Below are 220,220 nucleotides of genomic sequence, written 5' to 3' on the forward strand. Positions count from 1 at the left end.
CTAGCTGTAGCTCTTTGACAGGTTGTGAACGGCGTGGTGAGCGCGAATAGGTGAGGACCTCCGGTATCGGTGTGGTTACCACACGCACATCGATTACCGAGAGGTCCTCATGGTCCACGCTAATGCTTGTTTGACTCCGAAGGGCCGGTTGCGGCTGGCTCGCTGTGTCGTCGATGACGGATGGACTTATGCCCGGGCCGCCGAACGCTTCCAGTGCTCGAGCGCCACGGCCAAAAAGTGGGCCGACCGTTACCGCGCCGGCGGCCAGGACGCGATGAACGACCAGTCCAGTCGGCCGCATCGCAGCCCGCGACAGCTGGCCCAGCGTCGGGAACGCCGGATCATCAAGGTGCGCTTCACGCGCCGTTGGGGCCCGCACCGTATCGCCGCTCACCTACGACTGCCACGCTCGACTGTCGAGGCGGTGCTGCGCCGCTACCGGATGCCGCTGCTGCGTGATCTGGACCAGGCCAGCGGTCTGCCGGTGCGCCAGCCCAAGACGCGCCGCTACGAGCACCCGGCGCCCGGAGATTTGGTCCATCTCGACATCAAGAAGCTCGGTCGTATCCCCGACGGGGGCGGGCATCGCATGCTGGGTCGTACGGTCGGCAATCGCCACAACAAAAAGCGCGGCCGCGGGTACGCCTATCTGCACCACGCCGTCGACGATCACTCCCGGCTGGCCTACTCCGAGATCCTCGCCGATGAACGCAAGGAGACCGCATCAGCGTTCTGGGAGCGCGCCAAGGCCTTTTTCGGTGAGCATGACATCGTGGTCAAACGGGTCCTCACGGATAACGGATCGTGTTACCGGTCAAAGCTTTTCGCTCAGACCTTAGGTGCCGACATCGCCCATAAGAAGACCCGCCCCTACCGGCCGCAAACCAACGGGAAGGTAGAGCGATTCAACCGCACCCTCAACCAGGAATGGGCCTACGCCGACACCTACTTATCCGATGAAGCCCGCGCAGCGACCTACCAGAGCTGGCTGCATTACTACAATCACCACAGACCCCACACCGGCATCAAGAGCAAGACACCGATCGACCGCCTACGCGTTCACAACCTGCCCGTGAAGAACANGAAGCCCGCGCAGCGACCTACCAGAGCTGGCTGCATTACTACAATCACCACAGACCCCACACCGGCATCAAGAGCAAGACACCGATCGACCGCCTACGCGTTCACAACCTGCCCGTGAAGAACAACTAGCCGACGTACCTCGACAGGCGTGCGGACAGGTGCGGCACCAGGCCACCGTCGGCGTCGACGCGTTCCTCGACGTAGGCCAGATCACCGCCCTCGACGATGCCGTAGAGGCGTTTGGCGCCACCGACGAGCGTGCCGGACTTGGTGCGCGCCAGCGCGTCGGTGACCAATTCCCACGACGACTGGCTCAAGGGGCGGCCGTAGAACAACTCGATGTAGCCGGCCGAATGAGCCAGTAGAAGCTCGATGGCCTGCGATTCGGACGGGTCGGCGGGGTCGTTGACGAACCGCCAGAACCCCGACTCGCGCAGGGACGCGCCCGCGTATTCACCGGTGTCGGTGAGCCGCCAGGAGCGGGCCTCCCAGATCAGATAGTCGCCACCGTCATGAGAGACGACGATCTGTTGGCCGAAGCGATAGTCGCCGTGCGACCCGCGGCCCTCGCCCTCGCCGCGCCACACCCCGACGAGCGGCAGCAGCGCAAGCAGCGCGTCATGGAGATTCGCGCCTTCGCGAAGGTTCGCGGTATCGACCGGCCCTGGGAGATCGCCGAACGCCGGGATGTTGCGGGCGGCGGTCGTTTTCGCGCGTTCGGCCGCAGCCGCGACCGCATCGTCGCCCGATGTCACGACTCGTCGGTGATGAGGCGGTAGAGCGTGTACAGCGCGAACCAGGTAATGACCACCACGGCGGCGATCAGCAGGATCTCGAAGAGCAGCACCACGACAGAAAGTCTAGCCGCACCACTGCCAACGACTCTCGGCAGCCGTCAGGCGACCTTGACGTCGACCTCGTGGATACCGGCGCCCGACGGTGCGACGCTGGCGTCGCCGTTGCCGGCCGGGGACAGCGCACGCAGCGTCCACGTGCCCGGCGCGGCGAAGAACCGGAAATCGCCGGTGGCCGATGCGACGACCTCCGCGGTGAATTCGTCAGAGCTGTCCAGCAGCCGGACGAACGCGCCGCCGACGGCCTGACCCGAGCCATCCACCACGCGGCCGGTGATGACCGTCTCGCGCTCGAGGTCGACGCTTGCGGGCAACGTCAGCCCTTGTTTCGGTGCAGAGCACATATCAACTTCCCAACTCGATCGGGGCCCCCACGAGAGAGCCGTATTCCGTCCAACTTCCGTCGTAGTTCTTGACGTTCTCGTGTCCCAGCAGCTCCTGGAGCACGAACCAGGTGTGCGACGAACGCTCGCCGATCCGGCAGTAGGCGATGGTCTCCTTCTTGCCGTCGAGACCCGCCTCGGCGTACAGCTTGGCGAGCTCTTCGTCGGACTTGAAGGTGCCGTCCTCGTTGGCCGCCTTGCTCCACGGCACATTGATGGCGCCGGGGATGTGGCCCGGCCGCTGGCTCTGCTCCTGGGGCAGATGAGCGGGGGCGAGGATCTTGCCCGAGAACTCGTCAGGGGAGCGCACGTCGACGAGGTTCTTGGCGCCAATGGCGGCGATGACCTCGTCGCGGAAGGCGCGGATATTGTTGTTCGGCGCCTTGGCCGTGTAGCTGGTAGCGGGTCGATTCGGCACATCCTTGACCAACGGGCGGCCGTCGAGCTCCCACTTCTTGCGACCGCCGTCGAGGAGCTTGACGTTCTCGTGGCCGTACAGCTTGAAGTACCAGTACGCGTAGGCGGCGAACCAGTTGTTGTTGCCGCCGTACAGAATCACGGTGTCGTCATTGCTGATGCCCTTCTCGGACAACAGCTTCGAGAACTGCTGCTGGTCGACGAAGTCGCGCTTGACCTGGTCCTGCAGCTCGGTCTTCCAATCGAGGCGCACAGCGCCTGCGATGTGGCCGCCCTCATAGGCGGCGGTGTCCTCGTCGACCTCGACGAAGACGGTGTTCGGCGCGTCGAGATTGCTCTCGGCCCAGTCAGTGCTGACCAGGACGTCGGAGCGTGCCATGTAGGAAATCCTTTCGGTTGCTTGCTATTTGAAGTGTTAGGCGGTGGAAGGCACCCGGCGGAACCGGGCGACGAGCGGATATATCTGGCAGCCGAGGCAGATACCGAAGGCCGCGTTGAGAAAGGCCGCCACGAGGGCGAAGCCGGTGGCGGTGAGGCCGACCAGCGGGGCGCCCGACGCGAAGCCGATGACGCCGACGACGGCGAACACGAAGCCGACGAGTTGGGCGAACTTCAGCGGAGGCACCGGCTCCTTCTCGGTGGCGGGTCCGAGGCGGGGCGCCACGAAGGTCTTGAAGATCAGGCCGTACGGATGCTGCCGCGGTCCGCGCCAGGCGCCTATCGCGAACACCACCGCTTGCACGCCGAGGATCACTGCCGCGCCGACGGGGCTGACGGCGGAGATCAGCAGCACCGCGATGATCACGGCGGTGGTCACCCAGGCCGCGAAGCGTGGACCGCGGACGTCAACCTGGTCCGGTGGGGTGCTGGTCGTCTTGGTGCTCGTGGTGGTCGGCATAAATGTGCTCCTGTTGCGGGGATGGACTGGCTGGGGGGGAGGGCGGACCACATGGGGCCACTCCCGAGCGCGGCGCGAAGAAAGGCGCAGCTACTCAGCAGCTACAACAACAACAGCAACAACCCGCGACGCGGCACAGATCGACTGCGCGGCGCTTGGTGAGCATCGGCTCGAGGCGGGCGAACACGGGGGACAGCTTACCCAATGACATGGTGATCAAGCCAACAGCGGTTCCAGCGCCGACCGCAGGTCAGCGACTGTCGGGACACCGTGGGTCCGGAACCGGGGGCGACCTTGGGCATCGAAGATGATCGTGGTGGGCAGCGACAGCACCGAAAGCCGCCGGGCCGCTTCCGGATTGGCGTCCATGTCGATCTCGACGTGCGCGACCCCGGGCAATTCGGCGCATACCTGATCGACAACCCTGCGCACCGCCGCGCACGGTCCGCACCACTCCGCGGTGAAGTGCAGCACCGTCGGCCCTGTCTGCGACAGGCCAAGGTCACTCGTGTCGACCTCAGCGGCCTTTTCGCTCGCCTTGAGCAGGCCGGCGCGCAGCGTGACCAGCCTGCCGATCACGTAGGCCAATCCGAGCGCCGCGACGAGCACGGTGATCGCCAACACCCATGAAGTACTCACGACAGGTTGAACTCGTCCAGGGCCACCGTTACTCCCTCGGCGATGCCTTCGATGATCACGTCCGAGCCGCGGGCCCCCTGGGCGGTGGGCGCGAGCCCGAAGGGCAGCTTCTGACCGGGCAGGCTGGTCGAGAAGGCGGCCAGCACGGCGGCCTTCTTGTCGTCGGGAACCGGCTGGTCAGCGGTACCCGGGCCGGTGAGCACGTCGGTGGCTGTGAGAACCAGGGTGGTCTGGTCCGGTCCGACGATCGACAGGTCCACGGCGATGCTCACCTTCTCGTCATACCCGGCTTTCGCGGGCGTTCCCGTGAACACGACCCCGCGATTGCTCGAGATCCCCGATTCGGTGGTGCCGCCGGTGGCGTCGTTGCTCTCGCGGGTCGGCGCCTCGACCAGTAGGTCGGGGACGCCCATGAACCGTCCCATGTGCGTGGAGTCGATGATGATGCGGCTCTCCGCCTTGCCGACGGCCAGCTTGGCCTCCGGACCGACCAGCCACGACGAGTCGCCGAGATCGATCGAATGCAGGGTGGCCTCCAGCGAGGCCTTGCCGACCACGGGATGGTCCACGCCGGCGGCCCGGATCTCGATTTCGTCGTAATGCCGGTCGACGGCCTGGGGGATGAAGGGGAAACCGAGGATCGCCACTGACGGGTCCCAGGCCAGGTGGGCGGCCGTCCGCACGCTTCTGGCCAGGCGGTATTCGGCATAGATCGCGGCACCGAAGTCGGTTCCGACAGCGCCGACGACCACGGCAGTCGCGGTGGCCAGCACACCGATCAGCAGCTTTCGCACCGCCACATTCTTGCCCACCGGCGACCGTTCGACCCCGTTGGTCCAGCTGACCTGGAAGTGTCGCGCTATCGTTAGATCACCATCGGCCGGGTAACGGCCATATGACAGGCATGAATCTGGGAAGTCACCGACCGACATTGATGTCCAGGCGAGGTCCCCATGGCTGCTGGAGGGCCAGTTGGATCTACTGCTACTGACCGTCGATTCCCACCCTGAATCCGTCTTGCCATCGTTGTCGCTGCTCGCCCACCACGTGCGGACGGCACCGACCGAGGTTTCGTCACTCTTGGAAGCCGGCAATGCGGATGTGGCGATCGTCGATGCGCGCTCGGATCTGGCCGCCGCCCGCGGCCTGTGCCGTCTGCTCGGCACGACCGGTACGTCGGTGCCCGTGGTGGCCGTCGTCAATGAAGGCGGCCTGGTGGCCGTCAACGTCGAATGGGGGCTCGACGAGATTCTGCTCCCGAGCACCGGGCCGGCCGAGATCGATGCGCGCCTGCGGCTGCTTGTCGGTCGCCGCGGAGGCGTGGCCAACCAGGAGAACGTCGGCAAGATCAGCCTGGGCGAACTGGTGATCGACGAGGGCACGTACACCGCGCGCCTTCGGGGCCGGCCGCTGGATCTCACCTACAAGGAATTCGAGCTGCTGAAGTACCTCGCGCAGCACGCGGGCCGGGTGTTCACCCGCGCACAGCTGCTGCAGGAGGTGTGGGGCTACGACTTCTTCGGCGGCACCCGGACCGTCGACGTGCACGTGCGGCGCCTGAGGGCCAAACTCGGCACGGAGTACGAGTCGCTGATCGGCACGGTGCGCAACGTCGGTTACAAGGCGGTTCGGCCCGCGCGTGGGCGCGCACCGGCGCCGGATTCCGACGTGTCCGAGGACCCAGGACTTGGCGACACCGACGGCTACGACCCGGTGCCCGAACCGCTTGCCGATCCGCTGCGCAGTCAGTGACGCAGCTGGACATCGCCTGGCGATCCGGTCTGTCCGACGACGATCAGGGCCGCATCCGCGAGCTCGTCGCCGCGGCCAAGGCGCACGACGGTGTTGCCCCCGTCGGCGACCAGGTGCTGCGGGAGCTGACCCGCGACCGTACCCGTCACCTCCTCGCCCGTGACGGCGACGAGGCCGCCGATGTCCTCGGCTATCTAAACCTCGCGCCCGCCGATGAGCAGGCCCCGGCGATGGCCGAGCTCGTCGTGCATCCTTCGGCGCGACGCCGGGGTATCGGTTCGGCGATGGCGCGCCAGGGTCTGGCCGAAGGCGGCGATGGCGCCCGCATCTGGGCGCACGGCAATCTCGAGGCCGCCCGCGCCACCGCCGCGGCGCTGGACCTGGTCATCGTGCGGGAGCTGCTGCAGATGCGACGCCCGCTCGACGATCTGCCCGGGGTCACCGTGCCCTACGGCGTACGCATCACCACGTACTCCGGGCCGGCCGACGACGCCGAACTGCTGCGCGTCAACAATGCCGCCTTCGCCTGGCATCCCGAGCAGGGCGGCTGGACCGACGCCGATATCACGGAGCGCCGCGGCGAATCGTGGTTCGACCCAGAAGGCATCTTCCTGGCCTACGACGACGAGACCGGGCAGCTCTTGGGCTTCCACTGGACCAAGATCCACAACGGGGATCTCGGCGAGGTGTACATCGTCGGCGTCGATCCGGCCGCGCAGGGCCGGCGCCTCGGCGCCACCCTCACCCTTGTCGGACTGCACCACCTCGCCCAGGCGCTGGAGGCAAGTTCGCAGCGCGCGGTGATGCTTTACGTCGAGGCAGATAACTCAGCGGCGGTGAAGACGTATCAGAGGCTGGGCTTCGATGTCGCGTCGGTGGACGCGGCGTATGCCCGCCACGCTGTGAACTAGCTGGACGAGTTCACCGGCCGTTCACTTCACATCTCCGCGCTGTCCACCACGGCCGCATACGTTGCCGGAGAGTTCAGGCCTTTTTAGAAGCCGTCAACGGAAAGTGGGATAAGTGAAGCTCAACAGCATTGGCAAGAACGTCGGAATGGCGCTGTCCGTGACGGCCATCGCCGCGCTGACGCTGTCGGCGTGCGGCAGCGACAACAACACCGGAACCTCCGGAAACACCACCGGTGCAACCGGATCCGCGTCGGCCGAGTGCGGCGGCAAGAACTCCATCACCGCGGAGGGCTCGACGGCCCAGCAGAACGCGATCGCGGAATTCAACAAGGTCTGGGGCCAGACCTGCGCGGGCAAGAACCTCTCTTACAACCCGACCGGATCCGGCGCGGGTCGCGAGCAGTTCATCGCCGGTAACGTCGACTTCGCCGGATCGGACTCGGCGCTGAAGGAGGAGCAGATCGCTGCGGCCGCCGAGCGTTGTGGCGGCAACCCGGCCTGGAATCTGCCACTGGTGTTCGGTCCGATCGCGATGGCCTACAACATCCCGGGCGTCGACAAGCTCGTGCTCAACGGGGACACACTCGCCAAGATCTTCCAGGGTCAGATCACCAAGTGGAACGACCCGGCCATTGCCGCGCTGAACGAGGGCGTCACGTTGCCCGACACCACCATCACCCCTATCTTCCGGTCGGACTCCTCGGGCACCACCGACAATTTTCAGAAGTACCTCGAGGCCGCCTCCGGGGGTGCGTGGACCAAGGGCGACGGCAGCGAGTTCCAGGGCGGAGCGGGTGAGGGCGCGCAGAAGTCCGCCGGGGTCGCGCAGGCTGTGCAGGCGACGCCGGGTGCCATCGGTTATGTCGAGAAGGGATTCGCGGACCAGGCCGGCATCCCCTATGCGCAGATCGACAACGGCAGCGGTGCAGTCGTATTGACCGACGAATCGGCCGGTAAGGCCATCGACGCGGCCAAATTCGCTGCCGAGGGCAATGACCTGACGCTCGACCTGGCCTCGCTGTACGGCACACAGGAGCCCGGTGCCTATCCGCTGGTGCTGGCCACCTACGAGATCGTGTGCTCGAAGGGCTATGACGCGGACACCTCAGCGGCGGTGAAGTCGTTCTTGACGGTGGCGGCCAACGCCGGCCAGGCCAACCTGTCTCCTGCCGGCTATGTACCGCTGCCTGCCGCTTTCAAAGAGCGTCTGGTGACGTCCATCGACGCCATCAGCTGACCTGCTCCGTTTGTGGCGCGAGCGCACCAAACCGGCGAAGATGGGTGCCTGACAAATGACCGATAGGGTCGAAGTGACAACACCGAATCCGTTGGACGCAGGATCAGGCGAGGCATTGGCGATGCCTTTCGGGGAGCCCGAGCCCATCTCCACCAATCCCTCGAGGAACGCCAAGGAGCGACTGGGAGACCGGATCTTCCGAACACTCGCGGAGGGTTCGGGCGTCTTGATCGTCGTCATCATCGCGGCGATCGGGATCTTCCTGATCTGGCGCGCCATCCCGGCGCTCGCTCGCAACGAAGCGAATTTCTTTCTCTACGGCGGCAACTGGGTCACCACGAACACCTCCGCGATGCGGTTCGGCATTCTCGATCTGCTCCAGGTGACGGTGTTCGTGTCGGTATTCGCGCTGGTCCTCGCCATGCCGGTGGCGTTGGGCATCGCGATCTATCTGACGCAGTACGCACCGCGTAGGGTCGCCGGTCCGCTGGCCTACATGGTCGATCTGCTAGCGGCGGTGCCCTCGATCATCTACGGCGTGTGGGGACTGTATGTCCTTGCGCCCGTGATCAAACCGTTCGCGGTGTGGTTGAACGAGAACATGTCCTGGCTCTTTCTGTTCCAGACCGGCAACGCCTCGGTCGCAGGCGGTGGAACCATCTTCACGGCGGGCATCGTGTTGGCGGTGATGATCCTGCCGATCATCACCGCGGTCGCCCGCGAGGTGTTCATCCAGACACCGCGCGGGCACATCGAGGCGGCACTGGCGTTGGGCGCCACACGTTGGGAGGTGGTGCGCACGACGGTGTTGCCGTTCGGGCTCTCGGGCTACATCAGCGGCGCGATGCTCGGCCTCGGCCGCGCTCTCGGCGAAACCATTGCGCTGCTGATCATCCTGCGCGGCACGCAGCAAGCGTTCGGATGGTCGCTGTTCGACGCGGGCTACACGTTCGCAAGCAAAATCGCCTCGGCGGCATCGGAATTCAATGACCAGTACAAGGCTGGCGCCTACATCGCGGCCGGTCTCGTGCTGTTCATCCTCACGTTCGTCGTGAACTCCCTGGCCCGCGCCGCGGTGTCCGGAAAGGACCGGTCCGCATCATGACCTCGACATTGGACAAGCCGGTCAAGGTGGCGACCTTTCAGGGCGTCAGCCTACGGCGCAAGATCACCAACAACATCGCCACTGTGCTGGTCACGGCGTCGGTGGTCATCGCGGTCATCCCGTTGGTGTGGGTGCTGGTGACGGTGGTGGTCAAGGGCGTCGGCGTGGTGACGTCGAGCACCTGGTGGTTCAACTCACAGGCGGGTATGACGGCGTTCCAGGCCGGCGGCGGCGCCTACCACGCCATCGTCGGCACACTGCTGCAGGGTCTGGTGTGCGCCGTCATCTCCATCCCGATCGGGGTGTTCGTCGGCATCTATTTGGTGGAGTACGGCGGCGGCACAAGGCTGGGCAAGCTGACCACCTTCATGGTCGACATCCTCACCGGCGTGCCGTCGATTGTCGCCGCGCTGTTCATCTACGCGCTCTGGGTTGCCACGCTGGGCTTCCAGCGGTCGGGTTTCGCGGTGTCGCTTTCCCTGGTGCTGCTGATGATCCCCGTCATCGTCCGATCCACCGAGGAGATGCTGCGCATCGTCCCGATGGATCTGCGTGAAGCCAGTTATGCGCTCGGCGTGCCGAAGTGGAAAACGATCTCCGCCATCGTGGTTCCGACGGCGCTGTCGGGCATTGTCACCGGAATCCTGTTGGCGCTGGCCCGCGTAATGGGCGAGACGGCGCCGCTGCTGATCCTCGTCGGCTACGCCCAGGCCATCAACTTCGACATGTTCAGCGGCTTCATGGGATCGCTTCCCGGCATGATGTACGACCAGACGTCGGCGGGTGCCGGCGCCAACCCTGTGCCCACCGACCGACTGTGGGGTGCGGCGTTCACGCTGATCGTGTTGATCGCGTTGCTGAACGTCGGAGCCCGGTTCGTCGCCAAATTCTTTGCCCCCAAGAAGGTTTAGGAGCCACCTGACATGGCCAAACGGCTGGATCTCAAGGACGTCAACATCTATTACGGCACGTTCAAGGCGGTCGCCGAGGTCGCGCTGTCGGTTCAGCCGCGCAGCGTGACCGCGTTCATCGGCCCGTCCGGCTGCGGGAAGTCGACTGTGCTCCGCACCCTGAATCGCATGCACGAGGTCATCCCCGGCGCCCGGGTGGAGGGTTCGGTGCTGCTCGACGGCGAAGACATCTACGGCCCCGGCGTCGACCCGGTGGGTGTCCGCAAGACCATCGGTATGGTGTTCCAGCGCCCGAATCCCTTCCCCACCATGTCGATTCGCGACAATGTGGTGGCCGGCCTGAAGCTTCAGGGCGTGCGAAACAAGAAGGTGCTCGACGAGGTCGCCGAGCGCTCACTCAAGGGCGCCAACCTCTGGAACGAGGTCAAGGATCGGCTGGACAAGCCGGGTGGTGGGCTGTCGGGCGGTCAACAGCAGCGGCTCTGCATCGCCCGCGCGATCGCGGTCCAGCCCGACGTGCTCCTGATGGACGAGCCGTGCTCGGCGTTGGACCCCATCTCCACGCTCGCCATCGAGGATCTCATCGCGGAGCTCAAGCAGGACTTCACGATCGTGATCGTCACGCACAACATGCAGCAGGCCGCTCGCGTCAGCGACCAGACGGCGTTCTTCAACCTCGAGGCGACCGGTAAGCCCGGCCGACTCGTCGAGATCGACGATACGGAGAAGATCTTCTCCAATCCGAACCAGAAGGCGACTGAGGACTACATCTCCGGTCGGTTCGGCTGACCCGGCGAGCAGACGCGAAACCTCCCGAAATTGCGGGTTCTAGGAGGTGTTCGCGTCTGCTCGTGGGGTGGGCGTCAGCGCGATGACAGCTTGTCCTCTTCAGGGAGGCTGCCGGTGGCCTGGAAGATGACCCGTCGCGCGATCTCGACAGCGTGGTCGGCGAAGCGCTCGTAGAACCGGCTCAGCAGCGTCACGTCGACGGCGGCGGTGACGCCGTGCTTCCACTCGCGGTCCATCAGCACGCTGAACAGGTGGCGATGCAGGTCGTCCATCGCATCGTCCTCTTCGTTGATCCGTGCCGCCTTGTCGGGATCGCGGGTGACCAGCACCTCCTGCGCGCTGTTGCCCAATTCGACTGCGACTCGCCCCATTTCGGCGAAATAGCCGTTGACCTCTTCAGGCAGTGCGTGCTGCGGATGACGGCGTCGGGCGATCTTGGCGACGTGCAGGGCCAGGGCGCCCATCCGGTCGACGTCGGCCACGATCTGAATCGCCGTGACGATCGAGCGAAGGTCTCCCGCCACCGGCGCCTGCAGGGCGAGCAACACGAACGCGGCCTCCTCGGCGCGCGCGCTCATCGCAACGATCTGCTCGTGGTCGCTGATCACCTGCTCGGCCAGGACCAGGTCGGCCTGCAGCAGGGCCTGGGTGGCACGTTCCATCGCCACGCCCGCCAGCCCGCACATGTCGCCGAGCTGCGCACTTAGCTGATCCAGCTGCTCGTGGTACGCCGTCCGCATGAGACCACCCTACGATCTGAACAGCGGCAAGGTCACGACGTCAGCGTGAACGCCGAGTGAATGGCGTATGCCCAGAAGGCGACATCGCCACGTGGCGGGGACTATTCGCAGGTGGTGTCCGCGGCGTTGGTGACCGTCAGATCCTCGGGCAGCTTGGTCGGGGTGCTGTTCGAGCCGTGTGCCACGTGGACCTGCACGGGAGATCCGGTCGACGGCGGCGAGGTCACCGAGTAGAAGTCGGTTCCAAGGACCACCTGTACGACATCGCCGAGGTTGGTGGCCCGCTCGATGTTGGCATTGGGGAACGCCGATGCGACGGTCGCGGCCGCCTGTTCGTTTCCTGGCGAGAAGAACACGGTGGTCGTATCCAGCGGGCCGGGGTAGTCGTCAGGCGTGATGACGTTGAAACCGTGGGTTTGGAGTTCGTCGGCGGCGGTGGCGCCCAGTCCGTCCTCGCCTGTCGAATTCGACACCTGCACGGTGATGTCGTGCGGATTGGTTGTGATGGTGTCGACGAGTTCGGTTGCGGGAGCGGCGTCCTGGCTGGGCGCCTGGCTCTCGGGGGTGCCGGGCACCGGAGTGTTGTCGGCGTTCTTCTCCTCGGGCAACGGATCATCGTTGATGATCGCGTCGAAGATGGCCCCGGTGTCATCCTCACGGAGATGTTCATTGCCGTACTCGTCCATGTACCCCGTGGTCGGCACCGTCAGGAAGGTGATGCGGCCCGCCGCGATGCCCTGCACCGACTGGCCCAGGGTGACGAGGTCCTTGGTGTCCATGTTGTCGACGTAGCTGTCGTTGATGAACATGTTGACGACGTTGTTGAGCTTGTTCAGCGAGAAGAACACTTCCTTGGAGATCATCGAGCGCAACAGCGAGGACAGGAAGAGCTGCTGGCGCTTGATGCGGCCGTAGTCGCCGTTGGTCTCCGTCGTCACCTGCCGGGCGCGCACGTACTGCAGCGCGGTGTGACCGTCGACGATTTGGCGGCCCGCCTGGGGTAGCACGGTGCCCAGCTCGTAATCCTCCAGCGGCGTGGTGCTGCACACCTCGACACCGCCGAGCGCATCGACCATCTTCGAGAATCCGGCGAAGTCGACTGCCATGAAACGGTTTACATAGAGACCCGACATCTTCTGGATGACCTTCACCAGGCACTTCGGTCCGCCGACGGCGTAGGCCGAGTTCAGCTTGTACTCGGTATATACCTCGTCGGCGCCGTACATCGGCGACTCCGGATCGGTGATCGGGCCGTACTTGCCGGTCTCGGGATCCCACGGTTCGCACTTCATCGGCTCGATGGCGAGATCACGCGGAAAGGACACCGCCACAACGCGTTCACGGTTGGCGGGAATGTTCACCAGCATCACGGTGTCGGACCTGGCACCGGCCGCCTCTTCGGTTGTGCCCGCGCCCATTTCGACGTTGTCACCCATGCGGCTGTCCACGCCGACGATCAAGAAGTTCTCGTCGCCGAACTGTGCGTTCGGGTCGACGATGTCGCGGGAGTCCGGATCGAGTGCGGAGACCCGGTTGAGCATGTTGTTCTTCGCCGACTGCCATTGCCACGCCCCGCCGGTCAGGGCGAGCGCCAGCACCGCGAGCAAGGCGGTGGCCACTCGGCCGACAATCACTGTGCGGCGGCGGCCTCGGTGCGACGGACGTGGATCGGGCCGGCGTCGGCCCCTGCCGACGTGTGACGGCGGTACCCGGCTCTGCCGATGGAGCAGCGCCAGATCCGGCAGGTCGGCGGCGCCCGCCGCGATCGCGGGGATGATCTCGGTGTCCGGGTCGTCGGCGTCCGCCACTTCGGCAGGCCACTCGAGCTCCGGGGGCGCCGATACAGCGTCGATGACCTCAGTGGGCGGCGGCGTGCTGTCGTCGGCGGCCCGGTGCCGCTTCAGACCCGCCGGGACCGCGGCATCGCCTTGCAGCTTGGCGATCAGGTCGGCGACCGTGATTCCGTCAGTGTGGTTGCCGGTCGGGCCTGCGGCCTCCTCGTGCTCAGCGTCGGGATCAGGTCCGGTCACGCCTGCGCGCTCCCACGGCGCGGCGCCTGGCGTCGGCCAGCTGCCTGGGGTATCCCATTGATGGGCGTCATGCGGGCCGTCCGGTGCCGAAGAGCCGCCCTGGCCATGGCGGCCAGGAGTGGCGTTATCGGCGTCACTCATGCTTCTCCCGGTCTCCGACTCTTCGACCGCCGAGTGCGGCGGTGGGCACCGGCGTCACGCGGTGCATCCTGACAGGTCACAGCACACTGCCGGGTTCCGACGCTGGAACCCATTACGAACGAGACTCATATCGTACTGAGACATTCTGAGAGATGTGATGTCAGAGTCGTCTCAGGTTAGAGACGACCCCGACACGTCCCCGAGACGAACTAGCCGCCCGAGTTCATGATCTCGGCGCCTGCCGGGACCGTGCAGTCGTCGGGATCCGTTAGCCAGCCCTCGGGCAGGGACACCGCCGCCGGTGATCCCTGACGTCCGCGGGGTCCGGTCGCCGCGGCGGGAAACGGGACGTCCGGGTCGAGGCCATCGAGAAGGGACTGCAGCTCTGCGAGGGTCTTGACCAGCGCTAATGCCCGGCGCAGGTCTGCGCCGGCAGGAAAGCCGTGCAGGTACCAGGCGACGTGCTTGCGGATGTCGCGCATGCCTTTGTCCTCGCCGAAGTGGGCGGCGAGGAGTTCGCCATGGCGCAGGATGATCGCGGCGACCTCGCCCAGTGTCGGCGGGGTGGCCACGGGGGTGCCGGTGAAGGCGGCCGACAATTCGGCGAACAGCCACGGCCGGCCCAGGCAGCCGCGCCCGACGACCACGCCGTCGCAACCGGTGGCCTCCATCATGGCCAGCGCATCACCGGCCTCGAAAATGTCGCCGTTACCCAGCACGGGAACCGTCGTGACGTGCTGTTTCAGGGCTGTGATCTGTTCCCAGTCCGCTTGGCCGGAGTACCGCTGCGCCGCGGTGCGGGCATGCAGAGCAACTGCGGCAGCACCCTCCTCGGCGGCTATTCGGCCCGCGTCGAGGTGAGTGTGATGAGCATCATCGATTCCGATCCGGAACTTCACGGTCACCGGGATGTCCGTGCCTTCGGTTGCCCGAACCGCGGCCGCGACGATCTGCCCAAACAGCTTGCGCTTGAACGGCAGCGCCGCACCGCCGCCGCGACGGGTGACCTTGGGGACCGGGCAGCCGAAGTTCATGTCGATGTGATCGGCCAGGCCCTCGTCGGCGATCATCCGCGCCGCGGCGTAGGTGTTGTGAGGGTCGACGGAGTAGAGCTGCAGCGACCGAGGAGTCTCGTCATCGGCGAACGTGACCATGTGCATGGTCGCCGGATGGCGTTCGACAAGCGCGCGCGCCGTCACCATCTCGCATACGTAGAGCCCGCTGACCGTCCCGGCCCTGGCCAGCTCCAGTTCCCGGCACAGGGTGCGGAAGGCGACGTTCGTGACACCCGCCATCGGCGCGAGCACGACCGGACTCCGTAATGCGATGGGGCCGATCTGCAGCGCCGCCGGGCGAGCGTCGGTTAGGACGCTGATGACCCCACCAGAAGATTCTTGGCGGCCTTCTTCTCCGCGACCTTCGCGATGCGCTCGAGCCTGCGCTGCTTGGCGACCTCGAACTTCACGCAGGTCTCCTCGAGCTCCTCGACGTGCGCGGCCAACTCGTCGCGCAGGCGCGCGGTCTCGCCCGTGAAGTCCTCGCGTTCGAAGATGCGCCACTTCTTGAGGACCGGCATCACGACGTCATCGAGGTGGATGCGCGGGTCGTAGACACCGCCGGAAGCGATGGTGACCGCCTTACGCCGGAAGTCGGGGATCGTGTAGCCCGGCATCCGGAAGTTGGTCAGCACCTTGTGGAGTGAACGCATCGCCTGGTCGGGCGCGATCTCGAAGCCAGCGGCCGACACGTCGCGATAGAAGATCATGTGCAGGTTCTCGTCGGCCGAGATGCGTTGCAGCAGCTGGTCGGCGATGGTCTCCTCGCACGCCCTGCCCGTGTTGCGGTGCGAGACGCGGGTGGCCAACTCCTGGAACGTCACATAGATGACGGAGTCGAACAGCGAGTCGGCGAACAGGTCGGCCTCGATCTGCTGATTCTGGCCGGGGGAGAAGCCGCGGGTGACCTGCTCCATGCGCAGCTGCTCGAGTTCGACGGGGTCGACCGCGCGGGTGACGACGAGGTAGTCACGCAGGGCGATGCCATGGCGGTTCTCCTCGGCGGTCCACCGGTTGACCCAGAAGCCCCACGGGCCGTCCATGCTGAAGTTCATCGCGATTTCGCGGTGGTAGGACGGCAGATTGTCCTCGGTCAACAGGTTGGTCAACATCGCAACCTGGGCAACCTCGGAGAGCTTGGACTCCTCGGGATCCCAGTCCTTGCCGCCGAGCGCGTAGTAGTTCTTGCCGTCGGACCACGGAATGTAGTCGTGCGGGTTCCAGTCCTTGCGCATCGTCAGGTGCCGGTTGATGTTCTTCTCGACAACTGGCTCGAGCTCGCGGAGCAGCTGCAGGTCGGTCAGATCCTTCGACATAGCTCTCCCAAAAATTATCTGTACCTGTTGGTTGCACTCAATATATCTGTGTACCGCGGTGACATTCAAGTCGCCACGGCAATGATGCACATCTGCAACACAAGGCCCATTGGTTGTGGATACGAAGCCGACGGGCAAAATGTCTTGGCCCCGACCCAGGTGCAGACCATGAGCCCGAGTGCAGGTGTTCAGAGTAGCCGCCCGTGCAGCGGTTGAAACCGGATTGCGGCTGGTCGCGGGTAGCGTAACCGCGGCGCTAGATGTCGTGGATTTGCCGCTGGGACGGGTTGGTCGGGACCTCCGCGGCGGGCCCGGCGGACCGCGCGGCAAAGATCAAAGCCGACGGGGCCGCAGCGGTAGGAATGTGACCGGAAACGAGTAGTTCGCGAGCGGTGGCGGCGCAGGCCACGAGGTCATAAGCTACGGCCATCAACCGTTGGGGTACACGGACAGTGGAGGTCTGGCGCAGGTGAAGAAGCTCATCGTTCTAGGGGCGGGCCCCGTGGTTGCCTCTGCGGCGGCGGCCCTGGTGTTCGGAGCCGGCACTGCGGCAGCCGCCCCGGATGTCGTGGGCCAGACGTATGCGGACGCCCAGACTGCGATCGAGGATGGCGGCGGCACTGCGGTGGTCGCGTCCCGGTTCGGCGACAAGCTCGACGAGGGTGACTGCATCGTCACCAACGCATACGACGCGTCGTTCCTGCGTGACGGTGTCGACGACGGTGGTCAGGTGAACGTCGTGCTGAACTGCAGCGGCGCATATGCCACGGCCAAGAATCCGGGTGCGTCTGTAGCGAGTCCGCTCGGAGGCGCTGCCAAGTCCGAGGCCGACGAGGCCGAAAAGCAGGCGGCGAATGAGGAAGAGCAATCACTCGAAGAGGTTTCCACGCCCGACGAGTAGAGCTCAGTAGCTCGACACCCGGCTCATCAGCATTTCCACGCAGTAGTCGATGAACTGCGCGCGCGTGGCCGTGAGCCTGCCGTCCAGGTAGGCGGTGAACAACGCCGACAGGGCACCGATCAGACCCGTGGCCACCATGGCCGCCTGGGCGGGATCACCGATGCGAGTTAGCTTGCGCTGCAACAGATCTATGAAGCTCGGCATCCATTCGGCACCCGAGCGGGTCAGCACCGGTTCCTTCCCGGGCGCCAGCAGCAGCACCCGTCCGCGCGCTGGATCGTCGACCATCAGCTCCACGAACTGCTCCACGGCGTCGCGGGGAGTCTTCGCCGTCGTCAGCGCGGACATGGCGCGCGCGCAGACGTCGTCGTAGACCGCGCGGACGAACTCGTCGCGGTCGGTGAAACTCTCGTAGAAGTAGCGCTCGGTCAGTCCCGCCGAGCGGCACACCCCGCGCACCGTCAGCGCGGGGCCCTGCGCGCCGCCGAGGTGGGTGACGCCCGCGGCGATCAGTTCGTCGCGGCGTAAAGCCTGACGGTCGGGCAATGGAACACCGGACCATCGGCCCCGTCGTTGACCCGCGGGCACATCCCTCCTAGACTCAATTCTGACAACGACTGTAGTCAGAATTGCATTCTGACTGGATCGGAAGCTTCGTCAGTGACTCAAGATACGTCTGCGGTATGCCCGGTGACCAGGGAAACCGCCACGGTGGCAGCTGGGTGCCCAGTTTCGTCGGGTGGATATGACACCCTGCCCGAGCCGCTCGGACCCGACTCGTTGACCTGGAAGTACTTCGGCTGGTGGACCGGAATGCTCCAGGGGCCGTGGGCCGGCTCGATGCAGAACATGCATCCACAGCTGGGCGCCGCCGTGCAGCAGCACTCGATCTTCTTCATCGAGCGGATGCCGCGGCTGTTCCGGTCCGTCTATCCGATCGGGGGCGTGGTGTTCGACGGCGACCGCGCGCCCAAGACCGGGGCGCAGGTCCGCGACTACCACATCGGGATCAAGGGCGTCGACGATCAGGGGCGGCGCTACAGCGCGCTGAACCCCGACGTCTTCTACTGGGCGCACGCCACGTTCTTCAAGTCGACGCTGCTGGCCGCGGAGTGGCTCGGCGGTGGCCTCACCGAGGCGCAGCGGCGTCAGCTCTTCGACGAGCACATCACGTGGTACCGGATGTACGGCATGAGCATGCGGCCGGTGCCGAAATCGTGGGAAGAGTTCCAGGAGTACTGGGACCACATGTGCAACAACGTGTTAGAGAACAACTGGGCCGCGCGCGAGGTGCTCGATCTGTCCTCGATGCCCAAGCATCCGTCGCTGGAATGGGTGCCGGATTGGCTGTGGCGGATTCAGATCGCAGCGATGCAGAAGTTCTTCAACTTCGCGACGGTTGGCTTGTTCGACCCGCCGGTGCGTGACCTCATGGGCTACACGTGGTCGCCCCGCCAAGAGCGACTGCACCGACTATTCGGCAAGACCATTTATTGGGTCACCAAGTTCCTGCCGAAGCGGATGATGATGCATCCACGCAAGCGCTCGGCATGGGATCGAGCGACCGGACGGCTGCCCGCAGACTCGCCGTTGGTGGAAACGCCGGCGCGCAACCTGCCGCCCGTCGAGTACCGCGACGACCCGCATTACTACAGCCCCAAGGTCTGACCGCTAGCGACGGACGACGTGCCCCGTCCACATGACGCCGTCGAAATACCTTAGTTGCCAACGGTTTTGCGGATCGGGAAACCAGCCGGCCTGAACCGGCGGATAGCGGCCGAACACACCCCGTTGGTCACCGGCCAGGCTCAGCCGATACTCGTAGTCCGCTCGGGCACGCAGGCCCGCGTCGCGGATGGCCGATGCCTTCCTGCGGTGGTTGACGAACAGCAACAGTGCGGCGATCGCTGAGATGGTGACGGCCTCGTACCAGCCGTTCGCGAGCCACCAGAACGTCACGAGCGCCGCTGTGCCGGTGACAACGGGATGGCGTCGCCAGAACGGCTGTCGGGCCTGCTGGTAGAGCACACAGCGAGATTACTTGGTCTGCGGCCGCCGGGACCGCCCGTCTCACGAACTGCCGCTGTGAACCGGCCGCTTGTGGCACGATCTTGAAAACCTTTCGTGCGGAGGTGGAATGCGTAAGGGGCTGGCCCTGTCGGCAGCGACAGCGTCGGTCGCCGCCGCCTGTGCTTGGGCGGCACCAGCGCTCGCAGACGCATGCTTCGACCGCAAGACCCAGTCGTACACCTCGGTGGTCGACAGCCATTTCCACCTTCGGCCGTTTGGCGGGCCGGGCATACCGCTGACGGAGGCGGCTGACTACTGGCGCGAAACCGGCGTTCGCTACGTCAACGTCTACGGCATCGGACAGGTGCTGCCGGAGCGCTCGACGTGCACGTACTACCTCCACTGCGTCGGTGCACCGGTGGTGCCCAGCATGAAGAACGACGTCGAAAATGCGGAGGAGATCGCGCAGACCGACGTCGAAGGGGTGCAGCTCACCCTGTCGATGACGTTTCCCGATCTGGCCAATCCCGCAGGCATTCTCGACCAGATGCGTCAGCTCGACGAGGCGTATCCCGGCAAGTTCAAGTGGATGGGCGAAGTCAACCTGATCAAACAGGCCCTATTCGGTAACCAGGCGCAACCGGCCGACCTCGGCGCCATCGTCTCGTGGCGGCCGTTCATGGATGAACTCCGTCGGCGTGGCATGCCGATCACCATCCACTCCGATCTGGGGAACGACGCGGAGCCGCTGAAGTACCTCTATCTGATGGAGGCCGCGCTCGCCCTCTACCCGGACAACAAGATCGTCTGGCCGCACATGGGCCTGTCCAACGAACAGAAGAAGATCGACCCGGCGCTACACATCGAGACGCTTCGGCGACTCATGGACGAGCGCCCGAACCTCTACTTGGACATCAGTTGGCGAGTGCTGCAGGATTCGTATTTCGCCAACGAGGCGATCAGGAACCAGTACGTGCCGTTCTTCGACCAGTACTCGGCCAGGATCATCCCGGGCACGGACTTCGTCGCGGCGAGGAATAAAAACTTCTCGGTCTATGCCGAGGAGCTCGACGTCACGAGTCAGATCAACAAGTACCTCAACGACAAGGCTTTCCGGGACATCGCGCTCGGGCAGAGCTATTTCGACTTGTTGGGGCTGCCCGTGCGGGCGCCGACGGTGTGTGCGGCGTGAGTACCCGAGGGGACCCCGCGTTTCGATCTTTTCCGCTCGGTGTCAGTGGCGGTGGGTCAGCCTGCTGTTGAGAGTCGACGCCGAGCTGTAACGCGTCGATGGCAGTTTGCGCAGCGGACCTCGCATTTGTCGATCTCGGCCTGTAGGGCGGGCAGATTCCATCCGGCGCGCGCCATAGATCCGACATCACGGAGTTTGTCCCCCGTGACGTGATCGAACTCGAGGACTACGGGGTCATCTTCACCGCAGTCGACGCATGGGTGGGCCAGTAGATGTCGCAGGACGTATTCCTTGGCGGCCGCGATCGCCTTCAGTTTGCCGGCGCGGCGCTGGGTGTTCTTCTCAGGCGTTCGCTGGTAGTACGCCCGGTTGTATTCGCGGCGGCAGCCTGGACAGTAGGTGCCTGTGAACGCGGGACGTTCCTGTCGACAGCGCGGGCACCGCTGGCTAAGCACAACGGGACCTTAACGTCAGGGCCCGACATCGTGCCCCCCGTAGGGCTCGAACCTACGACCTATGGATTAAAAGTCCACAGCTCTACCAACTGAGCTAGAGGGGCTTGCGTGGATCAGGATACTGGGTGCCATCCGAGGGGCTCGTTTGAGGATTGGGGTGCCGGTGCCCTAAGCTATCGAAGCTCACAGCGTCATAGCGTTGCGAGTACCCCGGAGAGATTCGGCTGGGCCCCCTTCGTCTAGCGGCCTAGGACGCCGCCCTTTCAAGGCGGTAGCGCGGGTTCGAATCCCGTAGGGGGTACGCGCGGCGCACGTACGATGGAGCCGCAAGCAAGGCCCTGTGGCGCAGTTGGTTAGCGCGCCGCCCTGTCACGGCGGAGGTCGCGGGTTCGAGTCCCGTCAGGGTCGCCATTTTTGGCGAGGCACTTTGGTTCTCGACATGGCCGGTGCCTTCCGGCCAGGTAGCTCAGTTGGTACGAGCGTCCGCCTGAAAAGCGGAAGGTCGCCGGTTCGATCCCGGCCCTGGCCACATCAGAGGCGGTTTCCGCCTTGACATTGCACTGCATCCGACGTTTATTCGTCGCTTATGCCGACCGCCCGGTCCAATACATCAGCGACCTCGGTGTGCACTCTGCCCCGCGACATGTAGACGTCTTGCGTCATGGACGGCCGCGCGTGCCCAAGCTGGTCGGCGCCAATGCGAGCCGATAGCCCCGAGTCGTCAATCAACGTCGCGACGGTCTTGCGGAAGCTGTGTGACGACACGTCCGGCAGGCCGAGCGAGTCACGGACCTCCCGCCACTGCTTGCTGAAGTTGTCTGGGTCGCGCAGCGTGCCCGTAGACGACGGGAAGATCACGTCACCGGTGGAGGTCCGTAGCGGGTCGCCCTTGCGTCGGTGCAGGGCATCGATGGCGAACTGGGGGAGCGCCACGGATCGTTCGTCTCCGCCCTTAGTCCGCTCCTGACGCACCAGACCCTTGCCCTTGATCCGCACGATCGACCCCGACACCGTCACGACCCGGCGGTCGAGGTCGATGTCCTGCCACCGCAACGCCAACAGCTCTGAGCGCCGTAATCCGGTTGCCGCCAAGAGGATCACCGGGTCGCGTAGATCCTTCTGCTCGCAGTCCCCCGATGCCTCCACGCCTGACAGCAGATCTCGCACCTGATCTACGGCGAGAGCTGGTGCGCCCCTCGTCCTCTTCTTCTCAGCCTTCTTCACACGCCTCGAGGCGATCTCGCGCACCGGGTTGGCTCCGATCGCTCCGGCCATCACCGCGTCGGTCAGCACCGAATTCAACGCGACCTTCGTGTGACGCTCCCGCGTCGCCCCATGGTCGCGGCGGATGCCCTGCAAGATGTCGTTCAGGAGCCCGGGTTCAGCCTCGCTAACCCGGATCCCCACGAATCGTGCCTTGACCGTGTTGATCGTCGCCTCGTACGTGTCGACACTTTTGGGTGCCAGATCGCCATCTGCGCGGCACCGTTCGATGTACCGGGACAGCAGATCGCCCAGCAGCGTTGAGCCCGTGATCGTCCCTGTCCCCGGCGGCCGCCTAGCCGCGATCGCATCGAGAAGAGCACTCTCGGCGCGAGCCCCATACTCATCGGCGACGCCGGCCGGCGTCATGCGTTCAAGTCGGCGGGTCACTCCATCGCGATCCCGGAACCGGCACCGTGCCACCCACACACCCGACTCCACTTGAGTGCGGGTGATTTTGCCGTGCTGCCCAATCCGCAGCGGCGGCCTACCCGCCATCAGTCGGGCACTTTCAAGTTATCGACGGAGAAATTCTTACTCTCGCCGGTGAAACGGAGATCCGGAAACCGGGTCGAAAAGAGCACTTGATACGCCGCGTAGTCGGCGTCTTCAAATTCGTATTCCGGAGGAGAACTTCTGCCCGCGAGCGCTAGGTATTCATCGTGGTCGATGCCGAGTTCATCGTGAAGGTATCTCAGCGCGCTGTCCTCGCTGAGCAACTCCGTAAAGGTGAGCTCGAGGATCTCCATGAATTGACCCGCAGTGCCGTGAACAACGAATGCTGTATTACCCGAGATGATCTCGCGCATCAGCAAGAGTGCTTCTAGATCGCTTCGTGCCATCTCAGTTTCTTCTGCGATTAGGCGGAGACCCTGCCTCTTCTCGCGATATCGAATTGACTGCCGCTGAATCGCATATGACAACGTCCCTGATTCGGGGTTGAGGGCGTCCGCGCTCATCCCAAGCGCGTCAGCCACTGCGAACAGTTCGGTCGCCTTCAATGCGCGCTGTCCGCTTTCGATCCGAGACAGCGTGGTGCGTGTCCACGACACCCCTCGCGCCTCAAGCGAAGTCAAGAAATCCTCCTGTCGGAGATCCTTCTGCTGGCGGGCCTCCGCGATGCGGACGCCGATCGCGCGATCTGAACTCTCCCCAGCCATGCCGAACAGTTTCCCATGTGACGCGCCGATTCCGCACATGACACTTGCGGTTCTCGATCGATCGCGTATCATTCTATTAACGCACATCGAATGTGCGATGTGCAATAGCAGAGAGGTTATATCAGATGCCGACCAGCGAGGATTACTGGCTGACTAGACCGGAGGTGGGAGAGCGGCTCAAGGTCCCAGTTAAAACCTTGGCCCAGTGGGCCTGTCAGGGAAAGGGACCCCGTTATCGGATCTTCGGACGGCACACTCGCTATCGGCTCAGCGACGTTATTGCTTGGGAGGACGCCCAGGTGAGCGGTGGGACTCCGGCGTGATCCGCCCCCAGTTCAACCACGCCAGAGCGGCCCCCGTGAATCCGGTTGCGCCAACAACCAGTGGGGGCCGCTGCGAACCCAACCATCAGCAGAGGGACAGGCTCGATGACGACGATACTCGGTGATGCCGACAGCGTGACGCATATGGGGACGGCGCGTCCATGACTGACGCACGCTTGCCCGAGCGGTGGCTCAACGATCGCCGATTGCAGCGGCTGTCGGCTGACCACTACCGCACGTTCATCAACGCGTTGTTGTGGTCGGTCGCCAACCGCACAGATGGGCGGATCGAGCGTGACGACGTTGCGCTAATCCCGCACTGGTCCGCCAACGCCGCGAAGGCATTCATCGATGCCGGGTTGTTCACGGCACAGGCTGACGGATGGTTGATTGCCGACTACATGTCGACACAGACGTCGCGCAGTGAGCTGGACATGTTGGAGCGGAACCGACGGCGGGATCGGGAGAAGAAGGCCCGCCAGCGGGCCGCGAAATCAGGCGGACCCAACTCAGAGGACCTCGGTGTTGGCGAAAGTGAAACATCCTCTGTCCCTCTGGATGTCCCGGGGGACGGTCCCGGGGAAATGTCCCGGGGGACTGCACAGGCAGGCAGGACAGGCAGGAAGGCAAGGAAGGCCGAGACTCAGGCGCAGCCGTCGCTTGCGGTGGTGAACGGGAAGGCGTCGGGGTGGCGTGGCGCTGGCCCTGACCCATTTTATGAATACCGTTAATTAGCAACATTTTTGAGAGGAGAAGATCGTGAGTGAATTGCGGGTAGTGGAGCCAGTCGAGGTGCTGGTGCCATTGGATGAGCAGGCAGCTAGGAAGTTGGACGGACGTATTCGGCGGTTGGCGAAACAGGCGGGGGATCAGCTGGTTTTGGTGGGCCAGCTGCTCGATGAGGCGAAGGTCGGTCGCATTCATGAAGCGTTGGGCTTTCCCAGTTGGACTGCTTACGTGGCTGATTCGTTGGGCGGGACATTGCAGCTGTCGGGTGCTGCGCGTCAGGCGATGGTGGAGTTGATGGCGGGGGAGGGGATGTCTGTGCGTGCTATCGCGACGGCGACGGGGGTGTCCAAGTCAACTGTTGACCGGGATCTCGCGCAACTGTCCCGCGATGGGACAGTTGACGCGGAATCAACTGTCCCGCAACGGGACAGTTCGCCACACCCAGGCGTAGGGATTGGGCTCGACGGCAAGGTTCGACGTAAGCCACGTCAGGCGCGACGTAGGCGTGAGCAGGAACCTTCGTCAACGCAATCCGCGGCGCGCAAGGTGCCCGTGCAGTCGATGTATCGGCGGACGGTTAAGGCGCTGAATCCTGTTGTGTGCGAGCTGGGGAGTCTCGTTGATGATCCGCGGTGGGTAAAGGCGCGAGAACGGTTCACCGAGAAGGACCGAGCCGAAGTTCATGGAAATATTGCTGTGCTGCAGAAGGTGCTCGCCGCAATGGACGCGACTGCAGTTGCATCGGTCGACGGCGGCGACTCGACCGCGAAGACAGTGCTCTGATGTCCGTCACGCCCGCCAACGACATCGAGGCCTTCGAACGAGTCATCGCCGCATGGTCGGAACCCGTGGACTGCGAGGCGCATACGAAGCTGGGTGCCCAGTGCCGACGTCCAGCGCATTGGCGGCTCGACCTTCACGGCTGCGAGACAGTTCTGTTGTGCCGGCATCATTTGCGCGCTTGGGAGCTGAAGGCACGAAGCACGATGGCGCCCTGGTGCGCCGTTTGCGGCGGACGCTGGCCTTCGATTAATGACGCCTACTCGGTGACACCGCTGTGAGCGCCACACTGCGACTGGTGGAGAACACCGGGGATCGTGGTGGGGAGTTGCCTCCGATCGATGCCTATGAGGTGTGGATGCGTGGCCGCGGCTTGGCGGTACGCACCATCAGCGACACGGTGCTCACCCTGCGGCGTCTCCAGAGCGCGAGCGGCTACCCGATCGAGGCCACGCCGACGTTGGCGGTGTCACGGTTCCTGGGTGCGGAGCAGCTCGGTGCTCGAGCCCGCTATACGTATTTCGGTCACCTGCGCGGGTTCTTCCGGTGGCTGGCCAATGAGGGGATCGGCGCGGACGCGATGGCCACACTGCCCCGCCCCCGGATGCCGCGCTGTACTCCGCGGCCGATTACTACCGAGCAGCTGCAGGCGCTGCTGGAGTTGCCGCTGCGGCGCAAGACCCGTGCCATGGTGCTGCTCGCCGCACTGGCTGGGTTGAGGGCGCATGAGATCGCCAAGGTGCGCGGTCAGGACGTCGACCCTGACGCCCGCACGTTGTACGTGATCGGGAAGGGTGGGCACGCCGCGACGATTCCGTTGCATCCGCTGCTTGTCGAGGTGGCGCGTGCGATGCCGGCGCGGGGCTGGTGGTTTCCGGCGAACTCGACCCGCCCGGGGGAGCACATCGGCTCCCGTCATGTCGTTAACACGGTCAGTGACGCCTGCAAGCGGGCCGACATCCCCGGTGGGACGTGTCACCGTCTCAGGCATTGGTACGGCACGAACCTTGTCGCCAGCGGGGCCGATCTGCGAACTGCGCAGACGCTACTCCGGCACGAAAATCTAGCCAGTACCGCGATCTACACCGAGGTCAGCGACGAGCGCCGCGTCGACGCAATCGATCGACTCGACCCCTTCGGATGACCACGGTTGCAGTGCTCACGTGAGCCCCGGCCTTGGGATAGGTGAAGGAGATCAGGCGTTATCCAACCGCTTCAACACTCTGCGGTCCTCGTCGACGATCTGCTCGAGCAAGTCGTCGCGGCGCGCTCGGCGTCCGTCCTGTGCCTGCCTCCGCCGAATATCCTGGCACCGGCAGTCGTTGACGTGACCGCGTTCCGGCAGGTCGAGCGCATGGCACGCACCCTTGTTGTCGTCGTGTTCGTTGACAGGGCACCCGCACTCCGCGCAGTAGTCGGCCACGCATCACATGCTGCCCCAGCCGCTGCTGACGGTCGACGGTTTATTTTCGCGCGCGGCGCGGCTTACATGAGTTCGCCGGCGCCGCCTGTGATTACATCGGTCCCGAGGATCATGAAGTGCACAACGACGTCGTCGTCTGGGTCGAACACCCGGCCGGGCGTTCCATCCTCGAACTCGACAGTCCACTGGTTCCGGTCGCCGAAGTGATCAGTGACGGTCGAGACTTTTCGGGCGAAGTGAGCCGGCACGCCGTCCAACCCGTCCTGCGGTACGTTGTCGTCGACAAACAGCGGCCAGTACCGCTGTTGGTACTCCGCCAGGCCCGAGGCCTTAACGGTTTGGGTCATGATGACGGTGCAGCTGGGGTCTGGTTGCATGGATGGAACGGTAGACACAGACCCGACTGAGCGGGGGAGTCAATCCTCAATGCGTTGGATTCGGCAGGCTTTGAGGTTGACTCGGCCCCTATGTCCGCACCCGTGTCTTAGCGTTGGTTCCGTGACAGATGAGCCCTCGGAGACCGCTACTGATGGCCGCCCTCCCGAACAAATAATCGATATCGACCAGATTCCGACTTCCTCCGCGCACGCATTCACCCCACTAAAAGGGGTGCGTCAGTACTTCGCGGCACAACACCTTTGGGCCGCACGCCTGATGGCACACCTATGTCGCGAGCGGGAGGAGCAGCTGCTCGCGGAGGTCGCGCACGGTGCCAAACGGAGAGTCGACAAACACCTGCAATCGCTCGCGTTGGGGGCCGTCATGGAATCCGTCGCAATGCTGGAAGCCGTGGTGAACGAAATCTGGCAAGACGCCGCCGAGACGGAACCAATCGTGGCTTCCGAGCGGCTGCAGGGGTTAAGTTCCGACGCGAGAGCGCTGATGCGGGACCTCCGAACACAAAGGGTCGAGCGATCACTCAAGCTGATGGAAAAGTATGCGGTGCTTCTGACGTGCGCAGGTAAGCCGCCGCTAGACAGGTCCCGTAGGCCATATTCGGATGTCAAGGCGCTAATCAAACTGCGCAACGCATTGGTGCACTTCACACCAGAAACGCAGTGGGACAACCAGGTCCATGATCTGGAGGCTGAAATGAAGTACCTGGTCCCCGAGAATCCGCTACTTCACGGTTCACGCCCGTGGTTTCCCCAGCAGCCCCTATGCGCTGGCGGCGCCCGCTGGGCTTGGGAGTCCAGTATGAAATTCGCAGATGACTGGCACACGCAGATGGGGCTTGAGCGCAGTTACCGCTACGGTGTGATTGATTGGCCCGACGGCCTGAATTAAGGACCCGACTATCAGTGATTGTGTTGTGCGGGAACCGAGAAATGCCAGTCTTACCCCATTAGCGAGCCTGGTGTCGTACGCTCCGCTAACAGCAACTTGCCAGGGGGGTCTGAGTGCCGCCATCATCGCGTGTCGTATCCATGGCCGCCATGCCCATAATGCCGTTTCGTGCGGGTGTGTCCGCGTTGTTGATCACTGCGGCAGCGGTGGGCGGCGGCGTGGTCGCGGCTCCCGTAGCCGGTGCGGTTCCTGGTGATCCGCTCGACGGGTGTGTCACGGCGCTGGCTCAGCAGCTCTGTGATGGGCCGATCCGCGAGGACGGGTCGTGGAAGCGATGCTTGTTTAGCAACGGGACGTTACTGGCTCCGGCGACCGCGAACTGCTTCATCGTCCCTGGCGCCGACCAGATCCCAATGTTCCCGATTGGGCAGCCGCCTTACCACATCACCGGATAGGCGACGACTTTCAGTGTTCTGCTCACACCGCCGGGCGGAGTGGACTCTGACGGCGTCTTGTCGCCCCATATCAGGTCGGGCCGTAGCGGAGCTGCGCTACGGGGCGTGGGTGAGGACGACGTTCAGAGCAGACCAGTCGGTGGCTGAATTGATCGCGCCGATGACGGTTGTCGACAGCGGGGAATCGCCAATGATCAACCCGGCCGCCACACCGCCTCGACTTCCGTTGAAGCGTTGTGCGCCACCGGTGATTCCGGAGAAATCGTCACCCCTGGCACCCAAGCCCTGCACCACCAGACTCCCGGCGGGGACCGTCGCGGACTGCGTCGCTGACGAACTCGCCCCGTACGCAGATGCGGGGGTGCCAACCGACGCTATACCCAAGTACGAGACAGAACTCGCGCACGCGGAGTTAGTGGCGTTGCTCTTGCTGGCTATTACCGTCTTGGTGCCACCAGCAACACCGGCGAGGTGGTACAGCGCGAGCTGCCCCAGGCTGGAGTTGTTGTTGTGGAACACAGCGCCCAGCAGTGTCATGGCGACTCCGCCGTACGTGCAACCCGTTGAGGTGGCGGTCCCAGTGGTGCAGTGCCAGACAAATACATCCGCGCCTGCTGTAGCGGTGTGACTCCACGATTGGACGGATCCCGTGCCGTTGCCTCCGTCCCCGACAGCGTCGAAGGGAACGGCCTGTGATCCGGCGAAGAATCCGCCCCTTGCAGTGAACATCATGCGGCACCTCCCACGGCACGTATCCCGGCGCGGATGTTCGCGCACTCGAACCCGTGCATGCTGCGGTCTTGCGAAAGACCCAGCGCCGCAGTGACATCAGCATGCGTTACTGGGCGGCCATTATCCATTTGGACCGCAAGCTGCGCGATGGCCGGCCAACACCGCAATACCAACGGTTTCACCTCACGGATGGGATCTGACGCGTACGCCCCGGCCGTCAACGCGTATCGCCGGAGCTCATCGAAGTCCGGCTGCCCCGCTAACACCTGGTGGATCTGCGCAGGCGTCGGCGAGGGCCCGAACCGTGCGATCGCCTCGGCTACCGGGCCCGCCGCGGCGACCAAGTGACGCCGAGCTTCCGTCACCGTGGTCAACGGCACCACCTTGCATTGACCGTTGAGCTGCCTGCCGTCACGGTGAACGATCGGGTCCCCGTGTTCGGGCCGGTACACCTCTGCAGCGTCCACCTCCCCTCCCAAGACCACTGCGACGGCAGCGTGGCCCGCCTCGTGCGCAGCTGATATCAAGCGCTCTGAAACCTCCGCCGTGCTATGGGGTTTGGCTTCGAGAACGGTGGCGGGTGGCGCCTGGTCGCTCAAGGTCATCGCGGCCTCGCGCAGCATGTCGCGCGAATCCAGCAGATACTCCCAGTGATCGAGGACATCGGCTGGAAGCGTCCGCCCGGCGTTGGCAAAGTCCGCGATGACGTCGATCTCGATACTTGCCCGCTCGATAAGCGCGTCTAATTCCTTGACAGTGCCAGGCAGCTCGGCCGGCAACTCGAACAGGTCCACGCGCTTACATCCTCTCCACGACTGACGGATTCAACGGTTCAGCGGCGGGACCGGCACACAGCACAGACATCCCACCGCTGAACCAACCGGGGCCCGCAACACCCCGATAACCACCTTCGACTTCGACCCAGACGCCGGCGCTGTACAGCATCACGGGCCCTCATCAGGTGGTACAACCTCGGCGGCGCCGATCAGCGCTTCGTATCCGATCACCAGCGACCGCTCCGCGATCACGTGAAACCGGTTGTGCTCCAGCTTCTCCGCCGGATGCAGGTGAACTTCGCCGCGCCAGCCAAACGGCTGCGACGTCGCCACTAACGTGTCACCCAGCGTTTCGGGATACCCACCCCCGAAAACCCAAGTGTGACCAGATGGCGTCTTGAAACCCGCGCCCGTACGCACCAGCAGATTCGCCTGCGCTGCAACAGACATCCACGAGGGACGTCCATGAATGAATCCGAGGGTGTTCGTCGCCGCCAGCATCTCATCCAGTGCACCGACCGCAGCGACAAGGTCGACCACCTCGGTTGGCGTGTCAACATCATCAAGCAGCCGGGCCGCGAACTCCGCCTCCACCGCGACAGGCTCACGCAAACGGTGGATCTGGGCCGCACGGGTACGAATCTCATCCCTCGACGGCGCCGTGAGGTCACATTCGTCGGCCGCCCACGTCGTGATCGCCGCGAACACCGGCAATGCGGCCGGACGGTCAGCAGCCCGCTTCACGTCCGCCTCGGGGACCAGGTCCTCCTCCGAGACGTTCCAGGCAGCCGCCCACACACCAAAGCTGCCGTCCACGCCGTAGTTCCAGGGTTTGATTTCGACACCGTCCGGCAACCACCGCTCGGCGTCGCCAGCCGTCGGCTGCCACTGCGTCACCGCGAACAACCCGGCAGCCGACGGATTCACCAGCGGCGCGTCAAACGGCACCGGCGCCAACACACTCGTCATATCGAAACATCCTCTCTCACCACAGGATTAGCCAGACCGGACAAACCCCCGCAGCCGAATCCCGCGCAAGCCGATTGCTCACAGCCGCAGCCTCCGCATATCGGCAGCCACGCGCAGCCGCTCCCGGTCCTGCGCCACCGACTCCGCCAGCACCCGTCCCGCTAACGCCTGCTGACGCCGATTCCGCAGCTCCGGCAGCCGGTTTCGCAACATCGCGACCCTTTGATCGAAACCGACGGGGATTTGACTCGACAACGCCTCGGAGAGAGCCACATCAAGCTCAGACACCCGCCCCGCCGGTTGCGCCGCCACCACCACCGCTAAATCCGCGCTCAACGGCTCCACCACCGCCACAAGGCGATCCACCCACGCGCCGGAATACAAGTCCGCCTCGTCGACCTCCGGAATCGCCGCATGGCCCGGATCGGCCACCACCGCAGACAACCGGTCACGCGCACCGTCCGGTAACACCGACAGTGGCTGCTTCGCGATCAGCTCCACCAAAGCGGCCCGAAGATCCCGCACCGACCGCGCGACCTCACGGACGTCACGCAGCGGCTCCAACTCCAGAGGTGCCGCACCCTCAGCGAACAATCTGCCCACCCCGCGCCGGTCCGCCAACCGCACACCGTCCGCCAACAAGCCCTGGATCTCAACCGCCAACGGCCGAAGCTGCCCCGAAACCTCCTGACGCAGATCGAAGTCCGTGAAGTGAACTAGCCACCCCTGGCCCCGCTGCTCCCGCGCCGCAGCCTGGTCGAAATCCACCCGCCTCGGCACCGACCGCACCGACGAACCCCGCCCACGACGACTCGACGCCGACGACAACGGCGCATCCGACGTCAACAACGAACGACGCCGCACCACCCGCTCAGAATCGACCGGCGACGCGACATCCCACCCGCCACTCACCGCACCAGCCCCAAAAGCTGCGCACACAGCGCATCAACACCCGCAGGAGACAAACGGGCAGCCTCAGCAGCAATCACCCGCCGCACACGCCAATACGCAATCCCCGCCACACAATCACGCACCCGCTCGTCATCCTCACCCACACCCCGAGCACGCCACGAACCGTACTCAGCACGCCACGACGTAGCCGTCCGCGAACCCGGATCAACACTCACCATCACCATGGCGCAGACCGTACGCACGTACCGTGCACACACCCCTCCACGTCAACCAACAACGCAACTGAAATGCGAAAATCACGAAAAAAATCGCAGAAATTTGTTCGACCGCTCCGCTGCGCTCAGCGGGCACCCCCCTCAGGTAAACCTCCCCGGCATTTCTGACGGCGACACCCAGGGTGTCGCCGGGGTGGACATCCCTACCGCTGAAGGGACGTCCTACTCGGTGTCGCGCGCTTCTCGCTCGATCACCTGCTCACGCAATGCCACTAGCTCTTCAGCTGACACCTGCCCGGACGCGAGCACCTGCCGCGCGATCGACATCGCCAGCGGCCATAACGGATCATCCCGACCCGTCAGGTTTAAGAGTCGTTGCCGGTATTCAGCGAACTTCCGTGTGAACGCCTCTGCCTCAGCGACTAGGGAATCCGGGTCATCGTTCACCGTCGTCCTCCTCGCCGGCATCCAACGCAAGCGCCTGCTCAATCCACGAACGACCCGTGGAGCTCGGCTCTTCACGAGACCGCTCAACCGCGGCCCACTCCGCGAGTTCATCAGCGGAGACAGCACCGCCCACTGCCAGGACATCACGGACGATGCTGACCTGCACCGGCCATACCGGATCACCCGGGCCGATGACGGTGCCGACCGCCTCCCGGCACGCTTGCACCGCCGCAGCCTCGAGCTGCTCAGGATCAAGCTGCCCTGACGTGATGTCCTGCGCTACCGACATCGCGCTCGCAACCGCGGATCGCCTCGCGGCCGCCCGCCTATCGTGCCTGTTCAATTCGGTTCCTTTACTTCTCATTCCATCAACTCCTGACCTATCTACGCGTAGGTTCACTGCTCGATTTCGGGTATCTCCACCACCTCCGCATCCAGGACCGCCATCAGCTCACGTTCAGCGTCAGCAAGGATTTCCGCCGGGGATCGGAAGTGCGTCACCTGGACCTCAACCTGCTTCGGCGCATGCAAACCATCGAGGTTGGCCAGCTCGCGTGTGGTCAGCCGGATCTCACGGCTTGTCGCTGTAATCGCCTGCACGTCACCGCGTTGCGTCGCAAGCGCCAACTCCTCGTGTAACCGCTGCTGAGTGAGACGCAGCCCCTCAGCCAGTGAGCGACGTGCGAATTCCGGAGTCTCACGTATCCGGTCGTAATGGCGTGTCACAGCGATATGAGCCGCCTGTCGACTCCTATACGCCAGATGGTCCGCGATCGCTTGCCAGCTGTACCCACGGGCCCGAAGGCCGGCAGCCTGTTCGGCGCGAGCCCGCGCTTCCCTCAACGACGTCACGTCAACAACCTGTCAACACCGCGTGCAATCGACCGGGTGCCCGCGCGCCCGCGTCGTGGAATGGTGCTATCCCGTTCACCCGCCCTTTAAAGGGGCGGGGTGAAACGTGATTGGTGGACGTGTGATTGGCGTGATTGCTTTCGTGATTGCCTGGCCTGCGGCGGTCTTGCGCGCGTGATTGCTTGTGACCGTATGTGATTGGCTTGTCGTGGGAAAAGTGCGTGATTGCCCCTGGCCTGCGGTTATCGGTCAAATCGTGATTGGGCGTGATTGCTCTTGGCGGCTGGCGCGTAGGGGTTATTCCGGCTCCCGTGATTGCTTCTCAGCGAGGAACCATGCTGCTGGAGTGCGGTTGTCTCCGCCGCCGCGGCCGCCTTCGACGCGTACCAACCTGGCGTTGCTGTCGAGCTTGCGGCGGGCCTTCTCGATGTCAGCGCGTGACGGGTTGGACTTGTCGGTGATCGCCTGTGCGAGGCCGCGTGCGGTTAACCCGTCTGCTCCGGATGCGCGTACTAGCTCGATCGGATCGACGGCGTGCTCGACCGTCAGTACACCGGCGGCCGGGTCGTGAAGGAGCCGCCATGGACCCACCTCGTCGGCAGGCTGTTTGAGGTGGGTGAATCTGATGATGGGGTCGCCGGGGTTGCCGTTGAGGAGAATGACCGACCCGCAGCCGGAGGTGAGCCATGTCGAGCCGTAGACGTCGTCGATGGACAGATGTGCGTCCTTCTGCTTGTGGTCGCGCTTCTTGGTGTGGTGGAGATCGATAAGTTGGCGGCCGGATGCGAGAAGGTGTTGTCTGGCGCGGTTGTATGCCGCGCCGACTTCGTCGTTGGATAGGCCGAGGGCTGCGTCCTTGACGGAGTCGACGATCACGATGTCGGCGTCGAGATCGTGTGCCATGGCGGCGAGCATGTCGGGGCGGGCAGCGAGGTCGGTGGGCGGCGGCCCAGGTCGGATGAAGAGTTTGTCGTCGAGTGCGGCTCGGTCGTTCTCTGTGAATTGGCGGCCAAGGGATCGGGCGATCTGGCGCGGTCGGTCCATTGCGAGGTAAAGGACACGGTCGGCGGCGACCTGTACCGGTTGGCTGAGAACTTCAGCGTCGCCGCGGCCTAGGAGGGCGCGGACTAGCTGACCGACCAAGGTGGTTTTCCCGACGCCCTGGGGGCCGGCGATCATCAGGGATTCACCTTCGGCCCAGAGAACTTCGTTGCCTTGACCCCAGATGGCTGGGATGTGGTCGGGTTCGTCGAGGATGAACGCGCCTCCGCCGACGATTCCCCACTGATCTCTTGGGCTCGGCTCGATGACGTTAGGAGGATCGTGGACGGCTGGCGCGGCGTCGAAGTTGAGGTCGTGAATTGTCATCGGATCCCTCGTGTAGCGGGGTTGGTGAGAGATGGCTTGCTGGGGCGTCAGTTGCTTGGAGCTCGGACCGCCCACGGCCGTGATGCGCGGAAGTGGGCTCGGTGTTGAACGTCGCGGCTGACTGCCCGCCAGTCGGGGGCGGCCGCGACAGCTCGGCTCGCGTCAGCGCGCGCGGCCTGCGCGGTCTCGATGCGCAGCGCGTGGTGTTGGGCGCCGTCGAGAATCGCAGCCCACCGGCGTGGGTCGTCGTGGGCTAGTGAGCACCAGGCGGGGGTGCCGAGCATCGGCCAGTCGTTGACTTGTTTGAGGACTGCGTCGACGAATTCGTGCACCGACCACCAGCTGACTTGCTGGGCGCCCGGATTGTCCGGTGCTGACGGCGGCAGTCCGGTAGTCATTCGCGGTGGCTCACGTCGCCGATGTGATCGTTAGCCGGCGCAGGACTATCTGGCGGGGCTAGGCCTTGCCCAGAAAGAGGGATCTGCAGTTCCTTGGACGCGGCCTCGTCGCGTTGACGATTGGCGCGCGCGCCGCTGGGGACATACGGGATCAGCATGGCGTCGATGTCGCTCGCCTTGATCCGGACGGGCGCGTTCCTTGATCGGCCTACCTTGACGGCGGGAAGCTTCCCTTGCCGTAGCCAATCGCGGATCGTCCACGCCGAGACGCCGCACTGGTCCGCGGCCTCAGCAACGGTAAATAGGTATTTCGGTGCAGTTGGGGTGCTCCGCATTCTCGTGGTCCTTTCACGTCGATTGGTGGAGTGTGAGGGTGCGGGGTGCAGCGGCTACCGGCTTTGATGTCACCGGGGCCGGGTCGAGCCGTCCTGACACGCCATCTGCCCTGATCAGCGCGACGGCCCAGTGCAGGCGGCAACGATTGAGGGGGCCGCTACCTGGGTATGTTTTTCGACACACGAAAGGGCGCCTTGGGGGTTGCGGCAGGAGAACGGGATGGAACCATTACGGTTGCAGAATGGCGGGGTGGAGCAGCGATATCGACTGCTATCCGGCCGTCAAGCAGTTCTTACGGGCCCTAGAAAAGGCTGGTTGGGAGCTGGAGAAGCGGGTGGGCGAATACGCATATGTAATCTGCAACTGCGCCGAGGAACATCGCGGCCGGGTTATATTGAACCCATGTTTGCCGGATGTGCTGGAGAAGTACATCCGCGTAATACGAAACACGACGTGTTTTCAGTGAGGTGAATGACATGAGCACGACCTACTGGGTCGAGATGAGCTTGCTGGTATCCGGCTCACCCGACGCCGACTTGGTGGCGTTCGTGGAGGAGCTCGCGTCCGTCTTGGACAAAGATCACGACGGCGAAGTGATGTACACGTTTGCCAGCAAGACCGGTCATCTCACGTTGGCGCTGTCAACGGTCAGCGACGCCGACACGATGCAGGTGTGCGGCCACGTCGCCACCACCGTGCGGTCGGCAGCTCACGGGATGGGCGCGCACACGCCGGGATGGCCGCAAGCACCGGTCACCCTTTCGGACTTCACTGGCTTCAGCATCAAATCGTTGGACCGCGAAACCGTTCCCTGCTGAGTTGACGTTGGTTGACGTTGGTTGACGTTGGTTGGCGTTGGTTGACGTTGGTAGGCATTAGCCCTAGACTTGCTCTCGTAGCCATCCCATTGCGGTGGGATCGGAAGTGAGCCACAGGATAACTCGCCGGACGACGAGGCCTGTGGCTCGCGGCTTTCAGGGGCTAATGGTGTGGATTTCCACGGTTGACCCGAGAATGTCCAGGTAGGCGGGGTTCCCCACGCGCGACTGGACAACTGCACCGCACACGATGTCCGATGCCCACAGGGCAGGCTCGACGCGGCCTACGGCGTGATCGATCCGCAGGGTCGGGGTGATGGCACGGCCGGACCGCAGAAGTTGCAGAGTGTGCAGGTCGCTGGCGTCGAGCGTGTGGCGCGACTCAAATGTGATGGTTGAGCAGGGCATTTCCGCGAGATGGGGCAGCAGAAACTCGAGGCATTTGCGGCGGTGCCGCTTGTCGCTGGCATCCTGCTCGACGTGGACGACGACGAACCCGGCGACGGGCAGCTGGGCGACGGTTTGGACCAGCTCGTGGCGGCGCTCGTCGCTGCTGCCGTGCCAGTGCAGCTTCTTCTCGCCGATCATCCGCAGCGCTTCCATCATTTTGCGCAGCTCGGGTACGTCGTCCTCGTCGCAGAGGGTGGCGCCGAGCATGTAGGCGCCCGGGTCAAGTTTGGGGATCGAGCCGCTCTCGTCACCCCATGCTGTCATCACGTGCGAGAACCCTAATCAGCTGGGTCAACAAGGTCTGTACGGGCACCCCGCCCGGGCCGGTTGATGTTCCACTCGTCGATCGTCGACGCGAGCCAGCCGCGCAGCGTTCCCCGCGGCAGAGTGCCGTCCGAGTTGATCGGCCCGATCACCGCATCCGCCGGCGGCAGCCTGTAGCGGCTCAACGTGTTCGGCTCGACACCGATCCGCTGCGCGAACTCGGCGACGTTAAAGTACCGGGTCGGCTGGTGTCGGGCCGGCTCATTCTTCTTCGCCAGGTCGGCGTAGTACTCCGCCATGCCTTTGTAGAGCTTCATCGGGTGGCTCAATCTCTCGTCTGAGCCACCCACAATACAGGATGTCCGTGTAATGTAACTACAGGTTTGAACTGTAAGGTTTGTGAGGCGCTTCAATAGCGTGGTTGGGCCCGCCAGCAGCGGCCTGCGTCCTGCCACGACAGCGGGTGACGGACTTCGCCCCATTTTCCAGTTGACGCATATTCGTCTGAAATGCCCGCGACACACCGAGAATCGTCGGCACCCAGCGAGCAAACTGTGAAGGGGATCGTGCAGGTAGAAAGGCACTTTCGGCAATCGTTGCGGCGCGTCAAGAATCGTCAACCTAAAAGCGGAAGGTCGCCGGTTCGATCCCGGCCCTGGCCACTCAAAGGCGGTTTCCGCCGCAATCTCCGCACCCCTCCACTCCGGTACTGCGACGTACCAGAACCGCTGGATCAGGGCACCAGTACGACCTTCCCGACGTTCTCGCGCGCGGCGAGGATGCGATGCGCCTCGGCCGCATTGTCGAACGGCACCGCGGCATGCACCACCGGCGACACGACGCCGTCGGCCAGCGCCTCCTGCAGCGGACCGATCCAGGGCTCGAGGGTGCTGCGGTCGTCCCACAGCGCCAGCATGTTCAGCCCGATGACGGCCTTGGACTCCGACAGCTGTTTGGTCAGGTTGAACCCACGCAGCATCGGCAGCAGCTGCGGTAGCGCGGTACGCAGGGAACGCTTTTCGCCCTGCTGCAACGCCGAGATGCCGTACGCCACCAGCCTGCCGCCGGGCCGCAGCAGGTTGTACGACCGGCGTAGCGACGCGCCCCCGATGGCGTCGAGCACGATGTCGTACGGCGGCAGATCCTTCCACCACCCGTCGCGCCGGTAGTCGATGGTGCGGTCGACCCCCATCTCGGTCAGCCTCTGATGCTTGCCTGGTGATGCGGTGCCGTGGATTTCGACGCCGGCGGGTTTGGCGAGCTGGATCGCCGCGATACCGACGCCACCCGCCGCCGCATGGATGAGTATCCGTTCACCGGCCCGCAGCGATCCGTACCCGTACAGTGCCGCCCACGCGGTCGCGTAGTTGACCGGTACGGCCGCGCCCTGCTCGAACGTGAGGGTCTCCGGCAGCGGCACCGTGTCGGCAGCCTTGACGTTGACGATCTCGGCGTAACCGCCGAAACGCGTTCCAGCCAAAACCCTTTCGGCAACGCGTGCCGCATCGACTCCCGCACCAACCGCCTCGATGGTGCCCGACACCTCGTAACCGACGACGCACGGCGGCTTCGGCGCCTCGGGGTAGAGGCCGACCCGGGCGAGATGATCGGCGAAGTTCACGCCCGCGGCACGGACTGCCACGCGCACCTCGCCGGCCGCCGGCGGTGGTGGGTCTGGCCGCTCTTGGACCTTCAGCACCGAGAGATCGCCGTGCTTGGTGATGACGACCGCGCGCACGGCTACTCCGTCGCCTTCGCCTGCTCGAACAGGGTCGCGTCGTGGGCGCAGACCATCAACAGGTCGGGCTCCCGGCGCCGGTACAGCTCGGTGAGGCGAGCGTGGTTGTCCGCCACCTTCTTTCGATCGAAGGCGAGCAGAGGCTCGATGGCCTTGATCGGGCCCGGCACCTTCGAATGTCCGTCCAGGGTGCCGTGGTGATAGAAGGCGTCCCCGCAGTGCAGCACCCAGCGGTGCCCGGCGTCGACGGCGATGCACGCGTGCCCCCGGGTATGACCGGGCAGCGATATCAGCACGATCCCCGGCGCGATCTCGTCGAGCTCCTTGGCGGCCGCAAAGCCCCGCCACTTCTCCCCGGCGGGATCGTGCTCGACGAGCTTGGGTCCGTGCGCCCACTGGGCGGCGCGGAAGCGGGTCTTCTCCCGAAACGTCGGTTCGCGCACTGCGCCGAGCACCTCGGCGGCGGTCACGTGGATCTGCGCGTCGGGGAAGTCGGAGATCCCGCCGATGTGGTCCATGTCGAAATGCGTGACGACGATGTGGCGGACGTCGGCGCGGGTGAAGCCGAGACGCTCCACCTGGCGCAGGGCCGTTTCGTCGTGGTCGAACGTCGGCTTGAAGAGATGGCGCGTCGGTCCGATCCGGGCGTGGTGGTTGCAGTCGTGCGAGCCGAATCCGGTGTCGACGAGGACGAGACCGTTGTCGGTCTCGACGAGCAGGACGTGGCAGACGATCCTCGGGGCACCGTACGGGTTCATCGTCCCGCAGTTGAGATGGTGGACTTTCACAGCTCTCCCGTTCCCACCATGGCGAGTAGCTCGCCGCGTCCGATCTGCGTGACCAGGCTGGCCGAGTCGAAGTAGATGCGTTCGTTGACGATGCGGTCACCCTCGAAGGCGAACACCGCGATGATCGGCACCCGGAAGGCCTTGCCTGTCGGCGACAGACCGTAGAACTCGCCGAGATTCGTTCCCAGCAGGTCGAATTCGACGATGACGGCGTCGTCGGCGACGTGGCAGCGGACGTTGTCGTGGCGCTGGTCCGGGAAAGCGGTTCGGGTGGTCAAGTAGTAGCCCATGACCTCGTCGTCGCCGTCGAACACTTGGCCGGTGGCCATGATCTCGTAGTGCGGATGGCCGTTAAAGGTGGCCAGGGTGCGGTCGAACTCCTTCGTCACCTCGGTGTCCATGTGCTCTCGGATCACCGCGAGGCGGCGGTCACGCAGATCGTCGGAGATCATTCGTGAACTGTATGCCGCCGCTTATGTGTCAGACCGCGGATTGAAGTGCCCCGAGCTGTTGATGCCTGTGCTGACGCTCAGCTGCGGCGAGGTAGGCCGCCCACGCGAACGCCGAGCTGGCGAACAGAATGAACCCGCAGAAGAGCCAGGGGTGTTTGATGCCGCGCCGGCGGCCGTCGATGATCGACCACACCGGGAAGAGCAGGACACTCATGACGGTGTAGTCCTGGCTTGCCGAGCTGGCAGCGGAGTTCGCATATCCGAGCGTGATGAACTCCCACCAGCTTCCGGGACCCCAGATGAAGTTGTGCACGCCGCCGGGTGGTGCGTAGTCGGCCACGTACTGATTGTTGAAGTAGTAGCCGAGCACGACCGTCGCGAGGCCCGCGACGTAATAGAAGAGTTCGAGCCCGGTCACCTGTGGTCCGGAGGAGTAGCGGGCGAAGATCGCGGGATTGGTCTTGACGATGACGGCCATCGTCGCGAACGCGAGGACAAGGTGGACGATCAGCGAAACCATGGGAGCAGTGTCGCACCGGCATCCCGAGTTTTGTCAATATTGACATAACTGGGTGCGGTAGTTTTCTCCCATGGTTCGCCCCGCCCAGACAGCACGAAGTGAGCGCACACGTGAGGCGCTGCGGCAGGCTGCCGTGGTGCGGTTCCTGGCCCAGGGGTTCGAGGAAACGTCTGCCGAGCAGATCGCCGCCGACGCCGGCGTCTCGCTGCGCACGTTCTACCGGCACTTCGCGTCCAAGCACGACCTGTTGTTCGCCGATTACGCAGGCCTGCAATGGTTTCGGGCCGCGCTGTCCGAACGCGCTCCCGACGAATCGATCATCGATGCGGTGCACTCGGCGATCATGGCGCGGCCGTACGACGACTGGGCCGTCGCGCAGACGGCCGCGCTTCGCGCCCAGGAAATCGAACCCGACCGGATCGTCCGGCACATCCGGCAGGTCGAGGCCGATTTCGCCCAGGCCATCGACCAGCACCTCACCGAGGTGGATCCGCCCGCGCCGGGCACCGACGAACGTATGCGGATCGCGGTCACCGCGCGGTGCATCGCGGCGGCGGTGTTCGGCGCGATGGAGGTGTGGATGCTCGGCGAGGAACGCTCGCTGCCCGAGTTGTCACGACTGACCCGGGAGGCACTGGACACGCTCGCCAAGGGGATCAGCTGAAAGTTTTGTCAATATTGACAAAACGTTGGCTGCATGCCAGCCTCAGCGCATGACGAACTTCGATGCGATCGTCGTCGGCGCGGGACACAACGGACTGACCGCCGCCGCACTGCTGCAGAAGGCGGGGCTGCGCACGCTCTGCCTCGATTTCAAGCTCTATGCCGGGGGGATGGCTTCCACCGTCGAGCTGTTCGATGGCTTCAACTTCGAGATCGCCGGGTCGGTGCAGATCCCGACGTCGGCAGTCGTCAGCCGCGAGCTCGGGCTCGACGAGTTGCCGACCGTCGACCTCGACGTGATGTCGGTGTCCCTTCGCGGTGTCGGTGACGAACCACTCGTCTACTACACCGATCCGATGAAACTCATGACCCACATCAACGAGGTGCACGGCGCGGAGGCCGTCAACGGGATGGCGGGCCTGCTGGCGTGGTGTCAAGCGCCGACCCGGGCGCTCGGGCGGTTCGACGCGGGCCAGCCGCCGAAGACGCTCGACGAGATGTATGACTGTGCAACAAACGAATTCGAACGTTCGACGATCACCGATCTGCTGTTCGGCTCGGTCACCGATGTGATCGACCGGTATCTGCCGGACAAGGAGAAGCACGGCGCACTGCGCGGCATGCTCTCACTGCTGGCGTGCAACACCACCTACCGTGGCCCGGCAACCCCCGGCACCGCGGCGGCGTTGGCCTACGGATTCGCCGTTCCCGACGAGAACGCGCTGCTCGTCAAGAAGCTCGAGGGCGGCATCGGTGCACTGACCTCGCATCTGTGCGATGTATTCACCTCCAATGGCGGTGAGTTGCGACTGCGCGCCAAGGTCGAGGAGATTCTGGTCGCCGACGGTCGGGTGACCGGAATCCGGCTGGAGGGCGGCTCCGTCATCACCGCGCCGATCGTGATCTCCGGTATCGCACCGGATCTCACGATCAACGGAATGGTCGACCCCGCCGCGCTGCCTGCAGACATTAGGGAACGCTTCTCACGTCAGGACCACCGCGGCAGCTACCTGCAGATGCATTTCGCGCTCGACGGCATCCCGGAATTCGCGGCGCCCTACGAACTGCTCAACGATCCGGCGATGCAGTCGAACATCGGAATCTTCTCCACCCCTGAGGAATTGCAGCAGCAGTGGGAGGACTGCCGGCACGGGGTCGTGCCCGCCGATCCCTCGATCGCATTGCAGATTCCGTCGGTCAACGACCCGAGCCTGGCGCCGCCGGGCAAGCACGCCGCGTCGGCGTTCTCGCTGTGGTTCCCGATCGAGGAGTCGGAGAAGAGCTACGGCGAGATGAAGGCCGAGATGGGTCAGCGGGTGATCGACAAGATCACCCGACTCGCCCCGAACTTCGAGAGCCTGATCCTCAAGCACACCACCTTCACCCCCAAGCACATGGGCACCATGTTCGGTGCGCCCGGCGGCGACTACTGTCACGGGCTCATCCACCCGGATCAGATCGGGCCGAACCGGCCGGGTCCGAAAGGCTATGTCGATCAACCGATCCCGATCGACGGCCTGTATCTCGGCAGCGCCGGATGTCACGGCGGCCCCGGCATCACGTTCGTACCCGGTTACAACGCGGCGAAGCAGGCGCTGGCCGACGCGTCGTAGACGCTGCGGGTTTTCGATCCACCGCCGACGGGCATCCAAGCGACATGGGGCTCACCGTCGCGGTCACCGGTCCAACGGGCGAAATCGGCATCTCGGCGGTCACCGAACTCGAACGTGACCCCGGCATCGACCGAATCATAGGGATGGCGCGCCGGCCGTTCGACCCGGCGGCCCAAGGCTGGACCAAGACCGAGTACCGGCAGGGTGACATCACCGTGCGCGAGCAGGTCGACGAACTGGTCGTCGACGCCGACGTGGTCGTCCACCTCGCGTTCATCATCATGGGATCGCGCAAGGAGAGCAGCCGGGTCAACCTTGCGGGCACCCGCAACGTCTTCGAGGCGACGGTCGCGGCTCAACGGTCCCGCCGACTGGTCTACACGTCCTCGGTGGCCGCCTACGGCTACCACTCCGACAATCCGATACCCATCACCGAAGATGTGCCGCCGCGCGGCTCGCCCGAGCACTACTACTCCGAGCAGAAGTCCGCGTGCGAAGCCGCGCTGCAGGACATCGTTGCCGGCTCGTCGCTGGAGGTCTATGTGCTGCGCCCGTGCATCGTCGCCGGACCCAAAGCGCATGCGCTGGCCGACGTCATGCCGTGGAATCAGCTGCCCGGGCCCGTGAAGCGCGCGACGAGTGTGCTGCCACTGCTCAAACCGCTGCTTCCCGATCCCGGCGTCCCGCTGCAACTTGCCCATCACGACGATGTCGCCTCGGCGATCGCCTTGGCCGCGACCACGTCGGCTCCTCCCGGTGCCTACAACTTGGCCGGAGATGGGGTGGTCTCGATCTCCACAGTGGCCGAGGAGCTTGGCGCCCGACCCGTGCCGGTGCCCAGAGTCGCGGCGACGGTTGCGTCGGAGGTCATGGCCAGGCTTCCCTTCATTCCGTCTGCGTTGGAATGGCTGCATGCCAGCCGCACGCCGGTCGTCATGGACACGAGCAAAGCGAAGACCCAACTCGGGTGGACGCCGAAATACACTGCGGCCGAGACGCTGTCGGCGCTTGCGGACAGCCTCGACTAACGGGTTGATCGCGTGCACCAGGTGCGTGGAATCAACCCGTTAGCGGAGGTCCGTCGCTAGGTCGCGGGGCCGCTGGGCGTGGCACCGCCCTCGTCGGACCAGTCGACGCCTTCGCCGCCCCGGGCCGGGTCACTCTCGACGTCGTCGTCTGCCTTCGAGGAACCGATGTCGGTCTCAGCGGTCTTGGGCTTGTCGGACTTGCTGTTCGTCATGACCGCCCGAGTACCCAAACTCAGTCGCGACGACTCCGAAGCTGAACCATCCAGTCCTTGGGGACGCGATCAGCAGGTCCCGGAGCGGGCTGGTCGTCGGGATGATTGTCGGGCGGCGCGAGTTTCGGACCGTCGTAATAGGAGTTGGTGTCGTAATTCCAGAACCAGTCCTCACCGGGTTCGAACGAGCGGATGACAGGATGCCCGCTGCTGCGCCAGTGCGCCGTCGCGTGGCGGGCCAGCGAGTCGTCACAGCAACCGATATGCCCGCACGCCGCGCAGCGACGAAGATGCACCCACCAGCCGCCGACCGCATCGCACTCCACGCACCCGGTGCCGCTCGGCGGAACGGTCGGGTCGACGGCGTCGCTCATAGCCAATGAGCCTACCGATTTCGGCGCCATTCGCGGGCAAGCCTTAAATTCAACAAGATTCGAATCGACTGCCGGATGGCGCGGCGGAACTCGGCGCCTCCGAGCCGGTTCTAACCGGCCATCGTCGAGTTCGGCGCGTGCCAGTCGGTCGAGACGAAGCGGTGCTGAATCAGCCACTCGTCCTCGACGGGCACGAACACATCGCGATACCGCCCGTAGTGGTCGAGGCCGATCTCGGTGACGACGGTGAAGTAGCAGGCGACCTGGGCCCGCTCGGGTGTCAGCTCGGTGAACCGAACGTTGGTCACGTTGTGGCGGACAATGCGCCGCACCCCTGACTCCTGGGCCGCCGCATTCGGCGATGCGACCGCGCCGCCGAGGAACTCGACGATGGCGGCACGGCCCCGCACGGCCCCGCCGCCCCGCAGTTCGAGCTCGCCATCCTCGCAGAAGGATTCGGCGAGCTCAGGCAGTCGCATCGCGTCGCCGGACCAGTTGTAGCGGGCCAGCGTGTCCCTGATGCGTTCGCGCGCCGAAAGCTCCCAAATTTCCATGTGGACAACCGTATCGGGCTATCGTCGCCAAATGGCTACCAGCGATTCCCGCGAGGTCGTGATCGAGGCGAGTCCGGAGGAGATCCTCGACGTCATCGCCGACGTCGAAGCCACGCCGAGTTGGTCGTCGCAGTATCAAAGCGCCGAGGTGTTGGAGTCCTATGACGACGGACGGCCGCGCCGGGTCAAGATGAAGGTGAAGTCGGCGGGCATCACCGACGAACAGGTCGTCGAGTACACCTGGGCCGACAACAAAGCCAGCTGGACATTGATCAGTGCTGGTGCGCTCAAGTCGCAAGACGCGTCGTACACGCTGACCCCTGACGGCGACAAAACCAAGGTCAAGTTCGAGATCTCCATCGACCTGTCCGTGCCGATGCCCGGGTTCGTCCTCAAGCGGGCGATGAAGGGGGCGATGGAAACCGCGACGGACGGGCTGCGCAAGCAGGTGCTGAAGGTGAAGAAGGGGAGCTGAGCCGGCGCGTGACGAATACGGGCCCCCTCGCCGGGGTGAAGGTCATCGAACTCGGCGGCATCGGCCCCGGACCGCACGCCGGGATGGTGCTCGCCGATCTGGGCGCCGATGTTGTTCGGCTGCGCCGGCCCGGCGGTCTCGCGATGCCACCCGAGCACCTGGATCTGATGCACCGCGGTAAGCGCACCGTGGACCTCGACGTCAAGAAGCAGCCGCAGGCCCTGCTCGACCTGGCCGCCAAGGCCGACGTCCTGCTCGACTGCTTTCGACCCGGCACCTGCGAACGCCTCGGCATCGGGCCCGACGAGTGCGCCGCCGCCAACCCGCGGCTGATCTTCGCGCGAATCACCGGGTGGGGACAGGACGGCCCGCTGGCGATGACCGCTGGTCACGACATCAACTACCTGTCGCAGACAGGAGCGTTGTCCGCCATCGGTTTTCGTGACCGGCCGCCCGTCGCGCCGCTCAACTTCGTGGCTGATTTCGGCGGCGGGTCGATGCTCGTGTTGCTGGGCATCGTCACCGCGCTCTACGAACGGGAACGGTCGGGCAGGGGCCAGGTGATCGACGCCGCCATGGTCGACGGGGTCAGCGTGCTCGCGCAGATGATGTGGACGATGAAGGCGACGGGTTCACTGAAAGACGAGCGCGAGTCGTTCCTGCTCGACGGCGGCGCACCGTTCTACCGCACCTACGAGACATCCGACGGCAAGTACATGGCCGTCGGCGCCATCGAACCGCAGTTCTTCGCGCAACTTCTCGAGGGCCTCGGGCTGTCACCCGACGAGGTACCCAACCAGTTCGACGTCGGGGCCTACGACCGGATGCGTGCGATCTTCACCGAGCGATTCGCGGGCAGGACCCGCGACGAGTGGACCGCCGTCTTCGCCGGCACTGACGCATGTGTCACCCCGGTGCTGACCTGGACCGAGGCCTCGCACAACGAGCATCTCCTGGCGCGCTCAACGGTGATCTCGCCGCACGGTGTCGAGCAGGCAGCACCGGCACCGCGGTTCTCCCGCACCCCGGCGGGCCCGGTCGGAACCCCGCCCAAAGAGGCCACTCCGATCTCCGACATCGTTTGGTGAAAATTAGCTGCAAATTCCATTACATGAGGAGAACAAGGTAGCTATGATTTGCCACTATGACTGTCCGAGCATCCAGAGAGGTGGTCTTCGACGCCTCGCCTGAGGCGATCATGGACGCGCTCGCCGACATCGAAGCCGTGCCCTCGTGGTCGCCGCTGCACAAGCACACCGAAGTCGTGGACCGCCACCCTGACGGCCGCCCGCACCACGTCAAGGCGACGTTCCGGATCATGGGGATCACCGACAAGGAGGTCCTCGAGTACCACTGGGGTGACGACTGGATGGTCTGGGATGCGACCGCAACCGGTCAGCAGCGCGGTCAGCATGCCGAGTACAACCTCGTCCGCGAGGGCGACGGAAAGACGCGGGTGCGGTTCGACATCATTCTCGATCTGGCGGCGCCGGTGCCCCGCTTCCTTGTCCGTCGGGGGAAGCAGATGGTGCTCGACATCGCGACCGAAGCGCTGCGCCAACGCGTGATGGCGGGCAGCACCGCGTAACGAGTCCGCTGCGTACGGAAGAGTCTGACCTCGAAGCGCTTTGGGCCGTCGCCCGCAACATCGACGCAATATAGCCTGCCTACCGTGATCGGATGCGGCGCCCCTCGGTACTGGTCGACCGGCTGACCGCCCATCCCGCCGGCCGGTCGCAACAAGCGATTCTCGACGAACTGCGTCGCGTCATCCTCGACGGTGCCGTCCTGCCAGGCACTCCGATTCCACTCGCTGAGGTCGCCGACCTTTTCGGCGTCAGCCAGATCCCGGTCCGTGAGGCGTTGAAGACCCTGATCGGCGAAGGACTCGTCTCGCACCGCAACAATTTCGGCTACGCCGTCGCCCAACTCACTCCGCAGGAACTGCGCGAGATGTACATCGTGCGTGAGACTTTGGAGGCTGCTGCGCTGGCGGCGTCGGTGGCCAACGCGACTGACGAGGACCGCGCTGCCGTCCTCGTCGCCCACGATCTCCTCGAGCAGGCGATCCGTGACGACGATCCAGTGACCTACCACCGCCAGAGTCGTGAATTCCACCTGGCGCTGACGCGCCCGTCGCGCATGCACAGGCTGATGCACATGCTCGAGTCGGCGTGGAACGTGACCGAACCCGTGCAGTCGATGGTGCACGTCACTCCCGACGACAGAACCGCGCTGCACGCCGACCATCGCCGGATGGTGGAGTTGTTCCAGGCGGGTGACGTCGAGCAATTGCTCACCACCGCCGAACTGCATGCGCAGCGGCTCAACTCCGTGATCGCCACCCTGCCGACCGACACCGGCCTGCTGGTCGCGCCGAATATATCTTCTGCGCAATAGCCGGGTAGTTCGCAGGAAATCCCGGCGCAATACGCCGTGGATAGCGTCCGCGCATGACCGACCTCGAGACATCTGCAACTACGAAGGGCCTACCACCCGGCGCGGTAGTCGGCGCGGACGACCTCGTCGAAGCGGCCGGCCACCCGGTCGGCGGCGGCGTCATCAAACCGGGCTACGACCCGCGTCTGACCAACGAGGACCTCGCGCCGCTCGGCAAGCAGACATGGACCTCCTACAACATCTTCGCGTTCTGGATGTCCGACGTGCACAGCGTCGGCGGCTACGTGACGGCGGGCAGCCTGTTCGCGCTCGGCCTGGCCAGCTGGCAGGTGCTGGTGGCGCTGCTGGTCGGCATCACCATCGTGTACTTCTTCTGCAACCTGGTCGCCAAGCCCAGCCAAGCCGCGGGCGTGCCTTATCCGGTGATCTGCCGCACGGTGTTCGGGGTGCTGGGCGCGAACATTCCGGCGATCATCCGCGGCCTGATCGCCATGGCGTGGTACGGCATTCAGACGTACCTGGCTTCGGCCGCCCTGGATATCGTGCTGCTCAAGCTGTTTCCCGGTCTCATGCCGTATGCGGTGGTCGAAAACTACGGATTCGCGGGTCTCTCCTTGCTCGGGTGGGGCAGCTTCCTGCTGCTGTGGGTGTTGCAGGCCTGCGTGTTCTGGCGGGGCATGGAATCGATCCGCAAATTCATCGACTTCTGCGGACCGGCCGTGTACGTCGTGATGTTCATCCTGTGCGGATATCTGATCCACAAAGCCGGTTGGGGGGCCATCGATCTCAACCTCGGCGAGGTCACCTACACCGGATGGGCGTCGCTGCCGGTGACGTTGGGTGCGATCGCTCTGGTGGTGTCGTACTTCTCCGGGCCGATGCTCAACTTCGGTGACTTCTCCCGGTACGGCAAGTCGTTCGCGGCGGTCAAGCGCGGCAACTTCCTCGGCCTGCCGGTCAACTTCCTGGTCTTCTCGATCCTGGTCGTGGTCACGGCGTCGCTCACCGTGCCGGTGTTCGGCGAGCTGATCACCGACCCAGTCGAGACCGTGGCCCGTATCGACAGCACCTTCGCAATCGTGTTGGGCGCCTTGACGTTCACGATCGCCACCATCGGCATCAACATCGTCGCCAACTTCATCAGTCCGGCGTTCGACTTCTCCAATGTCAGTCCGCAGCGAATCAGCTGGCGCGCAGGCGGCATGATCGCCGCCGTCGGTTCGGTGCTCATCACCCCGTGGAACCTCTACAACAATCCGGAGGTCATCCACTACACGCTCGAGACTCTCGGCGCGTTCATCGGCCCGCTGTTCGGTGTGCTGATCGCCGACTACTACCTGGTGCGCAAGCAGAAGATCGTCGTCGATGATCTCTTCACCATGGAGACGACCGGAAAGTACTGGTACACCAAGGGGTACAACCGAGTCGCGGTGCTCGCCACCGTCGTCGGCGCCACGCTGGCCGTCATCCCCGTGCTGCTCGGCGGCTCGGTGGTGGGTATGCACACCGCAGCGCAGTACAGCTGGTTCATCGGCTGCGGTGTGGCGTTCGTCCTCTACACCCTGGTGGCACGCCGCGACGCACTGGTCGCAGAATCGGTGTCGTGACACGAATCTGGGTGATCAACCCGAACACCACCGAGGCGATGACGGCCACGATCGAGCAGTGCGCTCGGGCCGTCGTCGCACCGGGCACCTCCGTCACCGGCGTCACCTCCGAGTACGGGCCGCCGTCGATCGAGAGCCATTACGACGAGGCGATGAGCGTGCCCGGACTGCTGCAGGCCATTCAACGCGGGGAACGCGAGGGCGTGGACGGCTACGTCATCGCCTGCTTCGGTGATCCCGGACTGGACGCCGCCCGAGAGGTCGCACGGGGTCCGGTGGTCGGCATCGCGGAGGCCGCCATGCACACCGCGAGTCACCTGGGCCGCGGGTTCAGCGTGGTGACCACGCTGGCTCGCACCATGGGGCGCGCCGCCGATCTCGCCGAACATTATGGGATGCAGCGGTTCTGCCGGGGTATCCATGCGTGCGAGATCGCGGTCCTCGATCTCGAGACCGATCCCGATGCCCAGAAGATCGTCACCGAGGCGTGCCGCGACGCCGTCGAATCCGACGGGTCCGACGTCGTGGTGCTCGGATGTGCAGGCATGGCCGACATGTGCGCGTCGATCTCGGCCGAGCTCGGCGTTCCCGTGGTCGACGGCGTTACGGCGGCGACGCTGATCGTGCAGTCGCTGGTCACCATGGGACTGAGCACGTCCAAGCGCGGCGAGTTCGCGGCACCGCCTCCGAAGGACTACACGCTCGGCGGGTGAGTGGCGCGCCAGTGGTTCGCGATCTCGATGCGTCGCGCCACCCAGACGCGATCGTGAGCGGTGACGTGGTCGAGGAACCGCTGCAGCGAGGCGGCGCGTGCCGGTCGTCCGACGAGGCGGCAATGCAGTCCGACCGACAGCATTTTCGGTTGACCCGCAACGCCTTCGGCGTAGAGCACGTCGAAGGCGTCACGCAGGTGTGCGAAGAACTCGTCACCGTTGGCGAACCCGGCCGGTGATGCGAAGCGCATGTCGTTGGTGTCCAGGGTGTATGGCACCACCAGGTGGTCGGTATCGCGTACCCGCACCCAGTAGGGCAGGTCGTCGGCATAGGAGTCCGAGTCGTAGACGAATCCGCCGTGCTCGACGACCAGGTCGCGGGTGTGTGGTGAATCGCGGCCGGTGTACCACCCGAGCGGGCGTGCTCCGGTGAGCTCGGTGAGGATGTCGACCGCCTCGGCCATGTGCGCCCGCTCGGTGTCCTCGTCGATCAGCTGGTAGGACTTCCACCGCAGCCCGTGACAGGCGATCTCGTGGCCGAGCTCGAGGAAGGCCGCGACGGCTTCCGGGTTTCGCTGCATTGCCCTGGCGACCGCAAAGATCGTCAACGGCAGCCCGCGGTCCTCGAAAATCCGCAGTATCCGCCACAATCCGGCCCGCGAGCCGTATTCGTAGAGCGACTCCATGCTCATGTGTCGATCGCCGAAAGGCTCGGCGGGGGTGATCTCGGAGAGGAACGTCTCCGACGCGGCATCGCCGTCGAGTACGCAGTTCTCGGCTCCCTCCTCGTAGTTGAGGACGAACGAGACGGCGATGGCTGCGTCGCCGGGCCACCGCGGATGCGGTGGGTGCGCGCCGTAGCCGACCATGTCTCGCGGATAGTCGTTCACAGGAGCTCACCGAACAACCGCAGCCGGGCCAGGCCGCCGTCGGGGTAGATGTCCAGCCTGGCCTCGGTCACGGTGGCGTCCGCGTCGACCAGGAACCGGTGCCGGGTGTCGGGCAGCAGGTTGGTCCGGGGCAGGAGTTCCACCCATTGACCCTGGGTGTCAAGCCCTTTCAGCGATGCCGCGGCGGGGCTGTTGCCGATGAAGTAGGAGGTGTCGATCTCCGCCAGCCGTATCCGGCCGGGTCCCGCCAGCCGGATGTGCACCCAGTCGTTGGCGGCGTCGCGCCGGCGCGCGGTCTCCCAGCCGTCGCCCATGACCTTGGCAAGCCCGGGGAAGATCAGGTTCTGCGGTGAGCTGTAGAACCGGTTCGAGCAATCCAGCACCAGCCCGCCGTTCTCCAGTGCGGCCAGATCGACGGGGCCACTGCCGAGGAAGCGGCGGTCGGGTTTGCCTTCGCCGTGTACCCGCAGCCGCGCCACGCCGCCATCGGGATATATGCGCAGCCGGACGTGGGTCCACCGGCGGTCGGACGTCACCTCGAACGGGTTTCGGCTGTCGCCGTAGATCTTGGCGCGCTCGACGATGCTCACCCAACCCGGTTCGGCGGCAAGCTCTTCCGCGGTCGGATAGCCGTCGACCTCCAGCGCGTCCAGTGATGCCTCCGGCGGGAAGTTGCCCTTGAACCACGCCGTGTCGATGACCACACCGCGGATCACGCCGGGCACACCGAGGCGCACGATCGCCTCGTCGAAACCGGGTTCGCGGCGCCGCCGGGTCTCCCACCCGTCATAGATCTGGCCGCGGTGTCCGAACGTGGCGGGCTGATACTTCGCAGGCCCCGGCTTGATTAGGTTCTCCTTCTCGGCGAAGGATTCGTCGTTGGCCCAAACGACCGCCCCGCCCGCCGTGCGCAGCGCCAGGTCGGGCAGCCAGGTGAAATCCGGTGGTGAAGTGGTCATGACAGCTTGCGGTTCTTCAGGTTTCGCAACACCGTGATGTCGGCGCCGGGCGCCAGAGCCAGCACGTCGTCGATGGTGAACGCGTCGACAGCCAGTCCGCGCAGTACGACGGTCGCCAGTGCCTCGGCGGTCGCCGGTTCGTCGACGATCACACCGCCGCGGCGGTCGAGATACGCCTGCAGCCGCGGCGCGGCAGTCGCCAGTGCGGCCTGAAAGAACGTGATCGTGGCCAGCCAGCGGGTGACGAGATGTCCGGGATGCATGTCCCAGCCCTGGTAGTAGCCGCGCTCCAGGGCGCGGGTGACCAGGTGGTGGTGTCTCCGGAGCGCCGAGCGGACCTGATCGTCCGTGCCGACCGGTATCACCTGCGTGGAGCCGTCGGCGACGCGCACGCCGGTCTGTGCCGAAGCGGCCAGCATGACGGCCTTGGCGTGGTCGGCGACCGGGTGATCGAGTGACTGCTGCTGCGGTGCGATACCGCATGCTGCGCTGTAATCATAAGTGCCGTAATGCAACCCGAGGCAGCGTCCGTCGCTACGGTGCAGGGCCTTGGCGACGGTGGCGGTGCCGTCGGCGCCGATGATTGCCTGCGGGCTCTCGATCTGCAGCTCGAAACGTAGTGTGCGGTCGGGTAGCCCGTGCGCTTGTTCCAGGGCTTCGCAGAGCCATACCGCGGCGGTGGCCTGTTCGGCCGCGCGCACCTTGGGGACCGTGAACACGAAGCCGGACGGGACCTGGCCAGCGGCGTCGAGCACCAACTCGAGGGTGCGGATGGCGCGTTTGCGTTCGGTGACAGTGAGCCCCTTGATTCGGATACCGCAGAGGTCGATGCCGAGCGCCGCGAGCGTGTGTCCCGCGCGTCGGGCGTCGCGGTCTTCGGTGTCGTCGGGGCGGTGTCCGTATCCGTCTTCGAAGTCCAGCCGCAGATCCTGTATCGGCGCGGACACCAACCGCTGCCGCACGGCGCCGACCGCGTCGTCGCCGCCGAGTTCGACGAGCAGGTCGTGCTGGCGGTCGAGCAGATCAGTGGCGGCCGTACCCCAGTCCGCAGGCGTGGTCACGGTGGCATCGGCGGCGCTGACGTACACGGTGTGCACGGGCTGGTCGACGTCGCCGCCGGGGTAGCGGGCGTCGAGATCGGCCTCCACCCCCGCCAGCAGTTCGTCGATGCGGGCGTGAAGCGTCGGCACTATCGGCCTGCCGGGTTCTGCCACCCGTCCATCGTCACAGATGCCGGCTGCCACGTCGCATCGACGACAGCCGGCGGATGGCCTCATCGAGGGTGTCGTCGCGCTTGCAGAACGCGAAGCGCACCAGGTGGTTCCACTGCTCGAAGTCCGCACCGTCCGGATCGCAGAACGCCGCCATCGGTATCGCCGCCACGCCCGTCTTCTCGGGCAGTTCGGCGCAGAACGTCGTGCTGTCGTCATAGCCCAGGGGCCGAGGGTCGGCGCACAGGAAATAGGTGCCCAAACTGTCGTGCACGTCGAAGCCGATGTCGGACAGCGCCGAGCCGAGTCGGTCGCGCTTGGCCTGCAACGAATCCCGCAGCGCGGCGACCCAGGTGTCCTCGGTGTTGAGCGCATGCGCGACGGCGGGCTGGAACGGGGCCCCGCCGACGTAGGAGAGGTACTGCTTGGCTGCGCGTACCCCGGCGATGAGTTCTGCCTGGCCGCAGGCCCATCCGATCTTCCAGCCGGTGACGTTGAACATCTTCGCGGCACTGGAGATGGTGATGGTGCGCTCGGCCATCCCGGGATAGTTCGCGAGCGGGAGGTGGCTGCGGCCGTCGAACACCAGATGTTCGTAGACCTCGTCGGAGATGACCAGGAGATCAGCTTCGACGGCGAGTTCGGCCAGCGCTTTCAGCTCGGCGTCGCTGGCGACCATCCCCGTCGGGTTGTGCGGCGAGTTGACGATCAGCGCCTTGGTCTTCGGCGTCACGGCCCGGCGCAGGCCGTCGACGTCGATCGCGAAGCCGCGACCGTCGGCCACCATGGGTACGGCGCGCCGCTCACAGCCCGCCATCGCCAGCACGGGGGAGTAGGAGTCGTAGAACGGCTCGATGAGCAGCACCTCCGAGCCGGGCTCCACGAGGCCCAGGACCGACGCGGCGATCGCTTCGGTGGCGCCGACAGTCACCAGCACCTCGGTGTCCGGGTCGTAGTCGGTTCCGAAGTTCCGTTTGCGCTGCGCGGCGATCGCCTCACGAAGCGGTGCGATACCGAGGCCGGGCGGGTACTGGTTGACGCCCTCGGCGATCGCGTTCTCCGCGATCTTCAGCATCGCCGGCGGACCGTCCTCGTCGGGGAAGCCCTGGCCCAGGTTCACGGCGCCGATGCGCGCCGCAAGCGCCGACATCTCGGCGAAGATCGTCACCGCGTACGGCTGCAGGCGTCGGACTGTCACGGTCACCATCTTGCCGAGCAGACGCAAACTGCCCCAACACGCCGCGATAAATGGGCGCTTTGCGTCTGCTCGCGGGGAGCGACAGGCTGCCCAACCAGCCGGTTGGGTGGGGCTGTAGGCTGCGACCAGAGGACTACCGCCCATGTGGGCAGGTTCCCAACAACCCCATCTGAACAGGAAAAATCTTCATGTCTGAAGAAGCCTTCATCTACGAAGCCATTCGTACACCTCGAGGCAAGAACCGGGGCGGCGCCCTCAACGAGGTCAAGCCGGTCAACCTGGTCGTAGGCCTGATCGACGAGATCCGCAGCCGCTTCCCCGACCTGGACGAGACGCTGATCAGCGACGTCATCCTCGGTTGCGTGTCGCCCGTGGGCGACCAGGGCGGCGACATCGCCCGCACCGCGGCCCTGGTGGCCAACCTGCCCGAGACCACCGGCGGCTTCCAGCTCAACCGGTTCTGCGCCTCCGGCCTGGAGGCCGTCAACACCGCCGCACAGAAGGTCCGCTCCGGCTGGGATGACCTGGTGCTCGCCGGTGGTGTCGAGTCGATGAGCCGCGTGCCGATGGGCTCCGACGGCGGCGCCTGGGCCAGCGATCCCGAGACCAACTACCGCATCGGCTTCGTCCCGCAGGGCATCGGCGCCGACCTGATCGCCACCATCGAGGGCTTCTCCCGCGAGGACGTCGACCGCTACGCGCTGCGCAGCCAGGAGAAGGCCGCGGCCGCATGGTCGGGCGGTTACTTCGCCAAGTCCGTCGTGCCGGTCCGCGACCAGAACGGTCTGGTCATCCTCGACCATGACGAGCACATGCGTCCCGACACCACGCTCGAGGGCCTCGGTCAGCTCAAGACCGCGTTCGACGGTGTCGGTGCGATGGGCGGCTTCGATGATGTGGCGCTGCAGAAGTACCACTTCGTCGAGAAGATCAACCACGTCCACACCGGCGGTAACAGCTCCGGCATCGTCGACGGCGCCGCGCTGGTGCTCGTCGGCTCTGAAAGTGCGGGGAAGTCGCAGGGGCTGACGCCGCGCGCCCGCATCGTGGCCACCGCCACCAGTGGCGCCGACCCGGTCATCATGCTGACCGGCCCGACGCCGGCCACCCGCAAGGTGCTCGACCGTGCGGGTCTGACGGTCGACGACATCGACCTGTTCGAGCTGAACGAGGCGTTCGCCTCGGTGGTGTTGAAGTTCCAGAAGGATCTGAACATCCCCGACGAGAAGCTCAACGTCAACGGTGGCGCCATCGCGATGGGTCACCCGCTGGGCGCCACCGGCGCCATGATCACCGGAACCATGGTCGACGAGCTCGAGCGGCGTGGCGCCAAGCGTGCGCTGATCACGCTGTGCATCGGCGGCGGCATGGGTGTGGCCACCATCATCGAGCGCGTCTGAGCCGCGTCGGAACAGAGGAAACGAAAGACCATGGCAGAGAACACCATCAAGTGGGACAAGGATGCCGACGGCATCGTCACCCTGACGTTGGACGACCCGACCGGTTCGGCCAACGTGATGAACGAGCACTACACCGAATCCATGCACAACGCGGTGGAACGGCTTGTCGCGGAGAAGGATTCGATCACCGGCGTCGTCATCACCAGCGCGAAGAAGACCTTCTTCGCCGGCGGTGACCTCAAGGGCATGATCAACCTCGGCCCGGACGACGCGGCCGAGGCGTTCGCCACCCCGGAGGCGATCAAGGCCGACCTGCGCAAGCTGGAGACGCTGGGCAAGCCGGTCGTGGCGGCCATCAACGGCGCCGCACTCGGCGGTGGCCTGGAGATCGCGCTGGCCACCCACCACCGGATCATCGCCGACGTTCCCGGCGCAGTCGTCGGCTTCCCAGAGGTGACGCTGGGCCTGCTGCCCGGCGGCGGCGGGGTGGCCCGCAGCGTGCGGATGTTCGGCATCCAGAAGGCATTCATGGAGGTGCTGAGCCAGGGCACCCGGTTCAAGCCGGGCAAGGCCAAGGAGATTGGCCTGGTCGACGAGGTCCTGCCGACCGTCGACGAGCTCGTCCCCGCGGCGAAGGCCCGGATCAAGGCCAACCCCGACGCACACACCCAGCCGTGGGACCAGAAGGGCTACAAGATGCCCGGCGGCACCCCGAGCAGCCCGGGCCTGGCGAGCATCCTGCCGTCGTTCCCCGCACTGCTGAAGAAGCAGCTCAAGGGTGCGCCGATGCCGGCGCCGCGCGCGATCCTCGACGCGGCTGTGGAGGGTGCGCAGGTGGACTTCGACACCGCCAGCCGTATCGAGAGCCGCTACTTCACGAAGTTGGTCACCGGTCAGGTCGCCAAGAACATGATCCAGGCGTTCTTCTTCGACCTGCAGGCCATCAACGGCGGCGCCTCACGGCCGGACGGTATCGCCAAGCAGGAGATCAAGAAGATCGGCGTGCTTGGCGCGGGCATGATGGGCGCAGGCATCGCCTACGTGTCGGCCAAGGCCGGCTTCGACGTCGTGCTCAAGGACGTCAGCCTCGAAGCCGCGCAGAAGGGCAAGGGCTACTCCGAGAAGCTGGAAGCCAAGGCGCTCGAGCGGGGCAAGACCACAAAGGAGAAGTCGGACGCGCTGCTGGCTCGCATCACGCCGACCGCGGAGGCCGCCGACCTCAAGGGCGTCGACTTCGTGATCGAGGCCGTCTTCGAGAACCAGGAACTCAAGCACAAGGTGTTCCAGGAGATCGAGGACATCGTCGAGCCGAACGCGCTGCTGGGTTCGAACACCTCCACGCTGCCGATCACCGGTCTGGCGACCGGCGTGAAGCGCCAGGAGGACTTCATCGGTATCCACTTCTTCTCGCCGGTCGACAAGATGCCGCTGGTGGAGATCATCAAGGGCGAGAAGACTTCCGACGAGGCGTTGGCCCGGGTGTTCGACTACACCTTGGCCATCGGCAAGACCCCGATCGTGGTCAACGACAGCCGCGGCTTCTTCACCAGCCGCGTCATCGGCACCTTCGTCAACGAGGCGCTCGCGATGCTGGGTGAGGGTGTGCCCGCGGCCAGCATCGAGCAGGCGGGTGCGCAGGCCGGTTACCCGGCGGCGCCGCTTCAGCTCTCGGATGAGCTCAACCTGGAGCTGATGCAGAAGATCGCGACCGAGACCCGCAAGGCCGCCGAGGCCAGCGGCGCGACCTACGAGCCGCACCCGGCGGAGGCCGTCGTGAACAAGATGATCGAGATCGGTCGTCCGTCGCGACTCAAGGGCGCCGGCTTCTACGAGTACGCCGACGGCAAGCGCGTCGGCCTGTGGCCGGGCCTGGCCGACACGTTCGGCTCGAACAACGCTGATATTCCGTTGCAGGACATGATCGACCGCATGCTGTTCGCCGAGGCGCTGGAGACCCAGAAGTGCCTCGACGAGGGCGTGCTGACCTCGACCGCCGATGCGAACATCGGCTCGATCATGGGCATCGGCTACCCGCCCTACACCGGCGGCAGCGCGCAGTTCATCGTCGGCTACGAGGGTGAACTGGGCGTCGGCAAGGACGCGTTCGTCGCGCGGGCCAAGCAGTTGGCCGAGCGCTACGGCGACCGGTTCACCCCGCCGCAGTCGCTGCTCTAAACCGATACGCGAAAGCCCCCGGAACTCTTGCGGTTTCGGGGGCTTTTGCGTTGGACACGCAGCGGTTCGCTAACCCACGGCGGCAACCGGTTCGGCGGCCATCCGCGTCCACAGCGTCTCGAGGGCGACCAACACGTCCGAACTCGTGGCGTGCGCCCCGAAAACGCCGCCCTGCATCGTGATCATCTTCAGCGCGGCAAGGTGATTCGCGTAATCGGTTGCGCCCGTCGCATCGGACACCACCAAGCATTCGTAACCGCGGTCGTTGGCGTCGCGCATCGTGGTGTGCACGCAGACATCGGTGGTGATGCCGGTGAAGATGATGTGAGTGATCTGGTTCGTCTGCAGGATCAGATCCAGATCCGTCGCGTAGAAGCTGCCCTTGCCTGGCTTGTCGATCACCAGTTCGCCTGGCAGCGGAGCCATTTCGGGCACCAGTTCCCACCCCGGCTCACCCCGGGTGAGGATGCGTCCGCACGGCCCGACCGATCCGATCTCGGCGCCGATCTGAGCCGAGCGCCATCTCTTGTTGGGCGGCAGATCCGACAGGTCCGGTCGGTGGCCCTCGCGGGTGTGGATGATGAACAACCCCGCGTCGCGTGCGGCGTTGAGCACCCGCTGCGCCGGGCCGAGGGGCATGCGGACCAGGGAGAGGTCGTAACCCATCCGGTCGACATAGCCGCCCTCACCGCAGAAATCGACCTGCCAGTCGATGTTGATCAACGCGGTGTGCTCGGCGACGATGTCGCCGTCGTAAGGCCACGCATAGGGTTTGGCGTCGATGGTCACCGGGGTCGTCATACGGGCTTCTCCACTCAGGGCCGTCGAATTGTCACTTGTATACAGTCCGTCGGCCGCTGACGCGGTCGCCAACGGTTAGGGCCGCGTGAAGATTTCGTTACGAGGCCAGTGCGCTTGCGGTCAGATCGATCCGAGGTCGGCGGATAGCCAGTGCGCCGGCTTCATGAAGATGGCGACGCTGTCGCCGTGCTCGCGGCGGGCGAACTCCAGATAGCCGTCGACCTTTTCGGGCGGCAGATAGCGCTTGACCATCTCGACGAGTTGCTCGTCGGTGGCCGGCTCGATGCGGCTGACCGGACCGTCGACCGCTACGTATCGCACTGTGGGCTCGAGGCGCTGGGCCATCAATGTGAACTCACCCTGCGACTCGATCAGCCGATGCTTACGCGAACCGTTGCCGGTGTGCACCCACAGCTCACCGCCGGGACTGTACTGGTACCAGATGGGAACGGTCAGAGGTCCGCGCTTGTCGCCTGCGCTCACCGACAGCGCCCCGATATGCGGCTCGGCCAGAAACTGTTCGCGTTCTTCTTTGGAAAGGGCCATGTTGCCCACGCTAGACCCGACGTCCGTCGGGCCGGTGGGCTTACGTCAGCAGCCGATGCGCGAGAAGAACGCCACGGCGACGAGGCCGATGACGAAGGCCACCTGTGGCTGACCCATTGCCAGGGTGCTCGCGACGCCTGCGATCGCGGCAATCGCAATGACGGCCAACAGGAGGACCATGTACCAACGGACGTGGATCGCCCCGGGATGACGCATGTGGTGCGACTTCAACTCCGTCATGGAGTCACGCCGTCCGAACATCGATCACTCCTTGTGGCTTGCGTCACATGAATGCTTCCTTGTGAGCCACACCATACAACACCTGACGGCGAACGCACACGCTGACTGGAGGATGTCGCCATTGCAGGCTGATAACGGCCCGACCACTACTTTTGTGCTGGAAACTTCGACGTGATCCTGTGGCAATTCCAGAGATGAGCTAACAAATGACCGATTTTTGTCAGCTGCCCGCTCATGAGCTGGTTCGTCTGATGGCCGCCGGGACGGTCTCGTGCCGGGAGGTCATCGAGGCGCACCTTGCACGCATCGACGCCGTCAATCCCGCTCTCAACGCGCTCGTGGCGGCCACCGATCCGCAGCAGTGCCTGGCCGCCGCCGCTGAGGCCGACGACCGTGTCGCACGCGGCGCCCCGCTCGGCCGCGCCCACGGACTGCCAGTCGTGGTCAAGGACGTCATGAAGGTCGCCGGCCTCGAATGCTCGGGCGGCAGCCCGGCGCTGCGCGCCACCGCCTCCGACGACGCGACGGTGGTGGCGCGGCTTCGCAACGAAGGCGCGATCGTGCTCGGACTCACGAACGTCCCCGAAATGGGCCGCGGTGGCGAGTCGAACAACAACCTCTACGGCCGCACCAACAATCCGTTCGACCTGTCGCGGACCCCGGGTGGCAGCAGCGGCGGTTCGGCGGCGCTGGTCTGCGCGGGCGGCGCCGCGCTGAGCGTCGGGTCGGACGGCGGCGGCAGCATCCGACAGCCGTCGCACAACACCGGAATCGCCGGCCTCAAGCCGACCCACGGGCGAATTCCGCGGACCGGCAGCGTCTTCGGCGATGCGCTCGGCATCTTCGGACCGTTCAACTGCTACGGCCCGCTGGCGAGGTCCGTGGCGGATCTGCACCTGGGCCTGTCGATCATGAACGGTCCGGATCTACGTGATCCCTACGCGGTGCCCGCGCCGCTCAGCGATCCCGGCGACGTCGACCTGGCCCGGCTTCGGGTCGCCACCTACCTCGACGACGGCATCTCGCCGCCCGAAGAGGACGTCGCGGCCGTCGTCGGCGACGCGGTGCGGGTGCTGACGGACGTGGTCGGCCTCGTCGAGCACGACGCGCCGCTGTGCCTCGGCCGCACGATCGAATTGTTGTGGGAGTCCGTGTTCCTCGGCGGCGACCGCGGCGAAGGGTTCGAAGCCGACCTGGCGGCGATCGGTGCGACTGACCCTTCCGAGGAACTCGCCGAGTTCCTCAAACAAGCGCGACGGGTCGACTTCTCGCTGTCGGAGGCTAGACGGCGGCTCACCGAGATCGACGCCTACCGCATCGAAATGCTCGAGTTCATGGCCGACTACGACGTGATCATCGGACCTGCCATGCCGACCGCGGCCAAGCCGCACCACCACGGGCTCGTCGAGATATCGGACTTCTCCCACCTCATGGCACACAACCTCACCGGCTGGCCGGCCGTCGTCGTCCGGTGCGGCACTTCGCACGAGGGTCTGCCCATCGGTGTGCAGATCGCGGCAAGGCCGTGGGAGGACGCGACGGCGCTCGCGGTGGCGCGCCGACTGGAAACGGCACTGGGAGGATGGCGTCCCCCGCCGCTGGTTGCATAGAGTCGGGAGCCATGCGCTTCGGACTGTTCATCCCACAGGGCTGGCGACTCGATCTCATCGACATTCCCCCGGATCAGCAGTGGTCGGTGATGCGTGACCTCGCCGCGTACGCCGACGGCAGCGGCGCGTGGGACTCGTTGTGGGTCTACGACCACTTCCACACCGTCCCGGTGCCGACGGACGAGGCGACGCACGAGGCGTGGTCGCTGATGTCGGCATACGCCGCGGTCACGTCGCGCATCAAGCTCGGCCAGATGTGTACGGCCATGGGCTATCGCAACCCGGTCTATCTGGCGAAGGTCGCCGCCACCGCGGACATCATCTCCGGCGGTCGGGTGCAGATGGGTATCGGCGGCGGCTGGTATCAGCACGAGTGGGAGGCGTACGGCTATGGATTCCCCTCCGCCGGTACGCGATTGAAGATGCTCGACGAGGGCGTGCAGATCATGCGCGACGCCTGGCGCGACGGCCGAGTCACCTTCCACGGCAAGCACTATCAGGTCGACGGCGCGATCGTCGCCCCGAAGCCGTTGCAGGAGGGCGGCTTGCCGATGTGGATCGCGGGTGGTGGGGAAAAGGTCACGCTGAAAATCGCGGCGAAGTATGCGCAGTACACGAACTTCACCTCGGAGCCAGAGGGATTCGCGCACAAGTCGCAGGTGCTCGCGGACCACTGCCGGGATGTCGGCACCGACTTCGACGCGATCGTGCGGTCGGCCAACGTCAACGCCGTGATCGGCACGTCGGAAGAAGATGTCGACGAACGCATCGCCCGGTTGCGTGCCCGGCAGGTCACCAAAGCCAACGAGCAGGCGGTCGACGCGATGCTCGACAACGTGAAGTCGCCAGACTCCGCAAGTGGCACAACGGAACAGGTCGTCGAGAAACTGAAGCGCCTGCGCGACCTGGGTTGCGAGTACGCGATTCTCTACTTCCCCGAGGCCGCGTATGACCGCTCAGGCATCGAGATGTTCGAGCGCGAGGTCATCCCCGCGCTGAGCTAGTCAGGGCCGCGGTGCGATGGGCCCGTTGGCCGGTAGCGCGTTGGGGTCGACGGGCTGTTGCACGTTCGGGTCGGGCGGCGCGTCGAAGTACCCGGGCGGTGGTGGCCCGGTGAGCGGGTAGTACCCCTCCGGCAGCGGGGGGCCGCCTTCGTAAACCTTCGTCGTCACCGGCCCGTTCGACGCGGGGTCGGTCAGCGACTGGTAGCCAGGTGGCAGCGGCGGCGCCGCACCGGCTCCCGGCGGGGGCACGGCCGGTTTGATGTCGCCGGGCTGCATGGGGCCGGTGAAGCTGTACGGGTCCTGGGCCATGTGCCAGGCATCACGCAGGAAGCCCAGCGGACCGTCGGTGTTGCCCTGCCCGTACTGCGGGTTGGCGATCTCCGGAACGGGCGGCGGACCGACAGGGGGCGGCGCGGGGGCCGCCACCGGCTCGGCCCCGGGGACGTCCATGACGGGCTGGCCGGGCGCCGGTGTTTGCCCTGGCACAGACGGTGCGGCCGGCTGCGCGCCGGCCTGGGTGGCGGCGACGAGGGCGCCCATCCCGATCGCGGCAGCAGTGACCGCGATCCCGGCGACCCACCGAAGTGAGGAGGTGTATCCGCTCATGTGTGCCGTGTGCGCTTCCTGCTCGAAGCCCGCGAGGGCTGGTGCCGACCCGGGATGAGGCTAACGCGTTTGCGCGGCTCGCGCGGGGTCAGGGCGATTTCCGGAGGTCCGGAAGGACCGGCCTCGGTCTTGCCGGTGCCGTCGATGACGACAATGGTGGAGGATGCATTGGTTGTGCCGCGTATTCACCAGCCCGAATCACGGCGGCCAAGCTCTACTACATATCCGATCGCCTGAAAGGTGCGTCGACGATGGAGAAGATCTCTCTGACCGCACTCGCTCGTGAGCATCTGGAAACCGCTCGAGCGGCCAGCAGCGGCCGCAGCGCGCACACGGTGTACGGCGGCCACGAGCATTCGTTGCGCCAGACCCTGATGGCGTTGACGGCGGGCAGCAAGCTCGACGACCACGAGAGCCCGGGTGAGGCCACGCTGCAGGTTCTGCAGGGCAGGGTCAGGGTGACCAACTCGTCGTCGGGATGGGACGGTACACCCGGTGACCACATCGTCCTGCCCCGCGAACGCCACGGGCTGAGTGCCATCGAAGATTCGGTGGTTTTACTGACCGTGTCGAAACCGGTTGGGCCGCATACCTAGATCGCGGGGCCGAGCAGATCGTCGGCGTCCTTGATGATGTAGCCGTAGCCCTGCTCGGCCAGGAACCGCTGACGGTGTGCGGCGTACTCCGCGTCGAGGCTGTCTCGCGAGACCACCGAATAGAAGATCGCGCCGCCGCCGTCGGCCTTGGGCCTCAGCAGCCTGCCCAGCCGCTGCGCCTCTTCCTGGCGGGACCCAAAGGTGCCCGAAACCTGCACGGCCACATTGGCTTCCGGTAGGTCGATGGAGAAGTTGGCGACCTTGGACACCACCAGCGTGGGGATCTCGCCGCGTCGGAATTGATCGAACAGCGCCTCACGCTCGGCGGTTTTGGTCGACCCCTGGATCACCGGAGCGTTGAGTTCGGTTCCCAATTCGTCGAGTTGGTCGAGGTATGCACCGATCACCAGGGTCTGATCGCCCGGGTGCTTGGCCAGAATCGACTTCACCACCGCGATCTTGGAGTGCACCGTCGAGCAGAGCTTGTACCGCTCGTCCGGTTCGGCGACGGCGTAGAGCATCCGCTCGTTGTCGGTCATCGTGACCCGTACCTCGACGCACTCGGCGGGCGCGATCCAGCCCTGCGCCTCGATGTCCTTCCACGGGGCGTCATATCGCTTCGGCCCGATCAGCGAGAACACGTCACCCTCGCGCCCATCCTCGCGGATCAGCGTGGCGGTCAGGCCGAGCCGTCGCCGCGACTGCAGGTCGGCGGTCATCCGGAACACGGGAGCGGGCAGCAGATGCACCTCGTCGTAGATGATCAGCCCCCAGTCGCGGCTGTCGAACAGTTCGAGGTGTTTGTACTCGCCCTTGGTGCGACGGGTGATGACCTGATAGGTGGCGATGGTGACCGGGCGGATCTCCTTCTTTTCGCCCGAGTACTCGCCGATCTCGTCCTCGGTCAACGAGGTGCGGTTGATCAGCTCGCGTTTCCATTGCCTGCCCGCGACCGTGTTGGTGACCAGGATGAGTGTGGTCGCGGACGCCTTGGCCATCGCCGCCGCTCCGACGAGCGTCTTGCCCGCACCGCACGGCAACACCACGACACCGGATCCGCCCTCCCAGAACGACTCGGTGGCCATCTCCTGGTAGTCGCGCAGGTGCCAACCGTCCTGCGCGAGGCTGATCGGATGCGCCTCACCGTCGACATATCCCGCGAGATCCTCTGCGGGCCAACCGATCTTGAGAAGCATCTGTTTGACGCGCCCGCGTTCGCTGTTGTGCACCTGGACCGTGTCGTCGTCGATGCGCGCGCCGAGCATGGGGGCGATCTTCTTGTTGCGCAACACCTCCTCGAGCACCGCGCGGTCCAGGCTCACCAGCGTCAGACCGTGCGCCGGATGTTTGACCAACTGCAGGCGCCCATAGCGGGCCATGGTGTCGACGATGTCGACGAGCAGCGGCTGCGGCACCGCGTATCGCGAGAACGACACCAATGCGTCGACCACCTGCTCGGCGTCGTGCCCCGCGGCACGGGCGTTCCACAGCGCCAGCGGGGTGATCCGGTAGGTGTGGACGTGCTCGGGCGCACGCTCCAGTTCGGCGAACGGGGCGATCGCGGCCCGGGCCGCACCGGCCTGAGGATGGTCGACTTCGAGCAGCACGGTCTTGTCGGACTGCACGATCAGGGGGCCGTCGGTCATTTTGTCCATTATCCAGAAGTCGCGGACACGGGCGGCTTCAGCGGGTGGCGACCGATCCCCGGTCGGCCGAAAGACCAGCCTTGACCTGGCGCGTCAGCTCGTCGCCGAGGACCTCGACCAGACCGGCCTCCACACCGTCGAGCGCCGCCGCGGCCACCGTCGCGGGGTCGCTCTTGGGGGCGTCGACGTCGGCGACCATGTCGGTGTCCATATAGCCGACGTGCAGCGCGGTCACCGCCACCCCGCGCGGTGCGAGCTCGTCGCGCACGGTGTCCGTCTGCGCCCACAGGGCGGCCTTCGCCGCGCTGTATGAGCCCGCGCTCGGTGGATGGATCCACGACAGCACCGACAGCACGTTCAGCACCGCGGCCGGCGCGTTGGCGATGAGGTGCGGGGCGAACGCCCTTGTGACCGACAGCGTGCCGAAGAAGTGGGACTCCATCTGCGCGCGGATGTCCTCGATCGGTGCGTCGAGCAGGGCGTTGAACGACGCGATGCCCGCGTTGTTGACCAGCAGTGTGGTGTCGGTGGCGATCTCCGCGGCGGCCGCCACCGATGCGGGGTCGGTGATGTCGATCCGCACCGGCACCACGTTCGGCTGGTCGATGGTCTCCGGTCTGCGGGCCGCCGCGTACACCTTGGCGGCGCCGCGGGCGACCAGTAGTTCGGCGAATTGCCGTCCGAGGCCGCGGTTGGCTCCAGTGACAAAGGCGACCGCTCCACGGATCTGCACCCTCGAAGTGTGCACCCTCGGCCGGGAAATATCAGGCCGAAATATCAAGCGGAGTCCGCAGACACCACCGACGTGACCCGGTGGATCGCGAACTCGCGCACCCGGCCGGAGGCCGGATCGTAGGCCGTCAACTGCCCGCCACGGACGTTGATCGGCGCGACCACCCGCTGGGTGGCCACGCCCGCCGGGTCGACGTAGCCGATCACGACGGACGCCTGCGTGTGAGCGGCCTCCTGCAGCTGGGTGATCGCGACGGTCGGATCCAGCCGCATACCGCTGGACGGCGCCGCCGCCACCTTGCGCAGCACCGCGACGATCGCGCCGAGCGTCTGGCTGGTGGGGCTCTGCGTCCGATAGGCGCGGCGCCGCGGCAGGGCGGGCACCCTGGCGCCGCGGGCTCGGAGATCGACGATGGTGCCCGTCGAGTCCTCGGCCGCGGGCGCGAAGCCGGCCTCGCGCAGGGTGGCGAGCACCTCGGAGATCGGTGCCTGCGACACCGCGACCGTCGGTGCGAGCAGCCTCATCTCCCACTGTTCCATCGCGGGCGCGCCGATCGCCTGGGCCAGCAGGGCGGGGTCTTCGCAACGCACGAAGGAGGCGGCCATGCCGACGCGCAACTGTCCGTGTCGACGGGCCACGTCATCAATGAGGTAGGTCAGTCCTTGTGGCACAGGAGTTTTCGAGTGCCGCGCAAAGAACGCGTGTAGCTCGCCCGCCGTACGCCCGGTGTCGAGGGCGCGGCGGATGGACGCTTCGCTGACGCGGTAGACCATCGCTGCGCCGGCCGACTCGACGCTCGCCACTGCGCCCAGCTGCTCGGCCAGGTCGCGTTCCAATGGGCCGGGCACCACGACGGTGAGGTCGGCCTGCAGCAGAAAATGGTCGATCGGCTGCGGCAGCACCTTGTCCATCGCCTTGACGACGTCGTCACCTTCGCCGCCGGCGAGCAGGGCCCTGGCCGGGGTGGTGATCGCGCCGCGGCCGACAACGCCGATCGCGTGCGCTTCGGTGAGCAGTGCGCCCACGGGGCCGGGCTGGAGCCGAACCGCCCAGCGGGGCCGACGCCAGATCATCGCCCGCGAGGCCTGGGTCGCGTCCACCCCCGCGCCGGGCGGGAGGTCGGCGAGCATGTCGAGTAGCAGTCGGCGATCAAGCGGCGCGGCGGTGGAGTACAGCGAATCCGACAGTGCCGCATAGGGTTTGCCGTCGGGGCCGCGGCTGCCGACCAGGCTCGGCCTACCCGGTAGGTCGAGCCACGTCGACGCCAGCAGATGCCACTTGTGCGCTGTCGGGGATTCGAGGAATCGGTCGGCGGCCACCGTCGGCGCCCAATACGGTCCCGAGCCGTCATGCGGTTCGGGTTCCGGCATGCCCGTCGCGATCAACCCGGCCCCCGCGGCCACCTCGAGTATCAGCCCGAGTCGGCTCTCGTCGATCCCGGTCAACTTCGTCAGCCGCTTGACGTCACGCACGCCCAGCCCGCCGCTGCGGAGCTCGGGAACCGGTGTGGTGCCCAGGGTTTCGAGGACCACCTCGACCTCGCGCAGCAGGTCGATTACCGCGCCGGCCGCCACCGCATCCACGTCGGCGGCGGTTGTCGTCGACACCACGGGGTCGGGCGGTGTCAGCCCGACCGGCCCGGGGAGTTCCCCGCGCAGTGCCCGCCCGACCAGCCTCGGCAGGATCACCGTTTCGTCGTCGACCTGTCGCAGCAGCCCCGCCGCCAGCAGCCGCTGCACCGGGCGGTCCGGCGGCGTGCCCGGAGCGGCGTCGCGGGTGCGTCCGACGGGGGAGCCCTCCAGCAGCTTGTGCAGCAGGTCGGACTGCGCCTCGTCGATACCGGCGAGCCGGTCGGCGATATCCGTCGGCTCGGCGGCTTCGACGGTGGCCTGACCGGGATACCAGGGCAGGCCCGCTGCGGCCTCGGTGGTGACCCGCACCGACGCGTCGCCCCATACGAGCGCGCGCTCACGCAGATCGTCGACAGCCGCGATGACCGCCGCCTCGGCGGTGGGGTCGCCGATCAGCTCCAGGAGCTTCGACACTGGGACCGCAGTGGTGTCGGCGTGCAGGACCAGCAGCCCGTCGATCACCGCGAGATGACGAAAGTCCAGGTCATCGGTGGCAGCCTTGACCGATTGGCGGGCCTGGGCGCGTGCGGCCAGGGCGGCAATACTGCCGGGCGGCGGCTGGGTCAGGTCGGGCCGCAACTCCAGCAGCCGGATCAGCCGCTCATCGGAGAGTTCGGCCAGCCAGGCGCCCAGAGGGATGCCCGGGGCGTTTTCGGTCATTGCTGACCAGGGTAAGCGCTGAGTGGTGTCGCCACTGTTCACGGTGCCTGCCACAATGTCAGGCGTGGCTGACAACAAACGGCAGAAGAAGCAATATGTCGACCCGGGGTGGCCCGCGACCGACGGCGAGGACGACCACGCCGTCAGCGAGCTCGCCGCCGACCGCACCGGCGCGTTGTCGCCGTTCGGAGACCTGACGTTCCCGCTGTCGGTCGACGACGTTCCGTACGTCCATCCAGTTACGGTCGTCAACAGGTAGTGACCGATCCGGCTGGGGCAGCGTCGCCGCGCCCCGCCAAGCCCGCGCTCTCGCACATCGACGAAGCAGGCGCGGCGCACATGGTCGACGTCACCGCCAAGGACCCCACCACGCGCATCGCCGTCGCGGCGGGTGCCGTGCACACCACCACCGATGTGGTCGAGATGATCGCGGCGGGCGGGCTGCCCAAGGGCGACGCGTTGGCCACCGCGCGAGTGGCCGGGATTCTGGCGGCCAAGCGCACCAGCGACCTGATTCCGCTGTGCCACCAGCTTGCGCTGACCGGAGTCGACATCGACTTCATCGTCGACGGCGCTCAGGTGACCATCGCCGCGACGGTGCGGACCACCGACCGCACGGGTGTGGAGATGGAGGCGTTGACCGCGGTGAGCGTCGCGGCGCTGACGCTCTACGACATGATCAAGGCGGTGGATCCCGCCGCACGCATCGACGACATCCGGGTGCTCCGCAAAGAGGGCGGTAAAACCGGCACATGGTCGAGATGAGGTCGGGCCGGGTCGTCATCGCGTCCACCCGTGCCGCGGCGGGGGTGTACGAGGACCGCTGCGGACCGATCATCGTCGACTGGCTCAATCAGCGCGGTATCGCCGCGCCTGCGCCATCGGTCGTGGCCGACGGCGCCGACGTCGGTGCGGCGTTGGCCGCCGCGGTCGGCGAGAGAGTCGACGTCGTCATCACATCCGGCGGCACCGGGATATCGCCGACCGACGGGACCGCTGAGGCGACCGCGAACATCGTCGACTACCAGATCCCCGGCCTGGCCGACGCCATCCGCCGAGCGGGGGAGGACAAGGTGCCGACGTCGGTGCTGTCCCGCGGCGTGTGCGGCGTCAGCGGCCGGACCCTGATCGTCAACCTGCCCGGCTCCCCAGGCGGCGTCAAGGACGGATTGGCGGTGCTGGACAAGGTGCTCGAGCATGCGCTGGATCAGCTTGCCGGAGGGGACCATTCACGATGACAGTCGTCCTGCGCGCAGAGCTCACCGAGCATCCGATCGAGCTCGTTGAGCACGAGGCGCTCGTCGGGCACGAGGCCGCGGGTGCAGTCGTGAGTTTCGCGGGCGTCGTCCGCGACCACGACGGCGGTCGCGGGGTGACGAGGCTCGAGTATTCGGCGCACCCCATCGCGCAGCAGACGCTGGCCGACGTGGCCGCCGAAGTCGCCGCCGAGTGTCACGGCGTGCGGGCCATCGCCGTCAGCCACCGCATCGGTGTATTGGCCATCGGCGACGCCGCGCTTGTGGCGGCCGTGTCCGCAGACCATCGAGGCGCGGCATTCGAGACCTGCCAACGGCTGGTGGACACCGTCAAGGAGCGGCTACCGGTGTGGAAGCACCAGTTCTTCTCGGACGGCACCGAGGAGTGGGTCGGCTCTGCCTAACGATCAGGGCCTAACGATCAGGGCCTAACGATCAGGGCCTAACGATCAGGCCGGCGGCAGAGGCGCCGGGGGCGGCGGAACCTCAGGGAGACCCGGAGCCGGTGCGGGAGGCGCCGGATCCGCCGGGAGCTGCCCCGGCGCGAGCGGTGCCTGACCGGTGGTGCGGTCCGGAGTCGTGAGCGGCCGCTGCGTCAGTGCCAGCAGCGCATCCTGGCCGGTGATCTCCTGGGTCTGGATCGCGTGCCAGATCTCCTTGAGGTACGAGACGTTCGGCGTTTCGGAGGTGACCGCGGCGCGGTCGATCGTCGTCCCCGGATTCAGGTTCTCCGGGCTCACCAGGTGCGGAACCTCGGCGGGCACGGGGAGGTCACCGGACACGGCCTGGTTCGCCGCATCGAACGCGGCCTGCGGGACGTCGACGTTGCCGATCGCTGCCAGCGGGTCGGGTGCGGGCGCGGGAGCCGGGGGAGCGGCCGGGGGTACGGGCGGCAGCGCCGGGGCCGGCTGAAGCGGCGCATCGGCGTGCAACGCCCACAGCTGCGGCTGCTCGCCCGCGCCCTCTGCGACATCCCAATTCGCGATCGTCTGCACATCGACAGGAGGCGGCGGCGGAACCGGTGCGGCGAGCGCATCGATCGGCGGAGCCGGTTCGGGCGCAGGCGCCGGCGCGGGTGGCGCCTCGGGCAGGGGCGCGGCCAGCGCGTCCACCTCAGGCATCGCGGGAGGCGGTGGGGGCGGCGGAGCGAGCGGCGGCGCGGCGGCCTCGTTGATCGCGGCCGCGGCCATCGACTGGACAGGCGGAGGAGGCGGCGCCGGTGCCGGAGGCGGCGGCGGGAGCGGTGCGGCCAACGCGTCGGCAGGCGGGGGCGGCGGAGCCAGCGGGTCGACCGGCGCGGGTGGCGGCGGAACCGGTGCGGCCAACGCCTCGATCGGAGCCGGGGGCGGCGGAGCCAGCGGGTCGACGGGCGCAGGTGGCGGCGGAACCGGAGCAGCCAACGCGTCGAAAGGCGCGGGCGGCGGCGGAGCGAAGGGGTCGACCGGCGGTGGCGGGACGTCGTTCAGGGCCTCGGGCGCATCGTTGACGACACTGCGCGGGGTCGGCCCGGACAGTGGACCGCCGCAGGACGGCCAGGCGCCCTTGCCCTGGCCCGCGAGCACGCGCTCGGCGACGACGATCTGTTCTTCCTTGCTGGCCAGATACGCGGCGGGCGCGAACTCGCCACCGCCGTTGCTGGACCAGGTGCTCGGGGAGAACTGAAGCCCACCGTGGTAGCCGTTGCCGGTGTTGATGGCCCAGTTGCCGCCGGATTCGCAGCGGGCGACCTGATCCCATTCGCCGTCGGTGGCGGCGTTGGCCTGGCCGGCGAGGGCGAGGCCGCCAGTGCCGATGACCGCGCCCGTGAAGGCGACTTTCGCAACGTTTACGGCCGATGCAGTGGGCTTACGATGCCGTCCACTCATAGGTGCGCTGATGTCCTCTCTTCGGCGCCCGCGAGGTCAGCTGTCGGGTTCGGGCTGGAGAGGTTGCCCGGCCGGCGGCGTCGAGACGACGCCGGCTTCACCCCAAGGAGCCGAAAACGGCTCCAGGTCCTTCCTTTCGGTGGACCGGTGGGTCCCCCGCCTCCGTCCAAAGTTGTTCGTCGTTGGCTGGGTCCCGACTGGACGGAGCTCGGCGCGATCGGGGCACAGCGGCCCACTCGATTGGGGTCGAGGGGCTTGGGGTGACCGTAACGGCTGTGCCCGCGAGCGTCATCTTTTGCCGATAACGGCGTTTTCGGCTACGGCAAATCCTAAAGAAGCTCTAAACCCGCAGGAGTTTTCGTCGTTCTCGCAGGTGCTTGCGGCGCACCACCGCGCCGTAGCCAGTTTGTGACCATTCCGTTATGTGACGTATATCACGATTACCCGCCGGCGAATGGCGGAAGAACATCGATCGTCTGCGCGTTGCCGAGCGCCACATCCGTGTCGCGGACCGCGACGCCGTCGCACAGGAACGAGCAGCGCATCAACACTTTTGCGAGTTTCGCGTCGCGATCGCTGAGCTGATCGACGAGTTCGGCGAGCGTCGTTCCCGGCTGAATCCGGATCGTCTCCACTTCGTTACCCGCTGCGGCCCTGGCCGCGGCATAAAACCGCACGGTCACCTCAACGGTCGTGGTGGTCGTCATCTGCTTATCCGCCTCTACCCGCCGATTGCGCTCATCGGGCGGTCCGGCTGCACGAAGCCGGGGTCGTTGATGCCGTGGCCGGCGGCCTTGGCCCACATCGCCGCCCGCCACGCCGCCTCGAGGGCGTCGTCATCGCCGCCGGTACGCATCAGCCTGCGCAGGTCCGTTTCCTGCCGGGCGAACAGGCAGTTGCGGACCTGGCCGTCCGCGGTGAGGCGGGTGCGGTCGCACGCCGCGCAGAAGGCATGCGAGACCGAGGCGATGATGCCCACCGAGCCGCGACCGCCGTCGACCCGCCACAGTTCGGCGGGCGCCGATCCCCGCGGCGCCGGGTCCGGTGTCAGGTCGAAATGTCTGCGCAGCGCCGCGAGGACGTCGTCGGCGGCAATCGCCTCGCCGCGCTGCCACTGGTGCTCCGCGTCGAGCGGCATCTGCTCGATGATCCGCAGCTGGTACCCGTGGTCGACACAGAACCGCAGCAGTTCGACGGCGTCATCGAGACCGGTGACCGGATCGAGCACCGCATTCACCTTGACCGGATTAAGCCCGGCGGCCTTGGCGGCCTCCAGTCCGGCGAGGACGTCGTGCAGGCGGTCGCGGCGGGTGATGCGGCTGAATCGCGCGGCGTCGACGGTGTCCAGCGAGACGTTGATCCGGTCCAGCCCGGCCTGCTGCAATGCCGCCGCACGTTTGGCGAGTCCGATGCCGTTGGTGGTCAAGGTGATTTCGGGCCGCGGCCGTAGCGCGGCGGTGGCCGCGACGATGCCCTCCAGGTTCTTGGCGACCAACGGCTCGCCGCCGGTGAAACGCACGCTGGTGATCCCCAGCCTGGTCACCGCGATGCGCAGGAGCCGGGTCAACTCCTCCGGTGTCAGCAGCTGATCACCGGGCAGCCAGTCCAGACCCTCGGCGGGCATGCAATAGGTGCAGCGCAGGTTGCAGCGGTCGGTGAGCGACACGCGCAGGTCGGTGGCGATACGGCCGAACGTGTCGACGAGCGGGCCGTCCGCGGGTGCGGGAACCGCCGGGCCCAGCGACGGCACACCCAGGTCGATGACCGTCATACGGCGACCCCGACAGGGCGGTTGACAGCGTCCACCGGAACGATCTCCTTGCCCAACGGCACCAACGAGATGGGCACCATCTTGAGATTGGCCAACGCCAGGGGGATGCCGATGATCGTGACCGCCATCGCCACCGACGTGATGATGTGGCCGACGGCCAGCCAGATGCCGAACAGGATGACCCAGATGACATTTCCGATCAGCGCGCCCGGACGCGTCCCGGGTTTCTCGACGACCGTGCGGCCGAACGGCCACAACGCATAGGACGCGATCCGCAGCGCGGCGAACCCGAACGGGATCGTGATGATCAGAACGAAACAGATCAGGGCCGCGAGCAGGTAGCCCAGAGCCAGCCAGAGACCGCCGAAGAGCAACCATATGACGTTCAGGATCAGACGCATCTTTCCTCCAGCGGTGGCTCCAGGGTACCGAGTAAAGGGGGTGAGGCAGGGTGGAGGGCCGAGTAAGATCACGATCGACGCGTCCCGGCGCACGGGACGCTTTCCTTATGTTCAGTGCTCTTAGAAGACAAGCAGGTGAGGACCAGTGCCGACCGGCCGGGTTAAGTGGTACGACGCCGAAAAAGGCTTCGGGTTTCTGTCGCAGGAAGAGGGCGAGGACGTTTACGTCAGGTCCTCCGCGCTCCCTGCCGGTGTCGAGGGGCTGAAGGCCGGACAGAAGGTCGAGTTCGGCATGGCCGCCGGCCGTCGCGGACCACAGGCGTTGAGCGTGAAGATCATCGACTCGCCGCCGAGCCTGACGCGCACCCGGCGGGAGGCCGCCGCCGCGGAACACAAGCACACGCCCGACGAGCTGCACGGCATGGTCGAGGACATGATCACGCTGCTGGAGAGCGCCGTGCAGCCCGAGCTGCGCAAGGGCCGCTACCCCGACCGCAAGGTTGCGCGGCGGGTGTCCGAGGTGGTCCGCGCCGTCGCACGCGAACTCGACGCCTGATCTTCGGCCTCCGGGCATGCTGGAGGCATGAGCTATGTCGCCAGCGGAGGCGAGTTCAACCGCGATACCAACTACATCACCACGCGAATCACCGCCGACGGCCGCGACGGATATCCCGTCGAGTCCGGCAGATACCGGTTGGTGGTCGCACGGGCCTGCCCGTGGGCCAACCGGACGATCATCGTGCGTCGGCTGCTGGGCCTGGAAGACGCTCTCTCCATTGGCTTTTGCGGTCCCACGCACGACCAGGACAGCTGGACGTTCGACCTTGACCCCGGCGGTGTCGACCCGGTCCTGAAGATTCCGCGGCTGAAGGACGCCTACCTCAAGCGGTTCCCGAACTACGAGAAGGGCATCACCGTGCCCGCGATCGTCGACGTGCCGACCGGTGAGGTGGCAACCAACGACTTCGCCCAGATGACGCTGGACTTCTCCACCGAGTGGACCGAATTCCACCGTGACGGCGCGCCGCAGCTGTACCCCGAACCACTGCGCGACGAGATCAACGACGTCGCCCAGCGCATCTACACGGAGGTCAACAACGGCGTGTATCGGTGCGGCTTCGCCGGCTCCCAGGACGCCTACGAAAAGGCCTACGACCGGTTGTTCACCGCGTTGGATTGGCTGTCGGAGCGGTTGCAGAATCAGCGATACCTGATGGGCGACACCATCACCGAGGCCGATGTGCGGTTGTTCACCACGCTGGCCCGGTTCGACCCCGTGTACCACGGCCACTTCAAGTGCAACCGGAACAAGCTCTCGGAGCTACCGGTGTTGTGGGCCTACGCCCGCGACCTGTTCCAGACCCCGGGATTCGGGGACACCATCGATTTCGTGCAGATCAAACAGCACTACTACATCGTGCACTCCGACATCAATCCGACGCAGATCGTGCCGAAGGGCCCGGACCTGTCGAACTGGCTCACCCCGCACGGCCGGGACGCGTTGGGCGGCAGGCCGTTTGGCGATGGCACCCCGCCGGGTCCCACGCGCGAGGGCGAGCGGGTGCCCGCCGCTCATTCCGCGGGCTGAGGCCAGAGCGTTCGGACCGACCACTCCGCGTGCCACGACGGATGCTCGTTGCCCTCCTCGTCGACGACGATGGTGGGCAGCTGCACGACGAAGCCGGTCAGCTTGCCGCGATGCGGGTCGACGGTGGGAATGGTCACCGCCAGTGTGGTGTCCGGCGGAAACTCCTCGAGCACGTCGGACCCTTCGTACTGGCGACCCAGGAGCCAGGGCGCTTTGGAAATCTCCTGCGGCACGGACAACTGCACCGGGTGCCGTCCGTCGACGCTGAGTTCGCCTACGGTTTCCGGGTTTTCGCAATCGTTGAGGTCGACGACGTTGCAGAAGCTGTAGGGCCCGACGCGCACCAGCTGGCCATCGGCGTAGGCGCTGATCTCGGGGTGCTTCGGCGGCGGATGTTGTGCGAGCCGCCAGATCAGCACCCCGGTCGCAGAGGACGCGACAATTACGACGGCCGCCAGCGCGGCCACGACGCGTTTCACTCCCGCGTCACCGCCGCACCGTCGGGGCGCCGCCCGCCCTCCTGCTCTGCGAGCACCGGACGGTTGCCGCCGAGCCCCGGTATCAACGAATCTCCGCGGTAGCTCACCACCGTCTGCGCGAGCCCGACGATCAAGACCGCGCTGACACCGGTGAACCCGACCCACAACTGGGTGTAGATCAGCACGCCGATCGCGCCGCCGGCCACCCAGGCCAACTGCAGCAACGACTCCGAACGGCCGAAGGCCGATGCGCGTGATCGTTCGGGCAGATCGTCCTGCAAGGACGCGTCGAGTGACGCCTTGGCGATGGCGCTGGCACCGGAGGTGAACAGGGTGGCCACCGCGGCCACCAGGAGGTTGCCGGTGACGGCGGTGATCAGCGCGCTCGCGGTGACCACGAAGGTGCAGCGGACCACCATCTGCGCCGGGTGGCCGAGCTTCATGCGCGCACTGGTGAAGTTGCCCGCGAAGTTGCCGATCGCGGCGGCCGCGCCGATGAGGCCGAGGATGCGCAGCTGCTCCCAGCCGCTGGCGTCGTGCGCCTTGGCCACAAAGGCGGGGTAGAGGAAGAGGAAGCCCACCATCACCTTGATGGTGCAGTTACCCCACAGCGCGGTGATGATGTTGCGGCCCAGTGGTTGTCGTGCAGACGACGAACCCCTGTGCGGTTCGGGATGGCGGCGCGGCTCACCCGTGCGGCCGTGGTAGCTCAGCGTCGCGGGCACTTCCCCTTCAGTGACCTCGACCCACTTGGGGATCCGCATGGACAGTGCCGCACCGACCACCGAGACGGCGACGACGACGTACAGCGCGCCGGGCAGCTCAACCACGCGGAAGAGGTACTGGGCGGCCGCGGCGACGGCGCCGCCGACCATGGTCCCGCCGAGCAGGCCGAACGTCGTCAGGCGGGAGTTCACCCGCACCAGGTCGATGGTCGGCGGCAGCACACGCGGCGTCATCGCGCTGCGCAGGACGCTGAATGACTTGGACAGCACCATCATTCCCAGGGCGCAGGGGTAGAGCACCCACGACGGGAAGCTGCCGGTGGCGCCGTCGAAGTTGCCGATCAACACCAGCACGAGGACGGTGCGCAGAATGAACGAGGTGGCAAGTGCGAGGCGGCGGCCGTGCTGCAGCCGGTCCAGGGCGGGTCCGATCAGCGGGGCGATGACGGCGAACGGTGCGATGGTGATGAGCAGGTACAGCGCCACCTTGCCCTTGCTCTCGCCGGAGGCCGCGGCAAAGAACAGGGTGTCGGCCAGCGCGATGGCCATGGCGGCGTCGACGGCGAAGTTGGCGACGACGGGCCACGTCAGCGCGGTCAGCCCGGACTTGTCGGCGCCGTCGGCGGTGGCGGCGCGGTGCACCAGGCCGTACATCTTGGAGCCCATCTCGCGGCTGCGCTGCGCGGCGGCGCGCGTCACGGTGACCCGTTGGCCCGCCCCGGCTCCGACCGAATGCGGCGGCGGCGCGGACGTGTGCGGCCGTGCCGGTTCGTCCAGCGGTGGTAGCCACCGGTTGGCGCTCGGCGTGGGGTTGGACCGGCGCGACCGGCGGTAGCCGCCGTCGATGGGATCACTCGGGTAGTTGGCCATCCCGGGGTGTTCGCGCGCATCGGACGGTGGGCGCGGTGGGTAGTAGCGAGGGTCACGCCGACCCGCCGGGTCCCTGTCGTCTCGGCGCGGTCCGGTCACAGTGAAGATTCTCCCCTATCGGGGCGACTGTGCGCGTGCAGCCGACCGGTGTGGCTAGCCGACCCGTGCGTGGGGCAAAATTGGGGGCAATGGACAGCGTGACGGAATCTGCCGAGCAGGGCGCGGCGTCTCCGGCGGAGAATCCGTCGGCTCGCCCGGACCTGGAATCGGTGCTGCTGGGCGCCGTCGACCTGGCACGCGCTGCCGTCGTCGAATTCAGTGGTGAGGACACCGTCGGGGAGTACCTCGGCGCCGGCTTCGAGGATCCGACCGCGGCCACCCACCGGTTTCTCGCCGACATGCCCGGCTACCGCGGCTGGCAGTGGGCCGTCGTCGTGGCCGCATGTCCCGGCGCAGACCACGCCACGATCAGCGAGGTCGTCCTGGTCCCCGGTCCGACCGCACTGCTCGCCCCGAAGTGGGTGCCCTGGCAGGACCGGGTCAAGCCCGGCGACCTGAGCCCAGGCGATCTGCTCGCACCGCCCGTCGACGACCCCCGGCTCGTGCCCGGCTACATGTCCAGCGGGGACCCGGCGGTTGACGAGGTCGCGGCCGAGGTCGGCTTCGGCCGCAGGCAGGTGCTCAGCCCGTGGGGCCGCGCCGACGCCGCCCAGCGGTGGCATGACGGCGAGTTCGGTCCCGGTTCGGCGATGGCGCGGTCGACGCGTCGCGTGTGTCGGGACTGCGGCTTCTATGTCCCGCTGTCGGGATCGCTGGGGCTGATGTTCGGCGTGTGCGCGAACGAGATGTCCGCCGACGGTCATGTGGTCGACTCCGAATACGGCTGCGGCGCCCATTCCGATACCCCGCAGCCACAGGGCAGCGGGTCGCCGCTTTTCGATCCCTACGACGACGGCGTACTCGACCTGACCGAACCGGTCGACTAGCTTTCGGCCGCGGCCTTGATCCGCGACAGCGATTCGTTCATCCCGTCGACGAGTTCGCGCTCAAAATTCGGCACGCCGCCCATCAATGCGTTGACCGACAGGTTGGAGAACGCAGACACCCCGTTTTCGGCATGGCGGCTTTCGATGACCCGGGTGCCGTTCTCGGTCGGCTCCAGCTCGTAGGACCAGACGGTCCCGTTCTGGTCGACGCGGAATGCCAGCTTCTTCTCGGGGATGAACTCCGTGATACGGCTCGTCGTCGGCCAGAAGAGGAACTTGCGGCGGTTGAAATTCAGTGTCCTGCTGCCTTGCCGCAACGGCCCGCCCAGCGCCTTCATCAATCGGCACTGCGGGCTCCACTGCGGCATCAGTCGTAGATCGGAGATCAACGACCAGACCTTCGTGACGGGGGCATTGATTTCAATCTGCGCTTGCAACAGCGGCTCTGCCATCGCTACCTCCTTGGTGCGTCAAGCGAATTCAGTCGAGTCCGGTCTGTGCGCCGCGTGACCCGCGCCGCACCGCCCGACGCTGCCACAGAAAGATTGATGTGCCAAGCACGCCGACGCCGAGACCGGCCACCGTGAACGGCCGGCACTCGTGTAAATCCGGCACCGTGAACGCCAGCACCGTGGCGATCAACCAGCCCGCTGTGATCGCGATGATCACCGGCCACTGCTTGAGCAGGGCGGGCGGCAGGGGCGGGGGTTGTGGCGTCATCGCCTTCGAACGTAGTCCATTACGGCCATATCCAGAGGCCCACTAGGTACTCTTTGCCTCGTGAAAGACCTCGACGGTCGCCTGGCGAACGATCTTTCGCTTGCCGTCATCCGGTTGGCTCGTCAATTGCGCTTCCGGCGCCCGGATTCCCACGTTTCGCTTTCGCAACTGTCGGCGCTCACCACGCTCGCCAAGGAGGGCGCGATGACGCCGGGTGCGTTAGCCGAGCGGGAGCGGGTCCGGCCGCCGTCGATGACCCGCGTGATCGCCTCCCTGTGCGAGTTGGGACTTGTTGCGCGCACGGCACATCCGGTCGACCGGCGTCAGATCCTGGTGTCGCTGTCGCCTGCGGGCAGCGAGCTGATCGAGGCGGAGCGCCGCGCGAGCCAGGAGTGGTTGACGCAGCGGCTGGCCAAGCTCGACTCCGAACAACGCGAGGCGCTGTTGACCGCCGCTGATCTGATGACGGCCATAGTCGACGAAAGCGCGTGAGCGCCAACGTCATCGACGTCGACGATCCCGCAGACCCGCGGCTGGACGACTTCCGTGATCTCAACAGCGTCGACCGCAGACCCGACCTGCCCACCGGCAAGGGTTTGGTGATCGCCGAGGGGGTCCTGGTGGTGCAGCGGATGCTGGTGTCGCGGTTTGCGCCGCGAGCGATGCTGGGCACCGACCGACGCCTGACCGAGTTGGCCGCCGACCTGGATGGCGTTGCGGCGCCGTACTATCGCGTGACCGCCGAGGTGATGGCCGACGTCGTGGGGTTTCACCTCAATCGTGGTGTGCTGGCCTCGGCGTCGCGCCCACCCGAGTTGTCGGTCCCGCAGGTGCTCGACGGCGCGCACACGATCGCCGTCCTCGAAGGGGTCAACGATCACGAGAACCTCGGCGCCATCTTCCGCAATGCCGCCGGCCTCAACGTCGATGCGATCGTATTCGGCAGCGGATGTGCGGACCCGTTGTACCGCCGCGCCGTTCGCGTGTCGATGGGCCATGCACTGCTGGTGCCGTACGCGTGGGCGGCGGACTGGCCGCAAGATCTGGAGCTGCTGCGGGACAACGGCTTTCGCCTGTTGGCGATGACTCCGGATCCGGCCGCCCGCACGTTGGCCGACGCGATGGCCGACGTCGTCGACCAACGGCTGGCTGTGCTCGTGGGCGCCGAAGGGCCGGGGTTGTCCGAACGTGCCATGCGCGCCAGTGACATGCGGGTGCGCATCCCCATGTCGCGGGGCACCGACTCGCTCAACGTCGCCACCGCAGCGGCCCTCGCGTTCTACGAACGGGCGCGGCTCGCAAGCTAGATTGAACCGGTGACCGACGAATCGACCCCGTGGGCGATGGGCCTGACGGTCGCCGCGTTCGTCGCCGCGGTCATCGCGGCAGCCATCGTGGTGCTGAGCCTGGGGCTGTTGAAGGTGCATCCGCTGCTGGCCATCGGGCTCAACCTGGTCGCCGTCGGCGGGCTGGCCCCGACCGTGTGGGAATGGCGCAAGCGACTGGTGTGGCGGTGGTTCGTGCTTGGTGCCGCCGTCGGCGTGGTCTGTGCGTGGATCGCGGTGTTCGCCATCGCGATCGGGCAGTAACCGATTTAGCTCAGCGCTGCCCGCCGGACCGCACGCCCAGCAGCACGTCCTCCCACGCAGGCACCGCCGGCTTACCCTTGCGGGCCCGCGGCTTCGGGGCGGCAGCCGGCGCCGGTTCGGGCTCGAGGTCGAGTTCCGGCTCGGGGAGCGGTTCTGGCTGCGGCTCGGCATCCAGCTGCGGGACCGCGGCAACCGGTCGCAGCGGACGCGCGAAGTTCGGGTCGATGAGTTCGGCCGCCGAGTCGTCGAGCGCGGTCACCGTGCCACCGTGGGCGCCGGGGGTGAACCGGAAGTGCGCCATGTTGTCGGACAGGCCCGCCTTCCACGCCATCTGCACGGTCCAGCGTCCGTCCTCGTTGCGCCAGGCGTCCCAGTTGGTGGCCTCGGCGCCGAGTCCGCGGGCGATCAACGACGTTGTCACCGTCTCCAATAGCGTCAGCACCGACGGACCGTCGGCCAGCACGGGATGCGCCGCGGTTGCCAGCTCGGCTGCTCTCGACCGCTCGAGCAGCACCGGATGAGCGAACCTCTCGACGCGTGCCACGTCGACACCGGATGCCGCGGCGACCTGCTCGACCGAGGCGCCCGCGCGGATCTTGGCCTGAATCTCTTTCGGGCGCAACGTGCTTGGCGCCTCGTCGGTCGTCTTGGAAGTGTCCCGCGTAGGACTCTCGCCGCGCGCGGCGGCGCGCAACCGGTCGTCGGGCAGCAAGAGGAACTTCTCGCCGGAGTCGTCGGCTTCGCAGATGATTTGTTTGCCGTCGACGTCGAGCCCAACGACTTTGAGTTTCCGCATGTCGACCTCCTCCGGGCGTCCACGATGCCCGATCAGAGCGACCCTACTGCGTTATCTGCCTGTTACCAGGTAGACACGCGGGCAGGTCAGAGGCGTTCTACCACCCAGTCGATGCATGCGGTCAGTGCGCTGACGTCGTCGGGGTCGACGGCGGGGAACATGCCGACGCGCAACTGGTTGCGACCGAGTTTGCGGTAGGGCTCGGTGTCGACGATTCCGTTGGCCCGGAGCGTCTTGGCGACCGCAGCCGCGTCGATCTCGTCGGCGAAGTCGACGGTGCCGACCACCTGCGACCGCAGTTCCGGATCGGCGACGAACGGGGTGGCGAACTGCGCTGCCTCCGCCCAGCCGTACAGCCGCTGCGACGAGTCCGCGGTGCGCTTGACCGCCCAGTCCAGACCGCCGTTGCTGAGGATCCATTCGATTTGGTCGGCCAGCATGATCAGCGTGCCGATCGCGGGCGTGTTGTAGGTCTGGTTCTTGAGGCTGTTCTCGATCGCAATCGGCAGCGACAGGAACTCCGGTACCCAGCGACCGGACGCGGCGATGGCCTCGACCCGGGCGAGCGCCGCGGGTGAGAAGACGGCGATCCACAGGCCGCCGTCGCTGGCGAAGTTCTTCTGCGGAGCGAAGTAATACGCGTCGGCATTGGTGATGTCGACGGGCAGGCCGCCGGCTGCCGAGGTGGCATCGATGGCGATCAATGCGCCGTCGGACCCCTCGGGCCGCTGCACCGGAACGGCGACACCCGTGGAGGTCTCGTTGTGGGCCCACCCGATGAGGTCGACGGACGGATCCGACTGCGGCTTGGGCGCGCTGCCGGGATCGGCCTTGACGACGATCGGGTCGCCGACGAAGGGGTTCTTGGTCACGGCCGATGCGAACTTGCTGCTGAACTCCCCGTAGGTGAGGTGCAGTGAGCGCTTGTCGATCAGCCCGAACGCCGCGGCGTCCCAGAACGCGGTCGCGCCGCCGTTGCCGAGGATGACCTCGTAGCCGTCGGGCAGCGAGAACAGCTGGCTCAGGCCGTCACGAACCCGGCCGACCAGGCTTTTGACCGGCGCCTGCCGGTGGGAGGTCCCGAACAGATCGCCCGCGGCGGCAAGCGCCTGCAGCTGCTCAGGGCGCACTTTGGACGGTCCGCAGCCGAACCGGCCGTCGCGGGGCTTGAGGTCGGCGGGGATGGTGAAGTCGGCCATGGGGCCAAGCCTAGTGACCGGCTTCATACGCCTTCAGTGGGGAGCGGCCTTGAGAGACGTGAAGCACAAATTCCAGGAAAAGTGGGTAAACGACCCACGCTGGAACCATTTTGTATCCATAATGTGATCTGTCGGGGACTGACCTTGGGGTGTACATGATCAGTCTTGGGAAAGTCTGCACGTTCGTGCCGCTGTGCGCGGCGGTGATGCTTACCGTTGCGCCGGCTCAGGCCGATGACGGCGGCCAACTGCTCAATGAGATCAATGCCACGCGTGCGGCGAACGGTTGCGGACCCGTCGCGCCGAATCCGCAGCTGACCGCATCTGCGGCGCGACAAGCCAACGACATGCTGCGCACCGGTGTGGCCGCCCACACCGGTTCGGACGGTTCCACGCTGGCGCAGCGCGTTGCGGATGCCGGGTACGCCGGCTATGCCAATCTCGGCGAGGTCGTCTTCTGGGGAACCGGGTTGGCCAGTAACCCGTCCGCGGCCGTCAACTGGTGGATGAACAGTCCCGGACACCGCGCGATCATCACCAACTGCGGGTTGACCGAAGCGGGATTCGCCGCGGTGCGCGGCGGCGGCAAGATGACCGCGGCGGTCGACTTCGGGACGCGCTAGTTCGTCAGGATCCGGGCGCCGTCGGAGGTGACGGCGACGGTGTGTTCGCTGTGCGCGGCGCGGGCACCTGACAACGTTCGCAGCGTCCACCCGTCGGGGTCGTGCCGGTAATCCTCGGTGCCGTCGCCGATCACCATCGGCTCGATCGCGATCACCAGGCCGGGACGCAGCTTCATACCCTTGCCGGGCCTGCCCTCGTTGGGCACATCCGGCTCCTCGTGCATGGTGCGCCCGATGCCGTGGCCGCCGTGGTCGGCGAGCAGTCCGAAGCCCGCCTCGTGCACCGTCGACGAGATCGCGTGGCCGACGTCGCCGAGCCGGTTGCCCGGGCGCACCGCCGCGATGGCCGCGGCCAATGCCGCGTCGGCGGCCTCGATCAGTGCGACGTCCTCCGGACGCGGCGTGCCGACGACGAAGCTGCGCGCCGCATCGCCGGTCCAGCCGCGCAGGGTGGCACCGAAGTCGATCGAGACCAGGTCGCCATCTTTGAGCTCATAGTCGTTGGGGATGCCGTGCACGACGGCATCGTTGACGCTGACGCACAGCACCGCCGGGAAGGGCGTCGGCGCCCAGCGCGGGTGGTAGTTCAGGAACGGCGACGACGCGCCGTGGCGCGCGAGCACGTCTGCGGCGATGCGATCCAGATCGGCAGTGGTCATACCGGGTTTCGCGGATTCGGCGACCGCGCGCAGCGCCTCCGCGACGACGGCTCCTGCCGCGGCCATCGCGTCGATCTCGGCGCTCGTCTTCAGCTCAACCACTGTGTGCTCCTGGGCCACATCCCGGAATCGGGTCTGTTCAATATGCAGTACCGGCGGTACTGTGTACGCGAGCCGGGTAAATGTAAACGTCACGTAGGGGGCGCCGAATGGCTGTCAAAGAAGCCAAGACACGCATCGTCAGGCGCTGGCGCCGCAACATGGACGTCAGCGACGACATGGCATACGTCGACATGCTCACCACATTGTCCGAGGGGTCGGTGCGACGCAACTTCAATCCGTACACCGACATCGATTGGGATTCCCCGGAGTTCGAGGTCGTCGAGAACGACGAGCGCTGGATTCTTCCTGGGACCGACCCATTCGGCCGGCACCCGTGGTACCAGGCGCAACCACCGGAACGTCAGATCGAGATCGGGATGTGGCGTCAGGCCAATGTCGCGAAGGTCGGCCTGCATTTCGAGTCGATTCTGATCCGCGGCCTGATGGAGTACGCCTTCTGGACGCCCAACGGCTCACCGGAATACCGGTACTGCCTGCACGAGGCCGTCGAAGAGTGCAACCACACCATGATGTTCCAGGAGATGGTGAACCGCATCGGCGCCGACGTGCCCGGCATGCCGCGGCTGCTGAAGTGGATCCAGCCGGTCATACCGCTTGTTGCGGGGCCGCTGCCCATTCCGTTCTGGTTCGGCATCCTCGCGGGCGAGGAACCGATCGACCACACGCAGAAGAACGTGCTGCGCGAGGGCAAGACGCTGCATCCGATCATGGAGCGCGTCATGGCAATCCACGTCGCCGAGGAGGCGCGCCACATCTCCTTCGCGCACGAGTATCTGCGCAAGCGCGTTCCGCACCTGCCGAGGCGCAAGCGGTTCTGGTTGTCGCTGTATGTCCCCGTGGTGATGCGCGTGCTGTGTTCGGCGATCATCGTTCCCCCGCGCGCCTTCTGGAAGGAATTCGACATTCCGCGCTCGGTGCGTAAGGACGTGTTCTTCCGTTCGCCGGAGTCCAGGCAGATGTTGCGCGACATGTTCGGTGACGTCCGAATGCTTTGCAGCGAGACCGGTTTGATGAATCCGGTCGCAAAGCTGATCTGGCGCATCTGCAGGATCGACGGCCGCCCGAGCCGCTACCGCAGCGAGCCTGCCCGACAGCACGTGATCGCCGCTTAGGACGCCTGTGCCGCACGTGATCACCCAGTCGTGTTGCAGCGACGGGTCCTGTGTCTACGCCTGTCCGGTGAACTGCATCCACCCGACACCGGACGAGCCGGGCTTCGCCACCGCGGAGATGCTCTACATCGATCCGGCCGCGTGTGTGGACTGCGGCGCGTGTGTGTCGGCGTGCCCCGTCGGCGCCATCGCGCCCGACAACCGGCTGGAGCCCAGCCAGCTTCCGTTCGTCGAACTGAACGCGGCGTTCTACCCGGAGCGGGCGCCGGACGAAAAGCTGCCTCCCACATCGAAACTCGCGCCGGTGCTCGACGCACCGCTGGTCCGGCCGCGGCCCGGTGGACCGTTGACGGTGGCGATCGTCGGCTCCGGGCCTGCGGCGATGTACGCCGCCGATGAACTGCTGACCCAGCGCGGGGTGCGCGTCAACGTCTTCGAAAAGCTACCCACGCCATACGGGCTGGTGCGCGCCGGGGTCGCTCCTGATCACCAGCGCACCAAACGGGTGACGAAGCTGTTCGACAAGGTGACGCGGTTGCCAGGGTTCACGTTCTACCTCAATGTCGAGGTGGGTGCGGACCTGACGCACGCCGAATTGCTGGCCCACCATCACGCCGTGCTCTACGCCGTCGGCGCGCCCAACGATCGACGGCTCGACATCGACGGGATGGGCCTGCGCGGCACGGGCACCGCGACCGAGATGGTGGCGTGGTTCAACGGTCATCCCGAATTCACGGCTACACCAGTCGATTTGAGTCACGAGCGGACGGTGATCATCGGCAACGGCAACGTGGCGCTGGATGTCGCCCGCATCCTGACCACCGATGCCGACGCCCTGGCGCAGACCGATATCGCCGATCACGCGCTCGCTGCGCTGCGCAGGTCCAAGGTCACCGAGGTCGTCATCGCCGCCCGCCGCGGCCCCGCGCAGTCGGCCTTCACGTTGCCCGAACTGATCGGGCTGACGTCGACGTGCGACGTGGTGCTCGACGATGCCGACCGTGAGTTGGTCATCCGCGACCTCGCGACCGAGAACGATCCGCTGACCCGCAACAAGCTGCAGATCCTGTCGACGCTGGGCGCCTCGTCGGCGCCGGCCACCCGACCCCGCATTCGGCTGGCCTATCGGCTGACCCCGACACGCGTCGTGGGCGAGCATCGTGTCGACGGTGTGGAGTTCACCGTAACCGGGACCCAGGAGGTTCGCCGGATCGACGCCGGACTGGTGCTGACGTCGATCGGCTACCGCGGCAAGCCGATTCGCGATCTGCCGTTCGACGACGACACCGCCGTGGTGCCGAACGTCGGCGGCCGGGTCGTCGATCCGGAAACCGGCGAGGCCGTTGGCGGCAGCTATGTCGCGGGCTGGATCAAACGCGGCCCCACCGGCTTCATCGGCACCAACAAGTCATGCGCGGCGGAGACCGTGCACCACCTGGTGGCCGACTACAACGCGGGCCTGCTCGCAGATCCGGTCGGCAAGCCGGCCGGACTGGATAAGCTCGTGCGCCGCAGGCGGCCCGAGGTGGTCGACGCCGCGGGATGGCGCGCGATCGACGCCGCGGAGGTCGAGCGCGGCGGCGACCATCGGCCCCGCGACAAGTTCACCTCCGTCGCCGACATGTTGGCCGCGGCCGCCGCCGCACCCGCGGCGTCGATCCGGGAACGGGTGCTCGCCGGGCTACTGCGCTAGATGCCCTGAGCCGTTAGTGGCTCTGCTTCATCGCCTCTTCGATCTCTTCCATCGACACCTCACGCATTGGCTGGCCCATCGACCACTGGTGGCCGAACGGATCGCGCACGACGCCGTATCGATCGCCCCAGAAGGCGTCCTCCAGCGGGTGGACGACCGTCGCCCCGGCGTCCACGGCCTTCTGGAACTTGGTGTCGACGTCGGTGACGGTCAGGTGGATTGTCACCGGCGTTCCGCCGAGTGCTTTGGGCGTCAGCGACTTGCCCTCGCTCATCTCGGGGAAGTCGTCGTTGAGCATCACCGTCGAGCCGTTGATGTTCAGCGCGGCGTGCACGAGCTTGCCGTCGGGGCCGGGAACGCGGCCGTACTCCTCGGCGCCGAACGCCTTGACGTAGAAGTCGATGGCGGCGGCAGCGTCGTCAACGGTGAGGTGGGCGGATACGGACGGCTGAACTTCGATCGCCATGAGCGGACTCCTCGAATAGTGGTTGTGCCCTTATGGGCTAGAGGTACGACTCGTCGGGCGGACCGAACTCATCGCACCGACAACTTCTTTTTGCGATTTGGGCGTGCGCAGTCACGCTGAGCGTGACGCAGCACGCCGAAATCGCCGCCGCGCGTCTGGCAACATAGCGGCGTGCTTGGGCGGGAGGTCCTGACGAGACCGCGGGTGGTCGCGCTCGACCCCCTCGTCGTGGGAGTCTTCGCGACCGTCGTCAGCCTCGTCGGGGCCGGTCGCCCGTCGTTCTGGTACGACGAGGCCGCGACGATCTCGGCGTCATACAGTCGCACCCTGGGCCAGCTGTGGCAGATGGCGGGCAACGTCGACGCCGTCCACGGCCTCTACTACGTGCTCATGCACGCCTGGTTCAGCGTCTTCCCGCCGACGGAGTTCTGGTCCCGCGTGCCGAGCGCGCTCGCGGTCGGCGGAGCCGCGGCGGGCGTCGTCGTACTGGCGAGACAGTTCTCGTCGCGCACGGTCGCGCTGAGCGCCGGAGTGCTCTGCGCGATTCTGCCCCGTGCGACGTGGGCGGGCATCGAGGCGCGACCGTATGCGCTGACGATGTTGGCCGCCGCGTGGACGTGCGTGGTGTTCGTATACGCCGTGCGCCGCGACAGCGAGTGGATATGGCTCTGGTACGGCGTCGCGATGGTGACGTCGGTCCTGCTCGACATCTACCTCGCGCTGATGTTCGGCGCCCACGCGGTTTACTTGTGCGTCAATCGGCCAGGACGTGCCGTCGTCGCGCGCTTCGCCGCCGCCGCGGCGGGTGCATGCGTCGCCGTGGCGCCGTTCGTGTGGTTGGTCGTCGGTCAAGCACATCAGATCGTCTGGATCTCGCCGGTCGGTGGCAGGACGGTCGAAGACGTGGCCGTCCAGCAGTACTTCGAACGAAGTCCGTGGTTTCTGATCGTGTCGGCCTGCGTCGTGGTGACGGCTGTTGTCTTGTGGCGCTTCACATCTGCGCAACTGAGCACGCCGGATCGTCAGCTGTTGACCCTGGCGATCGCGTGGCTACTCGTTCCCACCGTGTTGATCCTCGGCTACTCGGCACTGATCCATCCGATCTATACGCCCCGCTACCTGTGTTTCACCGCGCCGGCGATGGCACTGGTGCTGGGTGTGTGCGTCGGCGCGCTGGCGGTGCGGCAGTGGGTCGCGGCGGCCGTGCTGATCGTGTTCGCGGCAGCGGCGGTGCCGAATTATCTACTGGTACAGCGGAGTCCGTATGCCAAGTATGGAATGGACTACAGCCAGGTGGCCGATCTGATCGCCGCGAACGCCAAAGGTGAACCGGGTGAGTGCCTGTTGGTGAACGACACCGTGACGTTCATGCCGGCCCCGATGCGTCCGCTGCTGGCGGCGCGGCCCGATGCCTATGAGAACGTGGTCGATATCAGCCTGTGGCAGAAGGCCACTGAACGTCACGACGTCTTCGACACCAACCTCATCCCGGAGGCGTCGGTGGGCCCACTCAACGTCTGCCGCGTCCTGTGGATCATCACCCAGGCCGATCCGTCGCGGCCCGCCCACGAGCAGGCCGAATTGATGGAGCCCGGACCGCTTTTCGGCGGCACCCCCGCATTCGCGGTGATCCGCGACACCGGCTACCGGCTCCAGGAACGCTGGCAGTTCAACCTGGTTCAGGTCATCAGGGCGACGCGCTGACTCACCAGACGCGGATGTAGTCCACCAGCATCGCGGCCGGGAACACTCCAAGTGCCGGATCGCCACCGCCGGGTCCGCCGACCGCGAGGGTGAACATCGGCTGCATCCAATAGCCGGGGTTGTTGAACGGCCAGCGCCAGTCGCCGGGCCTGCCGGACACCTGGATCGGCTTCGGCGGCACACTGAAGTACGGCTCGGCGCCGTCGACATAATCGCGCCAGAACTTGAAACCGTCCTCATCCCAACGCATCCGCCAGGTGTGCCACGCGCCATCGACGAGACCGGGGATCGACTTGCCCTCCCATGTCTTGCCGTTGGACGCCGCGTGCACGGTCGTCCCCGGTGGCCAACTGTTGTTGCCGTACCACTCGAAGATGTCGACTTCACCGTCGGGCAGCGGATCCTCGTTCACCGCCCAGAACGCAGGCCAGCAACCTGGGGTCAGGCAGTCGAGTTTGATCCGCGCTTCCCACGTCTGGTTGATCATGCCCCGCCAGATGCCGCGCAGCTTCCCGCCGTAGTAGGTGCCCATATCGTGGGTGGCGAGCAGGACGAGGTTGGAATTGCCGTCGAGGAAAACATTTCGGCGGTCGTCGCGGTAGATCCCCGCCACCGGCGGATAGACGTCGTCCTGCCAGGTCTGCACGATCCACTTGGAGCGATCGGGGGCCGAACCCGCCGGACCGTCGAACTCGTCTTGGAAGATGTATCCGCCGCCCGGGTCGCCGCTGGGCGGCTGTTCCGGTTTCGGCACCCGGTCCAACGGGGTGGCCTGAGCTGGGGCTAGGGGCATCGTGGCGGCCAAAAAACCAAGGCCTGCCATCATCATCATGTTGCGGCGATCCATCTGGGTCACCCGCCCACCTTAAAAGGACGGCTCAGCGTTTAGGTTCATTTCGGGGGCCGCTCGTGTTGTATCTAACTTCACACCACGGAGAAGTTTGGCGGCAGCGGGCCCCGTCCCGTCAGCGCGAGAAGCACCGTCTGGCCGTGCCCGGTGAGCGCCGCGGTTCGGGTGGCCACGTCCAGGGCCTCGGCGAGCACCGCGGCGGGCGGCTCGAACGACAGGTCGAGAGCCCGAGCGATGTCCATCCCATGCACCGCCAGTTCGAAAGTCCGGGTGGGCAGATAGCTGTGTAGCCGAATGCCCAGTCCGCCGATCACCTCGATCAACGGATTGTCGTCGACGGCCGCTAGGTCGTCGAGCACGCCGGCGACCAGCTCATCGACCGCGGCGGCTGGATCATCGCCGAGGGCGGTCCCGGCCTGCCTGCCGCGTTCGGCGACGTCCGCGGGGTCGATGCCCAGCGCCGACGGCGTCACGCGCACGTAGTACTCCTCGGGGGTCGCGATGTCGACCCGCTCGGCGGTGGTGCGCAGGTAGGTGCGCACCGTGGTCAGCGATCGCGAGGTATGCCCGACCAACGAGCGGACATCCCAGTCGCCGAGGCCGGGTCTACTCCATGCGTCGACCGGTATGTCGTGCACCAATGCGGCGAAACTCGTTGCCGCCGAAACGTATGTCGCCGTCGTCACGACCGCTTGACTTGGTCCCAACCCTCGACGGATTCGGGGCTGCGCGGCTCCGGACCCACATAGATCGCCGCCGGCCGCACCAGCTTGCCGAGCCGCTTCTGCTCGAGGATGTGCGCGCACCAGCCCGCCGTCCGGCCGCAGGTGAACATCGCAGGCATCATCTTGGTCGGCACCTGCGCGAAGTCCAGGATCACCGCCGCCCAGAACTCGACGTTGGTCTCGATCGCGCGGTCGGGGCGCCGTTCACGCAGCTCCGCGAGCGCGGCCTGTTCCAGCGCGGCGGCCACCTCGTAGCGCGGTGCGTCGAGCCGCTTGGCGGTGGCCCGCAGCACGCGTGCCCGCGGATCCTCGGCCCGGTAGACGCGGTGTCCGAACCCCATCAGCTTTTCCTTGCGATCCAGGATGCCCTTGACGACCGCGCTCGCGTCGCCGGTCTTCTCGACCTCCTCGATCATCGGGATCACCCGCGCGGGCGCGCCGCCGTGCAGCGGGCCGCTCATCGCGCCGATCGCGCCCGACAGCGCCGCCGCCACGTCCGCGCCCGTCGACGCGATCACGCGCGCGGTGAACGTCGACGCGTTCATGCCGTGCTCGGCGGCCGACACCCAGTAGGCGTCGATGGCCTCGATGTGCCGCGGGTCGGGCTCACCCTGCCACCGGGTCATGAAACGTGCTGTCACGGTGGAGCATTCGTCGACAAGACGCTGGGGGACCGCCGGCTGGTAGATGCCACGCGCGGACTGTGCGACGTAGGACAGCGCCATCACCGACGCCCGGGCGAGCTGGTCGCGCGCGGTCTGCTCGTCGATGTCCAGCAGCGGTGCGTAGCCCCAGATCGGGGCCAGCATCGCCAGGCCTGCCTGCACGTCGACGCGCACGTCGCCGCTGTGGATCGGCAGCGGGAAGGGCTCTGCGGGCGGCAGCCCGTGGCCGAACTTGCCGTCGACCAGCAACGCCCAGACGTCACCGAAGGTGACGTGTTGATTGACCAGGTCCTCGATGTCGACACCGCGATACCGCAGGGCGCCGCCATCCTTGTCGGGTTCTGCGATCTCGGTGGTGAAGGCGACGACGCCTTCCAGTCCGGGTACGAAATCCTCGGGCACCACTGACGTCGTAGTCATGGGCAGATTCTCGCACCCGGCCCTACCTCGGCGACCACCCGGCGGGGCGTAGCGTGATCGCGTGGTATCTCGCGACGACGACCACCTGGCCAGGATGCGGGTGGAATACGGTTCGGTGGAGAAAGACGGCAGCGTCGACCTCGATGTCGATTGGCTCGCGGACGGCTGGGTTGCGCTGCTGCGCAACTGGTTAGCCGACGCCGAGCGGGCGGGGGTCGCCGAACCCAACGCGATGGTCGTGGGCACCGTCGACGCCCGTGGACGTCCGGCCACCCGTTCGGTGCTCTGCAAGAGTGTCGACGAGCGCGGCATCACCTTCTTCACCAACTACGACTCCGCCAAGGGCAGGGATCTGGCAGCCATGCCCTATGCGTCGGCGACGTTCCCCTGGTACCTGCTCGGCAGGCAGGTCCACGTCCGCGGCCCGGTCACCAAGGTGTCGGCGCAGGAGACCGCCGACTACTGGTCCAAACGCCCCCGCGGTTCGCAGCTGGGCGCGTGGGCGTCACACCAGTCCCAGCCGATCGCCTCGCGCGCTGCCCTGCTTCAGCAGTTGGCCGACGTGACAGCGCGATTCGCCGACTTCGACAAGGTCCCCGTGCCGCCGAACTGGGGTGGTTACCTGATTGCGCCCGAAGTCGTCGAGTTCTGGCAGGGCCGGGAGAACCGGGTGCACAACAGGATTCGTATCGTCACCGATGCCGAGCTGCCGGTGACCGTGCACAACAGCCGCATCGAGCGGCTGCAGCCCTAGGTGCGGCGGCGGGTTCCCCGGTCACAGGGGCGGCTCTTCGCGGATATCACACCCCTACGCACCCCGGACTTCCGGCGGCTGTGGTTGGCGGGCACCGTCACCGTCATCGGCGCCAATCTGACGATCTTCGCGGTGCCGGTTCAGCTGTACGCACTCACGCAGAACTCCGCGTACGTCGGGCTGTCCGGGGTGTTCGCGCTCGCTCCGCTGATCGTGTTCGGACTGTGGGGCGGGGCCTGGGCCGATGCGATGGACCGCCGCGTGCTGCTGATCATCGCGTCCATCGGGCTGGCGTTGGCGTCGGTGCTGCTGTGGCTGCAGGCCGCGCTGCACCTCAACAACGTCTGGGTGGTGCTGTGCCTGTTGTCGGTGCAGCAGGCGTTCTACGCGATCAACTCGCCGACCAGGGCCGCGGCGATCCCGCGAATGCTGCCGGGCGATCAGCTGGCGGCGGCGAACTCGCTGAACATGACGGTGATGCAGTTCGGCGCGATCGTCGGGCCACTGCTGGCCGGGGTCATGCTGCATTGGGTCGACCTGTCAACGCTGTATCTGATCGACGCGATCCTGTGCGTCGCCCCGATATGGGCGACGTGGCGCCTTGCGTCGATGCCGCCCACCGGGGGAGGGGGCGCCGGACTGGGCGCGGTACTGGACGGCTTTCGCTACCTGTCGGGCAATCAGGTCGTGTTGATGTCGTTCGTGGTGGACCTGATCGCGATGATCTTCGGAATGCCCCGCGCACTGTTCCCGCAGATGGCGCACGAGAGTTTCGGTGGACCGGTCGAGGGCGGCGTCACGATGGCACTGCTGGCCGCGTCGATGTCGGTGGGCGCCGTCGCGGGTGGCGTGTTCTCCGGCTGGTTGCCGGGGATCCGTCGCCAGGGTCTGGCCGTCGTCGGCGCGATCGTGGTGTGGGGTGTCGCGATGATCGGTTTCGGTGTCGCGAGCGGGTTCGCACACGGTGCCGCGGGTGTCTTCCTCTGGATCGCATTGGCCTGTCTGGTGATCGGCGGCGCCGCCGACATGGTGTCTGCCGCCTTCCGGTCGACGATCCTGCAGCAGGCCGCGTCCGACGATCTGCGCGGCAGACTGCAGGGGGTGTTCACGGTGGTCGTCGCCGGGGGACCGCGACTGGCGGACGCCGCCCACGGGGCGACCGCCGCGGTCGTCGGCACCACGGTCGCCGCGGCCGGAGGCGGGACGCTGGTGGTGATCGGGATGGTGGCCTGCACGCTGTTGGTGCCGGCGTTCGTCCGCTACCGGGTGACCGACGCGGACAAAGTCTGACGCGGCCAAGTGTCGGAGGGTGCCACATTCTCAGTGGGCTCTTAGCTTGGCTGGCTAGCATCCGACTCGTGCCTGAAATCAGGGGGGAGGCCTCCCTCGGCCTGCGAGAACGCAAGAAGCAGCGGACACGAGCAACCCTCATCGATGCCGCCGTCGAACTGTGCGAGCGGCAGGGGTTCGACCGCACCACCGTCGACCAGATCGCCGCGATCGCCGACGTGTCGCCGCGCACGTTCAGCCGGTACTTCGCCACCAAAGACGCCATCGCACTGGCCCTGATCGACGAGGTGCTCGACAGGACTGCCGTCGAGCTGACCCGTCAACCGGACGACCTCAACGAATTCGAGGCATTGCTGAGAGCCCATCTCGCGATGGCAGATTCGGCCAAGACCGCCCCGGCCGGGGAGCTGACGGCGGACCGGGTGATGTGCATCGTTCGGATCATCCTGTCGTCGCCGACCTTGCGTCAGGCGGTGTTGGAGTATCGCGCCAACTCCGTCGAGGTCGAGCTGGCCAGGCGAATGGGGGCGGGTGTCGGCGATCGTCGCCCCAGATTGGTGTCGGCCATCTGGGGTTCGCTGCTCATGACGGCGCTGACTGATCTGGCTTCCGATGACCGCGATTTATCGCAGCTGACCATCGACGACGTCATCGAGCGTCTGGGCGAGACATTCGTCGAGTTCATCGGCCTCACGGCAGGCAATCGACAGACAGTGTGACCATCTGGCAACCCCCCCGCGGGCGGGAGTGCTGGAATGGGACTACCTTTTGAAGGGCAACCCCGCATTCCTTGCAACGTAGAAGGGATCCCAGTGGCCGAAAAAGACGAGCACGCCACCCTCAGCTACCCCGGTGGCGAGCTTGAATTGGACGTCGTCCACGCGACCGAAGGTGCCGACGGCGTCGCGCTGGGTTCGCTCTTGGCCAAGTCCGGCTACACCACGTATGACGAGGGCTTCGTCAACACCGCCTCGACCAAGAGCGCCATCACTTACATCGACGGTGACGCCGGGATCCTGCGTTACCGGGGCTATCCGATCGAGCAGTTGGCGGAGAAGTCGAACTTCATCGAGGTCAGCTACCTGCTGATCTACGGCGAGCTGCCGACGGCCGATCAGCTCGAGGCGTTCACCACCCAGATCCAGCGGCACACCCTGCTGCACGAAGACCTCAAGCGGTTCTTCGACGGCTTCCCGCGCAATGCGCACCCGATGCCGGTGCTGTCGAGTGCGGCCAATGCGCTGAGCGCCTACTACCAGGACTCGCTGGACCCGTTCGACGACGAGCAGGTCGAGCTGTCCACCATCCGTCTGCTGGCCAAGATGCCGACCATCGCGGCGTACGCGTACAAGAAGTCGGTCGGTCAGCCGTTCCTGTACCCGGACAACTCGATGAGCCTCGTCGAGAACTTCCTGCGGATGACGTTCGGTCTGCCCGCCGAACCGTACGAGGTCGACCCCGAGCTCGTCCGCGCGCTGGACATGCTGTTCATCCTGCACGCCGACCATGAGCAGAACTGCTCGACGTCGACGGTGCGGCTGGTCGGGTCCTCGCAGGCCAACCTGTTCACGTCGATCTCCGGCGGCATCAACGCGCTGTGGGGCCCGCTGCACGGCGGCGCCAACCAGGCGGTGCTCGAGATGCTGGAGAAGATCCGCCAGGCCGACGGCGATGTTCACGACTTCGTCAAGAAGGTCAAGAACAAGGAAGACAACGTCAAGCTGATGGGCTTCGGCCACCGGGTCTACAAGAACTACGACCCGCGGGCGCGCATCGTCAAGGAGCAGGCCGATAAGATCCTGGGCAAGCTCGGCGGCGACGACGAACTGCTGGACATCGCGAAGTCACTTGAAGAGGTCGCTCTCACCGATGACTTCTTCATCGAGCGCAAGCTCTACCCGAACGTCGACTTCTACACCGGCGTGATCTACCGGGCCATGGGCTTCCCGACGCGCATGTTCACCGTGCTGTTCGCGCTGGGCCGGCTGCCCGGATGGATCGCCCACTGGCGTGAGATGCACGACGAGGGCAGCGGCAAGATCGGCCGTCCGCGCCAGATCTACACCGGGTACACCGAACGCGACTACGTCGACCAGGGCTCGCGCTAGGCGCATTTACTGCGAGGTATTTCACTCGCAATCGGCCTTGCCCTCCGGATAGTTGTAGTTTCACAATAGTTGTGTGAATGAAACCGTCGTCCGGTCGTCCCCGGCTTCGCGTGGGCCCAGAGCAGCTACGCGGCGCAAGGCCATCATCTTGGTGTCCTGCTGCCTGAGCCTGCTGATCGTGTCGATGGACGCGACGATCGTCAACGTCGCCATTCCGAACATCCGCGCGGATCTCGGTGCGTCGCCGTCGCAGTTGCAGTGGGTCATCGACATCTACACGCTGGTGCTGGCGTCTCTGTTGCTGTTGGCGGGTGCGGCCGCGGACAGGTTCGGTCGTCGGCGCACGTTCCAGCTGGGTCTCACGGTCTTCGCGGTCGGCTCCCTGATGTGCAGCCTCGCGCCGAACATCGAGACCTTGATCGCTGCGCGGTTCCTGCAGGCGGTCGGCGGGTCGATGATGAACCCGGTCGCGATGTCGATCATCACCCAGGTCTTCACCGGACGGGTCGAGCGGGCCCGCGCGATCGGCATCTGGGGTGGTGTCGTCGGCATCTCGATGGCACTCGGTCCGATCGTCGGCGGCACGCTCATCGAGTACGCCAGCTGGCGCGCGGTGTTCTGGATCAACCTGCCGATCTGTGCGATCGCGATCCTGCTGACCGCGATCTTCGTCCCCGAGTCCAAGTCGGTCACGATGCGCGACGTCGACCCGGTCGGCCAGGGTCTGGGCATGGCCTTCCTGTTCGGCATCGTCTACGTCCTGATCGAAGGGCCGAACTTCGGGTGGGGCGATGCGCGCACGATCGGGGTGGCGGTCGTCGCGGTCCTCGCGTTGGTGGCCTTCCTGGTCTACGAGTCACGTCGCCACGACCCGTTCATCGATCTCCGGTTCTTCCGCAGCGTCCCGTTCGCATCCGCGACCATGATCGCGGTCTGTGCGTTCGCCGCGTGGGGCGCGTTCCTGTTCATGATGTCGCTGTATCTGCAGGAGGAACGCGGTTTCTCGGCCATGAAGACCGGGCTGATCTATCTGCCGGTAGCCATTGGCGCGCTTGTCTTCTCGCCGCTGTCGGGCCGGATGGTCGGCCGGTACGGCGGCCGGCCGTCGATCGTCATCTCGGGTGTGTTGATCACCGCGTCGACAGGGGCGCTCGCGGCGCTGACCGCGACGACGCCGGTCTGGCAGCTGCTCGTGATCTTCGCGGTGTTCGGCATCGGGTTCTCGATTGTCAACGCGCCGATCACCACCGCGGCCGTCAGCGGCATGCCGACCGACCGGGCCGGGGCCGCGTCGGCGATCGCCTCCACCAGTCGACAGGTCGGCGTGAGTCTCGGTGTGGCGCTGTGTGGTTCGCTCGCTGGGACGGCGCTGGGGACGATGGGGGCGGACTTCGCCGCGGCCGCGCGACCGCTGTGGTTGATCTGCGCGGTGCTGGGGCTGACGATCACCGCGCTCGGTATCTACTCGACGTCGGCGCGCGCACTGCGTTCGGCCGATCGTCTCGCACCGCTGATTGCAGGAACCGATGCGCGACGGGAGGTCGCTGATGTCGCCTGACCCGCTGACCGACGAGGTCTGGGGCGCCATGGCCGCGCTGGTGATGGACAACCGCGACAGCTGGAAGCGGGCGGTGGTGGAGCAATCGGGCTTGCCGTTCAGCAGGATTCGCATCCTCAAGCGGTTGAGCCGGCGCCCGATGTCGGTGAAGGAGCTGGCGCACGCGGCGACCATCGATGCGCCCGCGGCCACGGTCGCGGTCAACGATCTGGAGGACCGCGGACTGGTGGTGCGCGAGATCGATCCGGCGAACCGGCGGTGCAAGATCGTGTCGCTCACCGAGCAGGGCTACGCGGTCGTTCGCAAGATCGACGCGATCGACGACCCGGCGCCGGACGTGTTCGCTGCGTTGGGCGATGCGGAACTCAAGCAACTGCAAGAGATTCTGCGAAAGCTACGCGCTTAACGGGTTAATCGCCTGCACCTGGTGCGTGGAATCAACCGATTAGCGCGCTCACGGGCTCTCCAGCACCGCCATCGCGGCGTTGTGCCCGCCGATCCCCGACACGGCCCCGCCGCGACGCGAACTCGAGCCGCACAGCAGGATTCGATCATGGTCGGTGGCGACGCCCCACCGTCGCGCGGGAGTGTCGAGTGACTCGTCGTCCTCGGCGAACGGCCACGACAGCGCGCCATGGAAGATGTTGCCCGCCGTCATACCCAGCGTGTGTTCGAGATCGACCGTCGTCTTCGTCTCGATGCACAGCCGGCCCGCCGCGTCCTGCATCAGCACATCCTGAATGGGTTCGGCCAGTACAGAGTTCAGCGAATTGAGCGCCGCCGAGGTCAACGTGTCCCGCATCCGGCCCGGATCGCCCGTCGCGATCAGCGAGTGCGGTGTGTGCAGGCCGAACACCGTCAGCGTCTGCGCGCCGGATGCGCGCAGTTCATCGGACAGGATGGTGGGATCGGTCAGCGAGTGGCAGTAGATCTCGCACGGCAGCGGATCGGGCACCACCCCGTGGTCGGCGCGGGTGTAGGCCGTATCGAGTTGGCGGTAGGTCTCGTTGATGTGGAATGTCCCGCCGAACGCCTGCTCGGGCGTCACGGTGTCGTCGCGCAATCGGGGGAGCCGGCGCAGCATCAGATTGACCTTCACCTGCGCACCTGGCGCCTGGGTGGGGGCGGGTTCGCCGAGCAGGGTGGCCAGCACCGTCGGAGTCACGTTCGCCAGCACGTGCGTGGCGTTGACTCGCTGGTCGTTGCCGTCGCTTCGGTAGTACACCTGCCCGTCTGGATCGAGACGGTAAACCTCTGCAGCGCAAACGATTTCGGCGCCGTATCCGGTAGCGGCGGCGGCCAGCGCACCGCTGACCGCGCCCATGCCGCCGATCGGAACGTCCCAGTCGCCGGTGCCGCCGCCGAGCAGGTGGTACAGGAAGCAGATGTTCTGCATCAGCGACGGGTCGTCGAGGCGGGCGAACGTTCCGATCAACGCGTCGGTCGCCATCACACCGCGCACGAGGTCGTTGGACACCGCCGAGGTGATGGCATGGCCGATCGGCTCGTCGATCACCGAGCGCCACGCGGCGTCGTCGCCCACCTGTTTACGTGCCTCCTCACGGGTGCACAGCGGCTGCAGCAAGGTCGGCCATAGCCGCGACGTGAGCCCCCGCGCGCGTTGGTAGAACTCCTCGAAGCCTGCCTGGTCACCGTCCGCGCCCACCGCGCCGAACGTCGACGACGGCCCGATCAGCAGCCCGGTCCGTCCGGCGGTCGCGGGGTCTGGGGTGTAGGACGAGTAGCGCCGCCGCAACAGCCGCACCCGGGCGCCGAGGTCCTCGACGATGCGCCGGGGCAGCAGGCTCACCAGATACGAGTAGCGGGACAACCGCGCGTCGACGCCGTCGAAGGCGTGTGCCGACACGGCCGCACCGCCGACATGGTCGAGCCGCTCGAGCACCTGCACCCGTCGTCCCGCGCGGGCCAGGTACGCCGCGGCCACCAGCCCGTTGTGCCCGCCGCCGACCACGACGACGTCATATGTCGCTGACGAGCTCAGTTGAGGTAGCCCTCGACCTCGTCGGGCGGACGCACGCTGGCCGATCCCGGATCGCCGCCGGTCTCACGCAGCGCCCGGCGCTGGCGCAGCAGGTCCCAGCACTGGTCCAGCTGGACCTCGAGTGCGCGCAGACGTTTGTGTTCCTCGGACTCATCGATGTCGCGGTTCTGCAGCTGCTCCCGCAGCCGCTGCTCCTCTGCGACCAGCTCGTTGACCTGATCGAGAATGTCTTGGTCCTTCGCCATGGGTTCAGTCTGCCCGACTACGGTGAGTACGGTGACTTCCACTTCAGGGCAGAAGCCCGAGATCGAGTTTCCCGACGGACCCGCTCCGGCCGAACTGGTCATCAAGGACCTGGTCGTCGGCGACGGCGCTGAGGCGGTGCCGGGTGGCACCGTCGAGGTGCACTACGTCGGGGTCGAGTACGACACCGGCGAGGAGTTCGACAGCTCGTGGGCCCGCAACGAGTCGATCGAGTTCCCGCTGCGCGGTCTGATCCAGGGCTGGCAGGACGGCATCCCCGGCATGAAGGTCGGCGGCCGGCGCCAGCTCGTCATCCCGCCGGAGCAGGCCTACGGGCCGGCGGGCGGTGGGCACCGGTTGTCCGGTAAGACGCTGATCTTCGTGATCGACCTGCTCGGCACGCGCTAGTTCCCCCGCGGGTAAGGGTGACGCGTGCCGGCGCTAGCTCGGGCCGGGCAGCTTCAGCAACAGGCGCGCGCCGCCGAGTGGGCTCTGCTCCAGAGACGCTGTGCCGCCGTGCAATTCGGCCTGCTGGGCGACCAGCGCGAGGCCCAATCCCGAGCCGGAGTGCGACGCGGTCGAGCCGCGGGAGAACCGGTCGAACACAACCCGACGCTCGTCTTCGGGAACGCCGACTCCGTCGTCGTCGATCGCGATCTCCACACCCTCGCGCGAACTGACCGCCGACAGCTGCACCCGCTTCGCGCCACCATGCTTGACGGCGTTGGCGATCGCGTTGTCCACCGCCAACCGCAGGCCTGCGGGCAGCCCGACGATGATCACCGTCGGTGCGGGCACCAACGAGACATCAAGGTCCGGGTACACCCGCATCGCATCGTGTGCCGCGCGATCCAGCAGTTCGGTGATGTCGACCGGCACGTGGTCGTCCGCCGTCGTCAGCTCGCCCTGGGCCAGCCGCTCGAGCGCCGAAAGCGTCGCCTCGATGCGCGACTGCGTGCGGATGACGTCGTTGACGACCCCCTTGCGCTGGTCCTCGGGCAGATCCAGCGTCGACAGCACCTCGAGGTTGGTTCGCATCGCGGTCAGCGGAGTCCGCAGTTCGTGCGCCGATACCGAGGCGAAGTCGCGGGCCGATGTCAGCGCGGCCTTGGTCTTTTCCTGCTCGTTCCACACCCGCTCGACCAGCCCCTGCACCGCCTCGGCGATCTCGACGGCTTCGGTGGCGCCGCGCACGTCGATGTCGGGATCCTCGTCGCCCGCCTCGATCTGGCGGGTCTGCTGAGCGAGCCGTTTGAAGGGACGCACGGCGAACGCCGCCAGCACCCAGCCGCCGACCGTCGCCGCACCGATCGCCAGCGTGCAGATGATGATCACCCGGCGATGCAGGTTGTTGATGTCCGCGATGGTCGCGTCGTACGTCGCCCCGACGGCCACCGACATCGGCTCGGGATACCGGATGTCGACCGTGCGCACCCGATAGCGCACGCCGTCGATATAGGTGTCGGCGTAGCCCGGCTCCAGCTGTGGCAGGACGACGTTGGAGTTCGACGTCACCTGACCGTCTTTGCGGACCGTGATGACGGCATCCTGGTCGTTTGGCGACTTCGGGATCTCGTCGAGGCCGCGCGGCAGGAACGGAACCGCGAACCCCGCCGCCTCGTCGAGCCTGCGGTCGAGGCGCTCGTTCCAGGCGTCGGTGATGCCGAACCAGACCACGGTCCCCGCGATGACCACGACGATCGCCCCGGCGATCGCGCTGGTGAACGCCACTCGCTGTCGAAGTGACGGAGTCCTGCGGAAGATCCGGGTCAGCAGGCTCATCGAGTCACTGCTGTCTGTTCTTCGCGCAAGCGCTCATCACTGCCGTCTGGTCCTCGCGCAAGCGTCCCCCGCAAGTGGGCGGTGCCCCCACATCACTGCGTCCTCAGGACGAATCCCACTCCCCGCACCGTGTGCAGAAGTCGGGGGGCGCCGCCGGCCTCGAGCTTGCGGCGCAGGTACCCGATGAACACGTCGACGACGTTGGTGTCGGCGGCGAAGTCGTAACCCCACACCAGCTCGAGCAGCTGGGCCCGCGACAGCACCGCGGTCTTGTGCTCGGCCAGCACCGCGAGCAAATCGAACTCGCGCTTGGTGAGGTCGACGTCGACGCCGTTGACCCTGGCGCGGCGGCCGGGGATGTCGACCTCCAACGGTCCGACTTGGATGGTCTCCGACGAGAACGTGGCCGTGGACCCGCGCCGACGCAGCAGCGCCTTCACGCGCGCGACGAGTTCCTGCAGGACGAACGGTTTGACCAGGTAATCGTCTGCCCCGGCTTCCAGGCCCGCTACCCGGTCGTCGACCGAACTGCGCGCGGACAGCACGCAGACGGGCACATCGTTGTCCATGGCCCGCAGCGCGGTGACCACGCTGACGCCGTCGAGGACCGGCATGTTGATATCGAGCACGATGGCGTCGGGCCGGGTCTCCGTGGCGCTGCGCAGCGCCTCCGCGCCGTCGATCGCGGTGGACACGTCAAAGCCGGACAGCCGTAGTCCACGCTCGAGAGAGGCGAGCACGTCGGGGTCGTCGTCGACCACGAGCACCCGGGGTGAGGCTGCTCCACTGTCCATGAGCACAATCTTGCCTGATGGCGCCGCCCACATGTGTCAGGCGCGTAAGTGACGTGGTCTCGCCGTTGCGGCGGTCTTGTCACCGCTGGGTCACGCCCGCTGAAACGATCGCGTGATAGCAAAGCGAGCAAATTCGTCCGCTGCTAGCATCCGACACTTGTGCCAGTGCCACCTCCCCGGTTGATCGTCGAGCCCGACGACGGTGTGGAACCGGTGCGCGAACTGATCGCCTCGGCACAGAGTTCACTCCTCATCAAGCAGTTCACCTTCACCGAAGAGAGCCTGATCGACGCGGTCATCGAACGCCGCGACGCCGGTGTCGATGTGCGGGTCATGCTCAACCCCGCGCGCTCGGGCGGTGACCGGGCCAACGACGAGACCTTCCAGAAGTTCGCCGACGCCGGCATCGCGGTGAAGTGGTCGAACCCGAAGTTCTATGTGACGCACGAGAAGTCGATCGTGGTGGACAACCAGGCCGCGCTGGTCGCCACCTTCAACCTGTGCACGAAGTACTTCACGCTGACCCGTGACTACGGTGTGATCACCCACGACCCCCTGCACGTCGCGCAGATCGTCGAAGTGTTCGACGCCGACTGGCAGGAACTGGACTGGACGTGCTCGGCGTACGAAGGTCTGCTCTGGAGCAATTCCAATTCCCGCTACCACATGGCGCAGTTCATCGACACCGCCAAGTTCCGGCTCGATATTCAGCACCCCAAGTACGTCGACGCCGTCATTCTCGAGCGCATCGCGGCCGCGGCCGATCGCGGCGTGAAGGTGCATGTCCTCTGTGGGGGCAGGCACGGAATCAGCGAATGGGACATCCTCGACACGTTCGCCTCGCTGCGCACCCTGCGGCGGTTCGGTGTGAAGGTGCACAAGCAGAAGAACCTGCGGGTGCACGCCAAGCTGTTGCTGGTCGACGACGAGCGTGCGCTGGTCGGCTCGATGAACATCGACCGCAGCGCCTTCGACCTACGCCGTGAGCTGGGAATACAGATATCGGACGCGCCGACGGTGGCACGCCTGAGGCAAGTGTTCGCCGCCGACTGGGAGCTTTCGCACCACTACGACCCGCCGGACCCGCTGCAGCCGGCGCACCACCACGAGGACGACTTTCCGCACGACCACGAACTCATGCATGAGTGAGGCGCGCGAGAAGGTCTCGCTGGTCGAACTGGCGTGGACGTTCAACCACATCGCGCTGGCCTCGTTCGGGGGCGGTCTGTCGGCCTGGTCGCGCGAGGTGCTCGTCGTCGAGAAGCAGTGGCTCGGCGAGGAGGAGTTCCTCTCGGCCATGACGATGTGCCGCATCCTGCCCGGCGCCAATCAGGTGAACATGGCCGTGTTCGCGGGCAGCAAGATGCGCGGTCTGCCCGGCGTGCTCGCTGCGCTGTTCGGTCTGTGCTTTGTGCCCGTCGTCATCGTCCTCGTGATGGCGTTCCTGTACTTCCGGTTCAAGGAGCAGGCCGCCGTCAAAGGTGTGCTGCACGGCGCATCGGCCGCGGCCGTCGCACTGACCCTGGCGATGGTGATCCAGACCGGCAGGAAGTGTCTGACGGGGGTTGTGCCCGTCGCGCTGTTTCTGGCGGCGTTCGTGTTGAACGGGCTCATGCGGTTGCCGCTGCCTCTGACGCTGCTGATCGTGGCCCCGCTGTCTCTGTTGTGGGCCTGGCCGAGAAACCGTGCGGCACAGGCAGAATGAGCACATATCTCCAGATTGCCGGAATGTTCGCGGCGTTGTCGCTGCTCTCGATCGGCGGCGGCAACGCGGTACTGCCCGACATGCATCGGCAGGCGGTCGCCGGTCATCACTGGCTGACCAACGCCCAATTCGCCGATGTCTTCTCCATCTCCCAGACCGCGCCGGGGCCGAGCATCCTGATCGTGACGCTCGTCGGGTACGGCGCCGGGTTGACGGTCGGCGGAGTCCCCGGCGCGATCCTCGGCGGACTCATCGCGACGGTCGCGATGATCGTTCCGGCAGCCTCACTGATGTACACGGTGACGCTGTTCTGGCAGAAGGCGCAGAAGTCGAAATGGCGGATCGCCGTCGAGAAGGGCTTCGCACCGTTGACCGTCGGTCTGATCATGGCCACCTCGCTGGTGATGAGCCGGACGGCGGACCACGACTGGCGGGCCTATCTGCTCACGGCGATCTGCACCGCGATCTTCGTCTTCACCAAGACCAACCCGCTGCTCGTGGTGTTGGCGGCCGGTGTCATCGGCTACTTCGGAATTGTTTGACGCAGCCGCAAAAAAAGACTGCGGTAACCGCGCAGATACGCGATCTGCCTGCTATCTACATATGGTGACGGTCAAATCGCCCGATTCCGTCGGGGCCCCGCCGCCGGAACGGGCACCAGAACCGGCCTCTAACTCGCATTCGATCCCGGACGTCTGTCGCTCGCTGATCTCGGATCGCAAGTTCGAGCTCACCATCGTCGCGGTGATCGTCGTCAACGCGATCGTGCTGGGCATGGGAACCTACGCCGACATCGCGAGTCGGTACGAATCCCTGTTCAACACCATCTACAACGTCATCCTCGGCATCTATGTCGTCGAATTGCTGATCCGGTTGACGGCCTACCGGTGGAACCCCCGCGAGTTCGTCAAAGACGGTTGGAACATCTTCGACTTCATCGTCGTCGTCGCATCGTTCGTACCCATGCTGCGGGCGAATGCGATGTTGTTGCGACTGGTGCGGTTGCTGCGCATTGTGCGTCTTGTCCGCTTCCTGCCCGACCTGCGCCTGCTCGTCATGGCGGCCGGCAAGAGCGTGCCGGGGATCGCGTCGCTGGCGGGCGCCACTTTCGTGCTCATCTTCATCTACGGGATGGGCGGCTGGGTGCTGTTCTCCGCTCACGATCCGGCGTCGTACGGCAACGTGGGACAGGCGATGCTGACGATGTTCGTCATGCTGACCCTGGAGAACTTCCCGGACAACGTCGCGATGGGCCAACAGATTTCGCAGTGGACGATCCTGTACTTCATCAGCTACGTGCTGCTGGCCAGCTTCCTGATCTTCAACCTCTTCATCGGCATCGTGCTCAACGCCATGGAGCAGGCCAGGGAGTCCGACCGCAAGGAGCACGAGACCGACGACCTGCTGTCTCGGCTACGGGCCGCGCGGGAAGCGCTGGAGCAGGCCGAAGAGGAACTGCAGAAGAGTCATCGCGACGATCGGTAGTCCTGGGCCGCGCGGAAGCAATTGACCTCAAGAATTGTTGAGGTTTTACGGTGCCTGCAGCAGGTTAACCACTTGCACGCAATGGGAAGATGTTCTAAATGACCGACTCGCTGAACGCGCTCCGCGCGGCGCCTGCGATTGCGCCGCCACCCAAGCGCGTCAGGCCGAGCTCGGATCTGTGGCGCATGCTGCCCTACCTCATGCCCTACCGCGTGCGCTGGATCGCGATGATCGTGATCGCCCTGTTGAGCCTCGTTGCCACCGTGGCGATCCCGTTGATGACCAAGGCCGTGATCGACGGCCCGGTGCGTAATCAGGATCAGCAAGGGCTGTGGCTGCTCGGCGCCGCCGCGATGGGCGTCGGCATCTCCGAGGCCGTGCTCTGGTTCATCCGGCGGTGGCTGGTGTCGCGGGCCACCATGGGTGTGGAAGCCGACATCCGCAAGGACCTCTACGCCCAGCTGCAGATCCTGCCGATGTCGTTCCACGACCGATGGCCATCGGGCCAACTGCTGTCGCGAATCATGAACGACCTCGGCACGATTCGCCGGTTCATGTCCTTCGGCCTGATCTTCCTGCTGCTCAACACGATCCAGATCACCGTGGTGACCGGAATCCTGCTCGTGATGTACTGGCCGCTCGGTGTGGTGGTGCTGCTGTCGATCGTGCCGATCGCCGCGACCGTGCTGCACTTCCAGCGGGAGTACGTGCGGCTGTCGCGGCTGGCGCAGGACCAGGCGGGTCACGTGGCCACCCACGTCGAGGAATCCGCGTTGGGTCTTCGGGTGGTGAAGTCGTTCGGCCGCGAGAAGTACGTCTACGACCGGTTCGACGAACAGCTCACCGCCCTGTACGACACCCAGGTCGAGAGGGTGTCGGTGTCGGCGAAGTTCTGGACGCTGCTGGAGGTCATTCCCAACCTGACGCTGATGGTGGTGCTCGGTTTCGGCGCCTACGCCGCGGGTGAGGGGCACGTGACGATGGGGACGCTGGTCGCCTTCATCACGATGATGCTGTCGCTGGTCTGGCCGATCGCCTCTCTGGGATTCCTGTTGTCGATGACGCAGGAGTCGTTCACCGCAGCCAACCGCATCGCCGAAATCTTCGATGCACCAGTGGATATCGTCGACGGACCCGAGAGCGAAGCGCCGAAGGGCGGCAGGCTGGAACTGATCGATGTCGGGTTCCGGTTCCCGGACGCGAAGCCGGATGATTGGGCCCTACGCCATGTCAGCGTGACCGTCGAACCGGGGGAGACGCTGGCGCTGGTGGGCGCGACCGGGTCGGGCAAGTCCGTGTTGGCCTCGCTGCTGTCGCGGCTCTACGACGTCACCGAGGGCTCGATCCGCATCGACGGCACCGATATTCGGGATCTGTCGCTGCCTGCGCTGCGCGAGACGGTGGCCACCGCGTTCGAGGATCCGACGCTGTTCTCCATGTCCGTCGCCGAGAATCTGCGGCTGGGACGGCCCGACGCGACGAACGAGGAGATGGCCCAAGCCATCGAGATCGCCGCCGCCGGATTCGTCTACGACCTGCCGTGGGGCCTGGACACCCGCATCGGCGAGCAGGGTATGAGCCTGTCCGGTGGTCAGCGGCAACGGCTTTCGCTCGCACGTGCCATCCTGGCTTCGCCGCGAATCCTGGTGCTCGACGACACGCTGTCCGCGCTGGACGTGCACACCGAGGCCATCGTCGAGGAGGCGCTGCGCCGGGTGCTGCACTCGGTGACCGGCATCGTCGTCGCGCATCGGGCATCCACGGTGCTGCTCGCCGACAAGGTTGCATTGCTGGACGACGGCGTCATCACCCATGTGGGCACCCACGCCGAGTTGCTCGCCACTGTCCCGCAATACCGTTACCTGCTGGCCGCCGACGATGAACTCGACGACGGCTGTGAGCGTGCGTGCGACTGGCAGGAGGACGAGGACCGTCAGCGGCTCGACCAGGCCTACGACGAACAGGAAGCGCTGGAACGCGAACGCGTGGCGCGGCGGTTCGTCACGACGGAGGCCGAAGGCCGATGACGACCACCGAATGGCGCGGCAAGTTCGACGAGGACCAGACCGACGACCTGCCCATCGACGAAAGTGTGCCGCGCGGTCGCGAGGCCCGTGCGCTGCTTGGCTCGCTGCTGCGACCGTACAGCGCCACGGTCGTGTTGCTTGCGTTGGTCGTTGTCGTGGAAAACGCTGCGCGCCTTTCCGTTCCGATCCTGGTGCAGCGCGGCATCGACCGTGGCATTCCGCCGATCATCGAGGGCGGTTCGGCGCGGACACTGATGACGATCGTGGCGATACTGGGCGCGGTGGTGCTGCTGCAGGCCCTCAGCAGGATGTTCTTCCTGCGACGGTCGGGCCGGGTCGGACAGAAGGTCCTGCTGGAGTTGCGGCGTCGGCTGTTCCGGCACTTCCAGCGACTCGATATCAGGTTCCACGATCGCTACACGTCGGGCCGGGTCGTGAGCCGGTCCACCAACGACGTCGAAGCCATCCAGGACATGCTGGAGACGGGTTTCGACAGCCTGATCACGGCGGCGCTGACTCTGGTCGGCACGTCGATTCTGCTTGTGACGCTGGATGTTCGGCTCGGGCTGATGTGCCTTGGCGCATTCCCGATCCTGGTGGCACTGGTGTGGTGGTTCAGCAACGAGTCGACCAGGGTCTACCGCAAGGTGCGGGAGAGCGCCGCGCTGGTGATCGTCCAGTTCGTCGAGACGATGACCGGTATCAAAGCGGTGCACGCGTACCGGCGTGAACCCCGCAACCAGGAGATCTTCGAGGACGTCGCCGACGGCTACCGCGAGATCAACGAGAAGACCTTCCGGCTGCTCGCAATCTTCATGCCCGGTGTGAAACTGGTCGGCAACATCACCACCGGTGTGGTCCTGCTCTACGGCGGCTTTCGCGTGCTGCACGGCGAGATGACCATCGGCACGCTGGCGGCGTTCCTGCTCTATCTGCGGATGTTCTTCGAACCGATGCAGGAGATTTCGCAGTTCTTCAACACGTTCCAGTCGGCCTCGTCAGCGCTGGAGAAGCTGGCGGGCGTGCTCGCCGAGCGACCGGGCATCGAGGATCCGCGCCAGCCCGTTCACCTCGACACCGTGCGTGGTGAGGTCGCCTTCCACGACGTGCAGTTCTCATACGTGGAGGGGCGACCGGTGTTGACGGACTTGGACTTCGCGGTACCCGCGGGCCAGACCGTCGCCCTCGTGGGCACCACCGGGGCCGGCAAGACGACGATCGCGAAACTCATTGCCCGCTTCTATGACCCGATCGCGGGTTCGGTGACGCTGGACGGTGTCGACCTTCGTGACTTCACGCAGAGTGAACTGCGGCGCCATGTCGTGATGGTCACCCAGGAGAACTTCATGTTCGACGGCACGGTCGCCGATAACATTCGGTTCGGCCGACCCGACGCGACCGATGCCGAGGTCGTCGCGGCAGCGGCGGCCGTCGGCGCGGACCGGTTCATCGACACGCTTCCCGACGGCTACGACACCGACGTCGCCAAACGCGGTGGCCGGCTGTCGGCGGGGCAGCGACAGCTGGTCGCCTTCGCCAGGGCGTTCCTGGCGGACCCTGCGGTGCTGATCCTCGACGAGGCGACGTCGTCGCTGGACATCCCCAGCGAGAGGATGGTGCAGCGGGCGCTGGAGACGGTGCTGGCCGACCGGACCGCACTCGTGATCGCGCACCGGCTGTCCACCGTCCAGGTCGCCGATCGCGTGCTGGTGCTCGAGCAGGGCCGCATCATCGAGGACGGGGCGCCCGACGACCTGATCGCCAGCGGTTCGGGTCGGTACGCGGCGCTGCACCGCGCATGGGTGGAATCCCTCGCCTAATTCGCCGAAACTGCTGGCAGATCGTGAATTTACGTAATTTCGCGATCTGTGAGCGGTCTCGGCGAGTTCTAGGCCTGCGCCAGCAGCTTTTCCAGCTTCTCGTTGACGGCGGGAAGCTGCGACGTCAGCACCGAGATGATCTTCTCTCGCGCGCGCTCGCTGACACCCGCCGACACGTGATGCAACACGTTGAGCCGGGATCTGTCGACCCACGCCATCATGTCGGGGTCGGAGAACCAGTGCACCTGATTCTTGTTGAACGCCAACATCATGCGCAGCCAGTCGGCGGGCTCGGACGGATACGGCACGGGATTGCAGTACGCATTTCGCGTCTCGTCGTCGGGGTACGTCGCTTCGACGTGGCCGATCACAGCGGCGCTGAACGCCGGCTGGCACGTGCGCACCGCCTGCAGCGCGATCCGCTCGTCGGTGAACACCGTCGCCGGCTCGATGTGCGCGAAACCATCTGCGCTGCAATCGATATAGAGCGCCGAGCCGTCGATGTCGCGCGTTCCCCCCTCGAGCGTGATCCGACCCGGTTCGATCGACTCGACATGGCCCATCCGCACGACATCATCGATGCGGCGCAACTGCTCGAGTTCACCCTGGGACAGGATCGCGCAGCGGTACATCGTCGGCTCGATCGACCGGTCGATACGCATCAGGCAGCCCTTGGCCTCCAGCCGGTCGAACAGGTCGGGCAGCGACTCCGCGTCGATGACGGCGTTGAGCTGGTTGGAGAAATCGCGCAGCACGCGCTTGGCGAACTGCGATCCCGGCTGAACCGTGGCGCGATCCAGAATCCAGGAGTCGCGCGGCTTGATCCACGTCAGTCGTTGCGGTGCGACACCGTGCCGCAGCAGCCACACGCATGTGTCCATCCCCGTCTTGCCCGCGCCCACGATGACGTAGCGATCGCGGCCCTCGCGGATGCGCGGTAGCTCGTTGGGCGGTACGCACTCGACACCGGGAGCGACGGCGTAGGACGGCCCCCGCATGGACGGCACGATGATCTCGACGTGCGTGGTCACCAGGCGTCGCGCGGACACCTCGATGTGCTCACCGCCGAGCGTGCGCACCAGGCCGTCGCCCAGATACTCGGCCATCGGCAGGTACGTCACCCGGCCAGTCGGCAGCAACTGGTGGCGCATCACGTTGTCGAAGTACGCGCACACTTCGGCGCCGCTGGCCAACTCGTAGAAGCCGGCGTTGAAACCGGTCTGATCGATGGTGTCGCTACCGAGGTGGCGAGAGTTCACGCCGTAGTAGGCCGACGGCTGATGCAGCCGCACAAATGAATAGGCGGTGGTCCAGTGACCTCCGGGCCGGTCGTTTCGATCGACCACCACGACCGTGGCGTCGGATTCTGCGACCAGCGTGTCGATGAATGCGAGCCCCATCGCGCCCGCACCCACCACGAGGTAGTCCGCCTCGATGGCTGCCATGGGCTCCTAACGTACGCCGCCGAAGAACTTGGCCACGTCGTCGACGAAGAGTTCGGGCTGTTCGAACGCCGCGAAGTGGCCACCGCGCGGCATATCGGTCCAGTGCGTGATGTTGTACCCCGCCTCGCACCAGTTACGCGGCGCCTTGAGGATCTCCCTGGGGAACGCGGCGACCCCGGTGGGCAACTCGACGCGGTCGAAGCCGCCGAATGAATTGAAACTCTCCCAGTACAGCCGCGCCGACGATGCGCCCGACGCGGTCAGCCAGTAGAGCATGACGTTGTCGAGCATCTCGTCCTTGGTCAACACGTTCTCCGGGTCGCCGTCGCTGTCCGTCCACGACCAGAACTTCTCGACGATCCACGCGAGCTGGCCGACGGGGGAGTCCACCAACCCGTAGCCGAGGGTCTGCGGTCGCGTGGACTGCTGTTTGGAGTAGCCCGAATCCCACTTCTGGTAGTACTCCGCCCGCTCCAGCGCAGCCTTCTCGTCGTCGGTGGGATTCTTCAGTTCACCGGGCGGAAAACCGAGCGGCATGTTCAGGTGGATCGCCACGCAGCGTCCGCCGTTGCGGCCGATCTGGGTGGTGACGGCGGCGCCCCAGTCGCCGCCCTGCGCGCCGAAGCGCTCGTAGCCGAGTTCACCCATCAGGGTGTCCCACGCCGTCGCGATCTTCTCGATACCCCAGCCGGCGGTCGTGGGCTTGCCGGAGAAGCCGTAGCCCGGAAGTGACGGGCACACCACGTCGAAGCCCTGCTCGGTGAGCGGCTCGATGACCTTGTGGAATTCGACGATCGATCCGGGCCAGCCGTGGGTGATCAGCAACGGGAACGCGTCCTCGCGCCCGGAGCGCTGGTGGATGAAATGGATGTCCAGGCCGTCGATTTCGGTGGTGTAGTGATCGAAGCGGTTCAGCGCTTCTTCCCGTGCGCGCCAGTCGTACTCGTTGGCCCAGTAGTCGGCGAGTCGCTGGGTGTAGGCCAACGGGATGCCCTGGGTCCAGTCGTCGACGCATTCGGCGTCCGGCCAGCGGGTGCGTGCGAGTCGGGATTTCAGGTCGTCGAGGTCGGCGTCGGGGATCGCGATGCGGAAGGGCTTGATCGTGGCCATGCCCTCATCCTTACCAAGACCCTCGCCGAGACTGCTAGGAGTGCGGATATTTCTGCGGCGATTTCGCGATCTGTCCGCAGTTTCGACGCGACGATGAGGCGATGAAGTCCCAAGACGCAGGGCCCACCGATACCGCCATCCTCGAGGAGACGATCGGCGCGAACTTCGAGCGCACGGTCGCCGCCCATCCCGACGGGGACGCGCTGGTCGACATGGCAAGTGGCCGACGGTGGACGTACGCCGAACTCAACGAGGACATCGACGTCATCGCGCGCGGCCTCATGGCCCTCGGTATCCAAGTAGGGGACCGGATTGGCATCTGGTCGCCGAACTGTGCGGAGTGGACGATCGTGCAGTACGCCACCGCGAAGATCGGCGCGATCCTGGTCAACATCAACCCGGCCTATCGCACACACGAACTCGCCTACGTGCTCAAGCAGTCGGGCATCCGGACGCTGATCTCCGCGACGTCGTTCAAGACGTCGGACTACGTGGGCATGGTCGACGAGGTGCGTGCCGAGACTCCCGACCTAGCCGAGGTGCTGTACCTCGGCACCGATGACTGGCGCGAACTCCAACAGCGCGCCGACGAAGTACCGGTCGACGGGCTGCGGAAGTGCATGGAGTCGTTGGACAACAACCAGCCGATCAACATTCAATACACTTCGGGCACAACGGGTTTCCCGAAGGGCGCGACGCTCTCGCACCGAAACATCCTCAACAACGGATATTTCACCACCGAGCTGATCAACTTTGGCCCGGACGACCGGCTGTGTATTCCGGTGCCGTTCTATCACTGCTTCGGCATGGTGATGGGCAATCTCGGCTGTACCAGCCACGGGACCACCATGGTCATTCCCGCGCCGGCATTCGACCCGGGGCTCACCCTGGATGCCATCGAATCCGAAAGGTGCACAGCTGTTTACGGGGTACCGACGATGTTCATCGCGATGCTCGGTCAGCCCGACCTGGCGCAGCGTGACCTGTCGTCGCTGAGAACGGGCATCATGGCTGGAGCGGTCTGCCCCATCGAGGTCATGAAGCGCTGCGTCAACGACATGAACATGACCGAGGTCGCGATCGCCTACGGGATGACCGAGACGTCGCCGGTGTCCTGCCAGACACTCATCGACGACGACCTCGAACGCCGCACCAGTTCAATAGGCCGGGCCCATCCGCACGTTGAGATCAAGATCGTCGACCCCGAAACCGGCGAGGTCGTCGAACGCGGGAAGCCCGGCGAATTCTGCACGCGCGGTTACTCGGTGATGCTCGGCTACTGGCAGGACGAGGCCAAGACGAACGAGGCGATCGACACCGAGGGTTGGATGCACACCGGCGACCTCGCCGTCATGCGCGACGACGGCTACTGCAACATCGTCGGCCGCATCAAGGACATGGTGATCCGCGGCGGCGAGAACATCTACCCGCGCGAGATCGAGGAGTTCCTGTACACGCATCCCGACGTCGACGACGCGCAGGTCATCGGCGTGCCCGACGCGAAGTACGGCGAGGAGGTCTGCGCGTGGGTGCGGATGAAGCCGGGCAGGAGTCCGCTGGACGCACAGGCGTTGCGTGACTTCGCCAACGGCAAGCTGGCCCACTACAAGATCCCGCGGTACGTCCACGTGGTCGACGAGTTTCCGATGACCGTCACAGGCAAGGTGCGCAAGGTCGAGATGCGTGCTGAAATGGTGAAACTTCTCGGCCTCGACTCCTGAGAGGGATGAATTTTGGCGACCGCCGGAGTCCCTATCTATGTGACTTCTGTACCGACCGTGGCGCGTCGCGCTTGCGCAACGCTTGCGGCTACTTCGGCGACGCTGCACGCGGCGATGCTCGGCCACGCGTCCAGCGTGGTCGCGGCCGGCCTGCTCGCCACGATGATCGCCGCGTGCCTGTATTGCGCCCGCGAGCTGTGGCGCGACGGCACGGCGCGGGCCTGGGTGATCGTCGCCCTGATGAACCTCGCCATGATCGCGCTGCACCTGCCTGCGCCCGCTCATCACCACGGCGCTCCGAGCGCAGCGGCTCCGCCGTCGACGCTGATGGCGGTGGCCACCCTGCTGGCGCTCACCGAGGTCGCCGCCGCGGCTGCCGCACTGTACGTCGGCAGCCGCGGGCAGCTCGCGCGGCTAGCGGTACACCAGGCCGCTGAGCCTGCGCGCCAACGCCAGCCGAACTGACGGCACCCGCCCGACGACGCTGATCGCGGCGTTGCGAACCGGTCGTGCCGCGCGTGGCAGCGTGGCCAGCCGGGTCAGCCGATCCGTCATTGCCACAACGTCTTCGGCGATCGGACGGCGAGCCGCACTGTAGTCGTCGAGCACACTGTCCGGCGCTCCGCCGAGTACGGCGGCGAGCGCGTCGCTCAACGCGACGGCGTCCTGGATGCCCAGATTCATGCCCTGCCCGCCGGCCGGGCTGTGTACATGCGCCGCGTCGCCGGCGAGCAGCAGACGGCCCGCGCGGAAGGTGTCGGCGACGCGATGATGGACCCGGAATCGCGAACCCCAGATGACGTCGGTGACCACCATGCGGTCCGTGCCGACGCGCGCGTCGAGGATCTGCTGGACGAATTCCGCGGAGGGCTCCTCCGGAGCGTCGGCGACCGGCGCCACGATTCGGTGGATGCCGTCGGGCAGCGGCGCGACCACGGTCAGGCCCGCCGTCGCCCAGAACAGGATGACCTCGTCGTCGGGTGCGTCGCCGACCAGCCTGACGTCGGCCAGCATGAACGACTCGTCGTATACGTCGCCCTCGAACCCGATGCCCGCCTGCTCGCGCACGACGCTGCGAATGCCGTCGGCGCCCACGGCGTAGCGCGCCCGGATGACGTCGCCGTCCTCGAACGTCGCCGTCACCCCGTCGCGATCCTGGGCGATCGCCGTCACGGTCTTGGGCCGCAGTACCGAGCCGCCGAGTTCGACGAGCCTGTCGAGCAGCAGCCGTTCGGTCGTCGACTGCGGAACCATCAGCGAATACGGATACTCGGTCGGCAACCCGCTGAAGTCGATCGGGATCAGCGTGCGGCCCCGGTCGCGGATCGTGAACACCGGCGCCTCGACGCCCTCCTTCACCAGTCGGCGCGCGACGTCCAGCGGTTCCAGGACCTCCAGCGAGCGGGCGTTCACTACGGCCGCCCGTGAGGTGTTGGCGCCCGCGGGCGCGCGGTCGACCACCGTCGTCGCGATGCCCTTCGCGACCAGTGAGGCGGCGAGCGTCAACCCTGTCGGACCTGCCCCGATCACGAGAACTTGTGTGTCGTACATCTGCCTCTCCAATCACTTGCTCATCTATGTCAACGCTTGTTGGCATAGATGATTCCCCTTCTCGGGCGCCAATGTCAACACTTGTTGGCCTACAATCGTTGGCATGCGCAGATCGTCGGAGCAGACCAAGGCTCAGATCCTGGCGGCGGCCAGGGAGAGGTTCGCCGAATCCGGCTTCGAGAGGGCCACCATCAGGGCCATCGCGGCGGACGCGAACATCGACCCCTCGATGGTGATGCGGTACTTCGGCAGCAAGGACCAGCTGTTCGCCGCGGCAGCCGATTTCGATCTGGAGCTTCCGGATCTGTCCGACGTCGACCGCGACCAGTTGGGGGCTGCCCTCGTCGACCACTTCATGAACAGGTGGGAACGCGACGAGGTGCTCATCGTGCTGCTACGGGCCAGCGCCACCAATGCCGAAGCGGCGGAACGCATGCGGGCGTTGTTCGCCAGTCAGCTGTTGCCGGCCGTCGCAAAGATCAACCCCGATGCGCCGGAACGCCGCGCGGCATTAATCGCCACGCAGACACTCGGCCTCGCCCTGTGCCGTTATGTGCTGCAGCTGCCACCGATCGTCGCCATGTCACGCGACGAGGCGGTCGCCTGGTTGGGACCCACCGTGCAGCGCTACCTCGACGGGCCTTAGATAATCGGCGGTGATGTGGACCCCGACGCTCGTCCTGATCGCCGCCGCCACCCTCGTCGCCTGCGTACTTCTCGGTGGCGGTCTCTACGAGACTGCTGTCGTCGATCCGGCGTGGCCGAAGCGGCCCGGCATCATCCAGGCGCACAACGGGGGAATCTCCCGGCGGCGGTTCTGGATTCCTGCACACACGTTGTTCGAGGTGCTGCTGATCGTCGCGCTCATCGCCGCGTGGCAAGACGCCGACGTGCGGGTTGCGCTGCTGGTGGCGCTGGTCAGTCATACCGTGATGCGGGTGTGGTCGCTCGTCGACTTCATACCGAAGGCGGTGGAGTTCGAGAAGGCGGATCCGGCGGCCGTCGACGAGCGCGCGGCGGTGGCATGGACCCGGCGCAGTCTGTTGCGGTTGCCGCTGGATTTCGTCACGTGTGTGGCGTTGCTCTGGGCGGTGGCGGGGTATGCCTGACCGAAGGCTGAAGGGAGCCGTAGATGATTTCGCCCGATGATTTGCGCCGGCTGCTGGGAGCCGACGAGAAGGACGCGATCCTGGTGTTGGTGGAAGGCCGCATCGAGGTGATCGGCGCCGGCAAGCTCGCGTCCGAGCCGTACCGGGGCGCATTGGAGATCGTGTCGCGCGACGATCTCGTCCGACGCGTCGGCGAGGAGCCGTCGGATCTGGATCTCACCTCCCAAGCGGTCGCGCTCGACACGGCGGTCGCGGAGCTGGGCGGCTGACCCCGGGCGATTTGTGTGCGTTTGAGAGCGCTCAGCGCTCCTCGATGCACACAAATCGCGGGTGTTACAACCCGATCCGGCGATAGCGGGCCAGCCGAGCGGTCAGGCGCTCGGCGTCGGGTATCGACCGCAGCGCGTGCAGTTCGTTGGCGATCGTCGCCGACAGTCGCTGCGTGAACGCCAGTGGTTCGTCGGCCGCATCCGGACGTTCGGGCACGATGGCGTCGACGATTCCGCTGGCCAACAAATCCGCCGATCGAATCCCTTGCGCCTCAGCGAGTTCCGGCGCATGGGCGGTGTCGCGGAACACGATCGCACTCGCCCCTTCCGGCGGCAGCGGCGCCAACCAGCCATGCAATGCTGCCAACACTCGATCGGCGGGCACCATCGCCAGCGCAGGCCCGCCACTGCCCTGGCCGAGCAGCACCGACACTGTCGGCGTGTCCAGCGTCACGAGATCGGCCAGGCACCTTGCGATTTCGCCGGCCAGGCCATCCTGTTCGGCCTCGACCGTGAGCGCCGGTCCGGCAGTGTCGATCACGAGTACGAGCGGCAACTTCAGGCCCGCCGCCAATGCCATGCCCCGTCGCGCCTCGCGCAGTGCCGCCGGCCCGACCATCCCGCCGAGCACCCGCTGTTGGCCGAGTACCACCGCCGGTTGTCCGCCGAACCTGGCCAACGCCAGCAGCGTGGTGGCGTCCTCGCCGCGGCCGGTGCCCGACAGCAGCACCCGCTCGGTTGTCCCGTGCCGCAACAGATAACCGACGCCCGGGCGGTCCGGTCGGCGTGACGCCAGAACCGAGTTCCATGCGGGCACGTCCGGAACCGCGGCGGCATCCGGGGGCGGCGGCGGCGAATCGGGCGGGTCGGCAAGAACCTTCAGCGTGCGGTCGAGTGTCCTGCGCACCGCCTCCAACGGGATCACCCCGTCGATGACGCCGTGGCGCTCCAGGTTCTCCGCGGTCTGGACGCCCGAGGGAAACGGCTCGCCGTAGAGATGCTCGTACACCCGCGGGCCGAGGAACCCGATGAGCGCGCCCGGCTCGGCGGCGGTGACATGCCCCAGCGAACCCCACGACGCGAACACCCCGCCCGTCGTCGGATGCCGCAGGTACACCAGGTACGGCAGATGCGCCCGCTTGTGCAGCTCGACGGCCGCGGCGATCTTCACCATCTGCAGGAACGCGACGGTGCCCTCCTGCATGCGGGTGCCCCCGGAGCTGGGCGACGCGACCAGCGGCAGCCGCTCGGCCGTCGCCCTGGCCACCGCGGTGGTGATCCGCTCGGCCGCGGCCACCCCGATCGAGCCGGCCAGGAAGTCGAACTCGCAGGCCACCAGCGCCACCCGCCGGCCGAACACGGTGCCCTCGCCGGTCAGCACCGCTTCGTCGAGCCCCGTCTTGGCGGCCGCAGCGGCCAGTTCGCGCTGGTACTCCTCGCTGCCGCCGACCACCAGTGGCGCCGTGTCCCAGCTTCGGAACGAGTCTGCGTCCAGGACGGCATCGCGCAGGTCAAGCGCACCAATCCGGCTCATTTGCCGAGGCTATCTGGCTACTGTGTGCGCGTGGAAACAGAACTTCGCTACGAGCGATGGTTCCTTCCGTTTTCGGTGCCACTCGGTTTGGGGCCGAAGCAAAGCGAGGTCTATATCGCGGACGACACCCTGCACGTCAAGTTCGGTTGGGGCTTTCGTACCTCGGTGCCGTTGTCCTCGATCGCCAAAGCGGAAGAAAACCACGACCGGGTGTACGCCTGGGGCGCGCACGGGTGGCGTGGCCGCGGGCTGGTGAACGGCTCGTCGAAAGGGATCGTCGAGCTCACCATCGACCCTCCGACCAAGGCTCATGTCATGGGGGTGCCGATCACGTTGAGGATGCTCTGGGTCAGCGTCACCGAGCCGGAGGCATTGATCGGGGCCTGCACCCCCGAGGATTGACCGGGAATCTCCCGCTAGGGTGGCGCCATGATTGGTGTGACCCGCGACGGCGATGTGATGACGCTGGAAATGCAGCGCGCCGATCGCCGCAATGCGCTCAACGGCGCGCTCGTCGACGGACTCCGCGAGGCGGTCGAGAAGGCCGCGAGTGAAGACATCCGGGCCATCGTGCTGACCGGCCAGGGCCATGTCTTCAGTGCGGGTGCCGACCTGTCGGATGCGGCGGGAGTGGCCGAGGAGCTGCCCGACAAGGCCAAGGCGTTGAACTTTGCGATCGACAAGGCGCCGGTCCCGGTCATCGGCGCCATCAACGGTCCCGCGATCGGCGCCGGTGTCATTCTCGCGATGATCTGCGATCTGCGGGTCGTCGCGACCGAGGCGTACTTCCAGTTTCCCGTCGCGAAATACGGTCTGGCACTCGATAACTGGAGCATTCGACGACTGACGTCGCTCGTCGGTGCCGGCCGTGCCAGGGGCATGCTGCTCGGGGCGGAAAAGCTCACGTCAGCGGCCGCACTGCACACCGGCATGGCCAACCGCATCGGCACGCTGGCCGATGCTCAGGCCTGGGCCGCCGAACTCGCCGGCTACGCACCGCTGGCCCTGCAACACGCCAAGCGGGTGCTCAACGACGACGGCGCCTACGAGGAGCCGTGGCCCGAACACCAGGAGCTGTTCGATCGGGCCTGGGCCAGCCAGGACGTCATCGAGGCGCAGGTGGCGCGCATCGAGAAGCGGCCGCCGAGGTTCACGGGCGCCTGATGATCGGGGCGGCCCTACGCATCGGCTTTGGGACGGCGACGCTCCTGGCCGGTGGCTTGGCGTTACGTGCGCTGCAGGGCACCCCGTCCGCGCTCGGCGCATCACCGGCCGAGATCGACGGTGTCGCCAAGGGGTCCCCGAACTATCAGGACGGCGCGTTCGTCAACCTGGAACCGGCAAGCCCGATGAGCCTGACCCGGCAGGAGCAGTTCCTGCTGGTCCGTGAGGTCATCGGCAACAGCGCCAGCCAGCAGCCGGCCCAACCCGTCCCGCTGGTCACTCCCGATCCGAGCCTGGCGGCCGGCGACCTGGCCGTCACCTGGTACGGCCACTCGTCGGCGGTCATCGAGGTCGACGGCTACCGCGTGCTGGCCGATCCCGTCTGGAGCGACCGCTGCTCCCCGTCCCGCACCCTCGGCCCGCGGCGGCTGCACCCGGTGCCGGCCCCGCTGGAGGCGATGCCCGCGATCGACGCGGTCATCATCAGCCACGACCACTACGACCACCTCGACGTCGATACCGTCAAACAGCTTGCCCTCACGCAGCGGGCCAAGTTCTTCGTGCCGCTGGGCATCGGCGCTCACCTGCGGTCCTGGCACATTCCCGCCGACCGCATCGTCGAACTCGACTGGAACGAAAGCGCCCAGCTCGGCGAACTCACCCTGGTGTGCACGCCCGCTCGGCACTTCTCCGGACGGTTCCTGACCAGGAACACCACCCTGTGGTCGTCGTGGGTACTTATCGGCCCCAGCCACCGCGCGTTCTTCGGCGGCGACACCGGATACTCGAAGAGCTTCGGCGATATCGGTGCAGAACATGGCCCGTTCGACCTCACCCTGATGCCCGTGGGCGCATACCACCCCGGTTGGCCCGACATCCACATGAATCCCGAGGACGCGGTCCGCGCCCACCGCGACGTCACCGATGCGGGGCTGCTGGTCCCGATCCACTGGGCGACGTTCCGCCTCGCACCGCATCCGTGGTCCGAGCCGGTGGAGCGGCTGATCAAAGCCGCAGACTCCGAGCGCGTGCTGGTCGAGGTGCCGAAGCCGGGACAGCGGGTGCAGCCCGACGAGGCACTGGCGAACGACCCGTGGTGGCGCCTCTAGCCGTTCGCCGAGTGCATGCTTGGTGACGGACCTATTCGCGATTCGTGTACAACATGCGTGCAGTCGACGGGATACGGTGCACGTCATGAATGCACTGGCCAGGCTCGCGGTCGTGGGGTTGATCGCGCTGCTGCCGGGCTGCGCAACGGACAGGCCGGCCGACCCGGCGCCGCCGTCGACGCCGACCCAGGCCGACGTTCCGCCGCCGCTGGTGCCCGCGATGCCGTTGCCGGAGAACGCCGTCGACAAAGCCGTCGCCAAGCTCGACGGCATCGCCGAGGAGCTGATGCGCAAGTCCCGCATCCCCGGAATGGCCGTCGCCGTCGTGCACAAGGGGAAGACCGTGTACGCGAAGGGGTTCGGCGTCAAAGATGTGAAAGCCGGCGCCTCCGAGGCAAACCGCGTGGACGCGGACACGGTCTTTCAGCTGGCGTCGGTGTCGAAGTCGATCTCCGCAACGGTGGTCGCCCACCAGGTCGGCGTGAACGCGATCGGTTGGGACGCCCCGATCGTGTCGAAGCTGCCGTGGTTCGCGCTCTCGGATCCGACAGTGACGCAACTGGTCACCGTCGGTGACATGATGTCGCACCGGTCCGGTCTTCCCGACCATGCCGGCGACATGCTCGAAGACATCGGACACGACCGGCGCTACGTGCTCGAACATCTGCGGGATTTCCCGCTGGATCCGTTCCGAATCTCCTACGCCTACACCAACTATGGGTACACCACGGGCGCCGAGGCGGTCGCGGCGAGCGCAGGCAAGCCGTGGGAGGTGCTGGCCGACGAGGTGTTGTTCGACCCCGTTGGGATGGCGTCGACGAGTTTCCGGTTCACGGACTACGAGTCGAGGCCCAACCGCGCCATCGGCCATATCCACATCGACGGTTCCTACGAGCCGCTCTACGTCCGCAACGCGGACGCCCAAGCGCCTGCGGGCGGGGCCAGTTCGTCGCTCAACGACATGACCCGCTGGCTCGCGATGGTGCTCGCGAACGGCAAGCACGATGACACGCAGATCGTCGACGCCAATGCGCTGCTGCCCGCCCTGACCCCGCAGATCGTCTCGAGCCCCGCGTCGGAACCTGCGATGCGGTCCGGGTTCTACGGCTTCGGCTTCAACGTCGGGACAACGTCGGCGGCCCGCACGGAACTCAGTCACTCGGGCGCCTTCGAACTCGGCGCGGGCACCAACTTCGTCGTCCTGCCGTCGGCCGACGTGGCCATCGTCGCGCTCACCAACGCCACGCCATCGGGTGTGCCCGAGACGCTGACCGCCCAGTTCGCGGACCTGGTGCAGTTCGGCGAAGTGCGTGAGGACTGGTACGGCCTGTACAGCGCGGCCTTCGCCAAGATGGAGAAACCGGTCGGGTCACTGGTGGGCAAGCAGCCACCGCCGAATGCGGCGCCCCCGGCGCCGTTGTCGACGTACGTCGGGACCTATCGGAACGACTTCTGGGGTCCGGCCCGAGTCACCGAGAAGAACGGGACGCTGATGCTGGCGCTCGGCTCGAAGCTGAACGTTCCGCTCGACCACTGGGACGGCAACGTGTTCACCTTCAAGTTCGTCACCGAAAACGCCCCGCCGGGAACGATTTCGATGGCCACCTTCGACGGCGACAAGCTGGTGCTCGAGTATTACGACGAGTTCGGTAAGGGGACGTTCACCAAATGACCACCATCCCAGGCGTCAACATCGCCGGGCTCTCCGATGCCGAAGTCGCACAGCGTGTTTCCGAAGGAAAGACCAACGATGTGCCGACTCGTGCGGCACGCAGCGTCTCCGAGATCGTGCGGGCCAACGTGTTCACCCGCATCAACGCCATTCTCGGTGTCCTGCTGGTCATCGTGCTGTCCACCGGGTCGGTGATCAACGGCGCGTTCGGGTTGCTCATCATCGCCAACAGCGCGATCGGCATCATCCAGGAGCTGCGAGCCAAGCAGACACTGGACAAGCTGGCGATCGTCGGGCAGGCGAAACCCTTGGTGCGCAGGCAATCCGGCACCAAGGCGGTGCTTCCCGGCGAGATCGTGCTCGACGACATCATCGAGCTCGGGCCGGGCGACCAGATCGTCGTCGACGGTGAAATCGTCGAGGAGGCCAATCTCGAGGTCGACGAGTCGCTGCTCACCGGTGAGGCCGACCCGATCGCCAAGGACGTCGGGGACGGGGTGATGTCGGGCAGCTTCGTCGTCGCGGGCAGCGGCGCGTACCGCGCCACCAAGGTCGGCCGGGAAGCCTATGCGGCCAAGCTCGCCGAGGAGGCCAGCAAGTTCACTCTGGTGAACTCGGAACTGCGCAGCGGTATCAACAAGATCCTGCAGTTCATCACCTATCTGTTGATCCCCGCGGGTCTGCTGATCATCTACACGCAGCTGTTCACCACCGGCGCGGACTGGCGGCAGGCCGTGTTGCGGATGGTCGGTGCATTGGTGCCGATGGTGCCCGAAGGCCTGGTGCTGATGACGTCGATCGCGTTCGCCGTCGGCGTGATCCGGCTGGGCCGCAGGCAGTGCCTGGTCAACGAATTGCCCGCTATCGAGGGATTGGCCCGCGTCGACGTCGTATGCGCCGACAAGACCGGCACCCTCACCGAAAACGGCATGAGGGTCTCGGATCTGAAGAAGCTGGACGACCGCGCCGTCGCCGACATCCTCGCGCAACTCGCCGCCGACGACGCCCGACCCAACGCGAGCATGCAGGCCATCGCGGAGGCCTACAAGATGCCGCCTGGGTGGGAACCCACGGCGATCGCACCGTTCAAGTCCGCCACCAAGTGGAGCGGCGCGTCGTACGGAGAACACGGCAACTGGGTGATCGGCGCGCCCGACGTGCTGCTCGAGCCGGGATCCGAAATCGCCCAGCAGGCAGAGGAAATCGGCGCGAAGGGGTTGCGGGTGCTGCTGCTCGGCTCTTCGGATCTGTCCGTCGACCACCCGGACGCGCCGGGATGTGTCACACCGGCGGCGCTGGTGGTGCTCGAGCAGCGTATCCGGCCCGACGCCCATGACACTCTGGATTACTTTGCGGATCAGAAGGTTTCGATCAAGGTGATCTCGGGTGACAACGCCGTGTCGGTCGGGGCGGTGGCGGGCTCGCTCGGGCTGACCGGCGAGACGATGGACGCGCGTCAGCTACCCGACGACCCCGAACAGCTGGCCAACACCCTGGAGGAGTACACCACTTTCGGCAGGGTCCGGCCGGATCAGAAGAGGGCCATGGTGCACGCCCTGCAGTCGCGCGGCCATACCGTCGCGATGACCGGCGACGGCGTCAACGACGTGCTCGCGCTCAAGGACGCCGACATCGGCGTGGCGATGGGCTCAGGCAGTTCGGCTTCGCGCGCGGTGGCCCAGATCGTGTTGCTGGACAACAAGTTCGCGACGCTGCCGCACGTCGTCGGTGAGGGCCGCCGCGTCATCGGCAACATCGAACGCGTCTCGAACCTCTTCCTCACCAAGACGGTGTACTCGGTGCTGCTCGCGATCCTCGTCGGCCTGGGCGGGTTGTCGTCCAAGCTGTTCGGCACCGATCCACTGCTGTTCCCGTTCCAGCCGATTCACGTGACGATCGCAGCGTGGTTCACCATCGGCATCCCGGCCTTCATCCTGTCGCTCGCGCCCAACAACGAGCGCGCGCACCCGGGGTTCGTGCGCCGGGTCATGACGGCGGCGCTGCCATCGGGCATCGTGGTGGGGATCGCGACGTTCACCTCGTACCTGGTGGCGTATCAGGGGCGCACGGCCACCCCCGTCGAGCAGACGCAGGCGTCGACGGCGGCACTGATCACACTGCTGGTGACGGGGGTGTGGGTGCTTGCGGTCGTGGCACGGCCGTACCAGTGGTGGCGAGTGGCGCTGGTGGTGTCGTCCGGCCTGGCGTATGTGGTGATCTTCTCGATCCCACTGGCTCGAAAGGCGTTCATGCTCGACCCGTCGAACCTCAAAACCACGTCGATCGCCCTGCTCATCGGGATCATCGGGGCGGCGGCCGTCGAGGTCATCTGGTGGGTTCAGGGAGCGGTTCTGGGCGAACGCCGGCGGCTGTGGCGCTCGGAGTAGGCTGGCCACATGGCAATCCTCGACAAGGTGAAGAATCTGCTGGCCAAGAACGCCGACAAGGTGGACACCGCGATCGACAAGGCCGGTGACATCGTCGACCAGAAGACGCAGGGCAAATACACCCAGCACGTCGATAAGGTGCAGGAGGCCGCCAAGAAGGCGGTCGACAAGAGCAACCCGCAGAACCCCTAGACACACCTATGGCCAAACTTTCCGTCTCCGTCGACGTCCCCCTTCCGCCGGAGAAGGCGTGGGAGTGCGCGTCTGATCTGCCCCGCTACCAGGAGTGGCTGAGCATCCACAAGGTGTGGCGGAGCAAGCTGCCTGAAACCCTTGAGAAGGGCACGGCCATCGAGTCGATCGTCGAAGTCAAGGGCATGCCCGTGCGGATCAAGTGGACCATCGTCCACTTCAAGCCGCCAGAGACCATCACCCTGGACGGTAAGGGTGAGGGCGGCGTCAAGGTCAAGCTCATCGGCAAGGTGAAGCCCTCCAAGAAGGTCAACGAAGGGTCGAGTGTGTCCTTCGACGTGCACCTCGGCGGTCCTGCGTTGTTCGGACCGATCGGGATGGTGGTCGCCGGCGCGTTGAAGAGCGACTTCCGAGAGTCGTTGGACCGCTTCCAGGCCGTGTTCGCCCCCGCCTGAACAACTAACCCCGCCAGCGGTTTTCGCGTCTGCTCGCGAGTGGAGGGTTACCGGCGAAGTTGGCGACGCACCAGCTTCGCGAACTCGACCGTCGAACGGCGCACCGACTCGAATTCCAGTGACACCAGCAGGGTGTCCACCATCGCGAACGGCAGGGTGGTGGCCACCGCGCCTCGGCCGTACTCGATGTGCCACGAGCCGGGATGGATGGTCATGCCTCGGGCTTGACCCCGCACCATGTGTGCGTGTTCGCCGGGTAACAGCGTCGAGGCGGTGAGGTCGTCCGATTCGACGTCATACCAGTCGATCTGACCCGCGATCAGGAACTTGTGCACGTCCACATGCTTGTAGCGGCCCGAAAAGCCTTGAGTACCAGTGGGTGAGCCGAAGATGACGATGTACTCCCGTGGGCTGAAGTAGAGAAACCTGACCTTGCCGAGGATGCCTCCCGCCTTACTGCCCACCCACCGTCCCGGCGCGGGATCGATGAGATCGGGATACTCGTCGGCCAGCGCCTCGACGGCCCGGGTGATCAGCTCACCGTCCTCCAGCGGCAAGCCGACAACCTGCTTGGCCACCCTGCCCAGCACGTCCGGATCGATCTTGTACGCCATCAGCCGAACTCTATCCGCAGGCTCGTCGGCCCGCTGAGCCCCAGCAGCGGTTTCCAGGGCACCGATTCGGTGCGGGACGGGTTGGGCAGACGCTGGGACAGGATCTTCAGCGCCTCGGCGAGTTCCAGCCGCGCCAGGTTGGCGCCGAGGCAGTAGTGCACCCCGCCGCCGAAGGTCAGGATCGGCGGCGGGTCGTCGCGGGTGATGTCGAAGCGTTCCGGATCGTCATAGATCGCGCTATCACGGTTGGCCGCATAGGTATTGACGATGATGAACGTCTCTGCGGGGAACGTGTAGTCGTCGATCACGACGTCCTCGGCGACGCTCCGCACCGTGCTGCACATGGACGGTGAATGGCGCATCGTCTCTTCGACAGCGCGCATCGCCAACTCCGGCCGCTCCCGTAGCAGCGACCACTGCTCCGGGTGATCGCAAAGAACCTGCATCGACGCGGCGAGCTGGCTTCGCGTTGTATCCGTGCCCGCCACCAGAATGCTGAACGCCAGCATCCGCAATTCGCCGGTGTCGAGGCGATCGCCGGCATCCTCGATCCGGATGAGTTCGGAGAGCAGGTCGTCGGTCAGGTTTTGCCGCCGTGCCGCAACCATATCGTCGATGTAGGAGTCGAATTCGTCCCACGCCTTGAGGACGACGGGCTCCTCCTCGGCCAGGTTGCAGTCGAAGCTGACGATCTTGAAGATGTCGTCGGCCCAACGTGAGAACTGCCGCCAGTCCTCACGCGGCGCGCCGAGCAGCGCGCAGATGACCGGAATGGGGTAGGGGCGGGCGATATCCGCGACGAACTCGCAGCCCCCTGAGTCGGCCACCGCGTCGATGAGCTCGTTCACCACTGTGTGGATGGTGTCGTGCATCCGTGCGGTCGCCCGCGGCGTGAATGCCCGTGAGACCAACCCGCGCAGCCGGCGATGCTCATCGCCCTCCATGTTCAAGATGCTGCGAGTCACCCTGTCCCACAGCGGTCCTGACGTGATGCCGTGGGCGGAGAGGTGGATGCCCTTGGGTACGACGAACCGGGGGTCGCGCAGCACGGTGCGGGCCAGTTCGTACGAGAGCACTTCGGGGCCGATCGGCCCCAGCGCGATCGGGGCGGCCTGTTGCGCCGCGCGGAACTGCGGGTAGATCTCCTGCGGTGTGGCGGTGATGTCGTACTGCAGGGTGGGCAGGTCCGCGTCGAACACACTGGGTTTGGCGGCGTCGACGGTCATGGCACGTTGGTGTCCAAGAGGGTCAGCGGAAGACCGAGCACGGACAGGTCGATCTCTTCCAGGTGTGTGCCGTCGCCCGCCAGCTTCTGTCGGAATCGGATTGCTGCGCCGTACCTCTCGGCGACGGACTCCGCAGCCGAGGCCTCGGGGATCTGCAGCACGACGGTGTAGATCCCGTCACCCTTCTCGTCGAGAAACGTCTGCACATTAGCGGCGACGGCAACCGTCGATCCCGGAATCGGGCTGATCAACTCGACCCCTCGGTCCCAGTCCAAGCTCACGCGGACACCGAGCTCGGTCAGCTCCGCCGGCTGCAATGTGAAGCCGAGGTCGGTGAACATCCGCGCGACGGTCTCGTGCCGCTCAGGAGCAACGGCGAAAACAACGTGATGAAGCCGAGATTCGGTCATTTCCGCACCAGACCGCGGGGCCGGACGAGGCCGAGGTCGAAATGGGTGACCCAACCGGGCTGGGCGTCGCACACGTCGGGGATTGCGTTGATGGCCCCCATCGCGGTCCAGTCATACCCGGGATGGCGCATCGTTCCGTCGGGCCGGTCGACACCCTCGAGCGTGAGTTCGGTGGGAGGATCCCCTTCGATGACGATCCGGTACCGCGTCTTGCCCCAGTCCCACGACGGGTCGATCTTGTCGGGCTCGCTGGTCAGGTAGATGGCGTGGAAGACGATGAGGGGAGCGCCGTCGACCCATGCTGTCCATTCGTGATGCTGGGCTGCGACGGTTCCGCGCGGTATCGCTCCCAGCTGGTGCGGAATGTCCTCGGTCGCGACGGCCGCCTTGACGTCGGCCGCCGTGACGTCATCAATGGTCACCCCGAGACCGTCGGCGATCATATACATCGACTGCGCGAAGAACGGAACACCAAGACCGAGAATTGTTGGCTCGCTGAGGAATTTGTCTTTGTCCTTGCCGAAGCCCATCCAGTCGATGTGGTCCAGCGGCGCGTCGGTGAGGACGTTCACGACCTCGTATACGACGATCTTGTCGATCCTGTTCATCACGCGCGCAAGGGTCATCGGCAGGATGTCGCCCGCGTAGCCCGGATGGATGCCTCCGCCGTGGAACGAGGTCCCACCGTCGGCGCAGGCGGCGCGGATCTGCTCACCGCCGTCGCGGAAATCCTCGGATGGATAGAAGAAGCCGCTCGTGGTGACGACGTTCTTACCCGAGCGCAGCAGTCGGCACACGGTATCGGTATCCATGATGACCGGCGTGTAGAAAACGCAGTCGGCGTCCATCGCGATCACCGCCTCGACGTCATCCGTTGCGAGGACCCCCGTCGGCGCGATGCCCGCGATCTCGCCGGCGTCCTTGCCGACCTTGTCCTTGTTGTGTACCAGAACGGCGACGAGGTCGAAGGTCGGGTTGTCGGCGAAGTGCCGTACGCCGACCTGACCGACGTCGCCCGTCATCCACTGAATGACTCGATACCTCTTCTCAGGCATTGATGACACCTCTGGGTAGTAGCAGCGGCAGGTCGTTGTAGGTCGCGATGCCGGGAGGTGCGGCGACGACGGCGGGTATCGCGGTGATCGCCGGAACGGCGGTGATGGTGAGGCCCAACAGGATGTAGTCCTCGATGGTTTCGCCGACGAAGTCGGGCGGCGGCTCGAAGCTCAGCGTGGTCTTGATCGTCGGACGGCCCTCGATCCTCACGTCGTATCCGAACCCCATGGACCACGTCGGCTCGAGCGTTTGCCCTTTCGTCCACACCCCGCGCACCTCGACGACCTCACGTTCGCCGAGGAAGCCCTTCCAGCGCACGTCGATCCCGGCCACGCAGCCCTTGGCGATGTGCCAACCGCCGGGTAGGTCGAGATCCTCGGTGGTCTGGGCATATTCGGCGTCGCAGCGTATCTCGTCCAGTTCGACGCCGAGGGCGTCGGCGAGCAGAAGCACAGCTTCCCGAAAGATCCCCGAACCCTTCTCGGTGATGTCGTGCAGGCCCGGCTGGTCGATCGGATAGCCGAAACCCATGATCTTCTCGGTGTCGGGGGAGTTGTAGATGGTGGTGTCGAAGGACTCCACGATCGATATCCGGTCGACTCGGTCCGAGATCCCCGCCGCGACGATCGCGAACAATTGCATGAAACCGGGGTTGAGCCCGCTGCCGAAGATCGTCGACCCGCCCTTCTGGCAGGCGGCGATGACGCGGCCCCGGCCCGCACCGAGTCGGTGCCCCGTGATGAACTCCGACGTGGTCACGACGTTGATACCCGCGCCCAGAATGCGCTCCAGCTCATCGACATTCGCGAACATCGGGTTGTAGACGACGCAGTCAGGTTCGAGTGCGAGCAGCGCGTCAACGTTGTCGGTGGCGGTCACCCCGAGCGGTTCGATACCGCAGAGCTCGCCGACGTCGCGCCCCACCTTGTCCCGTGACCAGGCGTAGCAGCCGACGAGTTCCAAGGTCGAGTTCGAGGCGATCGCATGGACCGACTTCTTGCCGACATTGCCCGTCGTCCACTGCACGACGCGATACGTCATCCGGCCGCTGCCCACGTCGAGCGCTCACCAGGGGTGAAGCCCACCGGGATGCGACGGTATCCGCGTGTGACGGAGTTTCCGTGGAAATCCGCTGTGCCGGCGAGTGTGTAGTCGGGCATCCGCGCCAAGACCTGTTCGAGGCCGACTTGGAACTCCAGTCGAGCCAGGTTGGAGCCGAGGCAGCGATGGACGCCTGCGCCGAATCCGAGGTGCCGGTTCGCCTGACGGTCGAGGATGCACCGATCGGGTTCGGGGAACTCCGCGGCGTCGCGGTTGGCGGAGGCGTAGTTGACGATCACCGATTCACCCGGGCAGAAGGCATGTCCTGCGAGCTCGACGTCCTGCGCGACGGTGCGAGGTATGCCGTGGATCGATCCCCCGAAGCGGATGAACTCCTCAACCGCCTTGGGCACGATCTCCGGCTCTGCGATCAGCCGGTCACGCTCGTCGGGATGCGTTGCCAGGTAATGGAATGCGAACGACATCGCGCTTGCGGTCGTCTCCAGACCGGCCTGCACGAGCAGCATCGCGTTGCCGACGACATCCCCGAACTCCAGCTTCTCGCCGTCGATCTCGGCGTTGAGCAGGACATCGATCATGTCGTCCTGCGGCGGTTGGGTGGAGCGCGCCGACACCGCATCGTGGATGTGTTGGTAAAGTCCGCCCCAGGCGGCCATCCGGGGGTCTTCGCTCGCGCCGTTCAACGCGGTGTCCGTCAACTCGATGCACAGGGGCACATCGTCGATGGGCATGCCGAGCAGGTACTTGAAGAACACGATGCCCGGTTGCCGCCACGCGACCTGGGCGAGATCGCCGCTGCCTGTCTCGATGAACATGTCGATGAGTCGGTCGGTCTCCGTGCGGATCTGCGGCCGAAGGGCCTTCATCCGGGCAGGGGAGAAGTACGGGTTGAGGACCTTACGGAACTTCTGCTGCCTCGGCGGGTCGAGTGTGATCACCAGATCCCCAGCCAGTCGTTCCTTCGCGTCTGGGGTGGGGTTGGACGAGAAGTGCTCCCAGTCCTGCAGGATCTTGTAGCATTCCTCGTAGCGGTTCGCCACCCAAGCGCCACCGGGAGTGGCACTGAGGAACGGCGAATCGGTATGTGAGAACGACGTATTCCGCCGCATCACGTCATAGACGGCGTACAGAAAGTCGTTGTCGTTGAAGTCCTCGTGGCGAAGATCCAGGTTCGCCGCGTGTTCCTCCGGCGTTTTCATCGTCACGGAGATTGCGCTCCCGACTGCTGGGCCGCGGCCTCACGCGCCTCCCTCTCCTCGTGGATGCGCACCAGTTCGCGGAATCCGATCCGGTGGTACTTCGGCACCGGTTGAATGCCCCATTCATCCTGGGCGGTGTCCTTGCCTTCGGCCCCCTCGGGCGGTCCGAGCGGCGGGTATGGCACCTTGCATTCCAGGGTGTCGTCGGAGTACCGGACCTTCAGTAGTTCACTGCAGATCTCGGTCAGGCTCAGCGTCGGATAGCCGTAGTACACCGCCATGAACGGCAGTGTGAAGGCCCCTTCGATGACGAGTGCGACCAGGCAGACCAGTACCGCTCGCTTGATCCACTTGTGCATGCGCGCGTAGTACGGCATCGTGCCAGGCGGCAGGTCCTCGGCCTTCGGGTCCGTGGACTGAGGTGTTGTCGTCACGTGTTTGCTCCTAAACCTGTTCAGTCGGTGAAGATTTCACGGTTGACGGTGTGTAGATACGGAATCGCCAGGAACGGCGTGATGTAGAAGATGTCGTAGAGCCACCAGCCGATCACCGGGAACACCACACCGGCGTAGCGGACGTCGGCGTACATCGTCATGTTGAACACGTAGAGGCACCAGATGAGCACGCCCATCCAGCAGGTGACGATCATCCACTGATGGCCCCACCGTTTCATCTGCAGGAAGCCGATCGCCGCGGCGCAGCGCATCGCGAAGACCGTGAGGATCATGCCGAACACCATCGACTTCTCGCCCGGCCCGGCGGCGCCTCCGACCCAGAACTCGTTGTAGTGCCAGAAGTATCCGGCGTCGAACATCGCGCCCCAGCCCACCATCAGCACGCGGTTGATCAGTGTGTGGTTGGCGACGAGGTCCAGTGCCCAGCCCAGGCTGTTCAGCATTCCGTCGATCAGGACGAGGTATCCGATCAGCGTGACGATCATGGGGCGCATCGACAGGCCGGCGCGGGCCGCCTGACGCTGGAGCCACACCCCGCGCAGGAAGATGGGCAGCCCGAAGATGCCGGGCGCCCACATGCCCATCAGCGCGGCGCCGACGATCATCCACTTGTCCGCCCTGCGCTGGGCCAGGCGCGACGCTTCGTCGTGGTCTTCGAGGCTGACGGCGCCGCCCGCCCTGACATCCAGACTCACAACTCCCACCACCCGCGGGCGAAGGACATGTACAACTGGATGCCGAACATGGCCAGCAGGTAGCCATAGATCACGACCTGTAGGACGATGAGCGCCCGCTTGCGCTTGCGTTCCTTCTCGTCCATGTCTGACTCCTTCCCCTACGGTGCGGTGCTCGAGCTGTCGGCGTCGGCCAGGCTGGCCGCGGCGACTTCGCGTAAACCTTCTGTGATGGCGCCGTCGCTGGACAGCGGTGCGAGGATGCACGCCTCGGCGGCCTCGAATTCGGTTGCCCCTGCGGCGATCAGCTGCGCTGCGGTGACGAGGACACGGGTCGATGGCGGCTCGAAGTGGAAGGCCTCGTCGGCCGTTCTGATGGCGGTCGCGCATTGCACAAGCCGACGGGCAGTGTCCATGGCGATACCGGCCTCGGCGACGATGACCTCCGCCTCCTGCTCAGGTGGCAGGTAGCGCATCGGCAGCGTCACGAAGCGCTGGCGGAACGACGGTTTGAGCTCCTTCAACGAACTGCGGTACGCGGGGTTGTAGGAGCACACCAGCATGAAGGTCTCGGGCGCCTGGACGACCTCGCCCGCACGGTCCAGATATAGGGCGCGGCGGTGATCGGTCAGCGAGTGCAGGATCGCCAGCGAATCGTGCCGCGCCTCAACGACCTCGTCGAGGTAGCAGATGGCTCCGGCCTTGACCGCTCTGGTGAGTGGACCGTCGGTCCACACCACGTCGCCACCGGTCACCATGAAGCGACCGACCAGATCGGAGCTGGTCAGGTCGTCGTGACAGCTGATCGTCACCACGGGGCGTCGCAGAAGCAGGCCCATGTGCTCGACGAGCCGTGTCTTGCCGCAGCCCGTGGGGCCGGTGAGCATCACTGGGAGCTGTTGGCGATAAGCCTGTTCGAACATCTGGACTTCGTTGCCGTTCGAGTAATAGGTCTCGGTCATGCGGCCACCAACTCTCGATGCACGTGGGCGAGTACCCGGGGGAGCTCCTCGATGCGCCGGATGCGTTGGGAGCGGCGAGGTCCGAACACTTCCGGCAGTGGGTCGACTCTGGTGGGTCCGACGCCGACGTAGTACATGCGCACGCCGGCGTCGTTGGCTTCTTCGACGGCGTGTGCGGCGTCCGCCCAGGCGTATCGCCCCTCGTAGCCTTCGTCGGAGATCAGGCCGTCGCCTATCACGATGAGCAGACGCCGTTCCGACGGTTGGGCGAGCAGCCGACTCGTCAGGTGACGCAGCGGTGCGCCTAGCCTGGTGTATCCGCCTGCCGCCAGGCCGAGTTGGCCGGGAGGGACGAACCTGCGGTCTTCGAAGTCCTTGAGGCAGGTGACCTCGACGCGATGACGGGTGTTGCCGGTGAACACGAAGATACCGTGGCGTTCCCGCGCGAGGGTCATGGCCTGCGAAAGCGCGTCCGCACAGGCCAATTCGAGCTTGAAGATCGTGCCGCCGTGCACACCCAGTGATGAGCTGCCGTCGAGCAGTAGTGCGGTGGTGACGTCGCGACTGGTGGGCAGCAGATCGCGGAAGATGCGCGGCTCGACGGCCTCGCCGGTGGTCAGGTCGATGTAGTGGCTGACGTACTGCTCGACGTCGAGATCGGAGCCGTCCACCAGCCGGCTCTTCATCGCCCGGTGCGTGTGCTCGGAGAACCATCTGCGCAGATCGGTCGAACCCGGCATCGGGTCGCTGTGCCCGCTGGTATGGGTGCGTTCGAGGACCGCGACGTGGTCCGGCATGAAGCTCTCTGTCCACGCGTTCCACTCCGGATACGGGATTCCGGGGCGGTGTTCGGGGGTGAGGTCGAGGTCGTTGTCCTGGGGCCGGCTCGGCGGCGGCAGATTGGTCGCGCGCACGCCGCCCTCTCCGCCGACGGGCACCGAGTACGGGCGGGGCAGCCGCTTCTGCGTTGAGGTCCAAGGCATTCGGCCGAAGGTGCGACGCAGTTTGTCGGTCAGCCCCTGTGGTTCGGTGTATGCGCGCGGCAGTGTGCCCAACAGGGGATCCACGATCAGCGGTTGCGATGTGCGCGCCAATGCGACTGCGCGGTTGAGCATGTCGTTCGCGTCCGTGTCGGCAGACGCGATGTCCAGGTCGGGGAGAAGCGGCCGAATCTCGGGCAGAAGTCCAGGCCAGTTGTCGGCGATCCAACCCAATGCGACGCTCGCCTCGACGAGAGCGAGGGCGGTCAGTTCACGATGGGACAGCTCGTTGAGCCGGTAGTCGACGACCCGGTCTTTTGACGGTGAACATTGAAGGGCGACACCGCAGGTCAGCGTGCGTCGTGTCCAGTCCCTGACGGGCGGCGGATAGGGGACGTGCACGAAGTCGAGTGTTGAGCTCAATCCGAAATCGCGTCGGGGACCGCTGATCAGGCGCACGCCTTCTCGTCGCTGCCCACTCAGCGCGACGGCGGTGACGGCACAACTGCGCTCGACAGCGAGCGCGTGTGCATCGGAAAGCTCGGACATATCGCGTCTCTAGAACGTCCCGATGTTGGAGAACATCCAGTACCAGAACCAGATGATCAAACCGGTGCCGCCCCATGCCGCGACGTACCGGAGGATCTCCCATATCCAATCCACGCCAGACCTCCTCGATCTACCGGATCTCAAGACCGCGGACGGCGGTGGCGACCAACTCGGCCAGCATCGTGTCGCGGGTGTCGGAATTGCTCATCGTGGTCAGCACGCCATAGACGCCGAGGAGGAAGAACACGGCGCTGTAGAACGCGTCCACCTCCGGGTGGATCTCGCCGTCACTGCGGGCGCGTTCGATCTCACGCACCAGCAGCACGATCATCGGATGGTCGGTCCACTCGTCCCTGTTGGGCCGCGTCGGCGAGAAGTGCAGTGCAAGCAACTCTTTGAACAGCAGCGGACCCAGCCGTTGCTCCAGGCCGGTCACCAGGTGCACCGCCGCGTTCAGCGTCGTCACCAAGTCATGTGCGTCGTCGTGTTTGTCGTCGAGGAAGCGCGCGAAGTCGGCCGCCATCCGTGCTTCTTCGCGACTCTCCAACTCGAGCAGGACGTGCTCCTTGCTGGGGAAGTGGAAGAAGAACGTGCCATGTGCGACGCCTGCCGCCGCGGCGATCGAATTCACGTCGGCACCGGACATGCCGGCGAGCTTGAACTCGGCGATCGCCGCGCCGAGTATGCGTTCTCGCGTCTGCAGCCGTCGGACCTCGCGCGCCGACTGCTTGACCTGAGGCGTCATGGTCCGCCCTTTGTAACCCAGTTACTGACCAAAGTCAATGAGTGCAGTCATTGACATCAGTCGGAGAAGATCTCGCGGTTGACGGAGTGCAGATACGGGATGGCCAGGAAGGGCGTGATGTAGAAGATGTCGTAGAGCCACCACCCGACGACCGGCAGGATCACGCCGGCGTAGCGGACGTCGGCGTACATCGTCATGTTGAACACGTAGAGACACCAGATGAGCACACCCATCCAGCAGGTGACGATCATCCACTGGTGGCCCCAGCGCTTCATCTGCAGGAAGCCGATTCCTGCGGCGATGCGCATGGTGAAGACGGTGAGAATCATGCCGACTTCCATGGCTTTCTCGCCGGGTCCCGCAGCACCGCCGATCCACAGCTCGTTGTAGTGCCAGAAGTATCCGGCGTCGAACATTGCACCCCAGCCGTTCAACAGGATTCGAGCCAGGATGGTGTGGCTGGCCACCAAATCGAGTGCCCAGCCCACGGTGTTGATCGCGGCATCGATGATGACGAGATAGCCCAGCAGCGTGACCAGCATCGGCCGAACCGTCAGCCCCTCGCGCTGCGCCTTGCGCAGTAGCCAGACGCCACGGAGGAAGAGCGGAAGCCCGAAGATGCCGAGTGCCGCAGTGCCGATCAGCAAGCTGCCGGAGATGAGCCATTTGTCCGCGTGCCGCTGGGCCGCCTGCGACGCGGCCATGTGCTCATCCAAACCGCTGGCGGATGGCTTCGGGCCCTTGGGGCGCGCCGAGGCATCACGATTCCGGCCCAGGTTGAGCGTGGGCAGATTCATGAACGCTGACTATAGTCAATCAGCGTGGGTAGTCAATCGGCTACTTTGCTTCGATGCTGCGCAACGTTCGGGTGACGTAGTCCTCGATCATCGCGGCCTGGCCGGGCCAGTCGTGGGTCGTCGTCAGCAGCGCATATAGGCCGAGCAGGAAGAACACGGCGCTGTTCATCGGGTTCACCTCGGCGTCGACGTCGCCGCGTTCCCGGGCGCGCTCTATCTCCTTCGCGAGGGTGACGATGACAGGGTGTTCGTAGCTCTCGTCCCGCGGCCGGGTCTGCGAGAAGTGCAACGCCAGAAAGTCCTTGAAGAGCACCGGGCCCAGACGGCGTTCGAGACCCATCACCAGGCGGACCGCCTCGTTGAGCGTCGACCTGAGATCGCGCGGCGTCGCCACATAGCGACCTAGTTGTTTGGCGATGTCCTCTTCTGTTCGCTGCTCGAGTTCGAGCAGCACATGCTCCTTGGTCGGAAAGTGAAAGAAGAACGTGCCGTGGGCAACTCCCGCAGCTGCCACGATGGCGCCGACGTCGGCCGCGGCGATACCGGCACGCTTGAACTCGGCGACCGCGGCACCCATGAGACGTTCCCGTGTCTGTAAGCGCTTGGTTTCTCGCGCAGACGGCTTGTCTACCACTGCCATACGGCAACTGTACCGGTCCATCGGCTGGTAAGCCGCGACTATGTTATTGACTTAAGTCAGTTTGTATCGTTTGATGATCAGCACTCGACGGAGAGGACTCCTATGGCATTGGAGCAGTTCAACCTCGACGGTCAGGTCGCCATCGTCACCGGTGCGGGCAAGGGTGTCGGGCAGGGCATCGCCAGGGTGTTGGCCGAAGCGGGTGCAACGGTGGTCGGGACGGCGCGTACGGAGTCCGACATAGTCGCGACCATCGAGGGCATCGAGAAGGCCGGCGGAAAAGGTCTTGCGCTGGTAGCCGACGCGATCAGCCGTCCGGACGGCGAGCACGTGGTGAATACGACGATGGAAAAGTTCGGCCGCATCGACATCCTCATCAACAATGTGGGCGGTTCGACGTTCGGCTCGTTCCTCGACATCACCGACGAGGACTTCCGGCACACCTTCGACTGGTGTGTGACGTCCGCGTTCATCATGAGCCAGCTGTGCGCGCGGCACATGATCGACGCCGGGCACGGCAGCATCGTCAACATCTCCTCGGGCTCAGCACGTTTCGGTATCCGGGCGCTGACGTCCTATTGCGTCGCCAAGGGCGGTCTGGAAGCGCTGACCCGCGCCATGGCCCAGGAGCTGGCGCCGAAGATTCGTGTCAATGCCATCGCGCTCGGTTCGTTCGCCACCGACGGACTGCAGAGTGGCCTCGACATGATGCCGGGGGCACTGGACACAATGCTGTCGCTCACGCCGCTGCATCGCCTCGGCGACGTCGAGGATCTCGGTCGGCTCTGCGTGTACCTGTCGACGAAAGACTGCTACGCGACGAACGCCATATTCCATGTCGACGGCGGCATAGACTCGAACAACCTGCCGCTGCCCATTCCCGACTACTGATCGAGGACCGAAATGCGAAGAGTGGTCCAGTTTTCCACCGGCAATGTCGGACAGCATTCGCTGAAGGCCATCATCGGGCGCCCCGACCTGGAACTTGTGGGTGTGCATGCAGCGAGCCCGAACAAGATCGGGCGCGACGCCGCAGAACTCTGCGGGTTGAGCGAGCCGACCGGCATCATCGCGACCGACGACATCGACGCGCTGATCGCGCTGAAGCCGGACTGCGTCGTGTACACCGCGCTGGGCGAGACGCGGCCGATGGAGGCGCTCGAGCAGATGACGAAGCTCTTGGCCGCAGGCATCAACGTCGTCGGTACCTCGATGGTATGGCTGGTGACACCGCATCAGGTTGATGATTGGCTGCGGGGTCCGCTCGAGGAGGCGTGCGCAGCGGGCGGCTCCTCGCTGTACGTCAACGGCATCGATCCCGGGTATTCGGGCGACACGGCGGTGCTCGCCGCGTTGAGCTTGGTCACCAGGGCCGAGTCGGTGACCGTGCAGGAGGTTTTCGACTACGGCAACTACGATGACTACGAATACACCGGTACTGCAATGGGATTCGGCACCACACCGGACGACGGCCCAGCGCTCGCGTTCCAGCCGGGCGTTGTGGCGGCCATGTTCGGTGGCCTGGTGCGTAACCTGGCCCGGCACCTCGGAATCGACCTCGCCGAGGTCCGCGACCGCTACGAGCCCTGGTACACCGACAAGCGCATCGAATGCAAGATGATGACCGTCGAGCCGGGACAGCTGGCGGCGGTACGCTTCGCGGCCGAAGGTGTGCGCGACGGTGAGGTCGTCATCACCGTCGAACACACCACCCGACTCACACCTGCGGCGGCGCCGGATTGGGAGTATCCGACCGAGGGACATTCCGGCGTGCACAAGGTGATCGTGGAAGGCGAGCCGCGCGTCGAGGTGAGCACCCACCTGTCGCACCCGACCCTCGACGTCACCGAGGCGGGGTGTGTGTCGACGGCTGCTCGGGTCGTCAACGTCATCGACTGGGTGTGCCGCGCACCGGCGGGACTCATTGCGCTCGAGGATATTCCGCCGGCCGAAATGGTGCGCGGGCTTATGTGGTGAAGCCCAGTTGCGACCTATCGCAATGGCCGTCCGTGCCGCCGGGCAGTTTCTTCCAACCGCTGCTGTTCCTGCAGCAGAATGCGTCTGACTTCCTTCAGACCACCTATCTGTTCTTGGACCCGGGCGCGTTTGTCGGCCAGTAGCCTGGCTCCGGCGGCGCAGTCGATGTCGTTGGAGCGCAGCCCATCGAGCACTTCCCGGATTTCGGTCAATGAAAAGCCGAGCGATTGCATGCTGCGAAGAAGTTTCACGTGTCGTACCAACGACTCGGGGTAGTCGCGATAATTGCTGCTGGTTCGATGCACCTCGCCGAGCAGGCCTCGGTGCTCGTAATAACGCAGAGCGTGGCGGCCGAGGCCGGTGCGTGCTTCTAGCTCACTGATTTGCATGGGTGCTCGCCCTTGACTGTAGACCTAGGTCTACACCTTAGCCTTCGGCGATACGTCATGAGGATCGATGAGGAGGGTCGATGCGTTTGTTGACCAGTGCGGTCATCACGATTGGGTGTTCCAGTACGAAGGCCTTCGACTACGCCGCGGACTTGAAGAACTTCGGTGATTGGTTTCCGGCTGTGATCAATCTCGTCGCGGAAGACGATGTTGCGTTCACAACGCCAGGTAAGCGATACACGGAGACCGTCGCCGTGCCCCTGCGGGGCGAGCGGGCGGTGCGGATCGTGGTGGTGGAAGCAGAAATTCCGGTGCGCTTGGTGACCGAGGGTGACCAGCCCCTGGTGTTGCCGCGCATGGAGATCGAATTCAGCGCTGTCGGCGAGAAGTCGTGCGAAGTCCGCTGGAGGATGCTGAGCCGCAATGAGACCGCCCTGGCCCGATTTACCATAGTGCCCTTCGCCGGATGGCTCATGGGCAGGCGTGCCAGGGCCGGGCTTCGTAATCTCAAGCGACTACTCGACGGACCGCCTCGATGATCGGTGTCTCACCGCCGATCACCTCGAACGTCCGCCCGGCCGTCTCCGGCGTGTCGAGCACCGCCACGAGAACAGCGGCGACGTCCTCGCGTGGGATGTCACCACGTCCGGTCTGGTCGGAAAGCTCCACGCACCCGGTGCCGGGGTCGTTCGTCAGACGACCGGGGCGCACGACGGTCGCGTCGAGCGCCTCACGTTTCCGAATCGCCTCGTCCGCGGCACCTTTCGCGCGCAGATAGGCAACGAATACCGGATCGCCGATGTCGTCCGGTGCCTCGACGTCGGCCCCGATCGCCGAGATCATCACATAGCGCCGCACGCCGGCCGCCTCGGCAGCGTCGGCGAGCAGAATCGCGGCGTCGCAGTCGACAGTCTGCTTCCGTGCCGCGCCGCTGCCCGGACCCGCGCCGGCGGCGAAGACGACCGCGTCGGCGTCCTGAAGGTGCGCCGCCACCTCGTCGACGCCAGCCGCCTCGAGGTCGATGACGACCGCCTGAGCGCCCGCCGCCTCCAGGTCCGCGACCTGCTCAGGATTCCTGATCAGGCCGACCGCCGTGTCTCCGCGCTTTGAGAGCAGCCGTTCCAGGATGAGGGCGATTTTTCCGTGTCCACCGGCGATGACGACGCGCATGCCATCCATCCTAGGGATGCGGCAGCTCGGTTCCTATGGTCGAGATTGACACCATGGTCGTGGTCGGCGCCAGCAGCCGTCACTTCAATCTCGGTCATAGCACGCCATTCGGGAGAGTCCGCCTCTAGACCAAGGGTTGGCTAGACCAGGCGTTCGCGCAATTCGCGTTTGAGCACCTTGCCGTAGCTGTTCTTCGGCAGCTCGTCGATGTACTCATAGCGCTTGGGGCGCTTGAAGCGGGCGATGCGCTCGAGCAGATGAGCATCCAGCTCGGCCGGCGAGGCCTTTCCGACGATGAACGCGACGACGACCTCGCCCCACTCATCGTCGGGCGCCCCGACCACACCCGCCTCATCGACGCCGGGGTGTTCGAGCAGGATCTCCTCGACCTCCCGCGGGTAGATGTTGCTTCCACCGCTGATCACGACGTCCTTGGAGCGGTCCCGCAGCGTGAGGAAGCCGCGCTCGTCGAACGAACCCATGTCACCGGTCCGCAACCAGCCGTGATGAAGCGTTTTCTCGGTCGCCTCCGGGTTGTTCCAGTACCCGGTCATGACAACGTCTCCGCGACAGACGATTTCACCGATCTCACCCGGTGCCGCCGGTGTGTCGTCGTCGCGCAGGACCGCGACGTCCACGCCGGAGCGGGCATAGCCGACCGACCCGAGAATCGCATCATCGGCATCGACATGGTCGGCCCTGCGCAGTCCAGTGATCGTCATCGGCGCCTCGCCCTGGCCGTAGAGCTGGACGAAGATGTTCCCGAACGCCGCCATCGCCTTCTTCAGGCTCTCGACGTACATCGGCCCGCCGCCGTACACGATGGTCCGCAGGTTGTCCGGGCGCGAGCGCCCGGTCTGCACAAGGCGCTGCACCATGGTGGGCGCGAGGAACGCGCTGCAACCGGGATGGCGTTCGCAGAGGTCGAGAAACTCGTCCGGTTCGAACGCGGCGGACTCGGGAATCACCTGCCGCGCACCGCGTAACACGTACGGCGGGATGTAGAGACCGGAGCCATGCGACATCGGCGCCCCGTGCACCAGGCTGCAGTTATCGTCCGGCGAATCGAAATCCGCGAGGTGGGACACCGTCATCGCCATCAGGTTGCGGTGGCTCAGCATCGCGCCCTTGGACCGGCCGGTGGTACCGCTCGTGTAGAACAGCCATGCCAGGGCCGAAGGATCGGTGAGACGCGGCAGTTCCACTGGCGGTCGGGTCAGGCGCGACGAATACTCCTGCGAGTCAACTATTTCGACTGGGACCTGCGTGACGGACGCCAACTCCGCGCCGATCTTGGGTGACGCGAACACCTGCGCGGCGCCCGCGTCGTCCAGGATCTGGATCATCTCGCGCGGATGCAGCTTGTAGTTGATCGGGACGACCGCGCACTCGGCGGCCCAGATGGCGAACATCAGCTCGACGATCTCGGGGCGGTTCTCGCTGGCGATCGCGATGCGGGTGCCAGGCGGTCCGAGACTGGACGCGATCCGCAGGGCGCGGTCACGCAGTTCGCTCCACGTATGTAGTTGGCGTTCACCGCAGAACACCGCGCCGCGGTCGCCGAATCGGCCGGCGGACTGGTCCAGAAGGGCGAACAGGTTCACTGTCGGGCAACCCAATCGGCGTTCAGCGCGAAGTCCGACAGGTACTTGGTCGATGTCCAACCGCCGTCGACGACGATCTCCTGACCATTGATGAAGCTCGCGCCGTCCGAGCACAGGAACGCGACTGTGCTTGCGATGTCGTCGACCTCGCCCAACCGCGGGTAGGGCGTCATCTCGGTGTTGATCTTGCGGAACCGCGAATCTTCGAGTCGCGTCGCGACCATCGGCGTCAGCGTCACGCCGGGCGCGACGGCGTTGCACCGGATGCCCAGCGGTCCGTACTGGCAGGCGATGTGCCTGGTGAGTGAGGTCAACCCGCCCTTGGCCGCGGAATATGCGCCACCGCGCAATCCGCCGACCACCGCGAAAGTCGAGGTGATGTTGATGATGGCCGATCCCGGCTTCATGTGCCCGATCGCCTCACGCGCCAACCGAAACGGGGCGCGCAGCATCAATCCCAGGAAATAGTCCAGTGATTCGTCGTCGGTCTCGTGCAGTGGCTTCGGGCTCCCCACTCCGGCGTTGTTGATCAGGAAGTCGATGCGGTCCCACCGCTCGATCGCTGCGTCGACAATTTGTCGGGGCGCATCGTCGGCGGTCAGGTCGACGGCGAGCGTCTCGATGCGCTCAGGGTCGCATGCCTTGAGCTCGGCGAGCCTGGCTTCGTCGCGCCCAGTGCCGAGCACCGCCATGCCCTGCTCGGCGAGCTTTGTGGCGCAGCCGAACCCGATGCCACTACTGGCACCTGTGACGATCGCAACCTGCATCTCAAACCACCTCAGTTCTTCCCGGCTGTCAGCGTCGCCCGGATCTGATGTTTCAACACCTTGCCCGCGTCGTTCTTCGGCAGCGCGTCCCAAATGACGATCTGCTCAGGGATTTTGAACTTGGCCAGACCCCCGTCGATCAGCAGTTTGGCGAGGTCGTCCAGACTGGGTGCGCGTTCTTCGGCGGTCACGATGACCGCACACGCCCGTTCACCCGTCCGCTCATCGGGCACACCGACGACCGCGATCTCCGCGATACCTGCCCGCCCGATGAGAAGGTCTTCGACTTCCTTGGGGGAGATATTCTCACCGTTGCGGATGATGATGTCCTTGGCGCGGCCGGTGACCACCACGTAACCGTCGTCGACCCAGCGGGCGAGATCGCCGGTGCGGAAGTAGCCCTCGTCGTCGAATGCCGCCGTCTCGTCCTCGGGATGGAGATAGCCGGCCAGCATCTGCGGACCGCGGGCACAGATCTCGCCGTCGACGAGTTTGATGTCGGCGATGCCCGCGCGACCGTCGGTGTCCGCCGCATGGTCAACGGCGTCGAACGAACCGACCGTGGTGACCGGCACCTCCGTGGATCCGTAAACCCTTGTTACCGCGGCCTTCTCGAAATAATCAGCGGCCCTGCGGATCAGCGATGGCGGAACCGATGCGCCACCGCAGATGAACACTTTCAGGTCCGGTAGTCGGGTGTCGGCCCGCTCGGCGGCACCGAGGAGGCCGTCGAGAAACGGTGTGGCACCTGCCATGTGGGTACAGCGCTCCGCAAGCATCAGCGATACCGCCCGGTCGGGATCCCAACGCTCCATCAGCACCGCCGTGGTGCCCAGCAACAGCGGGCACTCGAACGCGTAGATCGAGCCGCCAATATGCGCGATCGGCGACGGAACGAGGAAGGTGTCACCGTCGGCCACGTGCCAGTGTTCTCCGATCTGACGGATGAGCGCCTGTATCGAATTATGGGTGTGCAGAACACCCTTCGGCCGTCCGGTCGTACCGGAGGTGTAGAGGATCATGCGCACGGTGTCGGGATTGAGCACCGGCAGCACCGCGGCGGCGTCGACGTCGAACATCGACGGGTACGGGGTGTGGCCATCGCCGCGGACGACGATGACTTCCGGAGGCGACGCCATCGATGCGGTCACCCGATCCAGCATCGCGGCGTAGTCGTGATTGCCGAACGTCGACGGGACGAAGATTGCCCGGCTGTCGGCGTCCGTCAGGATGAACGCGAGCTCGCGGTCCCGCAGCGACGGCAGGATCGGGTTGACCACCATGCCCGCCAGCGTCGCGCCGAGATAGATGACAGCGGCCTCATGCCAATTGGGCAGCATGAAGGACACCACGCTGCCCGCGGGCATCCGCGCCAACAGCGTCTGCGCCAGCGCGGTGGCCTGCTCATGCAGCGTCTTACAGTCCAGCCGAATGCCGCCGTCCACCACCACCGTTCGGTCGGGCGTCGTCTGTGCGGCGTCCCGGAGTGCGTCGGCGAGTGTCTCGCGCACCCACAACCCCCGCCGGTAGGCGTCGGTTGAGCGCTGCTCGTCTACCCTCACTGGCCGGCCTGCCCCTTGACCCTGCGCATGGTCATCGAATGGCGGTAGCGCGACGAGGGGTGGGTGTTGACGGTGACCTGCGCGACTTCACCGTCGGACGTCATGTACGTGCGCTGCATCTCGAGTGCGGCGGTGCCCACCTCGACCTTGAGTGCATCCGCCAGCTCGGGTGACACCGCGATCGCGGAGATCTCCTGGCGCACTTCCACGATGCTGACGCCGAACAGGTCCTCGATCAGCGGGAAGATGGGCCCCGAATGTCGTTGCAGCAGACGGCCGACCGCGGCGAACGCCCTGTTGATGTAGTACTCCGTCGTGCAGACCGGTGTGGCGGTGCCGTCGGCCCGGTATCCGCGTACCGCGAGCCATTCAGTTCCCACGGCCAGCCCGGTGCGCTCGGCGAGCTGTTCGTCGACGATCACGGTCGCGTTGCTCTCGATCGTGAGCTGTGCGCCTGAGGCGAACGCGAGCAGATCATTGATAGACATCACGTCCTGGGCGTAGCTGTTCGTCTCCGGCCGTGGAACGACCAGCGTGCCTGCGCGCGGGCGCGACGCGACGAGGTTGTCGTCACGAAGCCGTCGCAGCGCCTCGCGAATGGTGTAGCGGCTGACCTCGAAACGTTCGCACAGTTGCTGTTCCGTCGGCAGCTGGGAACCCACGGGATACACCCCGTCGACGATCTCCTTGCGCAGGGTACGTGCCACCTGGAGATACCGGTGGTCGGCCGGGCTGACGGTCATGCGCGATTCCGCTCCGCTTCTCGCTGGCCGGTCATGTTCGTCGCAACACCAACACACTGCCGTCGCCGTCGGCCGACACATATAGGGTGCCGTCGGGACCTTCGGTGATACCGGCGAACGGACCCTGAGGGCCGGAGAACGGTGGCATTCCCTTGAGCGGCTTGGGATTGACGCCCGGCGGCGGTCCGACGGGCAGGCCGGAGGCGATGGTGCGCCGCTCGCCGCTGGTCAAGTCGACCGCGATGACCTCCTTCGCGCCCGCGTCCACGATGTACAGCTGGTCCCCGGAGACATGGATACCCTGCGGTCGCTGCAGCCCGTCGACGACGGTCTCGGTGGAACCGGCCAGCCGCACGACGCGTCCGGCACCCGATTCCGCCACCAGCGGAACCCCGTCGGCGCCGAACGCCACGCCGACCGGATCCTGCAGCCCGGAGGCCAGGAGCTCGACATTGCCCGATCGCAGCGCGTGCACGCTGCCGGTGCCGAGTTCGGCGAACACGATGGTGTTCCCGGGCCCGATGGCGACGCCGTAGAGTTGGTCGAAACCATCAGCGAGATAGTCGGTTTCGCCATCGCCGGGACGGTACCGGGCGATCTGGCCACCCGATGTCGCCACCACGAACGCCCCGGGGCCCTCCGGGGCCAGCCCACGCAGGAAGCCTGGATAGCCGGGCGTGAACAGCATGCCCACGGTTTCCAGCGCACCGTCGGCCCCGACGACATAGAAGTAGGTGCCGTCGGCGACGTACAGTCGGCCGTCGTCGCCGATGACGAGGTCCAGCGGCCAGTTCAACCCGCCCGGCAGCGCGGTGCGCGTCTCGCCGCCCGCCAGGATCTCGGTGATTTCTCCGGTGAAGTTGGAGACAAAAAGGCGGTCGCCGACGAAGGTGAGATTGTCCAGCCCCGGATTGAGTTGCGCCAGTAGGGTTTTCTCACCGCTGCGCGGATCGATGCGCAGCACCTGCCCGTTGGCCACCTGTGTCGACACCAGATAGCCCTGCGGATCGAACTTGACCGCATCCGGCACGCCGAGATCGCCGGCCACCCGCTGCGGCTCACCCCCTTGCGGGTCGATGCGCCAAATCTCATTGGCCGTCATCAGCGGGTAGTACAGCATCCCGTCCGGCCCGACCTCCATCGCGTTCGGCGACGGCAGGTTCTCCAGCAGAATTCGCGAAGCTCCGGTGGCCCGATCGAGTTCCACCAGCCGACCGCCGTCGCGGCACTCGTTGATGAACAGCCGGTCCTGATGGACAGTGATGCCGTTCGCGCAGGGGAGGTCGTCGCGCAGCACCCGCGCCGCGCCGCCGGCGTCACGTACGCTCACCCGGCCGTCCATGACCTCGGTCGCGTACAGGTTGCCGGCACCGTCGAAGGCGACGTCGTCGGGCGCGATGATCTCGCTGCCCTTCGGGCTGACGGCCTCGACTCCGCCGTCGGCCAGATCGACGGCGCTGATCTGACTGCCTGTCACCTGAGCGACGTAGATGCGTCCGTCGGGCCCGGTCCGCAACCCGTTCGCGCCGAACAAGCGACTCGGCGTCGTGAGCCTTTCGAGCTGCCAACCGTCGGCGGTCGTGGGGTTGGTCGCGATGTACCGGGAGGGCGGGAGCGACGCCGTCGCTGGAGCACTCATGACCCCGGACGGTACCAAGCGCTTCTAGTCCAGACAATAGCCCGAAAGCCCATCAGGCTCGGCCTTGACTGGGCGATAATCGCTGCGGAATAGTGTTCTGCAATATGCAGAGCACCATCTTTTGTCCGGACAAATAATATGAGCGACCTTCTTCGGCTGGACGGCCGCATCGTCGTGGTGTCGGGCGCGGGCGGCGGCGGGATCGGCACGACCATCACGCGGATGGCCGCCGAGTCAGGCGCCACCGTCGTCGCGGTCAGCCGGTCAAAGGAGAACCTCGACGAACACGTCGCGCCGCTGGCCAAGGACGGCTTGTCGGTGGTGCCGGTGTCCGCGGACGCCTCCACCGACGAGGGCATCGCCACCGTCATGGACCACGTGCGGCGCACCGACGGCGTGCTGTACGGATTGGTGAACATCGCGGGCGGGGCGGCGCCGTCCACATGGATGCCCGCGACGCGGGTGACGCGCGAGGACTGGCGAGCGCTGTTCGCGGCGAACCTCGAAACCGCGTTCTTCATGAGCCAAGCGGTGGCGGCTGAGATTCGCGAAAAGGGCAATCCCGGATCGATCGTCTCAGTGTCGTCGATCAGCGGGATGAACACCGCTCCGTTCCACATCGCCTACGGGACCGCGAAGGCGGCGATCGTGGCGATGACCCGGACAATGGCCGCCGAACTCGCGCTGAACAACATTCGAGTCAACGCCGTCGCGCCCGGCGTGACGGCGACGGCGGCGTCACGCACCTATGTCGATGACGACCCCGAACGCGACCGCACCGCCATCGCCATGGGCCGGCGCGGCACACCGGAGGAACAGGCGAGCGCGATCCTGTTCCTGCTGTCGGACATGTCGAGCTACATCACTGGTCAGACCCTGCTGGTCGACGGCGGTCTCAACCTGAAATGGACGCACCTCGGCGCCGACAACACCTCGCTCTTCCTCGCCGACGAGTCCTTCCGAACTGAAATTAGGAGGATCTAGTGACGCACACCGAATCCGACCTAGATGCCGCCATCGAGGTCGACGGCGATCCGGACGATTCGACCGGGCAGGTCGCCGAAGATCTCTCGTCGCCGATGACCATCGGTGTCGACGCCTACATCTCCGAGGAGTACGCCCGCAACGAGCGGGATCGGTTGTGGCGCAAGGTCTGGCAGCAGGTCGGCCGCGTCGAAGAGCTCCCTGAGGTGGGCAGCTATCTGACCTACGACATCCTCGACGACTCGATCATCGTGGTGCGGACGGGACCGAACGAGTTTGCGGCCCACCACAACGTGTGCATGCATCGCGGCCGCAAACTGGTCGACACACCCGAGGGCGCCAAGAACGCGATCGGCCGTGCTCGTAAGTCCTTCGTCTGCGGGTTCCACGGCTGGACATACGGTTTGGACGGTGCCTGCACCCACATCCGCGAACAGGACGACTGGAAGGGTGCGCTGACACCCGACAACACCCACCTTGTTCCGGTCCAGGTCGACACCTGGGGTGGGTGGTTGTTCATCAACATGGATCCCTCCGCCGAATCGCTGGCCGACTACCTGTTTCCGGCATCGAAGATCCTGGAGCCATTCGGACTGGAGAACATGCGCTACAAATGGCGCAAATGGCTTTATTTCGACTGCAATTGGAAGGTCGCGATGGAGGCCTTCAACGAGACCTACCACGTGTTCACCACGCATCCGGAATTCAACAAGTTCGGTGAGTTCAAGGGTTGGGCCAAGGCGCAGGGCAAGCACAGCAACATCGGCTACGACGCTCCGAAGGGTTTGGACGAGACCAAGTCCAAGATTCGCCTCGGCACCGGTGACCCGCGCATCTCGACGGCCGAGATGCAGGTCTACACAATGGAAGAGACCAACGCGACCACCACGGAGACGTTGGTCAACGCCGCCAAGCGGCTGGTCGACGAACTGCCCGAAGGCACGCCGGCGGATCAGGTGCTGCAGCACTGGCTGGCGTCGGCGCGTCGCGACGACGAAGCGCGCGGGGTGATCTGGCCGACGATCCCACCCGACATCCTCGGCCAGAGCGGTACCGCCTGGCAGATCTTCCCCAACTTCCAAGTGGGCCAGGGCCTGACGAGCGCGCTGTGCTACTCCGCACGCCCCGATCCGAGCTATGACCCCAACAAGTGCATCTTCGAGGTCGCGGTATTCGAGCTCTATCCCAAAGGTCAAGAGCCGCAGACGGAATGGCAGTACACCCCGAAGGACTCCCCGAACTGGCTCTCGGTGCTGCCGCAGGACTTCTCGAACATGGCGGCGGTGCAGCAGGGCATGAAGTCGGCCGGCTTCCCCGGTACCAAGCCCAACCCGTATCGCGAGCGCAGCACGGTGAACCTGCACTACCAACTGTCCAAGTACATGGGCACCGGCGAGCCCCAAGATTTGTGATTTCGGCGTGCTTAGTCACGCTCAGCGAGACGCAACACGCCGAAATCGCCAGTAAAGGAGACACATGACGACCTGTGGACCGACGGACGTACCCACCGATATCGATATCGACGCGTTGCGGGAGAAGTACGCCGCCGAGCGGGCCAAGCGTCTGCGACCTGAAGGCGCATCGCAGTATCTGGAACTCAAGGACGAGTTCGCGGAGTTCGCCGAAGTCGACCCCCACACACCGGTGACACCTCGCACGCCGATCAACGAAGACGTCGAGGTCGCGGTGCTCGGTGGGGGCATCGCGGGGCTGCTCGCAGGCGCATACCTGAAGAAGGCAGGCGTCGACGACGTGCACGTCATCGAGATGGGCGGCGACTTCGGCGGCGTGTGGTACTGGAATCGCTTCCCGGGCATCCAGTGTGACAATGATGCGTACTGCTACATCCCGATGCTCGAAGAGCTCGACTTCATGCCGTCGAAGAAGTTCGCCGACGGCGCCGAGATCCTCGAGCACTGCAGGCGAATGGGCAAGCACTTCGGTCTGTATGACGGGGCCATCTTCTCCACCCAGGTGCGAACGGTGTGCTGGGACGACGAGATCGCTCGCTGGCACCTGAGCACCAACCGCGGCGACGACATCCGTGCTCGCTTCGTCGTGATGACGCAGGGCTCCTACAACCGTCCGAAACTGCCAGGCATCCCTGGCATCAAGGACTTCAAGGGCCATATGTTCCACTCCGCCCGTTGGGATTACGACTACACGGGCGGCGACGCATCGGGTGGACTGCACAAGCTGCACGACAAGCGGGTCGCACTCGTCGGTACGGGAGCCACGGGTGTGCAGCTCGTCCCACATCTCGGCCGAGATTCCCAGCACCTCTATGTGTTCCAGCGGACACCGTCGTCGGTGGACATCCGCGCCAACGAGCCGACCGATCCGCAGTGGGCGGCGTCGCTGAAGCCCGGTTGGCAGGAGGAGCGCAAACTCAACTTCCATCGCTGGTCACCGTTCGGCGACGGGGTGATCTTCGATGCGGAGGATCAGGTATGCGACTTCTGGACCGAACTCGGCCGCAACCTGACCGCACGCGTTGCTGCAGCCGAGGATCCGGCGTCGCTGGGCGTCGAGCAGATCATGGCGATGCGCGAAGAAGAGGACTTCAAGATCATGGAGCGGCTGCGGCGCCGCGTGGAAGCGATCGTCGACGATCCACAGACCGCCGAGGCGCTCAAGCCGTACTACCAGTTCCTGTGTAAACGTCCGTGCAGCAGCGACGAATACCTGGCGACCTTCAACCGTCCGAACGTCACGCTGGTCGACGTCGCGGAGTCCAAGGGCATCGACAGGCTCACAGAGAACGGGATCGTCGCCAACGGCGTCGAATACGAGGTCGACTGCGTCATCTTCGCGAGTGGTTTCGAGATCTCCACCGAGATCAGTCGACGGTACGCGATCGACACCATCGAGGGTCGCGACGGGTTGTTGCTGTTCGACCACTGGCGCGACGGTTTCAAGACGCTGCACGGGATCACGAGCCACGGCTTCCCGAACCAGTTCCACACCGGGTTCATTCAGGGCGGCGTGTCGGCCAATACGACGGCGATGTTCGAGCAGCAGGCCCAGCACATCGCCTACATCATCGCCGAGGCGGTGCAACGGAACGCGACGATCGTCGAGCCGAGCCTCGAGGCACAAGAAGCCTGGGGCGCCCACATCAAGGAGATCGCGGTCGACACGTCGGCGTTCGATCTCGCCTGTACGCCTGGCTATTACAACAACGAGGGCCGCGGATTCGATCAGGGCCACCGCTCGTTCCTCGGCGACTACTACATGGCCGGCTTCTACGCGTTCGACGACCTCCTCAAGGCGTGGCGCGAGAAGGGTGACCTGGAGGGTCTGGAGTTGCGCTCATGACCGCCGGGTGCACGCTTGTTTGCGGCCCTACTCGCGATTCACGTACAACAAGCGTGCAGTCGGCGAATGGATGAGCTGAGGTTCGACGGCCGGGTGGCCGTCGTCACCGGCGGCGGTAGGGGACTGGGCCGCTCGTACGCTCTGCTGTTGGCGTCACGGGGCGCGAAGGTCGTCGTCAACGACCTCGGCGGCAGCCTGGCGGGAGGAGATGTGGACGCCGCACCCGCCGACGAGGTGGTGCGCGAGATCACCGCTGCGGGTGGCCAAGCCGTCGCGAGCACCGACTCGGTGGCCACGCCGGAGGGCGGTAAGGCGATCATCGACACGGCCCTGGACAACTTCGGCCGCGTCGACATCCTCATCCACAACGCCGGAAACGTCCGGCGCGCCCCGTTGCGCGAGATGAGCTACGAGGACTTCGAGGCCGTCGTCGACGTCCACCTTCGCGGTGCATTCCACGCGGTGCGGCAGGCATTCCCGGTGATGTGCGACGCGGGCTACGGCCGCATCGTGTTGACGTCGTCGATCGGCGGCCTTTATGGCAACCACGGCGTCGCCAGCTATGCGGTGGCCAAGGCGGGAGTGATCGGATTGTCGAACGTGGCGGCGATGGAAGGGCTCGAGTTCGGCGTGCGGAGCAACGTGATCGTGCCCGCCGCCGTCACGCGGATGGCGGAAGGTATCGACACGTCGGCCTATCCGCCAATGGGACCTGAACTGGTGGCGCCTGTTGTCGGTTGGCTGTCGCACGAAACATGTTCGATCACAGGGGAAATCATGGTCGCGCTCGCGGGCCGAGTGGCCACCGCCGTGGTGGCGGAGACACCGGGGGTATATAGACCGTCGTGGTCGATCGAAGATGTCGGCGAGAACATGACGGCGATCCGCGACGACACGCAGCCGCTCGTCTTCCCCGTGGTACCCGACGGCCACGGCGACCACATCCGATACAGCTTCGCGATGGCGAAACAGGAGGCAAACCATGCCTAGCGGCCCGTTGGCGGGTGTGCGGGTGGTCGACCTCACCGTGATGGTGATGGGGCCGTACTGCACGCAGATCATGGCGGATATGGGCGCCGAGGTGATCAAAATCGAACCGCCGCAAGGTGATAACACGCGATTCATCTCCGTCGGTCCGGAATCAGGCATGAGCGGGGTGTTCGTCAACGTCAACCGCGGTAAGCGTGGCATCGTCCTGGACCTGCGAACCGACGAGGGCAAGGCGGCGCTGCGCGCACTCATCGAACGCGCCGACGTTTTCATCCATTCGATGCGCGCCAAGGCGATCGCCAAGTTGGGTTTTGGATACAACGACGTCGCTGCGATCAATCCGTCCATCGTGTACACGAACTGTTACGGATACGGCCATCGCGGACCCGACCGCGACCGCCCCGCCTACGACGACACGATTCAGGCCGAATGCGGGATACCCGCCGTGCAGGAACAACTGACGGGGCAGGCCGACTACGTCGGCACCATCATGGCCGACAAAGTCGCAGGCCTTACCGCGCTGTACGCGACGACGATGGCACTGTTCCACCGGGAGCGCACCGGAGAGGGACAGGAAGTCGAGGTCTCGATGTTCGAGACCATGGCATCATTCATGCTGGTCGAACATGCCAACGGCGCCATGTTCGACCCTCCGCTGGGACCGGCCGTGTATCCACGCACGGTGGCGCCGAATCGCCGCCCGTACCGCACCAGCGACGGATACATCGCGGCCCTGATCTACAACGACAAACACTGGAACGCCTTCGTCAACGCGGTACAGCCCGCGTGGAACGACGACAAGTACGCCACACTTGAACTGCGTGCCAACGACATCGACGCCGTGTACGGGCTGTTGGCCGAGACCTTGAAGGAGCGCACCACCGAAGAGTGGCTGACGCTGTTCAGTCAGCTGGAGATCCCCGCCGCGCCGCTCAACACCCCCGATGCGTTGTTCGACAACCCGCACCTCAACGCCGTCGGCCTGTTCGAAACGGTGGACACCCAACACGGACCGGTGCGGTTTCCCGGTGTGCCGACGTGGTTTTCGCGCACGCCCGGCCGGGTCGGCGGTCCCGCGCCGCGGTTGGGTGAGGACACCGACGACGTCCTCGCCGAGCTGGGGCTCGATGGCGCCGAGACCACGGTTTCTGACGGGAATCGACCGGAATCCATCAACAACCGTGGTCTCGGCGCATCGGAGGCGGGATAGGCCATGGACTTCGAAATGGGACCGCGGGCCGACGCGTTGCGCACCGAGCTGCGCGAGTTGGTGAACAACAATGTGCCCGAACACTTTCTGGGCGCATTCACCGATGATCCGGCCGACCTGGAGACCGCTCAGACGTTCTGCCGGCTGCTGGCCGAGCGCAATCTGCTCTGTCTCTCATGGCCCGAGGAGTTCGGCGGCGGTGCGGCATCGGTATGGGAACAGACCGTGGTGCGTGAGGAGATGTGGGCGCACCACGAACCGCGCGGTGCCCAGTACATGGGGGTCAACTGGGTCGGGCCGATCATCATGCGGCACGGGACCGAGGAACAGCAGCGCAAGCACTTACCCCCGATCGCCCGCGGTGAGGTCATCTGGTGCCAGGGCTTCTCCGAACCAGAGGCCGGCTCGGATCTCGCGTCGCTGCGCACGACCGCCCGACGTGACGGCGACGGCTGGCTGGTCAGCGGTCAGAAGATCTGGACGTCCTACGCGACCATGGCGCAGTGGTGCTTCCTGCTGGCGCGGACGTCGAAAGGTGAGAAGAAACAACAGGGTCTGACAATCTTCCTGGTGCCGATGGACGATCCGGCGATCCAGGTGCGCCCGATCCGCTGCATGATGGGGCCGCACCACCTCAACGAGGTGTTCTTCGACGACCTGCGGGTCACCGAGGCCGACGTGCTCGGCGCCGTCGATGCGGGCTGGTCGATCGTGCAGGACGTCATGTCCTTCGAGCGGGTGGGCATCGCCCGGTATGCCCGGTGTGAGCGCCTACTGGGTGCAGCGCCAACGGTTCTCGGGGACCGCTGGGACCAGCTGCCCGCCGAGCTTCGCGGTCGGTGGGTGCGCATGCTGACGCACTGCCGTCGGGCACGCCTGATGGCGTATCGGGTGGTCTCCCTTCAGGACAGCGGACGCATCCAGCCCGGCGATGCGGCGGCGTACCGGATCGCCGTCACCAAGCTCGACCAGGACAGTGCCGAGGTGCTGATGGATATCGCCGCAGAGGTCAAGCACGACGATCCTCGCGCCAAGTGGTTCCTCGGCGAGGTCGAGGACCACTGGAAGTACTCGCAGGCGTCCACCGTGTCGTCGGGCAGCATCGAGATGCAGCGCATCCTGCTGTCACGCTCCCTGCTGGCGGCCGCGAAATGATCCTCGACCTCAGCGACGACGCCAAAGAGTTTGGACACCAGGCTCTTCGGGCGTTCGAGTCAGCTGGTGGCGATCAACTGGTCCAGGACGCCGAAGCCAAACCGGCGAGCCGCGAAGCGCTGGTCGGCCCCGTCCTTGCCGGACTCGGTGCGTGGGAACTCGATCCTCGCAATGACACTGACGGTCTGGAGGCCGCCGCGGCGCTGTGCCGCAGCGCAGGGTATTGGGCGGTACCGTACCCCGTCGCCGAACGCCTCGCCGCACCCGCCGATCTCGACCTCGATGGACTGACCGTCGTCGCGGGTCCTCGCCCATCCGGCGCGCTCGCAGGCCTCGAGTCCCGCTGGGCCGCAGTGACACTCGACGGCGCCCGATCCCAGGTCACGGCTCAAGGGCCGGTCGGTCCGGCATTCGTCACCGAGCTCGAGCTGTCCGCGATCGACGATGGCGGTGCGGGTGATGTCGCGCTCGGTCTCGTGCTGCCATGCTGGACGCTGCTTGGCATGCTGGACCGCGCGATCGAGCTCACCGTCTCGCATGTCAGTCTGCGCAAGCAGTTCGGGCAGACGCTGTCGTCGTTCCAGGGTGTGCAGTTCCAGCTCACCGAAGCCGAGGTCGAACGCAGCGGCCTCGACATCCTCGCCAAGTACGCGCTGTGGAGCGCCGGATCGGGTAAGCCCGAAGCGCTCGACGACGCCTTGGCGCTGCGGATGTCGGCGATCGAGGCGGCAGAGGTCGTCTTCCGGGTGTGTCATCAGCTGCACGGCGCCGTCGGGTTCTGCGACGAGACCACGCTCTCCTGGCTGTCGCGCTACAGCCAGCCGCTGCGCCGACTGCCGCTCGGGCTCTCGGTCACGCGCGACGAACTGACCCGCAGGGTCGGCGGATCAGGTTTGACGGGGCTGTTCGCATGAAGGTCGCGGTGATCGGCACCGGGTTCGGCAAGCACGCCGCCGCGCCCGCCTATCAGAGCCTGGGTTTCGACGTCGAAATCGTCAGTCCTCGCGACGATTCCGCGGTGCAGAAGGCGATCGCGTCCAACGCCGACCTGATCTCCGTGCACTCACCGCCGTTCATGCATGTCAACCACGTGACGGCCGCGATCGAGCACGGCCATGCGGTGCTGTGCGACAAACCGTTCGGCCGTAACGTCGACGAGGCCCAGCAGATGCGCGAGTGTGCGCGCGCGGCCGGCACCCTCGGTTTCCTGAACTTCGAGTTCCGCTTCAACGACTCCTGGTCCCGGCTCAAAGAGTTGGCCGACACGGGAACGATCGGCGCGCCCACGCATCTGAGTTTGACGTTCTTCGGCAGCGGTCTGCGCGGGCGTAAGTACGGCTGGATCAACGACCGTGAGTTGGGCGGCGGGTGGATCGGGGCGTACGGCTCGCACCTGATCGACTTCACCCGATGGCTGCTCGGCAGCGAGGTCGCCGACTGCGGCGGTGTCACCCGGATCGAGGAGCCCGAGCACCTCGACGCCGACGGATTGCCGCGCACCGCGACCGCCGAAGACGCGTACTCGGCCTGGTTCGTCATGGAAAACGGTTGCACCGCAGTCCATGACACCGCGTTCGCCGCGGCCGTTCCGGCCACACCACGTGCGACCCTGATGGGCAGCGCGGGCTCGATAGAGCTGATCGGCGACACCCAGCTCGTCGTGCGGCGAGCCGGCGAAGCGCCCGAGACGATCGAGTTCCCCGCCCCGCCCCGCAAGGCGCCGCCGCCCGCGCTGTCGACCTTCTTCGGCAAAGTGGCAGAGGCGCTGCGGACAGGCACCCAGATCACTCCCTCTTTCGATGACGGTGTGGCCGTCGCACACGCGATGGACCGGCTGCGGGCGGCGGCCTCATGAGCGCGGAATTGGAACAGTTCCGGGAAGAGGTGCGCGCGTGGTGCGCCGACAACGTCCCCCGTGACTGGCGCCAAAGCCAGACCGGCGCCACCGAGAAGGAGTTCGTGGCATTCCAGAAGGCGTGGTTCGCGACGCTGCACAGCGCCGGCTACGCCGTCCCGCACTGGCCGCGGGAGTGGGGCGGCGGGATGTCGGTCGGCGAACAGGTCGTGCTCTACCAGGAACTGGCCGCCCACGACGCGCCCCGGCTGGTGCTGGCCTTCGTCGGCATCCATCACGCCGCGTCGACACTGTTGGTGGCCGGCACCGATGAGCAACGCGCCCGACATCTTCCGGCGATCCTCGACGGCGAGATCTGGGTGCAGGGGTTCTCCGAACCCGAGGCGGGATCCGACCTGGCGAGCCTGCGGACGTCGGCGCGCCGGGAGGGCGACCACTACATCGTCAACGGCCAGAAGTTGTGGGCCAGTGGCGGTATGCACGCCGACTGGTGCCTGCTGTTGGCCCGCACCGATCCCGATGCTCCCAAGCGCAAAGGCATTTCGTACTTCCTGCTCGACATGACGACACCCGGAGTCGAGGTGCGCCCGATCCGCAACGCGATCGGAGATTCACACTTCTGCGAGATCTTCCTCAACGACGTCAGGATCCCGGCCGCCAACCTGGTCGGCGCGGAGAACGCGGGATGGCAGGTTGCGCAGGCGACTCTGGGCGCGGAGCGGGGCATGACGATGCTGGAGCTCGCCGAGCGTCTCGGCAACGCCGGCTTCAACTGGTTGCTGCAGAGCAGTCCGATCGACGATCCGGTGGTGGCGGACAAATTGGCGCAGTTCGAGATCGAGATCACCGGTTTGCGGGGAATGTGCCGGAAGGTCGTAGAGGACAGCGAGAACCCAGCAAACGGCGTCACAGGCCCGGCCGACGCGTCCATCGTCAAGCTGTTCTACAGCGAGCTGTTGCAGCGGATGACGGACTTCGGTGCGGAGATCGGCGGGCTGGCCGCTCACACCGAGTTGGCGAAGCCGATGTCGAGCGGCTGGGAGTCTGGCGCCTGGGTGCTCGACTTCATCGGATCATGGGAGTGGACGATTCCCGGTGGGGCGAGCGAGATCCAGCGCACCATCATCGGCGAGCGTGGGCTGGGGCTGCCGCGGGAACCGAGTGCAGTCTGATGGCCGATTATTCGGAGTTCCACGACGAGCTGCGTTCGGTCGCAGGCGATCTGCTGGCCAAGAACCGCGAGGTGGACTGGCAGGCGCTCGTCGACGCGGGCTGGGTCGGGCTGGAAGTGCCCGAGCAGTTCGGAGGTGCGGGTGCGACGTTCGCCGAAACGGCGGTGCTGTGCGAGGAGATGGGTCGCGCCGCGAGCGCAAACAGCTTCCTCGGCAGCGCCGTGCTCGCTGTGGGGGCACTGAACATGCTGGAGCCTAGCGACACCCGCGACCACTTGCTCGCCGAGGTGGCATCCGGTGAGGTCAGGATCGCCGTGGCATTCGAACCGCTCGATTTCGTCCCTGACGCCGACGGCGCCGAACGCACGCTGGTGATCGTCGATGATCGTGTCGTCGTCGCGGATCCGTCCCTTACACCCCAACCCGTGGTCGACGAAACCCGCCGCTTGGCGATCGTCGGCACCGTGGACGGAGGCGAGGTCCTGCGTTTCCAAGACGATCCGTCCGGTGCGATGAAGCGCCTGCGCAATAGGGCCGCGGTAGCCGTCGCCTGCGACAGCCTCGGTATTTCGCAAGCGATGCTGGACGCGACGGTCGGCTACGTGAAGGTGCGCGAGCAGTTCGGCAGGCCCATCGGATCGTTTCAGGCTGTCAAGCACGCCTGCGCCGACATGCTCGTCGCGATCTCCGTCGCGCGCCAACTCGTCACCGCCGCAGTGCAAGCTGTCGCCGAGGACCAAGACGCCAGTGTGGCGGCCGCGATGGCGAAGTCGTACGCGTGCGCATCGGCCGTCGACATCGCGGGCAAGGCCATGCAGTTGCACGGCGGCATCGGATACACGTGGGAGAGCGGTATCCACGTCTACCTCAAACGTGCCGCACTCAACCGTTCGCTGTTCGGATCTCCTGCAGCACACCGCAGAGAGCTAGCCAAACGCTATAAATAATAAGGAGTTTCACATGGGTGTACCCGTCTACAAGCGCATTCTCGACCTGTTCGAGGCCGAGGGTGTCAACACGCTGTTCGGCATCCCCGACCCGAACTTCGTGCACATGTTCGCCGAGGCCGAAGCCCGCGGCTGGTCGGTGGTCGCACCGCACCACGAGCTCAGCGCCGGGTTCATGGCCGAGGCCGCGTCACGGATGACCGGTAAGCCGGGACTGTGCATCGGCACGCTCGGCCCGGGGATGGCGAACATCGCGGGTGCAATCCAGTGCGCACTGGTCGAGAACTCCCCGGTGATCTTCCTCGGCGGGCAGCGGGCCCGCGTCACCGAGCGGCGCGTACGTCGCGGCCGCATCCAATTCGTCCAGCAGGAGCCGCTTTTCGAGGCGTCTGTCAAGTACAGCAGCTCGATCGAGTACGCCGACCAGACCGACGAGATCATCCGCGAGGCCATCCGTCGCTCCATGTCCGGCACACCCGGGCCGAGCTACGTCGAATACCCGTCGCATGTCATCCTCGAAGAGCTCGACGTCCCGGACCCGTTGCCGCCCAACCGGTATCGGCTTGTCAACCAAGGCGCCGGCGCCCCTGAAATCGCTGCGGCCGCAAAGCTGATCCGCGAGGCGAAGAGCCCGATCCTGTTGGTGGGTCACGGTGTGCACACGTCGCGCACCCAGCAGGAGGTCAAGGAACTCGCGGAGCTGATGAACTGCCCGGTGATCCAGACGTCGGGCGGCACGTCGTACATCCCGGGACTGCAGGATCGGACGTTCCCGTACTTGTTCTCGCCGGCCGCCAACGAAGCCGTCGAAGAGTCGGACCTCTGCGTCGCGCTCGGAACCGAACTCGGCGAGCCCATGCACTACGGCAAGACGCAGCACTGGGCTGGAAACGACGCCAACCGTAAATGGATCTACGTCGAGCAAGACCCCGCCGCCATCGGCGTCAACCGCCAGTTCGACGTGCCGCTCGTCGGCGATCTGCGCGGGGTGGTACCGCAGTTGGTCGAGGCGCTCAAAGACACCCCGCGCAGCCCGTCGCCCAACCTCGACCGCCTCGTCAAGGCCGACGCCGAGGAACTGGCCCAGCTCGCCGAGTCTGCGCCGTCGGGACGTTCGCCGATTCACCCGGCGCGCTACGTCGTCGAGGCCACCAAGGCGTTCAACGAACTCGACGACGCCATCCTCGTGCGCGACGGCGGCGCGACCGTCATCTTCCAGTGGACCTACTCGCAGTCCAAACCGCGCGACGTGATCTGGAACCAGAACTTCGGCCACCTCGGCACCGGCCTGCCGTACGCGGTGGGCGCCTCGGTGGCCGAAGGCCGTAAACGGCCGGTGATGTTGCTGACAAGCGACTCGGCGTTCCTGTTCCACATCGCCGAGTTGGAGACCGCCGCACGGGAGGGCGTGCCGCTGGTGTGCGTCGTCGGCGTCGACCATCAGTGGGGCCTGGAGGTCGGTGTGTACAAGCGCACGTTCGAGCAGCCGTCCCCGCAGCCCGGCGTGCACTGGAGCAAGGACGTCCGCCTCGACAAGGTCGCCGAGGGCTTCGGCTGCCACGGCGAGTACGTCGAGAAGGAAGACGAGATCGGGCCGGCCATCGCCCGCGCCTACGCCAGCGGCAAAGTCGGTGTGGTGCATGTGTGCATCGACCCGAAGGCCAACTCCGAGGAGATGCCCAAGTACGACCGATTCCGCACCTGGTATGCAGAAGGTACCCAGTAGGGGACGGTTTTAGGGAAAGGTAGAGCCATGCGTGAATATCTGAAGTTCTACATCGACGGCAAGTGGGTCGACCCCGTCGAGCCCAAGACCCTGGACGTCGACAATCCGACCACCGAGCAGGTCTCCGGCAAGATCGCGATCGGCTCCCCGGCCGACGTCGACAAAGCCGTCAAGGCCGCCAGGAAGGCTTTCGCCACCTGGTCGGTGAGCACTCGCGAAGAGCGACTGGACCTCCTGCAGGCCATTCTGGCCGAGTATCAGAAGCGGTCGGCCGACCTCGGCGAAGCGGTGACCGAGGAGATGGGTGCGCCGCCGTCGCTGGGCTCGGGCACCCAGGTCTACCTCGGCCTCGGGCATCTCAACAACGCGATCGACGCGCTGAAGAACTTCGCGTTCGAGGAGCCGCGCGGTCAGGCGCTGATCCTCAAGGAGCCGATCGGCGTGTGCGGTTTGATCACTCCGTGGAACTGGCCGATCAACCAGATCGCCTGCAAGGTGTTCCCGGCGCTGGCGACGGGCTGCACGATGGTGCTCAAGCCGTCGGAGGTCGCGCCGTATTCCGGCCAGATCTTCACCGAGGTGATGGACGCCGCCGGGGTGCCCGCGGGCGTGTACAACATGGTCTTCGGGGAAGGCGCCGGTGTCGGCGCGGCGATCTCGAGTCACCCCGATATCGACATGGTGTCGTTCACCGGCTCGACCCGTGCGGGCATCGACGTGGCGAAGAACGCCGCGGCGACGGTCAAGCGGGTGACTCAGGAGTTGGGCGGCAAGAGCCCGAACATCGTGCTCGACGACGAGAACTTCGCGCAGAACGTGGCGGCGGGCGTGCTGGCGATGATGCCGAACTCCGGTCAGAGCTGTAACGCGCCGTCGCGCATGCTCGTGCCCAAGTCGCGTCGGGACGAAGCCATCGCCGCCGCGAAGGGCGCCGCCGAGCAGGTGAAGGTCGGCGATCCCTCAAACAAGACGGCCATCGGGCCCGTCGCGTCGAAGGCGCAGTTCGACAAGATCCAGGGTCTGATCCAGAAGGGCATCGACGAGGGCGCGACATTGGTCGTCGGCGGTCTCGGGCGGCCCGACGGGCTGGAGAAGGGCTACTACGTCAAGCCGACGGTGTTCGCCGACGTCACCAACGACATGACGATCGCGCGTGAGGAGATCTTCGGCCCGGTGCTGTGCATCCTCACCTACGACGACATCGACGACGCCATCGAGATCGCCAACGACACCGACTACGGGTTGGCGGGTTATGTCTCGGGCGCCGACCTCGAGGCGGCGCGCGCGGTGGCACGCCGGATCCGCGCCGGGCAGGTCGCGATCAACCATGCCTTCGACCTGAACACGCCGTTCGGTGGCTACAAACGCAGCGGCAACGGTCGCGAATGGAGTGAGTTCGGCTTCGACGAATACCTGGAGATCAAGGGCACTCTCGGCTACGCACCGGCCTAACGCTCGAGACTACGGCTTAGGTCTTGAGCAGCGGCCGCAGATCGTCGAGGCGGTCGAAGAGATGCCAGATGTACGACGACGACCCGTTCTCGCGGTGGGCATGCAAGTCCGCGAGTTCGGGGTCGTTGCAATAGCCGTCGAACGCTTCCCTGGAGTCCCATTCGACGAGGATCAACACCTTGCGCGGTTCGATGTCGCCGGTGATCGCGTCGCTGAACTGACCGAGCGCGACGACGCGGCCGCCGTGTTTGGCGACCTCCTGCGGTGAGCGTCTCGAATACGCGAGGTACTCGTCGCGGTCGGCGATGTCGAAGAGGTTGAGCGCGTAAACCGTCACGTCCGTGACGGTACAAGGCGTCACCTCCAGGACGCGAGCAGACGTGAAAACCCCCTTTTTGGGACAAATTTGGGGGTGTTTGTGTCTGCTCGGCAGCGGGCGTGATGAGTTTCTGACGCGGCGGTGGTCTGCATCGGTGACTGATCCACCACCTCGAAGGAGACCACTATGCCCGTCCGCACTACTACCCCCGTCGGCGCACCGATCTGGATCGACCTGGCCTCGTCGGATGTCGACCGCTCCAAGGAGTTCTACGCCGCGGTGTTCGGCTGGACTTTCGAGACGGCCGGGCCCGAGTACGGCGGCTACGTCAACGCGTTCTGCAACGGGAAACCCGTTGCGGGCCTGATGTTCAACGATCCGCAGTGGAACAGCCCGGACGGGTGGACCACCTATCTGCACACCGCCGACATCACCGCGACGCTGGACAAGGCCATCGCCGCGGGCGCGGGCACCTGTGCTGACGGGGCGAAGCCGATGGAGGTCAAGGACAAGGGCTGGATGGGCCTGTTCGCCGACCCGACGGGTGCGTTCGTCGGCCTATGGCAACCGACGGGGCACCGGGGCTTCGAAGTCGTCAACGAGAACGGCGCCCCGACATACTTCCAACTGACCAGCCGCGACCACTGCAAGGCACTCCGCTTCTACAGTGAACTCTTCGATTGGCAGGTCGACAACGTCTCCGACACCGACGAATTCCGTTACAGCACCGCCAACTTCGACGGTGAAGCGCTGCTCGGCGTGATGGAGATGGATGCCGATCCCAACTGGTGCTTCTTCCTCGGCGCCGATGACGTCGACAAGACCGTGCAGTTGGTTCTCGACAACAGGGGCAGCGTCATCCGCGGCGCGGAGGACACGCCCTATGGCCGGTTGGCCGCCGTCGCGGATCCAACCGGCGCGAACTTCAACCTGTCGTCGCTGAGCTAGGCGATCTTCAGCGAGTCGGCGCCGCCGACGTAGACGATCCCGGACGGGTTGGCTGCGTTGGCGGCGTTGACGATCGCCCCGGCGAACGTCGGGTCGCCTGCGTTGCCGGAAACGACGGTGAGATGCACGCCGGCACTGCGGAATTCCGAACGCATCGCATACAGGGCGGTCTCGCCCGCCCACTTGCTGGCGGCGATGGCCGTCTGTCCCTTGGGCACTGCCCGATGGGGGAAGAAGTGAGCCGCATGGCTGGTGACGAAGATGATGTGGCCGCCGGCGGGCATCAGCGGAACCGCTCGCAGCGCAAGCCGACGCTGGGCATCGCGGTTGAGGCGCTTGGCACGTGCGAGGTCGACGCCGAGGGCGGGGCCGACGGATGCGTTGAGGATCAGCGCGTCGAGTCGCCCGAAGCGAGCGGCGATGGTGTCGATCATCGCGGCGGACTGGATCTCGTCGGAGATGTCGGCACCCAGCGTCGAGGCATGCCCGCCGGCGCTGCGGATGGCTCCGGCGATCGACTCCGCGCGTTCGGCGTTCTGCCGGTAGTTCACGACGACATGGGTGTCGGGGCTGGCGAGCTTCTGCGCCACCTCCGCGCCGACGCCCCTCGAGCCGCCGGTGACCAGGACGATTCGTGTAGGTACCTGATGCATATCCGGTTCCTTCCGTCGCTGTAGATGCGTGCGCCTGAGGACCTACCGTACACCAATTTTTAAGAAAAATAAGGATTAAATAAGGTCACAATAAGGCAAAGGTCCGGTGGAGGTTTGGCGGGCAGATCGACGCTGGGGCAATTCCTCGACCGATGAGGATCGGCGGTACGAAGTGTATTTTCGACGCTGTACTGCACAAATAGCAAAATTCTGATCTTGAACATATGCTCGCCCGATGGGTCTCGCGAAGTACGTTGGTCGGGTTGGCGCGTTGGCGGTGGCGTTGGGTGTCGGTACGGCGATTTTGAGCCTGCCTGCGGTCGCAGGGGCCACGACGGACAGCGACTCGACCTCGTCGGACTCTTCCTCGAACGACCCGTCGTCCAGTAGCGGTCCGTCGACCGACTCGCCAAATGACCCGTCGGTTGACTCCCGAGACTCCGACAGCTCGAGCACCGGTTCCGGCTCCTCGACGACCGGGAAGAACGCTGGTGGGCCGACGACCACGACCGGCAATGGAAGAACACCCGGCCAGAAAGACACCGACCCGAAGTCCGAGAAGGACGGGGACGCGAAGGCCGCCGATAAGAAGGACGACGACGAGAAAGATGCCGCCAAGGAAAGCGCGGTTGAGAAGGTCACGGTTGAGAACGACGAGAAGGACGAGAAGGGCGCGCCTGAGAAGGACGCTGACGAAGCGGTCCCGCTGAAGCCGAATCCATCACCAGAGATCACGGTTGAGATCGTCGAACCGCGCGCCGGTGGCAGCGATCGCTCGCAGCAGCAGAACACCCAAGTCGATGTGCCGGAGCCGCCGCGACAGGTCGTCATCGGGGATGAGGTGATCGAGCCGCAGGTGTCGACGACTCCGCTCATCATCAAGTCGAGAGTCGAGATCTTCCAGGCGGAGCCGGGGGCCGTGACCACTGATCCGGAGATCGTTGACGAGTACGAGGAACCCGTTTTCGTCACGCTGGCCACCGGGCTATGGGGCGGGGTGGCGCCGGGTTCGGAGGAGGACCCCACCGCACCGATCGAATCGCCTGCGATGTTGGCGTTGTTCGCGTTGACTCGGCGCACCGAAACCGAAGACGTCGCGATGCGGTCCGCCGAGGAGTTGTCGGCGGCCAACGCGCTCGTGTCCATCTCGGCAATCCAGCCCGACCCGCCGGTCGTATTCATGATCTGGATCGGGGATTTCACGTTCTCGTCGACCGGGTGGGGTTCGTTCGCACTCTCGATCGGCCCCGGCTCGAACGCGTACGCCAGCGGTTGGGGCAGCTACGCCATTGCTATCGGGGTGAATGCTTCGGCCACCGCAAAAGGCGGAGTCGGCAACAGGGCCTTCGCGTGGGGCACGAACGCGACGGCGACCGCGGGCGGCGACGGGGAGGGCAACGACTACAACCGTGCGATCGCATTCAACGGCGGCACTGCGCTCGCGGGAAATGCGGGCGACGACAACGATTTCAACTATGCGATCGCCAATTACGGCGGCAGAGCCCTCGCCGGCAGTGGTGGATGCGGGTGCCAAGGCCAGGGCAATGACAGCAACTTCGCCAGTGCCAGCGGTGCTGGGAGCTTGGCTCACGCCGGATACTTCGGGGAGCGGAACAACGGCAACCACGCGACAGCGACCGGTGGAGGGATCGCGGTAGCAGGGGCGTTCGGCGACGGCAACACCGGCAACGTGGGTTCCGCCGCTGGTGTGGGGAGCCTCGCCTTCGCAGGGGCTGACGGGAATGACAACTCCCGCAATAGTGCAACTGCGACCGGTGGAGGCTTCGCCGAGGCGGGTGTCGTGGGCGACAACAACAGCGGCAACGTCGCCAGCGCCGCCGGCTTCGAGAGCTTGGCTACCGCAGGGTCCGGCGGGTACGACAACTCGGGCAATACCGCGACCGCGACAGGTGGAGGTATCGCTGAGGCGGGCTTCAATGGCACCGGCAACGTCGGCAACCTTGCCAGCGCCGGCGGTCTCGAGAGCAAGGCTGTCGCGGGATCCGACGGGAGCGGTAACACCGGCAATAGCGCGACTGCGACCGGGGGCGCTGTAGCTGTGGCGGGCGGCGGTGACTGTGGGTGCGTAGGCGGCAACGACAACGCCAACAACGTCGCCGTCGCCGACGGTGTCGACAGCTGGGCGTACGCCGGGTTCGGCGGCGAGCGGAACATCGGTAACAGGGCGACTGCGACCGGAGGCGGGTTTGCGATGGCAGGCTCGTTGAACAATGACCTCCACAATTACTTGGCGGTGGCGGGCCATGGCGAAATAGTGCTGGTGCCCTGAGTTCTGATCGCCGCGCCGCGCGACCACCTGGTCCATGATGGATGGCGTGGAGTCGACCCGGGTAGATAGATGGCTGTGGTCGGTTCGCCTTGTCAAGACGCGGCCCGACGCCGCCGACGCGTGCCGGGGCGGGCACGTACGGGTGAATGGCCGACCCGCCAAACCCGCCACCCCGGTGTCGCCGGGCGACGAGGTGCGCGCGCTCGTCGGTCAGACCATGCGAGTGGTCGAGGTCGTGCGGGTGATCCAAAAACGGGTCGGTGCGGCCGACGCGGCGACGTGCTTCCTCGACCGGACTCCTAAACCCGAGCCCACCGAATCGATTGCGGTCGCCGTCCGTGACCGCGGTGCCGGGCGGCCGACAAAGCGCGACCGCCGACGACTCGACAAGCTGCGTGCCGGCCGGTTCTGATCAGTCGGCCCCGAGTGCGAAGTCGGCGAAGTCGAATCCGGGAACCACGACGCAGCTGACGAGGCACGGTTGGTCGTCCCGCGGGCGGGCCCGCTGCCAGTGTCCGGGCGGAATGACGATCTGAGGACTTTCACCGGCCTCGATGTCGGCGCCGAGCAGATGTGTTGTGGCGGTGTCCTGTTCAGGGCCGAACTCGAGTAGCAGCGGGCCGCCGGAGTGGTAGAGCCACACTTCGGCGCTGCGCACGGTGTGCCATGCCGACTGCTGACCAGGCATGAGTAGAAACAGGATCGCGGTTCCCGCGTTGCGCGGGCCCGCGTAGTCCGGAGGCAGCGCCGACTGAGGCACCGTCAGATCGCTGCGCCACGTCTCCTTGAACCAGCCGCCCTCGGGGTGAGGAGCCAGGTCGAGGCGGCGTGCCAAGTCGGGAAGTTCGGTCATTGCCATACCGTAGTCTCGACGCATGTCGCGCCTGCGCCCTGGTTGGCTGGTCGCGCTGTGTGCGGCCATCATCGTGGTGAACGCGTGGCTGCCCTGGCTGACGGCTACCGGCGCGCGCGCGAGCGCGGTCGGCGGCGTGGTCGGCGACATGGACGAATTGCGGAACCGGCTCGCGGGCTTCGGCGTCGGTCAGCTCATCGTGTTGCTGGGCGCGACGCTTATCGTCGCGGGTGCGATGGCGGCTCGCGGGCTCTCGGCCCGGCTGGCATCATCAGCAGCGCTGGCCATTTCGGTGCTGCTGGTGGTTCTCACGGTGTTTTACTACCGGCTCTACGTGTACACGCCCGTATCGGCCGGCTACGGCCTCTACATCGGCGGTGTCGTGGCGATCGTGGCGGCGCTACTGTCGGTGTGGGCGATGGTCGCCGCGTGGTCGGCGGCAGCGGCACGGACGCGATGAGCGGCTTCGTCGAACCGGTGTCGCTGACCGGAGAGCGCTGGGTGAAGCTGGAACCGCTTAGCCGAGAACATGTTCCGGAGATCAGGGCGGCCGCGGCCGACGGTGAACTCGGACGCCTCTGGTTCACGGCCGCACCCGCCCCGGACGAAGTCGATCGGTGGGTCGACGCGCGGTTGGCGGTGCAGACGCCCGAGACCGGGCTGACGTTCGTTGTTCGGCGACTGGACGGGACGTTCGTCGGCTCGTCGAGCTACATGAGCGTCGACCCGGCCAACCGGCGACTGGAGGTCGGCAACACCTGGTACGTCGAGTCGGCGCGACGCAGCGGCGTCAACAGCGAGACGAAGCTGCTGATGCTGGGTCATGCTTTCGACGAGTTGGGCTGCGTCGCAGTCGAGTTCCGCACACACTTCTTCAACTTCGCCAGCCGAAACGCGATCGAACGGCTGGGGGCGAAGCTCGACGGCGTGTTGCGCAGCCACCAGGTGCTCGCCGACGGGTCGCGGCGCGACACCGTCGTGTACTCGATCCTGGATATCGAATGGCCGTCGGTGCGCAACAACCTGCTGTTCCGGCTCAACCGTCACGCGTGACGGGCAGCCAAGCGCGCCGAAACTGCGGACAGATCGCGCGTAAGGGCTGAATCGCGATCTGCCCGCAGTCTCGATCGTGCGGTTATGCGGAATCGACGGTGGTCGCCTCAATCGACTGCTGGCGGCCCCCGTGCGCGACCTCGATCTTGCGCGGCTTGGCCTTTTCGGCGATCGGGATCGTCACGGTGAGCACACCGTTCTCGTACGTCGCCGAAATCGCATTGGCGTCAACACCTTCGCCCAGCGAGAGCTGCCTGCGGTAGGTGCCGAAGAACCTCTCGTTGGCAAGCCACTGGACCGAATCGTCCGAGCGAGCGGTGCGATGTGCCGAGATCGTGAGGGTGCCATTGTCGACATTGATGTCGACCGACCCCGGGTCGACACCCGGAAGATCGGCGGTCAGCAGGTAATGGTCATCGATCTTGCACAGGTCCATCGGCATGAAACGAGGGGCGCGATTTGATCCGGTCTGTGCAGCAGACAACAGTCCCCGGGTCAAGGCATCAAAGTCGCTGAACGGATCAAAACGGAGCACAGCAATCCACCTCCTATTTCTCGGGCCCGCCACCCTGGCGGGCGACTAAATCACTGTGCACCTGCAATGTTAGCACTCTCATGACGGGAGTGCTAACAAATTTTCGCGCTAAATCTGCAGCGCTTCGACGGCCGAACCCCGCAGCGGCTCGGTGCACTGGTCGCACGTCAGAACCAACTCGAAGGGGCTGTCGCACGCCGTGTGTGTGAGTGTCAACGCCGGCCCTTCGGGCGCCTGATACCACCGCTGCGCCCACGCCAGGGCGGTCACCAGCACCGGAAACAGCGCGCGACCCTTCTCGGTCAGCTGGTACCTGTTGTCCACCACCGTGAACACCCCGTTTGCGGTGAGGATGGACAGCCGGTCGGCGATCGAACCGGGCGGGGCGCCGAGCTGGGTCTGGAACTCGGTGAACCGGCTCATCCCGACGAACGCGGCGACCAGCAGTGCGAAGCCCCAGCGGTTGCCCATGATGCTCATCGTCTGCGGGAACAGTCCTGCGGCCGGGTCGGATTCCGAGCGTCGTCGAGTGGTCGCCGACGGTATCGAGCGCGCCCATGAGCCGCTCGGCCCCCATTGTGCGACAACGTCTTTCTCGCTCGCCGCCTCGTCGCACGCACCGCATGTGACCACCGGACTGAAGTCGCTGCCGCACGCGGTGTGGCGCATCGCGGGCAGGGGATCGGCGTGTTCGGGCACCCAGTGCCGCTCCCACTCCCAGATCGACACCAGCACCGGCCACAGCGACCGGCATCGCTCCGTGGGAACGTACTCGAATCGCGACGGCTTCGACTGGTAGGACCGACGTTCGAGCAGGGCCTCGTCGGTCAGCGACCGCAGCCGCGCGGTCAGCACCGAGTTCGAAATGGGCAGTCGCGCATGGAAATCGCCGTACCGGGTGGCCCCGAGGAGGGCTTGCTGGATGACGAGCAGCGTCCATTCGTCGCCGAGCAGTCCCAACATCCGCGCGACGGCGTTGGGACCCGGCTCGGCCATCTACAGGCCGATCGCGCCGGCCGCATTGTCGGCGTCTCGCCAACGACGCAACTCCGAACCCGATGCCCAGGTGGAGTGCGTCCCGCTGGAGATCCGTTCCGGCAGTGCGAGTTTGCATACCGGACCGTCGGCGACCCGGGCCGCGTCGAACACCAGGCAGTACGACGCGTCGGCATTCATGTCGGTGGTCAGCGTCACCAGGTAGCCGTCGTCCTCCGAGCTGCCGCCGACGCGCGGAGCCATCGCGGTCTCGCTGCCGTACACCCCTTCGTCGAAGGCGAACCGCTCCTCGGCGCCGGTCGCAAGGTCGTGCTTGACCAGCCCGTCGAACAGGAACCAGCCCGGCTTACCTGTCGCGGCGTAGGCATACCGGTACTTGCCGCCGGCGTAGCCGCCGTTGATCATCCCGAATTCGGTGATGGAGTCCGACAACTGCTCCTCGCGCGTCTCCCCGGTCACGAGGTTGAACCGCCAGCGGTGCAGGCGGGTCTGCAAGCCGTCGAGGGAGAGGTACCGGAACATCTTCTGGTACAGGTCGCCGGTACCCACCGGCGTGGGATCGCCCTGGAAGAAGCCGTCGAGCACGATCTCGTCGCCGTCCTCGTAGGCGTTGGTGAAGTGCAGCACGAATGTCGGGTCGGCCTCGAACCACCGGATGTCCTCGGGTCCGCCGCGGCGCGGGATGACGGCGAAGCGTGACGGCATATCGCGGTGGAAGCCGGGCAGGTGGACGTTGGCCTCCAGCAGCTTGGGGTCCCAGAACAACGGGAAGTCGTTGAGGATGGCGTAGTTCTCGGTGAACGCCATGTCGTGGGGGAGTCGCGGGCCGGGCAATGGAATGTCGGTGAGGTGCACCAATTCATCGGCCGCGTCGACGACGCCGTAGCGCATGTACGGCGCCTCCTTGCTGTAGGAGAAGAACAGCAGTTCGCCGGTGCGGTCGTCGACCTTCGGATGAGCCGACACCCCCCAGTCGAACGGGAAGCCCCCGTTGAACTCCTCCTTGCCGAGAGTGGTGCCGGAGAACGGATCGATACGGTAGAGGTCACCGCACTGGTAGTGACTCGTGAGGGCCGTGCCGCGGTGGACGATCACGTCGGTGCTCGACGCGTCTTTCATCAACGTCCTTGCGCCCCAGCCGTAGTCGCGCTTCGCGATCTGGACCGGCTCGGCCAGGCCGGGCCACAGCGGACCGCCTTCCTCGTTCTCCGCGACAAAGCCATCGGTTTGGACAAACCTGTTGCGGTAGAACGCCTTACCGTCCCGGAAGCCGACGACGTGCACCATCCCGTCCCCGTCGAACGGATGGTAGAACTTCAGCGCGGGATGCAGTGGGTTCTCGGTGTTGCGTAGATACACGCCGTCGAGGTCATGCGGGATCTCGCCTTCGACGGCCTGTAGGTCGTCGGCGTCCCACTCGGTGGTCTGGGGGCGCCACGGCCCGGTGCGGTAGGGATGGTCGTCGTCCTCCGGCAAGGTGGACAGGTACTTGCCGACGATCTCCACGTTCGCTGTGGTCATTTCACTCCTCGTACGACGAAGCTGACGGTGGTGGCGGTGCTACCGCCGAAGTTCAAGGTGCCGAACGTGTTTGCGCCCTCGACCTGGTACTCGCCTGCGGTGCCGCTGACCTGTTTCGCGGCATCCAGCAGCATCCGGATGCCGGACGCGCCGACGGGGTGACCGCCGCCGATCAGGCCACCGCTGGGGTTGATCGGCAGGCGGCCGCCGATCTCGATCTCGTTGTTCTCGATAGCTTTCCATGATTCGCCGGGTCCGGTGAGGCCGATGTGGTCGATCGCGAGGTACTCGCTCGGGGTGAAGCAGTCGTGGACCTCGAAGCCGTCCACACCGTCGAGGGTGACCTTGGCGCGGTCCAGCGCATCGAGCACTGCGCGTCGCACGTGGGGCATGACGTACGGATCGCCGGCGGAGCGGTCGAGTTTCTGCTGCAGTCCGAGGCCGACGGTGCGATGGCCCCAGCCGTCGATCCGCCCGATCGGACGCGCGTCGGGGTGGTCGCGCAACCAGTCGTCGGTGACGAGGACGATCCCGGCGGCGCCGTCGGTCATCTGGCTGCAGTCGAAGCGACGTAGTCGGCCCTCGACGATCGGGTTCGTCTCGTCGTCGTCCGTCAGAGGATCGGGCACCGTCCAATCGCGGGTCTGCGCGTTCGGATTCTTGCGTGCGTTGGCGAAGTTGAGTTGAGCGATGGCACGCAGATGGCTCTCGTCGATGCCGTAGCGGCGGTCGTATTCGGCGGCGACATGGTCGAACATGTGCGGCCACATGTACTTGGCGTCGGCGCCTTCGTGGTCGGTCCACGCGGCGGCGCCGAGGTACTGGGCGGCGGTGTCTCCTGCCACCGTCTTCTCCAGTTCGACGCCGACGACGAGTGCGGTTCGGTAGGCGCCGGAGCGGAGGTCCGCGATCGCTGCGAGCGCCGCGGTACTGCCCGACGCGCATGCGGCTTCGTGCCGCGAGGCCGGGGTGTCCCACAGTCCGGGGTTCACGGTCGCGGGCATGGCGCCGAGGTGGCCCTGCCGAGCGAACAGCTCGCCGAACGCGTTGCCGAGGTGCACGACCTCGATTTCGGAGGCGTCCACCCTGGCCGCCGACAGCGTCGACTCCACGACCTCACTGGTCAGGTCGGCGAAGTCGTGGCCTTCGCGGCTGCGGTTGCGGGCGAAATCGCTCTGATACCCGCCGAGGATCCAGACCATGATGCCGACGGTACTACAACTAAGAGAGTGACTAAAGCCCGGCGGGCAGGAGAACGGCCCCGCCGGCTCGAGGTCTGAACCGACGGAACCTCGGCTGAAGCGACGGTCGACCGCCACCCCAGCTTGTCTTGCTCATTGCCCGCTGAGTTCCATGACAAACGGGTTGGTCGGCATCCGTTCGTGTACTGGACAGTCGTAATGGGAAGTCTGTACCGATGGTCCCAATCCAGAACCACGACCTTGCTCAGCGGATGGCTGAGCTGGCCCGCGCGGCCTCGTCGCCGCGCAGCGTCGAGGACGTTCTGACCGATGTCACCGCGACGGCGAGAGAGCTGATTCCGGGGGCCGACACAGCGGGCGTGTTGCTGATAGGTAGGAACGGAAAGTACGAATCCCGTGCCGCCACGACAGAACTCCCCCACAAGCTCGACGCGTTGCAGATGGCGTTCGACGAGGGGCCATGTGTGCAGGCCGCCGTCGGCGATTTGATCGTGCGCACCGACGATTTCCGGACCGAGCGGCGGTGGCCCAAATACTCACCCGCGGTCGTCGAGTTCGGAGTTCTCAGCGGCCTGTCGGTAAAGCTGTACACCGCCGACCGCACCGCGGGCGCCCTGAACATGTTCGCCTTCACGCCGCACGCCTTCGACACCGAGGACGAGACCATCGCGACCGTGCTCGCCGCGCACGCGGCGGCGGCCATACTGGCCAGCCGTGAGGGCGAGCAGCTGCAGTCCGCCCTGGCGACCAGGGACCGCATCGGTCAGGCGAAGGGCATCATCATGGAGCGCTACGGCGTGGACGAACTGCGGGCGTTCGAGATGTTGAAGCAGCTGTCGCAGGACAGCAACACCCGACTCGTCGATGTGGCGGAGCGCGTGATCGACACCAGGAGCTCTCATTGACGCGCGCCGCGCCACATCGGCGGTCGGTACACGGCGTGGTTCGCGAGAACGGACTCCTACTGGCTTGCGTCGGCCTCTTCGCGGTCTTCTTCGCCGCCATGATCGTTTCCGGCGCGGCGACCTATAACGAGGAACAACTCGAACACGGATCGGGCGAACACCTGTCGGTACTGCAGTACCTGTCGACCGGTCACTTCGTCGAGGCGACGTTCGAGAACTGGGAGTCCGAATTTCTGCAAATGGGGATGTACGTCGTCCTGACGGCCTTCCTCTACCAGAAGGGGTCGTCGGAGTCGAAGCCGTTGAACAAGGCCGCACCTCAGGATGCCGACCCGCGCAGGGCCGTCAAGCGGAATTCGCCGTGGCCCGTCAAGCGTGGTGGATGGCCGCTGGCCGTATATGAGCACTCGTTGGCGATCGCGTTCTTCGTGTTGTTCTTCGCGTCGTGGGCGTTGCACGCGCTCGGCGGAGTCAGCGCGTTCAACGAGGAGCAGCTCCAACACGGGCAGCCGGCAGTCTCGGTGTGGCGGTACGTAACCACCGCGCAGTTCTGGTTCGAGTCGATGCAGAACTGGCAGAGCGAGTTCGTCGCGGTCGCGGCGATCATCGGGTTGTCGATCTTCTTGCGGCAGCGTGGATCTGCCGAGTCGAAGCCCGTCGCGGATCCGCACCGCGAAACCAGCGCCTGACTCCGGCGATTTGTGTGCGTTTGGGAGCGCTGACCGCTCGCGAATGCACACAAATCGCACAAAAAGTGCCCCCGGCAGGATTCGAACCTGCGACACCGGCTTTAGGAGAGCCGTGCTCTATCCCCTGAGCTACGAGGGCCTGACCGCTGGCAGCTTACCGTTTGACCGCGTGCGGCCCACCGGCCCGGATCTCAGTTTTGGCAATTTTGACAAAACATCTCCCGAAACCGGCCTCGCGAACGGCTCGGCCCAGTAGCCTCCCAGCCGTGGAGCTGAAGTTGCAGCGCGTCGGCGCATGGTGTGGAACCGCAATGATCGTCCTGTACAGCGTGTGCTTTTCCGGCATCGCGAAACTCTTTCCGCCGATGTCCCCGACGGACACCGCCGAACAGACCGACGCATTCCTGACCACCGAAAACCTCTGGGTGCGTTTCGGGCTCGCGGGTGCGCTGCTCGCGGCCGCGCTCGCCCTGCCCTTCCACGCGGTGATCGTGCTGCGCCTGCGGCGCGCCGAGGGGCAATGGGGCATGCTCACACTCACCCAGGTGCTTGCGGCGGCCATCTTCACGCCGGCGATGATGTTCTCGCTGATGGCGTTGGCGGCAGCCGCATTTCGGGCCGGGCAGCGCGATCCGGAGATCACCCAGGCGTTCAGCGACTTCTTCTGGCTGTGGTTCATCGGCATCGTCGGCACCATCGTGATGCAGAACATCACGCTGGCCATCGCGTCGTTCACCGACAAGAGCGACCCCCCGACATTCCCGCGCTGGTACGGCTTCCTCAACCTGTGGGTGGCGATGCTCTCGCTGCCGGGCTGCGTGGTGATCGCCATGAGCAACGGACCGCTCGCCTGGAACGGCGTGTTCGCCTACTACCTGCCGGGTCTGGCCTTGATCGTCTGGATGGTCGGCACGACCGTCGTGCTGCTGAAGTCGATCACGGCGCAGGAAGCCGCCGAAAGTCAGCTGGCCGCGGCGCAGTGACCGCGGCTTCGACGCTGCCGGGCGACCCTTCCGCCCGGCGGATCCCCAGCGAGTCCGGCACGTGGGTGTTCCTGTTCGGCGACATGCTGGTGTTCGGCGTCTTCTTCATCACCTTCATGGTCGAGCGGGCGAAGGCCCCCGACGTGTTCGACGTCGCACGCACGTCGCTGCACATCGGCGTAGGCGTCACCAACACCATCGTGCTGCTGACCAGCTCGCTGTGCGTCGTCGTCGCGCTCGGAGCTCTCCGAGCAGGCGCGAAATCCATTGCGGGCAACGCTGTTTCCGTGGCAATAGGCTGTGGCCTGGTATTCATCGGGCTCAAGGTGTTCGAGTACGTCTCGCTGGCGAGCACCGGCCACGGCCCTGGCGCCAACAACTTCTTCCTCTACTACTTCATCCTGACCGGGCTGCACCTGTTCCACGTGTGCGTCGGCGTCGGGGTGCTGGTGGTACTGCGGATGCAGACCCGGCGGCCGGAACTCAGCGCCACCCGGATGTCGGTCGTCGAGGGCGGCGCGTGCTTCTGGCATCTGGTCGACCTGCTGTGGATCTTCCTGTTCGCACTGCTGTACCTGGTGAGCTGATGAAGGGCCCCTCCGTGCTGCAGCTCGTCCGTAACCGGGCCGGCGTCTCCTGGCTGGTGCTCGTCGCCGCGACGGTGGTCTCGTGGGCCGTCGGCGCCGAACACGGCACCGGTTCGATTGTGGCGATCGTCGTGCTGGCGATCGCGGCGATCAAGGTGCGCCTCGTCGGGCTGGACTTCATGGAACTGCGCCACGCGCCCATACCGCTGCGCGCGATGTTCGAGTCCTACTGCTTCGTGATGTGGGCCGTGCTGTCCGGCCTGTATCTCTGGCTGTAAACGCTGTAGTCAGCGCAGTTCGGCGATCACCTTCGCGAACGCCTCACCGTGCTGCTGCTGCACGGTGATGTACGTGACGCCGTAGGTGTCGCGAAGCTCGCGGATCCGGTCGGCGATGTCCTTCGGCGTGCCGGAGAACACCGCGGGCGTGCGCAGCATCTCGTCCTCGGACAGATCGGGCAGGAAGCGGCGCACGAGCGACAGGTCCGGGACGCCCGAGTTGTCGGTGGGCAGGGCGATCACCGACAGGTTCAGTTCCAGCTCGTCGAAGCGATCGCCGGCGGCGTCGCGGATGAAACCGATGCGATCGGCGAGGGGATCGGAGTCCGGGCCGATCGGGGCGCCGCCCGTCAGTCCGATGATGTTCGCCCGCTGCGCGGCGAGGGTGAGCAGCTTGTTTCCGTTCCCGGCGATGAGGATCGGCACGTCGGGGGCGTGCTCGTTCATGTGCTCCGTGACGTGGCGCAGCCATTCGACCCGTTGGCCTGCGGTCGGGTACGGCAGCTCGGCCTGCTCGAACTCCTCCTTGACGTATCCCGCGCCGAGGCCGAGGTCGAAGCGCCCGCCGCTGAGATCGCGCAGCGTCGTGACATCGCGGGCCAGCAGCGCGGGGCGGTAGAAGCCGGCGTTGAGCACGAACGTGCCGACCCGCAGCGTCTCGGTCGCCATGGCCATCGCCGTCATCATCGGGAACGGCGCCGTCGTGTAGAGGTGGTCGGCCATGTGGATGACGTCGTAGCCCATGTCCTCCGCGCGGCGGGCCCAGTCCTGAACTGACTTTTGACGACGTGCGGCCTGCAACCCGACACCGAACCGGAAATCTCTGACCATCAGGCGATCGTAGGAGTTTTGCGGGCCATGTTTAGGAGATGTGACTCGCGGGCATGATTTCTGCCGCCGACCCACCAATAAGGACTTTGCAGCCGATCCGGTCCGTCGTGAGCCCGCCTCCGACGGGCCGGATCAATTTTCAGACCATGGCCACTCATCCCACGATCGGCGTCGAAGAGGAGTTTCTCCTCGCCGACCCCGCCTCAGGCGAACCGGTCGCCGTCAACAAGACGGTCGCCGGTGCGGCGGCCGACCGCGGCGTGAAGCTACAGCTCGAGCTGACCAGCTGCCAGGTCGAGACCGCCACCGATGTCGCCGGCGGCACCGGGGAACTCGCCGATCAGCTGCTCAGACTGCGTCGTATCGCCGCCGAGGCCGCCGAGGCCGCCGGTGCCCGGCTGCTCGCCGTCGGACTGCCACCCACCGTCCCGCACGAGTTCCCCATCACCGACACGCCGCGGTACCGCGAGATCGCCGACAGGTTCGGGATGATCGCGCACGAGCAGGGGATCTGTGGGGCCCATGTGCACGTCGCGGTGCCGAGCCGCGAGGCCGCAATACGGGTCAGCAACCGGCTGCGGCCGTGGCTGCCGCTGTTGCTGGCCTTGACCGCGAACTCGGCGGTGTACCGCAGCACCGACACGGGTTACGCGAGCTGGCGCAGTGTGCTGTGGGCGCGGTGGCCGAGCGCCGGTCCGCCGCCCGAGTTCGACTCCGTCGACGAGTACGACGCCGTCGTGCACATGCTCCAACACGCGGGCGCGATCCTGGACGACGGCATGGTCTATTGGGACGTGCGTCCCTCGGCCAACTTCCCGACCATCGAGGTTCGCGTCGCCGACGTGCCCGCCACGGTGGCCGAGACGGTGCTGCTGGCCGCGCTCGTCCGCGCGGCGGTGATGACGGCGCTCGACGACGAGACGCACAGGGAGCCGATGCCGCCGCTGACCCCGCACGCACTGCGGGCCGCGTATTGGAGAGCGGCGCGCGACGGCCTCGACGGCGCAGCCCTGGATCTCGTCGAAAGCCACGAGAGCGTCCCGGCGCGAACGCTGTTGAGCCGCATGGTCGAACACGTACGGCCCGCCCTGGAGGCGGTCGGCGACTACGAGCTAGTCACCAACGAGTTGGACCGCATCGGCGAGGAAGGCAACGGGGCGATGCGGCAACGCCAGGCATGGCAGCGTCGTCATGACGTCGCCGACGTGATCGACGAGGCCGCCGCGGCTACGCTGGCCGGGACCTAGGTCAGTGGCAGCGCCGCGAAGGGCTCGGTGGTGGGCAGCGAGGAACCGCCTGGGGGTTCGACGGTGAACGCCAGCGTGCTCGACCCGTCGAGATCTGGCAGCACCGCCGTGGTCGACGGTGCCACCGTCGCGGCGTCCATCGTGCCCGCGGAATGCGGCCCGTCGTCGTTGATCAACCACATCTGATAGACGGTGCCGGCCTCGGGAGGCGGCACGTTGTTCATCACGAGCACGCCCGCGTTCTTCTCGCGGGAGAACACCACCGTCGCCGTGCCGCCGCCCGGGATGTCACCGAACACGGTGCGCACGTCCGGCGCCGCGAAAACCTGCTCGGCGGTCGAGGCCGTCGGCGCGGGACGCAGGGCGAGTCCGACGCCGAGCGCGCCCAGCCCGATGACGACCGCCGCCGCGGCGGCCAGAATCGTCGCGCGCCACGGCCTTGGCTTCGGCCGCAGCGGGACAACCGAGTAGGTGCGCGGTTCGGGGCGCACACCGCTCAGCACCCGGTCGCGCAGCTCGTCGGGAGGTTCGACCGCGGTGGCGGCCGAGATCACCGCCATGGTCTCGCGGACGGCCCGCACTTCATCGTCGAAGGCCCTCGCGACCTCTGGCGGGGCGGCCGCGATGCGGCGCTCGATGTCGGCGCGCTCCGCCTCGGGTATCGCGTGCAGCGCATACGGGGTCGCGAGGGCGATCAGATCGTCAGTCGGTTGGGTCATGTGAGCCCCAAACACCGGCGCAGGCCGCGAATGGCGTCGCGCATCCGGGATTTGATCGTCGCGAGGTTGGCCGACAGGCGCTCGGAGACCTGGACGTAGGTCAGACCGTCGTAATAGGCGAGCTGGATGGCCTCGCGCTGGGTGTCGGTCAGCGAGCCAAGGCAGTCGGCGACCTGCTGCCGCTCCTCGCGCAGGAGCACCGCGTCGGCGACCTGGTCGGACGGTAGTTCGACGTTCGCGGCGCCGTAGCGGGACTCGCGCTGGCTGCCGGCCTGCTCGGAACGCACACGGTCCACCGCTCGCCGGTGGGCCAGGGTCAGCAGCCACGACAACGGCGAGCCGGCGGCGGGGTTGTACGCATCCGCGGTACGCCAAACCTGCAGGTAGATGTCCTGCGTGGTTTCCTCGCTGTAGCCGGGGTCACGCAGCACCCGGGTGACCAGGCCGAATACCCGCGCCCGGGTCTGGTCGTAGAACGTCGCGAACGCGTCGACGTCCTGTTGGGCCACCCGGCGCAGCAGTTGGTCGAGGTCCGTGGTCATAGGGCGTAGCCTATCGACCGCCATCGGCACCGTCACGGTAATCGCGATCTAGGCGGGAACGGTACGAAAAACGAAGTACGGGAACGGTATTCATCGAATCCAGGTCGGTTGGCCATGTACTTCTCGGTGAGCCGGGCGCCGGTGGCGTACACCAGGAAGTACGTCATCAGCACCGGCGACAACACGGTGGTCAACGAGATCCAGCCCGCGATACTCGCCAGCCACAGCCCCCACCACACGCAGGCGTCGCCGAAGTAGTTCGGATGCCTGGTCCACGCCCACAGTCCGCGATCCATGATGACGCCCTTGTTGGCGGGGGCGGCCTTGAACCTGCGCAACTGGTGATCGCCGAGTGTCTCGAACACCAGGCCGATGGCCCACACCGCCGCACCGGCGATCAGCAGCACGGGTGCGGGAGTGGGCCCGAGGACGGCCGAAAGTTGTAGCGGCAGCGAGACAAACCACGTCGCAGCTGCCTGGATCAGAAACACCTTGCGGATGACATGACCCGCCGAGAAGTCGCCACGCAGCAGGTCCCGGTAGCGCGGATCTTCGCCCTTGCCGGCCGATTTGACGATCATGTGCCAGCCCAGCCGCAACCCCCACACTGCGACGAGGACGAGTAGCAGGATCCGACGGGACAGATCACCCGAGCCGAAGACGGCGGCGACGGCGGCCACCGCGACGAATCCGACCCCCCACGCGGCGTCGACGACGTTGTAGCGGCCGATGCGCCGGCCGATGAGGAACGTCGTGGCGTGCACCACGACGAGAACCGCCAACGAGGCCGCGGTGACGACTAGGAATTCCATCGCCGACGCCCGGACGGTGCAAACGTCCACTGATACACATCGAGATACCCGGACCGGAAACCGGCCTCGGAATAAGCCAGGTAGAGCTCCCACATCCGGTGGAAAACCTCGTCGAAACCCAACTCCGCCACGGCATCCCGGCGCGCGGTGAAGCGCTCCCGCCAGAGTCGCAGCGTTTCGGCGTAATCCCGCTGCAGCGAGGCCATGTCGACCGTACGCAGCCGGGTGCTGGACTCGGTGATTCCGATGACGGCCTCGGTCGAGGGAAGAAGTCCACCGGGGAAGATGTACTTCTGGATCCAGGTGTGGGTATGGCGAGTGGCAAGCATGCGCTCGTGCGGCATGGTGATCGCCTGGATCGCGACCCGTCCGCCCGGTGTCACCAGCCGGTCGAGGGTCTGAAAGTACTTGGGCCAGAATTGGTATCCGACTGCCTCGACCATCTCCACCGACAGCACGGCGTCATAGCAACCGTCGACGTCGCGGTAGTCGCAGAGGTCGATCTCCACCCGATCGGACAAACCCGCGTCGGCCACCCGCTGCCGGGCCAGTCGCTGCTGTTCGGCCGACAGGGTGATGGAACGGACCTGCGCCCCTCGGGCCGCGGCGCGAAGGCTCAGTTCGCCCCAGCCCGTACCGATTTCGAGCACCCTGGAGCCGGGACCGACGCGCGCGGTGTCGAGGAGCCGATCGATCTTGCGCCGCTGCGCGTCCGCCAGAGCCGACTCGTCGGCGGGTAGGGTGTCGAAGAGCGCGCTGGAGTACGTCATCGACTCGTCGAGGAACTCGGCGAACAGCGCATTGGACAGATCGTAGTGCTCGGCGATGTTGCGGCGGGCCTGTTCGCGGTTGTTGTGCTGAGACGACGGCTGGCGGACGACGGCAAGTGAACGGAATCGTTGCAGGGCAGGGGGAATGAGCTCGCTCAACCGCTTGCCGAACTCGGTGAGCAGGCCGACGAGATCGCTGGAGCTCCAGTCGCCGGCCATGTAGGACTCGCCGAAGCCGATGAGCCCGTAGCGTCCGACCCGGCGGACCATCGCGTCGGGCCGATGGACGACCATGGTCGGTAGGGTGGGGTCGGCGGCGCCGACAACGGTGCCGTCGGGGTAGACGACGCGAATCGGTAATCGGGCGGCCGCGCGGCGGAACAGCCGGTCCGCGATGGCTCCGGTGACGGCGCTGAGGGGCCCGTTCGGGACCTGTGCCACGTCGGGCCATCGGCCGGAATCGATTGTGGCCGAGCGGGGTAGTGACAGTTCGACGCTCACGACTGGGTGACTCTTTCCTTATCGATGGATTCGCGAGGGACGACGGGGACCCGTCGCAACCAGAGGGTGATGCCTTGGATTCGGATGCCGAGAGCGCCCATCAGCGGTGCGACCGGCGCCGCAAGTTGCAGCCGCAGAATCTCGGCGATGCCTGCGCGCCGCCGGGTTCCACGCATCGTCACGACGAATGCGGGCTGGTTGTCCCGGTGCAGTGAGATTCGCACGTCGAGGTTCTCGTCGGGCCGAGGCGCGGTCACGAGGTAGTAGCCGTCGACCGCGTTGAACGGAGAGACGTACAGGTTCTTCATGACGATGGTGGGGTGCTCGGTATCAGGTGGCAGCAGGTAGGCGTGACGTCCGCCGTAGGTGTTGTGCACCTCGGCGATGATGTGCCGAAGTGTCCCGTCGGCATCGTGACACCAGTAGAGGCTCAGCGGGTTGAACACGTATCCGAGCACGCGGGCCTGCAGCAACGCGGTGACCCGGCCGCCACGCAGGTCGACACCGTGGTCGGCGAGGAACGCGTCGATGCGTTGCCGCAGAGTGTCATTCGGTCCGTCGGCGACGCTGAAGTGATCGCGTGCATCGAAGCGAGCGAACGGGCGCAGCCACCAGGGGAGCTGCGGTAGATCGTCGACGTCGACGTACCAGCTGTACCCGCGGTGCTCGAAGTAGTGGTGCACCGGGGCGCGCCGCAGATGGGTGATGCGGGTGCGGTAGATGGCGGGGGACGACGTGTCGGCGCTCAACGTGGCAGGGTTCAACATGGCAGGGCCTCCCGCGCCGTGACCGGCCAGTCGGCGCCGAGCCGCTGCGCCGCCCGCAATCCGGACGCCGCACCGTCCTCGTGGAAGCCCCAGCCGTGGTAAGCGCCCGCGAACACCACGCGGTCGTCGTCCAAGGTGGGTAAAAGCCGTTGGGCGGCAACGGACTCCGGTGTATACATCGGATGGCTGTACGTCATCTCGGCGATCACGGCGGCCGGGTCGACGCGGTCCTGACCGCCGAGCGTCACGAGGAAACGGGAGTCGCCACCCAGCCGCATCAACCGGGTGACGTCGTAGGTGATCAGCACCTGATCGTCGTCCGAGGTGGCCAGGTAGTTCCACGACGCGCGGGCGCGGGGATGTGTGGGCAGCACCGAATCGTCGGTATGAAGCTGCGCGTGGTTGGTGCTGTACCCGATTGCGCCGAGTACCGACCGCTCGGCGGAAGTCGGCTCGGCGAGCATCAACAGCGCCTGGTCGGGATGCGTCGCGATGACGGCGGCATCGAACAGCTGCGGTCCGTTGATTCCGTCGGATACCTCGACGCCGTCGGGTACCCGTCGCACCGAGCGCACCGCGGTGCCGATGCGCACGTCGTCGATGACGTTGGCCACCGCGTCGACATACGTGACGGACCCGCCCACCACCGTCCGCCAGGTTGGGGAGTTGAAGACGGAAAGCATGCCGTGGTGTTCCAGGAACACGAACAGGTAGCGGGCCGGGTAGTGCAGCGACAGACCCGGCGGCGACGACCACACCGCCGCGATCAGCGGTGTCATGAAGTAGTCGATGAAGTACTGGGAGAAGCCGTGGCGGGCCAGGAATTCGCCGACCGTCTCGTCGTCGCCGTCATCCTCGAGCAGGCGCAGCGCCGCCCGGTGGAAGCGTTTGACCTCGGCCAGCATGTACAGGTAGCGCGGACGGGCCAATGACGACCACGAGGGGAACAGCCCGCCGAGTCCACGGGCGCCCGCATACTCCAGTCCGCTCGCATCGTCGCGCACCGACATCGACATGTCGGTCTCGCGGGTTTCGACACCGAGCTCGTCGAACAGTCGGCACAGCGTCGGATAGGTGCGGTCATTGTGGACCAGGAACGCCGAGTCGACGGCGACGATGTCACCGTCGTCGCGCTGGACCTGGTGGGTGTGGGCGTGACCGCCGAGGCGAGTATCGGCCTCGTAGAGGGTGACGCGGTCGCGAAGTGCCAGTACATAGGCGGCGACCAGTCCTGACACGCCGCTACCGATGACCGCGACGGAGCGTTGGGAGGGATGCATGCGTTCCACATCCCTTATTCGGAGCCGCGTCAACCCCGGATGGGTGCTCTTCTCAGGTTGGGCAGTACTGCGCCATGAGCACGTCGGCGCGCGGGTCCGTCGTCGGTGACGACGCCTCGGGGGACTGCGTGAGCGTCATCGAAATCGCAGGACCGTCGACTGTCTTGACCACATAGCTGTGGTATCCATCGATGTCACCGCCGTGGCCCCACGCCGTGACGCCGCACGGCAGCGATACCTTGCCCAGCCCCAGGCCGTAGCTCAACAGGCCGTCGCCATCAGGCATCGGAACGGTCTCCATCATCTGCTCGAGTTGCGGCCGCGGGACAACGCGGCCGTCGAGCAGCGCGGTGATGAACGCCGACATGTCTTCGTTGGTGGAGACCATCCCGCCTGAAGTCCAGGCGGCGGACGCGTTGAAGGCCGTGACGTCGGTTCGCCGGCCGTTGACCATCTCGTAGCCGTGTGCGAACGGCGACCGCAGGCCCATATCGTCCCGCGCGGGGAAGTAGGTGTCCGAGAGACCGAGCGGCGCGATGGTGCGCGAGGTGATTTCATCGACCGCCGGATGTCCCGTCACCTTCTCGATCAGCATTCCCAGCACGATGTAGTTGGTGTTCGTGTACTTCATTGCGGTGCCGGGCGTGAACTGCGCGGGCCGGGCCAGGGCCATGTCGAGGAGCCGCTGCGCGGTGACGGGTTCGGTCGGTCTCGGGGTGTCCTTGTCGAAGTATTCTGGCAACCCGCTCTGATGGCGCAGCAGCTGGCGCAGGGTGATCGCGTCGGCGTCGATTCCGTCGCCGCGGATACGGCCCGGCAGATACGTTTCGACCGAAGCGTCGAGGTCGATCTTCTTCTCGGCGACGAGCTGCATAACCGTCGCTGCCACAAAGGTTTTCGTGACACTTGCGGCGCGGACGTGGATGGCGGGCGCAAACCCCGCCTTGGTGTGGACGTCGGAGTAGCCGGCGGCGACGCGAGTGACGCCGGAGTCATTGGGACCGTGGCGGATCACGGCGATGCCGCCGGCGAGATCGTCATCCGCGACGCTGCGGTTCAGGGCGTCGGCAACCGGAGTGACCGTCGTACATGCGGGTGCTGAGGACAGAATCAGAAGAAGTAAGGCTGTGACGGCTGCGAAGCGCATTAAGCCGAGGGTAGCTCCCATGACCGCGCGGTGCCGACCAGGCCCTGAACCAAGGCGGACGTCGCAGGGCAGAGGCCGTCATCGCCGGGCAGTTGGCTGCGTGGGCTGATGCCGCGTATCCGCGGTGTGAGTTCGAGTTGTGCGCCGCCTCCGCGCACGCAGTTCACCGGGTTGTCGGGATGCAGGCCGCGCAGTTCGCGGGGGATCGCGTCGATGTCGGTGACGACCTGATAGCCGGGCACCCTGACATGCCGTGCGAGGTGTTCGGCGAGCGCGCGATTGCGGCCACCGGCCAGCAGTTGGGTGCTGCGGCCGATTCGGCCGTATCCGTGAAGCGACACCACCACGTCGACGTGATCGAGGAACTCGGCGAGGCGCTCGGATTCCGCGGCGCGATAGCGGGCCGACGGTAGATGGTGGCCGTAGTTGTCCGGGTGGCGGACCGTGTACAGCGATGCGTCGGCCGCATCGGCGGCGCGCTCGGCGATCACGTCGGTCATCTGCTCCAAACCGCCACCGTGGATCGCCATGAATCCGAACCGCGACCGCAGGGTCAACTCCTCGATGACGCCAGGGTCGGCCAGCAGCTCCGAGAATGACTGTGGTGCAGGTGAACTCGGCTTGGGAGTGCTGGCAGGCCACTGCGAGGGATCCCATCGCCGCAGGAAGTCGATCCACTTCTGCGGCAGTCCGTGGTGGCGCGCGCCGTCGACGATGCGTTCCAGATAGCCCGGCCGCGGCGGCCCCGGCTCGACGCGATGATCGATGTACACCCACGCCTGATAAGGCCCGTCGTCGGTGTGCACGGTGAGCCGGTCGCGGCGGTACCGCACCGGCACGCCTTCCGCGCTGTCGAGGGTGGCGAGGTCGTGATCGGTGAGCTGCCACAACACGCCGTGTACCTGCGAGCCGTCGAACGGTTCGACGGTCGCCACACCCCGTTCGTTGATCAGCCAGTCATGATCGGCCAGCATCGCGGGCCGGGGGTCGACGGCGCCCGGGCACCGCCGCGCCATCTGCCGAACGCAGAGGTTCGACCCGTAGGCGAAGTACGTATGCCGCATTCAGCCCTTCACCGTCAGGTAAATGAGCACCACGTTCAGCACAGTAATCAATGCGGCGACGATCCACCCGAAAGCGGTGGTCAGACGATGGTTGACGTCGTCGCCCATCAGCGCGCGGTCGCTGGTCAAGCGCACCAGCGGGATCAGCGCGAACGGGATTCCGAACGACAGCACGACCTGGGACAACACCAGCGCGCGGCTTGGGTCGACGCCGACCGCCAGAATCGCCAACGCCGGAGCCAGGGTGATCAGCCGGCGCACCACCATCGGGATGGACACGTGCAGGAGGCCTTGCATGATCATCGCGCCGGCATAAGCGCCCACCGACGACGACGCGAGACCCGACGCGAGCAGTCCGACCGCGTACAGCAACGCGACCGTCGGACCCAACGCGCCACTCACCGCGGCGTGCGCGCCCTCGATCGAGTCCGTGTTCTCCTGGCCCTGAAGGTTTGTCGCGGCGACGAGCAGCATCGCGAGGTTGACCGCACCCGCGATCACCATCGCGACGCCGACGTCCCATCGGGTGACGCGCAGCAGCATGCGACGCATCGGGCCCGGTTCGGGGTGGCCATGGCGGTCCCGTGCGAGGCCGGAGTGCAGGTACACCGCGTGCGGCATCACGGTCGCGCCGAGCATCGCCGCTGCCAGCAGCACGCTCTCCGGGCCCGCGAACTTCGGCACCAGCCCGGCGGCAACCTGGTCGACGGGCGGCGGCGAGACGAACAGGCTGGTGAGAAATCCGATCGCGATGACCAGCAGCAGGCCGGTGATGACGCGTTCGAACACCTGTTGGCCCCTGCGATCCTTGACCACCAGCAGCAGCAGCGACACCGCTCCGGTGATCACGCCGCCGGTCAGCAGCGGCAGATCGAACAGCAGGTACAGCGCGATCGCACCGCCCATCACTTCGGCGAGATCGGTTGCCATCGCGACCAATTCGGCTTGCATCCAGTAGGCCAACCGAGTTCGGCGCCGCATTCTTTCGCCGACCGCCTCGGGCAGCGACAGTCCGCTCACCAGCCCCAGCTTCGCCGACAGGTACTGCACCAGGCACGCCATCGCGTTGGCCGCCACGATGACCCACACGAGCAGGAATCCGAATTGTGCGCCTGCGCTGACATTGGCCGCGACGTTGCCGGGATCGACGTAGGCGATCGCGGCGACGAATGCTGGACCGAGCAGCAGCCAACTCGGCCGCACCTGCACGTCAGCGCGTTGTGACAACCAACCCACCCTCTATCGGACAAGCGAATAGAAAAGTTAGGTTAGCCGAAATCTCCCGCGTAGTGAACTAGCGGCCTGTTGGTCTCTACCAGCCCCAGCCGCCGATCCCGATGACCAGGCCGCCGCCCCAGTAGGGCCCCCAGTTGCCGTAGTTGTTGACCGGTTGGGGTGAGGTGACGATCTGGGCGCTGCCGTTGGTTTGGCACTGTGTCGTGGTCGGGCCGATATTGATGCATTCAGGCGCCGCCGCAGCGACTGGGGCGACGGTGAGCGCGCATGCGCCTGCCATCGCGAATAATGTTGCGGTAGAACGGATTCTCAACCGCATGTTGGGCCTCCTTAGGCCGCAGTGACGGTGGTCAGCGGCCGCCGTGGCCGCCGCCACCTCCGCCGCCACCGTGGTAGCCGCCGAAGCCACCCATGACGAGCGCTGGGCCGTAGAACTCGTCGTCCCACGGGTACAGATAGTCCGGCTCAGCAGGCGTCGCGTTGATCTGCACGTTGCCCGGCGTTGCGCATTCCGTGGTCGAGCCGCCTAGAGCCTCGGCCCCACCGGTATCGGTGCACTGGGGCAGAGAGGACCCGGTCTGGGCGCTCGCCATCGGTGCAGCCAACGCCGCACTTATGCATACTCCGAAAAGCGTTGTGAGACAGCGAACGTTACGTCGCAAGGGCGTCTCCTAGCTGAGACGTCGAACCCCGATCAGGGGAAGAACAAGCCCTCGCCGCCCCACATGTCGCCCCACGGACCGACGTACTCCTGCTCGGCGGGTGTGGAGTTGATCTGCACGTTGCCTGGCGTTGCACATTCGGTCGTCGAGCCGCCGAGAGCCTCGGCGCCACCGGTGTCGACACATTGTGGGAGGCCCGAAGCGCGTGCCGGCTCCTGCTCTGGCGCTGGTGCCGGGGCAGGTGCAGGAGCTGGAGGCGCCGGTTGGGCGATGGCCGCGGGGGCCGTCAAGATCGCGGCTGCTGCTCCGGCAGCAACAAAGAGCGGAGTGAAGTGTCGAAGCTTGGTCCGCATAGGCGCGCCCTTCTCTCTAAAGGTATCCCCGGCTTAGTGCACAGAGTACAGCCCTTTTCCGGTGATCAGCGGTAGGTCCAGAGTCGTCCGGATCCCCGGGGGAGCCGCGACGACCGCGGGAATGGCATTGACGACGCGCGCGGCCGTCGCGACCAGTCCGGCGTGGTTGTGGTGGGGCTGCTCCGGCAGAGGTCCAAGGCGTAGGAGGGTTTCACCGAGTTGGGTCAGCACGTGCCGGCCGACATTACCGGTGCCGATGGCGGCGACTTTGATGCTCACCAGTTGCTCCTCACAGATCCGGGATGGGCAGGTCGAGGTTCGGGAAGGTGAGGCCGCCGTCGACCTCGAGTGTCTTGCCGGTCAGATACGAGGCTGCGGGAGATGCGAGGTACACCGCGGCGGCGGCGATGTCCTCGGGTTCACCCAATCTGCGCATGGGCGTGACCTTTTCCATCGGTGCGCGGAGTTCGTCGTTGGAGGCCACCACATCGAGCGCCGAGGTGAGGATCGAACCGGGGGCGATGGCGTTGACGCGGATCCGCGGGCACAGATCGAGTGCGGTGAGTCGGGTGTAGTGGGCCAGGGCGGCCTTGGCGGTGCCGTAGGCGGCGAAACCGCGGCCGGCTTCGCGGCCCATCGTCGACGTGATGTTGATGATGTTGCCGCCGCCCGAATGCTCGAGCATCAAAGGAACGGCCGCGACGGTGAGCGCGTGCGCGGTGGCGACGTTGAACGTGAACGCGTCGCGCAGGTCCTTCGTCGATGTGGTCAGCAGCGTGTTGGGCATGGTGCCGCCGACGTTGTTCACGACGATGTCTAGTTTGCCGAAGGCCTCGACGGCCTCGCCTGCGAGCTTGGCCGTGTCCTCGGGGTGTGCGAGGTCGGCGACCACGATGTGCGCCTTACGGCCGACGCCTTTGACCTGTTCGGCCACCTCTTCGAGTTGAGACTGGGTGCGGGCCGCAATGACCACGTCCGCACCGGCTTCCGCGAATGCCAGTGCCATCGCGGCACCGAGGCCACGGCCCGCTCCGGTCACCACCGCGACTTTGTCGTCCAGCCGAAATCTGTCGAGAATCACGTGCACTTCCTTCCGTCGCCCGGCGAACCATAACAACCTCCGGCGGCGGCGGTGAGCACTTTTTGAAACACGTTCTAATTTCGTCAGAGGCTGGCGGACGCGCGCTCGGTCGCCGTCGTTATCGACGAACTGCAGAGGAAGTGCGAGTGGATCGCTGCAAAAAGCGGATAGCGTTGGCCCGACGCGGACTGGGGCGCTACTTCTTCGCCGCGGACTTCTTCGCCGCCTTCTTGGCGGGCGATTTCTTCGCAGCTTTCTTGGCCGGCGCCTTCTTGCTTGCGGACTTCTTCGCGGGGGCCTTCTTCGCCGGCTTGTCCGAATCGCCACCACTGCTGCCTCCACCACGGCGGGCCTTCACACTGGCCTCCAGCTTGGCGAGCAGATCCGACACATCCTCGGTCTCGTCGAGTTCCTGCGGCTGCTCCTCGGTGGTAAACGCTTCGCCACCTTCGAGTTTCGCCTGAATCAGCTCGTGCAGCTGCTCCTGGTAGTCGTCGTGGTAGCGGTCGGGGTTGAAGTCGTCGGTCATCGACTCCACCACCTGGCTCGCCATCTTGAGCTCGGCGGGTTTGATCTCGACCTTGGTATCGAGCGACGGGAAATCGGGATCGCGGATCTCGTCGGGCCACAGCAGCGTCTGGACGATCATCACGTCGCGCTTCGAGAAGTCCTGCACCCGAAGCGCGGCCAGCCGGGTCTTGTTGCGCAACGCGAAATGAACGATCGCGACCCGGTCGGTCTCCTTCAACGTCTTCGTCAGCAGCACATACGATTTCGTGGACTTGCCCTCGGGCTCGAGGAAGTAGCTCTTGTCGTACATCATCGGATCGATGTCACCGGCGGGCACGAACTCCAGCACCTCGATCTCGCGGCTGCGCTCCTCCGGCAGGGTGGCGATGTCCTCGTCGGTGATGATCACTGTCTGTCCGTCGTCGGATTCGTAGGCCTTGGCGATGTCGCGGTACTCCACGACCTCGCCGCAGACCTCGCAGACTCGCTTGTACCGGATGCGCCCGTTGTCCTTCGCGTGCACCTGGTGGAACTTGACGTCGTGATCCTCGGTCGCGCTGTAGACCTTGACCGGCACGTTCACCAGGCCGAAGGCGATTGAACCCTTCCATATGGAACGCATAAGCCCACGTTAGCCGGGTTGGGGCAGCAGTGGGCCGGAGCTCGCGGCCGCGGCGTCGCGTGTTGCGCGATCGGGCAGGTCAGCGCCCGCACGTCCGACGGTCAGCGCCGACGACAGCGCGGCCGTCCGCACCACTTGGGTCAACGTATCGGTGCTGATGGCGGCCAGATCGGCGCGCCGCTCGGCACCCAGCAGGTTGTGCTCCCACAGTGCGTCGATCAGACCTGTCATGAACGCATCGCCGGCGCCGACGGTGTCCACGACGCGAACCTGATACGCCGGCACCCGGACCTCGCCCGCCGCGCACATCGCCAATGCGCCGCGCTCGCCCATCGTCACCGCGACGATCGAAGGGCCCGCCTGCAGCCACGTCCGCGCGATCTGTGCGGGGGAGCGACTGGAGTCCATCCACCGCAGGTCCTCATCGCTGGCCTTGACCACGTCACACCGCTCGATGAGCCGGTCGATCCGCCCGCGTGCGCCGTCGCCGTCCTCGATGAGACCCGGGCGCACATTCGGGTCGAACGTCAGCGTGGCCGCCGCATGGTAGGTGTCCAGCAGTGCCGCGGTGGCGCGGCAGCCCGGTTCGAGCACGGTGGCGATGGACCCGGTGTGCGCGACCAGCGGCGGCGTCACCTCCGGGGTGCCCGAGAGCTGCCAATCGATATCGAACGTGTACTGCGCCGAGCCGGACGCATCGAGGGTGGCCACCGCGGTCGGCGTGTGGGTTGCGGTCATGCTGCCCGAAACCAGTTGTACGCCAGAGCTTTCCACGTAGTCGACAATGCGGCGGCCGCGGGCGTCGTCGCCGATGTGGGTGAGGAAGTCGACGCTTCTGCCCAATCGGGCCAGGCCGACCGCCACATTGAGCGGACTGCCGCCGACGTGCTCACCGGTGACTCGACCGTCACGCTCGACGATGTCGATCAACGCCTCGCCGATGACCAGCGCTCTCATGGCGTGTCCTTACGCAGCAGCGTTTCCAGCGTCGCGCGTGCTCCGTCGCGATGCAGTGATTCGAGTGCCCACACGTAGGCCTCGACAAACCGGGAATCGCTTGCGAGATCGCCGAACACCTCGGTGTTCTCGATGAACGCGGTCGGATGTTCGCGCTGCGATCTGGCCAGCGGGACCAACGTGGCGGCCAGCTGGTCCTGGACGTCGATCGGCTGACCCTGTTCGTCGACGCCTTCGGCGTACCGAGCCCAGCTGGCCACGGTCGCCGCCGACAGGCGTACGGGCGTGCCGGTCCTGAGGTTCTCCCGGATCACGGGGAGCAGCCACTTCGGAATGCGGTCCGACGAACCGAAGCAGAGTCGCACGATCGTGTCCTTCACGCCGGGATTGGCGAACCGTTCGATCAGCGTCCGCTTGTAGTCGGGCAGATCGATACCCGGTACCGGCTTCAGCGTCGGGGTGGCCTCGGTGTCCATGTATCTCATCAGAAACTCGGCGAACAACGGATCGCCCGCAGCATCGTGCACCAGTCGATAGCCCGCCAAATATGCGAAGTAGCAAAGACTTTGGTGGCTGGCGTTGAGCAGCCTCAGTTTCATCAACTCGTAGGGGGTGACGTCGTCCACCATCAGCACGTCGACCTTCTCCAGCGGCGGACGGCCATCGGAGAAGTCGTCCTCGAGTACCCAGGAGGTGAACGGTTCGGCGGCGACCGGCCATCGGTCCTTCTGGCCGAACTCCTGTTCCACGACGGCGATGACGTCGGGTGTGGTGGCCGGCGTGATGCGATCCACCATCGAGTTGGGGAATCTGGTGTGCTCGCTCATCCACTCGCCGAGGCCCGGATACAGCCGCTCGGCGTAGGTGGTGAACGCATGACGGGCGACTTCGCCGTTGCCCTCGATGTTGTCGCAGGACACGATCGTCGGCGACGCGACACCGCGCTCACGCCGGCGCGCCAATGCCGCTGCGACGAGGCCGAATACGTGCACGCCCCCGTCGGGGAGGGCGTCGATGTTGTAGCCGCCCTCGGTGATGGTCATCGAGATGATGCGGGTACTCGGCGCGGCGAGTAGCTCGATCACCGACTCTGGATCGTCGGGTGCGTAGCGGTAGTCGACGATCGATCCGATGACCCGTGCATCGCGGCTGCCGTCGGGATTCTCCAGCACCAGCGTGTACAGCCCGTCCTGCGCGGTCATCACCTCGGCCATCTTGCGGTCGGCGGGCATGACGCCGACACCGCAGATGCCCCAGTTCTTCGCGAGCCCCATCTCCAGCAGGCGGTCGATGTACATCGCCTGGTGGGCACGGTGAAACCCGCCGACTCCGAAATGGACTATGCCGACGCCGATCTCGTTGCGGTCGTAGCTCGGCTTACTGAGCGTCATGACACCGTCACCACTGACTTCACGCTACCCGGGATCCGGTCTGAGTCCAGTGCCTCGGCGGCCTTCTCCAGCGGGAAGCGGGCGGTCACCATGGCGTCGAGGTCGACGCGACCGGATTCCACCAATGCGATCGCCGTCGGCCAGGTGTTGGCGTACCGGAAGACTCCGGTCAGCACCAGTTCGCGGTTCTGGATCAGCTGGGTCGGCAGTTCCATGGTCTCGGCGCCCGAGCCGACCAGGACCACACGGCCCGCGGGCCGCACCGCGCGAATGCCGGCGGCGACGGCCGCTGCTGCCCCGGACGCATCGATGAACGCATCGACCGTCAGTTCGTCGGTCTGTTCGACGGCGGGGTCGATGACGGTGGTGGCACCGAACGCGGCGGCGCGGTCGCGGCGGGTCCGGTCGGGATCGCTGACCACGATGTCCGTCGCTCCGTAGGCCCGCGCCAGCTGCGTCACGACGATGCCGATGGGACCCGCACCGGCGATCAGCACCCGCGAGTGGCCGTCGAGTTCCGCCTTTCGAATCGCGGCGATACCGACGGACAGCGGTTCGCAGAGTGCCGCGGCGTCGTCGGACATCGAGTCAGGTACCGGATGCGCGAACTCCGCGCCGATGGTCACGTAGTCGCAGAGCGCGCCGTCCACCGGCGGGGTGGCGAAGAACCGCATGTGCGGGCACAGGTTGTAGTGGCCGCGTCGCGTCTCGTCGCTGTCAGGATCGGGCCGTTGCGGTTCGATTGACACCCGCTGGCCGATGCGCGTCGGGTTGACCGATTCGCCGACGCCGACGATGGTGCCTGCGGCCTCGTGCCCGAGGACCAGCGGCGCTTCCACGACAAAGCTGCCCACCCGCCCGTGCCGGTAGTAATGCGTGTCCGAGCCGCACACCCCGACCGACGAGACGCGTACCAGCACGTCACCCGGCCCCGGGTTCGGTATCGGCCGCTCCTCTATCTCGATCCGGCCCGGTTCGACGAGTACAGCCGCCCGCATCCGGGTATCAGCCGAAAGTGTTGTGTGCGTCACACACCCCATGTTAGCGTTGTGAGCATCTACTCGCACCCCTGAGCAAATGCTCACGCGGATGAGGGAAAGTGGGGCGGCGTTGACCGCATCGACGAACGGCGAGGTGGCCGGAACAGTCACCGCGCAGCAGCGTGGCTCGAGTCCAGAAGACCTCCGCCTGGCCCTGCGGGCGGCGACGCTGTACTACCTCGACGGATTGACCCAGGCCGAGATCGCCGCCCGGCTCGGGGTCTCGCGGCCGACGGCCGGCCGGCTGGTGGCGCGGGCCAAGGCCAAGGGTCTGGTGCGCATCGAGGTCGTCGTGCCGCCGAACATGAGCGACGATCTGCATGCCGAGGAGGAGCGTGAGCTCGAGCGCCGGTTCGGTCTGACCGAAGCGGTGGTGGCCGGGCACGGCGTCGATGTCGGTTCGCCCGGACGACCGGCGGCGTTCGCCAGCGTGGGTCGCGCGGCGGCGGCCCTGCTGCTGCGACGCATCTCACCCGATGACGTCCTCGGATTCACCTGGGGGCCCGAGCAAGTCGCGGTGGCCACGGCGTTGACCCCCGGTGTGGCCAGCTGCAAGGCCGTGGTGCAGCTTGACGGTGCGATGTCCACCGCGGCGTATCAGACCGGCACGGAGCTCATCCTCAGCCGCTGCGCAGACGTATTGCGCGCCAGCACGATCCGGCTACCGGCACCGTTGTACGCCGATCCATCGACGGTCGCCTCGATGCGGAGCGACTCCGTGATCTCGCGAACCCTCGAGGCGGGTCGGCAGGCCGACGTCATGCTGTTCGGCGTCGGTGCCGTGTCGACGTCCACCACGCTGTTCGAAGGCAGTTATCTCGACATCCGCATGCTCGACGAGCTGATCTCGCTGGGCGCTGTCGGGGAGATCGGTGGTCGGTTCTTCGACGCGGACGGCGCGGCCGTCGACACCGAACTCCAGCAGCGCGCGGTGTCCGTCCCGCTCGAGGACATCCGCCGCTGCAAGAAGACGATCCTGATCTCCAGTGGCGAGACCAAATATGCCGCCACGCTCGGTGCGCTGCGCGGCCATCTGGCCAGGCTTCTGGTCTGTGACATCGATTGTGCCCGTTGGCTACTGGCCCAATGAAAGGTGAAGTGATGGTCAATTCGGTAAGGGGCCTGAAACGATGGGCCGCAGGCGCGGCCGTGGCGGGCCTGACATTGGCAGCCACCGGTTGTTCGGGCGCGGGCAGTCTGGGGGCGTCGGACAATCAGGTGACGATCGCGCTGGTCTCCAACTCGCAGATGACCGACGCGCAGCAGTTGTCCTCGGAGTTCGAGAAGGAGAACCCCGGAACGAAGCTGAAGTTCATCACGCTGTCGGAAAACCAGGCCCGCGCCAAGATCACCATGTCGACGGCGATGGGCGGCAGTGAGTTCGACGTCGTGATGATCAGCAACTTCGAAACGCCGCAGTGGGCGAAGGACGGTTGGCTGCTCAACCTCTCGGAGTTCGCCAGGAACACGCCGGGCTACGACGAGAACGACTTCATTCCCTCGCTGCGCGAGTCGTTGTCTTATGAGGGCGACATGTACGCGGTCCCCTTCTACGGCGAGTCCTCGTTCCTGATGTACCGCAAGGATCTGTTCGAGCAGGCCGGTATCACGGTCAACCAGGACCCCAACTATCAGCCGCAATGGCAAGAGGTCGCCGAGTGGGCCAAGAAGCTGAAGACCGACGACCGGGCGGGAATCTGCCTGCGCGGCAAGCCCGGTTGGGGCGAGGTGCTGGCACCGCTGGACACCGTCATCAACACCTTCGGTGGTCGCTGGTTCGACGAGCAGTGGAACGCCCAACTCAACACCCCTGAGGTGAGCAAGGCCGTCAACTTCTACGTCGACCTTATCAATGAGGCGGGTGAGCTGGGCGCGTCGTCGACGGGATTCCAGGAGTGCGCCAACCTGTTCGGCCAAGGACAGACGGCGATGTGGTACGACGCGACGTCGGCGGTTTCGGTGCTCGAAGATCCCAAGACGTACCCCGAACTCGTCGGCAAGATCGGCTACCTTCCTGCACCGATCGTCGAGAAGCCCGACGCGGGTTGGCTTTACACGTGGGCGCTGGGAATCCCGAAGCACGCCAAGAACCCCGAGGGGGCATGGAAGTTCATCTCGTGGATGACGAGCAAGGACTACATGAAGCTGGTCGGCGAGAAACTGGGGTGGGCCCGCGTTCCGCCCGGCAGTCGGACATCGACCTATGACGAACTGCCCGAGTACGAGGCGATTTCGCAGTCGTATGGCCCGCTGACGCTTCAGTCCATCGAGAACGCGACCCCGAACAAGCCCACGGTGCAGCCGGTTCCGTACACCGGAGTGCAGTTTGTCGGCATTCCTGAGTTCCAGGATCTGGGCACGCGGGTGAGCCAGCAGATCAGCGCGGCGATCGCCGGACAGAAACCGGTGGATGAAGCGCTCGCTCAAGCACAGGAATACGCCGAGGTCGTCGGCCGGACATACCAGGAGAAGTGATGACTTCGCTAACCGCTGACACCCAAACTGAGGCCACACAGGACGCCGTGGCCGAACGGGTCCGCAAGATCAAGGAGTCCCAGGGCGTAGGGGTGAGCCGCGCCGAAGGCTGGCGTCGACGTGGGCCGCTGCTGCCCGCGCTGATCTTCATGATCGCCGTCACGCAGGTCCCCTTCCTGTTCACGCTGTATTACTCGACGCTGTCGTGGAACCTGGTGCGGCCGGGCTCACGTCAATTCGTCGGGCTGAGCAACTATGTCGCGGTCGCAAAGGACAGTCAGTTCTGGCGGGTCGGCCTCAACACCGTCATCCTCATCGTCGGCGTGGTGTTGATCTCGGCGTTCCTCGGACTGTTGCTCGCACTGCTGCTGGATCGCGCGTTCCTCGGCCGGGGCGTCGTCCGTACCCTGTTGATCACCCCGTTCCTGGTGACACCCGTTGCGGCGGCGCTGATCTGGAAGACCACCATCCTCGACCCGACGAACGGCATCCTGAACTGGGTGCTCTCGCTGGTCGGCATCGGACCGGTGGACTGGATCGGTCAGTTCCCCCTGACCATGGTCATGGTCGAGCTGATCTGGCAGTGGACACCGTTCATGATGCTCCTGATCCTCGCCGGCCTCCAGTCGATGCCTCGCGACATCCTGGAGGCCGGCCGAGTGGACGGTGCGGGATCGTTCCAACTCTTCCGCGAGTTGACGCTGCCGCATCTGCGCCGCTTCATCGAACTGGGTGTCGTTCTCGGTGCGGTCTACCTGGTGAACACCTTCGACGCCATCTACATGATGACGCAGGGCGGGCCGGGCATCGCGAGCGCGAACCTGCCGTTCTACATCTATCAGCGCGCGTTCCTGGGCTTCGATATGGGCCAGGCCGCGGCGATGGGTGTGGTGGTGGTGATCTTCACGATGATCATCGCCAGCTTCGCACTTCGGTTGATCTTCAAATCGTTCTCCGGCAAGGAAGAGGCAGCCTGATGACCACGACCACAGTTCAAAATGCCTCGGCGACAAGCACGCCGGCGGTATCTCCCAAGAAGAAACCCCGCAAGTTCGACGCCTGGGGAGCGGTAGCGTGGCTGGTCGGCCTCGGCTTCTTCTTCCCGGTGTTGTGGATGGTGCTGACGTCCTTCAAGCAGGAGGCCGATGCGGCGACCAGTCCACCGACGCTGTTCTTTACACCGACGCTGGACCAGTACGGCAAGGTGTTCGATCAGGGCATCGGGCCCGCGATGCTGAACTCGGTATGGGCCACCGGTATTTCGACACTGCTGGTGTTGCTGCTTGGTGTACCCGCCGCGTTCGCGCTGTCGTTGCGACCGGTGCGCAAGACGCAGGACGCGCTGTTCTTCTTCATGAGCACCAAGATGCTGCCGATCGTCGCGGCGATCCTGCCGCTGTACGTGATCGTGTCCAACATCGGTCTGCTGGACAACATCTGGGCCCTGGTGATCCTCTACACCGCGATGAACCTGCCGATCGCGGTGTGGATGATGCGGTCGTTCTTCCTCGAGGTTCCCGGGGAACTGCTCGAGGCCGCCAGCCTCGACGGGGCCAGCCTCTGGAGGTCGGTGCGCGAGGTCATCCTGCCGCTGGTGTCGCCGGGCATCGCGGCCACCGCACTGATCTGCGTCATCTTCGCGTGGAACGAGTTCTTCTTCGCGGTGAACCTGACCGCGGTGAACGCTCAGACCATGCCGGTGTACCTCGTCGGGTTCATCGCCGGTGAGGGTCAGTACTGGGCCGTGCTGTCGGCGGCCGCAACCATGGCCGCACTTCCCGTGATCCTCTGCGGGTGGTTCGCACAGAACAAGCTCGTCCGTGGACTTTCCTTCGGCGCAATCAAATAGGAGCAAGCAATGGCATCGATCACCTACAACAACGCCACCTGCATCTACGAGGGTTCGGACAAGCTCGCGGTCGACTCGCTCAACCTCGATATCCAAGACGGCGAGTTCGTCGTCCTTGTCGGGCCGTCGGGATCCGGTAAGAGCACGGCGCTGCGCATGCTCGCCGGCCTCGAGGACATCGACGAGGGCACCATCGAGATCGGCGGCAAGAACATGGTCGGCGTGCCGTCCAAAGACCGCGACATCGCGATGGTGTTCCAGAACTACGCGCTGTACCCGAACAAGACCGTCGCCGAGAACATGGGCTTCGCGCTGAAGCTGCGCGGTGTGCCCGCCGACGAGCGGCGGCGCAAAGTCGAAGAGGCGGCCAAGATCCTCGACCTCACCGAATTCCTGGATCGCAAGCCGGCCAAGCTTTCCGGCGGACAGCGTCAGCGCGTCGCGATGGGTCGCGCGATCGTGCGTGAGCCGCAAGTGTTCTGCATGGACGAGCCGCTGTCCAACCTCGACGCCAAACTGCGCGTGCAGACACGCACCCAGATCGCCGCGCTGCAACGGCGTCTGGGCACCACCACCGTCTACGTCACCCACGATCAGGTGGAGGCGATGACGATGGGTGATCGAGTGGCGGTGCTGAGGTTCGGCAAGCTGCAGCAGTTCGCGTCGCCGAACGAGCTCTACGACCGACCGGCCAACGCGTTCGTCGCCGGCTTCATCGGGTCGCCTGCGATGAACCTCGTGACATTGCCCGTCGCACCCGACGGCGTCAAGATCGGCGACTCCACACTGGAATTGGAGCGCGCCGACCTCAGCAAGATCAGCGAGGCAGGGCTGTCCGAAGTCACCTTCGGAATCCGGCCCGAGCAATTGGAGCTCAGCGATTCGGGTGGTGTGGACGTCGTCGTCGACCTGGTCGAGGACCTTGGCAGCGAGGCATACGTCTACACCCACGCAGGGTCGGGCATCGAGCTCGTCGCGCGGTGCAACCCGCGCACCGCACCGAAACTCGCCGAGACGGTCAAGCTGCGCAAGCATCCCGACGGGGCGGTGCACCTGTTCCACCCCGAGTCGGGTGAGCGATTGAACTGAGCATGCGGGCGCCGTCCGGCGGGCTGGGGCCACGCCCGGAGGGCAGGGGAGAGCGATGGGCCCACGGGCGCAGCCCAGGGGACGACCCGGGAAGATGACCGAGTTCAAGCTCCGGACAGCGACTCCGGGGCTGCTGGCGCTGCCCTGGGACCGGCCTCTTGAGGGGTGGACCGTTCCCGACGTCCCGTTGCGCGACATCGCGGTGGGACCCAGCCGGCATTTGGTGAAGTTCGTCGACGCCGACGGCGCACTGTGGGCCGTCAAGGACGTGCCGCCCCGGATCGCCGTCAAGGAGTACGACGTGCTGCGCCGGCTCGAGGAGATGGGCCTGCCCGCGGTGCGCCCCGCAGGCATTGTGCTGCAGCCCGAGTTCGACACCGCGATCCTCGTCACCCGGTACCTCGAGGGATCCTGGCAGTATCGCCGGCTGTTCATGCGTCTGCCGCCGGACCAACCCAAACACCGGGCCAGGCTTCTCGACGGGATGGCCGGCCTGCTGGTCGAATTGCATCGGCACGGTGTCTTCTGGGGCGACTGCTCGCTGGCCAACACGCTGTTCTCCCGTGACGGTCAGCTGCTGCAGGCATGGCTGGTCGACGCCGAGACGTCCGAGATCCACCCGTCGTTGAGCCGCGGGCAGCGCGAGCATGACCTCGACATCATGTCCGAGAACGTCGCGATGGGAGTGGTCGACCTTGCCGAGCGGCTCGGGCGGACGGCCTTGGAGGACGTGCTGATCGCCGAGGTGGACCAGGCCAGAGTGCGCTACGACATGCTCTGGGAGGCATTACACGCCGAACCTGTCTTCGATTTCACCGACCGCTACCGAGTCGAGGGGACCGTCCGCCGCCTCAACGAGCTCGGCTTCGCCGTTGACGAAGTAACGCTTGCCCCGGTGAGCGTAGAGCCGCAACAGCTCAGAATCCGTGTGGCCGTTGGCGATCGGCGATACCACGCCCAGCGGCTGCAGCAACTCACCGGACTGGATGTGGGAGAGGGGCAGGCCCAGATACTGCTCGGCGATCTGCTGGCCTACCAGGCGCAGCTGGCGCGCGAGGCCGGTCACGATGTCGACGAGTCGACCGCGGCGCGACTGTGGGTGATCGAGGTCCTCACCCCGTATGAACGTTTGGCGCATGACGTCGTCAACCGCAGGGGCACCCCCGTCCAGGCGTACTGCGACCTGCTCGAGGTGCGGTGGTTACTCAGCGAGCAGGCGGGCCAAGACGTCGGCACCAACAAGGCGCTCGCGGCGCTGGCACGCGACGTCATCCCCACCGACTCCGCGGCGAAGATGGCCATCGCCGAGACGCCGACTCAACCGTTCGAAGTGCTGCGGTTCGATGATGATGATGTGTGACAACGTGTTTCGGTTAAGGCGTTACTGCGTCCGGTGACTCGGGCAGCACCTGACCGCCGTCGACCGCGATGGCCTGGCCCGTGATGTAACCGGCCTCGTCGGTCGCCAGGAACGCCGCCAGATGGCCGATGTCGGCGGGAGTGCCCAGCGCGCCGGCCGGGATCGCGCGCGCCATTCCGGCGAGATAGTCCTCGCCCATGTCCTTCAGTCCCTCGGTGAGGATGTTGCCCGGCATGATCGCGTTGACTGTGATCGCATGCGGCGCAAGCTCGATGGCGGCCGTGCGCATGAACCCCAGCTGGGCGGCCTTAGACGCGCCGTAGTGCGACCACCGGGGAAATCCGGTGATGGGACCCGTGATCGACGAAGTCAGGATCACCCGGCCCCGGCCCGACTCGATCAGCGATGGCAGACATGCCTGCACCGCGAACACCGTGCCCTTGACATTGACGTCGAGCACTTGGGCGAGCTCGTCAGGCGTCATCGTCGCCAGCGGAGCTTCGGGGAAGATCCCCGCGTTGGCGCAGAGCACGTCGATACCGCCGAAAGCGTCCGCGACCTGGGAGGCCAACGCCGCGCAGGACGCCGGGTCGCTCACATCGGCGGCGACCCCGATCACCTTGCCGTCACCGATGCTGTCCAGCTCCGTCACGGCCGCGTCGAGGTCGCCCACCGACCGCGCGGCGACTGCGACGTTCGCGCCCGCCTCGGCGAAAACCGCGGCGATACCGCGCCCGATCCCCTTGCTGCCGCCGGTGACCACGACGGACTTTCCCACTAGCGAAAACACGACCCCAAGTCTGGGGCACCGCCGGTCGTTTCGCAGCGCGTGGGTCTCGCGATGGTCGGGTTGCCGGTCCACCCGGAAGCCGCGAGGATCTCGTACCAATGGACGCCGCACAGGCCGCCGAACTCGCCGGCATCGACGCGATCGGGCAGGCGTCGCTGGTGGCTGCCGGCGAGCTGACCGCAGTCGAGCTGCTCGAGGCCGCGATCATCCGGCTAGAGGCGGCGCGCAGCCTCAATGCCGTGATCGACGACCTCTTCGAACATGGGCGTGCACAAGCCGCCGACCTGGACGCCGATTCGAGAAAATCTCCGCTGCACGGGGTTCCGTTCCTGCTCAAGGATCTCGATGCGTCTCTGGCGGGCACCCGGGAGGCGATGGGGTCGAGGGCCCTGCGCACTTATGTCGCGACAGAGACGGCGTGGATCGTCGACCGCTACCTGTCTGCCGGGTTGGTGGTCTTCGGCAAGACGAACACCCCGGAATGGGGCAACCACTGCACCACTGAGCCGTCGCTTTTCGGGCCGACGGTCAATCCTTGGTCACCTTCGATCACCCCAGGTGGATCCAGCGGGGGATCGGCGTCCGCGGTGGCCGCCGGCGTCGTGCCCGCGGCGTCCGGAGGCGACGGGACCGGCTCGATCCGGGTGCCGGCCTCGTGCTGCGGGCTCGTCGGCCTCAAACCCCGCCGCGGGCGAAGCTCGTTCGCGCCGGGAGCCGGTCACTCGCTGGAAGGTCTGGTCAACTCACACGCCCTCACCCGCACCGTGCGCGACACCGCCGCCCTGCTCGACGTCATCGCAGGCACCGCACCCGGCGACCCGTACCACGCTGCGCCGCCTGCGACGAGCTACCTGAATGCGATCGCCGAAGCGCCTGCGGTGCAACGAATCCTGATGACGACAGCTTCGCCGTTCCCGGGACCGGCGGCAGATCCCGTCGTGGTGTCGGCCGTCGAGGCGGCCGGACGCCTGCTCGGCGAGATCGGTCATATCGTCGAAACAGGGGCCCCGACAATAGATCCCGACGTCGTCGCGGACGCCATCGCGGTGCTGCACAACGTCAGCAATGTCGGGCTGCATGCGCTGGCCACCAGCCATCTCGGCCGCGAGCCGGCCGAAGACGAGTTCGAACCCAGCACATGGGTGATGGTCCGCGAGGGCTTCACCACCAGCGGCGCCGCCTACGCGGGAGCCATCGACGCGGTGCACGCCCAGACTCGACGATTCGTGGCGGGGATGGCCGGACACGATGTGCTGCTGGTACCTACTCTGCTGACGACTCCGCCGCCGTACGGTCTGCTGGGTGAGCCGCGTGGCACCACTCGCGCATTCTTCGATGTCGAATTCGCCACAACGGGGTGGACCTCACTGGCGAATGTGACCGGATGGGCCGCGATTTCACTGCCGCTGGGCACCACCGACGACGGTCTTCCGATCGGTGTACAGCTCATGGCGCCCGACGAGACGGTCTTGCTGCAACTCGCCGCTCAGCTGGAAGCCGCCGCGCCGTGGGCCGGCAGGCATCCGCCGTTGTGGGTGGGTGTCAACTAGCCGACGACGGCCGGGTTCGTCGGATCCAAACCGCTGGGGAGGTTCGGGCTGAGCCCGCTGCCGTGGGTGACCTCCTGGTGGGCCATCTGGCGGCAGTTGTTGTCCATCGGCGTCTGATCGCCGGAACAGTAGGGGAGAAGATCTTGCGGGTCGGCGCCGGCCTGAGGCGCCGAGAAGACGATCGCCGCGCCGGCAAGCAGGCACGCCGCAAAGATTCTCGTCATAGTGCAACGCTACGCCGGGTAATACCTTGATGTGGTGGATCAGTTCGGTCGGGTGAAGCTGACCAACCCCGACAAGGTGCTTTATCCCGCGACGGGCACCACAAAGGCCGAGGTCTTCGACTACTACATCAATGTCGCCGCAGCGATGCTCCCGCACATCGCCGGCCGGGCCGTCACCCGCAAACGCTGGCCCAACGGCGTCGACGAGCCCTCGTTCTTCGAAAAGCAGCTCGCCTCCTCGGCGCCGGACTGGCTCGAGCGGGGCTCGATCAAGCACAAGTCGGGCACCACGACCTACCCGATCATCAACACCGCCGAGGGGTTGGCTTGGATTGCGCAGCAGGCTGCGTTGGAAGTGCACGTGCCGCAATGGCGATTCGTCAGCACCTGGACCAGAGAAGAGGGAGCCGAACAGACGCCCGGGCTCGCCACCCGAGTGGTCTTCGACTTGGACCCCGGCGAAGGCGTCACGTTCCGGCAACTGTGCGAGGTGGCCCACGAAGTCCGCGAGCTCATCACCGGCATCGGCTTGAAAACCTTCCCGTTGACCAGCGGCAGCAAGGGATTACATCTGTATGTGCCGCTGGAGAAGCCGATCAGTTCACGAGGGGCTTCGGTGCTCGCCCGCCGGATCGCGGTGCAGCTCGAGAAGACCATGCCCAAGCGGGTGACGGCGACGATGACGAAGAGCATGCGCAGCGGCAAGGTGTTCGTCGACTGGAGCCAGAACAACGGCAACAAGACGACCATCGCGCCGTACTCGCTGCGCGGGCGCGACGAGCCGACGGTTGCCGCGCCGCGCACCTGGAACGAGATCGAGGACCCCGATCTACGGCACCTGCGCTTCGATGAGGTGCTCGAGCGGGTGGAGCGCGACGGTGACCTGCTGGCCGAGATGGATACCGACGCCCCAGTGGCGGACGCGCTCACCACCTATCGCAGCATGCGCGATCCCGGCAAGACGCCAGAGCCGGTTCCCAACGTCGCGCCCACGGTTGGTAACGATGACTTCTTCGTCATCCAGGAGCACCATGCCCGGCGACTGCACTACGACTTCAGGCTGGAGCGCAACGGTGTACTCGTCAGCTGGGCGGTGCCGAAGAACCTGCCCGACACACCGTCGGTCAACCACCTGGCCGTGCATACCGAGGACCACCCGCTGGAATACGGCAACTTCGAGGGCGAGATACCGAAGGGCGAGTACGGCGGCGGCACGGTGATCATCTGGGACACCGGCACATACGAGGCGGAGAAATTCCGTGACCACGGCCCGGACGGCCCGGCGAAGGGTGGCGAGGTCATCGTCACGCTGCACGGTAAGAAGATCGACGGCCGGTATGCGTTGATCCAGACCGACGGCAAGAACTGGCTGGCGCACCGGATGAAGGAACAGCAGAACCCGCGGGCCAGCGATCTCGCGCCGATGCTGTCCACCGAGGGCTCGATCAAGAAGTTGACCTCAGCGCAGTGGGCGTTCGAGGGCAAGTGGGACGGCTACCGGGTGCTGGTCGACGCCAACCACGGCCGGCTCAACGTGCGCTCCCGCCGTGGCCGCGACGTCACCGACGAGTATCCGCAATTCGCCGCGCTCGCAGCCGATCTCGCCGACCATCAAGTGATTCTCGACGGCGAAGCGGTGGCCCTCGATGAGCGCGGGGTGCCGAGCTTCTCTGAGATGCAGAACCGTAAGCGCTCCACCCGGGTGGAGTTCTGGGCGTTCGACATCCTCTATCTCGACGGGCGATCTCTTCTCAACGCCAAGTACTCCGACCGCCGCCGCGTGCTGGAGGCGCTGGCCGAAGGTGGCGCTCTGATCGTGCCGGAGCTGCTGCCCGGCGACGGCCCCGAAGCGCTCGAGCACGCCCGCGAAAAGCGTTGGGAGGGCGTGGTCGCGAAGAAGCTGGATTCGACCTATCAACCGGGCCGACGGTCGTCGTCATGGATCAAGGCCAAGATCTGGAACACCCAGGAGGTGGTGATCGGCGGCTGGCGGAAAGGTGAGGGCGGCCGGTCGAGCGGTATCGGGGCCTTGATGCTCGGTATCCCCGCCGAAGGTGGTCTGCAGTTCGTCGGTCGCGTCGGCACGGGATTCACGGAGAAGGAGCTGACGAAGCTCAAGGGCATCCTGAAACCGTTGGAGACCGAGGAATCGCCCTTCAACGCACGCCTTTCCAAACTCGATTCCCGGGGTGTCACCTTTGTCCGACCCGAGCTGGTGGGCGAGGTCCGCTACAGCGAACGGACATCCGACGGCAGGTTGCGCCAGCCGAGTTGGCGAGGGCTGCGCCCCGACAAGGAACCCGACGAGGTGGTTTGGGAGTAGGGCACGGCGCATTAACGGGTTGATTACCTGCACCAGGTACGTGCGATCAACCCGTTTAGGCAATCCACCGGGCACGCCCCCAGTTTCAGTTGACAATGTCATATTAAACACCGACACTCTTCACATGACAACGTCACATGAGTCGAGTGCCGCCCTGCTGCAACAGCTCGTCGATCGCACCGAGATCGAGTCCGTACAACTCCGCTACGCAACGGGGGTCGACTCACGCGACTGGGAGCTGTTCCGCACATGCTTCGCGGACGAGATCGAGGGTGACTACAGCTCCGTGTTCGGCACCCCGCCCGCACGCCTCGGGGCGGACGAGTTCGTCGCGACGATCGCACCGGTGATGAGTGCCCTCACCGCGACTCAGCACATGATGACGAATCTCGCGATCACCTTCGACGATGCGGATCACGCGACCGTCGTGGCGTACGTCCGGGCGATCCACCACAACGCAGCGGCCGCCGGCGGCACCGAACAGACCGTCTACGGGTATTACACGAATACCTTCGTCCGCACTGATGACGGCTGGCGAATCGCGAAGGTGAAGCTCACCTCGAGGATCCAGACCGGCAACCCCGGGGTGTTCGGCGCGCTCCCGGCTGCATGAGCCGCGTCGAAACGGCGGCCGCGACGCGCCGCGCGCTGCTCGCCGAAGCTGCCGCGTTGCTGGAAAGCGGAGGCCCGGCCGCCGTCACGCTACGTGAGGTCGGGGCCCGTGCGGGCGTCAGCCGAGGCGCGCCGTATGGCCATTTCGCCGATAAAGAGAGCCTGTTGACGGCGGTTGCCGCCGAGGGGTGGAATCGGATCGGCGACGAGATGCAAAGGCTGCGAGACGATTCCGCGCTTGCGCCCGAAAAGACCCTTCGTGCGGCGTTACTCGCCATCATCACTGTCAGCCGCGAGAATCCCCATCTGTATCAGTTGATGTTCACTCGGCCCGTTGGCGATCCCGAAGCCGTCGTGCGTGCGGCGCAACGTACGTGCGAGCACTTCCACGACATCGTCGCCGCGGTCACCGGACAGGAGGAAGCGAGTCGCCATGCGGCCGTTCTGCTGACCGGCACCCACGGTGCTGCAGGCGTGGAGACCAGTGGTCTGCTCGACACCGACAAATGGCACACCACGGCCGAGGAACTCATCGACATGCTGCTCGCGACGGTCGCAAAACCTTCTCGCCGTCGGTGATCCCGGACCGCAGACTCGAGTTTGGCCGCTAGCGCGGGTGAACCATTCAGCCCCGAACGACGTGTCATCGGGGATGAAACAGCAAATGCGCTGTTCGCGATGACATTGCTAGGTACTTTGTTGAGCGAATCCAGGCATTTCCGAAATATCCGCTTTTCACCGGAGGACGATGATCACATGGCGGGCGGGATAGCGTCAGAACTGGCGGCCGCCGGGTTCGACGACGCCGTCGAAGTTGGGCGCGGCGGTAGTGGCGTCGTCTATCGCTGCTACCAGCAATCGCTCGGGCGCAGCGTCGCCATCAAGGTTCTCGCCAATGATCTCGACGACAGCGACCGCGAGCGTTTCCTGCGTGAGGGCTACGCGATGGGCAAGCTCTCAGGCCATCCCAACATCGTGAACATCCTCCAGGTCGGCGTCACCGAAGGCGGCCGGCCGTTCATCGTGATGCCTTACCACTCAGTGGGTTCGCTGGCCGAGCGGGTGCGTCGTGAGGGCCGGATCGCGTGGCCCGAGGCGCTGCGCATGGGCGTGAAGCTGTGCGGGGCGCTGGAGACCGCCCATCGGGCGGGCACGTTGCACCGCGACATCAAACCCGCGAACGTTCTATTCAACGACTACGGCGAACCTCAGCTGAGCGACTTCGGGACCGCCCGCATCGCAGGCGGATACAAGACGGTGACTGGATTCTTCACCGGCACGCTGTCCTACACCGCGCCCGAGGTTCTGGCGGGCAACCCGCCGACGGTGGCCGCCGACATCTACTCCCTCGGGGCCACCATCTACGCGTTGATCGCCGGCGGGCCGCCGCATGAGCGCAAGGCCGATGAAGATCTGATCGCGCACTATCTGCGGATCACCTCGACGCCCGTGCCGGACCTGCGTCCGCATGGAATCCCGACCGATGTGTGTGCCGCGATCGAGAGAGCGATGTCGCGCGAACCCGGCGAACGGCAGGTGTCAGTTGCCGAATTCGGGCGCGAGTTGCAACTGGCGCAGCGGCACAACGGGTTGACCGCGGATCCGATGGCGCTCAGCGAGCCCGGCGGTGAGCTGGAGCCGACTGGCGGCACCCAGGCGTTGCCGCTCTCGGGGGCTTCGGCTCCGGGCCGGACGGAGAAATCCGCGCCGGGGATTCCGGAATCTTCAGAGTCTGTCGTCGCTGCGCCCATCGTTCCGAAAGACGCTGCGCCGCAACTGGACCCGAACATGTTCGCGCACACTCGGTCGGTCAGCATGGGCAACGTGCCCTGGCAGGTCCCACCTCAGATCCCGCCGGCGCCACCGTCAGAGCCGCCGCCGCCCGTCGCGCCGCCGCCTTATCAATCGCAACCGGGGCCTGGGGCCGGGCCCCAAAGGCGGGATCAGAAGCGCCTGCTGATCATCGCGGGCGCCATTGCGGGGGTCCTGGTGCTGGTGATCGGCAGCGTCTTCTTCTTCACGTCCTCGAGCGACAAGGACGGCGGCGGTGGGCAAGCCGCACCGCCGAGGCCGCCCGTCGAGATGCAGCCCGAATGGCAACCGATCGCGGATGCGCGAATCGCTCGTGGCGCGGTGGCGGCCACCGAGGCCGACGGGACCATCTGGGTCTTCGGCGGTTTGGGGGCAGGCAACCGTGTCAGCGGCGGCCACGAGGGCTACGACCCCGCGCTCGACAGTTGGAAGGGCGGGGCGGATCTGCCCGTCCCGGTGCAGCGCGCGAGCGCAGTGACGTGGCAGGACACCCCAGTCGTCCTCGGTGGGTGGCGCACCGAGGGGTCGAACCAGAAGGTGGCGACCGACAAAGTGTGGCGGGTGGTCAACAGCCGCTGGGTTGAGTTGCCGCCACTGCAGCAGCCCAGGGCGGCGGCCTCGGCCGCGGTCGTCGGCGATCTCCTCGTCGTCACCGGCGGTGTGGACGCCAACGGCAAGCTGCTGAACACCACCGAGATTTATGACGGCACCGGCTGGAAGCTCGGCGCACCCCTGCCCACGCCGCGTCAGTTGGCGGCTTCGGCGTCGGACGGGAAGCTCGTGTACGTGCTCGGCGGCAGCACCGGCACCTCGGACCTGACGGCAGTCGAGGCGTACGACCCCGTCGCAGACACGTGGACCACGATGCCCGCGCTTGCGGAGCCGCGCAGCGACTTCGGCGTGGCGGTCACCGACTCCCGTTTGGTGGCCGTCGGAGGCATGTCGTCGGGGCAGGTTCTGATGAGTGTGGAAGCGCTCGATCTGACCACTGCAACGTGGACCGCTCTGCCGGACCTGGCGACGGGGCGCCATGGCCTGGCGGTCGCGGCGGTGGGGAAGACCGTCTACGCGATAGGCGGCTCGACGAGCCCGGCGGACAGTCAGGTCACGGCGTCCGCCGAATCCCTGAAGCTGGCGCCGCGTAAGCCGCAACCGGCGGCGGAGTGGCGGGCGCTGCCCGATGCTCCGACCGCGAGGCTGATGGCCGCCTCGACTGTGCTGGACGACAAGATCTACATCGCGGGCGGCATGCTGGGCCACGCCGAGACGCTCGACACCTTCGAGAGCTTCGAGCCGAAGACCGGCAAGTGGGAAACGCTGCCCCCGTTGCCCATTCCGCTCAATCACGCCGCCGCCGCCGCCTTTCGCGGTGAGGTCGTGGTCCTCGGCGGCGCCAGCGACACCGTCGCCGACGCGTCGAACAAGGTCTTCGCCTACCGCGACGGGAAGTGGGAAGAGTTGCCGAGCATGCAACATGCAAGGGCGGCGCCTGCGGCGGCGGTCATCGACGACAAGCTCGTGGTGGTCGGTGGACAGGACAACAAGCAACTCGTCACCCAGACCGAGGTGTTCGACGGTGAGTCGTGGACGTCAGGTCCCGATATGCCAACTCCGCGCGAGCATTTGGCGGCGGTGTCGGACGGCGTCTACATGTACACGGTCGGTGGTCGGGTCCTCTCCGCGGACGAGAACCTGGGCGCCTTCGAACGTTTCGATCCGGTCGCCGGAAAGTGGGACAAGTTGGACGACATGCCCACTCCGCGCGGAAGCTATGGCGCGGCATTGGTCGACGGCCGCATCGTCGCCGTGGGCGGAGAAGAGCCGACGCGAGTGCTGCCCACCGTCGAGATGTTTGACATCTCCACCGGGAAGTGGACGACGCAGGCGCCGATCAACACCCCGGTGCACGGACAGGTGGTGGCGGCCGTCGAGAACACCGTCTACACCATCGGCGGCGCGGACCGGCCCACGCATGAAGGGCCGGTGGCGTTCGTCGAGGCGCTCGACTTCAGCTAGCTCTCGCGCAGCTGGGCAAGCGTGACGGCGCCTCGCCTGAGCGCCTCGTTGGCGAGGCGTACCCGGCGGTCACCCTCGGGCGGGATGTCGAATTTGTCGTAGAGGTTCTGCAGATGCTGTTTGACGGCCGCCTCCGTGACATACAGTTCGCCGGCCATCCGCCGCACCGATGCCGGCTCGGGGAAGGGGTCGTCGGAAACCAGCGGTCGGCACAGCACCATGAGCACGTCGACCTCGCGCCGGGTCAGCCTTGGTGGGAGCTGGCTGGCGTCGGGGACGATCGTCGCTTCGTCCGCCGGTTCGCCGGCCTGTCGTGCCTGTATGTACACCACCCGCGACTTTCCGATCCGCACTTCGTCACCGGAGCGCAGCACCCGTTCGGCGGTGATCTTCTCGCCGTTGACGAAAGTGCCGTTGCGGCTCCCCACATCGCGGATCGACCATGCCGAACCGTGGTTCTCCAGGATGGCGTGCAGGCGCGAGACGGTGGGGTCGTGCTCGAGGGCCACCGCGTTGGTCGAGGCCTTGCCGAGCGTCACCCGCTCACCGGTCAACGGGACGAGCTCGCGTCCCGTCGGCTTGAAGACTTCCAAGTGGGAAGACATACAGACCTCCTGTTGGGCCAATTTTGACCCAGAGAGTCGGTCCCTGGTCTCCGAACGCGCCGTGCAATGTCACAGCGGGCCGTCGAAGAGCTCCTCGACGGCCCGCTGCACGGCTGCCTAGTGCGGCGAGTTGGTGATCTTCTTCTTGAAGCGGATGGCCCGCTTGACCGGTGCCGACTCCGTCAGCGGAGGCCACGGCCACCCGCTGTTCTTCCCGCGCGGCGCCTTCAGGAAGGCCAGGCCCAGGAATAGGCCGAAGATCACATGCCCGAGCAGAGTGATGATCACGGTCGCGGTGTTCAGCGGAAACATCCGCTCCTCGCCGTTCGGCGCCAGCGCCACAGTGGCCATCAGGCCGGCCCAGGTGGGAAAGACCCCGAAGGCCACCGCCGCCAGCACCGCGTAGACGTTCTTCCACCGATCGATGCCGATGGCGTACGCGACGACGAAGAAGGCCACACCCAGTCCACCGGCATCGCCGAGATACCGGTACACGTAACCCACTGCCGCACTGCCTGTGGTGTCCGGCTCGCCGGTGACGAACGATCCCATCTCGATGATGAAATCGCCCATCAGCCCCAGCACGTGCACCGCGAACAGTCGGGCCGCGTCGTACACGATGCACGCGACCATGCCTGCGATCAGGCCGCGGCCCACGATCATGTCGATCCGGTGCGGCGCGAACGCGATCAGTGTTGCGAGCACGGCGACCAGCGTGATGGTCACCATGGTGACCGTGGCCTGCGAGACCAGGCCGAACACCTCACCCGAGATCGCCAGGATAGGCATCGACGCCAGCAACAGCACCAGGGCCAGCCGGGCGTACTCCCACTTGCTCGGCGGCTTGACCTCCGCCTTGTTCAGGTCGATGTAGCGCTGCCGGATCGTGTTGGTGACCTTGGCGACGACGGGCACCTCGACGAGCGGGCGCAGCCGCACGGTCCCGCTGTCCGCGTCGCCGAGGACCAGTGCCTTGAAGCGGGTGGTCATCGGCTCATGAGCGATCGGCGGCTTCGGGGCGATCGGCGGGGCCTTCGGGGTCTGCGGCAGCAGTTTGATCGGCAGATCGCCTGGCCGCAGCCGCACTGTTTCTTCAGGAGCCGGCCTGGGGGTTCCGGGCGGTGCTGTCGTGTTCATCGGGGTTTTCCTCATCTCAGATGACCTTCGTGGTCGCTTTCAGTGGTCTATAACGACATTTATGATCGATTCCGAAGGAAAACTGTGTAATCGCTACGAAGTCAGTTTTCGGCATCATCGGGGGTAGGTTTTCCTAGCCGCCAGGCGAGGCCGAGCTGGCAAGCGGGGCTGACAACAGTGGGGAGGAAGAGGACGGCATATGTGCACACGGGTGCTCTGGAACACCGACGGTAGATATGTGATGGCTGGCCGGACCATGGACTGGCCCGAGTCGACGCAACCGACCATCGTCGCGTTTCCGCGTGGGCGTGAGCGAGACGGCGGGAAGATCGGCGAACTCGTCGTCGTTGCGGACAACCCGCTGCGCTGGACCAGTCGCCACGCCAGCCTGGTGACCACCGTGTACGGGATCGGCACCGTCGACGGCCTCAACGAGGCCGGACTCGGGATGCACGCCCTCTACCTCAAGTCGACGGACGTCGGAACCCGTGACCCCAGCCGCCCCGGTATCCACATGGGATTGTTCGGCCAGTATCTGCTCGACCAGGCGGGCACCGTCGCCGAAGCCCTGGCGTTGCTGGATACGTTCCAGCCGGTGATGGTGGAAGCCCATGGGCGGAAGGCGACCCTGCATTTTGCGCTGGAAGACGCCAGCGGAGACTCGGCGATCATCGAGTTCGAGGCCGGAGAACCGGTCATCCACCACGGCCGTCAGTACACGATCATGACCAACGATCCCACCTACGACGAGCAGCTGGAATTGATGGCGAAGCAAGACTTTTCGCATCCGAGTCGCGATATGCCGTTGCCCGGCAACGTCAATGCGGTCGACCGGTTCCAGCGCGCCAGCTACTATGCCGCGCTGCTGCCGGAGCCCACCGATACCAGGCAGGCGGTGGCCAGCGTGATGGCGATCATGCGTAACGTGTCGGTTCCATTCGGTGCGCCGTACGCCGAATTCGGTGTCTACAACACCGAATACCGGACAGTCGTCGATCTCACCCAGAAGCTGTACTTCTTCGAACTGTCGACGAGCCCGAACGTGATCTGGATCGACTTCGACGCGTTGAAGTTGACCGACGAACCGCTGGAGATCAACCCGTACGACACCACGTTGATGGGCGACGTCACGTCCCGGTTCGAACCGCAGAATGTCGCGTTCTGACCTCGGACCGGATCACACCTTCGAGATGACCTTCTCGGCGTACTTCTCGATGGCGCGAATCTTGTTCTCGAGGGGCTCGGGGTCGGGACCGACGGTGTAGGGCATCCGGAAGCCCACCATGATGTCGGTGACGCCCCGGTCCTCGAGGCGCCTGATGCCGTCGGGCTTGTAGGCGTCCAGCGACATCGCATGGATCTCGAACGGTCCCGTGCGGCCCTCCTCCGCGCGAAGTTGCTTGAGCCGGTTGATATATCGGTCGAGCTCGGCGGGGTCGCCCAGATCGCCGCCGCCGTGCATCCACCCGTCGTGGCGTGCGGCGCGACGAAGCGCGGCGTCCGCGTGGCCGCCGATGAGGATCGGGATCGGTTTGGTGGGCGCAGGCGACATCTTCGTCTTCGGGATGTCGTAGAACTCGCCGTGGAACTCGAAGTACTCGCCGGTGGTGAGGCCCTTGATGATCTCGATGCACTCGTCCATTCGCTTGCCTCGTCGGGCGAACGGCACGTTCATGAGTTCGTAGTCCTCGGGCCACGGGCTGGTGCCGACGCCGAGGCCGAGCCGGTTGTCGAAGAGCGCGGCCAGCGACCCGGCCTGCTTGGCGACGAGCGCGGGCGGACGGATGGGCAGTTTGAGGACGAACATGTTGAACTTCAGCGTCGTCGTCGCGGCGGACAGCGCGCTGGCGAGGACGAACGCCTCGATGATCTCCTTGCCGTCGAGGAACTCACGGCCGCCGTCATCGGTGTACGGATACTTCGAGTCCGACTCATAGGGATAGGCCACGCTGTCGGCGATCGTCATGGCGTGGAATCCGGCCGCCTCGGCGGCCTGCGCCAGCGGAATGTAGTACTTCGGGTGGGTCAGTGATTCCGCATAGGTGAAGCGCACCGGGCAATACTAGAACGTGTTCCAGTTCTGGGTTAGGGGTTCGGCGCTACGGGAACGTGGCGGTCATGAGCGCAACATCCAAGGCCCTGTACAAGCCGCTGTCGATCGCCACGAGTGTGGCGGGCGGCCTGTTGGCGGGCAAGGTCTTCACAGAAATCTGGCAGCGGGTCAGCCCGTCTGATCAGGAGCCGCCGGAACCGAAGGACCTCACCCGCTCGACGCGCGAGGCGCTGGTCGCCGCCGCGATCCAGGGGCTGATCTTCGGTCTGGTGCGCGCGGCGGTGGACCGGGCGGGCGCGAAGGGATACCGCGCAATCACGCACGACGACCCGCGCTAGCGGACACGACGGCATCATGGCGTAGGTGCCCAGCTGGCTGACCCGCAATGTGCGGGTGCTTTCGGCCGTGTCCTTTCTGCAGGACACCGCCAGTGAGCTTCTCTATCCGCTGCTGCCGATCTACCTGACGAGCGTGCTCGGCGCGCCCGCGGCCGTCGTCGGTGCAGTGGAGGGGGCGGCCGAAGGCGCGGCATCGCTCACCAAACTCGCGGCCGGGCCGTTGGGCGACCGGTACTCGAAGCGCCCTCTGATCGCCACCGGCTACGGAATGGCGGCGCTGGGCAAGGTGATGGTGGCCGCCGCCGCCGGATGGCCGGGTGTGCTGGCCGGCCGGGTGGTCGACCGGCTGGGCAAGGGAATCCGCGGGGCGCCGCGCGATGCTCTGCTCGTCGCTGATATCGGAACGGCCGACCGCGGAAAGGTTTTCGGATTCCACCGCGCGATGGACACGTTCGGTGCCGTCGTGGGCCCGCTGCTCGGACTCGTCGGCTACGAGTTGTTGGACCACCAGATCGCGCCGTTGTTGTGGGTGGCCGTCGTGCCCGCGGTGCTCAGTGTGGCGTTGGTGTATCTGGCTCGAGAGAAGCGAACGCAGATACCGCATCGCCGCGCGGTGTTCGCGATGGTGGGCGAGTTGCCGCAACGCTATTGGCGGGTCGCGATTCTGGTCATCACATTCGGGCTCGTGAACTTTCCCGATGCGCTGTTGTTGCTGCGGCTCAACGAGATCGGGTTCTCGGTGGTCGAGGTGATTCTCGCGTATGTGACGTACAACGCGGTCTACGCGGTGGCGAGTTACCCCGCGGGTGTACTCGCCGACCGGATCGGTAAGCCTGCTGTGTTCGGTGTCGGCCTGGTGTTCTTCGCGGTCGGGTACACCGGGCTGGGGCTCACCTCCGACACGGTCACGGCGTGGCTGCTCATCGGCGTGTACGGACTGTTCACCGCATGTACGGATGGCGTTGGCAAGGCGTGGGTTTCGTCACTCGTCCGGTCCGACCTACAGGGCAGTGCACAGGGCGTGTTCCAAGGGCTCAGTGGCTTCGCGGTGCTTGCGGCGGGGTTGTGGGCGGGCTTCCTGTGGGGCAGTGACGGACAGCTTCCGCTGTTGATCTCTGGAGTCGCCGGCGCCGTGTTTGCCGTCGTGACGCTGGTGATCGCCGCCCGCTATCGCGGGACGAGCTCGTCGATCGGGAACGGCGGAGACCCGACGCCTGCCACCGAATAGCCGCCCTGCGGCGGACGCTCGGTGATGCGCGCTGTGGCGCTGTTGTCTCCGACCGACAGTGTCGCGGGTTGCGGCAGTTTCAGAGCGTCGGGAAGCGCGTCGAAAACCGTTCCCTGCCAGTGATATCGGCCGTCGATCGGGTCGAGGTGGCCGCTGAGCCGCGCGCGCACCGTGCGCTCCACACCCCCGGTGGTGACCGTCGCCGGCCCGTCGTAGACATCGCTCATTGGGGGAGGAACCCCGATCGTCGCCACATGCGGCGGGCGATCGGGCCCATCAGCCCGACCTCCTCGAGGAAGGCCGCCAGCGGGGCGAGCCCCGCGATCTGGGTCTCGCGGCGGTGCGGGCTGCGGCGCGCCTCCCGACGGGCCGCGCGCGCATCCAGTCCGACCCTTCGGTACGGCGTGACGTTGGTGAACAGGTAGCGGAAGAAGTAGCCGCCGAGTCCGTTGATGTTGGCCACGAAGAACTTCGTCGTCCACCGCATGGTCGGGGTTCGCTTGCGTAAACCGTCGCGGGCGAACTGGATGTGGCGCGCCTCCTCGGTGACATGAATTCGCATGAGGCGTTGCACCATTGGCTGCAGTTCGGGGTCGTACATCATCTGCCGCTGCAGAGAGTCGAATATCTCCTCGCCGATCAGCGCGGCCATCCACAGCAGCGGACCCTGGAACGCGAACGGCAGTAGGTTGATGATGACGCGCTGGTAGTACCTGGGCCTCACCGGCTTGGCGCCCACCTGTTCGATCGCCTTGCCGAACATCACCATGTGCCGGGTCTCGTCGCCGAGTTCGGTCAGCTCGTAGTGCGTGGCGCTGGCCGTCGGGTCCTGGTGCATCATCTTGCGCAGCAACGCCTGGTTGAGGATGTTCTCGAACCAGATGCCCGCTGACAGCGTGTTCACGAACTCCTGGCGGGACAACTCGATCTGCTGCTCGCGGGTCATCGCGTCCCACCGCGGAGTGCCGTAGAGCGAGACGGTTTTCGGCGGCAGGAAGAACTTGTCGGGATCCAGCGGTTGATCCCAGGCGATATCCACGACGGGCGCGTAGGACTTCTTGACGGAGCCCTTCAGTAGTCGCTCGGCGACCTGCTGGCGAGTGGGTGCGGTCATCAGCGACGTTCCCTTCGTCTGTGTTGAGGAAGTCGGCGTTGAGCCAAAGGTAAGTTCCACTGCATCAAGATGTCAATACCCGCGGTACCGCATACCTGCGGTATGTGCTGGTCATGGCATACTCGGCCGCGTGACTCGTCGGATCCACGTCATCGGTGTCGGTGCCGGAGATCCGGACTACGTGACGGTCCAGGCGGTCGATGCGCTGAACGACACGCAGGTGTTCTTCGCGATGGACAAGGGCGAAGCGAAGGATGATCTGGTCGCGCTGCGCAGGCTGATCTGTGAGCGGTTCATCCGCGAGCCCGCCTACCGCTTCGTCGAGTTGCCCGACCCGCCGAGGACCCGAGTCGTCCCGGACAGTCCGGCCTACCGGCAGGTGGTCGCCGACTGGCATGCCCGGCGGGCGCAGGTGTGGGCCGCCGCGATCGAGAACGAGCTGGAACCCGATGGGGTCGGCGCGTTTCTGGCGTGGGGGGACCCCTCGCTCTACGACAGCACCCTTCGCATCCTGGAGACCGTCGCGGCACACGTCGACATCGACTACGACGTGATCCCCGGCATCACCGCCATCCAGGCGCTCACTGCCCGACATCGCATACCGCTCAACGACGTTGGCGAACCCGTGCTGATCACCACGGGTCGGCAGCTGCGCGACAACGGGCTGTCCGGCAGCGCGGTGGTGATGCTCGACGCGGAATGTTCCTTCCTACGCTGCCCCGCCGAGACCCGCATCTGGTGGGGGGCTTACCTCGGCACGGCGGACGAACTGTTGGTGGCGGGCACCGTCGGCGAGGTCGGGGACAAGATCGCCGAACTCCGTGCCGATGCCCGGTCGCGGCACGGTTGGATCATGGACACCTACCTGCTGCGTTCGGCAGACTGACCGCATGGGCTCATTCCTGCTGCGTGCAGCCTTGACGGGCTTCGCACTGTGGGTGGTCACGCTGATCGTTCCCGGCATCCGGTTCACCGCTTCGACTCGACCCTGCAGGAGATCGGCGTCATCTTCGTCGTCGGTGTGATCTTCGGCCTGGTCAACGCGGTCATCAAGCCGATAGTGCAGGTCATCTCGATTCCGCTCTACATCCTCACGCTCGGCCTGATCCACGTCGTGATCAATGCGCTGATGCTGTGGATCACCGCGTGGATCACCGAGCACACCACCGGCTGGGGCCTGGTCATCGACAAGTTCTGGTGGACCGCGATCTGGGCCGCCATTGTGCTGTCGATCGTGGGCTGGCTGCTGTCGTTGATCATCGACGGCGACGACGACCGCGTCCTGCGGCGCTGATCGGCACACTGGAAACATGCCAGAACTTCCCGAGATCGAAGCGCTCGCCGATCACCTTCGTCGACACGCCGTCGGGTTGACCATCGGGCGCATCGACGTCTCGGCGCTGTCGGTGCTCAAGACGTTCGATCCGGCGATCTCGGTGCTGCACGGGCAGACCGTCACCGGCGCCGACCGGTGGGGTAAGTATCTAGGGCTGCAGTGCGGCGAGCTGCATTTGATCACGCACCTGTCCCGTGCGGGTTGGCTGCGGTGGTCCGACAAGCTCGCGCCGGCCCCGCTGAAGCCGGGGAAGGGGCCGATCGCGTTCCGCGTCCACCTCGGAACCCCCGGGGAGGCACCGGGTTTCGATCTCACCGAGGCAGGCACACAGAAGCGGTTGGCGGTCTGGCTGGTCGACGATCCGGCCAAGGTTCCTGGCATCGCCACCCTCGGACCCGACGCGCTGGACCTCTCGCCTGAGGATCTCGCAGGCGTGCTCGGCAAGAACAGCGGGCGGATCAAGACCGTCATCACCGACCAGAAGGTCATCGCCGGCATCGGCAACGCCTACAGCGACGAGATCCTGCACGTCGCGAAGATTTCGCCGTTCGCGACCGCGGGCAAGCTCACGGACGCGCAGCTGGCCGCGCTGCACGACGCGATGATCTCCGTACTCACAGATGCGGTGTCGCGATCCGTCGGCCAGCAGGCCGCGACGCTCAAGGGCGAGAAGCGCTCGGGCCTGCGCGTGCATGCCCGCACGGGTCTGCCATGCCCGGTGTGTGGCGACACCGTGCGCGAAGTGTCGTTCGCCGACAAGTCGTTTCAGTACTGCCCGACGTGTCAGACCGGGGGCAAGGTGCTTGCCGACCGGCGGATGTCGCGGCTGCTCAAATAGGTTGGCAGTACGAGCGGGTCGCCGACGAGAGGGCCTGCTGATACAGCGGGTCCAGTCCGCGCGCGGCGACCACGGCGGCTTTGGCGTCTGCGAGATCCTGACTGCACCCCTGGCTGTGCAGTGAATTCCAGTGCAGGGCAATCTCGCTCACCAACGCCTTGTTGAACTCGTCGATCTGCGCGCGTGAGGCCGAGAGGTCGGGCGCGGTGGTGGGGGCCGTCGTCGGGTCGAACTTCCACTGACCGAACCGCGTGTACTCGACGCCTTCGGTTGCGCCTATCTGGTCGGTGAAGACGGTGCGCACGTACTCCGGGTCGATGCCATGAGCGCTCGCGTCGGCCGCGACCGAGTCCAGCACCTGGTTGGCTCTCGCGGGGTCGGTCAGCGGGCCGCCGTTGATCCACTTGGCGGCCGCGATCGGATCGGCGGTCGCCAGGCGCTGCGCTGCGGTGTCGACCAGCTGGTAGAAGGGTTCGACGGGCTGGGCCGCGGCGGGTGCTGCCAGGACGATCTGGCCGGTTAACAGGGCTGCGCCCAGCAGAAGGGCACTTCGATTCGGGATCACACGACTATCTTGCATAAGCTGACCGCGTGACTCGGCAGAAGATCTTGATTACCGGTGCCAGCTCGGGGCTCGGAGAGGGTATGGCGCGCGCGTTCGCCGCCAAGGGCCGCGACCTCGCGCTGTGCGCGCGTCGCCTCGACCGGCTCGAAGAACTCCAACGCGAACTGCTCGAGCGGCATCCCGGCATCAAGGTGGCCGTGGCCGCTCTGGACGTCAACGACCACGAGCAGGTGCCCAAGGTATTCAACGAGCTGTCCGACGAACTGGGCGGCATCGACCGTGTGATCGTCAACGCGGGCATCGGCAAGGGCGCACCGCTGGGTTCGGGCAAGCTGTGGGCGAACAAGGCCACCATCGAAACGAATCTCGTTGCGGCGCTTGTGCAGATCGAGACTGCCATTGAAATGTTCAACGCCGCCGGTGGCGGCCATCTGGTGCTGATCTCCTCGGTGCTCGGCAACAAGGGTGTGCCGGGAGTGAAGGCCGCCTACGCCGCGAGTAAGGCCGGTGTGTCGTCGCTCGGAGAGTCGCTGCGTGCCGAATACCTCAACGGCCCGATCAAGGTGACCACTCTGGAGCCCGGATACATCGAATCGGAGATGACGGCGAAGTCCGCGTCGACATTGTTGATGGTGGACAACGAGACCGGCGTCAAGGCGATGGTCGACGCCATGGAACGTGAGGCGGGCCGGGCCGCTGTCCCGTGGTGGCCGTGGGGACCGCTGGTTCAGTTGATGCGTGTCATGCCGCCGCGGCTCGCACGCCGTTTTGCTTAGAAACGCTTCATGTTTAGTGGGTTCGCGCTCGTGGTAGCCCACATTCATGAACACAAATCTGACGAAGATGACGCCTTTCCTGTTCGCGGGCGCTGTGGCCGCTGCGATCGCCGCCGCGCCCCTCGCCGGTGCTCAGCCGGCGCCGCCTCCGCCGTGTGTCAACGCTGACGGATCGCCGTGCGGCTCACTGGGCAACGTGAACGCCGGTCCCGGTGGCGGTGCCGAGGTGAACATTCCCGGCGGCCCCGTTGGTACGGCTGACGGCGGCGGTGCCTCCGGTGTGATCCCCAATGGTCCTGGTGGCTCGGCGGGCCCGGGCGGTGCCAGCGGCTCGCTGTCGCCCGTCGGACCCGGCGGTTCGGCAGGCCCGGGTGGGGCCAGCGGGTGTCTCCCGAACGTCGGGTGCATCAACATCCCTGCCCCGTAACCCTGCATAACTTGCGATTTCGGCGTGTTAGGTCTCGCTGAGCGCGACTAAGCACGCCGAAATCGCAAATTCGCGTCGCGGCGTACGTCCACTTCGGGCGTACGCCGCGGCGTTTTTTGTTGGATTCACTTGACAAGTCGTTGGGTTTTCACAACAGTATGTTGTATGAGTCCGGTGAGGCGAGGCGCAGCCCTCCCCATTCACAACCGCATCGCCGTCCTGCGCGCGGAGCGGCAGATGAGCCGGGCGCAGCTCGCGGAGTTGGTGGACGTCAACCCGCAGACCGTCGGGGCGCTGGAACGAGGCGATCACTTTCCGAGCCTCGATCTGGCGTTTCGGATCTGCGATGTCTTCGGCCTGCCCGTGGAGGCGGTGTTTTCGCGCACGCCGTTTGCGCCCCTGTCCACCGAGCTCTACCGAAAGCCCACAAGCCAAGGAGGCGACGACGATGTCCCGCTCGCACAGTGATTCGACGCTCATCGACCGGTACCAGAACTACCGGACCCGCCGATTCCTGAAGTACGAACGCACGTATTCCCATTCGCTACCGCGCTGGCGCACGCAACGTCGCCGTCGCGCCCTGGTGGTCGGGCTGGTGGTCACGTTCACGTTGATGGCCGTCGTAAGTGTGATGTGCGCCTTCGGAATTCAATGGGCACCGTTGCTGTGGCTGCCCGCGTCTCTGGTGTTCTTCGTTCTGTGGATCGTGCTGCAGGTCGTGTCCGGCAGGCAGGGCGACGCGCCCGAGGCGGCCCTCGACGAGTACGAGGTGCAGCAGCGCAACACTGCCCGATCGATCGGCCTCACGGTCACCCAGTACTTGATGCTCGTACCGATCGGCTATCTGATTTTCGGATCTGTCATCACCGGGGGCACCGATGTGGACATGGCGTACGCCGGCGGCCTGATGGTGACGACGGTGTTGGTGTTCGGCGGCTGCCTGCCCGCGATGATCCTGGGTTGGATCCGGCCGGACCCGGACGCCTAAAGCCTGCGATTTCGGCGTGTTGAGTCTCGCTGAGCGTGACTTAGCACGCCGAAATCGCTGTTTCGCTAGGCCGAGCGGCCGCGCTCGACGCGATAGTGCCGGACCAGGGCGTCGGTCGAGGAATCCGACTGTTCGGCGGGCGAGCCGTCGGCGGTGATCACCGGCAGCAGCGCCTTGGCCTGCGTCTTGCCGAGTTCGACGCCCCACTGGTCGAACGAGTCGATACCCCAGACGACGCCTTCGGTGAACACCTGATGCTCGTAGAGTGCGATCAGCTGGCCCAGCGCCGACGGGGTCAGCTTGGTGGCCAGGATCGACGTGCTGGGCCGGTTGCCCGGCATCACCTTGTGCGGCACGACATCCGGCGGCGTGCCCTCGGCGGCGATCTCCTCGGCGGTCTTGCCGAACGCCAACACCTGCGTCTGGGCGAAGAAGTTGCTCATCAACAGGTCGTGCATGCTGCCCGTACCGTCGGCGGTCGGCAGGTCGTCGGTCGGCTGCGAGAACCCGATGAAGTCGGCGGGTACCAGCCGCGTGCCCTGATGCAGCAGTTGATAGAAAGCGTGCTGACCGTTGGTTCCCGGTTCGCCCCAAAAGATTTCGCCGGTGCTCGTCGTCACCGGTGACCCGTCCGCACGCACCGACTTGCCGTTGGACTCCATGGTCAGCTGCTGCAGATAGGCCGCGAAACGCGACAGATCATTCGAATACGGCAGCACCGCACGGGTTTCCGCGCCGAAGAACTCGTTGTACCAGAGACCGATGAGGCCGAGCAGCGCCGGCGCGTTGGCCTCCAGCGGCGCGGTGCGGAAGTGTTCGTCGACGATGTGAAACCCGGACAGGAACTCAGCGAACCGCTCGCGGCCGATGACCGCCATCACGCTCAAACCGATTGCGCTGTCGACGGAGTAGCGGCCGCCGACCCAGTCCCAGAAGCCGAACATGTTGTCGG

General features: G+C 65.9%; 240 protein-coding genes, 5 tRNA genes, 5 pseudogenes and 1 riboswitch (1 of these 251 running past the window's edge). Of the genes and pseudogenes, 123 read left to right on the top strand and 127 right to left on the bottom strand.

Features of this window, described 5'->3' with window-relative positions; genetic code table 11:
• Nucleotides 1–109 precede the first annotated feature (109 nt).
• A pseudogene (locus H7J93_RS14530) lies at nt 110–1,069 on the top strand (IS481 family transposase); the annotation flags it as partial.
• Between the two features lie 44 nt (nt 1,070–1,113).
• Nucleotides 1,114–1,212 carry a hypothetical protein gene (locus H7J93_RS14535; protein WP_372507901.1) on the top strand — a complete coding sequence of 33 codons (99 nt, stop codon included), beginning with the start codon at nt 1,114–1,116 and terminating at the stop codon, nt 1,210–1,212.
• Here H7J93_RS14535 and H7J93_RS14540 read toward each other — a convergent pair.
• The 7 genes from H7J93_RS14540 to lmeA form a co-directional block, all read right to left on the bottom strand.
• A complete protein-coding gene (locus tag H7J93_RS14540) occupies nt 1,209–1,838 on the bottom strand; it encodes a heme-binding beta-barrel domain-containing protein (protein WP_267307016.1) in 630 nt (209 codons plus the stop codon). The genes H7J93_RS14535 and H7J93_RS14540 overlap by 4 nt on opposite strands.
• 140 nt (nt 1,839–1,978) lie before the next feature.
• The gene (locus H7J93_RS14545; protein ID WP_267307017.1) at nt 1,979–2,281 is read right to left on the bottom strand and encodes a DUF1416 domain-containing protein; all 303 of its coding nucleotides are present in this window, start codon (nt 2,279–2,281) and stop codon (nt 1,979–1,981) included.
• 1 nt (nt 2,282) lies between these two features.
• Nucleotides 2,283–3,116, bottom strand: coding sequence for a sulfurtransferase (locus H7J93_RS14550; protein ID WP_267307018.1), 834 nt, complete (start codon nt 3,114–3,116; stop codon nt 2,283–2,285).
• Nucleotides 3,117–3,152: 36 nt separating this feature from the next.
• A complete protein-coding gene (locus H7J93_RS14555; protein WP_267307019.1) occupies nt 3,153–3,635 on the bottom strand; it encodes a DUF4395 domain-containing protein in 483 nt (160 codons plus the stop codon).
• Between the two features lie 94 nt (nt 3,636–3,729).
• On the bottom strand, nt 3,730–3,846 hold the full coding sequence (locus H7J93_RS29435; RefSeq protein ID WP_372507888.1) for an Ms5788A family Cys-rich leader peptide: 117 nt from the start codon (nt 3,844–3,846) through the stop codon (nt 3,730–3,732).
• Nucleotides 3,847–3,851: 5 nt separating this feature from the next.
• The gene (locus H7J93_RS14560; protein ID WP_267307020.1) at nt 3,852–4,274 is read right to left on the bottom strand and encodes a thioredoxin family protein; all 423 of its coding nucleotides are present in this window, start codon (nt 4,272–4,274) and stop codon (nt 3,852–3,854) included.
• Nucleotides 4,271–5,086: a mannan chain length control protein LmeA gene (lmeA, locus tag H7J93_RS14565; protein WP_267307021.1), complete on the bottom strand. Its 816-nt coding sequence runs from the start codon at nt 5,084–5,086 to the stop codon at nt 4,271–4,273. The genes H7J93_RS14560 and lmeA overlap by 4 nt, the downstream gene beginning before the upstream one ends.
• A gap of 160 nt (nt 5,087–5,246) precedes the next feature.
• Between lmeA and H7J93_RS14570 the strand changes: the two genes are divergently transcribed.
• The 6 genes from H7J93_RS14570 to pstB all read left to right on the top strand — a co-directional run bounded on the left by H7J93_RS14570 (nt 5,247) and on the right by pstB (nt 10,979).
• Entirely contained in the window at nt 5,247–6,026 is a 780-nt protein-coding gene (locus H7J93_RS14570; protein WP_267307022.1) for a winged helix-turn-helix transcriptional regulator, read from the top strand.
• Between the two features lie 5 nt (nt 6,027–6,031).
• On the top strand, nt 6,032–6,937 hold the full coding sequence (gene mshD, locus H7J93_RS14575; protein WP_276022006.1) for a mycothiol synthase: 906 nt from the start codon (nt 6,032–6,034) through the stop codon (nt 6,935–6,937).
• A 112-nt stretch (nt 6,938–7,049) separates the two neighbouring features.
• Nucleotides 7,050–8,174, top strand: a complete 1,125-nt coding sequence (gene pstS, locus H7J93_RS14580; RefSeq protein ID WP_267307024.1) for a phosphate ABC transporter substrate-binding protein PstS — start codon at nt 7,050–7,052, stop codon at nt 8,172–8,174.
• A 55-nt stretch (nt 8,175–8,229) separates the two neighbouring features.
• A complete protein-coding gene (gene pstC / locus H7J93_RS14585; protein WP_267307025.1) occupies nt 8,230–9,279 on the top strand; it encodes a phosphate ABC transporter permease subunit PstC in 1,050 nt (349 codons plus the stop codon).
• Entirely contained in the window at nt 9,276–10,190 is a 915-nt protein-coding gene (pstA, locus tag H7J93_RS14590; protein ID WP_267307026.1) for a phosphate ABC transporter permease PstA, read from the top strand. Before pstC ends, pstA begins: the two co-directional genes overlap by 4 nt.
• 12 nt (nt 10,191–10,202) lie before the next feature.
• The gene (gene pstB / locus H7J93_RS14595) at nt 10,203–10,979 is read left to right on the top strand and encodes a phosphate ABC transporter ATP-binding protein PstB (protein WP_267307027.1); all 777 of its coding nucleotides are present in this window, start codon (nt 10,203–10,205) and stop codon (nt 10,977–10,979) included.
• A gap of 74 nt (nt 10,980–11,053) precedes the next feature.
• Here pstB and phoU read toward each other — a convergent pair whose 3' ends face one another.
• The 4 genes from phoU to H7J93_RS14615 form a co-directional block, all read right to left on the bottom strand.
• The gene (gene phoU / locus H7J93_RS14600; protein WP_267307028.1) at nt 11,054–11,719 is read right to left on the bottom strand and encodes a phosphate signaling complex protein PhoU; all 666 of its coding nucleotides are present in this window, start codon (nt 11,717–11,719) and stop codon (nt 11,054–11,056) included.
• A gap of 101 nt (nt 11,720–11,820) precedes the next feature.
• Entirely contained in the window at nt 11,821–13,890 is a 2,070-nt protein-coding gene (locus tag H7J93_RS14605; protein ID WP_267307029.1) for an LCP family protein, read from the bottom strand.
• 209 nt (nt 13,891–14,099) lie between these two features.
• On the bottom strand, nt 14,100–15,266 hold the full coding sequence (dusB, locus tag H7J93_RS14610) for a tRNA dihydrouridine synthase DusB (RefSeq protein WP_267307353.1): 1,167 nt from the start codon (nt 15,264–15,266) through the stop codon (nt 14,100–14,102).
• Nucleotides 15,254–16,261, bottom strand: coding sequence for an acyl-ACP desaturase (locus H7J93_RS14615; protein WP_267307030.1), 1,008 nt, complete (start codon nt 16,259–16,261; stop codon nt 15,254–15,256). The genes dusB and H7J93_RS14615 overlap by 13 nt, the downstream gene beginning before the upstream one ends.
• A gap of 469 nt (nt 16,262–16,730) precedes the next feature.
• On the opposite strand from H7J93_RS14615, the gene H7J93_RS14620 reads away from it, so the two are divergent.
• Nucleotides 16,731–17,162 carry a hypothetical protein gene (locus H7J93_RS14620; RefSeq protein WP_267307031.1) on the top strand — a complete coding sequence of 144 codons (432 nt, stop codon included), beginning with the start codon at nt 16,731–16,733 and terminating at the stop codon, nt 17,160–17,162.
• 3 nt (nt 17,163–17,165) lie between these two features.
• Here the strand turns inward: H7J93_RS14620 and H7J93_RS14625 are convergent, their stop codons facing one another.
• On the bottom strand, nt 17,166–17,750 hold the full coding sequence (locus tag H7J93_RS14625) for a TetR/AcrR family transcriptional regulator (RefSeq protein ID WP_267307032.1): 585 nt from the start codon (nt 17,748–17,750) through the stop codon (nt 17,166–17,168).
• A gap of 72 nt (nt 17,751–17,822) precedes the next feature.
• Here H7J93_RS14625 and H7J93_RS14630 point away from each other — a divergent pair, with 72 nt between their 5' ends.
• Nucleotides 17,823–18,830: an oxygenase MpaB family protein gene (locus H7J93_RS14630; RefSeq protein WP_267307033.1), complete on the top strand. Its 1,008-nt coding sequence runs from the start codon at nt 17,823–17,825 to the stop codon at nt 18,828–18,830.
• Nucleotides 18,831–18,833: 3 nt separating this feature from the next.
• On the opposite strand, the gene H7J93_RS29265 is transcribed toward H7J93_RS14630, so the two are convergent.
• Nucleotides 18,834–19,190: a DUF2510 domain-containing protein gene (locus H7J93_RS29265; protein WP_267307034.1), complete on the bottom strand. Its 357-nt coding sequence runs from the start codon at nt 19,188–19,190 to the stop codon at nt 18,834–18,836.
• Between the two features lie 109 nt (nt 19,191–19,299).
• On the opposite strand from H7J93_RS29265, the gene H7J93_RS14640 reads away from it, so the two are divergent.
• A complete protein-coding gene (locus H7J93_RS14640) occupies nt 19,300–20,364 on the top strand; it encodes an amidohydrolase family protein (RefSeq protein ID WP_267307035.1) in 1,065 nt (354 codons plus the stop codon).
• 486 nt (nt 20,365–20,850) lie between these two features.
• Here H7J93_RS14640 and H7J93_RS14645 read toward each other — a convergent pair.
• Nucleotides 20,851–20,923, bottom strand: a tRNA-Lys gene (locus tag H7J93_RS14645).
• 124 nt (nt 20,924–21,047) lie between these two features.
• Between H7J93_RS14645 and H7J93_RS14650 the strand changes: the two genes are divergently transcribed.
• The 3 genes from H7J93_RS14650 to H7J93_RS14660 all read left to right on the top strand — a co-directional run bounded on the left by H7J93_RS14650 (nt 21,048) and on the right by H7J93_RS14660 (nt 21,348).
• A tRNA-Glu gene (locus H7J93_RS14650) sits at nt 21,048–21,120 on the top strand.
• 33 nt (nt 21,121–21,153) lie between these two features.
• A tRNA-Asp gene (locus H7J93_RS14655) sits at nt 21,154–21,230 on the top strand.
• Between the two features lie 44 nt (nt 21,231–21,274).
• Nucleotides 21,275–21,348: transfer RNA gene (locus H7J93_RS14660), tRNA-Phe, on the top strand.
• Nucleotides 21,349–21,392: 44 nt separating this feature from the next.
• Here H7J93_RS14660 and H7J93_RS14665 read toward each other — a convergent pair.
• Together H7J93_RS14665 and H7J93_RS14670 are read right to left on the bottom strand one after the other, a co-directional pair.
• Entirely contained in the window at nt 21,393–22,451 is a 1,059-nt protein-coding gene (locus H7J93_RS14665) for a tyrosine-type recombinase/integrase (protein ID WP_267307036.1), read from the bottom strand.
• A 128-nt stretch (nt 22,452–22,579) separates the two neighbouring features.
• Nucleotides 22,580–23,242, bottom strand: a complete 663-nt coding sequence (locus H7J93_RS14670; RefSeq protein WP_267307037.1) for a helix-turn-helix domain-containing protein — start codon at nt 23,240–23,242, stop codon at nt 22,580–22,582.
• A 125-nt stretch (nt 23,243–23,367) separates the two neighbouring features.
• Here H7J93_RS14670 and H7J93_RS14675 point away from each other — a divergent pair, with 125 nt between their 5' ends.
• The 5 genes from H7J93_RS14675 (at nt 23,368) to H7J93_RS29270 (ending at nt 26,218) form a co-directional block, all read left to right on the top strand.
• Nucleotides 23,368–23,565, top strand: coding sequence for a helix-turn-helix transcriptional regulator (locus H7J93_RS14675; RefSeq protein ID WP_267307038.1), 198 nt, complete (start codon nt 23,368–23,370; stop codon nt 23,563–23,565).
• Nucleotides 23,566–23,726: 161 nt separating this feature from the next.
• Nucleotides 23,727–24,296 (top strand): hypothetical protein, encoded by a 570-nt coding sequence (locus H7J93_RS14680; RefSeq protein WP_267307039.1) that lies wholly within the window; start codon nt 23,727–23,729, stop codon nt 24,294–24,296.
• Nucleotides 24,297–24,324: 28 nt separating this feature from the next.
• Nucleotides 24,325–25,077, top strand: a complete 753-nt coding sequence (locus H7J93_RS14685) for a winged helix-turn-helix domain-containing protein (protein ID WP_267307040.1) — start codon at nt 24,325–24,327, stop codon at nt 25,075–25,077.
• Nucleotides 25,077–25,355, top strand: coding sequence for a hypothetical protein (locus tag H7J93_RS14690; RefSeq protein ID WP_267307041.1), 279 nt, complete (start codon nt 25,077–25,079; stop codon nt 25,353–25,355). The genes H7J93_RS14685 and H7J93_RS14690 overlap by 1 nt, the downstream gene beginning before the upstream one ends.
• Nucleotides 25,352–26,218 (top strand): tyrosine-type recombinase/integrase, encoded by an 867-nt coding sequence (locus H7J93_RS29270; RefSeq protein WP_267307042.1) that lies wholly within the window; start codon nt 25,352–25,354, stop codon nt 26,216–26,218. The genes H7J93_RS14690 and H7J93_RS29270 overlap by 4 nt, the downstream gene beginning before the upstream one ends.
• Nucleotides 26,219–26,269: 51 nt before the next feature.
• On the opposite strand, the gene H7J93_RS14700 is transcribed toward H7J93_RS29270, so the two are convergent.
• Both H7J93_RS14700 and H7J93_RS14705 read right to left on the bottom strand, forming a co-directional pair.
• Entirely contained in the window at nt 26,270–26,497 is a 228-nt protein-coding gene (locus tag H7J93_RS14700; RefSeq protein WP_267307043.1) for a hypothetical protein, read from the bottom strand.
• Between the two features lie 62 nt (nt 26,498–26,559).
• Entirely contained in the window at nt 26,560–26,874 is a 315-nt protein-coding gene (locus H7J93_RS14705) for a hypothetical protein (RefSeq protein WP_267307044.1), read from the bottom strand.
• A 121-nt stretch (nt 26,875–26,995) separates the two neighbouring features.
• Between H7J93_RS14705 and H7J93_RS14710 the strand changes: the two genes are divergently transcribed.
• Entirely contained in the window at nt 26,996–27,784 is a 789-nt protein-coding gene (locus H7J93_RS14710; protein ID WP_267307045.1) for a hypothetical protein, read from the top strand.
• 158 nt (nt 27,785–27,942) lie between these two features.
• Entirely contained in the window at nt 27,943–28,239 is a 297-nt protein-coding gene (locus H7J93_RS29520; RefSeq protein ID WP_443677670.1) for a CDGP domain-containing protein, read from the top strand.
• Between the two features lie 96 nt (nt 28,240–28,335).
• On the opposite strand, the gene H7J93_RS14715 is transcribed toward H7J93_RS29520, so the two are convergent.
• The 10 genes from H7J93_RS14715 to H7J93_RS14760 form a co-directional block, all read right to left on the bottom strand.
• A complete protein-coding gene (locus H7J93_RS14715) occupies nt 28,336–28,776 on the bottom strand; it encodes a hypothetical protein (RefSeq protein WP_267307046.1) in 441 nt (146 codons plus the stop codon).
• A gap of 191 nt (nt 28,777–28,967) precedes the next feature.
• The gene (locus H7J93_RS14720; RefSeq protein ID WP_267307047.1) at nt 28,968–29,765 is read right to left on the bottom strand and encodes a hypothetical protein; all 798 of its coding nucleotides are present in this window, start codon (nt 29,763–29,765) and stop codon (nt 28,968–28,970) included.
• 150 nt (nt 29,766–29,915) lie between these two features.
• Entirely contained in the window at nt 29,916–30,716 is an 801-nt protein-coding gene (locus H7J93_RS14725; RefSeq protein ID WP_267307048.1) for a hypothetical protein, read from the bottom strand.
• Between the two features lie 78 nt (nt 30,717–30,794).
• Nucleotides 30,795–31,628: a hypothetical protein gene (locus H7J93_RS14730; RefSeq protein WP_267307049.1), complete on the bottom strand. Its 834-nt coding sequence runs from the start codon at nt 31,626–31,628 to the stop codon at nt 30,795–30,797.
• A gap of 437 nt (nt 31,629–32,065) precedes the next feature.
• Nucleotides 32,066–32,290: a hypothetical protein gene (locus H7J93_RS14735; protein ID WP_267307050.1), complete on the bottom strand. Its 225-nt coding sequence runs from the start codon at nt 32,288–32,290 to the stop codon at nt 32,066–32,068.
• A complete protein-coding gene (locus H7J93_RS14740; RefSeq protein ID WP_267307051.1) occupies nt 32,280–32,579 on the bottom strand; it encodes a flagellar hook-length control protein in 300 nt (99 codons plus the stop codon). Before H7J93_RS14740 ends, H7J93_RS14735 begins: the two co-directional genes overlap by 11 nt.
• Before the next feature lie 107 nt (nt 32,580–32,686).
• Nucleotides 32,687–33,016 carry a hypothetical protein gene (locus tag H7J93_RS14745; protein WP_267307052.1) on the bottom strand — a complete coding sequence of 110 codons (330 nt, stop codon included), beginning with the start codon at nt 33,014–33,016 and terminating at the stop codon, nt 32,687–32,689.
• 423 nt (nt 33,017–33,439) lie between these two features.
• Nucleotides 33,440–34,510, bottom strand: coding sequence for an AAA family ATPase (locus H7J93_RS14750; protein WP_267307053.1), 1,071 nt, complete (start codon nt 34,508–34,510; stop codon nt 33,440–33,442).
• Between the two features lie 47 nt (nt 34,511–34,557).
• Nucleotides 34,558–34,908, bottom strand: coding sequence for a DUF2742 domain-containing protein (locus H7J93_RS14755; protein WP_267307054.1), 351 nt, complete (start codon nt 34,906–34,908; stop codon nt 34,558–34,560).
• A complete protein-coding gene (locus H7J93_RS14760) occupies nt 34,905–35,243 on the bottom strand; it encodes a helix-turn-helix domain-containing protein (RefSeq protein ID WP_267307055.1) in 339 nt (112 codons plus the stop codon). The genes H7J93_RS14755 and H7J93_RS14760 overlap by 4 nt, the downstream gene beginning before the upstream one ends.
• Before the next feature lie 477 nt (nt 35,244–35,720).
• Between H7J93_RS14760 and H7J93_RS14765 the strand changes: the two genes are divergently transcribed.
• Nucleotides 35,721–36,062: a hypothetical protein gene (locus tag H7J93_RS14765; protein WP_267307056.1), complete on the top strand. Its 342-nt coding sequence runs from the start codon at nt 35,721–35,723 to the stop codon at nt 36,060–36,062.
• Between the two features lie 156 nt (nt 36,063–36,218).
• Here the strand turns inward: H7J93_RS14765 and H7J93_RS14770 are convergent, their stop codons facing one another.
• The 6 genes from H7J93_RS14770 to H7J93_RS14795 form a co-directional block, all read right to left on the bottom strand.
• Nucleotides 36,219–36,776 (bottom strand): hypothetical protein, encoded by a 558-nt coding sequence (locus H7J93_RS14770; protein ID WP_276022015.1) that lies wholly within the window; start codon nt 36,774–36,776, stop codon nt 36,219–36,221.
• A gap of 14 nt (nt 36,777–36,790) precedes the next feature.
• Nucleotides 36,791–37,093: a hypothetical protein gene (locus tag H7J93_RS14775; protein ID WP_267307058.1), complete on the bottom strand. Its 303-nt coding sequence runs from the start codon at nt 37,091–37,093 to the stop codon at nt 36,791–36,793.
• A 416-nt stretch (nt 37,094–37,509) separates the two neighbouring features.
• Complete coding sequence (locus H7J93_RS14780) at nt 37,510–38,514, bottom strand: synaptic vesicle VAT-1 family membrane protein (RefSeq protein ID WP_267307059.1); 1,005 nt, start codon at nt 38,512–38,514, stop codon at nt 37,510–37,512.
• Nucleotides 38,515–38,516: 2 nt separating this feature from the next.
• On the bottom strand, nt 38,517–39,302 hold the full coding sequence (locus H7J93_RS14785) for an MBL fold metallo-hydrolase (RefSeq protein ID WP_267307060.1): 786 nt from the start codon (nt 39,300–39,302) through the stop codon (nt 38,517–38,519).
• Entirely contained in the window at nt 39,299–39,754 is a 456-nt protein-coding gene (locus H7J93_RS14790; protein WP_267307061.1) for an ester cyclase, read from the bottom strand. The genes H7J93_RS14785 and H7J93_RS14790 overlap by 4 nt, the downstream gene beginning before the upstream one ends.
• Nucleotides 39,755–39,782: 28 nt before the next feature.
• A complete protein-coding gene (locus H7J93_RS14795; protein WP_267307062.1) occupies nt 39,783–40,274 on the bottom strand; it encodes a DUF2834 domain-containing protein in 492 nt (163 codons plus the stop codon).
• Nucleotides 40,275–40,344: 70 nt separating this feature from the next.
• On the opposite strand from H7J93_RS14795, the gene H7J93_RS14800 reads away from it, so the two are divergent.
• Genes H7J93_RS14800 through H7J93_RS14810 form a run of 3 tightly spaced genes read left to right on the top strand, consistent with a single transcriptional unit; the run spans nt 40,345 to nt 43,578 of the window.
• Entirely contained in the window at nt 40,345–40,938 is a 594-nt protein-coding gene (locus tag H7J93_RS14800; protein WP_267307063.1) for a TetR/AcrR family transcriptional regulator, read from the top strand.
• A 49-nt stretch (nt 40,939–40,987) separates the two neighbouring features.
• A complete protein-coding gene (locus tag H7J93_RS14805) occupies nt 40,988–42,550 on the top strand; it encodes a phytoene desaturase family protein (protein ID WP_267307064.1) in 1,563 nt (520 codons plus the stop codon).
• Between the two features lie 44 nt (nt 42,551–42,594).
• Entirely contained in the window at nt 42,595–43,578 is a 984-nt protein-coding gene (locus H7J93_RS14810; protein ID WP_267307065.1) for an NAD-dependent epimerase/dehydratase family protein, read from the top strand.
• Nucleotides 43,579–43,634: 56 nt separating this feature from the next.
• Here the strand turns inward: H7J93_RS14810 and H7J93_RS14815 are convergent, their stop codons facing one another.
• The 3 genes from H7J93_RS14815 to H7J93_RS14825 form a co-directional block, all read right to left on the bottom strand.
• Complete coding sequence (locus tag H7J93_RS14815; protein ID WP_267307066.1) at nt 43,635–43,790, bottom strand: hypothetical protein; 156 nt, start codon at nt 43,788–43,790, stop codon at nt 43,635–43,637.
• Nucleotides 43,791–43,810: 20 nt separating this feature from the next.
• Complete coding sequence (locus H7J93_RS14820) at nt 43,811–44,164, bottom strand: UBP-type zinc finger domain-containing protein (RefSeq protein WP_267307067.1); 354 nt, start codon at nt 44,162–44,164, stop codon at nt 43,811–43,813.
• A 110-nt stretch (nt 44,165–44,274) separates the two neighbouring features.
• On the bottom strand, nt 44,275–44,718 hold the full coding sequence (locus tag H7J93_RS14825; RefSeq protein WP_267307068.1) for a nuclear transport factor 2 family protein: 444 nt from the start codon (nt 44,716–44,718) through the stop codon (nt 44,275–44,277).
• A 31-nt stretch (nt 44,719–44,749) separates the two neighbouring features.
• Between H7J93_RS14825 and H7J93_RS14830 the strand changes: the two genes are divergently transcribed.
• From H7J93_RS14830 to H7J93_RS14855, 6 genes are all read left to right on the top strand, one after another.
• On the top strand, nt 44,750–45,193 hold the full coding sequence (locus H7J93_RS14830; RefSeq protein WP_267307069.1) for an SRPBCC family protein: 444 nt from the start codon (nt 44,750–44,752) through the stop codon (nt 45,191–45,193).
• A gap of 8 nt (nt 45,194–45,201) precedes the next feature.
• On the top strand, nt 45,202–46,281 hold the full coding sequence (locus tag H7J93_RS14835; protein WP_267307070.1) for a CaiB/BaiF CoA transferase family protein: 1,080 nt from the start codon (nt 45,202–45,204) through the stop codon (nt 46,279–46,281).
• Between the two features lie 56 nt (nt 46,282–46,337).
• Complete coding sequence (locus H7J93_RS14840; RefSeq protein WP_267307071.1) at nt 46,338–46,781, top strand: SRPBCC family protein; 444 nt, start codon at nt 46,338–46,340, stop codon at nt 46,779–46,781.
• A 92-nt stretch (nt 46,782–46,873) separates the two neighbouring features.
• Complete coding sequence (locus H7J93_RS14845) at nt 46,874–47,593, top strand: GntR family transcriptional regulator (RefSeq protein WP_267307072.1); 720 nt, start codon at nt 46,874–46,876, stop codon at nt 47,591–47,593.
• A gap of 53 nt (nt 47,594–47,646) precedes the next feature.
• On the top strand, nt 47,647–49,200 hold the full coding sequence (locus tag H7J93_RS14850) for an NCS1 family nucleobase:cation symporter-1 (RefSeq protein WP_267307073.1): 1,554 nt from the start codon (nt 47,647–47,649) through the stop codon (nt 49,198–49,200).
• Nucleotides 49,197–49,913 carry an aspartate/glutamate racemase family protein gene (locus tag H7J93_RS14855; RefSeq protein ID WP_308204917.1) on the top strand — a complete coding sequence of 239 codons (717 nt, stop codon included), beginning with the start codon at nt 49,197–49,199 and terminating at the stop codon, nt 49,911–49,913. Before H7J93_RS14850 ends, H7J93_RS14855 begins: the two co-directional genes overlap by 4 nt.
• On the opposite strand, the gene puuE is transcribed toward H7J93_RS14855, so the two are convergent.
• The 4 genes from puuE to H7J93_RS14875 are packed head-to-tail and all read right to left on the bottom strand — an operon-like array spanning nt 49,895 to nt 54,171.
• The gene (gene puuE / locus H7J93_RS14860; RefSeq protein ID WP_267307355.1) at nt 49,895–50,782 is read right to left on the bottom strand and encodes an allantoinase PuuE; all 888 of its coding nucleotides are present in this window, start codon (nt 50,780–50,782) and stop codon (nt 49,895–49,897) included. The two genes, H7J93_RS14855 and puuE, sit on opposite strands and share 19 nt — an antisense overlap.
• 17 nt (nt 50,783–50,799) lie before the next feature.
• A complete protein-coding gene (gene alc, locus H7J93_RS14865; RefSeq protein WP_267307074.1) occupies nt 50,800–51,762 on the bottom strand; it encodes an allantoicase in 963 nt (320 codons plus the stop codon).
• Nucleotides 51,759–53,039 (bottom strand): DUF6986 family protein, encoded by a 1,281-nt coding sequence (locus tag H7J93_RS14870; RefSeq protein WP_276021994.1) that lies wholly within the window; start codon nt 53,037–53,039, stop codon nt 51,759–51,761. Before H7J93_RS14870 ends, alc begins: the two co-directional genes overlap by 4 nt.
• Nucleotides 52,987–54,171 carry a pyridoxal phosphate-dependent aminotransferase gene (locus H7J93_RS14875; protein WP_267307076.1) on the bottom strand — a complete coding sequence of 395 codons (1,185 nt, stop codon included), beginning with the start codon at nt 54,169–54,171 and terminating at the stop codon, nt 52,987–52,989. Before H7J93_RS14875 ends, H7J93_RS14870 begins: the two co-directional genes overlap by 53 nt.
• Nucleotides 54,172–54,359: 188 nt before the next feature.
• On the opposite strand from H7J93_RS14875, the gene H7J93_RS14880 reads away from it, so the two are divergent.
• Nucleotides 54,360–55,571: an acetyl-CoA C-acetyltransferase gene (locus tag H7J93_RS14880; RefSeq protein WP_267307077.1), complete on the top strand. Its 1,212-nt coding sequence runs from the start codon at nt 54,360–54,362 to the stop codon at nt 55,569–55,571.
• A 30-nt stretch (nt 55,572–55,601) separates the two neighbouring features.
• Nucleotides 55,602–57,746: a 3-hydroxyacyl-CoA dehydrogenase NAD-binding domain-containing protein gene (locus H7J93_RS14885; protein WP_267307078.1), complete on the top strand. Its 2,145-nt coding sequence runs from the start codon at nt 55,602–55,604 to the stop codon at nt 57,744–57,746.
• A 69-nt stretch (nt 57,747–57,815) separates the two neighbouring features.
• Here the strand turns inward: H7J93_RS14885 and biuH are convergent, their stop codons facing one another.
• The 3 genes from biuH to H7J93_RS14900 form a co-directional block, all read right to left on the bottom strand.
• Nucleotides 57,816–58,547, bottom strand: a complete 732-nt coding sequence (gene biuH, locus H7J93_RS14890) for a biuret amidohydrolase (RefSeq protein ID WP_267307079.1) — start codon at nt 58,545–58,547, stop codon at nt 57,816–57,818.
• Nucleotides 58,548–58,667: 120 nt separating this feature from the next.
• The gene (locus tag H7J93_RS14895) at nt 58,668–59,093 is read right to left on the bottom strand and encodes a pyridoxamine 5'-phosphate oxidase family protein (RefSeq protein WP_267307080.1); all 426 of its coding nucleotides are present in this window, start codon (nt 59,091–59,093) and stop codon (nt 58,668–58,670) included.
• Between the two features lie 45 nt (nt 59,094–59,138).
• Nucleotides 59,139–59,354 (bottom strand): hypothetical protein, encoded by a 216-nt coding sequence (locus tag H7J93_RS14900; RefSeq protein ID WP_267307081.1) that lies wholly within the window; start codon nt 59,352–59,354, stop codon nt 59,139–59,141.
• 185 nt (nt 59,355–59,539) lie between these two features.
• Between H7J93_RS14900 and H7J93_RS14905 the strand changes: the two genes are divergently transcribed.
• Nucleotides 59,540–60,943, top strand: coding sequence for an amidase (locus H7J93_RS14905; protein ID WP_267307082.1), 1,404 nt, complete (start codon nt 59,540–59,542; stop codon nt 60,941–60,943).
• A gap of 11 nt (nt 60,944–60,954) precedes the next feature.
• Complete coding sequence (locus tag H7J93_RS14910) at nt 60,955–61,947, top strand: LLM class F420-dependent oxidoreductase (RefSeq protein ID WP_267307083.1); 993 nt, start codon at nt 60,955–60,957, stop codon at nt 61,945–61,947.
• Here the strand turns inward: H7J93_RS14910 and H7J93_RS14915 are convergent, their stop codons facing one another.
• Nucleotides 61,948–62,553, bottom strand: coding sequence for a hypothetical protein (locus H7J93_RS14915; RefSeq protein ID WP_267307084.1), 606 nt, complete (start codon nt 62,551–62,553; stop codon nt 61,948–61,950).
• Nucleotides 62,554–62,804: 251 nt separating this feature from the next.
• On the opposite strand from H7J93_RS14915, the gene H7J93_RS14920 reads away from it, so the two are divergent.
• Complete coding sequence (locus H7J93_RS14920) at nt 62,805–63,149, top strand: cupin domain-containing protein (protein ID WP_267307085.1); 345 nt, start codon at nt 62,805–62,807, stop codon at nt 63,147–63,149.
• Here H7J93_RS14920 and H7J93_RS14925 read toward each other — a convergent pair.
• From H7J93_RS14925 to H7J93_RS14935, 3 genes are read right to left on the bottom strand one after another with little or no spacing between them, the layout of a single operon-like run.
• A complete protein-coding gene (locus H7J93_RS14925) occupies nt 63,146–64,795 on the bottom strand; it encodes a DNA repair helicase XPB (protein ID WP_267307086.1) in 1,650 nt (549 codons plus the stop codon). The genes H7J93_RS14920 and H7J93_RS14925 overlap by 4 nt on opposite strands.
• Nucleotides 64,796–64,832: 37 nt before the next feature.
• Nucleotides 64,833–65,528, bottom strand: a complete 696-nt coding sequence (locus H7J93_RS14930; protein ID WP_267307087.1) for an SDR family oxidoreductase — start codon at nt 65,526–65,528, stop codon at nt 64,833–64,835.
• Nucleotides 65,529–65,572: 44 nt separating this feature from the next.
• Entirely contained in the window at nt 65,573–67,819 is a 2,247-nt protein-coding gene (locus H7J93_RS14935; RefSeq protein WP_267307088.1) for a helicase-associated domain-containing protein, read from the bottom strand.
• Between the two features lie 55 nt (nt 67,820–67,874).
• On the opposite strand from H7J93_RS14935, the gene H7J93_RS14940 reads away from it, so the two are divergent.
• From H7J93_RS14940 to H7J93_RS14955, 4 genes are read left to right on the top strand one after another with little or no spacing between them, the layout of a single operon-like run.
• Nucleotides 67,875–68,078 (top strand): hypothetical protein, encoded by a 204-nt coding sequence (locus H7J93_RS14940; protein ID WP_267307089.1) that lies wholly within the window; start codon nt 67,875–67,877, stop codon nt 68,076–68,078.
• Nucleotides 68,078–68,584 carry a cyclic pyranopterin monophosphate synthase MoaC gene (moaC, locus tag H7J93_RS14945; RefSeq protein ID WP_267307090.1) on the top strand — a complete coding sequence of 169 codons (507 nt, stop codon included), beginning with the start codon at nt 68,078–68,080 and terminating at the stop codon, nt 68,582–68,584. The genes H7J93_RS14940 and moaC overlap by 1 nt, the downstream gene beginning before the upstream one ends.
• Nucleotides 68,581–69,057: a MogA/MoaB family molybdenum cofactor biosynthesis protein gene (locus tag H7J93_RS14950; RefSeq protein WP_267307356.1), complete on the top strand. Its 477-nt coding sequence runs from the start codon at nt 68,581–68,583 to the stop codon at nt 69,055–69,057. Before moaC ends, H7J93_RS14950 begins: the two co-directional genes overlap by 4 nt.
• On the top strand, nt 69,054–69,479 hold the full coding sequence (locus tag H7J93_RS14955) for a molybdenum cofactor biosynthesis protein MoaE (RefSeq protein ID WP_267307091.1): 426 nt from the start codon (nt 69,054–69,056) through the stop codon (nt 69,477–69,479). Before H7J93_RS14950 ends, H7J93_RS14955 begins: the two co-directional genes overlap by 4 nt.
• A 45-nt stretch (nt 69,480–69,524) precedes the next feature.
• Here the strand turns inward: H7J93_RS14955 and H7J93_RS14960 are convergent, their stop codons facing one another.
• The 4 genes from H7J93_RS14960 to H7J93_RS14975 all read right to left on the bottom strand — a co-directional run bounded on the left by H7J93_RS14960 (nt 69,525) and on the right by H7J93_RS14975 (nt 73,112).
• Nucleotides 69,525–70,940, bottom strand: a complete 1,416-nt coding sequence (locus H7J93_RS14960; protein ID WP_267307092.1) for a transglycosylase family protein — start codon at nt 70,938–70,940, stop codon at nt 69,525–69,527.
• A gap of 10 nt (nt 70,941–70,950) precedes the next feature.
• Nucleotides 70,951–71,132: riboswitch (cyclic di-AMP (ydaO/yuaA leader) on the bottom strand.
• 248 nt (nt 71,133–71,380) lie between these two features.
• Nucleotides 71,381–71,647 carry a MoaD/ThiS family protein gene (locus H7J93_RS14965; protein WP_267307093.1) on the bottom strand — a complete coding sequence of 89 codons (267 nt, stop codon included), beginning with the start codon at nt 71,645–71,647 and terminating at the stop codon, nt 71,381–71,383.
• A gap of 14 nt (nt 71,648–71,661) precedes the next feature.
• Nucleotides 71,662–72,711 (bottom strand): GTP 3',8-cyclase MoaA, encoded by a 1,050-nt coding sequence (gene moaA / locus H7J93_RS14970; protein WP_267307094.1) that lies wholly within the window; start codon nt 72,709–72,711, stop codon nt 71,662–71,664.
• Nucleotides 72,708–73,112, bottom strand: coding sequence for a YccF domain-containing protein (locus H7J93_RS14975; protein ID WP_267307095.1), 405 nt, complete (start codon nt 73,110–73,112; stop codon nt 72,708–72,710). Before H7J93_RS14975 ends, moaA begins: the two co-directional genes overlap by 4 nt.
• A 145-nt stretch (nt 73,113–73,257) precedes the next feature.
• Here H7J93_RS14975 and H7J93_RS14980 point away from each other — a divergent pair, with 145 nt between their 5' ends.
• Both H7J93_RS14980 and H7J93_RS14985 read left to right on the top strand, forming a co-directional pair.
• Nucleotides 73,258–73,668: a cold-shock protein gene (locus tag H7J93_RS14980; RefSeq protein WP_267307096.1), complete on the top strand. Its 411-nt coding sequence runs from the start codon at nt 73,258–73,260 to the stop codon at nt 73,666–73,668.
• A gap of 27 nt (nt 73,669–73,695) precedes the next feature.
• On the top strand, nt 73,696–74,700 hold the full coding sequence (locus H7J93_RS14985; protein WP_267307097.1) for a glutathione S-transferase family protein: 1,005 nt from the start codon (nt 73,696–73,698) through the stop codon (nt 74,698–74,700).
• Here the strand turns inward: H7J93_RS14985 and H7J93_RS14990 are convergent.
• Nucleotides 74,685–75,179, bottom strand: a complete 495-nt coding sequence (locus H7J93_RS14990; protein ID WP_267307098.1) for a DUF2771 domain-containing protein — start codon at nt 75,177–75,179, stop codon at nt 74,685–74,687. The genes H7J93_RS14985 and H7J93_RS14990 overlap by 16 nt on opposite strands.
• Nucleotides 75,176–76,774, bottom strand: coding sequence for an MFS transporter (locus tag H7J93_RS14995; protein ID WP_267307357.1), 1,599 nt, complete (start codon nt 76,772–76,774; stop codon nt 75,176–75,178). Before H7J93_RS14995 ends, H7J93_RS14990 begins: the two co-directional genes overlap by 4 nt.
• Before the next feature lie 188 nt (nt 76,775–76,962).
• On the opposite strand from H7J93_RS14995, the gene H7J93_RS15000 reads away from it, so the two are divergent.
• The gene (locus H7J93_RS15000) at nt 76,963–77,760 is read left to right on the top strand and encodes a DUF3027 domain-containing protein (protein ID WP_267307099.1); all 798 of its coding nucleotides are present in this window, start codon (nt 76,963–76,965) and stop codon (nt 77,758–77,760) included.
• Here the strand turns inward: H7J93_RS15000 and H7J93_RS15005 are convergent.
• Together H7J93_RS15005 and H7J93_RS15010 are read right to left on the bottom strand one after the other, a co-directional pair.
• Complete coding sequence (locus H7J93_RS15005; RefSeq protein ID WP_267307100.1) at nt 77,757–78,212, bottom strand: SRPBCC family protein; 456 nt, start codon at nt 78,210–78,212, stop codon at nt 77,757–77,759. The two genes, H7J93_RS15000 and H7J93_RS15005, sit on opposite strands and share 4 nt — an antisense overlap.
• 28 nt (nt 78,213–78,240) lie before the next feature.
• Complete coding sequence (locus tag H7J93_RS15010) at nt 78,241–78,480, bottom strand: DUF2530 domain-containing protein (protein WP_267307101.1); 240 nt, start codon at nt 78,478–78,480, stop codon at nt 78,241–78,243.
• Between the two features lie 60 nt (nt 78,481–78,540).
• On the opposite strand from H7J93_RS15010, the gene H7J93_RS15015 reads away from it, so the two are divergent.
• The 3 genes from H7J93_RS15015 to H7J93_RS15025 are packed head-to-tail and all read left to right on the top strand — an operon-like array spanning nt 78,541 to nt 80,069.
• Nucleotides 78,541–78,972, top strand: coding sequence for an Rv0880 family HTH-type transcriptional regulator (locus H7J93_RS15015; protein ID WP_267307102.1), 432 nt, complete (start codon nt 78,541–78,543; stop codon nt 78,970–78,972).
• On the top strand, nt 78,969–79,787 hold the full coding sequence (locus tag H7J93_RS15020) for a TrmH family RNA methyltransferase (RefSeq protein WP_267307103.1): 819 nt from the start codon (nt 78,969–78,971) through the stop codon (nt 79,785–79,787). Before H7J93_RS15015 ends, H7J93_RS15020 begins: the two co-directional genes overlap by 4 nt.
• Nucleotides 79,788–79,796: 9 nt before the next feature.
• Nucleotides 79,797–80,069, top strand: coding sequence for a DUF2537 domain-containing protein (locus tag H7J93_RS15025; protein WP_267307104.1), 273 nt, complete (start codon nt 79,797–79,799; stop codon nt 80,067–80,069).
• A gap of 10 nt (nt 80,070–80,079) precedes the next feature.
• Here H7J93_RS15025 and sepH read toward each other — a convergent pair whose 3' ends face one another.
• Both sepH and serC read right to left on the bottom strand, forming a co-directional pair.
• Nucleotides 80,080–80,865, bottom strand: coding sequence for a septation protein SepH (gene sepH, locus H7J93_RS15030; RefSeq protein ID WP_267307105.1), 786 nt, complete (start codon nt 80,863–80,865; stop codon nt 80,080–80,082).
• Nucleotides 80,866–80,951: 86 nt separating this feature from the next.
• Nucleotides 80,952–82,064 (bottom strand): phosphoserine transaminase, encoded by a 1,113-nt coding sequence (gene serC, locus H7J93_RS15035; protein WP_267307106.1) that lies wholly within the window; start codon nt 82,062–82,064, stop codon nt 80,952–80,954.
• Between the two features lie 155 nt (nt 82,065–82,219).
• On the opposite strand from serC, the gene H7J93_RS15040 reads away from it, so the two are divergent.
• A complete protein-coding gene (locus H7J93_RS15040; protein ID WP_267307107.1) occupies nt 82,220–82,687 on the top strand; it encodes a CAP domain-containing protein in 468 nt (155 codons plus the stop codon).
• On the opposite strand, the gene map is transcribed toward H7J93_RS15040, so the two are convergent.
• Entirely contained in the window at nt 82,684–83,448 is a 765-nt protein-coding gene (gene map / locus H7J93_RS15045) for a type I methionyl aminopeptidase (protein ID WP_267307108.1), read from the bottom strand. The genes H7J93_RS15040 and map overlap by 4 nt on opposite strands.
• Nucleotides 83,449–83,555: 107 nt before the next feature.
• Here map and H7J93_RS15050 point away from each other — a divergent pair, with 107 nt between their 5' ends.
• Both H7J93_RS15050 and H7J93_RS15055 read left to right on the top strand, forming a co-directional pair.
• Nucleotides 83,556–84,581 carry an AurF N-oxygenase family protein gene (locus H7J93_RS15050; protein WP_267307109.1) on the top strand — a complete coding sequence of 342 codons (1,026 nt, stop codon included), beginning with the start codon at nt 83,556–83,558 and terminating at the stop codon, nt 84,579–84,581.
• Between the two features lie 7 nt (nt 84,582–84,588).
• Entirely contained in the window at nt 84,589–86,274 is a 1,686-nt protein-coding gene (locus H7J93_RS15055) for an FAD-dependent oxidoreductase (RefSeq protein ID WP_267307110.1), read from the top strand.
• A 13-nt stretch (nt 86,275–86,287) separates the two neighbouring features.
• Here the strand turns inward: H7J93_RS15055 and H7J93_RS15060 are convergent, their stop codons facing one another.
• On the bottom strand, nt 86,288–86,740 hold the full coding sequence (locus H7J93_RS15060) for a VOC family protein (RefSeq protein WP_267307111.1): 453 nt from the start codon (nt 86,738–86,740) through the stop codon (nt 86,288–86,290).
• A gap of 171 nt (nt 86,741–86,911) precedes the next feature.
• Here H7J93_RS15060 and H7J93_RS15065 point away from each other — a divergent pair, with 171 nt between their 5' ends.
• Nucleotides 86,912–88,444, top strand: coding sequence for a glycosyltransferase family 39 protein (locus H7J93_RS15065; protein WP_267307112.1), 1,533 nt, complete (start codon nt 86,912–86,914; stop codon nt 88,442–88,444).
• 1 nt (nt 88,445) lies between these two features.
• On the opposite strand, the gene H7J93_RS15070 is transcribed toward H7J93_RS15065, so the two are convergent.
• The 3 genes from H7J93_RS15070 to H7J93_RS15080 form a co-directional block, all read right to left on the bottom strand.
• Nucleotides 88,446–89,291, bottom strand: a complete 846-nt coding sequence (locus H7J93_RS15070; protein WP_267307358.1) for a glycoside hydrolase family 16 protein — start codon at nt 89,289–89,291, stop codon at nt 88,446–88,448.
• 77 nt (nt 89,292–89,368) lie between these two features.
• Complete coding sequence (locus tag H7J93_RS15075) at nt 89,369–89,980, bottom strand: maleylpyruvate isomerase family mycothiol-dependent enzyme (protein ID WP_267307113.1); 612 nt, start codon at nt 89,978–89,980, stop codon at nt 89,369–89,371.
• The gene (locus H7J93_RS15080; protein ID WP_267307114.1) at nt 89,977–91,104 is read right to left on the bottom strand and encodes a citrate synthase 2; all 1,128 of its coding nucleotides are present in this window, start codon (nt 91,102–91,104) and stop codon (nt 89,977–89,979) included. The genes H7J93_RS15075 and H7J93_RS15080 overlap by 4 nt, the downstream gene beginning before the upstream one ends.
• A gap of 94 nt (nt 91,105–91,198) precedes the next feature.
• Here H7J93_RS15080 and pdxH point away from each other — a divergent pair, with 94 nt between their 5' ends.
• The 6 genes from pdxH (at nt 91,199) to H7J93_RS15110 (ending at nt 97,220) form a co-directional block, all read left to right on the top strand.
• Nucleotides 91,199–91,858 (top strand): pyridoxamine 5'-phosphate oxidase, encoded by a 660-nt coding sequence (gene pdxH, locus H7J93_RS15085; RefSeq protein ID WP_276022026.1) that lies wholly within the window; start codon nt 91,199–91,201, stop codon nt 91,856–91,858.
• Nucleotides 91,859–93,148: an MFS transporter gene (locus H7J93_RS15090; RefSeq protein ID WP_267307116.1), complete on the top strand. Its 1,290-nt coding sequence runs from the start codon at nt 91,859–91,861 to the stop codon at nt 93,146–93,148. It abuts the gene before it with no gap.
• Nucleotides 93,149–93,216: 68 nt separating this feature from the next.
• On the top strand, nt 93,217–93,867 hold the full coding sequence (locus H7J93_RS15095) for a TetR family transcriptional regulator (RefSeq protein WP_267307117.1): 651 nt from the start codon (nt 93,217–93,219) through the stop codon (nt 93,865–93,867).
• Between the two features lie 93 nt (nt 93,868–93,960).
• Entirely contained in the window at nt 93,961–95,256 is a 1,296-nt protein-coding gene (locus tag H7J93_RS15100) for a citrate synthase (protein ID WP_267307118.1), read from the top strand.
• Between the two features lie 73 nt (nt 95,257–95,329).
• Nucleotides 95,330–96,814: an MFS transporter gene (locus H7J93_RS15105; protein WP_267307119.1), complete on the top strand. Its 1,485-nt coding sequence runs from the start codon at nt 95,330–95,332 to the stop codon at nt 96,812–96,814.
• Nucleotides 96,804–97,220, top strand: coding sequence for a MarR family winged helix-turn-helix transcriptional regulator (locus H7J93_RS15110; RefSeq protein ID WP_267307120.1), 417 nt, complete (start codon nt 96,804–96,806; stop codon nt 97,218–97,220). Before H7J93_RS15105 ends, H7J93_RS15110 begins: the two co-directional genes overlap by 11 nt.
• Before the next feature lie 48 nt (nt 97,221–97,268).
• On the opposite strand, the gene H7J93_RS15115 is transcribed toward H7J93_RS15110, so the two are convergent.
• Both H7J93_RS15115 and H7J93_RS15120 read right to left on the bottom strand, forming a co-directional pair.
• On the bottom strand, nt 97,269–98,816 hold the full coding sequence (locus H7J93_RS15115) for a phytoene desaturase family protein (protein WP_276022029.1): 1,548 nt from the start codon (nt 98,814–98,816) through the stop codon (nt 97,269–97,271).
• A complete protein-coding gene (locus H7J93_RS15120) occupies nt 98,813–99,061 on the bottom strand; it encodes a DUF2630 family protein (protein WP_267307122.1) in 249 nt (82 codons plus the stop codon). Before H7J93_RS15120 ends, H7J93_RS15115 begins: the two co-directional genes overlap by 4 nt.
• Between H7J93_RS15120 and H7J93_RS15125 the strand changes: the two genes are divergently transcribed.
• Entirely contained in the window at nt 99,060–99,467 is a 408-nt protein-coding gene (locus H7J93_RS15125) for an FKBP-type peptidyl-prolyl cis-trans isomerase (RefSeq protein WP_267307123.1), read from the top strand. The genes H7J93_RS15120 and H7J93_RS15125 overlap by 2 nt on opposite strands.
• A 33-nt stretch (nt 99,468–99,500) precedes the next feature.
• On the opposite strand, the gene H7J93_RS15130 is transcribed toward H7J93_RS15125, so the two are convergent.
• Nucleotides 99,501–100,841: a HAMP domain-containing sensor histidine kinase gene (locus tag H7J93_RS15130; RefSeq protein ID WP_267307124.1), complete on the bottom strand. Its 1,341-nt coding sequence runs from the start codon at nt 100,839–100,841 to the stop codon at nt 99,501–99,503.
• A gap of 92 nt (nt 100,842–100,933) precedes the next feature.
• Nucleotides 100,934–101,635, bottom strand: coding sequence for a two-component system response regulator PrrA (prrA, locus tag H7J93_RS15135; RefSeq protein ID WP_041301892.1), 702 nt, complete (start codon nt 101,633–101,635; stop codon nt 100,934–100,936).
• A 159-nt stretch (nt 101,636–101,794) separates the two neighbouring features.
• On the opposite strand from prrA, the gene H7J93_RS15140 reads away from it, so the two are divergent.
• The 6 genes from H7J93_RS15140 (at nt 101,795) to H7J93_RS15165 (ending at nt 108,672) form a co-directional block, all read left to right on the top strand.
• Nucleotides 101,795–102,784 carry a phospholipase D-like domain-containing protein gene (locus tag H7J93_RS15140; RefSeq protein ID WP_267307125.1) on the top strand — a complete coding sequence of 330 codons (990 nt, stop codon included), beginning with the start codon at nt 101,795–101,797 and terminating at the stop codon, nt 102,782–102,784.
• On the top strand, nt 102,777–103,340 hold the full coding sequence (locus tag H7J93_RS15145; protein WP_267307126.1) for a chromate transporter: 564 nt from the start codon (nt 102,777–102,779) through the stop codon (nt 103,338–103,340). Before H7J93_RS15140 ends, H7J93_RS15145 begins: the two co-directional genes overlap by 8 nt.
• Entirely contained in the window at nt 103,337–103,882 is a 546-nt protein-coding gene (locus tag H7J93_RS15150; RefSeq protein ID WP_267307127.1) for a chromate transporter, read from the top strand. Before H7J93_RS15145 ends, H7J93_RS15150 begins: the two co-directional genes overlap by 4 nt.
• Before the next feature lie 61 nt (nt 103,883–103,943).
• Nucleotides 103,944–104,825 carry an ion transporter gene (locus tag H7J93_RS15155; protein WP_267307128.1) on the top strand — a complete coding sequence of 294 codons (882 nt, stop codon included), beginning with the start codon at nt 103,944–103,946 and terminating at the stop codon, nt 104,823–104,825.
• Nucleotides 104,826–104,923: 98 nt separating this feature from the next.
• On the top strand, nt 104,924–106,852 hold the full coding sequence (locus tag H7J93_RS15160) for an ABC transporter ATP-binding protein (RefSeq protein ID WP_267307129.1): 1,929 nt from the start codon (nt 104,924–104,926) through the stop codon (nt 106,850–106,852).
• Nucleotides 106,849–108,672: an ABC transporter ATP-binding protein gene (locus H7J93_RS15165; protein WP_267307130.1), complete on the top strand. Its 1,824-nt coding sequence runs from the start codon at nt 106,849–106,851 to the stop codon at nt 108,670–108,672. The genes H7J93_RS15160 and H7J93_RS15165 overlap by 4 nt, the downstream gene beginning before the upstream one ends.
• A 68-nt stretch (nt 108,673–108,740) precedes the next feature.
• Here H7J93_RS15165 and H7J93_RS15170 read toward each other — a convergent pair whose 3' ends face one another.
• Both H7J93_RS15170 and H7J93_RS15175 read right to left on the bottom strand, forming a co-directional pair.
• Entirely contained in the window at nt 108,741–110,117 is a 1,377-nt protein-coding gene (locus H7J93_RS15170) for an NAD(P)-binding protein (RefSeq protein WP_267307131.1), read from the bottom strand.
• Nucleotides 110,118–110,123: 6 nt separating this feature from the next.
• Nucleotides 110,124–111,227 carry an epoxide hydrolase family protein gene (locus tag H7J93_RS15175; RefSeq protein ID WP_267307132.1) on the bottom strand — a complete coding sequence of 368 codons (1,104 nt, stop codon included), beginning with the start codon at nt 111,225–111,227 and terminating at the stop codon, nt 110,124–110,126.
• Nucleotides 111,228–111,328: 101 nt separating this feature from the next.
• Between H7J93_RS15175 and H7J93_RS15180 the strand changes: the two genes are divergently transcribed.
• Together H7J93_RS15180 and H7J93_RS15185 are read left to right on the top strand one after the other, a co-directional pair.
• Nucleotides 111,329–112,948 carry an AMP-binding protein gene (locus H7J93_RS15180; protein WP_267307133.1) on the top strand — a complete coding sequence of 540 codons (1,620 nt, stop codon included), beginning with the start codon at nt 111,329–111,331 and terminating at the stop codon, nt 112,946–112,948.
• Between the two features lie 57 nt (nt 112,949–113,005).
• Complete coding sequence (locus tag H7J93_RS15185) at nt 113,006–113,413, top strand: hypothetical protein (protein ID WP_372507893.1); 408 nt, start codon at nt 113,006–113,008, stop codon at nt 113,411–113,413.
• Here the strand turns inward: H7J93_RS15185 and H7J93_RS15190 are convergent.
• The gene (locus H7J93_RS15190; protein ID WP_267307134.1) at nt 113,363–114,499 is read right to left on the bottom strand and encodes an FAD-dependent oxidoreductase; all 1,137 of its coding nucleotides are present in this window, start codon (nt 114,497–114,499) and stop codon (nt 113,363–113,365) included. The two genes, H7J93_RS15185 and H7J93_RS15190, sit on opposite strands and share 51 nt — an antisense overlap.
• Nucleotides 114,500–114,602: 103 nt before the next feature.
• On the opposite strand from H7J93_RS15190, the gene H7J93_RS15195 reads away from it, so the two are divergent.
• The 3 genes from H7J93_RS15195 to H7J93_RS15205 are packed head-to-tail and all read left to right on the top strand — an operon-like array spanning nt 114,603 to nt 115,877.
• Nucleotides 114,603–115,145, top strand: a complete 543-nt coding sequence (locus tag H7J93_RS15195; protein WP_267307135.1) for a TetR/AcrR family transcriptional regulator — start codon at nt 114,603–114,605, stop codon at nt 115,143–115,145.
• Nucleotides 115,146–115,158: 13 nt separating this feature from the next.
• The gene (locus H7J93_RS15200) at nt 115,159–115,608 is read left to right on the top strand and encodes a hypothetical protein (protein ID WP_267307136.1); all 450 of its coding nucleotides are present in this window, start codon (nt 115,159–115,161) and stop codon (nt 115,606–115,608) included.
• 23 nt (nt 115,609–115,631) lie between these two features.
• Nucleotides 115,632–115,877: a hypothetical protein gene (locus H7J93_RS15205; protein WP_267307137.1), complete on the top strand. Its 246-nt coding sequence runs from the start codon at nt 115,632–115,634 to the stop codon at nt 115,875–115,877.
• Nucleotides 115,878–115,941: 64 nt separating this feature from the next.
• On the opposite strand, the gene H7J93_RS15210 is transcribed toward H7J93_RS15205, so the two are convergent.
• Nucleotides 115,942–117,411, bottom strand: coding sequence for an acetyl-coenzyme A carboxylase carboxyl transferase subunits beta/alpha (locus tag H7J93_RS15210; protein ID WP_267307138.1), 1,470 nt, complete (start codon nt 117,409–117,411; stop codon nt 115,942–115,944).
• A 30-nt stretch (nt 117,412–117,441) separates the two neighbouring features.
• On the opposite strand from H7J93_RS15210, the gene H7J93_RS15215 reads away from it, so the two are divergent.
• The 7 genes from H7J93_RS15215 (at nt 117,442) to H7J93_RS15245 (ending at nt 124,390) form a co-directional block, all read left to right on the top strand.
• Entirely contained in the window at nt 117,442–117,813 is a 372-nt protein-coding gene (locus tag H7J93_RS15215; RefSeq protein ID WP_267307139.1) for a hypothetical protein, read from the top strand.
• Nucleotides 117,814–117,840: 27 nt separating this feature from the next.
• Nucleotides 117,841–118,575 (top strand): enoyl-CoA hydratase, encoded by a 735-nt coding sequence (locus tag H7J93_RS15220; RefSeq protein ID WP_267307140.1) that lies wholly within the window; start codon nt 117,841–117,843, stop codon nt 118,573–118,575.
• Nucleotides 118,575–119,684, top strand: a complete 1,110-nt coding sequence (locus H7J93_RS15225) for an MBL fold metallo-hydrolase (protein WP_267307141.1) — start codon at nt 118,575–118,577, stop codon at nt 119,682–119,684. The genes H7J93_RS15220 and H7J93_RS15225 overlap by 1 nt, the downstream gene beginning before the upstream one ends.
• A gap of 85 nt (nt 119,685–119,769) precedes the next feature.
• A complete protein-coding gene (locus H7J93_RS15230; RefSeq protein WP_267307142.1) occupies nt 119,770–121,356 on the top strand; it encodes a serine hydrolase in 1,587 nt (528 codons plus the stop codon).
• Nucleotides 121,353–123,743, top strand: a complete 2,391-nt coding sequence (locus H7J93_RS15235; protein WP_267307143.1) for a cation-translocating P-type ATPase — start codon at nt 121,353–121,355, stop codon at nt 123,741–123,743. Before H7J93_RS15230 ends, H7J93_RS15235 begins: the two co-directional genes overlap by 4 nt.
• 9 nt (nt 123,744–123,752) lie before the next feature.
• Complete coding sequence (locus H7J93_RS15240; RefSeq protein ID WP_267307144.1) at nt 123,753–123,935, top strand: antitoxin; 183 nt, start codon at nt 123,753–123,755, stop codon at nt 123,933–123,935.
• Between the two features lie 8 nt (nt 123,936–123,943).
• Nucleotides 123,944–124,390 carry a type II toxin-antitoxin system Rv0910 family toxin gene (locus tag H7J93_RS15245; protein ID WP_267307145.1) on the top strand — a complete coding sequence of 149 codons (447 nt, stop codon included), beginning with the start codon at nt 123,944–123,946 and terminating at the stop codon, nt 124,388–124,390.
• 47 nt (nt 124,391–124,437) lie between these two features.
• Here H7J93_RS15245 and H7J93_RS15250 read toward each other — a convergent pair whose 3' ends face one another.
• From H7J93_RS15250 to H7J93_RS15315, 14 genes are all read right to left on the bottom strand, one after another.
• Nucleotides 124,438–125,004: an ERG2 family protein gene (locus H7J93_RS15250; protein ID WP_267307146.1), complete on the bottom strand. Its 567-nt coding sequence runs from the start codon at nt 125,002–125,004 to the stop codon at nt 124,438–124,440.
• The gene (locus H7J93_RS15255) at nt 125,004–126,230 is read right to left on the bottom strand and encodes a cytochrome P450 (RefSeq protein WP_267307147.1); all 1,227 of its coding nucleotides are present in this window, start codon (nt 126,228–126,230) and stop codon (nt 125,004–125,006) included. Before H7J93_RS15255 ends, H7J93_RS15250 begins: the two co-directional genes overlap by 1 nt.
• Nucleotides 126,227–126,640, bottom strand: coding sequence for a VOC family protein (locus H7J93_RS15260; protein ID WP_267307148.1), 414 nt, complete (start codon nt 126,638–126,640; stop codon nt 126,227–126,229). The genes H7J93_RS15255 and H7J93_RS15260 overlap by 4 nt, the downstream gene beginning before the upstream one ends.
• Nucleotides 126,637–127,695, bottom strand: coding sequence for an NAD(P)H-dependent amine dehydrogenase family protein (locus tag H7J93_RS15265; RefSeq protein WP_267307149.1), 1,059 nt, complete (start codon nt 127,693–127,695; stop codon nt 126,637–126,639). Before H7J93_RS15265 ends, H7J93_RS15260 begins: the two co-directional genes overlap by 4 nt.
• Nucleotides 127,688–128,737: an NAD(P)H-dependent amine dehydrogenase family protein gene (locus H7J93_RS15270; RefSeq protein WP_267307150.1), complete on the bottom strand. Its 1,050-nt coding sequence runs from the start codon at nt 128,735–128,737 to the stop codon at nt 127,688–127,690. Before H7J93_RS15270 ends, H7J93_RS15265 begins: the two co-directional genes overlap by 8 nt.
• Nucleotides 128,734–129,957, bottom strand: coding sequence for a cytochrome P450 (locus tag H7J93_RS15275; RefSeq protein WP_267307151.1), 1,224 nt, complete (start codon nt 129,955–129,957; stop codon nt 128,734–128,736). Before H7J93_RS15275 ends, H7J93_RS15270 begins: the two co-directional genes overlap by 4 nt.
• A gap of 2 nt (nt 129,958–129,959) precedes the next feature.
• The gene (locus tag H7J93_RS15280) at nt 129,960–130,334 is read right to left on the bottom strand and encodes a hypothetical protein (RefSeq protein WP_276022031.1); all 375 of its coding nucleotides are present in this window, start codon (nt 130,332–130,334) and stop codon (nt 129,960–129,962) included.
• Between the two features lie 77 nt (nt 130,335–130,411).
• Nucleotides 130,412–131,107 carry a hypothetical protein gene (locus H7J93_RS15285; protein WP_267307153.1) on the bottom strand — a complete coding sequence of 232 codons (696 nt, stop codon included), beginning with the start codon at nt 131,105–131,107 and terminating at the stop codon, nt 130,412–130,414.
• The gene (locus H7J93_RS15290) at nt 131,104–131,232 is read right to left on the bottom strand and encodes a hypothetical protein (protein ID WP_267307154.1); all 129 of its coding nucleotides are present in this window, start codon (nt 131,230–131,232) and stop codon (nt 131,104–131,106) included. The genes H7J93_RS15285 and H7J93_RS15290 overlap by 4 nt, the downstream gene beginning before the upstream one ends.
• Nucleotides 131,233–131,247: 15 nt before the next feature.
• On the bottom strand, nt 131,248–132,048 hold the full coding sequence (locus H7J93_RS15295) for a CbbQ/NirQ/NorQ/GpvN family protein (RefSeq protein ID WP_267307155.1): 801 nt from the start codon (nt 132,046–132,048) through the stop codon (nt 131,248–131,250).
• Nucleotides 132,045–133,577: a nitric oxide reductase activation protein NorD gene (locus H7J93_RS15300; protein ID WP_267307156.1), complete on the bottom strand. Its 1,533-nt coding sequence runs from the start codon at nt 133,575–133,577 to the stop codon at nt 132,045–132,047. The genes H7J93_RS15295 and H7J93_RS15300 overlap by 4 nt, the downstream gene beginning before the upstream one ends.
• 130 nt (nt 133,578–133,707) lie before the next feature.
• The gene (locus H7J93_RS15305; protein ID WP_267307157.1) at nt 133,708–134,322 is read right to left on the bottom strand and encodes a TetR/AcrR family transcriptional regulator; all 615 of its coding nucleotides are present in this window, start codon (nt 134,320–134,322) and stop codon (nt 133,708–133,710) included.
• A gap of 56 nt (nt 134,323–134,378) precedes the next feature.
• Nucleotides 134,379–135,119, bottom strand: a complete 741-nt coding sequence (locus H7J93_RS15310; RefSeq protein ID WP_372507894.1) for a hypothetical protein — start codon at nt 135,117–135,119, stop codon at nt 134,379–134,381.
• 40 nt (nt 135,120–135,159) lie between these two features.
• On the bottom strand, nt 135,160–135,759 hold the full coding sequence (locus H7J93_RS15315) for a TetR/AcrR family transcriptional regulator (protein WP_267307158.1): 600 nt from the start codon (nt 135,757–135,759) through the stop codon (nt 135,160–135,162).
• Nucleotides 135,760–135,861: 102 nt separating this feature from the next.
• Here H7J93_RS15315 and H7J93_RS15320 point away from each other — a divergent pair, with 102 nt between their 5' ends.
• On the top strand, nt 135,862–136,650 hold the full coding sequence (locus H7J93_RS15320; RefSeq protein ID WP_267307159.1) for an SDR family NAD(P)-dependent oxidoreductase: 789 nt from the start codon (nt 135,862–135,864) through the stop codon (nt 136,648–136,650).
• Between the two features lie 12 nt (nt 136,651–136,662).
• Nucleotides 136,663–137,736 (top strand): NAD(P)H-dependent amine dehydrogenase family protein, encoded by a 1,074-nt coding sequence (locus H7J93_RS15325; protein WP_267307160.1) that lies wholly within the window; start codon nt 136,663–136,665, stop codon nt 137,734–137,736.
• 14 nt (nt 137,737–137,750) lie between these two features.
• Here the strand turns inward: H7J93_RS15325 and H7J93_RS15330 are convergent, their stop codons facing one another.
• Entirely contained in the window at nt 137,751–138,125 is a 375-nt protein-coding gene (locus tag H7J93_RS15330) for a MerR family transcriptional regulator (RefSeq protein WP_267307161.1), read from the bottom strand.
• 89 nt (nt 138,126–138,214) lie between these two features.
• Between H7J93_RS15330 and H7J93_RS15335 the strand changes: the two genes are divergently transcribed.
• Nucleotides 138,215–138,664 (top strand): SRPBCC family protein, encoded by a 450-nt coding sequence (locus H7J93_RS15335; RefSeq protein WP_267307162.1) that lies wholly within the window; start codon nt 138,215–138,217, stop codon nt 138,662–138,664.
• Here H7J93_RS15335 and H7J93_RS15340 read toward each other — a convergent pair.
• The 6 genes from H7J93_RS15340 to H7J93_RS15365 all read right to left on the bottom strand — a co-directional run bounded on the left by H7J93_RS15340 (nt 138,633) and on the right by H7J93_RS15365 (nt 145,610).
• The gene (locus H7J93_RS15340) at nt 138,633–139,295 is read right to left on the bottom strand and encodes an SDR family oxidoreductase (RefSeq protein WP_267307163.1); all 663 of its coding nucleotides are present in this window, start codon (nt 139,293–139,295) and stop codon (nt 138,633–138,635) included. The two genes, H7J93_RS15335 and H7J93_RS15340, sit on opposite strands and share 32 nt — an antisense overlap.
• A gap of 140 nt (nt 139,296–139,435) precedes the next feature.
• Entirely contained in the window at nt 139,436–140,899 is a 1,464-nt protein-coding gene (locus tag H7J93_RS15345) for an acyl-CoA synthetase (RefSeq protein WP_267307164.1), read from the bottom strand.
• The gene (locus tag H7J93_RS15350) at nt 140,896–141,666 is read right to left on the bottom strand and encodes an SDR family NAD(P)-dependent oxidoreductase (protein WP_267307165.1); all 771 of its coding nucleotides are present in this window, start codon (nt 141,664–141,666) and stop codon (nt 140,896–140,898) included. The genes H7J93_RS15345 and H7J93_RS15350 overlap by 4 nt, the downstream gene beginning before the upstream one ends.
• Nucleotides 141,667–141,677: 11 nt before the next feature.
• On the bottom strand, nt 141,678–143,228 hold the full coding sequence (locus H7J93_RS15355; RefSeq protein ID WP_267307166.1) for an AMP-binding protein: 1,551 nt from the start codon (nt 143,226–143,228) through the stop codon (nt 141,678–141,680).
• Nucleotides 143,225–143,971, bottom strand: coding sequence for a GntR family transcriptional regulator (locus H7J93_RS15360; protein ID WP_267307167.1), 747 nt, complete (start codon nt 143,969–143,971; stop codon nt 143,225–143,227). Before H7J93_RS15360 ends, H7J93_RS15355 begins: the two co-directional genes overlap by 4 nt.
• A 31-nt stretch (nt 143,972–144,002) precedes the next feature.
• Entirely contained in the window at nt 144,003–145,610 is a 1,608-nt protein-coding gene (locus H7J93_RS15365) for an NHL repeat-containing protein (protein WP_267307168.1), read from the bottom strand.
• Nucleotides 145,611–145,748: 138 nt separating this feature from the next.
• Between H7J93_RS15365 and H7J93_RS15370 the strand changes: the two genes are divergently transcribed.
• From H7J93_RS15370 to H7J93_RS15425, 12 genes are all read left to right on the top strand, one after another.
• A complete protein-coding gene (locus H7J93_RS15370; RefSeq protein ID WP_267307169.1) occupies nt 145,749–146,594 on the top strand; it encodes an SDR family NAD(P)-dependent oxidoreductase in 846 nt (281 codons plus the stop codon).
• Nucleotides 146,594–148,006: an aromatic ring-hydroxylating oxygenase subunit alpha gene (locus tag H7J93_RS15375; protein WP_267307170.1), complete on the top strand. Its 1,413-nt coding sequence runs from the start codon at nt 146,594–146,596 to the stop codon at nt 148,004–148,006. Before H7J93_RS15370 ends, H7J93_RS15375 begins: the two co-directional genes overlap by 1 nt.
• A 64-nt stretch (nt 148,007–148,070) precedes the next feature.
• Entirely contained in the window at nt 148,071–149,912 is a 1,842-nt protein-coding gene (locus tag H7J93_RS15380) for a flavin-containing monooxygenase (protein ID WP_267307171.1), read from the top strand.
• A gap of 66 nt (nt 149,913–149,978) precedes the next feature.
• The gene (locus H7J93_RS15385; RefSeq protein WP_267307172.1) at nt 149,979–150,902 is read left to right on the top strand and encodes an SDR family NAD(P)-dependent oxidoreductase; all 924 of its coding nucleotides are present in this window, start codon (nt 149,979–149,981) and stop codon (nt 150,900–150,902) included.
• Nucleotides 150,895–152,112 (top strand): CaiB/BaiF CoA transferase family protein, encoded by a 1,218-nt coding sequence (locus H7J93_RS15390; protein ID WP_267307173.1) that lies wholly within the window; start codon nt 150,895–150,897, stop codon nt 152,110–152,112. Before H7J93_RS15385 ends, H7J93_RS15390 begins: the two co-directional genes overlap by 8 nt.
• Nucleotides 152,113–152,115: 3 nt before the next feature.
• A complete protein-coding gene (locus tag H7J93_RS15395; protein WP_267307174.1) occupies nt 152,116–153,267 on the top strand; it encodes an acyl-CoA dehydrogenase family protein in 1,152 nt (383 codons plus the stop codon).
• Nucleotides 153,264–154,181 carry an acyl-CoA dehydrogenase family protein gene (locus tag H7J93_RS15400; RefSeq protein WP_267307175.1) on the top strand — a complete coding sequence of 306 codons (918 nt, stop codon included), beginning with the start codon at nt 153,264–153,266 and terminating at the stop codon, nt 154,179–154,181. The genes H7J93_RS15395 and H7J93_RS15400 overlap by 4 nt, the downstream gene beginning before the upstream one ends.
• A complete protein-coding gene (locus tag H7J93_RS15405; protein ID WP_267307176.1) occupies nt 154,178–155,122 on the top strand; it encodes a Gfo/Idh/MocA family protein in 945 nt (314 codons plus the stop codon). The genes H7J93_RS15400 and H7J93_RS15405 overlap by 4 nt, the downstream gene beginning before the upstream one ends.
• A complete protein-coding gene (locus tag H7J93_RS15410; RefSeq protein ID WP_267307177.1) occupies nt 155,119–156,294 on the top strand; it encodes an acyl-CoA dehydrogenase family protein in 1,176 nt (391 codons plus the stop codon). Before H7J93_RS15405 ends, H7J93_RS15410 begins: the two co-directional genes overlap by 4 nt.
• The gene (locus tag H7J93_RS15415) at nt 156,294–157,241 is read left to right on the top strand and encodes an acyl-CoA dehydrogenase family protein (protein ID WP_267307178.1); all 948 of its coding nucleotides are present in this window, start codon (nt 156,294–156,296) and stop codon (nt 157,239–157,241) included. Before H7J93_RS15410 ends, H7J93_RS15415 begins: the two co-directional genes overlap by 1 nt.
• Before the next feature lie 13 nt (nt 157,242–157,254).
• Nucleotides 157,255–158,967, top strand: coding sequence for a thiamine pyrophosphate-binding protein (locus H7J93_RS15420; RefSeq protein WP_267307179.1), 1,713 nt, complete (start codon nt 157,255–157,257; stop codon nt 158,965–158,967).
• Nucleotides 158,968–158,994: 27 nt separating this feature from the next.
• Entirely contained in the window at nt 158,995–160,419 is a 1,425-nt protein-coding gene (locus H7J93_RS15425; protein ID WP_267307180.1) for an aldehyde dehydrogenase family protein, read from the top strand.
• 16 nt (nt 160,420–160,435) lie between these two features.
• Here H7J93_RS15425 and H7J93_RS15430 read toward each other — a convergent pair whose 3' ends face one another.
• Entirely contained in the window at nt 160,436–160,756 is a 321-nt protein-coding gene (locus tag H7J93_RS15430) for a DUF1330 domain-containing protein (RefSeq protein ID WP_267307181.1), read from the bottom strand.
• Nucleotides 160,757–160,924: 168 nt separating this feature from the next.
• On the opposite strand from H7J93_RS15430, the gene H7J93_RS15435 reads away from it, so the two are divergent.
• The gene (locus H7J93_RS15435; RefSeq protein WP_267307182.1) at nt 160,925–161,686 is read left to right on the top strand and encodes a VOC family protein; all 762 of its coding nucleotides are present in this window, start codon (nt 160,925–160,927) and stop codon (nt 161,684–161,686) included.
• Here the strand turns inward: H7J93_RS15435 and H7J93_RS15440 are convergent.
• Nucleotides 161,683–162,339, bottom strand: a complete 657-nt coding sequence (locus tag H7J93_RS15440; RefSeq protein ID WP_267307183.1) for an SDR family oxidoreductase — start codon at nt 162,337–162,339, stop codon at nt 161,683–161,685. The two genes, H7J93_RS15435 and H7J93_RS15440, sit on opposite strands and share 4 nt — an antisense overlap.
• Before the next feature lie 235 nt (nt 162,340–162,574).
• Here H7J93_RS15440 and H7J93_RS15445 point away from each other — a divergent pair, with 235 nt between their 5' ends.
• Nucleotides 162,575–164,629, top strand: a complete 2,055-nt coding sequence (locus H7J93_RS15445; RefSeq protein WP_267307184.1) for an autotransporter outer membrane beta-barrel domain-containing protein — start codon at nt 162,575–162,577, stop codon at nt 164,627–164,629.
• 34 nt (nt 164,630–164,663) lie between these two features.
• On the top strand, nt 164,664–165,041 hold the full coding sequence (locus H7J93_RS15450) for an RNA-binding S4 domain-containing protein (RefSeq protein WP_267307185.1): 378 nt from the start codon (nt 164,664–164,666) through the stop codon (nt 165,039–165,041).
• Here the strand turns inward: H7J93_RS15450 and H7J93_RS15455 are convergent, their stop codons facing one another.
• Nucleotides 165,042–165,482 carry a cupin domain-containing protein gene (locus H7J93_RS15455; protein ID WP_267307186.1) on the bottom strand — a complete coding sequence of 147 codons (441 nt, stop codon included), beginning with the start codon at nt 165,480–165,482 and terminating at the stop codon, nt 165,042–165,044.
• 22 nt (nt 165,483–165,504) lie between these two features.
• On the opposite strand from H7J93_RS15455, the gene H7J93_RS15460 reads away from it, so the two are divergent.
• Nucleotides 165,505–165,942: a hypothetical protein gene (locus tag H7J93_RS15460; protein ID WP_267307187.1), complete on the top strand. Its 438-nt coding sequence runs from the start codon at nt 165,505–165,507 to the stop codon at nt 165,940–165,942.
• On the top strand, nt 165,939–166,535 hold the full coding sequence (locus H7J93_RS15465; RefSeq protein WP_267307362.1) for a GNAT family N-acetyltransferase: 597 nt from the start codon (nt 165,939–165,941) through the stop codon (nt 166,533–166,535). The genes H7J93_RS15460 and H7J93_RS15465 overlap by 4 nt, the downstream gene beginning before the upstream one ends.
• A gap of 82 nt (nt 166,536–166,617) precedes the next feature.
• On the opposite strand, the gene H7J93_RS15470 is transcribed toward H7J93_RS15465, so the two are convergent.
• The 4 genes from H7J93_RS15470 to H7J93_RS15485 form a co-directional block, all read right to left on the bottom strand.
• Nucleotides 166,618–167,070, bottom strand: a complete 453-nt coding sequence (locus H7J93_RS15470; protein ID WP_267307188.1) for an Hsp20/alpha crystallin family protein — start codon at nt 167,068–167,070, stop codon at nt 166,618–166,620.
• A 108-nt stretch (nt 167,071–167,178) separates the two neighbouring features.
• The gene (locus tag H7J93_RS15475; RefSeq protein ID WP_267307189.1) at nt 167,179–168,066 is read right to left on the bottom strand and encodes a winged helix-turn-helix transcriptional regulator; all 888 of its coding nucleotides are present in this window, start codon (nt 168,064–168,066) and stop codon (nt 167,179–167,181) included.
• Entirely contained in the window at nt 168,067–169,587 is a 1,521-nt protein-coding gene (locus tag H7J93_RS15480) for a carotenoid oxygenase family protein (RefSeq protein ID WP_267307190.1), read from the bottom strand.
• Nucleotides 169,584–170,789: an acetyl-CoA acetyltransferase gene (locus H7J93_RS15485; protein ID WP_267307191.1), complete on the bottom strand. Its 1,206-nt coding sequence runs from the start codon at nt 170,787–170,789 to the stop codon at nt 169,584–169,586. The genes H7J93_RS15480 and H7J93_RS15485 overlap by 4 nt, the downstream gene beginning before the upstream one ends.
• A 215-nt stretch (nt 170,790–171,004) precedes the next feature.
• Between H7J93_RS15485 and H7J93_RS15490 the strand changes: the two genes are divergently transcribed.
• Together H7J93_RS15490 and H7J93_RS15495 are read left to right on the top strand one after the other, a co-directional pair.
• Nucleotides 171,005–171,694 carry a GAF and ANTAR domain-containing protein gene (locus H7J93_RS15490; RefSeq protein WP_267307192.1) on the top strand — a complete coding sequence of 230 codons (690 nt, stop codon included), beginning with the start codon at nt 171,005–171,007 and terminating at the stop codon, nt 171,692–171,694.
• Complete coding sequence (locus tag H7J93_RS15495) at nt 171,691–172,383, top strand: DUF6766 family protein (RefSeq protein ID WP_267307193.1); 693 nt, start codon at nt 171,691–171,693, stop codon at nt 172,381–172,383. Before H7J93_RS15490 ends, H7J93_RS15495 begins: the two co-directional genes overlap by 4 nt.
• Nucleotides 172,384–172,449: 66 nt before the next feature.
• Here H7J93_RS15495 and H7J93_RS15500 read toward each other — a convergent pair.
• Nucleotides 172,450–172,522, bottom strand: a tRNA-Arg gene (locus tag H7J93_RS15500).
• A 172-nt stretch (nt 172,523–172,694) separates the two neighbouring features.
• Between H7J93_RS15500 and H7J93_RS15505 the strand changes: the two genes are divergently transcribed.
• From H7J93_RS15505 to H7J93_RS15515, 3 genes are read left to right on the top strand one after another with little or no spacing between them, the layout of a single operon-like run.
• Nucleotides 172,695–173,366: a hypothetical protein gene (locus H7J93_RS15505; protein ID WP_267307363.1), complete on the top strand. Its 672-nt coding sequence runs from the start codon at nt 172,695–172,697 to the stop codon at nt 173,364–173,366.
• Nucleotides 173,363–173,953 (top strand): cytochrome c oxidase subunit 3, encoded by a 591-nt coding sequence (locus tag H7J93_RS15510; RefSeq protein WP_267307194.1) that lies wholly within the window; start codon nt 173,363–173,365, stop codon nt 173,951–173,953. Before H7J93_RS15505 ends, H7J93_RS15510 begins: the two co-directional genes overlap by 4 nt.
• Complete coding sequence (locus tag H7J93_RS15515) at nt 173,953–174,231, top strand: cytochrome C oxidase subunit IV family protein (RefSeq protein ID WP_267307195.1); 279 nt, start codon at nt 173,953–173,955, stop codon at nt 174,229–174,231. The genes H7J93_RS15510 and H7J93_RS15515 overlap by 1 nt, the downstream gene beginning before the upstream one ends.
• A 9-nt stretch (nt 174,232–174,240) precedes the next feature.
• Here the strand turns inward: H7J93_RS15515 and H7J93_RS15520 are convergent, their stop codons facing one another.
• A complete protein-coding gene (locus H7J93_RS15520; protein WP_267307196.1) occupies nt 174,241–175,062 on the bottom strand; it encodes a TIGR03621 family F420-dependent LLM class oxidoreductase in 822 nt (273 codons plus the stop codon).
• Nucleotides 175,063–175,208: 146 nt separating this feature from the next.
• Here H7J93_RS15520 and H7J93_RS15525 point away from each other — a divergent pair, with 146 nt between their 5' ends.
• Complete coding sequence (locus H7J93_RS15525; RefSeq protein ID WP_267307197.1) at nt 175,209–176,309, top strand: glutamate--cysteine ligase 2; 1,101 nt, start codon at nt 175,209–175,211, stop codon at nt 176,307–176,309.
• Here H7J93_RS15525 and H7J93_RS15530 read toward each other — a convergent pair.
• The 18 genes and pseudogenes from H7J93_RS15530 to H7J93_RS15615 all read right to left on the bottom strand — a co-directional run bounded on the left by H7J93_RS15530 (nt 176,306) and on the right by H7J93_RS15615 (nt 191,721).
• Entirely contained in the window at nt 176,306–177,028 is a 723-nt protein-coding gene (locus tag H7J93_RS15530; RefSeq protein ID WP_267307198.1) for an anti-sigma factor, read from the bottom strand. The two genes, H7J93_RS15525 and H7J93_RS15530, sit on opposite strands and share 4 nt — an antisense overlap.
• The gene (locus tag H7J93_RS15535; RefSeq protein ID WP_267307199.1) at nt 177,025–177,594 is read right to left on the bottom strand and encodes a sigma-70 family RNA polymerase sigma factor; all 570 of its coding nucleotides are present in this window, start codon (nt 177,592–177,594) and stop codon (nt 177,025–177,027) included. Before H7J93_RS15535 ends, H7J93_RS15530 begins: the two co-directional genes overlap by 4 nt.
• An 8-nt stretch (nt 177,595–177,602) precedes the next feature.
• Nucleotides 177,603–178,382 carry a DUF1295 domain-containing protein gene (locus H7J93_RS15540; RefSeq protein WP_267307200.1) on the bottom strand — a complete coding sequence of 260 codons (780 nt, stop codon included), beginning with the start codon at nt 178,380–178,382 and terminating at the stop codon, nt 177,603–177,605.
• Nucleotides 178,370–179,653, bottom strand: a complete 1,284-nt coding sequence (locus H7J93_RS15545) for a class I SAM-dependent methyltransferase (protein WP_267307201.1) — start codon at nt 179,651–179,653, stop codon at nt 178,370–178,372. Before H7J93_RS15545 ends, H7J93_RS15540 begins: the two co-directional genes overlap by 13 nt.
• The gene (locus H7J93_RS15550) at nt 179,650–180,402 is read right to left on the bottom strand and encodes a DUF1365 domain-containing protein (RefSeq protein WP_372507902.1); all 753 of its coding nucleotides are present in this window, start codon (nt 180,400–180,402) and stop codon (nt 179,650–179,652) included. Before H7J93_RS15550 ends, H7J93_RS15545 begins: the two co-directional genes overlap by 4 nt.
• A gap of 11 nt (nt 180,403–180,413) precedes the next feature.
• On the bottom strand, nt 180,414–181,700 hold the full coding sequence (locus H7J93_RS15555) for an NAD(P)/FAD-dependent oxidoreductase (RefSeq protein ID WP_267307203.1): 1,287 nt from the start codon (nt 181,698–181,700) through the stop codon (nt 180,414–180,416).
• Nucleotides 181,701–181,752: 52 nt separating this feature from the next.
• Nucleotides 181,753–182,847: a serine hydrolase domain-containing protein gene (locus tag H7J93_RS15560; RefSeq protein WP_267307204.1), complete on the bottom strand. Its 1,095-nt coding sequence runs from the start codon at nt 182,845–182,847 to the stop codon at nt 181,753–181,755.
• A complete protein-coding gene (locus tag H7J93_RS15565) occupies nt 182,847–183,911 on the bottom strand; it encodes a poly-gamma-glutamate hydrolase family protein (RefSeq protein ID WP_267307205.1) in 1,065 nt (354 codons plus the stop codon). Before H7J93_RS15565 ends, H7J93_RS15560 begins: the two co-directional genes overlap by 1 nt.
• A complete protein-coding gene (locus H7J93_RS15570) occupies nt 183,912–185,138 on the bottom strand; it encodes an Nramp family divalent metal transporter (protein ID WP_267307206.1) in 1,227 nt (408 codons plus the stop codon).
• Between the two features lie 85 nt (nt 185,139–185,223).
• Nucleotides 185,224–185,427, bottom strand: a complete 204-nt coding sequence (locus H7J93_RS15575; protein WP_267307207.1) for a hypothetical protein — start codon at nt 185,425–185,427, stop codon at nt 185,224–185,226.
• 70 nt (nt 185,428–185,497) lie between these two features.
• Complete coding sequence (locus H7J93_RS15580) at nt 185,498–185,740, bottom strand: hypothetical protein (RefSeq protein WP_267307208.1); 243 nt, start codon at nt 185,738–185,740, stop codon at nt 185,498–185,500.
• Nucleotides 185,741–185,841: 101 nt separating this feature from the next.
• Nucleotides 185,842–186,162, bottom strand: a complete 321-nt coding sequence (locus H7J93_RS15585) for a hypothetical protein (RefSeq protein ID WP_267307209.1) — start codon at nt 186,160–186,162, stop codon at nt 185,842–185,844.
• Nucleotides 186,163–186,195: 33 nt separating this feature from the next.
• Nucleotides 186,196–186,380, bottom strand: a pseudogene (locus H7J93_RS15590) (diacylglycerol kinase); the annotation flags it as partial.
• 71 nt (nt 186,381–186,451) lie between these two features.
• The gene (locus H7J93_RS15595) at nt 186,452–187,243 is read right to left on the bottom strand and encodes an SDR family oxidoreductase (protein ID WP_267307210.1); all 792 of its coding nucleotides are present in this window, start codon (nt 187,241–187,243) and stop codon (nt 186,452–186,454) included.
• A gap of 196 nt (nt 187,244–187,439) precedes the next feature.
• Entirely contained in the window at nt 187,440–188,375 is a 936-nt protein-coding gene (gene ku / locus H7J93_RS15600) for a non-homologous end joining protein Ku (RefSeq protein ID WP_267307211.1), read from the bottom strand.
• Between the two features lie 9 nt (nt 188,376–188,384).
• Nucleotides 188,385–189,332, bottom strand: a complete 948-nt coding sequence (locus tag H7J93_RS15605) for a carbohydrate kinase family protein (protein WP_267307212.1) — start codon at nt 189,330–189,332, stop codon at nt 188,385–188,387.
• On the bottom strand, nt 189,329–190,723 hold the full coding sequence (locus H7J93_RS15610) for a mannitol dehydrogenase family protein (protein WP_267307213.1): 1,395 nt from the start codon (nt 190,721–190,723) through the stop codon (nt 189,329–189,331). Before H7J93_RS15610 ends, H7J93_RS15605 begins: the two co-directional genes overlap by 4 nt.
• Entirely contained in the window at nt 190,720–191,721 is a 1,002-nt protein-coding gene (locus H7J93_RS15615) for an NAD(P)-dependent alcohol dehydrogenase (protein WP_267307364.1), read from the bottom strand. The genes H7J93_RS15610 and H7J93_RS15615 overlap by 4 nt, the downstream gene beginning before the upstream one ends.
• Nucleotides 191,722–191,812: 91 nt before the next feature.
• Between H7J93_RS15615 and H7J93_RS15620 the strand changes: the two genes are divergently transcribed.
• The 6 genes from H7J93_RS15620 (at nt 191,813) to H7J93_RS15645 (ending at nt 198,536) form a co-directional block, all read left to right on the top strand.
• Entirely contained in the window at nt 191,813–192,853 is a 1,041-nt protein-coding gene (locus H7J93_RS15620) for a sugar-binding transcriptional regulator (RefSeq protein WP_267307214.1), read from the top strand.
• An 11-nt stretch (nt 192,854–192,864) separates the two neighbouring features.
• Nucleotides 192,865–194,238, top strand: a complete 1,374-nt coding sequence (locus tag H7J93_RS15625; protein WP_267307215.1) for an ABC transporter substrate-binding protein — start codon at nt 192,865–192,867, stop codon at nt 194,236–194,238.
• Entirely contained in the window at nt 194,238–195,215 is a 978-nt protein-coding gene (locus H7J93_RS15630; RefSeq protein WP_267307216.1) for a carbohydrate ABC transporter permease, read from the top strand. Before H7J93_RS15625 ends, H7J93_RS15630 begins: the two co-directional genes overlap by 1 nt.
• Entirely contained in the window at nt 195,215–196,087 is an 873-nt protein-coding gene (locus H7J93_RS15635) for a carbohydrate ABC transporter permease (RefSeq protein WP_267307217.1), read from the top strand. Before H7J93_RS15630 ends, H7J93_RS15635 begins: the two co-directional genes overlap by 1 nt.
• A 9-nt stretch (nt 196,088–196,096) precedes the next feature.
• Nucleotides 196,097–197,176 (top strand): ABC transporter ATP-binding protein, encoded by a 1,080-nt coding sequence (locus H7J93_RS15640; RefSeq protein ID WP_267307218.1) that lies wholly within the window; start codon nt 196,097–196,099, stop codon nt 197,174–197,176.
• Nucleotides 197,177–197,270: 94 nt separating this feature from the next.
• Nucleotides 197,271–198,536, top strand: a complete 1,266-nt coding sequence (locus H7J93_RS15645) for a DUF4032 domain-containing protein (protein WP_267307219.1) — start codon at nt 197,271–197,273, stop codon at nt 198,534–198,536.
• A gap of 13 nt (nt 198,537–198,549) precedes the next feature.
• Here the strand turns inward: H7J93_RS15645 and fabG are convergent, their stop codons facing one another.
• Nucleotides 198,550–199,326: a 3-oxoacyl-ACP reductase FabG gene (gene fabG, locus H7J93_RS15650; RefSeq protein ID WP_267307220.1), complete on the bottom strand. Its 777-nt coding sequence runs from the start codon at nt 199,324–199,326 to the stop codon at nt 198,550–198,552.
• Between the two features lie 98 nt (nt 199,327–199,424).
• On the opposite strand from fabG, the gene H7J93_RS15655 reads away from it, so the two are divergent.
• The gene (locus H7J93_RS15655; RefSeq protein ID WP_267307221.1) at nt 199,425–200,876 is read left to right on the top strand and encodes an amidase; all 1,452 of its coding nucleotides are present in this window, start codon (nt 199,425–199,427) and stop codon (nt 200,874–200,876) included.
• On the opposite strand, the gene H7J93_RS15660 is transcribed toward H7J93_RS15655, so the two are convergent.
• Nucleotides 200,873–201,100, bottom strand: a complete 228-nt coding sequence (locus tag H7J93_RS15660) for a hypothetical protein (protein ID WP_267307222.1) — start codon at nt 201,098–201,100, stop codon at nt 200,873–200,875. The two genes, H7J93_RS15655 and H7J93_RS15660, sit on opposite strands and share 4 nt — an antisense overlap.
• Nucleotides 201,101–201,131: 31 nt before the next feature.
• On the opposite strand from H7J93_RS15660, the gene H7J93_RS15665 reads away from it, so the two are divergent.
• The 4 genes from H7J93_RS15665 (at nt 201,132) to H7J93_RS15680 (ending at nt 207,863) form a co-directional block, all read left to right on the top strand.
• Nucleotides 201,132–203,423, top strand: a complete 2,292-nt coding sequence (locus H7J93_RS15665; RefSeq protein WP_267307223.1) for an ATP-dependent DNA ligase — start codon at nt 201,132–201,134, stop codon at nt 203,421–203,423.
• 124 nt (nt 203,424–203,547) lie between these two features.
• Entirely contained in the window at nt 203,548–204,036 is a 489-nt protein-coding gene (locus H7J93_RS15670) for a nuclear transport factor 2 family protein (RefSeq protein WP_267307224.1), read from the top strand.
• On the top strand, nt 204,033–204,614 hold the full coding sequence (locus H7J93_RS15675; protein WP_267307225.1) for a TetR/AcrR family transcriptional regulator: 582 nt from the start codon (nt 204,033–204,035) through the stop codon (nt 204,612–204,614). Before H7J93_RS15670 ends, H7J93_RS15675 begins: the two co-directional genes overlap by 4 nt.
• 177 nt (nt 204,615–204,791) lie before the next feature.
• Nucleotides 204,792–207,863 carry a serine/threonine-protein kinase gene (locus H7J93_RS15680; RefSeq protein ID WP_267307226.1) on the top strand — a complete coding sequence of 1,024 codons (3,072 nt, stop codon included), beginning with the start codon at nt 204,792–204,794 and terminating at the stop codon, nt 207,861–207,863.
• Here H7J93_RS15680 and H7J93_RS15685 read toward each other — a convergent pair.
• Nucleotides 207,860–208,468, bottom strand: coding sequence for an FHA domain-containing protein (locus tag H7J93_RS15685; protein WP_267307227.1), 609 nt, complete (start codon nt 208,466–208,468; stop codon nt 207,860–207,862). The two genes, H7J93_RS15680 and H7J93_RS15685, sit on opposite strands and share 4 nt — an antisense overlap.
• 117 nt (nt 208,469–208,585) lie before the next feature.
• Entirely contained in the window at nt 208,586–209,605 is a 1,020-nt protein-coding gene (locus H7J93_RS15690; RefSeq protein ID WP_267307228.1) for a hypothetical protein, read from the bottom strand.
• Between the two features lie 199 nt (nt 209,606–209,804).
• On the opposite strand from H7J93_RS15690, the gene H7J93_RS15695 reads away from it, so the two are divergent.
• A complete protein-coding gene (locus tag H7J93_RS15695) occupies nt 209,805–210,770 on the top strand; it encodes a linear amide C-N hydrolase (RefSeq protein WP_267307229.1) in 966 nt (321 codons plus the stop codon).
• A 12-nt stretch (nt 210,771–210,782) separates the two neighbouring features.
• Here the strand turns inward: H7J93_RS15695 and H7J93_RS15700 are convergent, their stop codons facing one another.
• Entirely contained in the window at nt 210,783–211,658 is an 876-nt protein-coding gene (locus H7J93_RS15700) for an LLM class flavin-dependent oxidoreductase (RefSeq protein WP_267307230.1), read from the bottom strand.
• Between the two features lie 65 nt (nt 211,659–211,723).
• On the opposite strand from H7J93_RS15700, the gene H7J93_RS15705 reads away from it, so the two are divergent.
• Nucleotides 211,724–211,996, top strand: coding sequence for a DUF4235 domain-containing protein (locus H7J93_RS15705; RefSeq protein ID WP_267307231.1), 273 nt, complete (start codon nt 211,724–211,726; stop codon nt 211,994–211,996).
• 25 nt (nt 211,997–212,021) lie between these two features.
• Entirely contained in the window at nt 212,022–213,224 is a 1,203-nt protein-coding gene (locus H7J93_RS15710; protein ID WP_267307232.1) for an MFS transporter, read from the top strand.
• Here H7J93_RS15710 and H7J93_RS15715 read toward each other — a convergent pair.
• Nucleotides 213,164–214,338: pseudogene (locus tag H7J93_RS15715) on the bottom strand (diiron oxygenase). The gene H7J93_RS15710 and the pseudogene H7J93_RS15715 sit on opposite strands and share 61 nt — an antisense overlap.
• A 130-nt stretch (nt 214,339–214,468) precedes the next feature.
• Between H7J93_RS15715 and cobF the strand changes: the two are divergent.
• The 4 genes and pseudogenes from cobF to H7J93_RS15735 all read left to right on the top strand — a co-directional run bounded on the left by cobF (nt 214,469) and on the right by H7J93_RS15735 (nt 216,512).
• Nucleotides 214,469–215,224 carry a precorrin-6A synthase (deacetylating) gene (gene cobF / locus H7J93_RS15720; protein WP_267307233.1) on the top strand — a complete coding sequence of 252 codons (756 nt, stop codon included), beginning with the start codon at nt 214,469–214,471 and terminating at the stop codon, nt 215,222–215,224.
• Between the two features lie 4 nt (nt 215,225–215,228).
• Nucleotides 215,229–215,632 (top strand): annotated as a pseudogene (locus H7J93_RS15725) (phage holin family protein).
• A gap of 16 nt (nt 215,633–215,648) precedes the next feature.
• Nucleotides 215,649–215,894, top strand: a pseudogene (locus H7J93_RS15730) (DNA-formamidopyrimidine glycosylase family protein); the annotation flags it as partial.
• Nucleotides 215,895–216,053: 159 nt separating this feature from the next.
• Entirely contained in the window at nt 216,054–216,512 is a 459-nt protein-coding gene (locus H7J93_RS15735) for a zinc finger domain-containing protein (RefSeq protein ID WP_267307365.1), read from the top strand.
• Here the strand turns inward: H7J93_RS15735 and H7J93_RS15740 are convergent.
• Nucleotides 216,505–217,077, bottom strand: coding sequence for a chorismate mutase (locus H7J93_RS15740; protein WP_443677671.1), 573 nt, complete (start codon nt 217,075–217,077; stop codon nt 216,505–216,507). The genes H7J93_RS15735 and H7J93_RS15740 overlap by 8 nt on opposite strands.
• 26 nt (nt 217,078–217,103) lie before the next feature.
• Between H7J93_RS15740 and H7J93_RS15745 the strand changes: the two genes are divergently transcribed.
• The 4 genes from H7J93_RS15745 (at nt 217,104) to H7J93_RS15760 (ending at nt 219,268) form a co-directional block, all read left to right on the top strand.
• Nucleotides 217,104–217,853 (top strand): SDR family oxidoreductase, encoded by a 750-nt coding sequence (locus tag H7J93_RS15745; protein ID WP_267307235.1) that lies wholly within the window; start codon nt 217,104–217,106, stop codon nt 217,851–217,853.
• Between the two features lie 46 nt (nt 217,854–217,899).
• Nucleotides 217,900–218,280 carry a hypothetical protein gene (locus H7J93_RS15750; protein WP_267307236.1) on the top strand — a complete coding sequence of 127 codons (381 nt, stop codon included), beginning with the start codon at nt 217,900–217,902 and terminating at the stop codon, nt 218,278–218,280.
• Nucleotides 218,281–218,445: 165 nt separating this feature from the next.
• Nucleotides 218,446–218,748 carry a helix-turn-helix transcriptional regulator gene (locus H7J93_RS15755; protein ID WP_267307237.1) on the top strand — a complete coding sequence of 101 codons (303 nt, stop codon included), beginning with the start codon at nt 218,446–218,448 and terminating at the stop codon, nt 218,746–218,748.
• On the top strand, nt 218,729–219,268 hold the full coding sequence (locus tag H7J93_RS15760) for a hypothetical protein (protein WP_267307238.1): 540 nt from the start codon (nt 218,729–218,731) through the stop codon (nt 219,266–219,268). Before H7J93_RS15755 ends, H7J93_RS15760 begins: the two co-directional genes overlap by 20 nt.
• A 65-nt stretch (nt 219,269–219,333) precedes the next feature.
• Here H7J93_RS15760 and pgi read toward each other — a convergent pair whose 3' ends face one another.
• A protein-coding gene (pgi, locus tag H7J93_RS15765; protein WP_267307239.1) for a glucose-6-phosphate isomerase crosses the window boundary here: on the bottom strand, nt 219,334–220,220 show its 3' portion. 781 nt of this gene lie beyond the right edge of the window; the window shows 887 of its 1,668 coding nt (coding positions 782–1,668); its start codon lies off the right edge, out of view; the stop codon is at nt 219,334–219,336.

Source organism: Mycobacterium barrassiae (assembly GCF_025822765.1).
GTDB lineage: Bacteria > Actinomycetota > Actinomycetes > Mycobacteriales > Mycobacteriaceae > Mycobacterium > Mycobacterium barrassiae.

What these genes read in the sequence shown, in the direction of transcription:
- H7J93_RS14545 (WP_267307017.1), bottom strand. Translation starts at nt 2,281, where the DNA reads ATGTGCTCTGCACCGAAACAAGGGCTGACGTTGCCCGCAAGCGTCGAC.
- H7J93_RS14550 (WP_267307018.1), bottom strand. Translation starts at nt 3,116, where the DNA reads ATGGCACGCTCCGACGTCCTGGTCAGCACTGACTGGGCCGAGAGCAAT.
- H7J93_RS14555 (WP_267307019.1), bottom strand. Translation starts at nt 3,635, where the DNA reads ATGCCGACCACCACGAGCACCAAGACGACCAGCACCCCACCGGACCAG.
- H7J93_RS29435 (WP_372507888.1), bottom strand. Translation starts at nt 3,846, where the DNA reads ATGTCATTGGGTAAGCTGTCCCCCGTGTTCGCCCGCCTCGAGCCGATG.
- pstC (WP_267307025.1), top strand. Translation starts at nt 8,230, where the DNA reads ATGACCGATAGGGTCGAAGTGACAACACCGAATCCGTTGGACGCAGGA.
- pstA (WP_267307026.1), top strand. Translation starts at nt 9,276, where the DNA reads ATGACCTCGACATTGGACAAGCCGGTCAAGGTGGCGACCTTTCAGGGC.
- pstB (WP_267307027.1), top strand. Translation starts at nt 10,203, where the DNA reads ATGGCCAAACGGCTGGATCTCAAGGACGTCAACATCTATTACGGCACG.
- phoU (WP_267307028.1), bottom strand. Translation starts at nt 11,719, where the DNA reads ATGCGGACGGCGTACCACGAGCAGCTGGATCAGCTAAGTGCGCAGCTC.
- H7J93_RS14605 (WP_267307029.1), bottom strand. Translation starts at nt 13,890, where the DNA reads ATGAGTGACGCCGATAACGCCACTCCTGGCCGCCATGGCCAGGGCGGC.
- H7J93_RS14615 (WP_267307030.1), bottom strand. Translation starts at nt 16,261, where the DNA reads ATGTCGAAGGATCTGACCGACCTGCAGCTGCTCCGCGAGCTCGAGCCA.
- H7J93_RS14640 (WP_267307035.1), top strand. Translation starts at nt 19,300, where the DNA reads ATGCGTAAGGGGCTGGCCCTGTCGGCAGCGACAGCGTCGGTCGCCGCC.
- H7J93_RS14665 (WP_267307036.1), bottom strand. Translation starts at nt 22,451, where the DNA reads ATGACGCCGGCCGGCGTCGCCGATGAGTATGGGGCTCGCGCCGAGAGT.
- H7J93_RS14670 (WP_267307037.1), bottom strand. Translation starts at nt 23,242, where the DNA reads ATGGCTGGGGAGAGTTCAGATCGCGCGATCGGCGTCCGCATCGCGGAG.
- H7J93_RS14675 (WP_267307038.1), top strand. Translation starts at nt 23,368, where the DNA reads ATGCCGACCAGCGAGGATTACTGGCTGACTAGACCGGAGGTGGGAGAG.
- H7J93_RS14680 (WP_267307039.1), top strand. Translation starts at nt 23,727, where the DNA reads ATGACTGACGCACGCTTGCCCGAGCGGTGGCTCAACGATCGCCGATTG.
- H7J93_RS14690 (WP_267307041.1), top strand. Translation starts at nt 25,077, where the DNA reads ATGTCCGTCACGCCCGCCAACGACATCGAGGCCTTCGAACGAGTCATC.
- H7J93_RS14705 (WP_267307044.1), bottom strand. Translation starts at nt 26,874, where the DNA reads ATGCAACCAGACCCCAGCTGCACCGTCATCATGACCCAAACCGTTAAG.
- H7J93_RS29520 (WP_443677670.1), top strand. Translation starts at nt 27,943, where the DNA reads ATGCCGTTTCGTGCGGGTGTGTCCGCGTTGTTGATCACTGCGGCAGCG.
- H7J93_RS14715 (WP_267307046.1), bottom strand. Translation starts at nt 28,776, where the DNA reads ATGACACTGCTGGGCGCTGTGTTCCACAACAACAACTCCAGCCTGGGG.
- H7J93_RS14725 (WP_267307048.1), bottom strand. Translation starts at nt 30,716, where the DNA reads ATGACGAGTGTGTTGGCGCCGGTGCCGTTTGACGCGCCGCTGGTGAAT.
- H7J93_RS14740 (WP_267307051.1), bottom strand. Translation starts at nt 32,579, where the DNA reads ATGTCGGTAGCGCAGGACATCACGTCAGGGCAGCTTGATCCTGAGCAG.
- H7J93_RS14750 (WP_267307053.1), bottom strand. Translation starts at nt 34,510, where the DNA reads ATGACAATTCACGACCTCAACTTCGACGCCGCGCCAGCCGTCCACGAT.
- H7J93_RS14755 (WP_267307054.1), bottom strand. Translation starts at nt 34,908, where the DNA reads ATGACTACCGGACTGCCGCCGTCAGCACCGGACAATCCGGGCGCCCAG.
- H7J93_RS14760 (WP_267307055.1), bottom strand. Translation starts at nt 35,243, where the DNA reads ATGCGGAGCACCCCAACTGCACCGAAATACCTATTTACCGTTGCTGAG.
- H7J93_RS14765 (WP_267307056.1), top strand. Translation starts at nt 35,721, where the DNA reads ATGAGCACGACCTACTGGGTCGAGATGAGCTTGCTGGTATCCGGCTCA.
- H7J93_RS14770 (WP_276022015.1), bottom strand. Translation starts at nt 36,776, where the DNA reads ATGACAGCATGGGGTGACGAGAGCGGCTCGATCCCCAAACTTGACCCG.
- H7J93_RS14775 (WP_267307058.1), bottom strand. Translation starts at nt 37,093, where the DNA reads ATGAAGCTCTACAAAGGCATGGCGGAGTACTACGCCGACCTGGCGAAG.
- H7J93_RS14790 (WP_267307061.1), bottom strand. Translation starts at nt 39,754, where the DNA reads ATGATCTCCGACGATCTGCGTGACCGCCGCCTCGCGGTGATCCGAGAG.
- H7J93_RS14795 (WP_267307062.1), bottom strand. Translation starts at nt 40,274, where the DNA reads ATGGTTTCGCTGATCGTCCACCTTGTCCTCGCGTTCGCGACGATGGCC.
- H7J93_RS14800 (WP_267307063.1), top strand. Translation starts at nt 40,345, where the DNA reads ATGGTTCGCCCCGCCCAGACAGCACGAAGTGAGCGCACACGTGAGGCG.
- H7J93_RS14805 (WP_267307064.1), top strand. Translation starts at nt 40,988, where the DNA reads ATGACGAACTTCGATGCGATCGTCGTCGGCGCGGGACACAACGGACTG.
- H7J93_RS14810 (WP_267307065.1), top strand. Translation starts at nt 42,595, where the DNA reads ATGGGGCTCACCGTCGCGGTCACCGGTCCAACGGGCGAAATCGGCATC.
- H7J93_RS14815 (WP_267307066.1), bottom strand. Translation starts at nt 43,790, where the DNA reads ATGACGAACAGCAAGTCCGACAAGCCCAAGACCGCTGAGACCGACATC.
- H7J93_RS14820 (WP_267307067.1), bottom strand. Translation starts at nt 44,164, where the DNA reads ATGAGCGACGCCGTCGACCCGACCGTTCCGCCGAGCGGCACCGGGTGC.
- H7J93_RS14825 (WP_267307068.1), bottom strand. Translation starts at nt 44,718, where the DNA reads ATGGAAATTTGGGAGCTTTCGGCGCGCGAACGCATCAGGGACACGCTG.
- H7J93_RS14830 (WP_267307069.1), top strand. Translation starts at nt 44,750, where the DNA reads ATGGCTACCAGCGATTCCCGCGAGGTCGTGATCGAGGCGAGTCCGGAG.
- H7J93_RS14840 (WP_267307071.1), top strand. Translation starts at nt 46,338, where the DNA reads ATGACTGTCCGAGCATCCAGAGAGGTGGTCTTCGACGCCTCGCCTGAG.
- H7J93_RS14845 (WP_267307072.1), top strand. Translation starts at nt 46,874, where the DNA reads ATGCGGCGCCCCTCGGTACTGGTCGACCGGCTGACCGCCCATCCCGCC.
- H7J93_RS14850 (WP_267307073.1), top strand. Translation starts at nt 47,647, where the DNA reads ATGACCGACCTCGAGACATCTGCAACTACGAAGGGCCTACCACCCGGC.
- puuE (WP_267307355.1), bottom strand. Translation starts at nt 50,782, where the DNA reads ATGGTCGGCTACGGCGCGCACCCACCGCATCCGCGGTGGCCCGGCGAC.
- alc (WP_267307074.1), bottom strand. Translation starts at nt 51,762, where the DNA reads ATGACCACTTCACCACCGGATTTCACCTGGCTGCCCGACCTGGCGCTG.
- H7J93_RS14870 (WP_276021994.1), bottom strand. Translation starts at nt 53,039, where the DNA reads ATGAGGCCATCCGCCGGCTGTCGTCGATGCGACGTGGCAGCCGGCATC.
- H7J93_RS14880 (WP_267307077.1), top strand. Translation starts at nt 54,360, where the DNA reads ATGTCTGAAGAAGCCTTCATCTACGAAGCCATTCGTACACCTCGAGGC.
- H7J93_RS14885 (WP_267307078.1), top strand. Translation starts at nt 55,602, where the DNA reads ATGGCAGAGAACACCATCAAGTGGGACAAGGATGCCGACGGCATCGTC.
- biuH (WP_267307079.1), bottom strand. Translation starts at nt 58,547, where the DNA reads ATGACGACCCCGGTGACCATCGACGCCAAACCCTATGCGTGGCCTTAC.
- H7J93_RS14895 (WP_267307080.1), bottom strand. Translation starts at nt 59,093, where the DNA reads ATGGCCCTTTCCAAAGAAGAACGCGAACAGTTTCTGGCCGAGCCGCAT.
- H7J93_RS14900 (WP_267307081.1), bottom strand. Translation starts at nt 59,354, where the DNA reads ATGTTCGGACGGCGTGACTCCATGACGGAGTTGAAGTCGCACCACATG.
- H7J93_RS14905 (WP_267307082.1), top strand. Translation starts at nt 59,540, where the DNA reads ATGACCGATTTTTGTCAGCTGCCCGCTCATGAGCTGGTTCGTCTGATG.
- H7J93_RS14910 (WP_267307083.1), top strand. Translation starts at nt 60,955, where the DNA reads ATGCGCTTCGGACTGTTCATCCCACAGGGCTGGCGACTCGATCTCATC.
- H7J93_RS14915 (WP_267307084.1), bottom strand. Translation starts at nt 62,553, where the DNA reads ATGAGCGGATACACCTCCTCACTTCGGTGGGTCGCCGGGATCGCGGTC.
- H7J93_RS14920 (WP_267307085.1), top strand. Translation starts at nt 62,805, where the DNA reads ATGGAGAAGATCTCTCTGACCGCACTCGCTCGTGAGCATCTGGAAACC.
- H7J93_RS14925 (WP_267307086.1), bottom strand. Translation starts at nt 64,795, where the DNA reads ATGACCGACGGCCCCCTGATCGTGCAGTCCGACAAGACCGTGCTGCTC.
- H7J93_RS14935 (WP_267307088.1), bottom strand. Translation starts at nt 67,819, where the DNA reads ATGACCGAAAACGCCCCGGGCATCCCTCTGGGCGCCTGGCTGGCCGAA.
- H7J93_RS14940 (WP_267307089.1), top strand. Translation starts at nt 67,875, where the DNA reads ATGTCAGGCGTGGCTGACAACAAACGGCAGAAGAAGCAATATGTCGAC.
- H7J93_RS14950 (WP_267307356.1), top strand. Translation starts at nt 68,581, where the DNA reads ATGAGGTCGGGCCGGGTCGTCATCGCGTCCACCCGTGCCGCGGCGGGG.
- H7J93_RS14955 (WP_267307091.1), top strand. Translation starts at nt 69,054, where the DNA reads ATGACAGTCGTCCTGCGCGCAGAGCTCACCGAGCATCCGATCGAGCTC.
- H7J93_RS14960 (WP_267307092.1), bottom strand. Translation starts at nt 70,940, where the DNA reads ATGAGTGGACGGCATCGTAAGCCCACTGCATCGGCCGTAAACGTTGCG.
- H7J93_RS14965 (WP_267307093.1), bottom strand. Translation starts at nt 71,647, where the DNA reads ATGACGACCACCACGACCGTTGAGGTGACCGTGCGGTTTTATGCCGCG.
- moaA (WP_267307094.1), bottom strand. Translation starts at nt 72,711, where the DNA reads ATGACGGTCATCGACCTGGGTGTGCCGTCGCTGGGCCCGGCGGTTCCC.
- H7J93_RS14975 (WP_267307095.1), bottom strand. Translation starts at nt 73,112, where the DNA reads ATGCGTCTGATCCTGAACGTCATATGGTTGCTCTTCGGCGGTCTCTGG.
- H7J93_RS14985 (WP_267307097.1), top strand. Translation starts at nt 73,696, where the DNA reads ATGAGCTATGTCGCCAGCGGAGGCGAGTTCAACCGCGATACCAACTAC.
- H7J93_RS14995 (WP_267307357.1), bottom strand. Translation starts at nt 76,774, where the DNA reads ATGGCCAACTACCCGAGTGATCCCATCGACGGCGGCTACCGCCGGTCG.
- H7J93_RS15000 (WP_267307099.1), top strand. Translation starts at nt 76,963, where the DNA reads ATGGACAGCGTGACGGAATCTGCCGAGCAGGGCGCGGCGTCTCCGGCG.
- H7J93_RS15005 (WP_267307100.1), bottom strand. Translation starts at nt 78,212, where the DNA reads ATGGCAGAGCCGCTGTTGCAAGCGCAGATTGAAATCAATGCCCCCGTC.
- H7J93_RS15010 (WP_267307101.1), bottom strand. Translation starts at nt 78,480, where the DNA reads ATGACGCCACAACCCCCGCCCCTGCCGCCCGCCCTGCTCAAGCAGTGG.
- sepH (WP_267307105.1), bottom strand. Translation starts at nt 80,865, where the DNA reads ATGCGGAAACTCAAAGTCGTTGGGCTCGACGTCGACGGCAAACAAATC.
- serC (WP_267307106.1), bottom strand. Translation starts at nt 82,064, where the DNA reads ATGGCCGACTTCACCATCCCCGCCGACCTCAAGCCCCGCGACGGCCGG.
- H7J93_RS15040 (WP_267307107.1), top strand. Translation starts at nt 82,220, where the DNA reads ATGATCAGTCTTGGGAAAGTCTGCACGTTCGTGCCGCTGTGCGCGGCG.
- H7J93_RS15050 (WP_267307109.1), top strand. Translation starts at nt 83,556, where the DNA reads ATGGCTGTCAAAGAAGCCAAGACACGCATCGTCAGGCGCTGGCGCCGC.
- H7J93_RS15060 (WP_267307111.1), bottom strand. Translation starts at nt 86,740, where the DNA reads ATGGCGATCGAAGTTCAGCCGTCCGTATCCGCCCACCTCACCGTTGAC.
- H7J93_RS15070 (WP_267307358.1), bottom strand. Translation starts at nt 89,291, where the DNA reads ATGGATCGCCGCAACATGATGATGATGGCAGGCCTTGGTTTTTTGGCC.
- H7J93_RS15080 (WP_267307114.1), bottom strand. Translation starts at nt 91,104, where the DNA reads ATGACTACGACGTCAGTGGTGCCCGAGGATTTCGTACCCGGACTGGAA.
- pdxH (WP_276022026.1), top strand. Translation starts at nt 91,199, where the DNA reads ATGCGGGTGGAATACGGTTCGGTGGAGAAAGACGGCAGCGTCGACCTC.
- H7J93_RS15110 (WP_267307120.1), top strand. Translation starts at nt 96,804, where the DNA reads ATGTCGCCTGACCCGCTGACCGACGAGGTCTGGGGCGCCATGGCCGCG.
- H7J93_RS15125 (WP_267307123.1), top strand. Translation starts at nt 99,060, where the DNA reads ATGGGTTCAGTCTGCCCGACTACGGTGAGTACGGTGACTTCCACTTCA.
- H7J93_RS15120 (WP_267307122.1), bottom strand. Translation starts at nt 99,061, where the DNA reads ATGGCGAAGGACCAAGACATTCTCGATCAGGTCAACGAGCTGGTCGCA.
- H7J93_RS15130 (WP_267307124.1), bottom strand. Translation starts at nt 100,841, where the DNA reads ATGAGCCTGCTGACCCGGATCTTCCGCAGGACTCCGTCACTTCGACAG.
- prrA (WP_041301892.1), bottom strand. Translation starts at nt 101,635, where the DNA reads ATGGACAGTGGAGCAGCCTCACCCCGGGTGCTCGTGGTCGACGACGAC.
- H7J93_RS15145 (WP_267307126.1), top strand. Translation starts at nt 102,777, where the DNA reads ATGAGTGAGGCGCGCGAGAAGGTCTCGCTGGTCGAACTGGCGTGGACG.
- H7J93_RS15150 (WP_267307127.1), top strand. Translation starts at nt 103,337, where the DNA reads ATGAGCACATATCTCCAGATTGCCGGAATGTTCGCGGCGTTGTCGCTG.
- H7J93_RS15155 (WP_267307128.1), top strand. Translation starts at nt 103,944, where the DNA reads ATGGTGACGGTCAAATCGCCCGATTCCGTCGGGGCCCCGCCGCCGGAA.
- H7J93_RS15160 (WP_267307129.1), top strand. Translation starts at nt 104,924, where the DNA reads ATGACCGACTCGCTGAACGCGCTCCGCGCGGCGCCTGCGATTGCGCCG.
- H7J93_RS15165 (WP_267307130.1), top strand. Translation starts at nt 106,849, where the DNA reads ATGACGACCACCGAATGGCGCGGCAAGTTCGACGAGGACCAGACCGAC.
- H7J93_RS15170 (WP_267307131.1), bottom strand. Translation starts at nt 110,117, where the DNA reads ATGGCAGCCATCGAGGCGGACTACCTCGTGGTGGGTGCGGGCGCGATG.
- H7J93_RS15175 (WP_267307132.1), bottom strand. Translation starts at nt 111,227, where the DNA reads ATGGCCACGATCAAGCCCTTCCGCATCGCGATCCCCGACGCCGACCTC.
- H7J93_RS15180 (WP_267307133.1), top strand. Translation starts at nt 111,329, where the DNA reads ATGAAGTCCCAAGACGCAGGGCCCACCGATACCGCCATCCTCGAGGAG.
- H7J93_RS15190 (WP_267307134.1), bottom strand. Translation starts at nt 114,499, where the DNA reads ATGTACGACACACAAGTTCTCGTGATCGGGGCAGGTCCGACAGGGTTG.
- H7J93_RS15195 (WP_267307135.1), top strand. Translation starts at nt 114,603, where the DNA reads ATGCGCAGATCGTCGGAGCAGACCAAGGCTCAGATCCTGGCGGCGGCC.
- H7J93_RS15200 (WP_267307136.1), top strand. Translation starts at nt 115,159, where the DNA reads ATGTGGACCCCGACGCTCGTCCTGATCGCCGCCGCCACCCTCGTCGCC.
- H7J93_RS15205 (WP_267307137.1), top strand. Translation starts at nt 115,632, where the DNA reads ATGATTTCGCCCGATGATTTGCGCCGGCTGCTGGGAGCCGACGAGAAG.
- H7J93_RS15210 (WP_267307138.1), bottom strand. Translation starts at nt 117,411, where the DNA reads ATGAGCCGGATTGGTGCGCTTGACCTGCGCGATGCCGTCCTGGACGCA.
- H7J93_RS15220 (WP_267307140.1), top strand. Translation starts at nt 117,841, where the DNA reads ATGATTGGTGTGACCCGCGACGGCGATGTGATGACGCTGGAAATGCAG.
- H7J93_RS15225 (WP_267307141.1), top strand. Translation starts at nt 118,575, where the DNA reads ATGATCGGGGCGGCCCTACGCATCGGCTTTGGGACGGCGACGCTCCTG.
- H7J93_RS15230 (WP_267307142.1), top strand. Translation starts at nt 119,770, where the DNA reads ATGAATGCACTGGCCAGGCTCGCGGTCGTGGGGTTGATCGCGCTGCTG.
- H7J93_RS15235 (WP_267307143.1), top strand. Translation starts at nt 121,353, where the DNA reads ATGACCACCATCCCAGGCGTCAACATCGCCGGGCTCTCCGATGCCGAA.
- H7J93_RS15240 (WP_267307144.1), top strand. Translation starts at nt 123,753, where the DNA reads ATGGCAATCCTCGACAAGGTGAAGAATCTGCTGGCCAAGAACGCCGAC.
- H7J93_RS15245 (WP_267307145.1), top strand. Translation starts at nt 123,944, where the DNA reads ATGGCCAAACTTTCCGTCTCCGTCGACGTCCCCCTTCCGCCGGAGAAG.
- H7J93_RS15250 (WP_267307146.1), bottom strand. Translation starts at nt 125,004, where the DNA reads ATGGCGTACAAGATCGATCCGGACGTGCTGGGCAGGGTGGCCAAGCAG.
- H7J93_RS15255 (WP_267307147.1), bottom strand. Translation starts at nt 126,230, where the DNA reads ATGACCGTCGACGCCGCCAAACCCAGTGTGTTCGACGCGGACCTGCCC.
- H7J93_RS15260 (WP_267307148.1), bottom strand. Translation starts at nt 126,640, where the DNA reads ATGACCGAATCTCGGCTTCATCACGTTGTTTTCGCCGTTGCTCCTGAG.
- H7J93_RS15265 (WP_267307149.1), bottom strand. Translation starts at nt 127,695, where the DNA reads ATGCCTGAGAAGAGGTATCGAGTCATTCAGTGGATGACGGGCGACGTC.
- H7J93_RS15270 (WP_267307150.1), bottom strand. Translation starts at nt 128,737, where the DNA reads ATGACGTATCGCGTCGTGCAGTGGACGACGGGCAATGTCGGCAAGAAG.
- H7J93_RS15275 (WP_267307151.1), bottom strand. Translation starts at nt 129,957, where the DNA reads ATGAAAACGCCGGAGGAACACGCGGCGAACCTGGATCTTCGCCACGAG.
- H7J93_RS15280 (WP_276022031.1), bottom strand. Translation starts at nt 130,334, where the DNA reads ATGCCGTACTACGCGCGCATGCACAAGTGGATCAAGCGAGCGGTACTG.
- H7J93_RS15290 (WP_267307154.1), bottom strand. Translation starts at nt 131,232, where the DNA reads ATGGACGAGAAGGAACGCAAGCGCAAGCGGGCGCTCATCGTCCTACAG.
- H7J93_RS15295 (WP_267307155.1), bottom strand. Translation starts at nt 132,048, where the DNA reads ATGACCGAGACCTATTACTCGAACGGCAACGAAGTCCAGATGTTCGAA.
- H7J93_RS15300 (WP_267307156.1), bottom strand. Translation starts at nt 133,577, where the DNA reads ATGTCCGAGCTTTCCGATGCACACGCGCTCGCTGTCGAGCGCAGTTGT.
- H7J93_RS15305 (WP_267307157.1), bottom strand. Translation starts at nt 134,322, where the DNA reads ATGACGCCTCAGGTCAAGCAGTCGGCGCGCGAGGTCCGACGGCTGCAG.
- H7J93_RS15310 (WP_372507894.1), bottom strand. Translation starts at nt 135,119, where the DNA reads ATGAATCTGCCCACGCTCAACCTGGGCCGGAATCGTGATGCCTCGGCG.
- H7J93_RS15315 (WP_267307158.1), bottom strand. Translation starts at nt 135,759, where the DNA reads ATGGCAGTGGTAGACAAGCCGTCTGCGCGAGAAACCAAGCGCTTACAG.
- H7J93_RS15320 (WP_267307159.1), top strand. Translation starts at nt 135,862, where the DNA reads ATGGCATTGGAGCAGTTCAACCTCGACGGTCAGGTCGCCATCGTCACC.
- H7J93_RS15325 (WP_267307160.1), top strand. Translation starts at nt 136,663, where the DNA reads ATGCGAAGAGTGGTCCAGTTTTCCACCGGCAATGTCGGACAGCATTCG.
- H7J93_RS15330 (WP_267307161.1), bottom strand. Translation starts at nt 138,125, where the DNA reads ATGCAAATCAGTGAGCTAGAAGCACGCACCGGCCTCGGCCGCCACGCT.
- H7J93_RS15340 (WP_267307163.1), bottom strand. Translation starts at nt 139,295, where the DNA reads ATGCGCGTCGTCATCGCCGGTGGACACGGAAAAATCGCCCTCATCCTG.
- H7J93_RS15350 (WP_267307165.1), bottom strand. Translation starts at nt 141,666, where the DNA reads ATGCAGGTTGCGATCGTCACAGGTGCCAGTAGTGGCATCGGGTTCGGC.
- H7J93_RS15360 (WP_267307167.1), bottom strand. Translation starts at nt 143,971, where the DNA reads ATGACCGTCAGCCCGGCCGACCACCGGTATCTCCAGGTGGCACGTACC.
- H7J93_RS15365 (WP_267307168.1), bottom strand. Translation starts at nt 145,610, where the DNA reads ATGAGTGCTCCAGCGACGGCGTCGCTCCCGCCCTCCCGGTACATCGCG.
- H7J93_RS15370 (WP_267307169.1), top strand. Translation starts at nt 145,749, where the DNA reads ATGAGCGACCTTCTTCGGCTGGACGGCCGCATCGTCGTGGTGTCGGGC.
- H7J93_RS15380 (WP_267307171.1), top strand. Translation starts at nt 148,071, where the DNA reads ATGACGACCTGTGGACCGACGGACGTACCCACCGATATCGATATCGAC.
- H7J93_RS15385 (WP_267307172.1), top strand. Translation starts at nt 149,979, where the DNA reads ATGGATGAGCTGAGGTTCGACGGCCGGGTGGCCGTCGTCACCGGCGGC.
- H7J93_RS15390 (WP_267307173.1), top strand. Translation starts at nt 150,895, where the DNA reads ATGCCTAGCGGCCCGTTGGCGGGTGTGCGGGTGGTCGACCTCACCGTG.
- H7J93_RS15395 (WP_267307174.1), top strand. Translation starts at nt 152,116, where the DNA reads ATGGACTTCGAAATGGGACCGCGGGCCGACGCGTTGCGCACCGAGCTG.
- H7J93_RS15400 (WP_267307175.1), top strand. Translation starts at nt 153,264, where the DNA reads ATGATCCTCGACCTCAGCGACGACGCCAAAGAGTTTGGACACCAGGCT.
- H7J93_RS15405 (WP_267307176.1), top strand. Translation starts at nt 154,178, where the DNA reads ATGAAGGTCGCGGTGATCGGCACCGGGTTCGGCAAGCACGCCGCCGCG.
- H7J93_RS15410 (WP_267307177.1), top strand. Translation starts at nt 155,119, where the DNA reads ATGAGCGCGGAATTGGAACAGTTCCGGGAAGAGGTGCGCGCGTGGTGC.
- H7J93_RS15415 (WP_267307178.1), top strand. Translation starts at nt 156,294, where the DNA reads ATGGCCGATTATTCGGAGTTCCACGACGAGCTGCGTTCGGTCGCAGGC.
- H7J93_RS15420 (WP_267307179.1), top strand. Translation starts at nt 157,255, where the DNA reads ATGGGTGTACCCGTCTACAAGCGCATTCTCGACCTGTTCGAGGCCGAG.
- H7J93_RS15425 (WP_267307180.1), top strand. Translation starts at nt 158,995, where the DNA reads ATGCGTGAATATCTGAAGTTCTACATCGACGGCAAGTGGGTCGACCCC.
- H7J93_RS15435 (WP_267307182.1), top strand. Translation starts at nt 160,925, where the DNA reads ATGCCCGTCCGCACTACTACCCCCGTCGGCGCACCGATCTGGATCGAC.
- H7J93_RS15440 (WP_267307183.1), bottom strand. Translation starts at nt 162,339, where the DNA reads ATGCATCAGGTACCTACACGAATCGTCCTGGTCACCGGCGGCTCGAGG.
- H7J93_RS15445 (WP_267307184.1), top strand. Translation starts at nt 162,575, where the DNA reads ATGGGTCTCGCGAAGTACGTTGGTCGGGTTGGCGCGTTGGCGGTGGCG.
- H7J93_RS15450 (WP_267307185.1), top strand. Translation starts at nt 164,664, where the DNA reads ATGATGGATGGCGTGGAGTCGACCCGGGTAGATAGATGGCTGTGGTCG.
- H7J93_RS15455 (WP_267307186.1), bottom strand. Translation starts at nt 165,482, where the DNA reads ATGACCGAACTTCCCGACTTGGCACGCCGCCTCGACCTGGCTCCTCAC.
- H7J93_RS15460 (WP_267307187.1), top strand. Translation starts at nt 165,505, where the DNA reads ATGTCGCGCCTGCGCCCTGGTTGGCTGGTCGCGCTGTGTGCGGCCATC.
- H7J93_RS15465 (WP_267307362.1), top strand. Translation starts at nt 165,939, where the DNA reads ATGAGCGGCTTCGTCGAACCGGTGTCGCTGACCGGAGAGCGCTGGGTG.
- H7J93_RS15475 (WP_267307189.1), bottom strand. Translation starts at nt 168,066, where the DNA reads ATGGCCGAGCCGGGTCCCAACGCCGTCGCGCGGATGTTGGGACTGCTC.
- H7J93_RS15480 (WP_267307190.1), bottom strand. Translation starts at nt 169,587, where the DNA reads ATGACCACAGCGAACGTGGAGATCGTCGGCAAGTACCTGTCCACCTTG.
- H7J93_RS15485 (WP_267307191.1), bottom strand. Translation starts at nt 170,789, where the DNA reads ATGGTCTGGATCCTCGGCGGGTATCAGAGCGATTTCGCCCGCAACCGC.
- H7J93_RS15490 (WP_267307192.1), top strand. Translation starts at nt 171,005, where the DNA reads ATGGTCCCAATCCAGAACCACGACCTTGCTCAGCGGATGGCTGAGCTG.
- H7J93_RS15505 (WP_267307363.1), top strand. Translation starts at nt 172,695, where the DNA reads ATGATCGTCCTGTACAGCGTGTGCTTTTCCGGCATCGCGAAACTCTTT.
- H7J93_RS15515 (WP_267307195.1), top strand. Translation starts at nt 173,953, where the DNA reads ATGAAGGGCCCCTCCGTGCTGCAGCTCGTCCGTAACCGGGCCGGCGTC.
- H7J93_RS15520 (WP_267307196.1), bottom strand. Translation starts at nt 175,062, where the DNA reads ATGGTCAGAGATTTCCGGTTCGGTGTCGGGTTGCAGGCCGCACGTCGT.
- H7J93_RS15525 (WP_267307197.1), top strand. Translation starts at nt 175,209, where the DNA reads ATGGCCACTCATCCCACGATCGGCGTCGAAGAGGAGTTTCTCCTCGCC.
- H7J93_RS15530 (WP_267307198.1), bottom strand. Translation starts at nt 177,028, where the DNA reads ATGACCCAACCGACTGACGATCTGATCGCCCTCGCGACCCCGTATGCG.
- H7J93_RS15535 (WP_267307199.1), bottom strand. Translation starts at nt 177,594, where the DNA reads ATGGCGGTCGATAGGCTACGCCCTATGACCACGGACCTCGACCAACTG.
- H7J93_RS15540 (WP_267307200.1), bottom strand. Translation starts at nt 178,382, where the DNA reads ATGGAATTCCTAGTCGTCACCGCGGCCTCGTTGGCGGTTCTCGTCGTG.
- H7J93_RS15555 (WP_267307203.1), bottom strand. Translation starts at nt 181,700, where the DNA reads ATGCATCCCTCCCAACGCTCCGTCGCGGTCATCGGTAGCGGCGTGTCA.
- H7J93_RS15560 (WP_267307204.1), bottom strand. Translation starts at nt 182,847, where the DNA reads ATGCGCTTCGCAGCCGTCACAGCCTTACTTCTTCTGATTCTGTCCTCA.
- H7J93_RS15565 (WP_267307205.1), bottom strand. Translation starts at nt 183,911, where the DNA reads ATGCGGCATACGTACTTCGCCTACGGGTCGAACCTCTGCGTTCGGCAG.
- H7J93_RS15575 (WP_267307207.1), bottom strand. Translation starts at nt 185,427, where the DNA reads ATGGCAGGCGCATGCGCGCTCACCGTCGCCCCAGTCGCTGCGGCGGCG.
- H7J93_RS15580 (WP_267307208.1), bottom strand. Translation starts at nt 185,740, where the DNA reads ATGGCGAGCGCCCAGACCGGGTCCTCTCTGCCCCAGTGCACCGATACC.
- H7J93_RS15585 (WP_267307209.1), bottom strand. Translation starts at nt 186,162, where the DNA reads ATGCGGACCAAGCTTCGACACTTCACTCCGCTCTTTGTTGCTGCCGGA.
- ku (WP_267307211.1), bottom strand. Translation starts at nt 188,375, where the DNA reads ATGCGTTCCATATGGAAGGGTTCAATCGCCTTCGGCCTGGTGAACGTG.
- H7J93_RS15605 (WP_267307212.1), bottom strand. Translation starts at nt 189,332, where the DNA reads ATGAGAGCGCTGGTCATCGGCGAGGCGTTGATCGACATCGTCGAGCGT.
- H7J93_RS15610 (WP_267307213.1), bottom strand. Translation starts at nt 190,723, where the DNA reads ATGACGCTCAGTAAGCCGAGCTACGACCGCAACGAGATCGGCGTCGGC.
- H7J93_RS15615 (WP_267307364.1), bottom strand. Translation starts at nt 191,721, where the DNA reads ATGCGGGCGGCTGTACTCGTCGAACCGGGCCGGATCGAGATAGAGGAG.
- H7J93_RS15620 (WP_267307214.1), top strand. Translation starts at nt 191,813, where the DNA reads ATGAGGGAAAGTGGGGCGGCGTTGACCGCATCGACGAACGGCGAGGTG.
- H7J93_RS15625 (WP_267307215.1), top strand. Translation starts at nt 192,865, where the DNA reads ATGGTCAATTCGGTAAGGGGCCTGAAACGATGGGCCGCAGGCGCGGCC.
- H7J93_RS15630 (WP_267307216.1), top strand. Translation starts at nt 194,238, where the DNA reads ATGACTTCGCTAACCGCTGACACCCAAACTGAGGCCACACAGGACGCC.
- H7J93_RS15635 (WP_267307217.1), top strand. Translation starts at nt 195,215, where the DNA reads ATGACCACGACCACAGTTCAAAATGCCTCGGCGACAAGCACGCCGGCG.
- H7J93_RS15640 (WP_267307218.1), top strand. Translation starts at nt 196,097, where the DNA reads ATGGCATCGATCACCTACAACAACGCCACCTGCATCTACGAGGGTTCG.
- H7J93_RS15645 (WP_267307219.1), top strand. Translation starts at nt 197,271, where the DNA reads ATGACCGAGTTCAAGCTCCGGACAGCGACTCCGGGGCTGCTGGCGCTG.
- H7J93_RS15655 (WP_267307221.1), top strand. Translation starts at nt 199,425, where the DNA reads ATGGACGCCGCACAGGCCGCCGAACTCGCCGGCATCGACGCGATCGGG.
- H7J93_RS15660 (WP_267307222.1), bottom strand. Translation starts at nt 201,100, where the DNA reads ATGACGAGAATCTTTGCGGCGTGCCTGCTTGCCGGCGCGGCGATCGTC.
- H7J93_RS15670 (WP_267307224.1), top strand. Translation starts at nt 203,548, where the DNA reads ATGACAACGTCACATGAGTCGAGTGCCGCCCTGCTGCAACAGCTCGTC.
- H7J93_RS15675 (WP_267307225.1), top strand. Translation starts at nt 204,033, where the DNA reads ATGAGCCGCGTCGAAACGGCGGCCGCGACGCGCCGCGCGCTGCTCGCC.
- H7J93_RS15680 (WP_267307226.1), top strand. Translation starts at nt 204,792, where the DNA reads ATGGCGGGCGGGATAGCGTCAGAACTGGCGGCCGCCGGGTTCGACGAC.
- H7J93_RS15685 (WP_267307227.1), bottom strand. Translation starts at nt 208,468, where the DNA reads ATGTCTTCCCACTTGGAAGTCTTCAAGCCGACGGGACGCGAGCTCGTC.
- H7J93_RS15690 (WP_267307228.1), bottom strand. Translation starts at nt 209,605, where the DNA reads ATGAACACGACAGCACCGCCCGGAACCCCCAGGCCGGCTCCTGAAGAA.
- H7J93_RS15695 (WP_267307229.1), top strand. Translation starts at nt 209,805, where the DNA reads ATGTGCACACGGGTGCTCTGGAACACCGACGGTAGATATGTGATGGCT.
- H7J93_RS15705 (WP_267307231.1), top strand. Translation starts at nt 211,724, where the DNA reads ATGAGCGCAACATCCAAGGCCCTGTACAAGCCGCTGTCGATCGCCACG.
- H7J93_RS15750 (WP_267307236.1), top strand. Translation starts at nt 217,900, where the DNA reads ATGAACACAAATCTGACGAAGATGACGCCTTTCCTGTTCGCGGGCGCT.
- H7J93_RS15755 (WP_267307237.1), top strand. Translation starts at nt 218,446, where the DNA reads ATGAGTCCGGTGAGGCGAGGCGCAGCCCTCCCCATTCACAACCGCATC.
- H7J93_RS15760 (WP_267307238.1), top strand. Translation starts at nt 218,729, where the DNA reads ATGTCCCGCTCGCACAGTGATTCGACGCTCATCGACCGGTACCAGAAC.